Source organism: Rhizobium sp. NLR16a (assembly GCF_017948245.1).
GTDB lineage: Bacteria > Pseudomonadota > Alphaproteobacteria > Rhizobiales > Rhizobiaceae > Rhizobium.
Window position 1 is genome coordinate 2,424,321 of sequence record NZ_CP072865.1, and the last position, 229,241, is coordinate 2,653,561.

Genomic DNA, 229,241 nt, shown 5'->3' on the forward strand with positions numbered 1-229,241 from the left:
CTTTTCGGATATGACGACCGTGATCGGCTCCTTCTCGATCATCGCCTGCTGGATCGCCTCTTCATCGGCCTCAGGCGCGTCGGCGAACTGGGTGCGGCGGCGGCCGACCTCGGTCGCCTTGGCGAATTTCTTCTTCACCTCGCCGATTTCCCAGGCAACCGTCTGCCACTGCTTGTCGTCTGAGGCAAGCAGCGCCTCGATCTCGCTCTTTTCCTTGGTGAGTTCGTCAAACTCCTTGCGGATCTCGAATTCTTCCAGTTTGCGCAGGGCGCGCAGCCGCATGTTGAGGATCGCTTCGACCTGATTGTCGGTCAGATCCCATCGCGCCATCATGACCGGCTTCGGCTCGTCTTCCTCGCGAATGATCCGGATCACCTCATCGATGTTGAGGTAGGCGATCAACAGACCGCCGAGGATCTCGAGACGCTTGTCGATTGCGGCCAGGCGGAAGCGCGACCGGCGCTGCAGGACTTCGCGACGGTGGTCCAGCCACTCCTTCAGCACCTCGTTCAGCGCCATGACTTTGGGGATGCGCCCCATGGACAGAACGTTCATGTTGAGCGGAAAGCGGCTTTCGAGCTCCGTCAGCTTGAACATCGATTCCATCAGGATGGTCGGATCGACGCTGCGGGACTTCGGCGCCAGGACGATGCGAATGTCCTCGGCCGATTCATCGCGGATGTCTTCCAGCAGCGGCAGCTTGCGGGCGATCAGCAGCTCGGCGATCTTCTCGATCAGCCGCGATTTCTGCACCTGAAAGGGAATTTCGGTGATGACGATCTGATAGCCGCCGCGACCGAGATCCTCCGTCTGCCATTTCGCCCGCACGCGAAAACCGCCGCGGCCGGTGCGGTAGCTCTCGATGATGCTGTCGCGGCTGTCGATGATAATGCCGCCTGTGGGGAAATCCGGGCCGGGAATGAATTCGACGAGCTTTTCGATGGTCGCATCGGGATGCTTGATCAGATGCAGGGCGGCGTCGCAAAGCTCATGCGCATTGTGAGACGGGATCGAGGTCGCCATGCCGACGGCGATGCCGGAGGAGCCGTTGGCGAGCAGGTTCGGGAAGGCGCCGGGAAGCACGACCGGCTCGGAATTCGATTCGTCGTAGGTGTCGCGGAAATCGACCGCATCCTGATCGATGCCTTCGAGCAGCAGTTCGGAGACCGCCGTCATCTTCGATTCGGTGTAACGCATGGCGGCGGGGCTGTCGCCGTCTATATTGCCGAAATTGCCCTGGCCGTTGACCAGCGTATAACGCTGCGAGAAATCCTGGGCGAGACGGGCAAGCGCGTCGTAGATCGACTGGTCGCCATGCGGATGGTAGTTACCCATCACTTCGCCGACGATCTTGGCGCATTTTCTGAAGGCCGAAGTGGGCCTCAGCCCCATCTCGTTCATCGCGTAGACGATGCGGCGATGGACAGGCTTCAGCCCGTCGCGCACGTCAGGCAGCGCGCGGTGCATGATGGTCGACAGCGCATAGGCAAGGTAACGCTGCTCGAGCGCCGCCTTGAGGTCGACCGGCTGGATGTTGTCGTCGTCTCCGCCGGAAGGCGGCAAAATCTCTTGTCCCATGGGCCTTGACTAGCCCAGAAGTGGCCGGCGGGCAAGGAATCCGGCCTATTGCAGCTGTGGATGAAGTCTTGGGGGCGACATCAAAGGATGAGACAAACGTTCCGCCGCAATTTGGACTTCGTTTGCCGTTCCCTTCAACAGAAATTTAGAAGTCCGCAAATATAAAGCGGCCCCAATCCGTAGTAGCGTAACTGCAGATTTCCAAACCGCCACACGCCACCAGAGGAATCACCCTTATGAACATTTATCGGACAACGCGGCTGATGCTGTCGGGCGCAGCCTTTTTCTCGCTCGCCGGCTCGGCCTTGGCCCTCGACGGCAATGATCTGCTGAAGAAGCTCAATGCCGCCTATGCCGCACAGGGCGGAACGATTTCGGCTGACGGCGTCGATATCAATGGCACCACCGTGACCTTGAAGAAAGTCAGCATCAAACCGGCCGGCAACGAGAGCTTCGCCATCGGCGAAGTCACCCTGTCCGGCGTGGAGGAAGATGAGGAAGGTGGCTATTACATCGAAGAGGCCGCCTTCCCCGATATCAACACGACGAAAGACGGCGTCACCATGACCGCACAAGAGCTGACGCTCGGCGGCATTTCCATTCCGGCGACAGCCGGCGGCGACAGCCTCGACACAATGATGCTCTACGAAACCGCCCATACCGGCCCGCTGAAGGTGGTCAAGGACGGCGCGGAAGTGTTCTCGCTACTGCAAAGCGACATGAACCTGACGCTGCGCGAGGACGAATCCGGCTTCGATTTCGACGGCGCCTTCAAAAGCATGAAGGCCGATCTCACCAAGGCCGAAGATCCGCAGGGCAAGGATGCGATCGAGAAGCTCGCCCTGCAGCACGTCCAGGGCGACATCACCATGAAAGGCGCCTGGGAGCTCGGGCCCGGCACGTTCGACGTTTCGGAAATCGCCTTCGACTTCACGAACATCGGCAAGCTCAACCTCGGCTTCAAGATCTCCGGCTATACGATGGCCTTCATGAAATCACTGCAGGATGCGGTGAAGGAATCGGAATCCAATCCGAACACGGAACAGTCGCAGCAGGCGCTCGGCCTTGCCATGCTCGGCCTGATGCAGCAGCTGTCCTTCGAGGGCGCTCACGTGCGCTTCGAAGATGCCTCGATCACCAAGCGGGCGCTCGATTACGCCGGTTCGCAGCAGAACATGTCAGGCAAGCAGATGGCGGATTCGCTGAAGGCGATGACGCCGATCATGCTGGCGCAGCTCAATATCCCGGAACTGCAGAACGCCGTTTCGGCCGCCGTCAACACCTTCCTCGACGACCCCAAGAGCTTGACGGTGAAGGCCGCTCCTGAAAAGCCGGTGCCGTTCCCGACGATCGTCGGCGCCGCGATGGGCGCTCCGAACACGCTGCCGCAGGTGCTCGGCGTCAAGGTTTCGGCCAACGACTGATCGCTCAAATTGCAAGAAAGGGCCCGACAGTTCCGCTGCCGGGTCCTTTCTTGTTTCAAATCAAACGATCCGCGCAGACAAAAAGCCCGGCGTTTGCGGCCGCCGGGCTTTTCTGTTCGACGCTGAGCCGAACTCAGTCCTTCTTGACCGGCGGGATCGGCCGGATCGAAAGCTCGCGCAGCTGCGTCGGGGTTGCCGGGGTCGGCGCGCCCATCAGCAGGTCCTGGGCCTGCTGGTTCATCGGGAACAGCGAGATCTCACGCAGGTTCTTGGCGCCGACGAGCAGCATAACGATTCGGTCGATGCCGAAGGCGGCGCCGCCATGCGGAGGCGCGCCGTACTGGAAGGCGCGGTAGAGGCCGCCGAAGCGGTCCTCGACGTCCTGCTGGCTGAGACCGACCTTCTCGAAGGCGGCGACCATGGTTTCCGGCGACTGGTTGCGGATCGAACCCGAGGCGATCTCGAAGCCGTTGCAGACGGCGTCGTACTGGAAGGCCTTGATCGTCAGGGGATCCTGGTTCCTGAGCGCATCGAGGCCACCCTGCGGCATCGAGAACGGGTTGTGGGCGAAATCGACCTTCTTTTCCTCGTCGTTCCATTCGAAGAATGGGAAGTCGACGATCCAGCAGAGCTCGAAGCGGTCGCGGTCGACGAGGTTGAGTTCTTCGCCGGCCTTGGTGCGGGCCTCACCCGCAAACTTGTAGAATTTTTCCGGCTCTCCGGCGACGAAGAAGCACGCGTCGCCGTCACCAAGACCAAGTTGGGTCCGGATCGCATCGGTGCGCTCCTCGCCGATGTTCTTGGCAAGTGGTCCGGCGCCTTCGAGCTTCTCGCCTTCCTTGCGCCAGAAGATGTAGCCGAGGCCCGGCTGGCCCTGGCTCTGCGCCCAGGCGTTCATGCGGTCACAGAAAGCACGCGAGCCGCCTGTCTTGGCCGGGATCGCCCAGACCTGGACCTTCGGGTTGGAGGCGATCATGCCGGCGAAGACTTTAAAGCCCGAGCCGGCGAAATGTTCGGTCACCGCTTCCATGACGATCGGGTTGCGCAGATCGGGCTTGTCGGAGCCGTATTTGCGGATCGCCTCGTCATAGGGGATGCGCGGCCATTCCTTGGTGACCGGCTTGCCTTCGGCAAACTCTTCGAACACCTTGGTCATCAGCGGACCCATGGTGTCCCAGACGTCTTCCTGGGTGACGAAGCTCATTTCGAGGTCGAGCTGGTAGAATTCGCCAGGCAAGCGGTCGGCGCGCGGGTCTTCGTCACGGAAGCACGGCGCGATCTGGAAGTAACGGTCGAAACCTGCGACCATGAGCAGTTGCTTGTACTGCTGCGGCGCCTGCGGCAGAGCGTAGAAGGTGCCGGGATGAATACGGCTCGGCACGAGGAAGTCGCGCGCGCCTTCGGGCGAGGAGGCTGTGAGGATCGGCGTGGTATATTCGGTAAAGCCCGCGCCGCCCATTTCACGGCGCATGGCCGAAATCACCTGGGTGCGCTTGACGATGTTTTTGTGCAGGGTTTCGCGGCGAAGATCGAGGAAGCGATACTTGAGGCGAACGTCTTCCGGATAATCAGGCTCACCGAAGACCGGCAGCGGCAATTCCTTGGCGGCGGAGAGCACTTCGATCTCCTGCGCGTAGAGCTCGATCTCGCCGGTCGCCATGTTCTTGTTGACGGTCTCTTCGGTACGGGCTTTGACGAGGCCGTCGATGCGGATGACCCATTCGCCACGCACGGTTTCCGCCGTCTTGAAGGCAGGGCTATCCGGGTCGGCGACGACCTGGGTGATGCCGTAATGGTCGCGAAGGTCGATGAAGAGAACGCCGCCATGGTCGCGAACGCGATGGACCCAGCCGGCGATGCGGACGGTCGAGCCGACATCCGTCTTGCGGAGGGCGGCACATGTGTGGCTGCGGTAGCGATGCATAATCTCAAATCCTGGCATGTGGCTGAAGACGGCAGCAGGGGTTCGAAGACCCTCCCGCGCCGACAAGAAAATCGGGCGGAAAAGCGCATGGACGCTCCGATTTGTCAAGGCTTGGCGCGCCCCGCCCCTGGGTTTGACATGCGTTTATGGCGAGGCTGCGACCCACAGGCTGCGGCAGTTTGGCCGCGTTTCCCGTATTGATGAAGATGCGGCTCAACTTTAAAAGGATCGGCATTCCCATCCTGGAGCCGCCGCATGCCTCTGCTGACCCGCCGCAACCTTCTGAAGGCATCCGCCGTCGCGGGCGCATATGGCGCAGGCATGGCCATTGCGGGCAAATTCGGACTGGCCGAGGCGGCGTCGGAACCGCAGCTGCTGACGGCTGTGAAAACCGAGGCCATCCTGACCGAGGCCGGTCCGACTCAGGATGTCATGAGCTGGGGCCATGACGGCATGCCGCCGGTTCTGAGAATGACCAAGGGGCGGCCCTACGCGGCAAGGCTGAAGAACGGACTCGATGAGCCGACGACGATCCATTGGCACGGGCTTCGTATCGACAACCGCATGGATGGCGTGCCCTTCGTGACGCAGCCCTATATCTATACCGGCGACAGCTTCGACTATGCCTTCACGCCGCCCGATGCCGGCACCTTCTGGTACCATCCGCATTGCAACACGCTGACGCAGATGGGACATGGCATGACCGGCATGCTCGTCGTCGAGGATCCGGCTGATCCGGAATTCGATGCCGAGGTGTTGCTCAATCTGCGCGACTGGCGTCTCGGAGGCGACGGGCAGTTCATCGCGCCCTTCCGGCCGCGCGACGCTGCCAAGAGCGGCACCTACGGCACGGTGCGCACGGCCAACTGGCGCCAGGAGCCGCAATATGACGCCCCGGCCGGCGGGTTGGCGCGGCTGCGCATTGCCATCACCGACGTGACGCGCATCTTCTTGCTGAAGATGGCGGGCGCAGATGCGACCGTCATCGCAATCGACGGCAATCCGGTGCCGAAACGCTTCCCCCTCGACCTCCTGCAGATCGGGCCGGGCCAGCGGCTCGATCTTGTGGTGCGCATGCCGGACGATGAAGGCGCCGTCGCGACACTGGAAGACATTCGCGGCACGGCGCCGAAGACGATCGCCAGCCTGCGTGCGGTCGGGGCATCGCTGAAGCGCGACATCGGCGATCTCGGGCCTCTTGGCCATAATCCTGTTCCGAAGGCCGATCTTTCCGTTGCCGAACAGATCCCGCTGGTGTTGAGCGCCACTGCGGAAAATGCCGCCGTGGAAAGCATCTGCGGCACGCTCGGCTACAGCTTCTGGGCGATCAACAAGGTGCCGTGGCCCGGAGACACGCCCGATCCGACGGCGCCGCTGGCGGAACTGAAGCTCGGCAGAAGCTATGTCTTCAACCTCGAGAACACCACGCCGCACGCGCATCCGATCCATCTGCACGGGATGAGTTTTACGGTGATCTCCTCCTCGGCGCGGGAGGCGATGCCGCTGGTGTCCGACACCTACCTCGTCCAGCCGGACGAGAAAGTGCAATTGGCTTTTGTCGCCGACAATCCCGGCGACTGGGTGTTGCATTGCCACATCATCGAGCATCAGAAGACGGGAATGACCAGCTATATCAGAGTGAGCTGAAGCATTCCCTGTGCCTCAGTTTGGACGTGATTCTTCTTCAGCAATGCTTGAAGCGTATGCTGTTGTATTGACATATCGAAGCGAAAGGAGAAGGAAGGTTCAACCAACCTTTTCCTTGCGAATGAAATGATATGATCGAAACCACCGCCGATTTGGCGGCCGCCTGCAAAGAGCTGGCCAAGTCCGACTTCATCACCATCGACACCGAATTCCTGCGTGAGACGACGTTCTGGCCGGAGCTCTGCCTGATCCAGATGGCAAGCCCGACATTGGAAGTACTCGTCGACCCGCTGGCGAAGGGCATCGATCTCGCTCCCTTCTTCGAGCTGATGGCGGACACCAAGGTGTTGAAAGTCTTTCACGCGGCGCGTCAGGACATCGAAATCATCTTCAATCGCGGCAATCTCATTCCGCATCCGATCTTCGACACGCAGGTCGCCGCCATGGTCTGCGGTTTCGGCGACAGCGTCTCCTATGACCAGCTGGTCAGCCGCATCAAGAACGTCCATATCGACAAGTCGTCGCGCTTCACCGACTGGAGCCGCCGGCCGCTCTCCGAAAAGCAGCTGGAATATGCGCTGGCCGACGTCACCCATCTGCGCGACGTCTACCTGTCGCTGAAGGCGGAACTCGATCGCGAAGGCCGCACGTCGTGGCTGCGCGAGGAAATGGACATTCTCGAGGCGCGCGAGACCTACGACATGCATCCCGACGACGCCTGGCAGCGTCTGAAGATGCGCCTGCGCAAGCCGCAGGAGCTGGCAATCCTGAAATACGTCGCCGCCTGGCGTGAGCGCGAGGCGCGGGCCCGCAACGTGCCGCGTTCGCGAGTTTTGAAGGACGATGCGATCTATGAGATCGCCCAGCAGCAACCCAGGGATTCCGAAGCGCTCGGCCGCCTGCGCACCATTCCGAAGGGCTGGGAGCGTTCGGCCGCCGGGACGGCAGTCGTCGAAGCGGTCAATGCGGCGCTCGCCCTTCCGAAAGCCGAGATGCCGCATGTGCCACGTCAGGCACAGGCCCCGGAGGGCGCAGCTGCCGCCGTCGAACTCTTAAAGGTGCTGCTGAAGCTGATCTCGGAAAAACATGGGGTGGCGCCGAAGGTGATCGCCAACAGCGAGGATCTCGACAAGATTGCCGCCGATGGCGAGAAGGCCGATGTCGCTGCCCTGCACGGCTGGCGGCGCGATCTTTTCGGCGAGCCGGCGCTGCAGCTGATCCAGGGCCAGATCGGATTGCGATTCGCCGGCCGGAAGGTTGAAACGGTCGCACTCTGACACCAAATCGAATTCGCTCAACGCCTTTTTCCCAACCGAAAACAATGGCGGAGACACTGCGAAGCGAAGGGCGCGGCATGCGGGAAATTTCTCCGACGCAGAACTGGATCCTGATCGTCATCGTTCTCGCGGCGAGCGGCGTCGTCTATGATTCGATGTTCTATTCGGAGCAGACGCCGGTCGTCGGGGCGATCTTCGCGCTGTTCATCGGCATGCCGATCATTGCCTTCGAGCGCAAGGTGCTGTTCCGCGGACTCTACAGACGCATCCAGAAGCTACCGACCTTCGCCTTCATCATAACCGAACTGGCGATCTACGAAATTCTGATGAGCATTGGCTTTGCCTGCGCCGGGCTGCTGCTTCGCTCGGTCGGCGTGCTGAAGCCGACGTCGCTCCTCGATCTCGTCATCATGCCGTTCGACGTCTTCCTTTATGCACTTGTCGTCTGCTTGGCGCTGATCTTCATCCTGCGCGTGCGCGAACTGCTCGGCCGCGAAGTATTCACCAGCATGCTCATCAGCCGCTATCGCAATCCGGTCAAGGAAGAGCGGGTCTTCCTGTTTATCGATCTCGTCGATTCGACGGCTTTTGCCGAAAAACACGGCGACCTCAGGGCGCAGCAGCTGCTGAGCTCGCTGTTTGCGACTTTCGCCGAGCCGGTCAGACGCCACAAGGGCATGATCAACGACTATGTCGGCGATGCGGCGATCATTACCTGGCCGCTGGCCCGCGGCGTCAAGGATGCGCGCTGCGTTCGCTGCATCTTCGATATCCTCGCCGATATCGAAGCCAATGCCGCCGGCTGGCGGAAAAATTACGGCCAGGTGCCGAAGCTTCACGTTGCACTTCATGGCGGCGAGATCATCACGGCGGAAGTCGGCGTCGACCACCACAAGATCAGCTATTTTGGCGATACGGTGAATACGACCGCCCGGCTGGAGACGCTCTGCCGCAGCCTGAACCGGCAGGTGCTGATCTCCGCGGAGCTGGCCCGGCGCATGACCTTTCCCGATGACATTTCCTGCGAGGATCTCGGGATCCATGCCGTCAAGGGACGCGGCCAGGCACTCGGCGTCATGGCGCTGTCCTCGCGTGCGGTGACCGTTCTGAACACGCCCGCAGTCGTTCTGCACGGCTGAGCAAGTCCATTTATCACCCGTCACCAAAGCTTCACCCAACCGTCAATTCGCTGACACGGAAGCCCTGTTAAGCGGAAGCCATTCGCATCCGTCCATGGGGATATTATGAAGAACGTCCTTTTTGCTTCCGTATCGCTTTTCATCCTGATTGCCGGCCCCGTTTCGGCCGACCAGCAGCAGTTCCCGGCCAAGCTCACCGGCCAGGCGATCCTGCCAGCCAATACCATGGTTCCGGCTCCGGCCGACGCCCCCGAATTTCTCAAGCATTCCGGCAAGTTCACGACGCCGGACCGCAAGCGCAGCGAAGCTCTCGGCGCCGTTCCAGGCAAGGACGGCGCGCGCGTGACCGACCTCAAGCTTCCGTTCGACGGCCAGCCGATCCAAGGTTTCTCAGGCATCAAGACGATGGCTGACGGGACCTTCTGGACGCTCTCCGACAACGGCTTCGGTTCGAAAGCCAACTCTTCCGACTCCATGCTGTTCCTGCATCAGATGAAGTTCGACTGGACTGCCAACAAGGCTGAGGTCGTCAAGAACCTCTTCCTCTCCGATCCAAACAAGATCGCCCCGTTCCCGCTCGTGCTCGAAGGCACGGAAAAGCGTTACCTTACCGGCGCCGACTTCGACATCGAATCGATCCAGCCGGATGCCGACGGCTTCTGGCTGGGCGACGAGTTCGGTCCCTATCTCCTCAAGGTCGATACCGAAGGTCGCCTGACGGACGTGATCCCGACGATGCTCGACGGCAAGCCGGTGCTTTCGCCCGACAACCCGCTGATCCAGCTGCCTGGCAATCCGGCCGCCAAGATGCCGGTCTTCAACCTGAAGCGCTCCGGCGGCTTCGAAGGCCTTGCCATGTCGAAGGACGGATCCAAGCTCTACGGCCTGCTCGAAGGCGCCATCTACGAGGATGACGGCACGATGGAAACGGCTGACGGCCATACGGCCATCCGCGTCATAGAATTCGACGCTGGCTCCAAGAAGTGGACAGGCCGCAGCTGGCTTTATCCATTCGAAGACAAGGGTGTATCGATCGGGGATTTCAACATGCTCGACGACTCCACCGCTCTCGTCATCGAGCGCGACAGCGGCGCCGGCACCAGCGACAAGGCCTGCTCCGACCCGAAGCAGCCGAAGCCGGATTGCTTCGAAGCTCCGGCGGTGCTGAAGCGCGTCTACAAGATCGAATTCAACGACGCTAACCTCGGCAAGGCCGTCCGCAAGATCGGTTACATCGATCTCCTTGATATTCAGGACCCCGACAACAAGAAGCAGGCCGGCAGCAAGGATGGCGTCTATGACATGCCGTTCGTCACCATCGAAAACGTCGACCGCGTCGACGCCACCCACATCATCATCGGCAATGACAACAACCTGCCCTTCTCGGCCGGCCGCGCTGTCGACAAGGCCGACAATAACGAGTTCAGCCTGCTCGAGGTTGGCGAGTTTTTGAACGCGAAGTGAGCAGAAAACCCTGAGGACATCCGGAGGGTGGTGCGGTCAGCGCCGCCCTTTTGCGTATGGCACTACTTCGACCTCCCTCATTCCTGTGCTCGTCACAGGAATGAGGGAGGTCGAACGGTCCGCGCGGAAGGAGCCCGCGGAAAGAATGCCTCTCTACTCGAACCGAAACGCCAGCCTCTTGTTCGTCAACCGCGACAGCTGCTGCAGGCGGCCGTCCAGGCGCTCGCCGGCGAAATCGCGGTATTCCGGCGGCACGACGAATTCGAGGTCGAAGTCCGGATTCGACGATTTGCGGAAGGTCAGGTGCTTGACGATGCCGGGCATGGAGGCCGAGAAGAGATAGACGACGCGCAGCATGCCGCCGAGCAGTTTGGCGCGGTCGATGAACTGAGGGGTGGCGATCTGCGCCAGCGGACCGGTGGCGCCGTCGTCGTGCAGGCCCTCGAAACGGTAATAATTGGTGAGCGCGATGAAGGCGCGGCCGGGATGGCTGATGCCGACGAAGGAGGAGTGGGCGATGACGTTCAGTGCCTGCAGGCCACGATAATCAGGATGGGCGCGCCAGCTGATATCGGCAAGCAGGCAGGCGGCCTGACGATAGCGGCTTTCCTCTTCGGTTTCCTGGACGCCGAACAAGGGCATCATGCGGCCGGTCCATTCCGCCAGTTCGCGGGCATGCTCGGGCGAACGGGCACGCAGGATCGCTAGTTCGCCAGCGGCAGCCAACAACGGATCGGCGCGGCGCTCGGCCTCAGACAGCAGCGAATAGAGATAACCCTCGCGCACGCCCTGTGCCGAGAAGGAGATCACCGACGGCTTCATGACGCTCAAGACTTCCTTCATGGCGATGGCGCCGAAAGGCAGCAGCGAACGGCGATGCTTCGAGACGGCCTGGAGGGCCGGTTCCTTGGAATCGCGCGCGGTCACCACCTGATCGAGGAACAGCATCATCGCTTCGAGGGATACCTCATAGCCCTGCATCATATGCAGCGGATAATGGGTGATCTCCATGTGCAGCTTGGCGATATTTCGCCAGGTGCCGCCGACGGCATAGAAGGTGCGCCCCTCGCCTTTCGCCAGGAGTTTTGCCGTCTTCACCTGCTTGCGGGCAAAAGTTCGCGCCTTGGAGAGCGACCCGCCGGCATATTCCGACAGGCGCAGACCGCCGAGCGGCAGCGTAATGCCCTTGCCGACCTCCTTGCCCTTGATGTCGATCAGTTCAAGAGAACCACCGCCGAGGTCGCCGGCAATGCCGTCAGGATTGAAGAAGCCACTGATGATGCCGAGCGAGGCGAAACGAGCCTCCTCCTCACCTGAAAGCACCCGGACGTGGCGCTGCAGGATCGTCTCCGCCTGATGGATGAAGTCGGGGCCGTTGCTCGCCTCGCGGGCGGCGGCCGTCGCCAGCACATACATGGTAGCGGCCCGCGCCTGATCGGACAGGGCCTTGAAACGGTGGAGCGCTGCCAGAGCCCGGGCGACGCTCTCTTCATCCATCTTGCCGGTGATGGCTATGCCCTTGCCGAGGCCGCAGAGGACCTTTTCGTTGAAGAGGATCGTAGGCGAACGGGACAGGCCTTCGTAGACGACAAGACGAATGGAATTCGATCCGATGTCGACGACGGAGACCGGGGCGATCCCTGGAAGGCGCCCCTGGGCTTCAGATTCAACCATATGGTCCAGTTTTACTTGTTGTTGCGGCCTTCGAGCAGGCCGGCGATCAGTTTCGGCGCGCTTGATTTCAGAGCTTCACCACGGCCTGACAGGCTCGGATTGGTCATGAAATACTGCTGCGCATTGAACGGCTCCTCGCCCCTGCGCACTTCCATGCGCCGCGACGTACCGTCGGGCAATATCTCGTAGCTTTGTTGATTGTCAATCACGTTGCCGAGCATAATCTGTGACAAGACCTGCTCATGAACAGTCGGATTCGTCAGCGGAACCATGGTCTCGACGCGGCGGTCGAGATTTCTCGGCATCATGTCGGCAGAACCGATGTAGACCAGCGCCTTGTCCGACGGCAGGCCATAGCCGTTGCCGAAGCAGAAGATGCGGCTGTGTTCGAGGAAGCGGCCGACGATTGATTTGACGCGGATCTTCTCCGAGAGACCGGGCAGCTGCGGACGCAGGCAGCAGATGCCGCGCACGACGAGATCGATTTCGACGCCGGCATGGCTGGCGCGATAGAGCGCATCGATGATGTCGGGGTCGACAAGCGAGTTCATCTTCATCCAGATCGCCGCCGGCGCGCCGTTCCTGGCATGGTGAATCTCTTCCTCGATGTGACGCAGGATGCGCGAGCGCAACGTATAGGGCGAGACGGCGAGCTGCATGCCCTCTTCAGGTTCGCCATAGCCGGTGATGAAGTTGAAGATATTCGCCATGTCGTGGGCAATGACGGGATTGCAGGTGAAATAGGAGAGATCCGTATAGATCTTGGCGGTGATCGGGTGGTAGTTGCCGGTTCCCAAGTGACAATAGGTCCTGAGCTTCCCTTCCTCGCGGCGGACGATCATCGACATCTTGGCGTGGGTCTTGAGCTCGATGAAGCCGAAGACGACCTGCACGCCGGCGCGCTCGAGATCGCGCGCCCAGCGGATATTCGCCTCTTCGTCGAAGCGGGCCTTGAGCTCCACCAGCGCCGTCACCGACTTGCCGGCCTCGGCGGCGTCGACCAGAGCGCGGACGATCGGGCTGTCGTTCGAGGTGCGGTAAAGCGTCTGCTTTATCGCCAGAACGTCAGGATCGCGCGCAGCCTGGAGAAGGAACTGGACCACCACGTCGAAGGATTCATAAGGGTGATGGACGACCATGTCCTTCTCGCGGATCGCGGCGAAGCAGTCGCCGGCATGTTCGCGGACACGCTCGGGAAATCGCGCATTGTAGGGCTGAAACCTGAGATCGTCGCGCGGCGCCTTGGTGATCTCCGACAGAGTGTTCAGCGCCAGGAGCCCCGGCAGAACGGCGACGCGATTTTCGGGGATGCTGAGCGCCTGCACGACGAACTGACGCAGCGAGGCCGGCATTTCCGAATCGGTCTCGATGCGGATGACCTTGCCGCGACGGCGGCGCTTGAGTGCCGTTTCGAAGAAGCGCACGAGATCCTCGGCCTCTTCCTCTACTTCGATATCACTGTCGCGGATGACGCGGAACGTACCGGAGCCCTGCACCTCGTAACCCGGGTAGAGCCTATGGATGAAGATGTTCGCGACGTCTTCCAGCGTGATGTAGCGGATCGTGTTTCCATCGTCGGGCAGCCGGACGAAGCGGTCGAGCGCCGGCGGCAGGCGCAGCAGCGCCGTCATCGGCTCGCGGCCGTTCTTGCTGACGAGCTGCAGGCCGATCGAGAAGCCAAGATTGGGGATGAAGGGGAACGGATGGGCCGGATCGATGGACAGCGGCGTCAGCACCGGGAAGATCGCCTGTTCGAATTCGGAGGCGAGCCACTGGCGGTCTGCATCGCTCAAGGCGCCCGGGCGCACGATCAGAATGTCTTCCTTGGCGAGGTACTGCTGCAGCACAGCGAGCGAAGCCTGCTGCTCCATCTGCAGATGGTCGATCTCCTGCAGGATCGAATCGAGCTGTTCGGCCGGTGTCTTGCCGTCGGGGCTGCGGATAGCGATGTTCTGGCGCACCTGGCCCTCGAGGCCGGCGACGCGCACCATGAAGAACTCGTCGAGGTTGGCCGCCGAGATCGACAGGAAGCGGACGCGCTCGAGCAGCGGATGTTCGGTATTCAGCGTCTCTTCCAGGACACGGCGGTTGAACTGCAGCCAGGAGAATTCGCGGTTGATGAAGCGCTCGGGGCTTGCCAGCAACTCGTCCAGCGGGGGGATATTGTCGTTGGTTTCCGGAGTGAGTTCCTGATGTTCTGCGACTGCGCTGTCCATGGTCGGCTTACCCCGTTTTCAATCGCGATGGCAATTATATCAGTTTCACGACGGAACTGTGACAGTCAATCGGCCGGCTCCGAATTTCCCAATTCATTCAATACTTCAGCGGCAAGAGTGCGGGTGATTTTCGTGCCCCGCGACAGGGCCAGCCGGTCGAGCCGTTCGACGATTGTCTGGGCCGCGTTCAGCGACCGCTCCATCCGGTTGACGATATAGAGCACGAGTTTGTCATCTATATAAAGCTGCCGGTCGGCGAAGAGCTTGACGATCACCTGCGACAACAGGGCTTCATCCGGCTCGCCGATCTCGACGACGGTGGCGGCCTTGAGGCGAGAGCGCAGATCCGGCAGCAGAACCGGCCACGACATCGGCCAGAGACGGCTTGTCATCAGCAGGCTGGTGCCGTTTTCGCGCACGCTGTTGATGACATGGAAGAGCGTGTTGTCGTCGAAGCCGAGACGATCGGCATCCTCGAACAGGACAGGGCCGTTCGCCGCCCTGACCGCGGCATTGGAACCGGCCTTGGGGTGAATGATCTCCGCTCCGCTGTGTTCTCTCCAGATGCCGGCCAAGTGCGATTTTCCCGAGCCGACCGGGCCGGCAAGGATAACGACCGGCGACGCCCATGCGGGCCACGCATCGACGATCGAGACGGCGGCGGCGAGACGCTCCGAGATCAGGAGATCGTCGCGCCCGCTTGCGGCATCATGCGAAAACACCAGCGGCAGCTGCTCTTCGGCCTTGCGCTTCGGATCAGCGTTCTTCACGTCATTCATTGGGTACTGATTTCGTCTTCCGGGCGTGGCCGTCTGCTGACCCGCCAAAATAAAGATCGCTCTGAAGGTAACGCGAAAGCGCGAAGCGGACAAGGACGCCGACGGCGGCGGCAGCCGGCACGGCGACCAGAAGCCCGACGAAGCCGAAGAGCGCGCCGAAGGCAAACAGTGCAAACATCAGCCAGACCGGATGCAGGCCGACGCTGGAGCCGACGAGCTTCGGCTGCAGGATGTTGCCTTCGAAAAACTGGCCGCTGAAGAAAACCACGAGCACAAGTCCGATCCAGGGATAATCCGGCCAGAACTGCACGATTGCCACGCCAACGGCAAGAACGAGGCCGACCAGCGAGCCGACATAGGGAATGAAACTGATCATGCCGGCGAAGAGGCCGATCAGCAGGCCGAAGTTCAGCCCGACGAGGGAAAGGCCGGCGGCATAATAGATGCCGAGGATAAGGCAGAGGGAGCCCTGACCGCGGATGAAGCCGGCGATCGCCTGATCGATCTCGCTGGCGATCTGGCGGACATCGCTGACGTAATCGCGCGGGATCCACTGGTCGACCTTGGCGACCATGCGGTCCCAATCGAGCAGGATATAGAAAGCGACGACGGGAGTGACGACGAGCAGCGAGATGACGTCGACAATCGCCTTGCCGGAATTCCAGATCTGCGCGAAGAGTCCCGTCAGGAACCCCATGCCTTCGGAGAGGATGCCGGAGAAATTATCCTTGATCGTGCCGACTTGGCTCCTGATCCACGGCGGCAGCAGCGAATGCTGCGACTGGGCGATGAATTTCTGCAGCTGGCTGATATAACTCGGCAAGCGCTCGGCGAAATCGTTGAACTGGCTGATCAGCACGGGAATGAGGATCATCAGCGCCAGCGCAAAGACGATGACAAAGGCGATCAGAATGCCGACCGTCGCCATCAAGCGGCTGAGGCCCAGGCGCTCCAGCCGGTCGGCGACGGGATCGAGGAAATAGGCGATCGCCATGCCGGCGATGAACGGCAAGAGGATCGAGCTGAAGACATAGAGAAAGGCGATGAAGAAGACGAGCACGGCCAGCCAGAAGAAGATCTGGCGCTTCAGACTGTTGCCGCTGACATGCTGTGGCATTGCTTCCCCGTTTCGCTCGCCGCCGCCGAACGCCGCCTCTTGTCCGACGCGGCCATTCAGCACATAGGATGCAGGCGCAAAGATGGTCAACCCTGTCACGCCAAATCCCGGAAAGGCCGATTAAAGACACGGGAAATTGGAGGCTTTTGCCATGCGACGCTTGCATAAAGGCCCCTGTCATGCAATTGCGACCGGCAGATGACGCGGCGCGTCTGCCGCCTGGAAATAGCCATCGGAGACCAGCATGAGCCAGTCTGGAAAAAACGGCCTGACCTATAGCGATGCGGGCGTCGACATCGATGCCGGCAACCTCCTCGTCGAGAAGATCAAGCCGGCAGTGCGCTCGACGCGTCGGCCGGGCGCTGACGGCGAGATCGGCGGCTTCGGCGGGCTCTTCGATCTCAAGGCGGCGGGCTTTACCGATCCGGTTCTCGTCGCCGCCAATGACGGCGTCGGCACCAAGCTGAAGATCGCGATCGACGCCGATTACCACGACACCGTCGGCATCGACCTCGTCGCCATGTGCGTCAACGACCTCGTGGTCCAGGGCGCCGAGCCACTGTTCTTCCTCGATTATTTCGCAACCGGCAAGCTCGATCCCGACCAGGGTGCGGCGATCGTCGGCGGCATTGCCGCCGGCTGCCGCGAGGCAGGCTGCGCGCTGATCGGCGGCGAGACGGCCGAAATGCCTGGCATGTATTCCTCCGGCGACTATGATCTCGCCGGTTTTGCGGTCGGTGCGGCCGAACGCGGCAAGCTGCTGCCGTCAGGCGATATTGCCGAGGGCGACGTGATCCTCGGCCTTGCCTCCTCCGGCGTTCATTCCAACGGCTTTTCGCTTGTGCGCAAGATCGTCGAACTGTCCGGCCTCGGCTGGGACGCGCCGGCGCCGTTCGCCGAAGGCAAGAAGCTCGGCGAAGCGCTGCTCGAGCCGACCCGCATCTATGTAAAGCCGCTCCTGAAAGCGATCCGCGAGACGGGTGCATTGAAGGCGCTCGCCCACATCACCGGCGGCGGCTTCCCCGAGAATATTCCGCGCGTGCTGCCGAAGCATCTGGCGGCCGAGATCGATCTTGCCGCCGTCAAGGTACCGCCGGTCTTCTCGTGGCTCGCCAAATCTGGCGGCGTCGAGGCCAAGGAAATGCTGCGCACCTTCAACTGCGGCATCGGCATGATCGTCGTCGTCGCCGAAGAGGATGTCGCGGCGGTTTCCGCAGCGCTCGAAGCCGAAGGCGAAAAGGTTATCACGCTCGGCCGGATGATTGCGCGCGACGAACGCGCTGCCGGCACGGTCTACAAGGGCACGCTTGCCATATGAGCATGAAGCGCAAACGCGTCGTCGTCTTCATATCAGGCAGTGGCTCCAACATGATGGCGCTGGTTGCGGCGGCCAAGGCCACCGACTACCCTGCCGAGATCGTCGGCGTGATCTCGGACAAGGCGGATGCCGGTGGACTTGCCAAGGCGGCGGCCGAAGGCATCGCCACCTTCGCCTTCCCCCGCAAGGACTACGCCAGCAAGGAAGCGCACGAGGCGGCGATCTTTTCCGCGCTCGACACGCTCTCCCCCGATATCCTTTGCCTCGCAGGCTACATGCGGCTGCTGACGGCGACCTTCATCCAGCGTTATGAAGGCCGGATGCTCAACATCCACCCTTCCCTGCTGCCGCTGTTTCCAGGGCTGCACACGCATCAGCGCGCCATCGACGCCGGCATGCGCATCGCAGGCTGCACGGTGCATTTTGTCACCGAAGGCATGGATGAGGGACCGACGATCGGCCAGGCCGCCGTTCCGGTTTTTTCCGCCGACACCGCCGAAAGCCTGGCCGCACGGGTGCTGACCGTCGAGCATCAGATCTATCCGAGGGCGCTGCGGCTCTTTGCCGAGGGGCGTGTGGCGATGGAGGGCGGCAAGGCCGTTGGCTTCGAGGCTTCAACGGCGGCGCCTAAGGCCCAGCTGATTTCGCTGATCGGCGACTGCGGTTAGATATCGGTATTGCTGGTTCTCCCCCCGAACCATCGCTTGGTCAGCAGAACCATATTTCCAATGATGACGTAGGACGACAAAAACAACATCGGAAGGTGGATCGCAACCGAGCCGTAACTTCCCCTCTCGCACAGCGTCACTGTCGATGATTGACTTAGAACAATCCTGGCTCCACCCCACATGGTAGCAAATGGATAGCTAAAAAATATGAGACATATTGTAATAAAGATAAATATACCTCTGTCATGGACACAGCAGAAAATTACCGAAATAAATGAGATAATCAGAAGAGCCAAACTGGGATATTTGTATACCAAGACAATGGCCTTCAACAAAGAAGCAACCGACTTTTCGCATTCTATATACTCTCCACCTACATAGACATACGAAATTCCGTATTGGTTATCGTAGTAAATCGATATGATGAATACAGATATCGTCCCAATTCCACTCAAAACGAGCGGCAGGAGCCCCCATTCCTTGTGTAGCAACCGTGGCTCAGATGACATCTTGATTCCCCATCCTTGCCAGTCTTGTTCCGGAGAAATGTGATAGTTGGGCACCGCCGATGAGAAAGCTCGCCTCGGAGGTATCTCTTCATCGACGTTCAAACCTGCAGCTAAGCCGCCAGCGCCCGCAATGGATGCAGGGTGCCGTCGCTATACACGAACTGGCCGGCGCGGAAGGTGGCGCGGATGCGGTTGATCTCGCCCCGCTCGACGACGACCAGATCGGCGCGCTGACCGATGGCGATTTCGCCGCGATCGGAGAGTCCTGCGGAGCGGGCCGCGTTGCCGGTCGCCATGGCGACGGCGGCCGGCAGGCCGCCTTCCACCGTGTCGGCGAGCTTGAAGATGCCGGGTACGAAGGCGGCCGGGTGATAATCGGCGGCGATGACGCCGAGCAGGCCGGCCCTGGCGGCATCGAGCGCGCTGAGATTGCCCGACATCGACTGGCCGCGCAGCGCGTTCGGCGCGCCCATCAGCGTCCAGAGGCCGCGGCGGCGCGCTTCTTCGGCCGCGGGTGCGGTGACCGGAAACTCGCTGATGGTGACGCCGAGATCGTGCATTTCTGCGACCTTCTCGACGCTGTCGTCGTCATGCGAGGCGAGCGACAGCTTGTGCTTCAGCGACAGCGCGACGATCTCCCGCAGCTGGGCCTCGATGTCAGGATTGCTGCGCATGGCGATGCGCTTGGCGACGATCTCAGCGGCCATCTCCTCGGAGATGGCGCGGCGCTCGGAAATGCTGAGGATATAGCTCTGCAGGTTGTTGTACTGGCCCTGGCCCGGCGTGTGGTCCGTCAGCGAAACCATGTCGATCTGGTGGGCATTCAGCAGGCGCTCGAGCGCAGGTGCTGCGCCGACATTGGTGATTTCATAGCGGGCGTGAACGCGGTGGTCGATCAGCAGATCGTTACGCAGACGGTTGATGCCCTCGATCACCGCCGAAGTCGTCTCCAGCGAGCGGACATGGCCGTAGACGCTTTCGGTGGCGAAGGAGACCGCGGCAAAGGCGGTGGTCACACCGGCAGCGGCAAGTTTCTTGTCGAGCTCGTGGATGCCGAAATCGATCGGCATCGTCGCGTTCGGCCGCGGCGCGATCTCGCGCTCGATCATGTCGCCGTGCAGGTCGACGAAGCCCGGCATCAGCAGCCGCCCGCCGCCATCGATCGCAGCCCCGGCAACCGGCTCCGGCCGGATTTCGGCGATGGCGCCGTCCTCAACACGCACGGAACCTTCGCTCACCACCTCGTCTGGGAGAACGAGGGTGAAATTGCTGAGCCACATGGGCTTTCTCCTGACTGCATCCGATGATCGACAAACCGCAGCGGATAGAACCGCTTCGTGACAAACGTATGAATTTTCGAGCGCTGGCGGCTCAATGCCGGAGCCATCATGGGCAATCGAAAGATCACCCCTGACGGCTCGCCCCATTATCTGATCCTATCCCGGTTCAACGCGGCCCATTGCAAAAGCATGATCGTCTTGGCGTCGAAAATCTCGCCGGTCTCTATCATCCGGGCGGCTTCGTCGAGAGGAATTTCCAGAACCTCGATGTCCTCATGCTCCTCGTCCAGCCCGCCGCCTTCGGCCACGCGGTCGGCGGTGTCGATCAGGGCTGCGAAGACGTGGACGACTTCGCTGATTGCGCCCGGCGACATGTAGCATTTGAATAGGAAGCGCGCCTCACGCAGGCGATAGCCGGTCTCCTCCATCGCCTCACGGCGGATCGCCTGTTCGGGATGGTCATCGTCGAGCAGGCCGGCCGGCACTTCGATCACCCAGGCGGGGTCGCCGTTGAGATGCACGGCAAGACGGAACTGACGGACAAGGACGACGAGATCGCGTTTCGGATCATAAAGTAGAATGCAGGCGGCCGGCGTGCGGTGGTAGACCTCCCGCTTCAACCGCTGGGTCGCGCCGTTACGGTCGATATAGTCGAGCAGATAGCTGGCGAGCCGCGTCCACCCATTCGACAGCGTTTCCTCGCTGACAATCCTTACCCGTGATTTCGGCTGCATCATGCTGCGTCCTTGCGAAGCCAGACCTTGTTGTCGTGAACGGCCGCTCCGCCATAGGGCGCGACCGGGTCGGCGCCCGTCAGGACGTTGATGCCCTCGCCGTCGACATGCGCCTTGTTCGGCCAGAGGCCCTCGGCGATCAGCACGCCCGGCTTCACCTCGGTGGTGATACGGGCATGGATGCGGAGATCACCGCGGCTGTTGCCGATGCGGATGAGATCGCCATGGGCGACACCGTTGGCTTCGGCATCGACAGGATTGATCATCACCTCGGGACGGCCTTCTTTCTGACGAGACGTCTTGGTCTCCGAAAAGCTCGAATTCAGGAAGTTGCGCGCCGGCGACGTGGCGAGACGGAAGGGATGCTCTGGATCGGCAACTTCGATGATATCGACCTGATCGGGGAAGGCCGGCAGTTCGGCATGCGGCCCGAGCGCGCCGATTGCGGCCGGCGGCTTGTTCGGCGCCGGCTGGTTGATCCAGTCGGGGCGGAAATGGAACCTGCCGTCCGGATGGGCAAAGCCGTTCAGGAAATGGGCGTCCTCGAAAGCCGGCTGGCGATCGAACCATTTGTGTTCGAGGAAATGGTCGTAGTCCGGCAGGTCGCTCGATTGGAGGATGCGGTCGATCATCTCGCGGGCGGTAAGGCCGAAACCGGGGCGATCGGCGACGCCGAGGCGGCTTGCCAGCTCCTCGATCACGAAGAGATTGGTGCGCACGGTCGGTGGCGGCTCGACCAGCTTCGGTCCCAGCAGAATATGGTTCTGGCCGCCGGCTCGATAGATATCGTCATGCTCGACGAACATGGTCGCCGGGATGACGATATCGGCGACCTCGGCCGTTTCGGTGATGAACTGCTCGTGGACGGCGACGAAGAGATCGTCGCGGGCGAACCCGCGCCTGACGAGGCGCTGCTCGGGAGCAATGTTGGCGGGATTGGTGTTCTGGATCAGCATCGCCGTCACCGGGCCGCGATGGCGTAGCGCCACCGGATCGCCGGTCAGCACGCGGCCGATCTGCGACTGATCGAGCATGCGGATATCGCCGTCCTTCATCGACCGGCCGGTCAGTTCCGCATTGTTCATGCGGAAGATATCGCTGTTCGAATGGAAGGCGCCACCGCCCTCATATTGCCAGGAGCCGAGAACGGTGGCGACCGAGGCGGCCGCATGCATGGCGACCGCGCCGTTGCGCTGGCGGGTGAAACCGTAGCCGAGGCGGAAGAAGGTCTTCTTCGTCATGCCGACGAGGCGGGCAAAGGCCTCGATCTCCTCGACCGACAGGCCGGTGATGGCAGCGGCCCATTGGGGCGTCTTCGTCTTCAGATGCGCTTCCAGACCTTCGGGATCGTCGGCATATCTCGCCATGTAGTCACGATCGGCATAGCCGTCGCGGAAGGCGATGTGCATTGTGGCGCAGGCGAGCGCGGCATCAGTGCCCGGCTTGACGATCAGAGCCATATCGGCCTGCTTCATAGTCGGGTTGTCGTAGATATCGATGACGACGATTTTGGCGCCGCGCTCCTTGCGCGACCTGATGGCATGGGTCATCACGTTGACCTGGGTCGAGACGGCATTGGTGCCCCAAATGACGACGCAATCGGTGCGGCCCATCTCGCGCGGATCAGGCCCGCGGAGCACGCCGGTCGCCATGGTGAAGCCGGTCCAGGCCGGGTTGGTGCAGATCGACGAGAAAAAGCCGGAATAGCGCTTGGCGTGACGCAGGCGATCGATCGAATCGCGCTGCACCCAGCCCATGGTGCCGGCATAGAAATAGGGCCAGACCGCCTCGCTGCCGTCCCTCGCCTCGGCCTTCACGAAGGCTTCGGCGATTTCATCCAGCGCATCGTCCCAGGAAATCTGCTGCCACTGCCCTGCCCCCTTGGGGCCAGCGCGGCGCAAGGGGTGCATCAGCCGGTCGGGATGGTAGAGTCGCTCGGCATACCGGGCGACCTTGGCGCAGATGACGCCCGAGGTGTAGGAATGGTCGCCGGCGCCGCGCACGCGGCCAATGCGGCCGTCCTCCGATATCTCAACCTCCAGCGCGCAAGTGGAGGGACAGTCGTGCGGACAGGCCGTGTGGCCGATCTTGCTGCCCAGCTTCGGGGATTTGGCGTTGATGGGGGTCGTAATGTTCATGGCATTTGTATATGCCAAGGCCTGCATGGCCAAAAGCCAGAAAAACTCCCCATGATACGAATTCATACGGGCATCAGCGAAAATGAACTACCGCCATATCTACCACGCGGGCAATTTTGCCGATGTGTTGAAACATGCCGTGCTGGCGCGGCTGATCCGCTACATGCAGAAGAAGGAAGGCGCCTTCCGCGTGCTCGACACGCATGCCGGCATCGGCCTCTACGACCTCTCCTCCGAGGAAGCGCAGAAAACCGGCGAGTGGCAGGCTGGCATCGGCAAATTAATCGTGGCCGAACTCGGGCCTCAGGTCTCCGAGCTGCTGGAGCCCTACCTCTCGGCCATCCGCGAACTCAATCCCGAGGATGGCATCCGCTTCTATCCGGGCTCGCCGAAACTTGCGCGCATGCTGTTCCGGCCGCAGGACCGGCTGTCGGCGATGGAGCTGCATCCCGAGGATTACGCCCGCCTGCACCGGCTATTCGAGGGCGATCACCATGCCCGCATCACCGAACTCGACGGCTGGCTGGCGCTCGGCGCGCATCTGCCGCCGAAGGAGAAACGCGGCATTGTGCTCATCGATCCGCCCTTCGAGGAAGAGGACGAATATCAGCGCCTCGCCGCCGGGCTGGAAAAGGCCTATCGCCGCTTTCCCGGCGGCACCTATTGCCTTTGGTACCCGTTGAAGAAGGGCGCGCCGATCAAGGAATTCCACGAGACTCTGCAGGCGCTCGACATCCCGAAGATGCTTTGCGCCGAACTCAGCGTGCGCAGCGACCGCGGCATTACCGGACTGACCGGCTCCGGCCTCGTCATCGTCAATCCGCCCTTTACCTTGAAGGATGAGCTGCACCAGATGCTGCCGGCGCTGAAGGACCATCTGGCGCAGGACCGTTTCGCCTCGCACCGCGCCTTCTGGTTGCGCGGTGAGAACAAGATGGTCAAGGCCGATTGACCGGGCAACCGGCTTCGGAAATAGTCGGCACCGCAGCTCCACAGTCTCGCCAGGTGCCCCATGAAACTTCTCTGCTCGCCCGCCTCGCCCTACTCCAGCAAGGTGCGCATGGCCGCGCATTTTCTGAGCATCGAACTGGATGCCATCCGGGTCGACACCAACACCGGGCCGGCGATCCTCGTGGACAACAATCCGCTCGGCAAGATCCCGACGCTTCTGACCGATGACGGGACCTCGATCTTCGACAGCGTGGCGATCATGCATTATTTCGACCGGCTGACGGAAGGCGGGCTCTATCCTGCCAAGAAAAGCAAGCGGACGGATGCGGAAGTGCTCGAAGCGCTCTGCGACGGCATTTGCGACTGCCTGCTCACGATCGTCTACGAGCGCCGCTTCCGTGACGAGGAGAAGGTTCACCAGCCCTGGATCGACCGGCAATGGAAGAAGGTGACGGCCGGACTCGCCCATCTCGGCGCCAAGCCGCCAAAAACAGGCAAGAAGCTCAATGGCGGACATTTCGCGCTGGCCGCCACGCTCGACTATCTCGACCTACGTTTTAAAGACCAGTGGGAAGCCGAGCATGCGCCGCTGATCGACTGGCTGGCTGAGTTCGAAAAGAAATTCCCGGCTCATCGCGAGCTCAAGGCCAGCGCCTGATCCGGAGCCGAAACGGAGCGCCTGCAAACCATGAGCGGACAGCAAAAAGCCGGGCGATGAGCCCGGCTTCTGCATGTTCGGAAGGGTCAATCGGCTTAGAACTTGACGCCGATACCGAGCTTGACGCTGTTCTCGTCGTAACCGCGCGAGAAGCTGCCGGAGTCGAGGTCGTAGTCCTTGCTCTGGTAGTCGGTGTAGCGATATTCGAGGCGGGTCGTGATGTTGTTGGTCACGAAGGCTTCGACACCGGCGCCGACCGTATAGCCGTAGTTCGTCTTGCTTTCGTCCGAGGTGCCGTCGGAAACCTTGACATTGCCGAGGGCAAGACCAGCCGTACCGTAGAGCAGGAAGGGATTCATGTCGTAGCCGACTCGGCCGCGGACGGAGCCGTTCCAACCATACTTGTTCTTGACGCCGCCCGAGGAGACGTCATCGCCGCTGTAGCCAAGATCGGATTCAACGCCGTAAACGATCTGGCCTGCTTGCCAGTTGTAACCGGTGAAGACCTGGCCGCCGAAACCGTAGGTGTGGCGATCGGAACCGAAGTCACCCATGTTGTAGGTGCCGGCGCCGCCGAGATAGAAGCCTTCCCAGTTGCCGGCCGGCTTGACCGGGGCGTCCTGGGCGACCGGTGCTTCCGGAACCTGGTCGACGGCATCAGCCGCCTGAGCTGCCGAAACGCCCGCGATTGCAAAAGCAGAGGCCATGAGGCCAGCAATGAGTACACGCATACTTTTCTCCTTTCAGTCCCGCGCCGCTTTCATCTGTCTATCAGCGAAGCATTGGCGGGGAAATTGCCAGATGTCCCTTCCGGATCGAGACTGAAATTGGAACTGAAATGCGGATTTGAAAGAGCCAAATTGTGATATCATTGTGGCTGCCGGATGGCGGAAATTCGATGTTGCTTGAGAGCAACATAGGTTTCATTAACCCTACCTAATGGTTAAACTTAAAATACTTATTTTAAGAAATCACATTATTAAATAATACATAGAATATCCCAACCGCAGATGCAACCGTGGCTGCCTATTTATATAATCTCCGCCCGCCCTTATATAGGCTGCACACAGACTCGCGGGATCAGAAGGCAAGATTTTGAACCACAAAAGACTTCGCTCAGCCCTGATAACGGGGGCGGCCAAGAGAATAGGCCGGGCAATCGCCGAAGACCTTGCTGCAAATGGCTTTTCCGTTGCGATCCACGCCAACAGCTCCCTCCGCGAAGCGGAAGAGCTGGCGGCGGAATTGCGGCGAAAGGGACAAAGGGCGGCCGCATTGCAGGCCGACCTTACCGATATCGGCGAAGCGGGCGAACTGATCGCGAAGGCGTCGGAAGCGCTCGGGCCTCTCGATCTGCTCGTCAATAATGCGTCGGTCTTCCAGCATGATTCCGCACGTAGTTTCAACGCCGACACATGGGCGCTGCACTTCGACCTGCATGTGCGTGCGCCGTCGATCCTTTCGGCAGCCTTCGCGCAGCAGGTGCCAGCTCAGGCAGCGGGGATGATCGTCAACATCATTGATCAGCGGGTCTGGGCACTGAGGCCCAGCTTCTACTCCTATACGCTCTCCAAGTCCGCGCTGTGGACGGCAACGCAGACGCTCGCCCAGGCATTGGCGCCACGTATTCGCGTCAATGCGATCGGCCCCGGCCCCTCGATGCCGAGCGAGCGGCAGTCACTGGAGGACTTCCAAGCGCAGGTCTCAGCCCTTATCCTGCAGCGAGGGCCGGCACTGGAAGAATTCGGACAAACGATTCGCTTCCTTTACGACACGCCCTCGATCACCGGCCAGATGATTGCCCTCGACGGCGGCCAGCACCTTGCCTGGCAGACGCCCGATGTGGCGGAGATTAAGGAATGAACGGACGAAAGCTGCCGGATGGCGGCGTTCTCTACGACGATACGGATGAGAGCGAAGACGAAATCGAGGTGGAAGGCGAGGTTTCCGCCGCCCCTCTGGCGGCTGCGGTCGACTGGAATGCCGGCAGCCTCAACGAGACCGGGCTTGTCGGCGCCGAATTGATCGGCGAATTCGTCAAGCGGCTGCCGAACAGCCCCGGCGTCTATCGCATGTTCAACGCCGAAGGCGATGTGCTCTATGTCGGCAAGGCGCGCAGCCTGAAGAAGCGCGTCGCCAACTACGCCGTCGGCCGTGTGCATTCCAACCGCATCGCCCAGATGGTCCGCCAGACGGCGAATATGGAATTCGTGACGACGCGCACGGAAACCGAAGCGCTGCTCTTGGAAGCGAATCTGATCAAGCGCTTGCGGCCGCGCTTTAACGTGCTGCTGCGCGACGACAAATCGTTTCCCTATATTCTCATTACTGGGGATCACCGGGCGCCGGCCATCTTCAAGCATCGCGGCGCCAGGGCGCGGAAGGGCGACTATTTCGGGCCTTTCGCTTCGGCCGGCGCGGTCGGACGCACGATCAATTCGTTGCAGCGGGCCTTCCTGATCCGCACCTGCACTGACAGCGTCTTCGAAACGCGCACGCGGCCGTGCCTGCTCTACCAGATCAAGCGCTGTTCGGGGCCTTGTACGCATGAGGTCAGCGATGCCGGTTACGCCGAGTTGGTGCAGGAGGCCAAGGATTTCCTGTCCGGGAAGAGCCAGAAGGTGAAGTCGCACATGGCCGAAGCCATGAACCAGGCGGCCGAGGATCTCGATTTTGAGCGGGCGGCGATCTATCGCGACCGTCTGGCCGCTCTGTCGCATGTGCAAAGCCACCAGGGTATCAATCCGGCCGGTGTCGAAGAGGCCGACGTTTTCGCCATCCATCATGAAGGCGGCGTCTCCTGCATCCAGGTTTTCTTCTTCCGCACCGGGCAGAACTGGGGCAACCGCGCCTATTTCCCGAAGGCCGACCCGCAGCTTTCAAGCGCCGAAGTGCTGAATGCCTTTCTCGCGCAGTTCTATGACGACAAGCCGGTGCCGAAGCAGATCATGCTGTCGGAAACGGTCGAGGAACTGGAACTTCTCGCCGCGGCCCTCAGCGAAAAGGCCGGCCACAAGGTTTCCATCCTCGTGCCGCAGCGCGGCGAGAAGCGCGATCTCGTCGAGCATGTGGTCGGCAATGCGCGCGAAGCGCATGGGCGAAAGCTTGCCGAGACGGCGTCGCAGTCGCGGCTGCTCGAAGGATTCAAGGAAACCTTCGGGCTCGCCTATGCGCCGCAGCGCATCGAGATCTACGACAACTCGCATATCATGGGCACCAACGCCGTCGGCGGCATGGTGGTGGCGGGGCCGGAAGGCTTCGTGAAGAACCAATACCGCAAGTTCAACATCAAATCGACCGACATCACTCCCGGCGACGACTTCGGAATGATGAAGGAGGTGATGACGCGGCGCTTCTCGCGGCTGATCAAGGAGGAAGGTATTCCCGATCGGACGGCGCAGGCAGCAGCTGCCGACGCCGCCGACATGCCCTTCCCCGCCTGGCCGGATGTGATCCTCATCGACGGCGGCCAGGGGCAGATGACGGCGGTGCGCGCCATCCTGGCCGAGCTCGGCATCACCGACAGCGTGACGGCGATCGGCGTCGCCAAGGGTGTCGACCGCGACGCCGGGCGGGAGCGCTTCTTTGCGCCGGGACGCGAGAGTTTCACATTGCCGCCGCGCGATCCGGTGCTCTATTTCATCCAGCGCATGCGCGACGAAGCGCACCGGTTCGCGATCGGCTCGCACCGGGTGCGGCGAAAGAAGGAAATGGTCAAGAACCCACTCGACGAGATCGGCGGCATCGGCCCGTCACGCAAACGCGCGCTGCTCCAGCATTTCGGCACGGCGAAGGCGGTTTCGCGTGCCGCTTTGTCCGACCTCATGGCGGTGGAAGGTATTTCGGAAGCCGTGGCAAAGCAGGTCTATAACCATTTCCACGACGACGCCGCGAAATAAGCGGCGGCCGTCGCAAATTCCACGCAATGGCGGTGAAAAGACAGAAAGAATGTTGACGGTCGCCGGCCAAAGCCGTCATCTACATCGACCCGAAAATCGGAATCGGTTTTCGTAAAGACGCGGCGCGGCAGCGGCGCTTCAATTCAGAGAAACGATCCATGGCATCGCGTGCGTACAGCCTTCCCAACCTTTTGACTTACGGCCGCATCCTCGCCGTGCCGCTGATCGTTCTCTGCTTCTTCGTCGAGGGCAGGCTGTCGATCAGCAATACGGCGCGCTGGGTAGCGCTGTGGATCTTCATCATCGCCTCAATCACCGATTTTCTCGACGGCTATCTCGCGCGCATCTGGAACCAGACGTCGAATATCGGCCGGATGCTCGATCCGATCGCCGACAAGCTGCTGGTCGCCTCGATCCTCCTGCTTGTCGCGGCCGACCAGACCATCGCCGGCTGGTCGATCTGGGCGGCAATCATCATTCTCTGCCGTGAGATCCTGGTTTCCGGCCTGCGTGAATATCTGGCGGCGCTGAAGGTCAGCGTGCCGGTGACACGGATCGCCAAGTGGAAGACGACGCTGCAGCTCGTCGCCATCGCCTTCCTGCTCGCGGGACCTGCCGGCGACGAGATTTTCCCCTATACGACGCAGACGGGCATCGCGCTCTTGTGGATCGCAGCACTGCTGACCATCTATACCGGCTATGACTATTTCCGTGCCGGGCTGAAACATATCGTGGATGACGAGGAATGACGCGGCTTGTCTATTTCGCCTGGGTGCGTGAGCGCATCGGCAAGGGCGAAGAGGAGATCGATCTCCCCTCCTCCGTCGTCACGGTCGCCGATCTTCTGAATCATTTGAAGACGCTGGGCGAGGAATATGAAGCCGCACTTCAATATCCTGAGGTGATCCGCGTGGCGCTCGACATGGAGCATGTCGAGCATGACGAGCCGATTGGCGCGCCCCGTGAGATCGGGATTTTTCCGCCGATGACGGGGGGATGAGACGGTGACGGTGGTGCCGTGTCGCTATCCCCCTCTGCCCCGCCGGGCATCTCCCCCACAAGTAGGGAGATTGGCTGGGCGCATGGGCTTCCTCAAACAACCGGCGTTTCAGCCCGGCGAAGCGGTAAATGGTCAAGAAGAGCGTGCCACTTGTGATCTCCCCACACGGCACAGCCTTTCCGCATTCTTCATAGCGGTTTCAAAGCAGCGGAGGATTTCGCTGTGACCATCACCCCCACCATCCGCGTCCAGCGCGAAGACTTCGACCTGCAGGCCGAAGTCGATCTCCTCTCGAAAGGCAAAGCCGACATCGGCGCCGTCGTTACCTTCTCCGGCCTCTGCCGCGATGAAGGCGGGAGGCTGGCGGCGCTTGAACTCGAGCATTATCCCGGCATGGCCGAAGCCGAGATGACTCGCATCGGCGAAGTCGCCATCACCCGTTTCGGGCTGCTCGGGCTGACCGCCATCCACCGCTACGGCAAGATCGCTCCTGGCGAGAACATCGTGCTCGTCGTTGCAGCCGCCCCGCACCGGCAGGCCGCCTTCGACGGCGCCAATCTCGTCATGGATTTCCTCAAGACCGCAGCGCCCTTCTGGAAGAAGGAGCACGGCAAGGACGGCGCCAGGGGCGACTGGGTCGCGGCGAAAGACGCCGACGACGCGGCGCGCGACAAGTGGAAATGATCAGAGCATGATACCGAAAAGTGTGCGCGGTTTTCGGATAACATCATGCGCCATTTCTAAAGCACCACACGCTCCCTGCGGCTCATAACCAGAAGCAGGACGAGCAGCGAGAAGACCACCAGATCTCGCCAGACGAATGCGCCATAGGCGCCCCACAAGGTTTCGACAACGGCAAGCCCGGCAGCGCCGCCAGCCGAACGCAGCGGATCGGAATAGCCGCCGACGGCTGCGATCAGCAGCACCTTGAGCCCGAACATCAGTCCCGCGCCGAAATCCATCGAACCGTAATAGAAGGTGGCGAGAATGCCGCAGAGGGTGGCGACGAGAGCAGCTGCCGCATAGGCGACAAGGAAGACACGGCTGGCGCTGGTACCGCAGAGCTCGGCGGCCAGCGGATCATCGGTGACGGCTCGCCAGAGGCGACCCCAGGCCGTGCGCCTGAGGATCAGCGCACCGAACGCGACGATGGCTGACATCAGCGCCGTGTCGATCAGCTGGATATAGGTGAGAGTCACTTTGAACGGACCATCACTCCAGAAGACAACAACCTGGTTCAGGAACGGCGGCAGCCAGATCGCTCTTGTATCGGCGGCAAGGCGGGCGGTTTCCATCAGCACGATCATGATGCCGAGCGCGGCAACGATGACGGTGTTCGGCGATTTGCTGGCCAGCGGCAGCATGATGGAGCGGCCGATCCAGATGCCCGCGGCCAGTGAATAGACAAGCGCAGCGCACGCGCCGATCGCAATGGCAGCCGGCAGCACCAGCCAGAACCTGATATAGGCGAGTTCGGTAAAAAGCAGCAGGATCTGGCCTGAGAAGGCGAAGATCGCCCCATAAGTGATATCGGCCCGCTTGGTCACGCCGAAGGCAACCGCATAACCGAAGGCGAGCGCGGCATAGAGGGCGGCAAGCGGCACCGCATTCGCCAGTTGTTGCAGAAGATAGGCCATTCCGAAGACTCCACGTCGGTAAATTATAACTGGTAAAACCTATTTCACCAGTTATAATTTCCTCATGAGCTTTTCCTGGACCCCTCACCGTTTTGCCGGCGGTGCACTGGCGCTCGATGTCGCCAACAGCGTCGTTCTTCGCGACGACCCAAAGCGGCGGGTCGACCGCTTCGCGAGCCGCGAGCAGATGCGCAACTTCCCGCGCGCCGCCGCCGAATTCTGCGCCGAACGGGCCTTGTTCGGTGAGATCACGCCGGTGGCGCCGCAAGACGAAGTCGGCTTTATCGCGCTGCGCGAGGCGATCGACCGCTACTTCCGCAAGCGTATACTGGATGGCGGCGACGACCAATTGCTGGCCGAATTGCTGGAGGCGCTAGCGAAGATCTTGCGTCAGGCAAGCCCGGCAAGCTTGGCGGCGGCGACCGCCCATTCGGTGCTCAGGCTGATTGCCATGCCGGATCCCGAGCGCATGAAGATCTGCGGCAATTGCGGCTGGCTGTTCATCGACCGCAGCAAGAACAAGAGCCGCGCCTGGTGCGACATGGCGATCTGCGGCAACCGCGCCAAGGCGAACCGTCACTATCGCCGTAAGAAGGAGGAGACGCCATGAGAAAACATCTGATCGTAACAGCGGCGGCAACAAGCCTTCTGCTGTCCGCCTGCCAGCGGCAGGCCGAAAATCTCGTCGAAATCACCGGCCATCTTTTTGTCTTCAATTATCGCGTCGCGAGCGCCACCTATCTGCTGACGCTGAAGAAGACAGGTCCTATCCCCGACGGTTCGGTCATCATCGCCGAATTCGAGAACCCGCAAGGCGGCGACCCGCTGGTGCTGAACCAGAAAATCTACCCGATCGACGACAAGATCGCGCTGCAGAGCGAAAACCTGCACTGCGTGCGCAAGGACCGCCCCTATTCGGTGAATGTCCGGCTGGTCGACAAGGACGGCAAGGTGCTTCAGCAATTGAAGACTGAGTTCCGCTCCGACCTCGACCAAACCGTACTGCCGAGCAAGCCGCTCGTCGTCGGCGCGCTTTATGACAAGAACCCGGAAGTCTTCAAGCCTGACGGCAGCGTCGATTTCTCGAACACCGACAAGTGTCCATCATAGAAAAAGCCGGAGCGACACCCGGCTTTCAAGAGTCAATTCAAGGTATTGCGAGGCAATGCCGAAGCGCGGCCTCAGCCGACGATTTCGGTGTCGGAGAACCAGTACTTGATTTCCTGGGCAGCCGTTTCCGGGGCATCGGAGCCGTGCACGGAGTTTTCGCCGATCGACAGCGCATGGACCTTGCGGATCGTGCCTTCGTCAGCGTTGGCCGGGTTGGTCGCGCCCATGATTTCTCGGTTCTTGAGGATCGCGCCTTCGCCTTCCAGAACCTGGACGACGGTTGGACCGGAGGTCATGCCTTCGACGAGTTCGCCGAAGAAGGGGCGATCCTTGTGAACGGCGTAGAAGCCTTCAGCTTCGCGGCGGCTCATCCAGACACGCTTGGAGGCGACGACGCGCAGTCCGGCATCTTCGAGCATCTTGGTGATGGCGCCCGTCAGGTTGCGCTTGGTTGCGTCCGGCTTGATCATCGAGAAGGTGCGTTCAATCGCCATAGTCAGATCCTCTGTTTTCTCGGGAAAAGTGGGCGGTCTTTACCCGCCCCAACGCCCGAAAACAAGGGGTCGGCGGCAATTTCACGCCGCTGTCACAGTCCTGCCGCGGCTTTCGTGAAGATCGAGGCAGCGTTCGAACCAGGCGACGACGGGATCGTCGGCGGCCAGCATGGCCAGCCCTGCGGACACGCGCAGCCATTGCAGCGCGCCGAAGACGATATAATCGGCAAAGAGCGGCGATTGCCCGCCGATGAAGGGCTGGAACTTCAGCATGTGACGGAGCGGCTCCAGCTTGGCGCCGAAGGCAGCCTTCTCCGCCTCGCTATCGGCAGCAAAGACTTCCAGCGGCTTGCCGAGCCTGACCTCGCGGCTCTGACGAAAGTACGCCTTGTCCCCTTCGTCCAGGATCGCGTGGATATCGAGAAGGGCGATCCGCATGATCGCCGGGTGGATGATCATCTGCGAATAGCCCTCGACCATGCGCGACACCGCCTTGCCGCCCTCGCCATTGAACAGCGACGGCCGCTCCGGATATGCCTCTTCGAGATAGAGCGCGATGGCAAAACTGTCCGAGATCAGCCGGCCGTTATCGTCGAGCACGGGCAGGGTCGACGAGACGCCGCCGCCGATTTCGCGGATGCGGGCATAGGTTGTGGGGAGCTCCTCGAAATCGAGCCTCTTATGCGCGAGCGCCATCACCGCCTTCCAGCAATGGGGCGAAAAGAAGCGCCGTTCGTCGGCGCCGCAGAGGGAATAGAGGGCTCTGGTCATGATAATCCTTTCGAGGTCTGATCTGCCTGCATTCGACGACAGAAAGCGAGCGTGATCAAATCAGGAAATTTCATGGCGCCATCACTCGGATTACTTGGGAAACCGGCTAGACTGCTCCAGCAACGTCAGGGGAAATATATGCTTAGACATTTCAGGATGTTCGCGGCCTATAACCGCTGGGCCAATGCCCAAGTCTATGAGGCTGCGGCCGAACTCAGCGAGACGGAATTCCGCAGGGACCGCGGCGCCTTCTTCGGCTCGCTGCATCGCACGCTCAATCACCTGCTCGTCGCCGACCGGATATGGATGAGGCGTTTCACCGGCATCGGCGAAGCGCCGGCGACTCTCGATGCCGTGCTTTTCGAAGAGCTGGATGCGCTTGCCGCCGCGCGCAAGGCGGAGGACGAGCGCATCATTGCCTGGACAAGTACGCTCGATGAGGCGAGCCTTGCCGGTGACTTCACCTATGCCCCGGTGACGGAGCCGATCCGGATCACTCAGCCACTGTCGAGCGCGCTCGCGCACCTTTTCAATCACCAGACGCATCACCGCGGCCAGTGCCATATGACGCTGACGGCGTTGGGCAAACCGAGCCTCGGGCTGGACCTTATCTACTTTCTGCGCGGCGAAGGCCGCGAGTGGATGTGAGGCAGCCGTCTCCATCAAGACTCAATTAACCGCCTTTGCCGGTTCCCATCGCCAATCCGGCGCTTCCCTTCGTAAATTCAGCCTCTCTTAAAAGCTTGCGAGCATAGCAGACGTGAGAGTAATGAGACCGGGCGCGAGGGGTTCGTCATGCAGAATGCAAGTACAAAGGCACTGGTGGCGCGGGAGCCTGTACGCCCAGGGTCAATGACGGATATCCAGAAGATCGCCCAGCACATGGCGCGGCTCAACGTCGCCGCACTGCCACGCAACTACGAACTCTTTCATGAGGCGATCATCGGGCACAATCCTGGTCTTGCGCAGGATATCGCGGCGCTCGGATCGCAGCCGCAGCAGTCGATGCTCGACGAACTCGGGCTGAAATACCGCCTCGTCGGCCATTGCGGGCTGGCGGGCGAGACGTCGCGCAACGAGGCCAGCCGGACGCTGCGCGCGGTGGCGGAAAGGCTTGCCGAAGGATTGCGGCACAGAGACGCCTTTGCTCGCGCCTGTGGCACGATCCTGAAATCTGTCGGTGGTCACGAGGACCAGAGCCTTGCCGCCTTCATCGGCGAGGTCGATTACCTCTCCGCCTCGCTTGCAACGGTGATGTCGGCGGAGATGGAAATCGGCGCCAGACTGCAGGACGACATCAACAGGCTGGAAACGTTGGAGCACGGCATTTCGGCGATGCAATCGGCCACCGTCGCCGACAAGATTACCGGCCTTGCAAACCGCATCGCGCTGAACCGGCAGATCACCGAACTCTACGAACGTGAAGAGGGTGCCGCCGGCAGCGCGCTGATCATGGTCGATATCGACGATTTCACCGAGTTCAACGACAGATACGGCACTCAGGCAGGCAACAAGCTCTTGAAGAAGCTTGCCGCCCTCTTTCGGAAGTCGGTGAAGAAGAACGACTTCGTCGCCCGCACAGAGGCCGACGAATTCGCCTTGCTGTTTGCCAATGTCGGCATGCAGGATGCGATTGCTATCGCCGAGCGCCTGCGCGCCTCCGTCGAAGAAAATCTCGTCTTCGCCACCTCCGACAAGGGTGATAGCGGCAGACTGACCATCTCGGTCGGCCTGGCGCTCAGCGCCGATGCGGCAACACCGGGACAGCTCCAGGCCAACGCCCGCGTCGCGCTGCTTGCCGCGCAATCGAACCGCCGCCTGCCGGTCCAGGCTTTCGGCCGCTCAGGCGTTTGAGTGCTGTCGGCGCGGACGAGCGAGCTCGCCGGGGGACGAGCGTGTTCGCCCGGACGAGCAAGCTCGCCGGGGGATAAGCGGTCTTGCCTTGGCGGGCAGTTTCGGCCAAAACGCCGGCCATGATCACGATTACCGACATTTCCGCCCGCATCGCCGGACGTCTGCTTCTCGACAATGCCAGCGTTTCGTTGCCTTCGGGCACGAAGGCGGGGCTGGTCGGGCGCAATGGCGCCGGCAAATCCACGCTGTTTCGCGTCATCACCGGCGATCTCGGCTCGGAGACCGGGGCGGTGTCGATCCCGAAGGCGGCGCGTATCGGTCAGGTGGCCCAGGAAGCGCCGGGAACCGAGGATTCCTTGATCGAGATCGTGCTTGCGGCCGATAAGGAACGGGCGGCCCTGCTTGCCGAAGCTGAAACGGCAAGCGACCCGCATCGCATCGCTGAAATCCAGATGCGCCTCGTCGATATCGATGCGCATTCGGCCGAAGCGCGGGCTGCGAGCATCCTTGCCGGTCTCGGCTTTGACCAGGCGGCGCAAGCCCGCCCCGCCTCCTCCTTCTCCGGTGGGTGGCGCATGCGCGTAGCGCTCGCCGCCGTACTGTTTGCCGAGCCGGACCTGCTTCTGCTCGACGAGCCGACAAACTACCTCGATCTCGAAGGCACGATGTGGCTGGAGGACTATATCCGCCGTTATCCGCATACGGTCATCATCATCAGCCACGACCGCGATCTCCTGAACAATGCGGTCAACTCCATCGTTCATCTCGATCAGAAAAAACTCACCTTCTACCGCGGCAACTACGACCAGTTCGAGCGGCAGAAGGCTGAGGCCGACGAGCTGCAGACGAAGGCAAAGGCAAAAAACGAGGCGGCGCGCAAACATCTGCAGAGCTTCATCGATCGCTTCAAGGCCAAGGCTTCCAAGGCGCGGCAGGCACAGTCGCGCGTCAAGGCGCTCGAGCGCATGGGAACGGTCGCCGCCGTGATCGAGGACCATGTGCAGCCGATAACCTTCCCCGAGCCGGAGAAGCAGCCCGCCTCGCCGATCGTCGCAATCCAGGGCGGCGCCGTCGGCTACGAACCCGGCAAGCCGATCCTGAAGAACCTCAACCTGCGCATCGACAACGACGATCGCATCGCCCTGCTCGGCTCGAATGGCAACGGCAAGTCGACCTTCGCCAAGTTCATCTCAGGGCGATTGTCGCCGGAGAGTGGCGAAGTAAAGGTTGCGCCGAGCCTGAAGATCGGTTTTTTCGCCCAGCATCAGCTCGACGACCTGATCCCCGAGCAGTCGGCGGTAGAACATGTGCGCCGGCTGATGCCGGCCGAACCGGAGGCCAAGGTGCGCGCCCGCGTTGCGCAGATGGGGCTGGCGACCGAAAAGATGGCTACCGCCGCCAAAGACCTTTCCGGCGGCGAGAAGGCACGTCTGCTGATGGGGCTTGCCGCCTTCCATGCGCCGAACCTGCTCATTCTCGACGAGCCGACCAACCATCTCGACATCGACAGCCGCCGTGCCCTCATCGAGGCGCTGAACGATTATGACGGTGCAGTCATCCTGATTTCGCACGACCGCCACCTGATCGAGGCAACCGTCGACCGGCTGTGGCTGGTCAACGGCGGCACTGTCACCACCTTCGAAGGCGACATGGACGAATACCGCGACCTCATCGTTAGTTCCGGTAAGAAAAAAGAAGAGAGGCCGCAGACCAGCGACGATACGACCTCGAAGGCCGACCAGCGCAAGCTCAATGCCGAAAGGCGCGCCTCGCTGACGCCGCTGAAGAAAAAGATCAACGAAATCGAATCCTTGACGGCGAAGCTGGAGAAACAGATTCAGGCTCTTGATGCGGAGCTTGCGGATCCTGTTCTCTATGAGAAGACGCCTGCCAAAGCCGCGGAAAAGGCAAAACAGCGTGGCGAGGCAGCGGCAAAACTGACTGCTGCCGAGGAAGAGTGGCTGATGCTGTCAACCGAATATGAAGAGGCAATGGGAGGCTAGCCACAGTCTTTTGGGAAACGCGGCGGAGCGCGGCGTCACCACAATTTCTGCCGATCTCAACCGATCGTTAACCATAATTCGAAAGGTTGTCTCAACATTCATTACTGATTTGTTGAGCCCTTTCCATGCATCGATTTTTCGTTCTTTCCTGCATCGCCCTTGCGGCCGCCCTCTCCGCCTGCAGCACGACCAGACAAGCCCCCGACACCTCGATCAAAACCGCCTCGGTGATTGCGCCGGAGGGACGGACGTTTTCCGGCAAGCGCTCCGAGGATGATGAAGCGCCGCGCATGACCGGTTGGCACCATCTGGCCGGGCGGACGCTGGAGGTTTCCTCGCTTGCCGATCTCAAGCTGCAGGACAAGGAAGTGATCCTGAGCTTCGACGATGGCCCGATCCTCGGCCGGACGAACAAGGTGCTGGCGATCCTCGACCAGTTCGGCGTCAAGGGTGCCTTCATGATGGTCGGCGAGATGGCCGAGATGTATCCCGCGCTGGCGCGCAAGGTGGCGATGGACGGCAATGCGATCGGCAGTCACACCTATGACCACGCCAACCTGAGTTCGCTCGATTTCGACGCGGCGATGGCCGAGGTGATCAAGGGCGAATTGGCGGTGACCAAGGCGACGGGAACCGACGTCGCCTTCTTCCGCTTCCCCTATCTTGCCGAAAGCCACAGACTGCGTGCCGCGATCGCCATGCGCGATATGGTGGTCATGGATGTCGATATCGACAGCAAGGACTATTTCGCCACAACGCCGCTCTCCGTGACTCAGCGGACGATGGCCCTGCTGCACAAGCGCGGCCGCGGCATCATCCTGATGCACGACATCCATAAACGTACGGTAACCATGCTGCCGACTCTGCTTTCGGATCTCGAAGCCGAGGGCTACAATGTCGTGACGCTGAAATTCAAGAAGCCGGAGGCGCCAAGCAACCTCGTCGCCTCGGCCGATCTGGTGATGACCCGCTAAGGCGGCTTGCCAAGCCGGGACCGGCTGCCTAGATCTGGGCGACGTCAATGCACGCGGCAGGTCAGCTATGAACCTTCACCTCGAAACGGACGATGATTCGCGCACCCGCCAATTCATCACCGAACACAATGCGCTCTCCGACACGGTATTGAGAACGCCGCAATTTGCCGAAGATCGTGAGGCGATCAAGGCGCTGATCGAGCGGCAGGACAGGCTGATCGTGCCGATGCGCCGCGGCGGTTGGCTGTTCGATTTCCGGCAGAGCAAGGACAATCCGCTCGGGGTCTGGCTGCGCCTGGCAGCCGGCCAGCAGCCGTTGCCGGAGGCCGATTGGGAGCCAGTCTTCGATCTCGACGCCTTCTGTCTGGACGAAGGCAGGCGCTGGAGCTGGCGCGGCGCTGTCACCTGCCCGTGGGAGCCGACGCGCGTTCTGCTGATGCTTTCGGACGGCGGCTCAGACCTCATCCGCCTGCTCGAATTCGACGCCGAGGGCAAACAGATCGTGAAGGGCGGTTTCGACACGCCCGCCGCGCGGTCGCATGCCACCTGGCTGAGCCGCGATGAGATCTGTTATTTCGGCTCGATCGACCGATTTTCGGCCACCCGCTCGGGATGGCCGCGCGTCGGGCGGCGGTTGAAGCGCGGGCAGCGGCCGGAAGATGCCGCCATCATGTTCGAAGCCGCCGATGAGGATGTGTATGGCTTCAATCTCGTTATCGACCCTGCCCTATTTGGCGCTTCGGCGAATGCCGGGCTGATCGACATTTTCGTCACCAGCCACGAAATCGGCGTGGCCAGCGCTTTCCTCATTGCCGATGATGGCGGGCAACGGCGCATCGATCTGCCCAAGGAGGCAGATTTTCAGTTCAATCATAATCATTGCCTCTGGCGGGCAAAGACCGATGAGCGCGTTGCGACCGGCAGCCTCGTGCTGCAATCCTTCGATCCCGCCTCACGGGCGCTGCTCGGGCCGGAACGGATCCTGTTTCAGCCTGGCGAGGGCCAGTCTATTTCGCAGATGATGCTGATGCGCGAATGGTGCGTGTTCATCGTTTCCGACCGGCTGCGCCCGCGTCTTCTGGTGCTCGACCTGACAAAGCCCGATGCCGAACAGCGGGAAATCGTGCTGCCGGCGGAGATGCAGACGGCTTATGTCAGGCCGCTCCATGCGGATCTGCATCTTGGCGACGACACACTCCACATCGTCGGCCAGGGTTTCCTGCAGCCGCCGACCTGCTACCGCCTCGAACTCTCCGATCGCAGCAGAGAGCCGGAGCCGATCTTCATCGCGGCAGCGCCGAGCTATTTCGATGCGACCGATATGTCGTCGGAACTGCTGGAGGCTGTGTCCGAGGACGGAACCAGGGTCGTCTACCAACTGGTGCTGCCGCGACAGTGGACCAAGGGAGCGCTGCCGGTGCTGATCTACGGTTATGGTGGCTTCGATGTCTCGCTATCGCCGAATTACTCCGGTGTAATCGGCCGCTGGCTGGAGCAAGGCGGCGCCTATGTGCAGGCCTATATCCGCGGCGGCGGTGAATTTGGCCCTGACTGGTATCGCAGCGCCAAGCGGCAGGGGCGAGACCGGGCCTTTGCCGATTTCGTCGCCATCGCCCGCGATCTCGTCGCTCGCGGCTACACCGTGCCATCGCGGATTGCCTGCCAGGGCGGCAGCAATGGCGGCCTGCTGACGGGTGTGATGCTGACGCGCTACCCGCACGATTTCGGCGCGGTCTGGTGCCAGGTGCCGGTGCTCGACATGACACGCTTCCACCTGTTCAGCGCCGGCCAGGCGTGGATGGACGAATATGGCGATCCGGAGACGCCAGCGGACCGGGAGTTCATGCTCGGCTATTCGCCGCTTCACAATATCAGGCCGGCCGGCGAGGTCACTTATCCGCCGATCTATATTGAAAGCTCCAGCAATGACGATCGCGTGCATCCCTCGCACGCACGCCGTTTTGCCGCGAGGCTGGAGGAAGAAGGACATCAGCTGCTCTTCCACGAATTCGGCTTGGGCGGGCATGGCGGCGACGGCAGTTCCGAGGAGCGCGCCGCCCGCGCGGCGATGGGTTACAGCTTCCTTCGCGAGACCATCATGCAATAGGTAGAGGAGCAGAGCTTGTCGGCGCTCTTCTTTCTGCTACAAGAGGCTTAATAAATCATACTTTTCATACAGACACGAGCGAAACACCATGTCCCCTATCAATCTCGCCATCGTCGGCGTCGGCAAGATCGTCCGCGACCAGCACCTTCCTTCCATCGCCAAGAACCCGGATTTCAAGCTCGTCGCCACGGCAAGCCGTCACGGCACGGTCGAAGGCATCAACAGTTACATCACGATCGACGCGATGCTCGACGCCGAGCCTTCGATCGATGCCGTTTCGCTCTGCATGCCGCCGCAGTACCGCTATGAAGCCGCCTATAAGGCGCTCGTTGCCGGCAAGCATGTCTTCCTTGAAAAGCCGCCGGGTGCAACACTGAGCGAAGTGGCCGACCTCGAGGCGCTGGCGAACAAGCAAGGGGCGTCGCTCTTTGCCAGCTGGCATTCACGTTATGCGCCGGCCGTCGAAGCCGCCAAAGCGTTTCTTGCCTCGACGACGATCAAAAGCGTGCATGTGATCTGGAAAGAGGATGTCCGCCACTGGCATCCGAACCAGGACTGGATCTGGCAGGCCGGCGGCCTCGGCGTTTTCGATCCCGGCATCAATGCGCTGTCGATCGTCACCCATATCCTGCCGCGGCAGGTCTTCATCACCGGGGCTGTGCTCGAATTCCCGGAAAATCGTGATGCGCCGATCGCCGCCGACATTCACTTCCGCGATGCCGACGGCCTGCCGGTTCATGCCGAATTCGACTGGCGCCAGACCGGCAAGCAGAGCTGGGACATCGTCGCGGAAACGGCAGCCGGCCAAATGGTGCTCTCCGAGGGCGGCGCTAAGCTTTCCATCGACGGTAAGCTGACATTCGCCGAACCGGAACAGGAATATCCCTCGCTCTATCGCCGCTTCGCCGAAATCATCAAGGCGGGCAAATCGGATGTCGATCTCGCCCCCCTGCGCCACGTCGCCGACGCCTTCATGCTCGGCAAGCGGAAATTTGTTGACGCTTTCCACGACTGAGTGATTGGGCGGTCCTTGCCTGTCGGCTCCGACGGCAGGCACCCGCTCAGGCCTTCTTCTCCCACCGCCCTTCCGGTGTCTGCTGCCAATAGGTGAGGTTATGCCCCTCGCCTTTCAGTTTCTTCCATTGTGCGCGGGCAGCTTCCAGTTGCTCCTGGTCGTGGCCGTCGAACATGAAGACGACGCGCTCATAGGCATCGGCCGGCGGCGGCTCGGCGCCGTCGACAATGAAACGAACCGTCGCCGCATTGGCATTGTCCGACGTGACCGTCAAAAGCACCGGCTGGTTTTCGGCGAAATCAGCCGTGTCGATCCCATGCGGCAGGAAACTCTCCTCGCGAAACGTCCAAAGATGCGCATCGAGTGCATCGCGCCGCGCGGCCTCGCTCGTCTGGACGACGACGCGCCAGCCGCGCTCGATGCTTTTGTCGAGGAGCGGCGGAAGCGCGTCTTCCAGCCTGGTTTCGGTCAGATGATAAAAGAGAATGTCGGTCATCGGGATTCATGATGGGCGCGAACGAGCTCGTCGAGCAGGCGCACCCCGAAACCGGAACCCCAGGACTGGTTGATCTCATCCTGCGGCGAACCCATCGCCGTGCCGGCAATGTCGAGGTGCGCCCAGGGCGTGTCCTGCACGAAGCGTTTGAGGAAATGCGCCGCGGTGATCGAGCCGGCCTGACGGCCGCCGGTGTTCTTCATGTCGGCGAATTTGCTGTCGATCAGCTTGTCATAATCCTTGCCGAGCGGCATGCGCCAGAGTTTCTCGTTTGTGGAAAGGCCGGCCGCCGTCAGCTGGGCGGAAAGCTGGTCGTCATTGGAGAACAGGCCGGCATGCACGTTGCCAAGCGCCACGACGATTGCGCCGGTCAAGGTGGCCAGATTGATCATGAACTGCGGCTTGAAGCGATCATTGCAATACCAGAGCGCATCGCAAAGGACGAGGCGGCCTTCGGCATCGGTGTTGATCACCTCGATTGTCTGGCCGGACATTGAGGTGACGATGTCGCCCGGACGCTGGGCGTTGCCATCGGGCATATTCTCGACCAGGCCGATGATGCCGACGGCGTTGACGGCCGCCTTGCGGGAAGCGAGCACGTGCATCAGGCCGGTCACGGCTGCGGCACCGCCCATATCGCCCTTCATGTCCTCCATGCCGGCGGCCGGCTTGATCGAAATGCCGCCGGTATCGAAGACGACGCCCTTGCCGACGAAGGCGACGGGACGGTCCTTGCTCTTGCCACCCTTCCACTGCATGACCGCCAGACGCGGCGGGCGCACGGAGCCCTGAGCGACGCCGAGCAGCGCGCCCATGCCGAGACGGCGCATTTCCTTCTCGGTCAGGATTTCCACCTCGACGCCGAGCTTTTCCAGCTCCTTCGCCCTGGCGGCGAATTCGACAGGTCCAAGCGCGTTCGGCGGTTCATTGACAAGGTCACGGGCGAGATTGACGCCGCCGGCGATCGCTTCGGAATCGGAAAACGCCTTTTTGGCGCCGGCCGCATCGGTGGTGATGATCGTCACCCTGACCGATTTTGCCGGCTTCTCCTCGTCGTCGTTCTTCTTTGTCTTGTAGGCATCGAAGCTATAGGCGCGCAGCAGCATGCCAAGCGCGAAATCGGCGGCGGCGCGTGCGTTCGTCTCAAGGCCGGGCACGTCGATGAAGATGGCGGCCTTGTCAGTATTCTTGATTTTCGATGCCGCAGCACCGCCGGCCTTCAGCCAGTCATGGGCGGCGAGTTCGCCGGCCTTGCCAAGCCCGATGACGACGATGCGATCGACGGGTGCGCCTTCCGGGGCGACAATATCGAGCGCAGCCGTGGATTTCGCGGAGAATCGGGCGATCTTCGCAGCCTTGGCGATCACGCCTGCCGGATCAGCCGTTTCGGCGCCTGCGGCGCTGCCGGCCTCGGCAGTCTTCAACAGGATCGCCAGCCCGCCATTGAGCTTTGCCGACTTCGAGAATGAAATTTCGAACTTTACTGACATGTCTTCTCCGCTGGGATTCTTGAAATCCGTCCCAGGCGGATAATTTCGCGTTTGGCGGGTCTGTCAATGGCTCGCGACTATTGTTATGGTCGCCCGCGGCTGTCCAGGCCCTCATGTTTTCGTCAGTTTTGCAGATATTCGCGTTGACAGTTTTTTCGAAAAATCGATGGCGGAGACCGGTGATCCGCCTGCCGAAAACGACTTTCGGTGCATTCCTGCTTCTGTTCTGGGCGTGGTGGGCGCTGCTTGCCATCTTTCGCGCCTTCCCTGGAATAGACATTTATTTTTCCCAGCTTTTTTTCGTGGGCGCAGATTGTGACGCGACTGCCGCTGCCGGGAGTATCTGCGGCGGCTTTCCTTATCGCGACTCGGGGAATTTCGACCTGCTGCGAACCATCTTCTTCCGCCTGCCCTACGTCGTGGCGATCGTCATGGCGTGGAAATTGATCGAATGTTACCAGCAGCACGGCGCGACCTTCAACGCCGAGCGGGCGCGCAAGCTCAAAGTCGCACTCGGAACGATGCTGATCGGGCCGGTGCTGCTCGTCAATGTTATCCTGAAGGAACATTGGGGTCGGCCGCGGCCGGTGCAGACGGATATTTTCGGCGGGAGCCTGCATTTTGTCGAGGCAGGCTCGCTTGCCGGCAAATGCGTGTCGAACTGCTCCTTCGTCTCCGGCGAGGCGGCGAGCGCTGGATGGCTGTTCTGCCTTCTGCTCTTCGTGCCGAAATCGATGCGTTATGCGCTGGTTCCGCCCGTCGCCGCGATCTCGATCCTGACGCCAGCCTTGCGGCTATCCTTCGGCGCGCATTATCTTTCCGACGTGACGCTCGGATGGCTCTCCTCGCTTGTCGTCTTCGCGGCGCTGCTGGCGTTAACTGAGTCGCAACAGGACCAAAAAAATTCTGAAATTTGAATGAATTTTTGACACCTGCTTGTCGCAAAAGCGCGACAAAGAGCGTAGAGGGATTCTCCTGCAAGCCGTTTGGGCGTGCAGGTGCTTTCAAGGGCCGGCATGAAACTACTCGAGACATACATATTGCGGCGCGTCGGCCAGATGTTTCTCGTGGCGCTCCTGCCCGTGCTGGCGATCATCTGGACGACACAGGTTTTGCAGCGCATTAACCTCGTCACCGACAGCGGCCAGTCGATCGGCTCGTTCGCCAAGCTCGCGACGATGATCCTGCCGTCGATCATTCCCGTGGTGCTGCCCTTCGCCCTCGTCATCGCCATCACCCAGACGCTGACGACGATGAACAACGATTCCGAGCTAACCGTCATCGACGCAGCCGGCGCACGGCGCAGCATTCTGGTCCGGCCGATCCTGCTGCTTGCCGCCATCATCAGCGTCTTTTCCTTCTTCGTCGACAATATCGTCGAGCCACGGGCAAAGACCGTGGCGCGTCAGATGATCGCCGAAACCTACGCCGATCTCCTCTCCTCGGTCATCGAGGAAAAGACCTTCCGCAAGCTCGACGAGGGTCTCTATGTGCAGATCTCGCAGCGCCTGGCCGGGCGCATGCTGAAGGGCCTGTTCGTCGCCGACGAGCGGGACCCGGCCTACGAGCTCATCTATTACGCCAAGGAAGGCGCTGTCGACGATACCGGCACGACGCTGATCATGCACGACGGCGAGGTGCATCGCAAAACGCCCGACGGCAACGTCTCGGTCATCAATTTCGATTCCTATTCTTTCGACCTCTCCGACATGACGGAGAGCCGCGGGCAGGCGACGCTGAAAGCCAGCGACCGTGACCTGTGGTTCCTGTTCAATCCGGATCCGAACGACAAGGACTATACGATCCGCCCGCAGAGCTACCGCGCCGAACTGCATCGACGGCTGACGGACTGGATCCTGCCCGTCGTCTTTGCATTGTTCTCACTGGCGATCGCCGGCGATGCGCGCTCGCACCGGGAAGCGCGGCTGCATCCAATGGTGAGCGCGCTCGGCTATGCTTTTGCGCTACGATGGGCTGCCTTCTACGCCGCGAACCAAATCGACACCGATCCGGAATATATCGCAGTTCTCTACGCCATTCCGATCGTCAGCAGCCTCGTCTCGATCATCTTCCTCGGCCTACACAAGCGGCTGGTCATGCCTTCGTTCGTCTGGGACCGGATATCGGCTTCCTGGAGACGGATGCAAGAAAGACTGCTTACCGCGACCAGCAGGTCCGGCGGGGGCACGGCCCAATGATGTTCGGGACATTGTCGCGTTATTTCTTTCGCCGTTACCTGGCGACGACCTGCTGGTTTCTGATCGGCGTGTCGGCGATCGCCTTCCTCCTTGATTTCAGCGAGACGGCGGGACGCATGTCCGGCCTGCCTGGCTACACGATCGGCGGCGGCATCGTGATGACCGCCGTGCGCCTGCCGCTCATCCTGCAGCAGACAATCCCCTTCGTCGCCCTCTTCGTCGGCATGACGGTGCTGATCGGGCTCAATCGGAAATATGAGCTCGTGGTCACGCGTGCGGCAGGCATCTCTGTCTGGCAATTCATGTTTCCCTTCATCGCCGGCTCAATTGCGCTCGGCGTGCTGACGATGACGGCGCTCAACCCGCTTGCCGCCTGGGGACAGCGCCAGGCGCTGCTGGTCGAGTCCGACTGGCGTGGCGAAAACGCAGTTCTGCGCAAGGCGCCGCAGATCCCATGGCTGCGCCAGATCAGCGGCCGCGACGATGTCATCATTGGCGCCCAGACGGTCCAGGAGAACGGAACCAAGCTGGTCGACGCCGTATTGATCCATTTCGATTCAAGCGGCCGAGTCATTCTGAGACAGGATGCCGCCACGGCAAAGTTGGAAGATGGTTACTGGCAGCTTAACGGCGTCGTCGAGCGCAAGCCTGGCGAAATCCCGCTGCGCAAAGCTTCGGTCCAACTTCGCACCAATCTGAAACAGGATTTCGTTCAGGAGCGGCTGACAGCGCCGGAAACAATTGGTTTCTTTGACCTTTCCAATCGCATTGCAGCGGCAAAGTCATTCGGCATCTCGACCAAGGCATTGGAGACGCAATTCAACTCTCTGTTGTCTCAGCCATTGCTGCTGGTGGCCATGACTCTCATTGCTGCAACAGTGTCCCTAAAATTTAGCCGGTTCAACCAATCCCGCTCCGTGATTCTGGGTGGAATCCTGTCAGGCTTCATGCTTTATGTCATCACCGTGCTTGTTAAAGCATTCGGAAGCAGTGGAGTCGTGCCTCCCTTCGTGGCGACGTGGATACCGGTCGTCGTCGCGTTGGCCTTGGGCGCGACTATTTTGCTTCATCAGGAGGACGGCTAGTGGCGGTAGGCGACCGCAAGTACTTTAGTAAACAGTTGGTTGCCCTGCTTGTCGGTGCGGCTCTATGTTCCTATTTCGGCAGTGCCCCGGCCTCCTATGGCCAGGCCAGCACGCCTGAACAAAATATCGAGAATAAGATTCCCGAAGGGGCCAAGCTTCTGCTTTCGGCCAATGAACTCGTCTATAACCGTGACGCCGAACTCGTGTCGGCGATCGGCGGCGTGCAGATCAACTATGGCGGCTATAAAATGGTCGCACAGAAGGTCGAGTACAACCAGAAGACTGGCCGGATGATGGCGCTCGGCAATGTCGAACTCGTCAGTCCGGACGGCAACCGCATCTATGCCGACAACCTAGACGTGACCGACAATTTCGCCGACGGGTTCCTGAACTCGCTGCGCATCGAAACCGCCGACAATACGCGTATCGTCGCCGAAAGCGGCGAGCGGGTCGGCGGCACGAAGATGATTCTCAACAAGGGCGTCTATACCGCCTGCCTTCCCTGCGCCGAAGATCCGAAGCGCGCACCGTTCTGGCAGGTCAAGGCAAAGCGCGTGATCCAGAACGGCGAGACCCATACGATCCGTCTGGAGCGGGCGCGTTTCGAGCTGCTCGGCTACCCGATTGCCTTCGTGCCGTTCATCGAGGTTCCCGACAATACGGTGAAGCGTAAGTCCGGCTTCCTGTTCCCGACGATGAGCCTGTCGCAGAACCTCGGCTTCGGTCTTTCCATTCCTTATTATTATGTGATCTCGCCGAGCATGGATGCGACGGTCACGGCGACCGGCTACACGGCCCAGGGCTTCCTCGTCGAAGGCGAATTCCGTCAGCGCTTCGAGAACGGCACGCATATCCTGCGCGTCGCCGGCATCAACCAGGCAAAGCCGGGCAATTTCAGCTCGGGCACCAGCGATGCCGAAGCCGAGCAGCGCGCCATGGTGGCGTCAAAGGCGGAATTCCGCATCAATCCGCGCTGGACGTTCGGCTGGGACGTCATGGTGCAGAGCGACAATAATTTCTCGAAGACCTACAAACTGCGCGGCTTGAGCGGCACGGATCGCACGAACCAGATCTACCTGACGGGGCTCGGGAAACGGAATTATTTCGACATGCGGGCGTTTTATTTCGACGTCCAGGATGCCGACCGGACGAACACGGCCGAAAAACAGCAGGCCATCGTCTATCCCGCGCTTGATTATCACTATGTCGCGCCTCAGCCGCTTGCAGGCGGCGAACTTTCTGCGGACGTCAATTTGACGAATATTTCGCGCACACACGACGACTTCTATACTGTCGACGGATTCGACCGCTTCCGCGGCCTGAAGGGCCAGACTTCGCGCCTGACCGCCGAACTTCAATGGAAACGCACCTATGTCACGCCGACCGGTCTGGTGATCACGCCGCTTCTGGCCGCGCGCGGCGACGCTTTCGCGCTGAACATGAACGACCCGACCGGTTACGCCGGCAATTATCTTGACGACGAATCCGCCACCCGCTCGATGCTCACCGCCGGGCTGGAGATGCGGTATCCGATCCTGATGACGACTGATAACAGCACGCATATTCTGGAGCCGATCGTCCAAATCTATGCACGCCCCGACGAGCAGCTCGCCGGCCGGCTGCCGAACGAGGATGCACAAAGTTTCGTTTTCGATGCCACCTCGCTCTTCGACCGCGATAAATTCTCAGGTTACGACCGCGTCGAGGGCGGCACTCGCGCCAATGTCGGCTTCCAATATACCGGGACGTTTGACAGCGGTTACAAGCTGCACGGCATTTTTGGCCAGTCTTATCAGATTGCCGGCCAGAATTCGTTCGCGACCGATGACCTCGTCAATGTCGGCGCGGATTCGGGCCTCGAAACCGATCGCTCCGACTATGTCGGCCTCGGCGGCGTCGAAACACCCTATGGTGTTTCCGTTGCGGCCTCCTACCGGCTCGACGAGAAGGATTTCGAGTTTCGCCGTGGCGACCTGACGACAGGCTACCAGAACGACACCTTCCAGACGCAGGTGACCTACACGCATCTCAGCGCCCAGCCGGCCTATGGCTTCGCCGAGGACAACGACGAGATCCAGACCAGCAGCAGAGTCAAGTTCAAGGACTATTGGTCGATCTTCGGCGGCATCGCGTGGGATCTGAACAACGATGTGATCAGCCGCCGGACGCTCGGCCTTTCCTATGAGGACGAATGCACGATCTTCACGATCGCCTATACGGATAGCAGGGATTCCGACGACGAGTCGGCAAGCGACTGGACGATTGGCGCGCGGCTGACGTTCCGCACGCTCGGCGACATCAAGATCGGCTCCGACACTCTCTCCAACTAGCGGGCGGACGGCGTAATCATGGCCTCAAGTCATTCTTTCGCCGTAAGCCTGTGCAGGACATTGCCGCCAGTCGATATCAGAGGCATAGGAGTTTCGCGCCGCCACGGAAGCGATTTCCGCGTGTCTCGCACTGTGGTAAGGACGCCGCGATCAACCTCTCGCGGCGCAATTGGGAGGTCAACAGATGATTGACGCAAAAAAAGCCATAACCGCCTTTCTCGCCGGCGCAGCGATTGCCTTGCTGACGGGCCTTGCTGGCCCGGCGCTTGCAGCAAGCGGAGTCCAGGCCGTGGTGAACGGCACAGCCATCACCAGCGGCGATGTCGCCAAGCGTCAGGCCTTCCTGCGCCTGCAGCATACCAAGGCCGACGCCAAGACCGCCACGGAGCAATTGATCGACGAGACGCTCAAGCGCCAGGAGGTCGCCCGCGTCCATATGTCGGTTTCGCAGCAAGACGTCGATGCGTCTTTCGCGCGCTTTTCGGCCGGCAACAAACTTTCCGTGGAACAGATGTCGCAGATTCTCGATCGCGCCGGCGTCGGCGTCGACCATTTCAAAGGCTTCATCGCCGTGCAGATGAGCTGGCCGCGCGTCGTCAATGCGCGCTACGGCTCGACCTCGCGGCTGTCGAACTATGATCTCGTCTCGCGCATGATGCAGAACAACAAGCAAAAGCCGGTAACAACGGAATATATGCTGCAGCAGATCATCTTCGTCATTCCCGAGGCCAAGCGCGGCGCCGTCACCGGCAAGCGCAAGGGCGAGGCCGAGGCATCGCGCTCAAAATTTCCTGGCTGTGATCAGGCAAAGACCTTTGCCGCGACAATGCGCGATGTTTCCGTGCGTGACCTCGGCCGCATGCTCGCTCCCGAGATCCCGCCGGACTGGAAACCTCTGGTCGAGCAGGCCAAGGGCAACACCACAGGCACCCGCGTCACCGAGAAGGGCGTCGAATATCTGGCGATCTGCAGCCAGCGCCAGGTCTCCGACGACCAGGCCGCCGAAATGGTCTTCCGCCAGGAGGACCTCGACAAGTCCAAGGCCGGCAAGAATGGCCCGCCGGAAAACGAAAACAGCAAGAAATACCTGGACGAACTGCGCAAGAAGGCGCAGATCGCCTATCGCTGACCGACGATGGCGATACCCTTTTCACGACCGCTTGCGCTGAGCCAGGGCGATCCCGCCGGCATCGGACCGGATATCACCCTGATGGCTTGGCTCCGGCGGCGTGAAATCGGGCTTCCGCCTTTTTTCCTTATCGGCGATCCGGATGTCTTGGCTCTGCGGGCCCGCCAGCTCAATCTGGCGGTTTCCATTCGTGAGATCGACACGGCCGGCGAGGCCACCGGCATATTTGCCGATGCGCTGCCCGTCATGAGCGTCCCGGCCGGCATTGAGGTGGTGCCCGGCGAGCCGCATGCGGCAACGGCGAAGGGCACGATCGCGGCGATCGAGAAAGCAGTCTCGCTTGTCATCGGCGGCGAGGCACTCGCAGTCGTCACCAATCCGATCGCCAAGGCCGTGCTCTACGAGGCGGGTTTCCGGTTTCCCGGCCATACCGAATTTCTCGCCGATCTTGCCGCCAGGGCGACCGGCAGTCCGGTGACGCCGGTCATGATGTTGTCGGGACCGAAAGTCAGGGCCATTCCCGTTACCATCCACATTCCTGTCCGCGATGTGCCGCAAGCACTGACCGGCGAACTGATCATCGAAACCTGCCGGATTGCCGATGTGGATCTCAGGCAGCGTTTCGGAATCGACGCGCCGCGGCTTGCCGTCGCCGGCCTCAACCCGCATGCCGGTGAAGGCGGAGCGATCGGCTCGGAGGATGAGGACATCATCCGCCCGTCGATCGAGCAGCTGCGTGACGAGGGTATCGATGCGATCGGCCCCCTGCCCGCCGATACGATGTTCCATGACGAGGCGCGGGCGCGATATGATGTCGCCATCTGCATGTATCACGATCAGGCGCTGATCCCCGCCAAGGCCCTCGGTTTCGATGACAGCGTCAACGTCACGCTCGGACTTCCCTTCGTGCGAACCTCGCCGGATCACGGCACCGCTTTCGGCATCGCCGGCAAGGGACTGGCGCGTGAGCAGAGCTTGGTTGCGGCACTGAAGCTTGCCGCCCAGCTCGGCCGCACCGCCGAAGGCCGCCGCTGATGGCAGCACTCGATGGCCTGCCGCCGCTTCGCGACGTCATTCAGCGTCACGGCCTCGATGCGCGCAAGGCGCTCGGGCAGAACTTCCTGCTCGACCTCAACCTTACGCAGAAGGTCGCCCGCACGGCAGGCGCGCTCGAAGAGACCACCGTTTTCGAGGTCGGCCCCGGTCCCGGCGGGCTGACCCGCGCGATTCTGGCGCTCGGCGCCAAGAAGGTCATTGCCATCGAGCGGGACGCGCGCTGCCTGCCGGCGCTTGCCGAGATCGCCGATCGCTATCCCGGCCGCCTGGACGTCATCGAAGGCGATGCGCTGAAGACGGATTTCGAATCATTGGCGCCGGAAGGCCCCGTCAAGATCATCGCCAACCTACCTTATAATGTCGGGACGCAACTGCTGGTCAACTGGCTGCTGCCGAGGGCCTGGCCGCCATTCTGGCAGTCGCTGACGCTGATGTTTCAGAAGGAAGTCGGCGCGCGGATCGTCGCCGGCGAGGACGACGACCATTACGGCCGTCTCGGCGTGCTTTGTGGCTGGCGAACGGAGGCACGCATGGCCTTCGACGTACCGCCGCAAGCCTTCACGCCGCCGCCGAAGGTAACTTCGACAGTGGTGCATCTTGTTCCCAGGGCGAACCCCATCCCCTGCGCTGTCGCCAATCTGGAAAAAGTAACGCAGGCCGCCTTCGGCCAGCGCCGCAAGATGCTGCGCCAGAGCCTGAAGCCACTCGGCGGCGAAAGCCTGCTCATCAAGGCGGGAATCGATCCGGCGCGACGGGCGGAGACCCTTTCAGTCGAAGAATTCTGCCTTCTCGCAAATAGCCTTTAGCGCCACATCTGCTGTTGGATGCAGAAGGACGCGCCCTTAGGTCTAAGGCCGCCTTCCGCACTGGCGATCGGACGCCAGGCTTGATGAGGCGCACTTTGCTTGCAGATCGCCTGGGCAAGAAAGCCGCGCATCGCATCGCCGAAGGGCGGGCCGCATCATATGCTTCGCCTCCACCATCTTACTCTGGTGATAAACGGCGCGCGGATGCGAGAAGGCGAGGAAACCGCGGTCTGGGCGACTCCTCCTCAAACACAGAAGTCAGTTCTTTCAGCGACCTATACACCAACTCTCTTCGCGATATTACCGCAGAAAGTTACTCTGCAACGTTGCGCTTTGCCTGATGTCCCGACGCGCGACACTGTCTGAAAGTCTTGCCAGAGCCGCAGGGGCAAAGGTCGCTGGTACGCCGTTGCAGCCGACCGATCAGCGGCAACAGAATGGTCTTAGGCAAAAATGTGGCAATTGCTATTGTTACCTTCGCCGAAAACCCGGGAACCACGAACCCGCGGCCGGCCTTAAATCCGTGCCAGGCCTTTTCCGCGACGTATTCCGCGCTGACCTTAGGTAAAATCTTGAACAAGGCGGCGCGGCCTGCACCTGAGCTACGGAGAAACTCAGTCGCCACAGGGCCTGGGGTAACGCAAGTCACGGTGACGCCCGTTCCGCGAAGCTCTTCATTCAGCGATGTTGAAAAGGAACGCACGAAGCTCTTGCTGGCATAATAAAGCGCCATGTTTGGGCCCGGCAAATAGCCGGCGACAGACCCGAGGTTGATCACTCCGCCCCTTCCTCTCGCCGCCATCGCAGGCAGAAATCGCAGTGTCAGTTCTGTCAATGCGCGAATATTGAGATCCACGATGCCCAACTGGTCGGATCTCGGGATGATCGTCGCCGCGCCACGTACGCCGTAGCCAGCGTTATTGACGAGCACATCACAAAACAAACCGCTCTCGTCAAGAAACATTTCCAGCCGCTGGGATGCCCCAGGTGCGGCAAGGTCCAGCTCGAGTGTGACAGCGTTACCGCCGGCTGCTCGTACGTCCGCCGCTGCCGCCGCCAATCCTTCACCTGAGCGGGCAAGAAGAACAACGGTGGCGCTCTCGCCTGCTGCGATCTTCGCTATCGCGCGACCTATACCTCGCGACGCGCCAGTGACAACGACGCTTGGTTGAGGATTTTTATCCACTTTCATTGTTATTCCCGCGAGGATTCGTTGACACATCCGCGTCTTGAGCAGGTGCGCTTACCTCGTTAGCGATCTCCCCATTGAGGATCGCCTCGAAGCGTTGCAAAGCTCGTGCGACGATCGCGCCATCCATGACCCGGTGATCGTAAAGGATGCGGACTGTGACGGTTGCGTCCTCGCTGATCGGCCCATAATTGAGTAAGGTGGTCAACGGCGTCAGGGGATTTAATGATTCCGCTCCCAGCCCTGAATAGACCGAAAACTGAAAAGTGCCGAAAAAGCGCGGCCGCTGCCGACCGAGATTGAGCCCGATCCACATAATAAACCAGCGAAGCGGCGCTGGAAGCCGAGCGAATTTCAGACTGCGGCGGAATTGCTTGATCTCCGTGACTGGTCGTGTACGTGCGTCCCGGATCAGTGCATCGAGTTCGGCGATGGACTTGCGTTCGGGGCGCCGGATGGGACACAAAAGGACGATACGCTCACCCTCGTATTCGCGCTCATGGGCCACCGACGCCACACTTTCGGGATATTCGTAGAACTGAGGCCGTGGGAGCTTCACATAGGCGCGGCGGAATTCGGGAACTTCAAGGGCAAGAAGCCCATAACCTTTTATGAAGAGCGCCGTCCATGAGGGACGCTCCGGCCGAGCTCGCCGTGCTGCCACCAATGGAGCAAGGTTCATTTGCCGCTGTACGGTCACCCTCGGCACGCGAATCGAGAATCGCATCAGGTCTCCGACAAGACGCCTAGCTGCCGAAAGCTTGATCGGTTTGCCCCGCATGAAGTTCACTCAATAGAGATAGGGGATGATGCGCTTGGTCCTGTCCATGTAATCGCGATACTGCGGGCCGAAGAATTCGATCATCATCTTCTCTTCTCTATGCACTCTCAGGAAGAACAGGAATGCGAAACCGATCAGTCCCGCCATTCCGACAAACCAATTTGCCAGCAAGCATGCTTGGCCGAGCGCCATCAGCAGGAATGACGTGTACATCGGGTGGCGTATGACGCTGTATGGGCCAGTCGATATCAGCTTGTGCTCCTCGCGGATCTCCAGCGAAATCGACCAGTTTCTGCCAAGTTCCTTATGCGTTCGGCGGAAAATCCATATCCCCGCGGCGTAGACGATTGTGCCCAGCGCAAGGACCCAGCCGGCCAATGGATAGTCAAAGTGAGCTGGAAATCCCGAAAAGACATATATGCCTGGAATGACTGCGAGACCGATGATAGCGGCGACAAGACCAAAGCTGTCCCGCGCGGACCGTCTATTGTTGACTATCGCATTGCGCTTGGCGCGCCTCGCGGCCGGCCGGCGGACGAAGTACCAAGCGATGATTCCCAGTACCCAAATCGTCTTACCAAGCGTAATCAGCGAAAGGCTCACAGGGATCACCCACTACGTTGCGGGCCGCTGATCGCAGAAAACGTGTCGGGCAAACAGCCCAATCGCCCATACGCCAACGAGCAAACAGAACGCAAGCTTACCCAGCGCAGGCGACCTAGGCAAGACGCCGACGCGCTCAGCCCGTATTCATTTCTCTAAGCTGAGTAATGTATTGTTGTGGTCTGAGCCAAATGCCGGGAGTTTTGTATCCCATATGGCGAGCGATTTGCCCGGTCCAGGCGTTGCAATTATTGACGGTCGCCTCCCAGGTTTTGGACGTAGCCTGTAGCTTGCGAATGTAGGCGACAACATTGCTGTATTCCACCGGGCTGAGCAGCACACGCCAACTTGCAGATCGATATTGCTCTTCAAGATCCCCATCGGTCCACCCGGTCGAAGCCGGGACGGGCACGAAATGGCCAAGCACATAGTCGGCCGGACTGTGAGAAGCCGGGGCAAGTCCTGCCACCTCTGGATTGATCATGTTGCCGCTCTGGTCCAACTTGCCGAAAACCACATAAGTGTGGCCGTAACTCAACGCATATCTCGAGCGAAATTCGATGAAATACTGATTCCCGACAACCCTACCGGTTGTTGCGGCAGCGTTCTTACTGACGGATGTAAAGCGCGGTTGTTGAGGCTTATCTGTTCCTTGGCAAGAGACCAGCACACCTACCATCAGAATCGCCAGCCACGAGCGACCATTTCCAAAGAGCATCAATACGCTCCATTTGCTTGCCCTGCCACGCAGGCCGGAAATTACCGACCACTCTTGAACGTCGAGCATCGAAAACCGACGAGCAAGCCTGACGGATGTAAAGGAGGGAAGGACTATGTCAGCCCTCCCCTACTTAAATCGCATTTACTTATAGACAGCCGCAGCGGGCGGCGGCGCCTTACCTTTTCCCTTGCCAATGGTCCCGCAGGCACTCAGATTGGCAACAGCAAGCACTGCAAAGATCACGACTACGATTCTGCTCATCAAGAAGTCCTCTGCTAGTCTGGAGTGGCTATCAACAAAACGAATCAAAGTTTAGCGGCAAACCGGTTCCTGACTAGTGCATAAAGAACACAATCTGCAACTTCGCTACATTAGCAGCTTGAAATGCGAATAGCCAACCCTTCAGTTCAGATGGTTAACGTCGTCAAATTACCACTACCCGAGTACCCACCGGGACGCGATTGAAGAGATCAACGATGTTTGCGTTGGTCATCCGTATGCAACCATTTGAAACAGCCTGACCGATCGACCAGGGCTCGTTCGTCCCGTGCACGCGGAACAAGGTGTCTTGCCCGCCCTGATAAAGATATAGCGCCGCAGCGCCAAGCGGATTAAGCGGTCCACCGGGAACGCCGTTGGCATATTGTGCCAGTCGCGGCTTGCGCCGCATCATGTCCTCGGTCGGCCTCCAAGATGGCCACTCCGCTTTCCGCCCAATGATTGCTTCGCCCTTGAAGCTTAAACCTTCCTGACCGACAGCAATACCATAGCGTGTCGCCCGTCCGCCGGACTCTACGTAGTAGAGAAATCGTTCCCTGGTGTTAACTATGACAGTACCTGGCGCTTCCCACCCGTAGTAAGCTACCTCCTGTTTGCGATAGCGCGGATCTTGATCGGGATTACCAGCGAAGACTGACCTTATCGTCCAATCTTCCGGAGCGCCACATCCAGAAACTATAGTTGCCAGTCCACCCAAGATGATTGCCCGGCGCGTAATGTGGTCTATCCCCATTTCCACCTGCTGCCTTCTTATTCTCTCTCCGCAAGCTATCATTGCAGAATACAGTGGCCATGCCAAGTGATGGTCCTGTAACAGCATTTTGAGAATTATAGGTTATTCGCTTGCGATGTGTTGTTATCTTCTCAAGGAAGTGCGATGAGCCTCACGTCGCGGTGACAAGGACCAGCAGATGAAACTTGGCCTTCAGGGAAAGATTGCGGTTGTGACCGGCGGAGCTTCAGGAATAGGGGCCGCAATATGCCGGCAGCTTGGCAGCGAAGGTGTGGCCGTGGTGATCGCCGATATCAACCTGGCTGGGGCAAGCCGCGTTGCACAAGAGGTTCGCTTGGAAGGTGGCATCGCCTTCCCCTTCTTTGCCGACGTCACCGATCCCCTTTCGGTGGAGCAATTGATGGCCTTCGCTGAAGCGGAAGGCGGCGGGATCGATCTGGCCGTCAACAACGCGGGAATTCGCGGCCCCCACAAAGCGACGAGAGACTATCCGATAGAGGAGTGGCATCGGGTGATCAAGGTCAATCTCGATGGGGTCTTTTACTGCATGAAAAGCGAGATCGCAGCGATGATGGCGCGCGGCGGCGGAGCAATTGTCAATGTTTCATCCATTTTAGGCGCTGTTGGCTTACCGTTAACATCAGCTTACACAGCCGCCAAACACGGCGTACTCGGACTGACAAAAGCCGCAGCCCTTGAATATGCCAGGTTTGGAATCCGCCTGAACGTTGTCGGGCCGGGCTGGATCGAAACGCCGTTGCTGACAGAACAACAGGAACTTCCGATGCAGAAAAAAATCGAGTCCCTCCAACCGATGGGTCGGCGCGGCAAACCCGAGGAGGTTGCAGCCCTCGTCTGCTTCCTTCTCTCCGAGCAGGCGAGTTTCATCACAGGTAGCTACCATGCGGTCGATGGAGCCTACACCGCGCACTAAGTGCAAAGGCCGCTAGCAACAGCCTCGGCCACAACCTGATTGTTGGGCCGTAGGGGCCGCGACGGCTGTTGAATCGATCGCCCAGGCCTACTGCGATGTTTCGGGCCGTCGGTGCAACGCCGCACGCATTCCAGGGTCGATCTGCGGGAGGAAGAAGGATACTCATGTCAGGCCGAAGGCATTCCTTTCTGCTGGCTTGATGAGAAGCGCTTTACTTGCGGATCGCTTCGGCCAGAAAGCGGCGCATCGCCTCGCCGAAGGGTGGCCGCATCATATGTTCCGCCTCAACCATCTTGCTCTGGTGATAGACGGCGCGCGGATGCGAGAAGGCGAGGAAACCGAACTTGCCATGATAGGCGCCCATGCCGGAATGACCGACGCCACCGAACGGCAGGCCTTCAGCCGTAACATGGCTCATGCAATCGTTTATGGTCACGCCGCCGGAGGTCGTATTGTCAAGCACACGACGCTCCTCTTCGCCATCCTGGCTGAAGTAATAAAGGGCGAGCGGCCGCGGCCGGGCGTTGATGCGATCGATAACGTCGGCGACATCGCGATAGGGAAGAACCGGCAGAACCGGCCCGAAGATTTCCTCCTGCAGCGCGCGCATGTCGTCGCTGGGCTCGAGGATCAGGGTCGGCGGCATGCGGTAGGCCGGTTGCTGGGAGAGGTTCTCTCCTGCCGGATTGATTTCGACGACGCGGGCGCCCTTGGCCCTGGCGTCGTCGACCAGGCCCTGCACGCGGTCATAATGACGGGCATTGACGATCGAAGTGTAATCAGGATTGTCCTTCAGCGTCGGATACATCGCACCGACCGCCGCGACCGCATGTTCGACAAAGGCTTCGACGCTTTCCTCAGGCACGTAGACATGATCCGGAGCCAGGCAGATCTGGCCGGCGTTCAGCGTCTTGACGGTCATGACACGGCGCGCCGCGTCTGCGATATTGGCCGAACGGCCGACGATGACGGGCGACTTGCCGCCGAGTTCGAGCGTCAGAGGCGTGAGGTTTTCCGCCGCGGCCCGCATGACCTGATGGGCAATCGCCGTGCCGCCGGTGAAGATCAGATGGTCGAAGGCGAGCGAGGTGAAAGCGGTGCCGGTCGCCGGTCCGCCCTGCACCACCGCAATTTCCGTTTCGTCGAAGGAGCGGGCAACGAGTTCGGCCATCAGCGCGGCCGAAGCCGGCGTCACCTCCGACGGCTTGATCATGGCTCGGTTGCCGGCGGCGAGAATGCCCGCAAGCGGGGCAAGGGCGAGCTGATACGGGAAATTCCAGGGGCTCAGGATGCCGACCACCCCCTTCGGCTGATAGACTACCTCGGCAACAGCGTCCGGGAACAATGCCTCGTGCTGCTCGGGTCTCAGCCATTCTGCAAGATGAGCCTTGGCATATTTGAGCGAACCGACGCAGGTGAAGACGTCGAGAAGCAGGCTCGCCTCGACGCTGCGACTTCCGAAATCCTCCGAGAGAGCCGCCGCAATCGCATCCTTATGATCGACGAGAAGGGCGACGACACGGTCGATGCGATTAATGCGGGTCCCGATATCAGGCGGCCCCTCCTTGAGGAAGGACGCCCGTTGCCGGGCAAGCAGCGCCTTCATGGCGTCAGCACTGTTATCGGTGGCGATTGGGGTGACGGTGTTCATTGGTTCCTCCCTTAAAACGATGTCAGGCGGCCGGCTGGCGCACGACCGGTTTCAGCACAACGCCTCTTTCCGAGTCCTCCACCGCGCGGTTGATGTCGGCGAAATCGTAGAAGCTGACGAGCCTGTCGAACGGGAAGCGCCCTTGGCGATGAAGGTCGATCAACAAGGGGATCAGCACGTCGGGATTGGAATCGCCCTCGACGATGCCGCGCACCCGGCGTCCGCCGGACAGGATATGGGTGAGATCGAGCGTCAACGTTGCACCGTGAGGCGAGGCCCCGACGATGCCGCATGTGCCGCGCGGCGCCAACACCCGCACGCACTGGTCGATGACGGCGGGCACACCAGAGGCATCGATCGAATAGTCGACGCCAGCACCGGTCAGCGCCATGATCGCGGCGGCCGCGTCGCACGCCTTGCCATTGACGATGTCGGTCGCCCCGAGTTCCGCTGCAAGCGCCAGCCGCGTCTCGTTGACGTCGACGGCGATGATCCGTGACGCACCGACGACCCGCGCCGCCATCACGGCAGCCAGACCAACAGAGCCCATGCCGAAAACTGCAAGTATTTTTCCAGGCTTGACGCTGAGGGCATTCATCACCGCGCCGGCGCCGGTCTGGATACCGCAGGCGAGCGGGCCAAGCAGCGCCAGATCCGCATCTTTCGGCACTTTCACGATATTGCGTTCATGGCAGAGTGCGTGGCTTGCGAAGGACGATTGTCCGAAAATGTTGCCATGAATACGCTCTCCTTCGCGTGAGAGCCCGCTCGAACCGTCGGCGCGCGCACCGAAGAAGTTGCGCGGGAAGAACTCGTGGCAGTAGGTTTCTTCATGATCGTTGCAGCTCGGGCAATGACCGCAGGAATTGAAGGTCATAACCACGTGATCGCCCGGGACCACCTTGGCAACGCCCGGCCCGACACGTTCGACGATGCCGGCGCCCTCGTGGCCGAGCACGACCGGCTGCGGCACCGGCAGATGCTGGTCCCGCATGACGATATCGGTATGGCAAACGCCGGTCGCTATGACGCGAACCAGGATTTCCCCCTCGCGCGGCTCCTCCAGATCGAGACTTTCCAATGAAAACGGCATATGCGGCGCACGCGCCACCGCGGCATGAATCTTCATTCTATCCCCCTCCCGAGATCAATCCGCGCCCTCAGCCGCGCTTGTAGGCGCCGAGCCCCGGCTGATAGGTCTTGTCGTCGAGGAACTGCTTCAGCCCCTCATCGCGCCCTTTGGTCTTGTCGAGAAACAGCATCTGCTCCAACTTGGCGTAGATGTAATCGTCGGCGAGATCCCACGGCAGGTTGCGCACCCGCTTATAGGTGTCCTTGGCGGCCTTCAGCGTCACCGGGTTCTTTTCGAGCAGGCTCGCGCAAATCTTGCGAACCCGGTTTTCGAGCTCGGCGAGCGGCACGGCCTCGTTGACGAGACCCATTTCGGCAGCCTTGCGCCCGCCGAAGAGTTCGCCGGTCATGATGTAGTAGAGGGCGTCGCGATGGCGCATCACCTCGGCCACCGCACGGGTGACATTGCCACCCGGCAAGATGCCCCAATTAATCTCGGAAAGGCCGAAATTCGCCTCCTCGGCGGCGATGGCAAGGTCGCAGGAAACGAGCGGTGTGAAGGCGCCGCCGAAGCACCAGCCATTGACCATGGCGATCGTCGGCTTTTCGAAATACATCAGCCGACCCCACCAGCCGCCGGATTGGCGCCGCGCCTTCAATGTGGCATCGCGCGGCTTGTCGTCATTGTCGCGAAAGTATTCCTTGAGATCCATTCCGGCGGACCAGGACTCGCCGGCGCCGCGCAGGACGAGCACGCCGCAGCGCTCATCGCCCTCGAGCTCATCGAGCACCTCCAGCATCCGTGCATTCAAGGCCGGGTTCATCGCATTGCGCTTTTCCGGTCGGTTGAGAGTCACGAAAGCGATGCCGTTATCGAACTCGACCAGAACCGGCGATTGGTCTTCAGTCATGAGGTCACTCCATTGGTTTCAGCGTGATTGCCGAGGGCCGTTTCATCAGGCCTGTCGTTGACGGGTTTCGTCGGCATGAAGCTGGCGCAGAACATGTTTCTGCACCTTGCCGGAGGCGGTGCGGGGAACGGCTTCGACGAAGAGGATGTGCGCCGGGCGCTTGAAGGCGGCGAGCTTCGCCGCGCAATGGCCGGCAATCGCCTCGCCCGTCACCACGGCACCCGGCCGCAGTACGACATAGGCAACGCCGCATTCCCCCCACCTGTTGTCGGGAAAGCCGACGACCGCGACGTCGAGGATATCGGGATGGCTTGCGAGTACGGCCTCGACTTCGGCCGGATAGACATTCTCACCGCCGCTGATATACATATCCTTCAGCCGGTCGACGATGCGATAGAAGCCGTTTGCTTCGCACCGGCCGAGATCGCCGGTACGGTACCAGCCATCGGTGAAGGCGGCGGCGGTTTCCGCAGGCTTGTTCCAGTAGCCCGGCGTCACCGCCGGTCCACGCAGCCAGAGTTCGCCGATCTCGCCGCGACCAACGTCGTGGCCACCCTCGCCGACAATGCGGATGTCGACCAATGGTGCGGGAAGACCGACGCTGCCAAGATTGTCCTGCACCGCGCGCCGGTCGATCGGCACATGCAGCACCGTTCCGGCCTCGCTCATGCCGTAACCGTTGACCAGTACAACGCCGTCATCGAGATAGCTTTCGATCAGCGCCTGCGTCAGCGGCGCGCCGCCGACGAAGAGCGCCTGCAGGCCAGAGAGAGCCGCGGCGCTATAGGCGGGATCGTTGCGCAGAGCGAGGGCGATCTGCGGCACGGCGAAATAATGGGTGACGGCACGCTCACGCAAGACGGCCAGCGTGCGCGCCGGAGTGAAGCGGTCGCAGATGACGAGCGTACCACCCAGCATCAATGTGGTTCGAGCCACGGCAATGAGCCCGATCGTGTGGAAGAACGGCAGATCGCACAAAGCGACCGATGCCGGCCCGATCTCTCCGACGAAGGAAAAATTGATGGCGGCAAAGAAAGCATTGCGGCCGGTGATGACGACGCCCTTCGGCCGCCCTGTCGTGCCCGAGGTGTAGAGAAGGACACACGCCCGATCGGCATCTCCGGACACCGGATCGGCGGAGGCGCTCGCCTCGATGCGGGCCGCAAGCCCGGCTGGGCCATCTGCCGTCGAGATCACCGCCATGTCAGGATCGGTATCGGCAAGGGTCGCCGCAACAGCCGAAAACTCCTCGTCGCAGACCAGGAGCGCCGGCGCGCAATCGGCAAGGATCGGCAGCAGTTCGGCGGCGCCGAGACGCCAGTTGAGCGGCACATAAACGGCGCCGACGCGCTGGCAGGCAAAAGCCAGCACGATCGAATCGATCGAGTTGCGCGCCAGCATGGCGATCCGCGCCCCGTCCCGGCGCGCTCCGAGCATATCATCGAGGAAACCGGCGCATCGGGCGATCCGCATATCGAGCTCGGCATAGGTAAGCTCTCGGCCGGTCGCGATCTCGAACAGGGCCTGTCGATCCGGCGCGACACGGGCGCGGTAAAGGATGGGATCATCCGCCACCAGTCCGCAATCGACGGACGAAGACTTTCCGGAAAGGCAATGCGCCATTTTTCCTCCCATGCCAGCCGCTCCTCCGCGGCCGACAATTTTGTATGTAACACATACTAATATTTTTTTAGGAGGATGCAAGAGGCTGCTCGCCGCAAATCCATCCACTCCGACAAGCTCTGGGAAATCTTCGGGGCGGATATTGACTAACCTGCTGATTTTGATGGTTATGGCGCCTTGACTGGGCGAGAATGAATAATGGCCGGAAAACCACCGCAGGATGATTTTGAGAGCGAGGATGTTCCGGCGACCCCGTCACTCGACGTCGGCCGGCTTGGCAATCTCCTCGGTTTTCATCTGCGTATGGCGCACGTCGCGATCTACCGCGACTTCGCTGAAACCATGGAGGAGCTGGGGCTGACGCAAAAACAGCTCGCGGTGATGGAACTGCTTGCAGTCAATGCCGGTGCATCGCAGATCGACCTTGCCAATACGCTCGGCACCGACCGCGCGACCATGATGGCCCTCGTCAACCGGCTCGCAGGCCGCGACCTCATCGAGCGCCGCCCTTCAGCTACGGACCGGCGCCGCCAGGAACTGCATCTGACGATGGCCGGTCACGCCATGCTCGCGCGGGCGCGCAAGCTGATCGATGCGCACGAACAGCGTTTCATCGACCGGTTTTCGCAAGATGAAATGGATGCTCTGCTGGCTGCGCTGAAGCGGATATATAAGCGCGACTGAAACCCGCTTCCGCCCTTTGCCGGCTTGCCAGAGCAGAACAGGAGCCTTGGCAACTCCGGCGAAGCAATGCGCGCAGACCTAAGGCCAGTCCGCATAACCCGAGGAGAGCATACTGTTTTCCGAGCCGGCGGAAGCGCGGGCGATCTCTCTGTAGCCCGCAGGGGAAAGGCCGGTCCTGCGCTTGAAGAAATGGCTGAAATAGGTCGGGTCGCGGAAGCCGAGGCTGTCGGAGATTTCCTGGATGTTGCGGGCCGAGCGCTCCAATCTCAGCTTTGCCTCCTGCACCACGCGCTCGTGCAGAAGCTGGATCGGCGAGCGGCCGAGCGTCCTTTGACAGATCGAATGCAGCCGGTCGGCGGTGACGCCCAATTCCGCGGCATAGTCGCTGATCGGCCGGTGCTGGCGGAAACCGGCCTCGACCAGCTGGCGATAGCGCTGCAGGATCGATCCAGTTTCGCCCTGCCCACGCGGCTCACTTCTTTCGCCGTCGCTGCCGCGCCACAGCGTCATCAGGATCAGCCTGAGATAGGCCGAGACCACCATCCAGGAGGCCCGGGAGGGATCGCCGAGTTCCCGCACGAAGCCCGAAATCAATGGACCGATTTCGGCCACCAGCAAGGGATCCCGTGCCTCGACCAGCTTGCGCTGCTCGATGAGGAGGCGCAGCGAGTAGGATTCCACCTTGTCGCCGATCGCGTCGACCATGATCTGCGCCGAGGCGCCGATGAGATGGGCGGCACTCCCGGCAGCAATCGACAGATCGCAGCGTGCCTGCGGCGGTAGGAAGGCAAGCAGCGGCCCGTGCAGCGGCCGATCTTCGCCGCTCTCGAAATGAAGCTCGGCGGCGCCTTCGCCGAGAAGCAGGAAATGATGGAAATCGGCATAGAGCCCTTTTTGCAGACGGATGCGCCGATGCGACAGCGACGGCGCGTGCCAATCGCCCCTGGCATAGTGATGAATGCCTCCGTCCGTGGCCAAAGCCGCTCCTCCGCTTCTGTCAAATAGTGCCGCAATCGCCAGATAATGACAATATTAACCCAATAAATCGCATTCCATCCGCCATCGATCGGCGTAACCTTCTCGTCATCAGCCTTTGGGAGGAGGCATTTCATCAGACGCACGAACGCTTAAGCGGCCTCTAGGCCGTCGCGTCCGCTCGTCTTTTCCCGTGGCAATAATGCAGGCGTCAGCACTTGGCGCCAGCATGTGACGAATGGGTGAAACCGTGTTTTCGGCAAAGCTGATGATCAACAACGAGGCAATGGATGCGTCCGAGGGGGCCACCTTCGAACGCATCGATCCGCTGACCGGCGACGTCGCGACGATCGCTTCGGCAGGATCCGTCGCCGACATGAGGCGGGCTGCCAATGCCGCCGCTGCCGCCTTTCCCGATTGGTCGCAGACCGGCCCGGGCGAACGGCGCAGACTGCTCAACGCCGCCGCCGAACTTCTCGATGCCCGTTCGCCGGAACTGATTGCCGCCATGACCGGCGAAACCGGCGCCACGAGGCAATGGGCGGCGATCAATTGCCGGCTCGGCGCCGATATTTTCCGCGAGGCGGCGGCGATGACCACGCAAATTTCGGGTGAACTCATTCCATCGGGCATTCCCGGAAACCTTGCCATGGCGGTGCGCCAGCCGGCCGGCGTCTGCGTCGGCATCGCGCCCTGGAACGCGCCCATTATTCTCGGCACCCGCGCCGTCGCCATGCCGCTTGCCTGTGGCAACACTGTCATCCTGAAAGCCTCCGAACTCTGCCCGAAGACCCACGGCCTGATCGGCGACATCCTCCGCGACGCCGGCTTTCCCCGCGGCGTCGTCAACGTCGTCTCCAATGCGCCGAGCGATGCCGCCGCCGTCGTTGATGCCCTGATCGCCCATCCGGCTGTGCGCCGCATCAACTTCACCGGCTCCACCCGTGTCGGCAGGATCATCGCGGAAAGCGCGGCACGGCATCTGAAGCGCTGCCTGCTCGAACTCGGCGGCAAGGCACCATTCATCGTTCTTGCCGACGCCGATATCGACGAGGCAGTGGGTGCCGCCGCCTTCGGCGCCTTCATGAACCAGGGCCAGATCTGCATGTCCACAGAGCGGATCATCCTGATGGACGAGATCGCCGATAATTTCGTCGGCAAATTCCGGGCGAAGGCCGAGACCCTCGTCGCGGGCCATCCCGGGGACGGCAATACGCCGCTCGGCACGCTGATCAACGCCGAAGCGGCGCGCCGCGTGAAGTCGCTCGTTGAGGATGCCATGCAGAAGGGCGCGGCGCTCGTCTGCGGCGGCCGGCCCAACGGCACGCTGATGGATGCGACCGTCATCGATCACGTGACGCCTGCCATGCGCATCTACCGCGAGGAAAGTTTTGGGCCGGTCGCGGCGATCGTCCGGGTCGGCAGCGTCGACGAGGCGGTGACGGTTGCCAACGACAATGAATACGGGCTCTCGGCGGCGGTTTTCAGCGCCGACATCAATGCGGCGATGGCTGTTGCCATGCGGCTTGAATCCGGCATCTGCCACATCAACGAGGCCACGGTTTCCGACGAGCCGCAAATGCCGTTCGGGGGCGTCAAATCAAGCGGCTACGGCCGCTTCGGCGGCAAGGCCGCAATCGATGAATTCACCGAGCTCAGATGGATCACCATGGCATCGGGAAAACGACACTACCCGATCTGACTTCAGATCGGGATGAACACAGGGAACGGGCTGGGAGGCCCGCATCAGGAGGAGGAACGATTTCATGAACGGCATTTTCCGCAACGGCAAACTCAACGCGGCAACTCTCACCCGCCGCTCTTTCATCGCATCGGCTGCCGCAGGCGGTGCGGCGCTGGCGCTTTCCGGCCGCACGGCTTTTGCCCAAGGCGGTACGCTGAAGGTCGGCTTCATCAGCCCGCGCACCGGCCCTCTCGGCGGCTTCGGCGAGACCGACGGCTATGTGCTGGAACTGGCGCGCAAGGCGCTGGCGAACGGCCTGCAGGCGGGCGGCAAGACCTGGAAGGTGGAGATACTCGACCAGGACACCCAGTCAGATCCCTCCCGCGCCGGGCAACTGGCGAAAGACCTGATCAACAATGAGGCGATCGACCTGATGCTCGCCGTCTCGACGCCCGAAACCATCAATCCGGTGGCCGATGCCTGCGAGGCGGCAGGCATTCCCTGCCTTTCCACGGTCATGCCCTGGGAAGCCTGGTATTTCGGCCGCGGCGCCAAGCCCGGCGCGCCCTCGCCCTTCAAATGGACCTATCATTTCGGCTTCGGCGTCGAAGAGTTCCACAAGGCCTATGTCTCGCAGTGGAGCCTGATCGAGACCAACAAGAAGGTCGGCGTCATGTATCCGAACGATGCCGACGGCAATGCGATCCGCGCCCATCTGGCTCCGGCACTTGCCAAGGCGGGCTTCACCATTGTCGACCCAGGCGCCTATGAAACCGGAACCACCGATTTTTCGGCGCAGATCGCTCTCTTCCGGCAGGAGGGTGTGGAGATCTTCAACTCCTTTCCGATCCCGCCCGATTTCGCCGCCTTCTGGCGTCAGGCGGCACAGCAGGGCCTGACCCAGCAGATCAAGATCTGCCAGGTCGCGAAAACCGGCCTCTTTCCATCCGACATCGAGGCGCTCGGCGATCTCGGCCTCAACATCGGCAGCGCCGCCTACTGGCACAAGGCCTTCCCTTACAAATCGACGCTGACCGGCGTCTCCGGAACCAAACTTGCCGACGGCTATGAAACGGCCAGCGGCAAGCAGTGGACGCAGCAGCTCGGCGCCAGCCTGGCGCTGCTCGATGCCGGCTTCGATGCGCTGAAGGCGAGCACCGACGTCAAGAGCAAGGAGGCGGTCGCCAAGGCGCTCGCCACGCTGAAAACCACGACGATCGCCGGCAAGGTCGACTTCACTAGCGGTCCCGTCGCCAATGTTTCTCCCGGGCCGATCATCGGTACGCAGTGGGTGAAGGCGCCGGAGGGCTCGAAATTCGCGCTCGACTACGTCGTCACCGAAAACGCCACCGATCCCAATGTCCCGGTCGGCGCCAAGCTGACCGCCTACAACGGATAACAGCAGTGCAGAGGCAAGAAGCGCAAAGACGGCCGGGGGAAGCTTTTCTCTCGGCCAAGGGGATCCACAAGCGGTTCGGCGCGCTTGTCGTGCTGGAGAACCTGGATTTCTCCATGGGCGACGGCGAGGCGGTCGGCATCGTCGGGCCGAACGGCGCGGGCAAGACGACGTTGCTCAGCGTGCTCGCCGGCGCCTCCCCGCCGAGTGCGGGAACCGTCGTCTTCGACGGCGCCGACGTCACCAACCGGACGGCGGCGGAGCGCTGCCGTTCCGGGCTCGTGCGGACGCATCAGATTCCCAAGCCCTTTGGCGGCATGACCACCTTCGAAAATGTCTTCGTCGCCGCCTCGCACGGCAATGCGGCAAGCCGGGACGAGGCCTATGAGCGTGTGGTGGATTCGCTGTCGCTCTGCGGCATGCTCGGCGTGGCTAACCGTTCCGCCGACACGCTCGGCCTGCTCGACCGCAAACGCCTGGAGCTTGCCCGTGCGCTCGCCACGCAGCCGAGGCTGCTGTTGCTCGACGAGATCGGCGGCGGCCTGACCGATGGCGAGGCGAGCGAACTCGTCGAAACCATCCTGGAATTGCGCCGCCGTGGCATCGGCATCGTCTGGATCGAGCATATCGTCCATATCCTGCTGCAGGTGGCGGAACGGCTGATCTGCATGGATGCCGGCCGGATCATCGCCGACGGCGAACCGAAGACTGTCATGAGCGATGCGGAAGTGGTCAAGGCCTATCTTGGAGGGGCGCCCGCATGAGCCTGCTTTCCATCGACAATCTCGACGTCCGCCACGGCCTGCTGCAGGCGGTGCGCGGGGTCAGTTTCGACCTGGCCAAGGGCGAGGTGCTGGCGCTGGTCGGCGCCAATGGCGCCGGCAAGACGACGCTGCTGAGATCGATCGCCGGCGCCCACCTGCCCGCCGCCGGCCGCGTTCTTCTCGGCGATGAAGACCTGGCTGCAGTCCCCTCCCACAAGCGGATCGCCAAGGGCATCGCCCTGGTCCCGGAAGGCCGGCGCCTGTTTGCGCAGATGACCGTCGAAGAGAACCTGCTTCTCGGCAAGAGCTGCGGGCGCAAGGGCGAGTGGAACATCGACCGTGTGCTCGACGCTTTTCCGAACCTGAAACCCCGCCGGCACGCCAAGACCGGGCACCTCTCCGGCGGGGAGCAGCAGGCGACCGCCATCGGCCGGGCGCTGATGAGCAATCCCGATATTCTTCTCTTGGACGAGGTCTCGCTAGGGCTTTCGCCTCTCGTCGTTGACCGCGTCTATACCCAGCTGCAGGCGCTCCTGACTTCGGGAACAACGATCGTGCTGGTCGAGCAGGATCTTGGCCGCGCCATGAGGGTCGCCGGCCGGGTCATCTGCATGCTGGAAGGCCGCATCGTGCTCGACAGGCCGGCAGCCGCCGTCACCCGCGACGAAGTCACCAAGGCCTATTTCGGACTGCACCGGACAGCCGGCGAAAGGAGCGCATCATGATCAACACCCTGATCCAGGGCCTCCTGCTCGGCGGTTATTACGCCGTCATCGCCTGCGGCCTGTCCTTCATGTTCTCCGTCATGCGGATCATCAATCTCGCCCATGGCAGCCTGGCGGTCGCCGCCGCCTACGGGCTGTGGCTGCTCGCCGCCAAAGCCGGCATCCCGCCTTTTGCCGGCCTGCTGATCGTGCTGCCCGTCATGGCGGTGATCGGTTGGCTGCTGCAGCGCTTCATCCTCGAACGCAGCGCCCGCGGCGGCGCGCTGCTGCCGATTCTCACGACCTTCGGCCTGTCGATCGTCATCGACAATCTGCTGTTCGAACAGTTCGGCGCCGACACACGCTCGCTCGCGCCCTTCATCGGTAATCTCTCCTACGCATCCTGGCAGCTGCCCGGCCACATCTTCGTCGGCGAGCTTGCCGTGATGATGATGGTTACGGCGATCCTCATTCTCGGCGGGCTGCAGTTCTTCCTCGGCCGCTTTGCGCTCGGCCGCGCCATTCGCGCCACCGCCGAAGATCCCGATACGGCAGGGCTCGTCGGCATCGATGCGCGCAGGGTGAATGCGGTCGCCACCGCCATTACCATGGTCACGATCGGCATCGCCGGCGCCTTTCTCGGCATGCGGGCGACCTTCAGTCCCTATGCCGGCGGCCCGCAGCTGCTCTTTGCCTTCGAGGCCGCGGTCATCGGCGGAGCGGGATCGCTCTGGGGCACGCTTGCCGGCGGCATCGTCCTCGGCCTTGCCCAATCGCTCGGCGCGCAATTGCATCCCCAGGGCTTCCTGATCGGCGGCCATGCCGTGTTCCTGCTGGTGCTTTTCATCCGGCTGTCCCGCTCCCGCCCGCTGGTTCTCGACAAGATCGCAGCGCTTCTGAAACCCCGCGCCCTCCTCAACCCTCGCGCACGCCATCGGAGCCCGACATGACATTCGTCGCCAACGGAATATCGATCGAGCGCTGGACGACCTCGTCGCGGGTGGCGCTTGGCTCCATGGCCGCGGTGTTTGCGCTGCTGATCCTCGCCCCCGCCGTGCTTGGTGCCGGTGCGATCGACCGGATGACCGCCCTGTTCATCTATGTGATCCTGGCCGCCATGTGGAATGCGCTTGCCGGTTTCGGCGGGCTGGTCTCGGTCGGCCAGCAGGTGTTTTTCGGCCTCGGCGCCTATTTCACCATTCGGCTCGCCGATGCGGGGCTCGATCCCTTCGTCTCGGTCTTTGCCGCGGCGATCGTGATCGGCGCGCTGTCGATCCCGCTTTCGCTGTTCATGCTGCGGCTGAAGGGCGGCGAGTTTGCGATCGGCATGTGGGTCGTGGCCGAACTCGCGCATCTGCTCGTCAATCTCGACCGGCTGATCCAGGGGGAAACGGGAACCTCGCTGATTTCGCTCAACGTCTATGACAGCGGCACGCGGCGGGCGGCGATCTATTGGCTTGCCCTCACGTCCATGGCTGCCTTGCTCGGCGCGCTCTTCATGCTGATGCGCAGCCGCGCGGGTGCGGCGATGCAGGCGACCCGCGACAATGAGGAGGCGGCGGCCTCGGTCGGCGTGCGGGTGACCGCCACCAAGCGGCTGCTCTTCGTACTCGCCGCCTTCGGCATCGCCATCGCCGGCGGCTTGTGGCTGGCGACCGCCACGACCTTCCAGCCGAAAACCTATTTCAGCGTCCAGTGGACGGCCTACATGATCTTCATGGTGCTGGTCGGCGGGATCGGCAGGTTCGAGGGCGCGATCCTCGGCGCCATCCTGTTCTTCGTCATCGAGACTTTCTTCGGCAGCGCCGGCGTCTGGTATCTGATCGGGCTTGGCGCCACCGCGCTGATCTTCTCGCTCTATCTGCCGCGCGGCCTTTGGGGCGAAGTCGAGCGCCGCTTCGATTTCCAGCTTCTGCCCGTCGGCTACCGGCTGAAACTGCCCGGGCCGACGAAAATCAAATGGGAAGAATGAACCTACCTGCTTCCCGTTTTCTTGCGAAAGGTGAAATCCATGCTTTTTGGTAAAACAATCCTGGTGACCGGCGTCGCCTCCGGCATCGGCGCCCGGACGGCGGAACTGGCCGGCCAGATGGGCGCCGAGGTCATCGGCGTCGATGTGCGCGAACCGGCAAATGCAAGTGCCGCCTTCATCAAAGGCGATCTCTCCACGCCATCGGGCGTTGCCGAGATTGTCGCGCAGCTGCCGTCGCGTCTCGATGCGCTCGCCAATGTCGCCGGCCTTTCCGGCAATACCGGCGTCGTCTCGACGCTCGCCGTCAATTTCTACGGGCTGCGCGCCCTGTCGGAAGCCGTGGCACCCCGCCTGCGCGAAGGCGGCGCCATCGTCAACGTCGCCTCGATCGCCGGTTACGGCTGGCGCGCCAATCTCGAGCGGGCCAAATCGCTGACCTCGATCGAAGGCTTTCCAGATGTGGCGGCCGTTGCCGCCGAACATGGCCTCAAGGACGAGCAGGGTTATCCGCTCTCCAAGGAGCTGCTGCTGCTCTGGACCATGCGCGCCGCCCACCAGCCCCTGTTCAAGAACCGCGGCATCCGCGTCAATGCGGTGAGCCCCGGGCCGGTGGAAACGCCGATCCTCAAGCAGTTCCGCGCCGTGCTCGGCGACGCCAGGGTCGACAGCGACATCACCCGCGTCGGCCGCGCCGGCACATCAGCCGATATCGCGCCCGCCGTGCTCTTCCTCTGCTCGGATGGCGGACGCTGGATCAATGGCGCCAATCTTGCCGCCGACGGCGGCCTCGAAGCATCGATCAATGCCGAGGTTCTCGGCTTCTAGTTCTTTCTCAAGGAGACACACGATGAATATTTCCCTGCTCATAAACGGCGCCGACCGGGCCGCCACCAGCGGCCGGACCTATGACCGGATCGACCCCTTCACCGAAAAGCTTGCGAGCCGCGCGGCCGCCGCGAGCCTCGAGGATGTCGCTGCGGCCGTCGACGCCGCTTCCGCCGCCTTCGGCGCCTGGTCGAAGACCGGGCCCGGCCAGCGCCGCGCCATCCTGATGAAGGCCGCCGACATCATGGATTCGAAAGCGGCCGAATTTACCCGGCTGATGATCGAGGAAACCGGCGCCACCGCGCCCTGGGCCGGCTTCAACGTCATGCTCGCCGCCAACATTCTGCGCGAGGCGGGCGCCATGACGACGCAAATTTCAGGCGAAATCATCCCGTCCGACAAACCCGGATCGCTTTCCATGGGCGTTCGCCAGGCGGCCGGCGTGTGCCTCGCAATCGCGCCGTGGAATGCGCCCGTCATCCTCGCCACCCGCGCCATCGCCATGCCGATCGCCTGCGGCAACACCGTCATCCTCAAGGCATCCGAACAATGCCCGGGCACGCACCGGCTGATCGCCACGGCGCTGACCGAAGCCGGCCTGCCGGCCGGCGTCATCAATGTTCTGACCAATGCGCCGGAGGATGCGCCTGAGATCGTCAACGCACTGATCGCCCATCCGGCCGTCAGGCGCGTCAACTTCACCGGCTCGACCAAGGTCGGCAGGATCATTGCCGAGACCTGCGGCAAATATCTCAAGCCCGCCTTGCTCGAGCTCGGCGGCAAGGCGCCGCTGGTCATTCTCGACGACGCCGATATCGACGGCGCCGTCAATGCCGCGATCTTCGGCGCCTTCATGCATCAGGGCCAGATCTGCATGTCGACCGAGCGGATCATCGTCGACACGGCGATCGCCGATCAGTTCGTCGCCAAACTGGTCGCCCGCGCCAGCCAGCTGCCGGCCGGCGACCCGCGCGGCCATGTCGTTCTCGGTTCACTGATCAGCCTCGACGTCGCCAGGAAAATGGAGGAGCTGATCACCGATGCCACCGCCAAGGGCGCAAAACTCGTGGCCGGCGGCAAGCGCTCCGGCACCGTGGTCGAGGCGACGCTGCTCGATCACGTCACCCCCGACATGCGCGTCTATGCGGAGGAATCCTTCGGCCCGGTCAAGCCGATCATTCGCGTCGCCGGCGAGGAGGAAGCAATCCGCATCGCCAACGACACAGAATACGGCCTGTCATCCGCCGTCTTCAGCCGCAACATCCAGCGGGCGATGGCGGTTGCAGCCCGCATCGAATCCGGTATCTGCCACATCAACGGCCCGACGCTGCACGATGAAGCGCAAATGCCCTTCGGCGGCGTCAAGGGCAGCGGCTACGGCCGCTTCGGCGGCAAGGCAGCGATTGCCGAATTCACCGACCTACGCTGGATCACGGTGGAGGATTCTGCCCAGCACTATCCCTTCTGAGGGGGCAGGCGCGCCCAGCGAATTTTCCGAGGTAGCGAGCGCGCCATTTCAATGCCGTGGTAGGTGACCTGGCGCGATGCTGTCTCAAACCTGATGTCAGCGAATTCCAGTGTCGACCTGGCTGTCACCGGCGAGCGCCGCATCAGGACACGAACTCGCGCAATCGGCTCGCTAGAGCGACGGCGTCTCTTCCAGCAATTCGCGGACGAAATCGAACATGCCGTGGCGGCGGTCACGGCGCAGGCGTTCGGCCTTGACGATCGACTGGACGGCGTCGAAGGCGGTGTTGAGATCGTCATTGACGATGACATAATCATATTCGCGCCAGTGGGCAATCTCGGCGCGGCTGTTGGCCAGACGCGTCTGAATGACCGCCTCGGAATCCTCGGCACGGCGATGCAGTCGCGACTGGAGCTCCGTCATGGTCGGCGGCAGCACGAAGATCGAGACGACGTCGGCCGACATCTTCTCCTGTAACTGCTGGGCGCCCTGCCAATCGATATCGAAGAGCATATCGCGACCTTCGGCCATGGCCTGCTCGACCGGCTCGCGCGGCGTACCGTAGAAATTGCCATGCACTTCGGCCCATTCGAGCAGTGCGTCGCTATCGCGCAACCGCTCGAACTCGCGCACGCTTTTAAAATGGTAATGCACGCCTTCGACCTCGCTCGGGCGGCGTTGGCGCGTGGTGACGCTGACGGAGAGGCCGATATGCTTGTCGGTCTCCAGAAGCGTGCGCGCAATTGTGGACTTGCCGGCGCCGGATGGCGACGAAATTACAAGCATCAAACCGCGACGGGCGATCTGTACGGGCGAGGATTTCGCCGGTTTCATGTCCTACTCCAAATTCTGGACCTGCTCGCGGAACTGGTCGATCACGACTTTCAGTTCGATGCCGGCGGCAGTGACCGCCGAGGCATTCGACTTGGAGCAGATGGTATTCGATTCTCGGTTAAATTCCTGTGCAAGGAAGTCCAGCCGGCGCCCGGCAGGCCCGCCTTTCTCCAGGAGATCGCGCGCGGCGGCGATATGTGCCTTCAGGCGATCGATTTCTTCGCGCAGATCCGCCTTCGTCGCCAATAAAGCGGCCTCGGCGTGAAGCCGGTCACGGTCGAGGGCGGCCATGCCGTCCATCAGCAAGGCGACCTGTGCCGCAAGCCTAGCCGCGATCTCAGCCGGCGAACGTGAGGAATCCATCTCGATCGTCCGGGTCAGACCCTCGATCGTCGCGACGTGATCGAGAAGGATGCGGGAAAGCGCCGCCCCTTCCTGTGCGCGCATTGCCTTGAGATCGGAAAGCGCGGCGAGCAGGCCGGCAATAATTTCTGCGTCACGGGCGGCAAGCGCCTCCTCGCCATCCTCGCCTTCACGGAACTCCACGATGCCGCGCACGAGAAGCAGCGTATCGAGCTTCAACGGCGCAGGATCGATCACGTCAACCAGTTGTTCGCGCATGGCAAGCACGGCAGCGAGCGCCTCTTTGTTCAGCACCGCCTCGAAACGGTTCTCGTCGGCAGTGACCGATAGGGATGCCTGCAGGTTGCCGCGGCTGAAGGTTTCGCCGGCAAGGCGGCGGACCTCCGCCTCCATGCGTTCGAGGCCGGGCGGCAGGCGCAGGCGCAGGTCGAAACCCTTGCCATTCACCGAGCGCAGCTCCCATGCCCAGCGCCAGCGGCCGCTCGTTCCCTCGCGCCGCGCAAAACCGGTCATGGACTGCAAAGCCATCCGAGCCTCCCGAAAACTGTCAGTTGATCTTCTTTTTCTTCGGCGGCACGACAGTCGCGCCGTTGTCGCCCGGCTGCTCTTCCGGCTGGCCGTCGACGGCGATGTTCGGATCCGAACCCTTGTCAGCCTCGAGCTTGCGCCAGCGCTTGACGTTGGCATTGTGCTCCTCGAGCGTCGCGGCAAAGACGTGGCCGCCGGTGCCGTCGGCGACGAAATAGAGATCCTGGGTCTTCCAAGGGTTGGCAACGGCTTCCAGCGCATCCTTGCCGGGATTGGCGATCGGCGTCGGCGGCAGGCCCTTGATGACATAGGTATTGTAAGGCGTGTCCCGCTTCAGGTCCGACTGGTAGATCGGCCGGTCGGCTGGTTTTCCCTGCCCACCGAACAGCCCATAGATGATCGTCGGATCCGACTGCAGACGCATGCCCTTGCCAAGCCGGTTCAGGAAAACGGAGGCGACATGGGCACGTTCGTCTGGAATACCGGTCTCCTTTTCGACGATCGAAGCGAGGGTCACGAATTCCTCTTTTGATCGCAGCGGCAGCGAGGCGTCGCGCTTATCCCAGATCTGATCGACGAGCTTCTGCTGCGCAGCCGCCATTTGCTCGATGATTTCCGAGCGCTTGGTGCCGCGCGAGAATTTGTAGGTGTCCGGACGCAGGCTGCCTTCTGCCGGCAACGCGGCCGGCAGGTCGCCCTCCAGGACCGGATCCTGCAGCATGCGGTCGAACATCTGACGGACCGTCAGGCCTTCCGGAAAGGACACCGAATAGAGGATGGACTTGCCCGATTTCAGCAGCTCCATGATATCGCTCATGGAGGCTCTCGCCTTGATCTCATATTCGCCGGCCTTCAGGCTCTCGCCGGCGGAAAGATGAGTCGCCGTCAGATATCGGAAAATACGGGCGTCGGAGATGATCGCGTTGCGCTCGAGGTTCGTGGCGATTTCCGCCAGACCCGCACCGTTGCGGACGATGAAATTGGTGTTGGTCTGCAGCGGGCCCGGGCTCTGATAGGTCGAGGTCGCGTAGTAGAAGCCGATGACGGCGAGGACGCAGACCAGCACCGTCATCGTCATGATGAAGTTCAGGAAAAGAACGATCTGGCTGCGGGCGTTCCTGGAGCGTTTCGGCGGCTCCGGAACACGTTCCGGACGCAGGGCTTCGCTCGGCGACTTCGGGATGATCGGTCCCTTCTGCGCCTGGGTGTCGTTGCTCTGGTTCGTCGTATCGCTCACCGGCAATCCTCTATAACTCAGCCCTCATTCCGCTATTTCGCGAAGCAATGCGGCAAAAGCAGGTTCTGCCGCCGTTCAACGAAGCCGCTGCCGGTCGTTGTGCTTTCACCCGGCCTGCTATGACGGTACCCTTATTGTGCGTATCGGCGCAGCACGAGCGATGCATTTGTGCCACCGAATCCGAACGAGTTGGACAGCGCCACATTGATTTCTCGCTCACGCGCCTTGTGCGGAACAAGATCGATCGCCGTTTCGCGTTCGGGATTGTCGAGATTGAGCGTCGGCGGCGCGATATTGTCACGGATGGCAAGTGTCGCGAAGATCGCCTCGATCGCGCCGGCAGCACCGAGAAGGTGTCCCGTCGCCGACTTGGTCGAGGACATGGAGATCTTCGACGCCGCGTTGCCGACCAGGCGCTCGACCGCGCCGAGCTCGATCGTGTCGGCCATGGTCGAAGTACCGTGGGCGTTGATGTAATCGATGTCGGCCGGCGTCAGCCCGGCGCGCTTCAGCGCCATCGCCATGCAGCGGCCGGCACCCTCGCCGTCTTCGGAAGGCGCGGTAATGTGATAGGCGTCACCCGATAGGCCGTAGCCGACGATCTCGGCGTAGATCTTGGCGCCGCGGGCTGTGGCATGCTCCAGCTCTTCGAGCACGACGATGCCGGCGCCCTCGCCCATGACGAAGCCGTCGCGATCGCGGTCATAGGGGCGCGAAGCCTTCTGCGGCTCGTCATTGTGCTGGGTCGACAGCGCCTTGCAGGCGGCAAATCCCGCCAGCGAAATGCGGCTGACGGGAGATTCCGTGCCGCCGGCGACCATGACGTCGGCGTCACCAAGCGCGATCAGCCGCGCGGCATCGCCGATCGCATGCGCGCCCGTCGAGCAGGCGGTGACGACCGAATGATTGGGTCCGCGCAGCTTGTGGCGGATTGAAACCTGGCCGGAAACGAGGTTGATCAGGCGGCCGGGAATGAAGAAGGGGGAGATGCGGCGCGGGCCCTTGTCACGCAAGGTGTAACCCGCCTCGACGATGCCTTCGATGCCGCCGATGCCGGAGCCGATCAACACGCCGGTGGCAATCTGATCCTCATCGGTTTCGGGATGCCACCCGGCATCGGCGAGCGCCATATCGGCGGCGGCCATGCCGAAGATGATGAAGGGATCGACTTTGCGCTGCTCCTTCGGCTCCATCCACTGATCGGCACTGAAGGTGCCGTCGGTACCGTCACCGATCGGGATACGGCAGGCGATCTTGGCGGGAAGGTCGTCGACTTCGAATTCGGTTACCAGACGAGCGCCGTTCTGGCCGGCAAGCAGCCGCGACCACGCCACCTCAGTTCCGCATCCCAAGGGTGATACCATGCCGGTACCGGTGATGACGACACGTCTCATCGCGTGCTTTCCCCCGTCTCTTATGTTCTATGGAGAAATATGCCGAAAAGAAAAGGGCGGACTCCAGGCCCGCCCTTTCTCAAATATATAGGATCAGGCCTGGGCCTTCTCAATAAACTTCACTGCATCACCGACCGTCAGGATCGAGTCGGCAGCGTCGTCAGGAATTTCGACGCCGAATTCTTCTTCGAATGCCATGACAAGTTCGACCGTGTCGAGCGAGTCAGCGCCCAGATCGTCGATAAAGCTGGCGCTCTCGACGACCTTGTCGGCATCAACGCCAAGATGATCAATAACAATTTTCTTTACGCGTTCTGCGATATCGCTCATGTCGGTTTCCTCGACCTTATGTCCTGATCGGAATGCCGTTGCGGCATCCCTACCTTGTTTCAGCCTGCGATGTTTTCAGACATCCTCGGCAAACTCGTTCACCCGGCTTCAGAGATGTCCCAGGCTTGCGAAAAGCCCGCCGGTCCGTCTGCTTTCTCGGGACGACTGTTCACAGTCATTGGCCCGCTTAACATGGTTTAAGCCTGCCGCAAAGCCAGAAAATCAACGCTTCGTGATTGCTCAACATGCTATTGCGGGAAATATCCCCGTGCCAACAGTTTGTCGTTTCAGATCATCGCCATGCCGCCGTTTACGTGCAGCGTCTGGCCTGTCATGTAGGCGGCTTCGGAGGATGCAAGGTAGGCAACAGCCGAAGCGACCTCGCCGCCGGTGCCCATGCGCTTCATCGGGATCGCCCCCATAATCGCTTCCTTCTGCTTGTCGTTCAGCTTGCCGGTCATGGCGCTTTCGATGAAGCCGGGCGCGACGCAGTTGACCGTCACGTTACGGGTGGCAATTTCCTGCGCCAAGGACTTGGTGAAACCGATCATGCCAGCCTTGGAGGCGCAGTAATTGGCCTGGCCCGGATTGCCGGTGACGCCGACGACGGAGGTGATGTTGATGATACGGCCATAGCGGCGGCGCATCATCGGATGCGTCAACTCGCGCGTCAGGCGGAATGTCGCCGTCAGATTAATCTCGATAACCGCATCCCAGTCCTCGTCGCTCATGCGCACGAACAGGCCGTCCTTCGTGATGCCGGCATTGTTGACGAGGATATCGACACCTTCGAGCTCGGCCTCGGCCTTCTGGCCGAGCGCCTTCACCTCGTCACGGTCCGACAAGTTGGCCGGGAAGATCTTCACGCGCTCGCCGAGCTCGGCCGCCAGCGCTTCCAGCTTCTCGACACGGGTGCCGTGCAGACCGACGATGGCGCCCTGCTTATGAAGAAGGCGAGCGATTTCCTCGCCGATACCGCCCGATGCGCCGGTGACGAGAGCCTTGCGGCCGGAAAGATCGAACATGGAAAGGTTCCTTATATCTGGAGATATCAATCAGGCCATGAGGGCGGCGACGGTCGTGTCGATATCCGAGGGACCATTGACCGAGACGCCGTTGATTGTCTTGTCGATGCGGCGGGCAAGGCCGGTCAGCACTTTGCCGGAACCGAGCTCGTAAAGCGTCGTGACGCCGTTTGCGGCGAACCATTCCACCGTCTCGCGCCAGCGGACCTGGCCGGTCACCTGCTCGACCAGGAGGCTGGCGATCTCGTCGGCGCCGGTCACCGGCGCGGCGCGGACATTGGCGATCAGCGGCACGACCGGATCGGACTTGGCGACCGTTACCAGCGCCGCGCGCATGGCCTCGGCCGCAGGCGCCATCAGCTTGGAATGGAAGGGAGCGGAGACCGGCAGCAGGATGGCGCGCTTGGCGCCCTTGTCGGTCGCAAGCCCGGCGGCCTTTTCGACAGCTGCCTTCTCGCCCGAGATGACGATCTGGCCGCCGCCATTGTCGTTGGCGATCTGGCAGGCGCCGATGGCGGCCGCCTCCTCGCAGGCGGCAACGACATCGGCATGTTCGAGGCCGATGATCGCGGCCATGGCGCCGACGCCGACGGGGACGGCCGCCTGCATGGCATTGCCGCGAATACGCAGCAGCCGCGCCGTATCGGCGAGCGAAAAAGTGCCGGCGGCGCAGAGTGCCGAATATTCGCCGAGCGAGTGGCCGGCGACGTAGGCAACATTGGACTTCAGATCCAGCCCCCTGGCCTGCAGAACACGGACGACGGCGATCGATACCGCCATCAGCGCCGGCTGGGCGTTCGCCGTCAAGGTCAACGTGTCCTCAGGCCCGTTGAACATGACATCGGAAAGCTTTTCACCAAGTGCCTCGTCAACCTCTTCGAAAACGGCGCGGGCTTCGGCGAAATTCTCGGCGAGATCCTTGCCCATGCCGACGGCCTGGCTGCCCTGGCCGGGAAAAGTGAAAGCGATGGTCATGTTCATGTCCCTGACTGTGCCCCTCAAGGCTGTTTTGCCTCCAATTGACATTCTTTCCGGCAGAGTCAAGTGGCGCGCCATTCTCCGCAAAGCCTTTCGCGCCCGCGCAAAAGCCCGGATTTTGCTCTTGCGCTCCGTCAAATCCGGCCTAGATTTGCCCAGACCCTTCCAAGGCTTCCCTCTCTCTCCCAAGGTTTTTCCATGAAGTACAATTCCCTAGGCCGAACCGACATTTCCGTCTCAGAAATCTGCCTCGGCACCATGACCTGGGGCTCGCAGAACAGCGAAGCCGACGCTCATGCGCAGATGGACTACGCCGTCGAGAAGGGCGTGAATTTCTTCGATACCGCCGAACTCTACCCAACCACACCGGTTTCGCCCGAAACACAGGGCTGGACCGAAGACTATATCGGCAGCTGGTTCAGCAAATCGGGCAAGCGTCGAAATATCGTGCTTGCGACCAAGGTCGCCGGCCGCGGCCGCGATTATCTGCGCGGCGGCGAAGGCGCGGATGCAAAGAACATCCGCCAGGCGCTCGAGGCCAGCCTGAAACGGCTGAGGACGGATTACGTCGACCTCTACCAGATCCACTGGCCGAACCGCGGCCATTTCCACTTCCGTCAGAACTGGAGCTACAATCCCTTCACCCAAGATCGAGACAAGGCTGTCGCCAATATGGTCGAGATCCTGGAAACACTGGGCGCGCTGGTGAAGGAAGGCAAGATTCGCGCGATCGGCCTTTCGAACGAAACCACCTGGGGCATCCAGAAATATCTGACGCTCTCAGAACAGAAGGGTCTACCGCGCGTCGCCAGCGTACAGAACGAGTACAATCTGCTCTACCGCCATTTCGACCTCGATCTCGCCGAACTCTCGCATCACGAGGATGTCGGGCTGCTTGCCTATTCGCCGCTCGCCGGCGGTATCCTGACCGGCAAATATGTCGATGGTCTGAGACCGAAGGGTTCGCGCGCGTCGATCAACCCCGATATCGGCGGCCGGTTGCAGCCGCTGCAGGAGCCGGCGACCAAGGCCTATGTGGCGCTCGCAGCCCGGTACGGCCTCAATCCGACAGCCATGGCGCTTGCCTTCTGCCGATCAAGGCCCTTCATGACGTCGGTCATCATCGGCGCGACGTCGATGGAGCAGCTCGATACTGACCTGTGTTCCGTCAATCTCAAGCTGTCGATCGAGGTTTTGGCTGAAATCGAAAAGGTTCACCGCCAGTACCCGATGCCGATGTGAGGCAAACGGACATCCCACAATCGATGCGGCCATTCGTGGTCGGATCCGCTCCCGGCGGAGCGTACATCGCCTGGCCCTCGCACCACGCACTGCAACGACGAGGTCAAGCTCCGGAGGCGATTTCGCTTCTCCGTTCTCGGCATTTCAGCTAGATTTATATAGTGCCGGCAGCGCCGCAGGAGCGCTCACCCCGTGGAACGAAAGCTCGCAGTGATACTTGCCGGCGACGTTGCCGGTTACAGTCGCCTTGTTGCAGCCAACGAGGAAGACGCCCTTGCGACACTCAGTGTCTATGGCGCCACCATCGGTGATCTGGTGCGCGAGCATGGCGGGCGGATTTTCGGCAGCGCCGGAGATAGCATGGTCGCCGAATTCCACAGCGCAGTGCAAGGCGTCCGTGCAGCCGTCGCGATCCAGCGCGCCCTCCATCGCCGAAATGCGGACCTGCCTGTGGATCGACGCATGGAGTTCCGCCTTGGGCTCAACCTCGGCGATGTCGTCGTCTCCGGAGATAACTTGCTTGGCGACGGCGTGAACGTCGCCGCCCGCCTTCAAGAAGTGGCGCTGCCTTCAGGTATCTGTGTTTCCGGTGCTTTGCGGGAGCAGATCGAGGGCAAGCTGGACTTTCCGCTCGTGTCGATGGGCGATCGCACACTGAAAAACATTCCCCGCCCGGTGCCCGTGCATCGGGTTGACTGGAGCCGCGAGGACCCTGTTGAAGCGGGGGTGCTCGGCGGACCACTCAGACTGCCTGACAAACCCTCGATCGCCGTATTACCCTTCGTCAACATGTCCGATGACCCGGAGCAGGAGTTCTTCGCCGATGGCTTGACCGAAGACATCATCACGGCGCTCTCGCTTTATCGCTGGTTTTTCGTCATCGCTCAGAACTCGTCCTTTGTGTTTAAGGGACGCGCGGTTGATGTGAAGCAAATCGGGCGCGATCTCGGCGTGCGCTATATCGTAGAAGGCAGCGTGCGCAGGGTCGGGATGCGTATTCGCGTCACAGGCCAGCTGATCGAGGCGGAAAGCGGCGTGCACCTCTGGGCACAACGCTACGACCGTGAAATCGCCGATATCTTCGCCATTCAGGACGAACTTACCCAAAACGTCGTCGGTGCCATCGAGCCTGAAATCCTTATCGGCGAAAGCCGCCGTGCGTTGCTGCGAACCACGGACAACCTCGATGCCTACGAGAGCCACATGCGCGGCACCTGGCTGCATAACGCACAGGATACGGCCGAGCATTTCAGCGAGGCCATCATCTGGCATCGGCGAGCCATCGAACTCGATCCCAGCTTTGCGCGCGCCCACATGATGTTGGCCCGCTCGCTCTACGCCCGCTGTCTCCGCGGCTTCAGCGACGACGTCGACAGGGACAGTACTGAACTTCGCCTCGAGGCAGAACGTGCTGTCGCGCTCGACCCGCGCGATCCCTACTCTCATTATGTTATGTGCCTCGGCCATTTTGCGGCTCATAACGCTCCAGCCGCGGTCGAGGCGTCCCAGCAGGCGATCGATCTCAACCCCAATTTTGCACTCGCGCACATGGCGCTCGGATGGGCTCGCATTTTCGCCGGCCATTTCGCCGAAGCCTGCGACCCGCTGCACATGGCCCTGCGGCTTAGTCCGCATGACCCCTTTACCTATCTCTTTTTCGACCGACTAGCGTTGTCCCATTACCATCTCAGCAACTACGAGGAGGCTACTCACTATTCCGAACGCGGACTGTCGCTCCGCCGTGCTTATTTCAACCGACTCGTGCTCCTCGCGAGTCTAGGACAGCTCGATCGCCACGACGAAGCGCGGCGGCTAATACCGGAAATTCTAGCACACGCACCGACGGACCTCGAACACTACTGGAAGTTTCTGACACCCTATGTCGCCACCAACCACTACGACCATTTCGTCGACGGTTTACGCAAAGCAGGACTACCTTTGTTGAACTCGCCGCGAGAACAATGCTGACTGTCCCTTGCGTTTCGCGCAAAAATCCGTATAAGCCGCGCTGTTCGTTAACCCGGTCTTCTGGCTGGTGGCTGAACGGAGGGCCGGTTTCCGCTTGGAAATCGTTCGGAACGGAAGCGTTCCAGCCTCCCGTGTCTCCGCTCTCGACCGTCTCGGAAACGCTTTTCTTGCCTGGGCCCGCCCAATCAGGAGCAGTCGTTGAGGCTTAGCCGCCGAATATCGGGTTGAACCAAACGCAAGAAAGGCAAAGCTGTCATGGCTCTTTATGAACATGTATTCCTTGCCCGGCAGGATATTTCCGCTCAGCAGGTCGATGCCCTCGTAGAACAGTACAAGGGTGTGATCGAAGCTAACGGCGGCAAGGTCGGGCGCATCGAAAACTGGGGCCTCAAGTCCCTCACCTATCGCATCAAGAAGAACCGCAAGGCACACTACGCCCTGATGGACATCGATGCACCGGCAGCAGCGATCCAGGAAATGGAACGTCAGATGCGCATCAGCGAAGACGTTCTTCGCTACATGACCATCGCCGTCGAAAAGCACGAAGAAGGCCCGTCTGCCATGCTGCAGAAGCGCGACCGCGACGATCGCGGCCCGCGCGAAGGTGGCGATCGTGGCCCGCGTCGCGAATTCGGCGACCGTCCGCCGCGCCGCGACGGCGATTTCCAGCGTGGCCCGCGTCCGGACCGCGCTCCCCGCGAAGACCGTGCATAAGGAGATATAAGAATGTCTGAAGCTTCCTCCGCACCGGTCCGTCGTCCGTTCCATCGCCGCCGCAAGACCTGCCCGTTCTCCGGCGCAAACGCACCGCGGATCGACTACAAGGACGTACGTCTGCTGCAGCGCTACATTTCCGAGCGCGGCAAGATCGTTCCGTCCCGCATCACGGCCGTTTCCCAGAAGAAGCAGCGCGAACTCGCCCAGGCGATCAAGCGCGCGCGTTTCCTCGGCCTGCTGCCTTACGTCGTCGCCTGATCGGCCGATGTGATGACATTTAAGGGAAGGCATTCGTGCCTTCCCTTCTCCCTTTCGCGATGGGCGCGGATCGGAATTCTTAAAACCCATGTTGAGACGTTTCTGAATTCGATTCAGCAACAGCCTCTAACTGCTTGATGAAGCAGGACAGCGACCTTGAAACGACCGGATCTTAAAACGCTGCTGATCGGCGCACTCGCCGGATTGACCGCCGCCCTGCTGGTGTTGGGCGCGAGCATGCAGCCGTCGTTTTTCAGCGCGCTGCTCTACACGGCCTCGGCGCTGCCGATCCTGATCGTCGGGCTTGGCTGGGGCAATGCCGCCGCGATTTCGGCCGTCGTCATGGGAGCGGCGCTTGGTGCGGTCCTCATCTCCCCGTCTTTCGCGCTCATCATGACGCTGGTGACGCTGCTGCCGGCCGGCTGGCTGAGCCATCTCGCCAATCTCGCGCGTCCCGCCTCCGAACTCGGCGGCCCCGACCATCTGCTTGCCTGGTATCCGCTCTCCGATATCCTGCTGCATCTGTGCGGACTGGTGACGCTTGCCGTCATCGTCATCGGCGTGATGATCGGCTATGGGCCTGATATCACCGACCCGATCGTCGATCTGCTGATCACCTCGGTCAAACAGCAGCAGCCGGAATTCATGCCCGATCCGGCGGCAACCGCGCAGACCAAATCGCTTATCCTGCTGATGCTGCCGGCCGTGCAGGGCGGCATGTGGGTCAGCATGCTGTTTGCCGCCTATTATTTCGCCGTGCGCATCGTCGCCGCATCCGGCCGGGGCCTTCGGCCGCGCGAGGATATTCCTTCGTCGCTGCGCATGAACCGCAATTCGATCTTCATCTTTCTGGCCGGGCTTGCTGCCTGCTTCTTCGGCGGCGTTCCAGCGCTCGTCGGCGCGACCGTGATCGGCACCTTCGGCGCCGGTTTCATGCTCTCCGGCTTCGCCTCGCTGCATTTCCGCACACGTGGAAAGGACTGGCGCATACCGGCCCTCATCCTCTGCTACCTGGCTTCGATGCTCATGCTGCTGCCAGCTCTCCTCATCCTCGTCCTGGGTCTCAGCGATACGCGCAAGGCGATCGCGCTCACCCCGGCGAAAGATGCCGATACCTCCAAACAATCCGACACGAAAATCTGAGACACAAGAAAGGAACAAGAAAATGGAAGTCATCCTTCTCGAACGCATCTCCAAGCTCGGCCAGATGGGCGAAACCGTAAAGGTTCGCGACGGCTTTGCCCGCAACTACCTGCTGCCGCTCGGCAAGGCGCTGCGCGCCAATGCCGCCAACAAGGCTCGCTTCGAATCCGAGCGCGCGACGCTCGAAGCCCGTAACCTCGAGCGCAAGTCGGAAGCCCAGAAGGTCGCCGACGTTCTCGACGGCAAGTCCTTCATCGTCGTACGCTCCGCCGGCGAAACCGGCCAGCTTTACGGCTCGGTCGCTGCCCGCGACGTTATCGAAGTTCTCGCCGCGGAAGGCTTCAACATCGGCCGCAACCAGGTTCACCTCAACACGCCGATCAAGGCGATCGGCCTGCACAAGGTCGAGCTGCAGCTGCATGCCGAAGTCGAAATCAACATCGAGCTGAACGTTGCCCGTTCTGCCGAAGAGGCAGAGCGTCAGGCCAAGGGCGAAGAACTCACCTCGGTCGACGCGATCTACGGTGTTGACGAAGACGCACTGCGTCCGGAAGATTTCTTCGATCCGGAAGCCGACGGCCTCGACGAAGACGAAGCATAATTCTCGACGGACAGTCCGCGAGAGGGAGAGCCCGGCCACCGCGCCGGGCTTTTTCTTTTCCGTGCGTTCCGGGTTCGCGCAGCCGTCGGTCGCCTTTTTAGCGGGGGATACCCGGATGTTTTTGCTGCGTGCCCGATGCCATCGGGCTAACATATCCTTCTCCGGAACGGATGAGCTGAGTCGGCTCCGTACCGTGTCCTGCGGGTGACACTGCCAGTATTTCTGAATTGTGTCGCCCGGGACTGTGGAGAAGTCGAACAATGGGCACAGCGTTCAGGATTTAAGTGAGACGAGCCCCGCTCCTGTCGCAGCCCCTTGATTTTCTCCATCCGGAATTGCAAATCCGGAGTTGGAAAAAGACAGAACGGATGATGATGAACGACGCCGCTCGAAAGATTGCAGCCGTTGCTCCGTCGGAGCAGCATTACCGCGAAGCACCCAACAATATCGAAGCCGAGCAGGCGCTTCTCGGCGCCATCCTGATGAACAACGACGCCTATTACCGGGTGTCGGATTTTCTGAAGCCGATCCACCTCTACGAACCGCTGCACCGGAAGATCTTCGAGGTCGCCGGCGACATCATCCGCATGGGCAAGATCGCCAATCCGGTAACGATCAAGACCTTCCTGAAGGCCGACGAGAAAGTCGGCGACATGACGGTTTCGCAATATCTGGCGAGCCTTGTCAGTAATGCAGTCACCGTTATCAACGCCGAGGATTACGGCCGGGCGATCTACGACCTCGCGCTGCGGCGGGCGCTGATCACCATCGGCGAAGACGTCGTCAACATCGCCTATGACGCGCCGCTCGACATGCCGCCGCAGTCGCAGATCGAGGATACCGAGCGCCGGCTGTTCGAGCTCGCCGAAAATGGCCGCTACGACGGCGGCTTCCAGTCCTTCAACGACGCCGTGGCGCTGGCGATCGACATGGCGGCCGTCGCCAAGGAACGCGACGGCGGCCTTTCCGGAATTTCCACCGGCATCCATTCGCTCGATGCCAAGATGGGCGGCCTGCAGCGTTCGGACTTGATCATCCTCGCCGGACGCCCCGGCATGGGCAAGACTTCGCTTGCGACCAACATTGCCTATAACATCGCTGCCGCCTATGAGGGCGAGGTGCAGCCGGACGGCAGCATGAAAGCCAAGAACGGCGGCGTCGTCGGCTTCTACTCGCTCGAAATGTCGTCCGAACAGCTCGCCACCCGTATCATCTCCGAGCAGACGGAAGTCTCCTCCTCGAAGATCCGTCGCGGCGACATCAACGATGCCGATTTCGAAAAGCTCGTCGCCTGCTCGATGATGATGCAGAAGGTGCCGCTCTATATCGACCAGACCGGCGGCATCTCCATCGCCCAGCTTTCAGCGCGGGCGCGCCGCCTCAAGCGCCAGCGCGGCCTCGACGTGCTCGTGGTCGACTACGTGCAGCTGATGACCGGCTCCGGCAAGTCAAGCGACAACCGCGTCCAGGAAATCACCCAGATCACCACCGGCCTCAAGGCGCTCGGCAAGGAGCTCAACGTTCCGATCATCGCGCTGTCGCAGCTGTCGCGTCAGGTCGAAAGCCGCGACGACAAGCGCCCGCAGCTCTCCGATCTTCGTGAATCCGGCTCGATCGAGCAGGACGCCGACGTCGTGCTCTTCGTGTTCCGCGAGGAATATTACGTCAAGAACCAGGAGCCGCGCGATCCTCATGATCCCAAATACCCGGAATGGGAAGCGCTGTTCGACAAGGTGAAGGGCACGGCCGACGTCATCATCGCCAAGCAGCGTCACGGACCGACGGGCACGGTGAAGCTCGCGTTCCAGGCGGAATTCACGCGCTTCGCCGATCTCGCAGATCCTTCCTTCATACAATACGAGGAACATTGACGCGGTTTCCCGCGTCGATTTTCTTCAGAGCCCTGCGGCCCGCAATAATGCAACCGTCGCGACGCCGACCACGACGGTCGCAAGCATCGGCAGGCGGCGTGCGGCGATTGCCGTTGCCGCGCAGGCCAGCGTCTCCGCCCAGCCGGTCGCAAAGGCGGTCGGGGCGATGACGGCCATCAGCACGGCCGGCGGAATGGCCTCGATCGCCGTTGTCCGGCGCTCGTCGGTCTCGACATGCCGGATCAGGATGAGGCCGCTGACGCGGGTGAAGACGGTTGCGGCAGCCATCGTGAGGATGGCGATAAAGGTGTTGAGGTCGAGCGTCATGCCGCCTGCTCCCGCGCCCTGCCCTGCCAGAGGGCCATTGCCAGACCGGCCAGCGCACCAGCGGCGATATACCAGACGCTCGGGACGAAATGGTGGACAGCAACGGAAGCGGCACCGCTTGCAGCAAGGACTGCGCCGGTTTCAGGCCCCTTCCAGAAGCCCATGACGAGCACGACGAAAACGGCCGGAAAGGCGAAGTCGAGGCCGATGACGGCAGGATTGCCGAGAAAGGCGCCGAGCAGTGCGCCTGTCAGCGAAGAGCCGACCCAGGTGAGGTAAAAGGGCATGACGATTCCGGCATACCAGGCGGGTGTCAGCTTCGTGCTGCCGGCCCGGAATTCCGCCATGGCCCAGAGCTCGTCGGCGAGGAAGAGCATGGCGATATAACGTTTGACACCGGTGAAGCACTGCATCTTCGTGCCGATCGACGCGCTCATCAGCACATGGCGGATATTGACGAGCAGGGCGGCGAAGCCGACGCTGACCCAGCTTGCCGGATGCGTCCAGATGTCCATCGCCACGAATTGCGAACCGCCTGCGAAAACAAGCGCGCTCATCAGTGTCGTTTCCAGCGGCGAAAGGCCCTTGGTGGCGGCGACCGCGCCGAAGACGAGACCGATCGGCAAGACGGCGATAACAAGCGGAAAAATGGCACGCATTCCGGCGAGAAATTCGCTGGATGGCCGGCTGTGCTGCAACATGGCAATCTCCTGATCAAGATCGCGGAGGGTTAGCCCAGCCCACCATGGCTGTATTGAACGAAAGTGATCAGCCCAGGCGGAATTGGCCGGGGGTTACCCCCGTGCGCGCCTTGAAATGCCGGGTGAAATGCGCCTGATCGGCAAAACCGCATTCAAGCGCGATATCGGCCGGCATGTGCCCCTGCCGCAGCAGCCGGCGGGCCACCTGCACGCGCCGATCCGTCAGAAATGCGTGCGGCGTGATATGATATTCCTTGCGGAAGGCGCGGATGAGATGAGCGCGGCTCAATCCCGCCACGCCCGCCAGCTCCTCAAGGCCGACATCGCTTTCGAAATTCTCGACCAGGTATTCGCGGGCGCGGGCGACGGCGCTTCGCTCCTGCGTATCGACAGGCACGACAATCGTGCTGCCGTGACGCGCAAAGATCGCTGCCAGCACCGAGAACATGCCTTCATCGGCCTCCAGCGCCCCCGCGCCCCTTTCGAGCGTGCGATGGGCGGCATGAAAGGCATTGGCGAGCTCAGGATCGCGTGGAAGCGCGCCGGCGAAGGACGGCGTCGCGTGGAAGGCCTTGCCAGTGACATCCTCCAGAATATCGACGAACAGCTTCATGTCGGGATAGACCATACGGTAACGGTAGCCTTCACCGCCCGGGGCGCCGTCATGGATGACACCGGGATCGATCAGATAAAGATCGCCCGGCCCGGTTTCCTCCCGCCTGCCGCTGAGGGTGGCAATCTGAGTGCCACTTTCGATCGCGCCGATGCTGAAGGTATCGTGCGCATGCGGCGCATACTCATGCGTGAGAAAGGTGGCGCTCAGGCACTCCATGCCGCGGAAACGGGTATCCCGCCAGAAGCGGGCCGATTCCACATTGGCAAGCGGCATGGCCTCCGCGGCCTCTTTCTGGGATACGTTGTGCATCCGCTAAGATTAGCGCGGAAGCTGGTAGGCGTCTTGAACAAAAGTGATCGGACAAGAGGCAAAGGGTGGTATGTGGACTGCCTGCGCTTTCCCTTGACCACAATCGTCTTTAGCAGGCTGCTGAAAATCGCTTTGCGCTACCGCGTCGCATTGCTGTTGGTTTAATTTTTAGCCGGATTGCCGGCGGATTTGCGCTGATGGCAGGGAATTTCCTGGTCATTGTGGGCTTGTGGCTCCCTCAAGACACACTTTGCCCGTCGACCCAATCAATTTCGGAAGACGAATGATGTTGTAGGCGACAAGGGCGAAAGTGAAGACCGCCTCGACCTTATCCAGTCCGCGCACCTTGAGCTGTGAGAGACCGCCGGTCGTCTTGACCCAGCCGAAGACTTCCTCGATCCGCTTGCGGCAACGCAGGCTCATCGCATAGCCGGTGCTTTGTGCGACGTCTGGCGGCACCGCCGTCTTGCGCACCTTGCCCGTCTTGCTCACCGTCCCGTTGATCGCTACATGCGGCTCGATCTTGCGCGCCTTCAACTCTTCGATGAAGGCTTCCACGTCGTAGGCCTTGTCGGCGCCAAGCGTCGCCCCTTCGCCAAGCCCCTCGCTCAACATACTGGCCGCCTCCCGCTCGCCCGTGCCGGTCGCATGCGTCACCGCACCGTCGACCACAAGCCCATTGCGGTTCTCCATCAGCGCATGTCCCAGATAGGCCAGCCGGCTCTCCTGGCCCTTGCTCTTGCGGTAAAGCCGGGCATCCGGGTCGGTGGTCGAGGCGTGCGTCTCGTTCGAGCGCTTCTCCTTGCGGAAATCACGCTCGCCGTTGCGTCCGTCCGTTGGCGGCTCGTCCGAGCCGTCCTTGGACCGGAAGCTCTTGATCGAGGCAAACGCCTTCAGCATCGTGCCGTCGACCGAAAAATGCTCGGCACTTAAAAGCGCCTTGACCGCAGGCTGCAAAAGCAGCGCCGACAGGAAGCTCTGGGCGACCTCCGTCGTCAACAGCCGATCCCGGTTCTTCGAAAATGACGAGGCATCCCAGACCGCATCGTCGATGCCAAGCCCGACGAACCAGCGGAACAGCAGATCGAATTCCAGCCGCTCCATCAATTGACGCTCGGAGCGGATCGAATACAGCATCTGCAGCAGCACCGCCCGCAGCATCCGTTCCGGCGCAATCGACGGTCGACCGGTCTTGGCATAGAGCCCCGCAAACGATCCATCCAACGCAGCAAGCGAGGTGTTCACCAGATCGCGCATCGCCCGAAGCGGATGCCGAACCGGAACCCGCCCCTCAAGATCCACATACGAAAACAGCGAACCCGTCCGATCATCCCCGCCGCGCATCAAATTCCCTCGAAAGCCACCCGCTCAAGGGAATCATGTGTTCAGACCAAAAGCCAGCGAGTTTTTCAGCAGCCTGTTAGACTGGTTCGGGTGGTTACCTTCCATTTCTTCACGGCGATTCATGACAGATTTTCCCATCCCCTTCGAAGACGACGATCTTTTCGCTTCCGCAGGACTGCGGCTGACGGTCGACCTGACCGCGCTGACGGAGAACTGGCGCGACATGGCGCGCCGCTCGGGCGCAGCGCGCGCCGCCGCGGTCGTTAAGGCGGATGCCTACGGCATGGGCATCGAGGATGCCGGCGAAGCGCTCTACCTGGCGGGCGCCCGGGATTTTTTCGTCGCGACCGTCGACGAGGGCGTGACGCTTCGCCTCTATGCGCCGGAGGCGCGCATCTTCGTGCTCTCGGGCATATGGCCGGGAGCCGAACGGCGCTTCTTCGAGAACGATCTTGTGCCGGTGATTTCGTCCGACGAGCAACTCGCCTTCTGGATGGCAGTGCTTGCCGATTATGGCGATTATCCCTGCGCGCTGCATGTCGATACCGGCTTCAATCGGCTGGGGCTGCGCATCGACGACGCCATTGCCCTTGCCGACGACGTCTCGCGGCCGGCCAGCTTTGCGCCGGTGCTGGTCATGAGCCACCTCGCCTGCGGCGACGATCCCAGCCATGCCATGAACCGGCAGCAGCTCGAATCATTCCGTAGGGTTGCGGCCGCGTATGAAGGCATCGATTCAAGCCTTGCCGCCTCGGCCGGCATCTTTCTCGGCGCAGACTATCACTTCGACCTGACTCGTCCCGGCATTTCGCTCTATGGCGGCGAGGCGGTCTGCGGCATGGCCAACCCGATGCGGCCGGTTGCCACCGCGGAAGCGCGCGTCATCCAGGTTCGCACCGTCGAGGCCGGCGAGACCGTCAGCTACGGGCGAGCGCTGCAGCTTCGCCGTGCAAGCCGGCTGGCGATCGTGTCCGCAGGTTATGCCGATGGTTATATGCGCAGCCAGTCGAGCGGCGGCGTACCGCTGCGCCAGGTGGTGCCGCAGGGCGGGCAAGGCTTCATTGCCGGACACAAGGTGCCGGTCGCGGGCCGGATCACCATGGACCTGACGATCTTCGATATCACCGACCTGCCCGAGAACGCCGTGCGCGCCGGCGATTATGTCGAGCTGTTCGGAACGAACATGCCCCTCGACGACGTGGCGCGGGCGGCGGGCACGATTGGCTACGAGATCCTCACCAGCATGGGGCTGCGCCACGAACGGCGCTACGTCGCCGAGGAATAGGCCTCGCTGTCATCGACTGCTGAGGGCAAGACGCACACCGAGCGCCACGAAAAACGCGCCGAGGCTGCGATCGAGCCATCGTCGGATTTTCGCATTACGCCTGAGCGCATCGGCAAGGCGTCCTCCGAGGAGCACGAGCGGCGGTTCAATGAAGGCGGCGACGGCGATGATGAGTCCGCCATGCAGCATCAGTTGGGCCCATGCCGGCCCTGCCCCCTCGGCAACGAATTGCGGCAGGAATGCCAGGAAGAATATCGCCACTTTCGGATTGAGCAGCGACACCAGGATTCCTTGCCGATAGATCCTTGCGGCCGGGATTTCCTCACCAGTGGCATTGATCAGGCCACCGTCGCCGCTGGCACGCAGAGCTTGAATGCCCAGCCAGACGAGATAAACGGCACCGAGCCATTTGACCGCAGAGAATGCCAAGGCAGAGGCGGCAAGCACCGCGGAAAGGCCCAATGCCGCCATCAGAACATGCAGGCAGGCGCCTGACCAGACGCCGAACAATGCGGAAAAACCGGCGCTTTTCCCGCCTCTCATCGTATGGCCAAGGATGAAGGCGATGTCTGGGCCTGGCGAGAGGTTCAGCAAAACCGCCGCCGACAGAAATGCAAGCCAATGCGCGAGCGAATAGTCGAACATCTTCCACCGTTCCTGATGATCACAGGCGAAAAGCATAGGCACGGCGAAGGCTGATGGGGAAATCATTAGTTTTGATCCATCGCGATAGCCATTATCTCGAGCACGACAATGATTCGATGAAGCATTCGATGGCTTCATTTGTGGAACGCGACTGAAAGAAAGATTGATGGCGAAGGCCAAGACACAATTCATCTGCCAGAATTGCGGCGCGGTTCACAACCGCTGGGCCGGCAAATGCGACAATTGCGGCGAGTGGAACACCATCGTCGAGGAGGACCCGATGGGCGGCATCGGCTCCGGTCCCGGCAAGACGCCGAAGAAGGGCCGGCCGGTGACGCTGACGGCGCTGTCGGGCGAGATCGAGGAGGCGCCGCGCATCCATACCGCCATGTCGGAGCTCGACCGGGCGCTCGGCGGCGGTTTCGTGCGCGGCTCGGCGGTGCTGATCGGCGGCGATCCCGGCATCGGCAAATCGACGCTGCTGATGCAGGCGGCCGCCGCCCTGGCGCGGCGCGGCCACAAGATCATCTATGTCTCCGGCGAGGAGGCGGTGGCGCAGGTCCGGCTGCGGGCGCAGCGGCTTGCCGCGGCCGATACCGACGTGATGCTGGCGGCCGAAACCAATGTCGAGGATATTCTGGCGACGCTTGCCGAGGGCAAACGGCCGGATCTCGTCATCATCGATTCGATCCAGACGCTGTGGAGCGAACTTGCCGACTCCGCACCGGGAACGGTGACGCAGGTGCGCACCGGCGTGCAGTCGATGATCCGTTTCGCCAAACAGACGGGAGCCGCCATGGTGCTCGTCGGGCATGTGACCAAGGACGGGCAGATCGCCGGGCCGCGCGTCGTCGAGCACATGGTCGATGCCGTGCTCTATTTCGAAGGCGATCGCGGCCACCACTACCGCATCCTGCGCACGGTGAAGAACCGCTTCGGACCCACCGATGAGATCGGTGTCTTCGAAATGTCTGACAAAGGCTTACGCGAAGTCGCCAATCCCTCCGAGCTCTTCCTCGGCGAGCGCAACGAAAAATCCCCCGGTGCTGCGGTCTTTGCCGGCATGGAGGGCACCCGTCCGGTGCTCGTCGAGGTGCAGGCGCTGGTGGCGCCGACCTCGCTCGGCACGCCGCGGCGGGCGGTGGTTGGATGGGATTCGGCCCGGCTGTCGATGATCCTGGCGGTGCTGGAGGCTCATTGCGGCGTCAGGCTCGGCCAGCACGACGTTTATCTCAATATCGCCGGCGGCTACCGCATCTCCGAACCGGCGGCCGATCTAGCCGTCGCCTCGGCGCTGGTTTCCTCGCTTGCTGGTATTGCCCTTCCTGCCGATTGCGTCTATTTCGGCGAAGTCAGCCTGTCGGGCGCCATCCGGCCGGTTGCGCACACTGCCCAGCGCCTCAAGGAAGCCGAGAAGCTGGGCTTTTCCGCAGCGCTGCTTCCTTCCGCCTCCGCCGAGCTGCCGAAGGGATCCGGCGGACGATGGAGCGAGGTCGAAAGCCTGCCGGATCTGGTGGCGCGCATCGCCGGGTCGAAGGGAGCGCTGCGTGTGGAAGACGAGGTTTGATCCTTTCATTGCCGGGAATGGTGATGATATAGGAGGCACACGATAAGGCGCGACTCGGCCGCCGAGCGGCAGTCCTGGAGTTGAATTTACATGCCCATTACGATTTTCGACGGTATTGTCATCGGCGTCGTGCTCTTCTCCGCCGTGCTGGCGATGGTCCGCGGCTTTTCGCGGGAGATCCTTTCGATCGCGAGCTGGGGCGGTTCGGCCGCCGCCGCCTATTACCTCTATCCCTACCTGCTCCCCTATGCGAAGAAATATACCGATGACGACCGCATCGCGATCGCCGGTTCGGCAGCCGTCGTCTTCCTGATCGCGCTCATCGTCATCTCCTTCATTACCATGAAGATCGCCGATTTCATCATCGACAGCCGCATCGGCGCCCTCGACCGCACGCTCGGCTTCCTGTTCGGCGCGGCCCGCGGCCTGCTGCTGATGGTGGTCGCCGTCGCCTTCTGGAACTGGCTTGTCGATGTCGACCATCGACCGGCCTGGGTCAACGAAGCCAAGTCGAAGCCCTTCCTGGACTCTATGGTCGTAAAGCTGAAGGCGGTGCTGCCGGAGCAATTCGCCCAGATGATACAGGCGAGCTTCCGTGATAAGATGCAGTCGCCGGCACAGGGCAGCGAAGGCGCCACGCCGCCGGCGGCCGATCAAGCGCCGGCGGAAGACGCGCCTGCAGGCAGCGCGCAGCAGCCGGCGAATTGACGCAGTGTTCAAGAGCTTGACCCGCCGTCGGGCAATTGCCATTTGAGCGGGACGTAAAGTTAAGGTCCGGCCGGGCATTCCAGCTCCGCCGGGCCTCAGCCGTTTCAGAGCCGGAAAACGAGCTTTGAAAGCAAATGTCGTTCAGCATGACGTTATCGGAAAGCTGCCAGGTTTCCGGTATATGATATTGGAAATGCCGATCCATTCTTGTGAGAGCAGAGGCCCGCAGAAATGAACCAGTCCCATTCCTTCCCAATCGACGATCCGCTCGACGGAGATACGCTGCATGAAGAATGCGGTGTTTTCGGAATTCTGGGCCATCCCGATGCCGCAGCTCTCACGGCTCTCGGGCTGCATGCCCTGCAGCACCGCGGACAGGAGGCAGCCGGCATCGTCTCCTTCGACGGCAAGCGCTTCTATCAGGAGCGTCATATGGGCCTGGTCGGCGATCACTATACCAATCCGATGACGCTGGCCCGCCTGCCCGGCAGCATAGCGATCGGCCACACGCGCTATTCGACGACAGGCGAAGTGGCGATGCGCAACGTGCAGCCGCTTTTTGCCGAACTGGAGGAAGGCGGCATCGCCATTGCCCATAACGGCAATTTCACCAATGGCCTGACGCTGCGCCGCCAGATCATCGCAACTGGCGCCATCTGTCAATCGACGTCCGATACCGAGGTCGTCCTGCATCTCATCGCCCGGTCGCGCCATGCTTCGACATCCGACCGGTTCATCGACGCCATCCGCCAAATGGAAGGCGGCTATTCGATGCTTGCCATGACCCGCACCAAGCTGATTGCCGCACGCGACCCCACCGGCATCCGCCCGCTTGTCATGGGCGAACTCGACGGCAAGCCGATCTTCTGCTCGGAAACCTGCGCGCTGGACATCATCGGCGCCAAGTTCATCCGCGACGTGGAAAACGGCGAGGTCATCATCTGCGAAATCCAGGCTGACGGCTCGATCAGCGTCGATGCCCGCAAGCCCAGCAAGCCGCAACCGGAGCGTCTCTGCCTGTTCGAATATGTCTATTTCGCCCGTCCGGATTCGGTCGTCGGCGGCCGCAACGTCTATACGACGCGCAAGAACATGGGCAAGAACCTCGCCAAGGAATCGCCTGTCGATGCCGATGTCGTCGTGCCGGTGCCGGATGGCGGCACGCCCGCGGCTCTCGGCTATGCGCAGGAAAGCGGCATCCCGTTCGAATACGGCATCATCCGCAACCACTATGTCGGCCGCACCTTCATCGAGCCGACGCAGCAGATCCGCGCCTTCGGCGTCAAGCTGAAGCATTCCGCCAACCGGGCGATGATCGAAGGCAAGCGCGTGGTACTGGTCGACGATTCCATCGTGCGCGGTACTACGTCGCTGAAGATCGTACAGATGATCCGCGAGGCCGGTGCGCGCGAAGTCCATATCCGCGTCGCCAGTCCGATGATCTTTTTCCCGGATTTCTACGGAATCGATACGCCCGACGCCGACAAGCTGCTCGCCAATCAGTATGCCGACGTCGAAGCCATGGCCAAATATATCGGTGCGGATTCGCTTGCCTTCCTGTCGATCAACGGGCTTTACCGCGCCGTCGGCGGCGAGGACCGCAACCCGGCCCGCCCGCAGTTCACCGACCACTACTTCACCGGTGACTATCCGACCCGGCTGCTCGACAAGAACGGCGAATCCATGGGCAACAAGCTTTCGATGCTTGCCAGCAACGGCTGAGCCGCTGCCGCTTTGACTTTCGCTTCCGAGGGGCCTATTGCGCCCCTCACCTTCGCAAGCAAATCCGGAACCGGGCAGATGAACATCAATCTTGAGGGCAGGATCGCACTCGTCACCGGTGCGTCGCGCGGCATCGGCTACTTCACAGCCCTGGAGCTTGCCAAAGCTGGCGCCCATGTCATTGCCTGCGCGCGCACGGTCGGCGGACTGGAGGATCTCGACGATGCGATCAAAGCCGTCGGCGGCAGTGCGACCCTCGTGCCCTTCGACCTTGCCGACATGAACGCGATCGACGCGCTCGGCGGCTCGATCTTCGAGCGCTGGGGCAAGCTCGACATCCTCGTCGCCAATGCCGGCGTGCTCGGCGTCATCTCGCCGATCGGCCATATCGAAGCGAAGGTGTTCGAGAAGGTGATGACCATCAACGTGACGGCGACATGGCGGCTGATCCGCTCGGTCGATCCGCTGCTCGCCCGCTCGGATGCCGGCCGCGCCGTGATCCTCTCCTCGGGCGCGGCCCACAAGTGCAGGCCCTTCTGGGGCGCCTATTCCGCCTCCAAGGCCGCTGTCGAGGCACTGGCCCGGACATGGGCCGGCGAGAGCCAATCGACGCCGCTGCGCATCACCAGCGTCGATCCGGGCGCCACCCGCACGGCGATGCGGGCGCAGGCCGTGCCGGGCGAAGATGCGCAGACGCTGCCGCATCCTTCCGAGGTCGCCAAGGCGATCCTGCCGTTGCTCGGTCCGGGCGTGACAGAGACGGGCAAGCTGTTCATCGTGCGCGAGAACAAGCTCGTCGACTACCGCCTGCCGGAATAAACGGACGCTTCAGTTCGCGGCAACGGCCGGGAACAGATGTGCGAAATCTGTTTCGGCGGGGCATAGGACATTGAGGTCCACTGGTCCCCGGATGCCGTCCAGGGCGCCATTGTCGGCAAATTGCCAGATCGACCAGCGATTGCACCCCTCCTGCGTCGGCTCGTCGAACACGCTTCGCAGCCAGAGGTAGTGCTCGGGGAAGCGGGCCTCATTGCCCTTCAGATATTGATCGAAGAATTCCTGCGTGACGTAGAAGATCGGCTTTTCCGGAAAGATGGCTTTCAGTTCGGTGACGAAGGCATTCACCTCCGTCGCCATCTCATCGACCGTCGGGACCTTGTTGCAATTGCCGACGAATTCCAGATCGATGGCGATAGGCAGGGTGCGCGGCGCCTTCTGCACCGTCGCCAGTACATTCTGCGCCTGTTCCCTGCCCGGGCGGCAGAAGGTGAAGAAATGGTAGGCGCCTCTCACCACCCCAGCATCTCCGGCACGCTGCCAGTTCTCGGCAAATCTCGAATCCTTGTGATCGCCGCCTTCGGTCGCCTTCATGATTGCAAAACGCACGTTCGGCTGCGCGGCCACCGTCTTCCAATCAATGTCGCCCTGGTGATGGCTGACATCGATGCCTTGGATTGGATACTGCGATAAGGACGGATAGTTGAAGCGAAGCATGCCGAAATCGTATGCGAAATATGCGGCGGATGCGACCACCAGAATTGCAGCCGCACCGATCGTCCATCGAACAACGCTTGCCACTCATTCCCCCGTGTTTTCAGCAGCTTTTGAAGCGGCTATACGCGATTTGCGCCACGAAAATGGCAGACAAGCCTCAGGGGACGCACGGCATCGGAGAGGTCGTTCCAGTTGCCGCCGATCCTTCCTCGCCCCTCTTGACCAAACGTCATTCCCGCGCCATAAAACGCGGCATGAAAACGGTTATCTGCATTATCTGCGGAAAGATTATTCGCTAGCGCACGCGCTGGCCTGGCCGTTTTCGTCTCCCCAATAGTCAAGATGCGAAACGCCCGGCCTGCCGGTCGCGATATTTTTCTGATCGTGCATTTGGGAGAGTGAAATGGGCCGCACGCCGGAACTGAGGCTGTACAACACGCTGACGCGGGAAAAATCGGTCTTCGCGCCGATCGACCCCGACAATGTCCGCATGTATGTCTGCGGCCCGACGGTCTATGATTTCGCCCATATCGGCAATGCCCGGCCGGTCATCGTCTTCGACGTGCTGTTCCGGCTGCTGCGCCATGTCTATGGCAGAGATCACGTCACCTACGTCCGCAACATCACCGACGTCGACGACAAGATCAATGCGCGGGCGCTCAGAGATCATCCGGAGCTGCCGCTGAACGACGCGATCCGCGCGGTCACCGAAAAGACCGAGACACAGTTTCACGCGGATGTCGCCGAACTCGGCTGCCTCGAGCCGAATGTCGAGCCGCGCGCCACCGACAATATCGCCGAGATGATCCAGATCATCGAAAAGCTGATCGGCAACGGGCATGCCTATGTGGCGGCAGGCGAAGTGCTGTTCGACACCAGATCCATGGCCGATTACGGCCAGCTCTCGAAGCGGCCGCTCGACGAACAGCAGGCCGGCGCCCGCGTCGCCGTCGATGCGCACAAGAAGTACCCGGGCGATTTCGTGCTCTGGAAGCTCTCGAGCCACAACGAACCCGGCTGGGAGAGCCCCTGGGGCCGCGGCCGGCCCGGCTGGCATATCGAGTGCTCCGCGATGAGCCGGCGCTACCTCGGCGATGTCTTCGACATTCACGGCGGCGGGCTGGACTTGATCTTCCCGCATCATGAAAACGAGATCGCCCAGTCGCGCTGCGCCCACGGGACCGAGGTGATGGCGAATGTCTGGATGCACAACGGCTTCGTGCAGGTCGAGGGCCGCAAGATGTCGAAATCCGAGGGCAATTTCATCACCATCCACGAGCTGCTGCACACGCAAACCTTCGGCGGCCGCAAATGGCCGGGCGAAGTGCTGCGTCTTGCCATGCTGATGACGCACTACCGCGAGCCGATCGATTTCTCTATCAAACGGCTGGAAGAGGCCGAACGCCTGCTCGCCAAGTGGCCTGCGACGGAAGCCGGCGATGCCGAGCCTGACGAGGCCGTGCTCCATGCCCTTGCCGACGACCTCAATACGGTCGCGGCGGTGCAAGCGCTGCATGCGCTGGCGCAATCCGGCAACGATGCCGTCTTCGCCGCAAGTGCGGCGCTCCTCGGAGTGCTGCCGAAGAAGGTCGAAATCGATGAAGCCTTCGCAGCAGCGGTCGATGCGCTGGTCGCTATGCGTCTCGAAATGCTGAAGGCGAAAAACTTCGCCGAGGCAGACAAGGTTCGCGACGAGCTGACGGCAAAGGGCATCCAGCTGAAGGACGGTAAGGATGTGGTGACCGGCGAGCGGGTGACGACGTGGGAGGTCAAGCGGTGATCGGCGAAGTTGCCGCAAATACCCCTCCCCAACCCCTCCCGACAAGGGTGAGGGGCTGCGATGCCACGCTGCTTCGAAGCAACCTCCCGGCAATCGCAAATATGGGAGGGGTCTTCTCTTTTTTATCGGCATCCTGGCGGAGGGACCTGCCATGACCAAGACCTATACCGGCGGCTGCCAGTGCGGGGCGATCCGTTTCGGCGTCAGCGGCGAACTCAAGGATTCGTCGATTTGTCATTGCCGCATGTGCCAGAAGGCGTTCGGAGCCTATTATGCACCGCTGGTCTCGGTGCGCGGCGCAGACTTTGAGTGGACGCGGGGGGAGCGCAAAAGGTACCGCTCATCGAATTTCGTCGAGCGCGGTTTCTGCGGCGATTGCGGCACGCCGCTGACCTATGAGGCGCCGGACGGAATGGCGATTGCGGCGGGCGCGTTCGACGATCCGTCGCAGCTGCCGCCGACCATTCAATGGGGTCTGGAAGGCAAGATCGGCTTCGTCGATCATCTGCACGAACTGCCGGGAGAACGGACCGAGGCGGATCTGACGGCGGGCTCCTTCCTGCACGAACTGATTTCCTATCAGCACCCCGACCACGATACGCCGGTCTGGCCGCCGGAGGAGCGTGCCTGATGGAAACGGCGAGACAGACCGGCGGATGCCAGTGCGGCGCGGTTCGCTATCGCGCGCTGGGCGAACTGGGTTATCCCCATATCTGCCATTGCCGCATGTGCCAGAAGGCAGCCGGCAATTATTTCCTGCCGCTCGCTGCGGCCAAGCGCGAGCGTTTCCAGCTGACGCGCGGCGAACCGAAGTGGTTCCGCTCCTCCGATCTCGTCCGGCGCGGCTTTTGCGGCGATTGCGGCACGCCGCTGTTTTACGATATTCCGGAAGCGGACTTCATCAACATCGCGCTCGGCTCGCTTGATGAGCCCGATAAGGTCAAGCCCGTGATGCAATCGAACACCGGGCGCAAGGTGTCGTGGTTCCACACACTCGACGGCCTGCCGGTGGAACCAGAGCCTGAAACGCCCGACCGCGAGGAGGCGATCGCGGCAAGTAACCATCAGCACCCGGATCAGGACACTTCCCATTGGCCACTCGGAGAAACACATGACGGATAAGATCAGAACAGGCGGATGCCAGTGCGGCGCCGTGCGCTTCCGCATATCGGGCCAGTTGGGGCGGCCGTCGATCTGCCATTGCCGCATGTGCCAGAAGCAGTTCGGCGGCTTCTTCTCCGCGCTGGTCACAGCACCGGAGGAAGGGATGGAATGGACGCGCGGCGAGCCGAGCTATTTTCAATCCTCGGTCAATATCGATCGCGGCTTCTGCAGCAATTGCGGCACGCCGATGACCTACCGGCATCCAGGTGGGCTGGAGCTTGCGATCGGCACCTTCGACGACCGCAGCGATCTCGCGCCGCAGATCCAGGTCAATTACGAGGCCCGCCTGCCCTGGGTCGAGGAAATCTTCGACGCTCCTGTTTATAAGGACCCGGATTTCTACGCGCGGCAGGAGGCGATCATCTCCTTTCAGCATCCCGACCACGACACCCGGGCGTGGCCCGCGAAAGGCGTGAAAATATGACCGAGGTATTGCGCACGCTCTATCCCGAAATCGAAGCCTATGCCTCCGGCCATCTCGATGTCGGCGACGGCCATGTGATCTACTGGGAACGCTCGGGAACGCCCGGCGCCAAACCAGCCGTCTTCCTGCATGGCGGCCCGGGCGGCGGCATCTCGCCCGCCCACCGCCGGCTTTTCGATCCGGCTCGCTACGACGTCATGCTGTTCGACCAGCGCGGCTGCGGCAAGTCGACGCCGCATGCGGAACTGAATGCCAACACGACCTGGCACCTCGTCGCTGATATCGAGCGGCTGCGCGAAATGGCCGGTGTCGACCGATGGCAGGTGTTTGGCGGCTCCTGGGGCTCGACGCTGGCGCTCGCCTATGCCGAAACGCATCCCGCGCGCGTGTCCGAGCTCATCCTGCGCGGCATCTACACCCTGACGAAGGCCGAGCTCGATTGGTACTACCAGTTCGGCGTCTCGGAAATGTTCCCGGATAAGTGGGAACGCTTCATCGCTCCCATTCCCCCGGAAGAGCGGCATGAAATGATGCATGCCTATCATCGCCGTCTGACGCACGAGGACCGGAACGTGCGCCTTGAGGCCGCGCAAGCCTGGAGCATCTGGGAAGGCGAAACGATCACGCTGCTGCCGGAGCCGGCGACCAGCGGCAAATTCGAGGAGCCGGAATTCGCCTATGCCTTCGCGCGCATCGAGAACCACTTCTTCGTCAATGCCGGCTGGATGGACGAAGGGCAGCTGATCCGGGATGCCGGCCGCCTTACGGACATTCCGGGCGTGATCGTGCATGGTCGCTACGATATGCCCTGCCCTGCCAAATATGCCTGGCTGCTACACAAGGCCTGGCCGAAGTCGGAGTTCTACCTGATAGAGGGTGCGGGCCATGCCTATTCTGAGCCGGGGATTCTCGATCAGTTGATCCGGGCGACGGATAAGTTTGCCGGGAAGCCGGACTGATGATTTGGGGCAGCCCCTCACCTTAACCCTCTCCCCGCTCGCGGGGAGAGGGGACGTGCCCAGCGAGACGCTCCGGCATAAATCTTCTCCCCCGTCAGAACGGGGAGAAGGGGGCGGCAGCCGGATGAGGGGCAGCATCCGCAGTACAACAGCACCCGCTCGCCGGGAGGAAACGACATGAAAGAACGCATCTACCTGTTCGACACGACGCTTCGGGACGGGCAGCAGACGCCCGGCATCGACTTTTCCGTCGAGGACAAGATTGCGATCGCCGACATGCTGGATGAGTTCGGCCTCGATTACGTCGAAGGTGGATATCCCGGCGCCAATCCGACGGACACCGCCTTCTTCAGCGAGAAGCGCACGAGCCAGGCCACCTTCGTCGCCTTCGGCATGACGAAGCGGGCAGGCGTTTCGGTCTCCAACGATCCAGGCATCGCCGGGCTGCTGCAGGCCAAAAGCGACGCTGTCTGTTTCGTCGCCAAGAGCTGGGACTATCATGTCGCGGTGGCGCTCGGCTGCACCAACGAGGAAAACCTCGAATGCATCGCCGAAAGCGTCAAGGCGGCGGTCGGCGCCGGCAAGGAGGCGATCGTCGACTGCGAACATTTCTTCGATGGCTTCAAGGCCAATCCGGCCTATGCGATCGCTTGCGCGAAGACGGCCTATGAAAACGGTGCACGCTGGATCGTGCTCTGCGACACCAATGGCGGAGCGCAGCCGCCGGAGGTCCGCGCCATCGTCGAAGCGGTGATCGCGTCAGGTGTTCCCGGCCGCTGTCTCGGCATTCACGCTCACAATGACACCGGCCAGGCGGTCGCCAATTCGCTTGCTGCCGTGGAAGCCGGCGTCCGGCAGATCCAGGGCACCTTGAACGGTATCGGCGAGCGCTGCGGCAACGCCAATCTGGTGACGCTGATCCCGACCCTGGCGCTGAAGAGTGCCTACAACAGCCGTTTCGAAACGGCGATCGACGAGGAACGGCTGCTCAACCTCACCCGGCTCTCGCACGCCTTCGATGAGTTGCTCAACCGCTCGCCGGATCACCAGATGCCTTATGTCGGCGCCTCCGCCTTCGCCACCAAGGCCGGCATCCATGCTTCCGCTCTGCTGAAAGATCCGCGCACTTACGAACACGTGCCGCCGGAAAGCGTCGGCAATTTCCGCAAGGTCATGGTGTCGGACCAGGGCGGCAAGGCGAACTTCATCAATGCCCTCAAGCGGCGCGGCATTATCGTCGCCAAGGACGATCCGAAGCTCGATCTCCTGATCTCGATCGTCAAGGAACGTGAATCCATCGGCTATGCCTATGAGGGAGCGGATGCGAGCTTCGAGCTGCTGGCGCGCCGCACGCTCGGTACGATCCCGGAATTCTTCACCATCGAAGGCTTCCGGGTGATGATCGAGCGCCGCTTCGACAGTCTTGGCCGCGTGAAGATCGTTTCGGAGGCGGTGGTCAAGATCACCATCGACGGCCAGACGCTGATGTCGGTTGCCGATGCAGAAGGCCCGGTCAATGCGCTTGACCTCGCACTGCGCAAGGATTTCGGCAAGTATCAGCACGAAATCGACGATCTGGTGCTCGCCGATTTCAAAGTGCGCATCCTGAATGGCGGCACGGAGGCGATCACCCGCGTGCTGATCGAATCCACCGACAGCGACGGCGTGCGCTGGTGGACGGTCGGCGTCTCGGAGAACATCATCGACGCGTCGTTCCAGGCGCTGATGGACTCTGTTATCTACAAGCTGATGAAGAACCGGCAGTTGGCCGGCAGGATCGCGGCGGAATAATCCCATCCCGCCGGTTCGGCTAACCGCGGGCAAACGCCGCCAGTGTCTCGCCCCAGATCCATCGAGGGTCGGTTCAACGAAATGAATTGGCCTATTCACGGCGCTTAAGCTAGGCCGGATCAGAAGAAGAACAAAGATGGAAACACCCGATGTCGACCGATGCATCCGTTCCGTTAATCAAGAACGAAGACAGTCCGCGCGGTTTCGCCTTTGCGCTGACAGCCTATCTGCTCTGGGGCTTCCTGCCCTTCTACATGAAGGCGGTGGCGCATATTCCGCCGGCCGAAGTCATCGCCCACCGCATCGTCTGGTCGCTGCCGCTGGCCGGGATCGTGTTGGTTCTGCTCGGGCGAACAGCCGATATCCGCGCGGCACTGCGCTCGCCGCGCATGCTGGCGATGGGCGCGCTGACCGCGTCGTTGATCACCGTCAACTGGGGCACCTATGTCTGGGCGATCGGCGCCGGCCATTCGCTTGATGCAGCGCTTGGCTATTTCATCAATCCGCTGTTCAGCATTTTCCTCGGTGCGGTGCTGCTCAAGGAGAAGCTGCAGCCGCTGCAGATCGCAGCGATCGCGCTGGCGGCGCTTGCCGTCGCCATTCTCGCATTGGACAGCGGCGGCATTCCATGGGTAGCGGTGACGCTGGCGGTCAGCTGGGGTTTTTATGCCCTGCTCCGCAAGACGCTGCCGCTAGGGCCCAACCAGGGCTTCTTCCTCGAGGTTCTGATTCTCGGCGGGCCGGCGCTCGTCTACATCCTCTATCTCGAATATGGCAGCGGTCTTGGCCATTTTTACCGTACCGGCCTTGCCGACACGTCGTTGCTGCTCGGCTGCGGTGTCGTCACCGCCGTGCCGCTGATGATCTATGCCAACGGCGCCAAACTGCTGAAGCTCTCAACGATCGGCATCATGCAGTATATCGCGCCGACGATGATCTTCCTGATCGCCGTCTTCGCCTTTCACGAGCCGCTCGGCATGGCGCGCATGATCGCTTTCCCGCTGATCTGGGCGGGACTGTTCCTCTATAGCTGGTCGATGCTGAAGGGAAGCCGAGGAAGGGAGTAGCCATCGCGCTTATCGCAAATCCGACCGCCTGGCTCAAAGCCAGGATAGCAGCGCTGTGCGGACGAGGATTCCGGCCAATGCGCTGAAGACGGCGACGCCTGCGACCGAGCGGAGCGCCGGCACCGAAGCGACTAGGATGGAGAGGCCGGGAAGGTCGAGAGGGTTTAGCAGAAATGCGGATCCGTGAATGATTTTCTCAGGCGGAAGGCTCAGTTGCTTGTGGGCGTCGATTAACAGCGTGACCGCTGCGCTCGATCCTGCCAGACACTTTGTGAGGATGAACAGGACATCCTGCTGCGAGGCGCCGAGCAGCTGAAGCAATGGCTGCGCAGCAGACGTGACGGCCGAAAGCGCGCCTGTGCTCTGGGTAAGCCTTACCAGAGCAAGTGAGATCACGAGCATCGGCAGGATCGCAGAAATGACGCCAATGGCATCCGCGCCGCCGCGATTGATCGCAGCCAGCAGATCATGCCTTGCGACGTCGCGGTCATCCGCCCTGTCGCAGGAACAGATCTTTCCGGGCAAGGAACGGCGTCCAACGATCCAACAGGCGAGAGTGGACGCAACGAGCGCTCCGCAAATGCCGTTTAAGATGATCAAACCCGGATCGACCCCGAGGCTTGCGAGCGGAAAACTGGCATTCGCCGGTGCGGCCGCAAGCACCGCGGCAAAGGCGGCGGCAATAAATTTCTCCGATCTTCCTTTGTGCACCATCAACGACAGGGCGGCGACAGGGGCAGCCGAACTGACGAGGCTGAGCTGGATGATTGCCAAGGCCCCGAAACCGTCCAGACCGAAAAGTCGGAAGAGCGGGCTGGCCTTGTCGGCGATCGATCGCAGTGCACTCACGCCCTCGAGGTAGCGCATCAGCGAAAACGTCACGATCATGAGCGGCAGAAAGGTGAATATCGCGATGTCGACGGCACTTCGTCCGGCATCCAAAATGGCGGTGATCAGAATTGTCATGGGAACGACTGGATTGATGGCCGTGAACGCTGCCGGCTTGAGGGAGGACGAGGGCTCCGGATTCGCTACCGGAGCCCCGTCGTTCAGACTCTATTCCGGTTTGAATGCTTCATCGAAGAAGCGGGCGATCTCGGAATAGGCCTGCATGCGGTGGCTCTCCATGAGAGCGAGATGCGTTGCCTCCCCGATTTCTACCCATCGCCTGTAGAAGGCGCCGGTCAGTTGCTCGAAATAGGCCCGAGCCAGGTCAAGCGGAACGTCGATGTCCCATTCGCCGTGCAACAGCAGCACCGGCGCGCGAATCTCGCTCGGCCGATAGTAGGGGTTTCCAGCTCTCCAATAGGTTCGGATGTCCTGGATCGGCCCATTGGTGGCTCGCAGTCTGCCTTGCTCCCTGTCGGCCTGCGACGTCTCCTCCGAGAGGGTCAATTCGGCCCAGAGGTCGAACCAGCCCTCGGGCACAAGACGTTCACGCGCGTATTCGGGTGCGGTGCCCAGCCAGCGCGCCAGGACCGCATGGACCGGAACAAGCCTGTAGGAGCCGAGGGCGCCACCCTGATCGATGGGGATGGGAACGTCACTCAGCCATTGCGGCGCGAGCAGCGCCAGCTTGACGACCTTGTCTGGGTTGCGCGCAGCGTATGCGCCGGCAACGGTACCGCCCCACGACATTGCGAAGACACTGACGGCCCTCAGGCCGCGAAGCCGGAGAACGAAATCGACAGCCGTTGCGAAATCGGCGACGCCGGTGTCGGTGGCGACAAGCGGCGGGTTGAGGTCGGGGTTCGCCTGCATTTCCGGCGGGCGGGTTGATTTTCCATAGCCCCGGACATCAACTGCAAAGACATCGAAGCCGCGAAGAGCGAGGAAGTCGATGAAGGACATCCCGTTGAAGGGTACGTCGTAGAGACTTCCGGACGAGAAGGTCGCCCCATGCACCATCACGATTGTTTTCTCCGCGAGAAAGTCCTCGTGGTCTTTCCTTCGCTTGTTGCGGAGATAGAGCTTGATGCCTTCGGTTCCGCTATCGATGTAATGCTCCTCAAATACGATCTCGCCGCGGTCAAAAGCTGAAGATGCAAGATTGTTCTTAGACATAGGACCACCTGAATTTTTCGCCGTCGTGGGTGACATATCCGGCAGACGAACCGGGGAAATGGGTGGAGAAGTACAGGGCGCGATTATCGGCTGCGAGTTCGAGGATGCGGCGTCTCGACTGGGCAGCCTGATCCAGGAATTCGCAGAAGACCGTGTTGAGGTCGGGCCGCTCCACCTGGATCGGATGGTGTGTGACATCGCCCGCGAAGATTGCCGCTTCATTGTCCGCCTCGAGCAGAACGGACATATGGCCGATGCTGTGGCCAGGCGTCGGCAAGAAGGAAAATCGATCCAGGAAAGGACCGCCTGCGCCGTCGATGACATCGGCAAGCCCCGCCTCGATCACCGGCCGCACGCTGTCTTCATAGACGCCGGCACTCGGAATGTTGACGTCGTTGTGGCTCGCCGTCGACGCGTAATATTCCTGCTCGGCGCGCGGGAAGACGTAACGCGCATTTTTGAAAGTGGGGATCCATCTTCCGTCCTCGAGCACGGTATTCCAACCGGAATGATCAACGTGAAGATGGGTATTTATGACGAAGTCGACGTCTTCGGGCTCTACACCCGCCTGACGCAGCCTGTCGAGAAACGGAATGGTCTGATGGTGAAAGCCGGGATTGCGCGGCCTTTCCTTGTCGTTACCCGAACCAGTATCGATGAGGATGACGTGGTCGGGCGTAATGACAAGCCAGCTGTGAATGCTCACCACAAGGGCATCGCGGCCCTCTTCCATATCGACGGCGGAAAGCCGCGGCTCGAGGGCCTTGATCTCTTCAGATCCGGCAGCCGGGTAGAGAAACGAGGGCGGGATGTTGTGCAGATACTGCTCCTGCACTTTTCTCACTGTCGCGCCGGCAATACGATATTCCTTTCCAAGATCGCTCATGGAACTTCCTTTCGAGTTGAATTGGAACCGGGGACAGCGCTGTCTGATGCCTATGGACAATAGGGAAGATTCATGCAACGATCAAATCGATGAACGAAATTGTCTCCATCGATCATTTCAATTTGTGGTCTTTCGACCTCAACCTGCTCGTGGCTTTCGACGCGCTCATGAAGGAGCGGAGCGTTACGAAAGCTGCTGTTCGCCTGAAAATCCAGCAGCCTGCCATGAGCCACAATCTCGGCACGCTCCGTACATTGCTTCAGGACGAGCTGTTCGTGCGTGTCGGCCAGGTCATGCAGCCGACCCATCGGGCGCTGCGTTTCGCCGAAGCGGTGGAGCAGATACTCAGCCACACCCAGCAGGCGATCGTAACGCCTGCGACCTTTGAGCCAGGACAAGCCGAGCAGATATTCCGCATCGGCTTTTCCAGTGAGCTTGAGGTGCTGCTTGTGCCGCGTCTCGCCGCTGTGTTGAACGAGATAGCCCCCGGTATCAAAGTGCTTGCGCGAGCGGTCGACCCCGAGCTTGTCCACAAGCTTCTGGACGACAACATCATCGACCTCGGCGTCGGCTGCTATGATGACGGCAACAACAGACATCGGCGGAGCCTGCTGTTCGAGCAATCGCTAATGTGTTGCTACAATCCGAAGCTTCTCGATCTTCCCGAAATTTTGGATCGCGACAGCTATGTCGGGCTCAAGCATGCCCTGGTTTCACAGAAGGACGCCATCGAAGGATGCATCGATGATGCCTTGAAGCGGATCAACGTGCGACTCGACGTGTCGGTGGCTGCGCCGGAATTCCTGACCGTGCTTACCGCTGTCCTCGAAGCGCCCCTGATCGCGACCCTGCCGACCAGAATCGTGAAGCGGTATGCCGGCCTGTTCGGCTTGGCGATAGCCGAAGTTCCCCTCGATCTAGCGGTAAGCCCGATATCGATGGTCTGGTCGGCGGCAAGCGACAATGATCCCGCCAACCGATGGATGCGATCTCAGGTGACGGAGCTTGTTTCCGCCTATAGCTGAATAGAGATAGGCTGGTCAGTGCCAGGGGTTCCTACCCTGCCTACATTTTGGAGATCACTTCGTCCTCGCCCTCGCGATCGGCGGCGAGCTGGGCGGCCTGGGCCATGATTGCCGGAATGATGCCGGCGACGTCGTCGACGACGAGCGGCTGCACCCGATGAGCGGTGTGCAGGAAGCCTTCTTCCGTCATATGGCGCATCAGTTCCATCATCGGATCCCAGAAACCGTTGATATTGGCAAAGACCATCGGCTTTTCATGACGGCCAAGCTGCGCCCAGGTCATGATCTCGACGATCTCCTCCAGCGTGCCGATGCCGCCGGGCAAGGCGACGAAGGCATCGGAACGCTCGAACATCGTATGTTTGCGCGCGTGCATGTCAGGGGTTACAATAAGTTCGTTGAGCTGACCGAGCGAATGGCGAGTCGCTTCCATATCGATCAGAAATTCCGGGATGATACCCGTCACCTGACCGCCGCCTGAAAGCACCCCGCTCGCAACCGCGCCCATGATGCCTTTGGTACCTCCGCCGTAGATGAGGCGCAGGCCGTATTCGGCGATCTCTCTTCCGAGAGCACGCCCGGCCGCCATGTGGGAAGGATCGCGTCCCGGCCTTGAGCCGCAGTAAACGCAGATGGATCGAATCGGTACAGATTGTTCGGTCATAGGGCAAAACAACTATTCCATTTCAATGCAGTCAAGAAAATTGACTGAAAAGAAGCATGCCGAGCTTGCCAAATTGCGTTGAATGCTTGTGAAAAGCATCGGAAATCGCTAGCAATTTCGGTTACTACGGCAAATTGCCGCCTTGGGAGACATAATGATGAAGAACCGTGCCGGCTTGCTGGCCCTTGCAGTGCTCGTAATCGCAATCCTACTCATGGTATTCTTCGTCATGCCGCGCATCGGCGGCGATGCATCCAAAATCGGCGACGCCATCAACCAGGCGGGCACGGAGCTCAAGAACACGGTTAACGAAGCGGCAAAGACATCACGCTCTGCCGTGGCCGACTCGGCTGCGGTCGGCGATCAGGTTAGACGCCTTTCGGCCGATGCCGGCATGGCGCTCGGCGAGTTGAAGGCGCTGTTCGCCGACGGCAAAGGCCCAGCCACCGATGTCTTCACAGCCGCCAAAACCAAGGCCATGAATACGCTCACCGCACTTGTCGGCTTCACCGTTCCCGAGGGCATCGATCCCGCAACACAGGCCATTGCCGCCAAGGCCAAGGAAGGCGGTGCCAAGGCGCTCGCCATCGTGCAGTCGCTGCCGGAAAACATCGCCGATGCGCCTGCCGCGATTGCCAAGGCCGAAGCTGCGCTGATCGGCGCGCCGGAGCCAGCCTCTGCCGCGACCGCGGCGGCCGCAAATTCCGGCTCGAAGGTTCCCGCCTTCGACGTCCTGCGCGTCGAGCCTGATGGATCGACCGTCATCGCCGGCTCCGCCGAGCCGAACGGTAAGCTCGAAGTACTCGACGGCGAAAAGGTGGTGACGACGGCCGATGTCGGCCCGAGCGGCGATTTCGCCGCCGTCCTCGACGACCCGCTTCCGGCCGGGGACCACCAGCTCGTGCTCAAGGTGACGGGCAAGGATGGCAAGACCGCTCTTTCCGAAGAAGTCGCCACCGTTTCCGTGCCGAAGGACGGCAATGCCGCCAACCTGCTCGCCATGGTCTCCAAGCCCGGCGCGGCGAGCCGCATCATCACGGCGCCGACGGGCGGCACCGAGGTCGCCGACGCCGCCAATCCATTGGCGCCGGCTGCCGACAAGCCGGCAACCAGCGAGGCTGCGACTGCTCCCGCTGCAGCCGACGCGCCTTCCGCAACAGCAGCACCGACCGGTGAGCTGGCGCTGCAGACGCCCGGTCTGCCCGGCGCCTCCGCCGGTGGGACAGACGCGGCGCCGGCTGTTCCCGGTGCTGGCGAAACCGACAAGGCCACTGCGCCCGATGTGATGGTCAACGCCGTGGAGATCGAGGGCAACAAGATCTTCATTGCGGGCATGGCTCGGGCCCACGCCAAGGTCCTCGGTTATGCCGACGACAGCCTTGTCGGCCAGGACACGGCCGGTCCCGACGGCCATTTCGTCATCGACGGCGTCGCGGCCCTTTCGGTCGGCGATCATAAGATTCGCGTCGACGTCGTCGATCCCGCGGGCAAGGTGATCGTGCGGGCCGCGGTGAACTTCAATCGCCCGGCCGGCGATCAGGTGCGGGTTGCTGCTCAAGCCGGCCCCGCCGATGCAAATGGTGCTTCCTCGATGGTGCCGCTCGACGAAGGTGAACTCGGCAAACTCAAGGCCGAAGCCGGCAAGGCGTTCGGGCTTTTGAAGGGGCTGTTTGCCGATGGCAAGCTGCCCGGCGACGAACAGCTGGCGGCGGCGCGCTCGGCAACGGAATTCGCGCTGCGGTCTGTCGCCGACTTCCGCCCGGCAGCCGATGCGTCCGACAGCTTCAAGCAGGCCTCCGGCTCCTCCTCGCAAACCGCCGCCAAGGCGCTGAAAATGCTGCAGGATCTGCCGAAGGATGCAAAATCGGTCGGCGCCGGGCTCGACGGGTTGGGTGTGATCATCGGTGAACTGACCGACACGCCCGCACCGGCCGCGCCCACCGCAAACGATGCTGCGAGCAATCAGCCGAAGACGATCGAACAGGCGCCGCTGACGGCAAACAATGCGGCGGTCATCATCCGCCGCGGCGACACGCTGTGGCAGATTTCTCGCCGCACCTACGGCCTCGGCGTGCGTTATACAACGATCTACATCGCCAACGAGGACAAGATCGTCGACCCTGATCGCATCCGTCCCGGCCAGATTTTCGGCCTGCCGAAGGATGCGCTGCCGAACGCCGAGGAACTGCACCGCAAACGGCTCTCCAAGCAGCACCTCTAAAAGGTAGCGCCTTAAGCGCAACGCGACATGATGAGACCGGGCGGGAGAAACGCCCGGTCTCACTTTTCCCGGCCCCTGTACGTGTTGCATTCCTCGATCCGACGCCCTATCTGCCGGTGGCGGTTCGGGATTCAGGTAAGCGCGCCAGGCGCGCCCCTGCCCTACGCCTTGCCGGACATCGAAGCAAATCATCCGGACTGGAGACACGGCATGGCAAACGGCAAGACAGTTTCGGAATCACACCTGCTGCGGACGCTATTCAACCTCTGGCCCTATATGTGGCCGGCCGGGCGAACCGACCTCAAGATGCGGGTCGTCTGGGCGTCGGTCTATCTGCTGATCTCCAAGTTCGTCCTGCTGCTCGTCCCTTATTTCTTCAAGTGGTCCACCGATGCACTGAACGGCAGGATGGACCTCGCAGGCGGCGCGGTACCGCCGCTCCTTGCCGGCGCCATCGCCCTCGTCATCGCCTATAACGTCACCAGGCTGATCCAGCTCGGCCTCAACCAGCTGCGCGACGCGCTCTTTGCCAGCGTCGGGCAACATGCGGTGCGCCAGCTCGCCTACAAGACCTTCGTGCACATGCACGAGCTGTCGCTGCGTTTCCATCTGGAGCGAAAGACCGGCGGGCTGTCGCGCATCATCGAGCGCGGCACCAAGGGCATCGAGACGATCGTGCGCTTCACGATCCTCAATTCCGTTCCGACCGTCATCGAATTTTTGTTGACGGCGGTGATCTTCTGGTGGGGCTACGGCTTCTCCTATCTTGCCGTCACCGCCTTTACCGTCTGGGCCTATATCTGGTTTACGATCCGCGCATCCGACTGGCGCATCGCCATCCGCCGCTCGATGAACGACAGCGACACTGACGCCAACACCAAGGCGATCGACTCTCTGCTCAATTTCGAAACCGTCAAATATTTCGGCAACGAGGAGATGGAGGCCAAACGCTTCGACAAGTCGATGGAACGCTACGAGAAAGCGGCGACCGACGTCTGGACGTCGCTCGGCTGGCTGAACTTCGGCCAGGGTGTCATTTTCGGTATCGGCACCACCATCATGCTGGTGCTGTCGGCGCTGGCGGTGCAGCGCGGCGAGCAGACGGTTGGCGATTTCGTCTTCGTCAATTCGATGCTGCTGCAGCTTTCCGCGCCGCTCAATTTCATCGGTTTCGTCTACCGCGAAATCCGCCAGGGTCTGACCGACATCGAGCAGATGTTCGATTTGCTCGAGGTGAAGGCGGAGGTCAAGGATGCCCCCGGCGCGGCCGAGCTTCGGATCCACAAGGGCGCGATCTCCTTCAAGGATGTACACTTCGCTTACGATTCGGCGCGTCCGATCCTGAAAGGCATTTCCTTCGAGGTGCCGGCCGGCAAGACGGTCGCGGTGGTGGGGCCGTCGGGCGCCGGAAAATCGACGCTGTCGCGCCTGCTCTACCGTTTCTACGATATCCAGAGCGGCACCATCACCGTCGACGGCCAGGATATCCGCACCGTGACGCAGAAGAGCCTGCGCTCTCATATCGGCATGGTGCCGCAGGATACCGTGCTGTTCAATGACACGGTCGCCTACAATATCCGCTACGGCCGCACGTCGGCGAGCGATGGCGAGGTGTTTGCGGCGGCCGAGGTGGCACAGATCGCCCATTTCATCGAGACGCTGCCCGAAGGCTTCGATACCAAGGTTGGCGAGCGCGGGCTCAAGCTTTCCGGCGGCGAGAAACAGCGTGTGGCGATCGCCCGCACCATCCTCAAGGCGCCGCCGATCCTGATCCTCGACGAAGCGACATCGGCCCTCGATACGACGACGGAACGGGAAATCCAGACGGCCCTCGACGTGGTTTCGAAGAACCGGACGACCTTGGTCATCGCCCACCGGCTTTCGACCGTCATCGGCGCGGACGAGATCATCGTGCTCAAAAGCGGCGAGATCGCCGAACGTGGCACGCATGCCGCCCTTCTCGAAAGGAACGGCCTCTATGCCTCGATGTGGAACCGCCAGCGTGAGGCGACGCAGGCGGAGGAGCATCTGAAGCAGGTGCGCGACAGCGACGAGATGGGCGTGATCACGCGGCTTGCCCCGGCAGGCTGAAGCGGGAGGCGGTAGCGTTACCCAGCCACTAACGTAAATGTGGAATCGCTGGAACGATCTTCAGCAATCGTTTTTTTGCGGCAAGGCTTATAGGCTGCTGGTGTCTTCCCGAACCTTCAGAATACGGTCTATAAGACCCCATTCAAGCGCTTCCTCCGCCGTCATGAAGCGGTCGCGATCCATCCCGCGCTCAAAGTCGTCGTAGGAACGTCCGCAATGCTCCGCGTAGAGCCGCGTCATGCGTTGCTTGGTCTTTAAAATTTCCTCGGCATGAATCAACATGTCGGAAGCCTGTCCTTGAAAGCCGCCGGAGGGCTGATGAATGAGGATACTGGCATTGGGCAATGCGGCTCTTCCGCCGGGTTCGCCTGCCATCAGCAGGAACGATCCCATTGAACGGGCCGTCCCCATGCAAAGTGTATGTACCGGCGCACGGATGAAGCGCATGGTGTCGTACATGGCCAGGCCGCTGGTCACGCCGCCGCCCGGCGAATTGATATAGAGGTTGATGGGCTTTTTCGGGTTTTCCGCTTCCAGAAACAGCAGTTGCGCGCAGACGAGCGCCGAAACGGTATCGTTCACCTCGCCATTGAGGAAGATAATCCGCTCGCGCAGAAGCCGGGAATAGATATCAAAGGATCGCTCCCCCCGGCTGGACTGTTCTATGACCATAGGGACGAGTTGCATCGCTTCGCGCATCGGCGACCTCCAGACTTTCAGAAGCTAAGGGGAAGGCTCGCCGGGTCAGGCGGCGAGCATGAGAGGCGGGCTGTTGCCGTTCGCCGGCGCTCTTGTCCTTCCATCGAATCTTGCGTCCGTCAGTTGGTGGACGATCCGAAGGCAGGTGCCGCCAATGGCATTCGGGGTGATCGTGAATGTCACAATACTTTCAAGGAAAGGCGGGGTATCGTCACGCAGCTTGTAGCGAACTTCCTGGCCCGGGGTGACGGTGATCGCATCGGGATCAGCCAATGCTTCCTTCGGCAACCATCTTTCCCGAAGTTCAGGAACGGTGACGGCACGCCAGACCTTTTGCGGCGGATCGCCCAAGTCAAACTCCAACTCGACGCCGCTATCCTGCTCCTTGGTCTTCCCTTTGTTCATTGATCCATGTCCTTCAGCAAGACTTTGAGTGCTGCGATACGCTCCGGCCAATAGGCGCGGTATTTTGCGAGCCACTGGGCGATGAGAGCCAACCCATCGGGGTTGACTTCGTAATTCACGAAACGCCCCTGTCGTTCTTCCCTCACGAGCTTTGCACTGCGCAGAACCGCGAGGTGTTGCGACATCGCCGGTTGGCTAATCTCCATGCCCTCGCGCAAGGCACTCGCGTTCATGCTACCTGCCACCAGCTTCTCAAAGATCGCACGGCGGGTCGGGTCTGCCAAAGCTCGGAAAAAGTCATTCTCGATCATGAAAACACATAAGCACGTACTTATGCGATTCGCAAGCAATTTCGAGGCAGCTTTCTGTTGCTGCGGAAATCCTAGCCGATGTCCGCATCGGGCCGAAGCCGGTCAAAAGCTACATAGTGGGATCATAAAACCTTAGCGATTCCACATTTACGTTAGTGGATGGGTAGCGTTACCGGCTTTTGTTGTTCAGAACCACGACGGCGGAACCAGGGCCAGGGTCGCAGCATTGCTCAGGAGCTGGTTTTTCGCTAACCAGCAAAAACCGAAAAGCAAGGAGACCGGCAGCCATGAGCCTGTTCAACACGGTTCGCAACACGATCGTGCCCGTGCACAAGGAGGGTTACCCCTTCGTCGCCGCCTTCTTCGTCGCATCGCTGGTGCTGGGCTGGATCTTCAAGCCGCTCTTCTGGATCGGCATGATCTTCACGCTTTGGTGCGCCTATTTCTTCCGTGATCCCGATCGGGTGACCCCGCAGGACGACGATCTCGTGATCTCTCCCGCCGACGGCAAGGTCTCGGCGATCCAGATGGTGACCCCGCCGGCAGAGCTCGACCTCGGCTCCGAGCCGATGCTGCGCATTTCCGTCTTCATGAACGTCTTCAACTGCCATGTGAACCGGGCGCCGATGCGCGGGCGCATCGTCAGCATCAACTACCGCTCCGGCAGCTTCGTCAACGCCGAACTCGACAAGGCGAGCGAGGACAACGAGCGCAACGGGCTGGTGATCGAAACGCGGCACGGCCAGATCGGCGTCGTGCAGATTGCCGGCCTCGTGGCGCGGCGTATTCTTTGCTGGGCAAACACCAACGAGCCGCTGGACGCCGGCGAACGTTTCGGACTGATCCGTTTCGGCTCGCGGCTCGACGTGTTCCTGCCCGCCAGTGCGGCGCCACGCGTCTCGCTCGGTCAGACGGCGATTGCCGGGGAAACCGTCATCGCCGAATTCGCCTCCGCCAAGGGTCCGGTCATCAGCCGCCGCAGCTAAAGCGCGGAACCTCCGCGCCTTTGCCGGAATTGCTCAAGGAACGATTGGAACGCGACATGGAAACACCCTTTCCGCCTTTCGAGCCAAACGGCCCGGATGATTCCGCCCGCGGCCCACGCCTGCGCGAGATTCCGTTCCGCCTCGTCTTTCCGAACCTCATCACCATTCTGGCGATCTGCGCAGGCTTGACCGGCATCCGGCTCGCTTTCGAGAACCGTTACGAACTCGCCGTCGCAATGGTGCTGCTCGCCGCCTTCCTCGACGGCATCGACGGGCGCGTGGCGCGGCTGATGAAGGCGACTTCGAAGTTCGGCGCGCAGATGGATTCGCTTGCCGATATCGTCAATTTCGGCGTTGCGCCTGCTCTCGTCGTCTATGTCTTCGCGCTCGACCAGGCCCGCTCGCTCGGCTGGATCGCCGCGCTGATTTATGCGATCGCCGCCGGCCTTCGCCTTGCTCGCTTCAATGTCATGGCTGAGCGCGAAAACAAGGCGAGCTGGCAATCGGAATATTTCGTCGGAGTTCCCGCGCCGGCCGGCGCCATGCTGGTGCTGCTGCCGGTCTATCTCGGCTTCCTCGGCCTGGCGACGGACCGCACCTTCGCCTATCTCTCTTCGGTCTATACCGTTGCCATCGCCTTCCTGCTCATCAGCCGGCTGCCGGTCTGGTCGGGCAAATCTGAAGGCAACCGCTTGCGGCGCGATCTGGTGCTGCCGATGATGCTCGGTGTTGTGCTCTATGTGGCCCTGCTGATGAGCTACACCTGGGAGGTAATGGTCTTCACCGTTGCCGCCTACCTCGTCTCCCTTCCCTTCGGCGCTCGCAGATGGCGGCGGAAATATGGAACCCTGACGATCGAAGAACCCGGCGTCGGCGACGACGATATCGGCCGGCACATCTGACCTGCGCGCGCTTCCGGATTCTCCCGGGCCACGGAATTGCTTCTCTCCCTGTTGTCGCCTGTTCCCGGACATACGCCCACGCGTCTTCCCGGGGAAAACCGCTCTGCGGTTTTTTTGGAACCGCTACCTTCAGTAAGTATTAACCAACGTAGGCTTCAGTTAAGCCTCGCGAATTATGGTGGGCGTTCACAAATCCTGATAAGCGACGCCGCCGTTTTGTCGCTATTTCCGACGAAAAGCAAAATTACAAAATACCCAGGGAAGCAACACGCAAGGAGAGTATCGTGACTTCGAAGAAGAGCAGTACCGGCGAACAACAGGCGGCCAAGCCAGACCTCGCCGCCAACTATCGCCCGGTCGGCTTGAAGGCCGTTGCCGCCGCATCGCTGATGGCAAAGAACAAGCCGGACAGCGTCAAGAAATCCGCTTGAAGCGCCGAGCTTCGAACAGCAGTCATCCGCGCTTCACGTTCGGTTTCTGGCCCATCCGGCATGGCGTCATCCCAAGACTGCGGCATGGCTCTCGTGACCTGCCTTAAGCATCGCGGGTGAGCCGAACAGCGGCCGTGCCGGAAGCGGCCGGTCCCGCTTTTAGAAAAAGCTGAGCTGGCCGTGATCCGGCCCTTGTTTCGCATGCGCCTCGAGCGGTGTTTCGACGACGATCAACTCCTGCAGGTCCGGCCCCATATTGGCAACCTTGTCGACCTTGTCGGAAACCGGGATGGCCTCGAAAAAATCGGCCTGAGCAGGCTGCATCAGGTCGACCACCTCGCGCGGTTCCTGCGTCTTGCAATCGAGCCAGCGCGAGAAGTCCTCCGGTTTTATGACGACAGGCATGCGATCGTGGATCGCGGAGATGCCCGCATTGGCTGACGTCGTGAGGATCGCACCAGTATCGACCTCCGAACCGTCGGCCGAAGACCATGTCTCCATCAGTCCCGCGAAGGCGATGACCCCGCCCCGGCGCGGCCTGATCCAATAGGCCTGCGGCTTGCGGCCGCTCTCCTTTGACGGGCGCTGCCATTCGTAAAAACCTGAGGCCGGAATAAGCACGCGTCGATGACGCATCGCCGCCCGAAAGGAGGCCTTGCCGATCGCGGTCTCGGCGCGCGCGTTGATCAGCAGCGGGAAATCCTTCGGGTCCTTGACCCAGCCCGGCGTGAAGCCCCAGCGCACGAGTACGGCGCGCCGGTCGGGCAGGTTGCTGGCCCGCTCCCTGCCCTCGCCTGCGATGACGACGAGGATCGGCTGCGTCGGGGCGATGTTGTAGCGCGCCGGAAAATCGTCGAGATCGAGACCGGAGAAGAAGTTGCGCAGGTCGGCGCTGGAACTTGTCAGGGCGAAACGTCCACACATCGGCCCGTCTTTGCATCCGGCCCGAGTCCGGTCAAGGCGTACTGCATGCTTTTGCGTGACGTGTTTCAGGCTCGCGGCGCAAAGAGGATGACGCTCGCTCCGGCGAGGCAGATCAGTCCGCCGCCGATATCATAACGATCGGGCACGCGGCCTTCGATCAGCCACAGCCAGAAGAGCGAGGCGAGAACATAGATGCCGCCATAGGCTGCGAAGGTTCGACCGGCGGCATCGCTCGGCACCAACGTCAGAAGCCAGGCGAAAAACGCGAGCGAGATCATGCCCGGCGCCAGCCACCAGATGGGCTTTTCAAGCTTCAGCCACGCCCAGAAGGCGAAACAGCCGGCGATCTCGAAAACGGCGGCAAAGGCGTAAATGAGATAGGTCACGCAAAGCCCTTTCGAATATTTTGACTTCTTGTTGCACAGATATCGTTATCTCAGGAACCGCTGCGGAGATTTTTGGGGGTTGTCTCGGGCGCTATCCCACACGAAAATCGGGCAGGGCCCGCAGCCGCGACCCGCAATCATCAGCCCGTCAGATCGAACAGGCCGTCACAGCAAGAGCAGCCATGACCTCCACCGCCAAAGCCGCCTCCTCCGCCATTCTCGAACGCGACGGGCGATTCCTTCTGGTGTTGCGACGCAACCCGCCCTCTGCCGACATGTATGCCTTTCCCGGCGGGCGCGCCGAGCCGGGCGAAACGCCGGAGCAGACGGCGCTGCGGGAGTTCCGCGAGGAAACCGGCATCTCGGCGCATAATCCGCGGCTGTTTTCAACTTATGACCTCAAGACGCATGGGCCGGATGGCAGCATTAGGAGTCATTTCTTCCTGTCAGTCTTTTGCGTCGACTCCGACCGGGAAATGGTGGCGGAAGCCGCCGACGATGCGGCGGCGCTTGGCTGGTATACCGTGGAGGAGATCCGGCGGCTGCCTGTGCCGCAAAGCGTGCTCGAATGCGCGGAACGGCTGGCGGGCGGTGAATAGAAGTGGAAACTTTCAAGGGCGCCTTGTTGCCGTCACGCTCAACGTATCAACTGGAAGCATGATTCCCGTTCGACGCGTTGTCCTGTCTCTGCTCGTGCTTGCCGGCCCTGCCATGGCGCAGGGCAAGAATACGGCGCCTGCGCAGGAGGAGATTGCGCCGCCGGTCGCGACCGTGCCCTATGACGACAAGCTGGCGCGGCTCGCCGAAGTGCTGGGTTCGGTGCATTATCTGAGAACGCTTTGCAAGGCGCCGGGCGGGGATGAGTGGCGGGAAGGCATGAAGCAACTGCTCGATTCGGAGACAGGCAACGAACCGCAGCGCAAGGAAAGGCTCACCGCCGCCTTCAATCGCGGCTACCGAACCTTCGCGTCCGTCTACACGGATTGCACCCCGGCGGCCATCGTGGCAGAAGAGCGCTACCGTAACGAAGGTGCAACACTCGCCACAGAAATTACCTCGCGCTTTGGAAATTGACGTTTAATTAACCTGTTTTCGCATGCGGACGTGTCGTTTTGGGAAAAGGCTGTTAGTGTTATTAACGGTGCAGTAAGACATGAGAAGTTCTGAGGAAAAGACAATGGAAGCAAGCCTCAACGACATCGACGACATGATCGTCCACGAAAAGATGCAGGCGGCTCTGGAGTACCAGAACGAGGCTTGGGCCGACGGCATGGCCGACGGGATCGAACCGGAGATCATTGCTGATGCCGCCATCGCGCATGCCCTGCGCGAAACCATTCGATTGCACGGGGAAAACAGCGCCGAAGCTCTGCTCGATTCGCTGCGCGACCGTATGCTTGCCGGCGAATTTTCCGCCAACCGCACCCTGCAATAATTACTATCAGAGAGTTCGATGCGCATCGGTAAAGAGAAAGTTTCGCGAATTCGGCTCGCGCCGGTGCTGCTTGCGCTGAGCTTTGCCGCCGGCACCGTCCTCCTTGCGCCCTCGGCCTACGCGCTTTCCGAACTCCACAAGATCCCCGGCCAGGCCCCCAGCGACGCGCCGCCCGCACAGGGAAGTGCTGAGGGGCAGAACCAGACCCAGGGCACAACTCCCAGCGTTCCCATGGCGGAGCCGCTGGTCAACAGCCAGAACAATCAGGGCGTTGACAAGACGCCGGGTGCCCAGGACGCATCCAAGCCGGTCGAGGTGATTTACGACATCAATAAGGCGCCCGAGCCGGTTCGAAAAATGCGGCAACAGATCGTCGAGGCCGCCGCCTCCGGCGACCTCGAACGGCTGCGGCCGCTGATGGGCACTGGCAAAGACCAGACGCAGGTGACGGTGGGCGAAGCGAGCGACGACCCGATCGGCACGCTGAAAGATCTCTCCGGCGATCCCGACGGAGACGAAATTCTCGCCATCATGCTCGACATCGTCTCGACCGGTTTCGTTCATGTCGGCCAGGGCACAGCCGACGACATGTATGTCTGGCCCTATTTTGCAGAGAAGGATCTGAAGTCGCTGACCCCGCCGGAGCGAGTCGAGCTGCTGCGCATCGTCACCGCCGGCGATCTTTCCGACATGCAGGAGTTCGGCGGATATAATTTCTACCGCCTCGGCATTACGCCCGACGGCAAGTGGAAATTCTTCACGGCGGGCGACTGACGCCGCCCCGCGGCATGTCGCATGACCTTGCGATCCGCTTTACGAAGTCATACCTCTGAGCGACGACCAACGCGACAGGTTCCGCCATGCCAGCCGTATTCCTGAAAGACCGCTCACTGCTCTCCGTCGGCGGCGCGGACGCCCAGTCCTTCCTACAGAACCTGATCACCACCGATGTCATTTCCCTGGGCGCGGACGAGGCGCGGCCCGGAGCACTGCTGACACCGCAGGGCAAGATCCTGTTCGACTTCATGGTCTGGCAGGACGGCGTCGGCTATCTGATCGAGACGGATGCCGGCCAGTGCGAAGCGCTGGCGAAGCGGCTGACGATGTACAAGCTGCGGGCCGCCATTACGCTTACGACCGTCGCTGAGAATGGCATTACCGTTTGCTGGGGCGAGGATGCCGATAGCATCGGCGGTGCTCGAGACAGCCGCTTCGCCAAGGCGGGTGTCCCGCTGCGCCGCCGGGCAGGAAGGCATGGCGATGATGCGCCGTCACTCTACCACGCGCTGCGCATCCGCCATGGTATCGTCACCTCAGGATCGGACTTCGCCTTACAGGATGCCTTCCCGCATGACGTGCTGATGGATCTGAATGACGGCCTCTCCTTCAAGAAAGGCTGCTATGTCGGCCAGGAGGTTGTCTCGCGCATGCAGCACCGCGGCACCGCGCGCCGTCGCGTTGTCACCGTGTCCGCCGCAACGACCTTGCCTCAAATGGGCACGCAGATCACGGCCGCCGGCAAGCCGGTGGGGACACTCGGTTCGGTCGAGGGCGGCAGCGGGCTTGCGATCGTGCGAATCGACCGCGCCGGTGCCGCGATGGCGGAAGGCACGCCGCTGCTGGCCGGCCAAACGCCGGTTTCCCTCGCCCTGCCGCCATGGTCCGGGCTTGTCTTCCCCACCAGCGTCGACGAGGCCAGCGCGTGACGGCCAAAGCTCCGCGTGCCTGGCAACGCATGCTGTCCGGGCGCAGGCTCGATCTGCTCGACCCCTCGCCGCTCGATGTCGAACTCATCGATATCGCCCATGGGCTCGCCCGTGTGGCACGCTGGAACGGCCAGACATCAGGCGATCATGCCTTTTCGGTGGCGCAGCACAGCCTCGTCGTCGAAGATATTTTCCGCCGCTTCAACAATGCGCGGCCGGAGGACTGTCTGATGGCGCTGCTCCACGACGCGCCCGAATATGTGATCGGCGACATGATCTCGCCGTTCAAATCCGTTGTCGGCGGCGGCTACAAGGCGGTGGAAATGCGGCTGGAGGCCGCCGTGCATCTGCGCTTCGGCCTGCCGCCGCATCCGTCGGGCGATCTCAAGGACCGGATCAAGAAGGCCGACACGATCGCCGCCTATTTCGAGGCAACAGTCCTTGCCGGTTTCACGCCCGCCGAGGCGCAGAAATTCTTCGGCCAGCCGCGCGGCATCAGCAAGGAGATGCTGATGATCGAACCTTTGCCGGCGCTGGAAGCACAGCGGTTGTTCTGCGAGCGCTTTGCGGCGATCGAGGCCGAGCGGGGGATGGTATCGTGAGCTTCATCGTCGTCTCGCCGCTCTCGCGTATCGCCGAAATGGCGGTGCGCCACAAGGCGGGCGACATGATCAGCCTGATCGCCAAAGAACAGACCTTTCACCGGCCGGGTGTGATCGCCCCCGACCGCCATCTGACGCTTTCGATGAACGACATCGCGTTCAAGGGCACCGGCGGTCTCGTGGCGCCGGACGAAACGCATGTGCAAGCGATCATCGAGTTTGCCGCATCATGGCGGCAGGAGACCCCGCTGCTCATCCATTGCTGGATGGGCGTGTCGCGATCGCCGGCCGCGGCACTCATCGCAGCGTTGTCGATCGCGCCGGATCAGGACGAGGAAGGACTTGCCTGTCGGTTGCGCGCCGCCTCGCCTTTCGCGACGCCGAACGCCCGGCTGATCGAGATCGGCGACACATTGCTTGACCGCGGCGGCCGGCTGGTGGCGGCCGTAAAGGCGATCGGCCGCGGTGCCGACGCCGATGGCAACGCACCCTTCCTGCTTACGATCCGCGACGACGCCTGCAGTTGACGCTGCTGCCGTCCGCTCCATCTTGGCCTCGACCCATGCACAATTCTCAAGGCCTGATCATGGAACAACAAGCAGCCGACGTCCTCCTCGCCACCCGCACGGCACTCAGCCAGGCAAGCGCACTTGCAGTCCAATATTCCTTCTCGATCCTCGGGGCGTTGATCCTGCTCGTCATCGGCTGGACGCTGGCCGGCTTTGTCAGCCGCTGGGCCTATGAGGGCCTGTCGCGCATCCATGGCATCGACGAGACCCTGGCGCGCTTCTTCACCAACGTGGTGCGCTATGCGCTGTTGATCCTGGTGTTCATCACCGTTCTCGGCCAATTCGGCGTCCAGACCGCCTCGATCATCGCCGCCCTCGGTGCAGCCGGCCTGGCGATCGGGCTGGCGCTGCAAGGGACACTGCAGAATATCGCGGCTGGCATCATGCTCCTGATTCTCAGGCCGTTCCGCGTCGGCGAATATATCGAAACCAGCAGCGTGGCCGGCACGGTGCGCGAGATCGGATTGTTCGCCACGGAACTCAGAACCGGCGACGGGCTCTATCGGCTGGCGCCAAATTCGACGCTATGGAACACGCCGATCACCAACTTCAGTCGTGAACCTACGCGGCAAAACGACCTGAAAATCAGCATTTCTCGTGAGGATGACCTCGATCTGGCGATGGAGACGTTGATGGGCATTGCCAAAGGTAACCCAAGAGTGCTGGCGTCACCGGCACCCCACGTTTTCATCGACAGCCTTGGTGAAAGCACGATATCGCTAACGCTGCGCTACTGGGCAAAGACCGGTGACTGGTGGCAGGTCAGCCGCGACATGGTGAAGCGGGTAAAACTTGCCTTCGATGAAAAGGGCGATCCGACCGCTGTGCGGGACGGTGGAAGTTCCGCGCTAGGAAAAAGGTCCAACGGCACGGCGACGGAAAAGCCGACACGGCAGTGAAACGCTGCAGCGCAGGGGCGCTCGTCGGCCTATTCGACCACGCCGCAGGCTAGTCTTTCCCCGGCGTCACCGGAAGGCTGGCTGCGATAATCGTCGGAATTGGCGTGCACCATCAATGCGCGGCCGCGAATGCCATCTTTCTTGCCATCGAGCGTGACCATGCCGTCGAAGATCTGCGCTCTGAGCACCCCGTCCTGTCCGACATATTGATTGGGCATGTCGCCGGCATGCGGCCCTTTGGCGGCAAGGAGGCCATGTTCGGCCGAGTCCGGGTTGAAATGACCACCTGCCGATTCGTAATGGCTCGCCGCGTCGCAGCGGCCGGTTTCATGAACATGAAAGGCCACCCATTTGTTCGCCGGCAGCCCCGATATCTCCACTTCGATCAGGACGCCGCCATTGGCGGCGGCCGTCAACTGGGCGCGGCCATTTTCCTTGCCGTCCTTGCCGACGAAGTTGGCGACCGCCGTCTGCTTGTCCTGAGCGCTTGCCGGCAATGCAGCCGCCAGCAGGCTCAGGGCGGCGATGAAGCGCATGGCTTTCATGGAGATCTCCTTCCCTCCGGTTGTTCTTCTGAACGTATCAACCCGAAAGGTGTTCCTCTGCGGAGCATCCAAAGAGAAAAGCCGGCCAACGGGCCGGCTTTAGATCACGTGCGCTGTGACAGTGTCAGGCAACGGCGTCGAAATCGAACTGGCCGTAGGTCTTGCGGTAGAGATCGTCGGATTGACTGCCGGTTTCCGACGCGGTCTGCTGCAGCGGATAGGGGACGGCGATGCTGCTTGTCGTGCCGCTATCGTGGGTATCCATCATCAGCGCGATCAGGCTGCCGGAAAATTTGGGCTGAGTCTCGCTGCCCATGTCTTCCTCCAGGAGTTCCTTGATGATGCCGGGCTTCTCATCGGCGGCACGCTCGCCGCGGCTCAACACGCCGTCGCCGTTTAGATCAAGCCGCGAAAGCGTCGCGAGATACGCATATGAAGTGTCTGAAACGGATGTGGTGCGGGTCACACAAACCTCCATTCACCGCCTTTTGCCGGTGGCGTTTCTACGCAATACGGGGTGGGAAATAACTGTTGACTCGGTGGTTAAACTGATTTGCGCAGTGCGTCAATAAGCTGTTAACTTCTCGTTAACAATGGTTGACGGAAATTAACGGAGTGCACTCAGACCCGCGCTCCGCCGGCAGCCCTCCCGGTTTTTCGGCGATTTTCAGCATCGAAACAAGCGTCTGACGGCGTGCACCAGTGCTGCACTGCAACCGAATATTAATCCAGCCGTTCCAAGGTAATCATCCGGCGTCACCCATTATACGTATTCATAAGAACTGATTTCGATGTTTCTCTCAGGAAGGTTTTTCATGTCCGAAATTTTGAGGCACGTTCATCAGACGCGGGCGGCTCTTGCCGTTGCCGTTCTCCAAGACGCTTCCACATGAAGGCCGAGGCGCTTTTCTGGCGGCAATGCACCGAGGCCGTCATGGCCGATGGATCGATCGATGCGCAACGTCTGATGGAGCTGGTGATCGCAACCTATCGCGGCCATGAAAGCGACTATGATGCAATCGAGAGAAGTGCAGAAACCCTTCAAAAGGAAAACCGGACGCTGAGAGGGAACCTGTCGGCGCTCAGCCAGGCATTCGACGGACAGAAAAGACTCTTCGAGAGCGTCCTGAACAACCTGCCGCTCGGCCTCAGCGTCTTTGACGCCAGCCAGCGGCTGACGCTTTACAATCTCCGCTTCCCTCAGCTCTACGGCCTGCCGCCGGAAGATGTCGCCGCGGGCGCGACGATCGACGAACTCATCGGCAAAATGCGCGGCAACGAAAGCGCTGCATCCAAACCCGTCCGGCAGACAGCACGGCCTTCCCCCGTCAAGGCGGGAAGCAGCAGCATCCGCCGGCGCGAATGGCTGATGCATGATGGCCGCATCATTCAAAGCGTGGTGACCATCCTCTCCGACGGCAGCAGCATTGCCATTCATGCCGATATCACCGAGGATCGAAAGGCGGCCCAGCGCATCACCTATCTCGCCCATCACGATCCCCTGACCGGACTTCCCAATCGGATGCATTTCCGCGAGCTGGTTGATGCGACGCTCGGCGAGCGCAAGCCGCACGAGCAGATCGCCCTCGTCCACCTCAATCTCGACCGTTTCAAATCGATCAACAATACGATCGGGGTGTCGGTCGGCGACAAGATCCTGCAGCAGGTCGCGGAGCGGATCCGAGCCTCGGCCGGGTCGGAAAACATGCTGGCGCGCCTTGGTTCGGACGAGTTCGCCATCCTGCAGACGGGCAAGCAGCAGCCGAGAAACGTGACGGCGCTGGCCGACCAAATCCGCCGATCGCTTTCCGAGCCATTCCTGAACGGCGAGAAAAAGGTGACGCTCAGCGTCTCCATGGGTATTGCGATCGCTCCCGAGAACGGCGGGGAAACCGATATCCTGCTGAAAAATGCCGGCGTGGCGCTGTCGCATGCCAAGGCGGACGGACGCAAGCGCGAGCGCTTCTTCACCGGCGAAATGGAAGCGCAGATGCAGTTGCGCCACGCGCTGGAGGCAGATCTTCGAGCCGCCGTCGATAACGAGGAATTCGAACTGCATTACCAGCCGCTCTACGATCTTGCCGAGCGGCGAACCTGCGGTTTCGAAGCATTGATCCGCTGGAACCATCCGGTCCGAGGCCGCGTGCCGCCGATGGATTTCATTCCGCTTGCGGAGGAGGTCGGCCTCGTCGTCGATATCGGCCGCTGGGTTTTGCGGCGGGCCTGCAGGGATGCGGCCCAATGGCCGGAGAGCGTCAAGGTCGCAGTCAATGTTTCGGCGATCCAGTTCCGCAGCGGCAACCTGATGCAGGACGTCAGCGAAGCGCTTGCCGCGGCCGGGCTCTTGGCATCGCGGCTCGAACTGGAAATCACCGAGAGCGTGCTGATGGAGAACCTCAACGAGGTGCTGCCGATCCTGCATGCCCTGAAGGATCGCGGCATCCGCATCTCGATGGACGATTTCGGCACCGGCTACTCCTCGCTGAGCTATCTCTCGAGCTTTCCCTTCGACAAGATCAAGATCGACAAATCCTTCGTCAACGATATCGTCGACAACAAGGAAGCGCATGCGATCATGCGCGCGATCATCCTGCTCGGCGATGCGCTCGGCATGCGCGTGACCGTCGAAGGCGTCGAGACGGCCGCCCAACTGACGCTGCTCGAATGCGAGGAATGCGACGAGATCCAGGGCTATCACATCAGTCCGCCGCGCCCGGTCCGTGACGTGCCCCATCTTCTCTCACTGCCGCCGAAGAGCAGCGGCGCGACAGCTTTTCCGACGCTCGAGCGCTGACCTCCCTCGATTGCGACTCGCACGTTAAGCCGCTACAAACCGACTTCGAGATCCCCGGGTTTCGTAGCGGCGTCGGTTCCTGCGAAGCTCTTCGCTTTCGGCCGGCGCTCTTCGACGTTTTTCTTCCGACAAGAGGTGGCGTAATGTTCGAGGCCGAAGCCTTCTCCCCTCATGAAACGCTCGCAGCGGCGCTGGTCGCACACGCGGCCGAGGGCGACGACGGCTCACACGATCTTGCCCATATCCTGCGCGTCTTCAGGAACGCCATGCGCATCCATGCGGGAGAAGGCGGAGATGGGCGGATCCTTGCCGCCGCCGTGCTGCTGCACGACTGCGTCGCCGTCGAGAAGAATTCGCCCTTGCGGGAAAAAGCGTCGGCCTTGGCTGCGGAAAAGGCTTCGGTGATCCTTTCCGAACTCGGCTGGAGCGAAGCGGATATCGAAGCCGCGGCCCACGCCATCACCGCTCACAGTTTTTCCGCCGGGGTGGCGCCGCAGACGCTCGAGGCGAAGATCCTGCAGGATGCCGACCGGCTGGACGCGATCGGCATGGTCGGCGTCGCGCGCTGCTTTTATATCGGCGGACGAATGGGGTCAGGGCTCTACGATCCGTTCGACCCTGCGGCTACGAACCGTCCCCTCGACGACAAGCGTTATGCCATTGACCACTTCCGGACGAAGCTGTTCAGACTGGCGGAGGGATTCCAGACCGAGACCGGCCGCCGGATTGCGGCCGCGCGCGACAAGAGCCTGCGCGATTTTCTCGCGGCGTTCATGGATGAAATCTAGAGAACGAGATTCAGGGAGAAAGCATGCGCATCAGCAACCTCTTCATCTACCCGCTCAAGAGCGCTCGCGCCATCGCGCTACCCGCCGCCGACATTGGCGCCGAGGGGCTTGCCGGCGACCGGCGGGCGATGATCACCGACCCGCAGGGTCACTTCATCACCCAGCGCGAACTGCCGGACCTCGCGCGCATCGCGGTACGCCCGGAACCCGGCGCCTTTCGGCTGCTGATGCAGGGAAAGTCTGACCTAGCGGTGCCTCTGCCTCGGCATGAAGCCCGCATGGATGTGACCGTATGGAAATCGACCGTCAGCGCCGCCGTCGCCGATCCCGACAGCAACCACCGGCTTTCCGAATGGCTTGGACGCGAGGTGCGGCTGGTTTTTTTCGATGGGCAGGCACGACGGACGGCGAGCGCCGAATGGGCCGGCGAAGGCTCGCCCGTCACCTTTACCGACGGCTACCAGATCCTGGTGACGACGACGGGTTCGTTGAAGGCGCTGAATGCCGATCTCGCCGTTCATGGCGAAGGCGCGGTCGGCATGGAACGTTTCCGTCCGAACATCGTCATCGATATCGACGAGGCCTGGCCGGAGGACCGCTGGGCGGCGATCGAGATCGCCGGCATCCGTTTCGATCTCGTCAAGCCCTGTTCCCGCTGCATCATGACGACGCAGGATCAGTTGACCGGTTCGCGCGAGGTGCCGAACCCGATGCCAGCCATGGGCCGTATCCGCATGTCTGCTGACCGGCGTGTGCCCGGGCCGCTCTTCGGCTGGAACGTCACGCCGCGTGACAGTGGAAGGATCACGATCGGTGACACCGTCAAGATCATTGAAGTGCGGCCGGAAGGCTGGGCACTGAAGGTTCGCGCGCGAGGGTAGGTCCGAATTGCGGAAGGGCTGTTTGAACGGCGCTTTCGTCCGTATACGTCGCGACATCCCCTCATTCCCGTGCTCGTCACAGGAATGAGGGGGCGTGCGTCGCGCCCGCCCCCTACCCGCGCCCGAGTGCGGCGTCGATCGCGACCATGACCTCGGCTGACAGCGGTCCCTTTTCCAGCGCGCCGGCATTTTCCTCCACCTGGGCGACGGTGCGGAAGCCCGGAATGGGGAACGTGCGCGGAGACCTCGCGAGGAGCCAAGCGAGCGCCCCCTGCGTCAGCGTGCGGCCGCCTGACGTCAGGAGATCGCGGACGGCATCGAGCCTTGCGGCAAATTCCGGAGCCATGCGCCCGTCCTTGAAATAAACCATCCAGGGAAGTGCCGCGCCGCGGACATCCTTGGCGCCCACTGCCTTGTCGGCGGTGAACTTGCCGGTCAGGAGCCCCATGGCCAGCGGACCGCGATTGATGGAGATCAGGCCCTTCCCTTCGATCACCGCGATCATCTCCGGCACCGGATCGAAGACGTTCATCGTATGCTGGACCGAGACAAAGCCAGCGCGGCCGGCATGGCGGGCGGCGCGATCCGGATAATCGGTGCTCCAGCCGAATGCGTCGATCTTGCCTTCGGCGCGCAGGGCCTCCAACGTATCGAAGACGGCATCCGACTGTTCCAGCGGAAAATCGTTGATGTGAAACTGCAGCAGATCAAGGCGGTCGCGCTTGAGACGGAGCAGCGATGTCTCGACCGAGCGGCGAATGAAAGCCTCATCGGCGAAGGCGCCGATTGCCTGCTTCGTCTCGGCATCGGTCGCGAAGCCGAATTTGGTGGCGACGACGATATCGTCACGATTGCCGATCGCCCGGCCGAGCACCTCTTCCGAATGGCCAGCGCCGTAGTTCGAGGCGGTGTCGAAGAAGCGGATGCCGAGCGCGATGGCGCGATCAATCGCTTCGACCGATTCATTGTCGTCGACTTCGCCCCAGCCAAGCGGCGTGTCACCAGCGTAGAAAGGGCCGCCGATCGCCCAGCATCCCATGCCGAGGCGCGGGATTTCGCGACCGTTCCAGAGCGTGATCGTCGTCGGTGATGCGGTCTTGGTCAGCATGGGATCCTCCTTGATTGGCAGTCAAGAGATAGGTGCCGCCCATCGGCGGGTAAACCGCCAAATCCGGAGGATGTTTTGCAGCAGTAAAAAACCAGGTCAGGCGGAGACGCCATTCGGACCGGAAAGCGTCCGCGAGGCTGGATCAAGCGCCCTGAGGGCGGCCTGGACGAAACCGTCACGGGCTGCCGCAGCCTCGATGCCGCGCGGCTCGTAAACATGGCGATGCAGGAAGAACCCGGTCAGACGGAACGCGGCTGCAAGGCTGTCGAAGTCCGCCGCATGATTGCCTTCGGCGCCGAGGAAGGGCGGCAGGATCAGCATCTTGTCGGCCCACGGCGCGCCGGCGCTGCGGCTGACGGCGCGGCCGGATTTCGGCGAGACATAGGCGAGATCGGAGCGGGCGCCGGTCGCCGCGCATTCGGCAAGATCGAGGCCGAAGCCGAGATCGTTCAGCACCGCCAGCTCGAAACGCACGAAAAGTTCGCCGGCATCAGCCGGGTTATGCAGGTGATCGAGGATCACCTGCAGCGCGTCGAACAGGTGCGGATGCGGGTCTCGCTCCGGCAGCAGCCGCAGCAGAGCGCCCATCGCCTGGACGCCGTAGACGGCTGTCGCCGTTTCCATCAGACGGGCGGCGCGCAGCGTCACGGGCTCGACGCGGAATTCGCCGAGATGTTCGTCAAGCCGGGCGCGCCAGACGACCTCGACGGCGTTGCCCGGCTGCAGCACCGGCTGCATGGCGCGGGAGCGACCGGAACGCACCAGACCGAGGTGACGGCCGCGATCACGCGTCATCACCTCGGCGATGACGCTCGTCTCGCCGTGGCGTTTGACGCCCAGAATGATTGCATGGTCCTGCCACTGCATAAAAAGTCCCTGCGGCCGATTACCCTATCGTAGCGCATAAGTCGGGAAACCGGAATCGATTTCCCGAAGGATTGCCCGCAGTTTCAAAGTGATAGCATCTTGCGCGCAGGCACTCTCAAGCAGATCCCGCTTCCGTCACGGACTGCGTCATGCCGCAGCCGGCAGAAGTCTCTGCAGGAATTCGCGCATCGCCTTTTCGTCGAAAGGCTTCACCAGCAGCGGTATGTGCTGAAGGTCGCACGGGAAGTCACGGATATCGGAATAGCCGCTGACGAATCCGAAGGGAATACCGGCATCAAGAAGATGGCGGGCAAATCCGAAACTCATGCCCTCGCCGAGGTTGACGTCGAGAAGGGCGAAATCATATTTTTCTGCAGCGATGGCAGCCCTTGCCTCATCGAGACTGCCGACAATATCGATGCTGTCGACACCGGCCAGGCGCAAGATATCCTCCGCCTCCATTGCGATGATCAGACTGTCCTCGAGAACCAAAACACGGAGTGCATTCATGATTCCGTGCCCCTCGTCAGGCACTTGTCGCAGCGCCCCGGCCTTTTCGCCAACATCATTGCCCTCCGGTGCCCCGCATGGCACGCTATCGGTGAATTCCGCCACCAGTTCTGAGTAAACCATTTTTCTGCCCGGTCGATAAGAATCAAAGTCGGAGGAAAGATGACGGCCGACCTTATTTTCCCAAATGCTAAACCGCATTTAAAAAAGACATAGCCCTTCGGCTAAATGAAGGGACGCTTGCCCTCTCCAAGCCCCTCCCAGCCGGCGATCGCCATCAATTCCTCACCGTTTTGAACTTCGCAGCCGCGTTCCTGCCAGCGGATCAGACCGCGTTCCCCAAGCTTTCTCAGGGTCTTGTTGGTGTGAACGATGGAAAGACCGAGAGTGTCGGCGATGTGCTGTTGTGTGATGGGGATGAATTTGCGGCCGTCGAAGAGATCGAGCTTCCTGCCGCGCTCATACAGGAAAGCGATGAGATAGGCCGCTCTTTCCAGTGCGGTGCGGCGGCCGATGCTCAGGAGATGCTCGTCCAGTATCCGCTCTTCGCGCGCGGCGATCCAGGTGATGTCGAAGGCGAGCGACGCATGTTTGTTGTAGAGCGTCATCAGCCGGTCACGCTCGAAGACGCAAAGCGAAACGGGTGACAGCGCTTCGATGGAATGCTGCATTTCGCCGGCGATCGTTCCCTGCAGACCGATCGGGTCACCGGGCATGATGTAATTCAGAATCTGGCGGCGACCGTCCTCCAGCATCTTGTAGCGGAAGCCCCAACCGGACAGCACGGTGAAAAGATGAGCGCTGTGGGCGCCCTCAACGAGGATGGTGGAACCGGCATCGACGGCAAGTTCGCCGCGCTTAAAACGCGAAACGAATTCGAGCTCGTCTTGGCTAAATTCCCTGAAATGCGGCAGGGGCCGCAAAGGACATAGCTCGCAAGGAGTCTTGAAGGAATGGATGCGTTTCGAGGTTGCCATGCCTGCCCTGCGGTCGCGCAACGACGGCGCGTCAGGCGCGCCGTCGATGGGGAAATGCTCAAAGCTCGGATTCGTTCCGCAACGAACCGAATTTTTTCCTAAGAAACAAGGCACTGGAGGCTAGCCGATAAAATCGTTGCCATCCTTATTTAGGAAATTCGAGGCCCATTTCGCGGAACCGCTCCGGGTCATCACCCCAGTTTTCGCGAACCTTGACGAAGAGGAAGAGATGGACCGGCTGCTCTAATATTTCCGACAATTCCTTGCGAGAGGCAGTCGAGATCGCCTTGATGGTTTCGCCACCTTTGCCGAGGGCGATCTTTTTCTGGCTGTCACGCTCGACATAGATTACCTGCTCGATCCGCACCGAGCCGTCCTTGCGCTCCTCCCACTTTTCCGTTTCGACATGCGAGGAATATGGAAGCTCCTGGTGCAGGCGCAGAAACAGCTTCTCGCGGGTAATCTCGGCGGCGAGTTGGCGCATGGGAAGATCGGAGATCTGGTCTTCCGGATAGTACCACGGCCCCTCCGGCAAGGTGGTGGCCAGATAATCCATGACGTCGTCGCAGCCGGAACCGGTTTCGGCCGAGATCATGAAGGTGCGCTCGAAAGCAATCTTCTCGTTGGCGCTCGCGGCCAGCGCCAGCAGATCCTCGCGGTTGACGCGGTCGATCTTGTTCAGCACCAGGATCTTCGGCTGCTGGACTTCCTTGAGGCCTTCAAGGATGGCTTCGGCATCACCGCGCAGGCCGCGCTCGCTGTCGATCAGCAGCATGATCAAGTCTGCATCCTTGGCGCCGCCCCAGGCGGATGTCACCATGGCGCGGTCGAGCCGGCGGCGCGGCTTGAAGATGCCGGGCGTATCCATGAAGACGATCTGGGCATTGTCGTGGATGGCAATGCCGCGCACGATAGCCCGCGTCGTCTGTACCTTATGGCTGACGATCGAGACCTTGGCGCCGACAAGACGATTGACCAACGTCGATTTGCCGGCATTGGTCGGCCCGATCAGCGCGACGAAGCCCGAATGCGTCGGACCATGGATTTGTGCAGCAGCGTCGGCCGCGATATCTTTTTCTTGAGTCATTGTCCCGTCAGTTTCCGGCAGGCGATTGCTGCCAAATGCCTTCACGCTCGAGCATCTTGGTCGCCGCAACCTGTTCGGCGGCACGCTTCGACCGCTCTACGCCGGTTTCCGGCTTTATGCCAGCAACTTCCACCGTCACCTTGAAGCGCGGATCATGGTCCGGTCCGCTACGTTCATCAACCCGATAGATCGGTGTGACGCCGAATTTCGCGTGTGACCATTCCTGCAGCTCGGTTTTGGCGTCGCGCTTGGCGCCGTCGGCCCTGACCGCCCTGCCTTGCCAATAGCGCAGGATGAACCGGCGGGCGACTTCGAGACCGCCATCGAGATAGATCGCGGCGATCAGGCTCTCGACGACATCGGCGCGCACATTCATCATGCGCTTGCCGGTCAATTTCTTCACATCGGCGCCGGTGCGGATATAGAGATGCAGATTGAGTTCGTCCGCGACCGCGGCACAGGTTTCAGCACTGACGAGCTGGTTGAGGCGAACCGAGAGCTCGCCTTCCCCCGCCGTGCCGAAGGTGCGGAACAGCAGCTCGGCGATGCAGAGCCCGAGCACCCTGTCGCCGAGAAACTCCAAACGTTCGTAATTGCCGCCCTTTTCAGTCCGGGCGCTGGCATGGGTCAGCGCGCGGTCCAGGCGTGCCTTTTCGGCGAAGTCATGGCCGATCAGGCTTTCGAGCTTTGCGCGGTCTGCCGCAGAAAGCGTCTGCGCCTTGCTCATTCAACGACCTTGAAAAGGCGGTCCCATCGCATGTTGGTCGGCCACTTCCAGATTTCGCGGAAAGACGTGTCGTTGCCAAGCGAGAAGAAGATGACGCTGGCGCGACCGACAAGATTTTCAGCCGGCACGAAGCCGACGTCGAAGCGGCTGTCGAGCGAGTTGTCGCGGTTGTCGCCCATCATGAAATAATGGCCTTCCGGCACGATGAATTCGCGGGTGTTATCGCCGCGCGACACCGGCGACTGGTCGAGCGTGTCGTAAGTCTTGCCGTTATCAAGCGTCTCGCGGAATACCGGCACGTCCTCGCCCGGATCGAGCTTGTAGTCCGAGGTGAAACTGCCATCCGCCACCTTCGGAACTGGCTTGCCATTGACGTAGAGAACGCCGTCAGTGACCTGAATATGGTCGCCGGGCAGACCGATGCAGCGCTTGATGTAATCGACATCGGGATTCGGCGGGAAGCGGAAGACGACGATATCGCCGCGCTTCGGATCGGAGCCCAAGATGCGGCCGCTAAACAGATCAGGCGAGAAGGGCAGCGAATACTTCGAATAGCCGTAAGCGAACTTATTGACGAAGATATAATCGCCGACGAGCAGCGTCGGCATCATTGAACCGGACGGAATAGTGAAGGGCTGGAACAGCACGGTTCGAATCACCATCGCCAAAATCAGCGCCTGAATGATGACCTTGATATTTTCCCAGAGGGCGTTCGGCTTGGTATCGACTTTTTCGGACACTCAGTCTTATTCCTTCAAGACGCCGTAAAGGCGCAATTCTTTCTGCCGTTCTCTCTAGCGGCTTCGGCCGGTTGCGGCAATGGCGACAACATTAAAAGCGACGAGAGGTCGCGATCAAACGCTCCCGGGGTCACGATCAAACGCTCCCGGGGTCACGATCAGAGGCTCTCGGGCAACGCCTCAATGATAACGAAGGCCTGCGCCAAGGGATAATCATCGGTTATTGTCAAATGAATGGCGGGCCGATGGCCCGCGGGCAGCATCGATTCCAGGAGCACGGCAGCGGTACCGGTCAACTGCATGGTCGGCTTGCCGCTCGGCAGGTTGACGACGCCCATGTCCTTCCAAAAGACGCCCTGGGCGATGCCGGTGCCGAGCGCCTTGGAACAGGCCTCCTTGGCGGCGAAACGCTTGGCATAGGATGCGGCGCGGTTTGCCCGGCGGTCGGAGCGGGCGCGCTCGATCTCGGTGAAGCAGCGGTGGGTGAAGCGCTCGCCGAAGCGCTCGATCGATTTCTCGACACGACGAATGTCGATCAGATCGCTGCCAATGCCGATGATCATGCCGGAACCTTCCGTCGCCCAAGAATTCTGTACCGGTTCATACGCTCGGTATGTCGCCGGCCGGACCCGCCAGGCGCAGGCGCGCCCGCTCCATCAGCCGCGTTCGGCGGCGGGCCTGAAACCCCTTGACGGTGTAGAACGTCAGCGCATAGAGCGCAACGGCGGTTACGATCCCCGGCGGAATAGCGCCGATCAGCATCGGTTCCAGCACTGGCCTCCACAATTCGGTGAAGTTCAGCTTGTGAAAGAGCGCGGCGAGATCCACCGCCTGACCGGCCAGATGATCCTCACGGCTGAGCAGCAGATGGCCGATCTCCCAGGTGACCCCCCAGATGAAGGGATAGGTCAGCGGATTGCCGAAGGCGGCGCAGCCGAGAGCCGCGGCCACCATATTGCCGGAGAGGAGATAGGTGATGACGAAAGCCATGACGAAATGCACGCCAATGAACGGCGTCCACGAGACAAAGACGCCCGCGGCCACGCCGGCCGCAACCGCATGCGGCGAAGCGCTCAGGCGCAGGATGCGCATTGTCAGGTAACGGATCGGGCGAAGGAAACCTTTTCGGGGCCATAGAAGCTCCCGCATCTTTTCCTTGAAACCCGCAGGCTTGCGACGGCGAAACAACATGTTCGCTATTTAGTGCAGTGCACCGGACCATGACAAGAGCGGCAAATGGCACCGCCCGAAACAGCCCCCTTTTCTTTCTTGCAAAGGAGCATCTTCATGCCGAGGGGCGCTCGTCGTACGTAACGTCCCTCACTCGACCAAGTATAAAGGCGGTATCAGCGATTGCGGAACAGACCGCGGTCGACCTGACGCTGACGAAACTCGAGATCGATACGATCCAGCGAGCCGTTCAGATAGGCCATTTCACGTTCCTGTGTGGTCGGAGCGCGAAAGGCGCGAGCGATTTTCCTGATAGGATCAAACATTACCTTGCCTCATCTTCTGTTTACGTTTTCGATGATCAGAAGATAGTCCTGCCAAAGGCTAATTACCACCGCTGCAACATGGACACAGCTATGCGCTCAACGCATTCCTTGCCCTATTGCTGCGCCATGACGATTATAAACCGATCATAAAATGTGCATTTTCGTCGATCAGGTCCCTGGCAGGCTTAACAAAAGCCTACTCATAGAGCCGCCGGACCGTGGCGATGCAATCCAGGTCCTTCATCTGGGCGAGCAACTGGTTGAGCTGGCGCAGATCCCACACCTCGACTTCCAGCATCATCTCGGTGAAGTCGGCTGCCACGCGCACCGTATTCAGCATGCGAATATTGACGTCGAGCCCGGCCACGGTCTGGGCGACCTTGGCAAGCGTGCCGGGCTCATTCAAAGCATTCACCATGATACGCGCCATGAAACGCGACTTGTTGGCCTCGTCAAGATCCCAGCGCACATCGATCCAGCGATCGGGCTGATCGTCGAAACGCTGCAGGCTCGGCGACTGGATCGGATAGATGGTGATGCCCTTGCTCTGATCCATGATGCCGACGATGCGGTCGCCGGGCACGGCGCCGGTCGAGGCGAACTTGACGTCGACATTGCCGGACAGACCGCGGATCGGGCCGACGTCGACATCGGCATCGAGTTCCGAATGGCCGCCTTCGGCGCCGGCCTTGGCTTTGCCGGGAATCTTGAAGATCATGCCTGCGGCGCTGCGGACATTGAACCAGCCGTCGTCGCCGGAAGGCTTGACGGTGACGCGCTCGTCCTGATGGTCGGGATAGACGGCGCGCAGCACGTCGAGTGAGGACATCTCGCCGCGGCCGACGGCGGCGATCGCATCCTCGACATCCTTCTGACCCAGACGGTGCAGTGCCGGTTTCATCGCCTCGCGCGAGAAAATCTTGCCGGCCCGGTTGAAGGTGCGCTCGAGAATGCGGTGACCGAGGCCCGCATATTGTTTGCGGATCGCCATGCGGGTGGCGCGGCGGATGGCGGCCCGCGCCTTGCCGGTGACGACGATCTCCTCCCAGGCGGCGGGCGGGACCTGCACGCCGGAGCGGATGATCTCCACCTCGTCGCCATTCGCAAGCCGCGTCACCAGCGGCATGATGCGGCCGTTTATCTTGGCGCCCACCGTGGTATCGCCGATATTGGTGTGCACCGCATAGGCGAAATCGATCGGGGTGGCGCCACGCGGCAGGGCAATCAGCTTGCCCTTCGGCGTGAAGCAGAAGACCTGATCCTGGAAGAGTTCGAGCTTGGTGTGCTCGAGGAATTCCTCCGGGCTGTCACCTTCGGCGAGCGCCTCGATCGTATGGCGCAGCCAGGAATAGGCATTGGATTCGCGCGAAAGAATGTCGCCATCGGCATTGGTGGCGCCGTCCTTGTAGAGCGTGTGGGCGGCAATGCCGAATTCCGCGATTTCATGCATGCGCTTGGTGCGGATCTGCAGCTCGATGCGCTGGCTGGACGGACCGACGATGGTGGTGTGGAGCGAACGGTAATCGTTCTGCTTCGGTGTCGAGATATAATCCTTGAACCGGCCGGGCACGACGCGCCAGCGCGTATGGACGATGCCGAGCGCCCGGTAACAGGACGGGATGTCCTCGACGATCAGACGGAAGCCGTAGACATCGGAAAGCTGCTCGAACGACAGCGACTTCGATTGCATCTTGCGAAAGACCGAATAGGGCTTCTTCTGCCGGCCCTTGACATAAGCGCTCGTCAGGCCGCTTGCGACCAGGAGGTCGCGCAATTCGGCCTCGATCTTCTTGACGATGCCTTCGTTGCGCTTGGAGAGCTCTTCCAGCCTTTTCGTGACGGTCTCGTAGGCCTCCGGATTCATGTGCCGGAAGGAAAGCTCCTCCAGTTCCTCGCGCATGTCCTGCATGCCCATGCGGCCGGCGAGCGGCGCATAGATTTCCATCGTCTCCTCAGAAATGCGGGCACGCTTGTCGGCCGACATGTGATCGAGGGTGCGCATATTGTGCAGGCGATCGGCAAGCTTGACGAGCAGCACCCGCACGTCATCCGATATGGCGAGCAGCAGCTTGCGCAGGTTTTCCGCCTGCTTGGCCTTCTTGGTGACGAGATCGAGCTTCTTGATCTTCGTCAGCCCCTCGACCAGTCGGCCGATATCCTCGCCGAAAAGCTCGTCGATTTCGGCGCGCGTCGCCGTCGTATCCTCGATCGTGTCATGCAGAAGGGCAACCGCGATCGTCGATTCATCGAGATGCATGTCGGTCAGGATCGCGGCGACCTCAAGCGGATGCGATATGTAGGGATCGCCGCTCGCGCGCTTTTGCTGGCCATGTTTCTGCATGGCGTAAACATAGGCCTTGTTCAGCAGTGCTTCATTGGCATCGGGCTTGTATTGCTGAACCCGCTCCACGAGTTCGTACTGCCGCATCATTCCAAAGCCACTCCGACAAAAACAAAAGCGCGCCAATCAACGATTGGCGCACACATGGGCAATAATATGCCTAAGCAATAAAGGCGCAAGATTGACGATTGGTAATCGTCGCTCTTTTCCGGATCAGATCCGGTCGAGACGCTTAATAATCGTCGCTCTTTTCCGGCGGCACGAGGCCCTCGATACCGGCAAGCAGCTCTTCTTCCGACATCTGGTCGAAAGTGATCGTCTCCGGCAGGTCATCCTGCTCCTCGCTGTCGGCGGCAGCAGCGCCGCCGGCGGCGATCATGCTGGCCGGATCGGGCTCGGGCTCGTCGACTTCGACATGCTTCTGCAGCGAATGGATCAGATCTTCCTTGAGGTCATCGGGCGAAAGCGTCTCGTCGGCGATTTCGCGCAGCGCCACGACAGGATTCTTGTCGTTGTCGCGATCGATGGTGATCGAGGCACCCTGGGAAATCAGCCGGGCGCGGTGGCTGGCGAGCAGAACCAGCTCGAAGCGGTTCTCTACCTTGTCAATGCAATCTTCAACTGTGACACGGGCCATTGCCTGTCCTTTACGGTCGTCATTTCGGGATTAGCACGCCCGATACAATTAAAACCGGGCAAATACAAGTTTTTCGTTCCGGCTCCCCTCGTCTTTATCCGGTGCCGAGCTAAATTTCCATGGAGAATGTGACAATTCCACCAAAGGTTGCTTGGAATATGCGGAACCGTGCCCTAAATCTCTCTTATATGAACAGATGGTAAAGTAAGCATCAGATCAAAAATCACAATAAGCCATTGTATTTATTGAAATTTGATGCCCTGCGAATTTCGATTTCTCTCATTGGAATTGGTAAACGATGTTTGACCCACGCGAAAAAATTGCACTCTTCATTGACGGCGCCAACCTCTACGCTGCATCCAAGAGCCTAGGTTTCGACATAGATTACCGCAAGCTCTTGAAGGCATTCCAGAAACGCGGCTACCTCCTGCGCGCCTACTATTATACGGCTTTGATCGAGGACCAGGAATATTCATCGATCCGTCCTCTGATCGACTGGCTCGACTACAACGGCTACAAAGTCGTCACCAAGCCTGCCAAGGAATTCACCGACTCCATGGGCCGGCGGAAGATCAAGGGCAACATGGACATCGAACTTGCGATCGACGCCATGGAACAGTCCGAAACCGTCGACCATCTCGTCATCTTCTCCGGCGATGGCGATTTCACGAACCTCGTCGAGGCGCTGCAGCGCAGAGGCCGCAAGGTCTCGGTGATCTCGACCATGGCGACGCAGCCGCCGATGATCGCCGACGACCTGCGGCGGCAGGCCGATCATTTCATCGATCTTTTGTCGCTGAAGGCTGAGATCGGTCGCGATCCCGCGGAGCGGGCGCCGCGCCCGGCCGAAGTCGCCCCGGCCAGCGATTTCGAGGACTGATCGAAAACGCCGCGAGCCGATCGGCTGCGGCGTGATGGTCAGCCGTTTTCCTTCAATAAGCGGCTCTTCTGCCGGTTCCAATCGCGCTCCTTCTCGGATTCGCGCTTATCGTGCAATTTCTTGCCCTTGGCGAGTGCCAGCTCCATCTTCGCCCGACCCCGATCGTTGAAATAAATCTTGAGCGGGACCAGCGTCATGCCTTCGCGGTTGACGGCGGAACGCAGACGATGGATTTCACGGCCCGACAGAAGCAGCTTGCGGCGCCGGCGCGGTTCGTGATTGAAGCGGTTCGCCTGCAGATATTCCGGCAGGTAGGAGTTGATCAGCCAGATCTCGCCATCCTCGTCCGACGCATAGGATTCTGCGATATTGGCTTTGCCTTCGCGCAGCGACTTCACCTCCGTGCCCTTCAGCACGAGACCTGCCTCATAAGTATCGATGATCTCGTAGTTGAAGCGGGCCTTGCGGTTTTCGGCCACGACCTTGTTCACCACGCGCTGGCTGCCTTTTGGGGCCATGACGATATTTCCTTCGAGGTTGCGCGAAAAGTCGCGCCCTCATTGCTTGCCCTTTATGTAAGGGAACGATCCGGCCTTGTGAAGACGACCGGTCCCCTCAGTTCAGCAAGCCTGCATGACGCATGGCGGCGTCGATCGCTGCTTCGGTTGCCGGCTCCAGCGTTGAAAGCAGCGGCGAGCGGACATTGCGGCTCATCCGGCCGAGCTTGGAGAGGCCGTATTTGGCGCCGCAGAGACCGGGCTCAAGGAAGATCGCCTTGTGCAGCGGCATCAGCCGGTCCTGATATTCCAGCGCGCGGGCGTATTCGCCGGCCAGCGTCGCGGCCTGAAAATCCGCGCAGAGGCGCGGGGCGACATTGGCCGTCACCGAGATGCAGCCGACGCCGCCATGAGCGTTGAAACCCAGCGCCGTCGCGTCCTCGCCGGACAATTGCCGGAAGTCCTTGCCGCAGGTGATGCGCTGCTCGGAGACACGCTCGATCTTGCCCGTTGCGTCCTTGACGCCGACGATATTGCTGTGCGCCTTGGCGAGAGCACCCATCGTCTCCGGCGTCATGTCGATCACCGAACGGCCGGGGATATTGTAGATATAGATCGGCAGGGCGACGGCCTCGGCAATCGCGGAAAAATGGGCAATCAGACCCTTCTGTGTCGGCTTGTTGTAATAGGGCGTGACGACGAGCACGGCGTCGGCGCCGACCTTTTCGGCATGCTGGGCGAGTTCGACGGCCTCACGCGTATTGTTCGAACCGGCGCCGGCCATGACCGGAACGCGTTTTGCCGCCACTTCGATGCAGAGTTCCACGACCCGCTTGTGCTCGGCATGCGACAGCGTCGGCGATTCGCCAGTCGTGCCGACCGGAACGAGACCGCTGCTGCCTTCCTTGATCTGCCAGTCGACATGGGCGGCGAAGCTCGCTTCGTCGATCAGTCCGGCATCGGTGAAGGGGGTGACGAGGGCGGGAATGGACCCGTTGAACATGCAAAGCTCCTCACGACCAAATCCTTGCTTCGGCCGCATTCCATGAATATTTTGCGCACCATAGAGCGCCGAAATCATCGCGACAAGCGCGGAGAGTTCGGTTTAGGGCAAATTCCGATAGCAGATGTGAATGAATTTTACCTGGTACGGTAAGGTTTCGTTAAGATGCCTCCAGCCAAATGGGCAGGGCGTGTTTTCGTTGCGAGATCCCGGATGAAGAAAGCTGTGCTGATTCTGACCGCCTTCGGCTTTGCTGCCGCCGCGTGGGGCAGCCTCGCGTCGCCGCTTCCCGGCGAAAGCATTCCGACGCCTGAGGTCAAGCCGATCGGCTTCGTTCCCGAGACATCGATTCCGGAAGCGCTGACAACCGGCGCCATCCCCCGCAATCCAGCCGTCGCGCCGGTCGCCAATGACTTGAAAACCGGCCTCGATGCGCTTTCCGCCAGGAATCCGCAACTGGCCCTCTCGATCCGCGACAGCCTGCGCGAGGGCACGCTCGACCGCCATATCCTCACCTGGGCGATCGCCGTCTCCGGCTTGAAGGGCGTTCCCTCCTATGAAATTGCCCGTGCCGCGCAGGAGCTCAAGGGATGGCCAGGCCTTTCAAGGCTGCGCGCCTATTCCGAACGAGCGCTCTACGACGAAAACCCCGCCCCGTCAGCGGTGCTCGCCGCCTTCGGCGATACCGCGCCGGAAACGATGCAGGGCGCCGTCATTCTCGGGCGGGCGCTGACTGCGTCAGGCAAGCAGGCGCAGGCGGCAAAATATATCCGCAAGGTCTGGCGCACCGAGGCTCTCGACAAGGCGAGTGAAGACAAGATCCTCCTCGAGTTTTCCGCCCTGCTGACGCCAGCCGATCACAAGGCGCGGATGGACTATCTGATGTATCGTGGCAGGGTGGCGCAGGCCAAGCGCTTCGGCGACATGGGCGAGGCGCAGTCCCTCTACAAGGCCTGGGCCGCCGTCGACGCCAAAGCCGCCAATGCCGGCGCGCTGCTCAATAGCGTCGAGCCGAAATGGCGTGGCGATGCCGGCCTGCTATTCGCGCGCATCGAATATCTGCGCAAGCAGGACAAATATACCGAAGCGGCGGCGCTTCTGGAGAAGATGCCGCGTGAACCGGGCGAACTCGTCAATTCCGGAGAATGGTGGAACGAGCAGCGGATCGTCAGCCGCGGCCTCGTCGATCAGGGACAATTCAAGCCTGCCTACCGCATCGTCGCAAGCTCCGCGGCAACCAGCCCGACTGATATCGTCGAGGCCGAGTTCCATGCCGGATGGTATGCGCTGCGCGGGCTGCAGGACCCGACAACGGCAGAAAAGCATTTCCGCAAGATTCTGGTGACTTCGAACGGTCCCATCTCGGTGTCGCGCGCCTGGTATTGGCTCGGGCGGGCCGCCGAGGCCGGCGGTCCCGGCAACTCCGGCGAATTCTATGGCAAGGCCGCGAATTTTCCCGGCACCTTCTATGGGCAGCTCGCGGCCGAAAGGCTTGGACGCAAGACGCTCAACGTCAGCTATCCCATCCCGAGCGCAGCAGACCGCCAGAGTTTCCAGGCGCGCGAGGCCGTGCAGGCAATCGCCCGGCTTGAGGCAGCCGGACATGGATGGCGGGCCGACATCCTCTATCTCGCGCTCGCCGATCAGCTGCAAAGTCCCGGTGAACTGGCGATCCTTGCGGCGCAGGCCGAGCAATCAGGCAATCATCATCTGTCGCTGCAGGTCGGCAAGATCGCCTATGGCCGCGGCATCGATGTCGCCGCGCTCGCCTTTCCCGTCGGCGTGATCCCGCCGAATGCCAATATCTCCGGCTCCGGCAAGGCCCTCGCCTATGCGATTGCCCGGCAGGAGAGCGCCTTCAATCCGGCCGCCGTTTCGGCGGCGAATGCACGCGGCCTGCTGCAGCTTCTGCCCGGCACGGCCCAGGCGGTGGCCAAGCGCCACAACATCACCTTTTCGAAGGACAAGCTGACTGCCGATGCCGGTTATAATGCGACGCTCGGCGCGCATTATCTCGGCGAGCAGATCGAAGCCTTCGGCGGCTCCTACATCCTCACCTTCATCGCCTATAATGCCGGACCGAAGCGGGTGCCGGAATGGATCGGACGCTACGGCGATCCACGCGGCAGGCCGATCGACGAGATCGTCGACTGGATCGAGCGCATCCCCTTTCCCGAGACGCGTAACTACGTGCAGCGGGTGATGGAGAATTATGAAGTCTACAAGGCCCGCCTTGGCCAATCGACGGATATCGAGCGCGACCTGATCGGCGGACGCAGCGCCTCCTGAACCGTTTGGCGCGGCTTGAAAAGCAGGCTGGTCTTTTGTTTTCCGCATGTCTTTATCGCAAAACCGCTGCACACTTTTGCGAGACATGCTCTACACCTTCTGGATCAGACAGGTCTCGAGGATGCGATGCCGAACGTGGATGCAGGCGGTTTCCAGGAACGATTTTACTCTTCCTCCGATGGACTGAGGCTTTATGCCCGCGACTACCGACCCGAGGAGGCGGCAGCCGCCGAACGGCTGCCGGTGATCTGCCTGCCCGGCCTGAGCCGAAATGCCCGGGACTTTCATCCGCTTGCGCTGCTTCTCAGCCGCGACAGAACCGGCCCGCGCAGGGTGATCGCGCTCGATTCGCGCGGCCGCGGAAATTCTGCATGGGATGAGAACAAGGCCAATTACAATCTCGCCGTCGAGACCGGCGACATCATTGCCGCCTGCGCGGCATTCGGCATCGAACGGGCGGTTTTCATCGGCACGTCGCGTGGCGGCCTGATCCTGCATTTGATCGCGGCGACACGCCCGGATCTTCTCGAAGCCGTCATCCTCAACGACATCGGGCCTGTGATCGAAGCTGAAGGGCTGGCGCTGATCCGAGATTACCTCAACGGCGGCAGGAGACCGGCGGACTGGACCGAGGCGGCCGAACTATTGAGGGAAAATCATGGTGCCTCGTTTACCGCGCTTGGAGAGCAAGACTGGCGCGAGATGGCGCTTGCCCTTTATCGCGACGTTGGCGGAAGGCCAGTCGCCGACTTCGATCCTGCGATCGCAGAGGCATTGAGAGCCATCGATTTCAGCCAGCCGCTGCCCGATCTCCGGGCACAGTTCGAAAGCCTGAGCCGCCTTCCGCTGATGTTGATCCGTGGCGAAAATTCACCGCTGCTTTCGCAGGAAACCGCGAGCGAAATGGCCCTACTGCATCCCGGATTGATCCTTCATAGCGCCGAAGGGCAAGGACATGCGCCCCTCCTTCATCTTGGCAATATCCCTGCAGCAATTCGCGCTTTTCTCGCAACCTGCCGGTAGGTCGATTAATCGGAACGGAAATTCGGCTCCCGTTGATACCCGAGCGTTTCGGGCGGCTGCCTGAAATCCTGGCGCACGCCGTCCCCCGGCGTGTGTAGGAGGCGGCTTTCTCAGTTCGGTTCCCGGATGGCATCATCCAGGCCGCGCAGCAGCGGGTAGAGGAAATAGGAGATCACCGTCCTGTTGCCGACCTTGATCTCTGTGGAGACGGTCATGCCCGGCAGCAGTGTGACCGGCACGTCCGAGGCGTTCAGTCTCGTGTCGGCAAGCAGGATGCGAGCCTTGAAGAAGGGCGCGGCCGGCTGGCTCGAGGTGGCGGTCTGTTCCTGCTGCTGGCCGGTCATAAACGTGTCCTGGCTGATGGTGCGAACTTCGCCCGACGCGGTGCCGTATTTCTGAAAGGGATAGGCGTCCAGCTTGATGCGAGCCTCCTTACCCACGGCGATGCGGCCGATGTCGCGGGTGTTGATCGAGACTTCCGCTTCGAGCGGCACGTTGATCGGCACCAGCGTGACGATCGGTTCGGCTTCGCGCACGACCGAGCCGATAGAGCGCTGGGCGAGATCGAGCACGACGGCGTCGGCAGGTGCTGTCAGCGACACCATGTTGCGGCGCAGCTCCATCTTCTTCAGTTCCTCGTCGGCCATGTCACGCTGGCCGCGCAGCTCCACCAGCTGTTCCATCGCGGCGCGGCGGAAATCCTCGATGAAGGCCTGGCGGTCGGCTTTCAGCTTGGCAAAGGCATGCGCCGCCTCGTCGGCTTTGCCGCGCACGGCGGTCAGATCGGACTCGACGTCGAGGCGGGCGTCGCGCGAGCCGAGCATGGTGATCAGCGAGCCGCTCTGCTTGTCGTAGAGCCGCGTGCGGGCGCCTTCGATCTGCGAGAGCGTGTCGCGCCTGTCGATGAGCACGGCCTCCTGGTTCTTGGCCGCGGCAAGCGCTGCCGACTGGCCGGCGATCTGCTGCTCGAAATTCTGCAGCTGCGCCGTATAGAAGGCCCGCCGCTGGCCGAAGAGCTGCACCTGCAGCATCTCGTCGGGCGTCGTTCCCGCGATCATCGTGTAGTCGTCTCCGGCAAGTTCCGCCTCGATGCGCTTCACCTGGGCGTCGAGTGCCGAGAACTTCGCCTGCTGCTGGTCGACATCGGCCTGGCTGAAGGTGGCGTCGAGAGTTGCGAGCGTCTGGCCGGCATGCACCACCTCGCCGGCCTTCACATCGATCGTGCGGATGATCGAGGTTTCGAGCGGCTGGACGACGATGGTCGGCTGGGTGGTGACGAGCTTGCCGGGCGCAATCACCACCTCATCGATATCAGAGACGGAGGCCCAGATGATGATCGCAGCAATCAGCGCCGTCACACAATAGAGCGTCATGCGCGCAACGCGCGGCGGAGCACGTTCCTCGAGCTCGACGGCGTCGGACTGGAATTCGGCAATTGCTGGCGGCAGCGGCGGGCGAGCGACGAGCTGCCCGCCCCTGCCTGGCGGCCCCTTGTCTGAAGGGCCATGGTCTGAGGCACCCTTGTCTGATGGAATTGGCAGGTTCTCGCTGGATTTTCTGACACGCGCGTTCATGCGACCTGCCTCATTTGCTGTGCCCACAGGTGGCGATAGGTCATGCAGCGCGACACCAGCTGATCGTGCCGGCCGATATCGGCGACCTTGCCGCGATCGATGACGAGAATGGCATCGGCATCCACAAGCGTCGAAAGCCGGTGCGAGACGATGACGACGGTGCGCCCGGCAGCGATACGCCTCAGATTCTCGCGGATGATCGCCTCGCTGTCGGGGTCGAGCGCGCTCGTCGCCTCATCGAAGATCAGGAGCTTCGGATCGGTGATCAGCGCGCGCGCAATGGCGAGCCGCTGCTTCTGGCCGCCGGAGAGGTTGGCGGCATTTTCCTCCAGCATTGTGTCGAAGCCGCGCGGCAGCCGCTCGATGAACTCTTCCGCGCCGGCGATGCGTGCGACCTCCATGATTTCCTCGATACTGGCATCCGGCTTGGCGGCGGCGATATTGTCGCGCACCGTGCCGCGAAACAGGAAATTATCCTGCAGCACGACGCCGATGCTGGTTCTGAGATGCACGAGGTCGATTTCGCGGCTGTCATAGCCATCCATGCGCACCAGCCCTTCCTGGCTCTGGTAGAGGCCCTGAATCAGCCGGGTGATGGTCGTCTTGCCCGACCCGCTCTTGCCGACGACGCCGAAGACCGAGCCCGCCGGAATGGCGAAGGACACATTGTCGAGCGCAGGCGCCGCATCGGGAGCATAGCGGAAGGTGACCCTGTCGAATTCGATGCGGCCATGCAGATGCGGTCGCGCGCCTCGGCCGCGGCCGGCCTGCTCCGGCCGCTGGTTCATGATCTCGCCGAGCATGCGCACCGAAAGCGCTACTTCCTGATATTCGTGGACCATGGTGACGATCTGCACCAGCGGCCCCGAGACGCGGCCGGCGAGCATGTTGAAGGCAACAAGCGCGCCGATCGTCATCGCGCCGCTGAAGACATCGAGCGCGCCGAGGCCGATAATCGCCACGCTCATCAGCTTTTCCAGAAGCCCGGTCATCGACTGGGCGATGGTGGAGATTTTTTCGACCCGGAAACGCACTGAGATCGACTGCGCCGAATAATCGTCCCACACCTTGCGCTGGCGCGGCTCCAGTGCCAGCGACTTGACGGTGCGCATGCCGTGCACGGTTTCCACCAAGAGGGCCTGCCGGTCGCCTTCGGCCTGGTAAAGCGCCTGCAGGCGGCGCTGGAACGGCCCGACGAGCATCATCACCACCAGCCCGACGAGGGCTGCGAAGCCGAGCACCACGAGCGTCAGCTTGACGCTGTAGAGAAGCAGGATCGGCACGAAGACGAAGAGCGATACGCCGTCGAGAAGCGTCAGGAACAACCGGCCGGTCAGGAATTCGCGGATGCGTCCCGTCTGCTGCATATGCTTGACGAGAACGCCCGCCGAGGCCTGCTCGAAGAGCGCGATCGGCAGGTTGAGCAGATGGCCGAAGGTGCGCGTCGCCACCCGGATGTCGATCCTGTTGGTGGCATAGAGCAGCAGATAACGGCGCAGGAAACTGAAGGTCGCATCGAAAACGAGCGCGACCGCGATACCGACGGTCAGGACCGTCAGCGTCGCATAGCTCTGATGCACGAGCACCTTGTCGATAACGAGCTGGAAGAACATTGGTGTCGTCAGCCCCAGCCCGTAGAGCACGAAGGCTGCAAGCGCCACATCGCGGAAGAAGCTGCGCTGCCGGATGATTTCGGGGACGAACCAGCGGAAGCCGAAGGGCCGGTCCTCATCCGACATGCGATAGTTGCGCTTCAGCAGCACCACCGATCCGAGCCAGGCCTTGGCGAATTGCTCCTCGCTCAGCAGCATGACTTCGGGACGGGTGGCGAGCGGGTCGAGAACGCGGATCCGCTCATCCTCGCCCTCCCCGAGAGCGCCGGCGATGACCACCCAGTTGCCGTTCGAAAGTTCGGCAAGCACCGGGAAAGCCTCGCCGAGCTGGAACATGCCTCGCCAGTCGAGCGTCAGATGCCTGGCCCTCAGGCCGGCATCCTTGGCCATCCGGAGCATTTGCCGCACGGCCACCGGATCGTTGCCGACGGCATAATCGTGTTGCAGTCGCTCAGGCGAAAGATCGACGCCGTGATGACGCGCGACGAGCGCAAGACAATGCAGATTGGTATGCAGAAAACCACTCATGGCCCACCCGAAACACTACGAGACCGAGGCTTTGCCTGTTGTCAGTTGAAATTCGGCGACGCGTTTGAAGCACCCTGCGCCGGCTGGATATCGGTGGCGGCGGCAGCCGACATCTCCCCGATGCGACGAACCGCACCCGCCTCGACCAGACCGCCAAGCGCCTTCTGCATGAGGTCGACCGCATTGGCGAAGGCATCGACAGGCATGATGATGCGCTGGCGGAAAACCGGCTTCGGATTGTTGTTGGCGTCACGATCGGTGGCCGAGAGCGACATCAGGTCGATGCGCACGATCGTTCCCGTGACGGTGATTTCGCCGATACCGTCTGCATAAAGTTCGCTGCTCATTGTTCTCTCCTCTGGTTGATAATCAAAACCTGTTCACCTTTGAGTCGACGCATCGGATTATCCGAAAACCGCTTCACATTTTTCGGTTCGATGCGTGCGTGTCGTGCCGCCATGGCGGAAACGGATCGCGAAGACCGACGGCGGTCTGGGGATCGAAACCCCTCTCCTCCCCAGTCAGGCATTCGTCGAGAGCAATGCGGATGGCGCTCTCATCGAAGCCGGAGCCGATGAAGACCAGTTCCTGGCGGCGGTCGCCCCAGACATCGTCCCAATGCCGGTCGAGCAACTGGCGGAATTGCGGATGGCGCGGCCAGTGCGCGCGCGGCACCGAGGCCCACCAGAAACCCCTGGTACCGATGCGGCATTGGGTGCCGGCGATCGACAGCAGGCCGATCTCGTCCGGTCGGGTCGCCAGCCAGAAATGACCTTTTGCCCTGATGATGCCGGGCAATGGCTGCTCCAGCATGCGGCCCAGCCGTGCCGGATCGAAAGGCCGGCGGCTGCGATAGACGAAGCTTGTTATGCCGTATTCCTCGGTCTCCGGCACATGATCGCCCCAGCCGTAAAGCTCCTTGTGCCAGAGCGGATGGCGCGCGGCCCTGACCTCGCTGAAGAGCCCGGTATCCATGATTGCGCCAAGCGGCACCTGGCCAAAGACCGCCTCGATGACACGGGCATCCGGATTGAGCGCCGCGACGACCCGGCGAACTTCCGCGAGCATTGCGGGCGGCACGTCGCCTGCCTTGTTGATGATGACGACGTCGGCAAATTCGATCTGTTCGACGAGGAGTTCGACGAGCTTGCGCTCGTCGTCTCCATCACGGCTCTGGCCGCGATCGCTCAGAAACTCCGCACTGGCATAATCGGCGAGAAGATTGACCGCGTCGATGACGGAAACCATCGTGTCGAGCCGTGCGACATCGCAGAGTGCTGCTCCACTCTCGTCACGGAAGGAGAAGGTCGCTGCTATCGGCAGGGGCTCAGCGATACCCGTACCCTCGATCAGCAGATAGTCGAAACGGCCGGCGGCGGCGAGGCGGCGGACCTCGCTCAGGAGATCGTCGCGCAATGTGCAACAGATGCAGCCGTTGGTGAGCTCGACCAGGGTTTCGTCCGTCCTAGAGAGGTTGGCGCCGCCGTCACGGACGAGATCGGCATCGATATTCACCTCGCTCATGTCGTTGACGATCACGGCGATCCGGCGTCCCTCGCGATTGTTCAGGACATGATTGAGGACAGTCGTCTTGCCGGCGCCGAGAAACCCCGCCAGGACCATCACCGGAAGTCGATTGTCTGCACCCGTCATCGATACCCCCGCTCGCCTTTACGCCGCGAGCTGCGGTTTGAACGCCACGTCCACATAGTAGTTTGTGCTGTTGTAACTGCTGGTCGGGAACAACCCGCTCGATCCATAAGCGTAGAGACCGTTGTCACCGCTGAGCGCCCTGAGGTCGCCGCTCGTCTTCTCGGTGCTGAAGTAATTGCCCGTCGCCGAGTAATTGCCGTTCGTGCTGTAGGAAACGACATAGGTCGTATCCGCTTCGACCGCGATCTGCTGGGTGAGCGTGGCAGTCTGCCAGCCGCTTGCCGTTTCGTTGCTGAAGGTGATGCTGGCAAGCAGCGTGCCCGAGGCGGTCCAGAGATAACCGTTATGCGGGCCTATATTGTCGGCGCCCTTGTAGAAGCGGAGGCCCGTGACCCAGCCTGCCGTGTCTGCCTGAAATTTCATGCCGAGATTGACCGGCTGATTGTCGTTCACGGAGACGACTGCGGGCGTTTCATTGGCACTGAAGACGTTCTGCTCGCTTGCCTGGGAGTTGACGGCAAGCGAAACCTGGGCGGATGCCGTGCCGCCCTGACCGTCGGCGATGGAATAGCTGAAGCTTGCCGGCCCGGTATATCCTGCCGTCGGCGTGAAGGTGACGGTCTGCGTCTGGCTGTCGTAGGACACCGAACCGTTGACAGCGCCGCTGACGCCGGTGATGACAAGCGGGTCGCCATCGGCGTCGCTGTCATTTGCGAGCAGGTTGGCAGCGGCGATCGACAGAGCCGTATTGGTATAGGTCGTATAGCCGTTGTCATTGGCGGCGACCGGCACCGTATTGCCCGCCGACTGGTTGAAGACGACGTCGACCCAGTAATTCGTCGACTGGTAGCTTGACGTCGGGAAGGTCGAGCCCGATCCGACCGCGTAGACGCCATTGCTGCCTGCAAGCGCCGTCAGCGAGCCGTTGGTATGCGCCGCGTTGAAATAGTTCGAGGTCGCCACATAGGTGCCGGTCGTGTGGTAGGAGGCGACATAGGTCGCACCCGCCGTGATCTGCAGCGGAGTGGCGAAGTTCGCGGTCTGCCAGCCGGAAAGCGACTCGTTGGTGAAGGTGACCGTGGCGACGAGCATGCCATCGGCCCTCCAGATGGAGCCGGTGTGCACACTGGTATCGCCGGCAGCCTTGTAATAGCGGATGCCCGAGATCGTGCCGTTTGAGGAAGCGACGAACTTCATTCCGAGTTCCATCGCCGTATTGTCGTTGAAGCTGCCGCCGCTGGGTCCCTCACTCGCCGTAAACAGTGTCTCGCCGGCCGAACCAGTCTGAACGGTCAGGCTGACATTGCCCTGATCCGTGCCGCCGCGCCCGTCCGACAGCGCATAGGTGAAGCTCGCCGGGCCTGAATAATCGTTGGCCGCCGTGAAAGTGATGGCGCCGGTCTGCTTGTTGAGAGCGACCGTGCCGTTGACGGCATTGCCGACGGCGGTGATGGTCATCGCATCGCCATTGGGATCGGTATCGTTTGCCAGGAGCGCGGCAATGGAGATGACAAGCGTTCCGTTGTGGCCGATGATCAGCCCGCTGTCGTCGGTCGCGACCGGCTGGCTGTTGGGGCCGGCATCGAAGACCACGTCCACCCAGTAATTGGTACCGCCGGGGTTCTGGCCGGGGAATGTGCCGGCAGTGGTCCCGTAGGCGTAGACGCCGCCTCCATCGACGGCCTTCAGCGCGCCGCTGGCATAGGGCTCGCTGAAATAATTGGCAGTCATCGAGTAGTAGCCGTTGCTGTGATAGGAGGCCACATAGGTCGTGCCGGCCGCAATCTGGATCGGGCTGGAGAACATCACCGTCTGCCAGCCAGAGAGCGATTCACCTGTCGATACGCCGGTCGCCAGCAGTGTCCCGGTGCTGCTCCAGAGGCTGACGACATGTTCGCCGATATTGTAGAAGTCCTTGTAGAAGCGGATCCCCTCCACCGAGCCTGCCGTCGTCGCCTGGAAGCGCAGGCCGAGCTCGACGGAATCGCGATCGACCGCCGTCTCGGTCGCGGGCTTTTCGGCCAGTGTCCAGAGGCCCTGCGTGCCCGGCAGCGTAACGGTGACCTGCTTGCCGGCCGATGGCGCCTCCAGATTGACGCTGTCGTCGACGGCGCGTGACAAGATCGTATAGGTGCCGCTCGCCTGGACGACCCAGTTATAGGTCCAGCTCTCGCGGCCCGTGGCCTTGAACCAGTGCTGGCCGCCGTCGGTGGAAACCTCGACGCCGGCAATGATGCCGCCGCCGAAATCCTGCGCCGTTCCAGTGATCGTCACGTGCTGCCCTTCGAGGAAGCTTGCGCCAACGATGGGCGAGGTAATCGACGAGGTGGGCTTCAGCGTATCGGTCGATTGGGTCGCGAGGATCAGGCTCGCATCGAGCGTCGTCGGCTGGATGCCCATGTCCGCGAACATGTTGACCATCGCCTGCTGCACGTTGCGATCGGTTGGCGTTGCCGGCCCCTGATGCTGATCATTCAGCCCCCAGGACCAGAAGACGGTGCCGGCGCCGAAGACGAGCGCGCCACTTGCCGCCCGATACATGGTCAGGCTGTGGGTCGCCACCGCATCGCCGATCGTGGAACCGTAATCGCGGAGGTAGGTGTTCACCGCGACCGAGGAGAGCGACAGGTCGATCAGTCCAGCCGGACGGAATCCATTCTCGACATCGGAATCCCATTCGTAGCCGAGCAGGTTCTGCACCAGATTGTAGGTTTCACCCTCCTGAAGCTCTGCCACATCGGTATTGCGCCAGAAGCGAAGGTTCGAATAGTCGTAGGGGATGGAGATCGTATCCTGGCGGTAGCTGTCCACCTGGAACATCGTGCCCGTCAGCGAATTCTCCGGCTCCTGCCCCGGATCGGCATAACGCGGATCGCGCCAGGTGCCGGTGCCGACATTGCTCGGGTCCGTGCTCGTGCCGTAGGTCTCCTTGTAGCAGACCATGGTGCGGTAGGCCTGGCCGCTGCCGTCGATGCTGCTTTCCCACCGGACTTTCCAATAAACCTCGTTGCCGCTCCAGAAGGCGAGGTTCACGCCGGCATCGCGCGCGGCCTCCACATTGGTGCGCTGCTCGGCCGACCAGTATTCGTCGTGGCCGACGGACAGAAAGGCATCATGGTTCAGCAGGAGGCTGCCACTGCGCGTAGCATCGACGCCGGAAATATAGGAAACGTCATAGCCGTTCTGCTCCAGCCACTGGATAGCGGAATGCTCGACGCCGAAGACGAAATCGTGCGAGCCGCCGACCGGGCTCGTATTGGTGATGATCGGCCTGTTATAGCTGACTGCAGAGGCGCGGCCGATGGCGGTCAGACCGCAGCTGCAGTTCGGCGGCAGGTAGCCGATCATATCGGCCGGATCGACGGGGACCTCGCCATAATAGAGGCTGGCGCCGCCCCAGGCATTATAGGCCTGCCAGGTCGTGTCCGAGGTCTGGAAGACGATGTTGCTGTGCGAGGAGTCGTCGCGCACGACGAAGGGAATGATGTTGGCATCCTCGGTGCCATCCTCGCGCACCAGCTTGGCAAAATAGACGCCCGAGACGGCGTCGGTGGGGATCTGCCAACTGGCGGACACTGACCAGTTGCCGCAGTCGATGAGACCGAGCGACATATCGACGATCGGATGCGGCTGGATCTGCGCCGTCGTCAACTGCTGCTCGATCGAGTCGACCTTGCGCGCACCAGCCCCGCCGTAATAACCCATTCGGTAGATATCGATGCGGTAATGCGTGGAATCGGTGGCGATCTTGAAATCGACGGTCTGGCCGATATTCGTGCTGATTTCAGTGGCGAAGCCCTGGATGGTGCCGTTGCCGTCGCCCTCCAGACCCCACTCGCTGATCGGGTTGCCCTGCTTCAGGTTTTCGAGTGCGATCCTGTTGAGCGTGACCGCAGCCGGAGCGACCGCCGGTGCGGCCAGCGCTGAAACCGCGCTCGTGTCGGCCGGAGCGTCCTGGCTCGGCTCCACCGAGAGGGATGCTATCGAGGCCTGAAGGCGCAACGAAGTAGTGTCGAGACTGCTGGAATAAGTGACCGGCACAGCCGTCGTGGCGCTTCCGGTGTCGGCATCGCTGGTAATGCCCGTCAGCTCAGGCGCGGCAGGCAGCGTCGCAGCCTCTTCGTACGGATCCGGGGCAAGCACGGTGTCTTGCGATATCGAGGAAGGCGTCTGGAAGACCGTCGCAGCCGACGCCGTCTTCGTGGAGCTGTCTTGTGCCCCGCCATCTGCCTCAGGCGCCGGTATGGCCATCGACGAGGCAGGGGACGATTGCATATCGCCGGATGACATCAGCGAAGCTGTGACTGTGCCGGTGAAAGAGGATTGGACGGTTGCGCTGCCTTGATTGGCAAAGCCGGAAGAACCCTGGGTGCTCGAAGACACTACGGTTGGAGTTCCAAGCAGCGCGGCCCGGCCGGTGATAGCATGAGTGACGCATGGCGTGCCGCCGGCAGCAGTCAGATATTTGCGATTCCGCACATGAAATCTCAGCAAGAGCGGCGTCCCCGTTTCCCGTCGACCAGCATTGGATGACTTCATCCTGCCAGCTTTCGAAACGGAACGTACGACAGCAATCTGGGGTATGTGGGTGGTACCTCCATACGCCCATATGATGATCCTCGCCGCGCACCCGACCGACAGGGCTGCGACGCTGCGGAGAGCGCTCGGCTGAGCGCTGACGCACGTTGAAAAGGAACTCTGGTATTGTTTCGCCGACCCGGCTGAACTGCGCCGCGCCGTGCTACCAGGCCGGAAACGGATCTTCGAGGACCGACCAGTCCCGCGGATCCGAGCTGGCCAAGCAGTCGTCCAACGCGCTGCGGACGCCTGTCTCGTCCATGTCAACACCAATGAACACCAGTTCCTGCCGACGATCGCCCCAGGCACTGTCCCATCGGCGCTCGATCTGCTGACGAAACTGGTGGTGGCTCGGCCAGTCCTGCCGGGGGACAGCCGCCCACCAAAGCCCCATGGGTTCGCAGCGCCGCTGCGCGCCGGCCGCCGACATCAGACCCACGTGACGCGGTCGCGTGGCCAGCCAGAAATGACCTTTGGCGCGGATGACCCCCGGCCAGGGCTCGTCCAAGAATGCTCGAAACCGCATGGGGTCGAAGGGACGCCTCGTGCGATAGACAAAGCTCGACACGCCATATTCCTCCGTCTCCGGAACATGATCACCCGGGCTGTACAGCTCCTTGTGCCATAACGGGTGAGCGGCGGCTTTTGCTTCGTCGAAGAGGCCCGTATTGAGAATGGTTGCAAGAGAAACATTGCCGAAGTCCGTCTCCACCTGGTGCGCATCCGGGTTGAGCGCAGCCACCGTCTTGCGGATTTCCGCTCTTAGCTCCTCGGTCGCGTCCGCGATCTTGTTGATCACGACAACGTCGGCAAACTCGATCTGATCCACCAACAGGTCGATGAGTGTCCGCCGGTCCTCGCCGTCCCGCTGCATGCCGCGGTCGCGAAGCAGATCGGCACTGCTGTAATCAGCCAGGAGGCTGGCGGCATCCACGACGGTCACCATCGTGTCAAGTCTGGCAAAATCGGAGAGCGAAACACCGTTCTCGTCGCGGAAGGAAAAAGTGGCAGCGATGGGGCGCGGCTCGGCAATGCCCGTCCCTTCAATCAGCAGATAGTCGTATCGCCTCTCTTCGGCCAGTCGCCGCACTTCCGTCAGGAGGTCATCGCGCAGGGTACAGCATATGCAGCCATTGCTGAGCTCGATCAACGTCTCCGTCGTGTGCGAGAGGTTGCAGCCGCTGTCGCGAATGAGATTGGCGTCTATATTCACTTCGCTCATGTCGTTGACGATGACGGCAACACGCAGGCCCTGACGGTTGTTCAGGACGTGACTGAGGAGCGTCGTCTTGCCGGCGCCGAGAAAGCCGGCAAGCACTGTCACCGGGAGCCGCTCGCCCTTGTTCATCGCGGTCCCTTGAATGGGAGCGGAGGCAGCTCCCCTCTCTGCGACCCGCATTTGCGTCGTATAAGCCTCATTCCCGATCCTAACTTTATCCTTTGCATCACGCGACGAGTTGCGGCCGGAAGACGACGTCGGCGTAGTAATTGGTTGAGTTGTAGCTGTTGGTCGGGAAAAGACCTGTGGTGGCGGATCCGCCATAGGCATAGACGCCATTGCCGCTGGCCGGCGCCGTCAACGGACCGTTGGTGACGGCGGTCGTGAAGAAATTGTTGGTCGCCACGTAAGCGCCTGTCGTGTGATAGGAGGCGACATAGGTGGTATTGGCGGCGATGGTGACGGGGTTTGTGAAGTTCACCGTCTGCCAGCCGCTCGCGGTGGTGGTGGTGAAGGTGGCGGTGGCAAGCTTGGTTCCCGTCGTGGTCCAAAGGTCGACGACATTCTGACCGTTGTCATTGGCGCTGCGATAGAACCTGATGCCCGTGACATCCCCGGCAACGTTCGACGTGAACTTGACGCCAAGTTCGAGCTGCTGACCATCGTTGAGGGTCCGGGCCGGCGTACTGGAGGCGGAGAACAGGCTGTAGGTCGTCGGCGCCGTCGACACGGCGATGTTGAAGGTCTCGTTGGCCGCAAGGCCGCCGAGATCAGTCGCCGTCACCTTGATGCCATAGGTGGCCGACGTCGTCGGCGTGCCGGAGAAAGTGCGCGTCGAGGCGTTGAAGGTCAGCCAGGAGGGCAGCGCCGTGCCGTCGGCGGCGGTTGCCGAATAGGTCAGCGTCTCGTTGCTGTCGACATCGGTGAAGGTGGTCGTCGGCAGCGTGAAGGAAAAGGCAGAGCCGACGGTGGCATTCTGGGTCGTCGTCTGGACGGCCAGCACCGGCGCATCGTTGGCGCCATGGATGGTGACGGTCAGGTTTGCCGTAGCGGTGGCCCCGGCGGCATCACGCATCGTGTAGCTGAAGACATCACTCAGCGTGTTGGTGGACAGGCGCAGCGCCTGGACGGCGGTATTGGTCTCGTTGATCGTATAGGTATAGGTGCCCGATGCATTGAGCACGAGACTGCCATAGGTGCCGTTCAGCGATGAGCCGAGCGTGCCTGACGTCGCCCCGAAGCGGACCGCCGTCACGGTCTTGGTATCGCCGGCATCCGGATCGGTGTCGTTGGTCAGCACGTTGCCGCTGGCGGCCACGCCGCCCGAGCCGTTGGCCACCCCGCCCTTCTCGGTCGCATCGCCCGTATCGGCAACCGCCGTCGGCGTCGTATTCCCGGGCACTGACACGGCGATGTTGAAGGTCTCGTTGGCCGCAAGGCCGCCGAGATCAGTCGCCGTCACCTTGATGCCATAGGTGGCCGACGTCGTCGGCGTGCCGGAGAAGGTGCGCGTCGAGGCGTTGAAGGTCAGCCAGGAGGGCAGCGCCGTGCCGTCGGCGGCGGTTGCCGAATAGGTCAGCGTCTCGTTGCTGTCGACATCGGTGAAGGTGGTCGTCGGCAGCGTGAAGGAAAAGGCAGAGCCGACGGTGGCATTCTGGGTCGTCGTCTGGACGGCCAGCACCGGCGCATCGTTGGCGCCATGGATGGTGACGGTCAGGTTTGCCGTAGCGGTGGCCCCGGCGGCATCACGCATCGTGTAGCTGAAGACATCACTCAGCGTGTTGGTGGACAGGCGCAGCGCCTGGACGGCGGTATTGGTCTCGTTGATCGTATAGGTATAGGTGCCCGATGCATTGAGCACGAGACTGCCATAGGTGCCGTTCAGCGATGAGCCGAGCGTGCCTGACGTCGCCCCGAAGCGGACCGCCGTCACGGTCTTGGTATCGCCGGCATCCGGATCGGTGTCGTTGGTCAGCACGTTGCCGCTGGCGGCCACGCCGCCCGAGCCGTTGGCCACCCCGCCCTTCTCGGTCGCATCCCCCGTATCGGCAACCGCCGTCGGCGTCGTATTCGAACTCGACGTGGTAAACATCACATCGACCCAATAGTTCGTCGACTGGAAGGTGGCCGTGGGAAATAGGCTGTTGCTGCCATAGGCATAGACGCCATTGCCGCTGGCCGGCGCCGTGAGCGGACCGCTGGTTACATTTGAGGTGAAGTAGCCGGTGGTCGACGAATAGTGACCGGTATTCGTATGGTAAGATGCAGTGTAGGTTTGTCCAGCCGTCAGCGATACCGGACTGGTGAAATAGGCGGTCTGCCAGCCGCTGGCAGTCTCGTTCGCGAAGGTGAGGGTCGCAATCCGCGTGCCGGTACTCGACCATAGTGAACCGGTATGCGTGCCGGTATCCTGGCTGCCCTTATAAAAACGAATGCCGGTGACCGTACCTGCGACGGAGGTCTGGAATTTGAAGCCAAGTTCAACCGCCGAGGTATCGTTGGTGTTGACGACCGCTGGCGTCGCCGAACCGAAGAGAGAGGTGTAACTCGGCCCGCTGACGGTGACCGTTCGTCCCGCCGAGGGCGTTTCCAGGTTGACGTTATCATCGACTGCGCGAGACCGGATAGTATAGGTGCCCGTGGCTTGCGGCTGCCAGGTATAAGTCCAGTTCTCATCGCCCGTCGCCGGATGCCAGCTCGCCCCGTTGTCGGTCGAAACCTCGACCGCGGCGATGACCCCACCTCCGGTATCGGCAGCGGTGCCGGTAATCGTCACAGTGGATCCAACGGTCGCCGTGGCGGGCACCGTGATGACCGATGTCGGCGCAGTGTGGTCCAACGAAGCGGTTGCGGCGGTGAGTCCGGACTGCAGCGTTCCAGGCTGAATGCCCATGTCGGCAAGCAAATTGACCATTGCCTGCTGCACACGCGGGTCCGTCGGGGTCGCCGTGAGGTCGTGATTGTCGCTGAGCCCCCATGTCCAGTAGACCGTGCCGGCGCCGAATACCAGCGCACCGCTGGGGGCGCGATAGAGGGTCAGATTGTGGGTCGCCGTCGCATTGCCTGTCGTGTTTCCGTAATCGAGCAAGTAGGTGCTGACCGGAAGCGTCGTCGACGACAGCTTCACCAGGCCAGCCGGATCAAAACCGTTATCGGGCGCTTCGTCCCACTCGTAACCGAGATAGTTTTTGGTGAGCGTCGCCGTCTGACCGGGCTGGAGGTTGGCAACGCTCGTATTGCGCCAGAAGCGCAGGTTGGCATCATCATAGCCAACGGTGATGGCGCCAAGATTATTGCCGACATCATCGACCTTGAATAACTGGCCGGTCAGCGAATTCTCCGGATTGCCGCCGCCAATGGCCGGTGGGCTGAAGCGTGGATCGCGGAAGGTGCCTGTCCATTGGTCGGAAGGATCGATATCGCCGCCGGCCCATGTCTCCTTGTAGGTGATGAGGGTGCGATAAGGCGTGCCGTCGGCGCTATAGGCGTTGCCCCAGCGGGTACGCCAATAGACCTCGTTGCCGCTCCAGAACATCAGGTTTACGCCCGCGTCGCGCGCAGCCTCGACATTGGTTCTCTGCTGTCCCGACCAGTATTCGTCATGCCCGGCATCGACATAGGTCTTGTGATTGAGCAAGAGGCTGCCATAGCGGTCGGCGTCGACACCCGACAAGTAGGAGACGTCATAGCCGTTCTGTTCCAGCCAGTAGATACCCGCATATTCGGCGCCGAACAGATAGTCCTGGGGACCGGCGTAAGTGCCGACATTGCCGCGGGTGGCAATCGGCCTGTTGTAGCTGACCGCATAGGCGCGGCCGGCGCCCTGCCCCGTCGCAGGCCCGTTGCCGCCATACAAGTTCGCGCCACCCCAGCCATTGTAAGCTTGCCAGGTCTCATCCGCGGTCTGGAAGACGACGTCACTGTGGCTGTCGTCGTCGCGCACGATGAACGGAATGTGGTTAGATCCGGAGGTACCGTCCTGACGCACGAGCTTGGCGATATAGACGCCCGAGACGGCATCATCAGGTACCGTCCACGACGCCGAGACGGCCCAGTTGCCGGCGTCCACTGTGCCGGTCGTGGCATTGCGCAATGGACTGGGCTGAGTCTGCAATCCGGTATGCTGCATGGTCGCGACCTTGCGCGCTCCCATGCCGCCGTAATAGCCGAGCCGATAGATATCGATCCGGTAATTGGTGGAGTTGGTATTGATCTTAAAGCTGATCGTCTTTCCGTTATCGACGCTGATGTCTGTCGCAAACCCCTCGATGTTGGAGCTACCGGCACCGTTGATGCCCCACTCGCTCTCCGGATTGCCCTGCTTCTGGTTTTCCAGCACGATCGCATTGCTGGCAGCCGCCGCCGTGACCGCCAGACTTTGCGTTGTCGATGACCCCTGCATAGAAGGCTTAGGTGGCTTCGTCACAGAGCCGGACAGGATACCTATATCCTTGGATTTTGTTCCCGTTCCCGTCTCTCCCCCGCCTGGCAGGGTTCCATTGGTGAGCGCCACGTCCGACCATGTTGCGGTTCCGCGCCAGCCCGAGAGCGGGGACAGGTCCCGATCGAAAAGCGGATCGCTGATCGAGGCGCCGATGGCCTGCTTGATCGTCGCGACATAGTCAGGTCCTTCGGTCAGCCTGGTCCCCGGCAATTGACCGTCCTGTTGAAGCAGGGCGCCGCCATGGGCCCAATCGAGGATGCGCGTCGGTGAGGTAAAGTAGCCGCACCCGCACACGCCAAAGGGCATGCCGAAGGCCAGCGAATTCGCGCCGGCGTCGTGCGCGGTCGCCTGCCCTGACGGGCTCGATTCGAGAATAACGACCTTGCCCGAATGAGCACGTCCGGCCGCCACCTTAGGAACACCTTCCCCCGAAGCTGTCGATGCCGGGCTTTGCGGCAGATAGGCAGCCAGAGGATCGTCGCCCATGGAGCTCATTCCGGGATAGGAGCTCATTCCGGTATAGGTGCGCTGAAGGGACGATGTCGTCCCGAACGCAACTCCGTCCGCGTGCCACGGGAAACTCGCAAGATTCGGCATAGAACCCGACAGCGCGGCCCCGTCACCGCTTAGAATTCTCATTTCGCTAGGCGTGGCGATCGTGTCGGTTAAGGGCCGCTCGTCGACGTTTTTGTCCGAGTCGCCGTTCACGTGCGCTTTCTGCCCATGATGTTCGTTGAGGGCCGCATCCTTATAGGGATCGTCGACAAGGGTGCCCTGCTTGTGTCCATCGGCGGTTTGCACCAATGCCGCAAGTTGAGCACTATCCCTATGCTTTTCAGCAGGCTTGCGCGGTCTCTCTTTTCCGCCGACGGTGAACCACCGGGGCACCAGCGAGTCCAGGAGGAGTGAGCGCGAAGTCCACCGGCGGGCGTTGCGATACATGGCAGGCACCTCTCGCGAAATTTATAAGATCAAATCTATGAGCGATCGTTTGACACCAGCCTGGAAGTATAGCCGAAAAACAGGCGAGTATATCCTACACCTTTTGCTCTACATGCGGTATCCTTTGGGCAACGGCCGTATCGTATAAACCAATAAAAGTTGAGACCGGCGGGCCGCGGAGCTTCGCTGCGCTCGGTGCAAGGCCCAAGCCGCGGCGGTGGCTTCTTCCACCATCGCCCCATGGCGGCACTGACGCTGGAAACGCCCAAGCAGGAACAACGGAGGTAGTCTGCCGAGCTATGGCAAGAGCCGTCGGGATCGCGGCGTGTTCAATCCGGAACGAGGATGCGATCGCGGTCGTTCGCGGCTAGAACGCCTATTCCTGCGTGCTTGAGCTATTGATTTTCCAAGATGATACCTCTCTGAGATATACGCTCCTGCTCGATTTAGACTGAGGCACCCGCCCCCACCTCATCAAAATTGATGAGGCAAAGCAAACGACCTCCACCTTCCTCAAGCCTTCGCCAGACTGCACACTAACAATGCGGCGTCGGACCTACCGGCCGGCGGTCGAACAGCGTGAAGGCATTGGATCAGCATCCGTGCAAGGATGTTTCGCAGGCGAGATATGTGTATGAATTTATCGCACCGCATCCCCAAGCTGCTCGTTCGCACGGCGTATGTCATCAGTGCGTTCGCCTTTCTTGTCGGAGCCGTGTCTCCGGCTCTCGCTGATGGCGCATCCTTGGCACCCCAAACGAAGATCCGTCTGACGATCGTCCAATGGATGCAGTCCAAAGGCCAATACGAACGATGGGATGCACTTGGTGGCGAATACACGGTCTCGGATGAGGGCACGGTTTTCCTGCCCTTTCTCGGATCCCTTTCCGTCGACAATCTTAAAAAGAGTGACCTCACAAACGAAATCGCCAAGCGTCTGCAGGAGAAAATCGGACTGGTTCAGCCACCCGCGGTCACGATCGAAATTCTCGAATATCCGCCAATCTATGTTGTGGGAGACGTAACCACGCCGGGAGAGTATAAATACCGCCCTGGGCTTACCGTTCTGCAATCCCTAGCGATGAGCGGCGGCCCGTTTCGCTCTAAAACTCCGCTGCAAACGGAGTCGATCAAGCTCGTCGGAGAATTGCGGGAAATAGATCATTCTATCCTGCGCAGCACGGCGAAACTGTCGCGACTCCAGGCGGAGATGGCCGGTGCGAAGGAAATTACCTTCGATCAGGCGGCAGGGGCCGATCAGCAATTTTCCGCTGGGATATACAGCGAGGAGAGGGTCATTTTTCAAGCTCGTGCAAATGCGCTGGAGCGGCAGTCAAAGGCGCTCACGGAATTGCGCGAACTTTTGACCACCGAAATTTCAACTTTGGAAGAGAAACTGGTGGGCGCCGACGATAATATCAAATCAGTCGAGGACCAGCTGACCAGCGTCAAGTCCCTGGTGCAGAAAGGCCTCACGATCTCGTCGAGGCAGTTGGACCTGGAACGGTTGCTGACGACCTACCGTTCCGACAAGCTCGACCTCGTTACCGCCATCATGCGGGGTCGTCAGGCAGTCAGCGAGACAACGCGGAATCTCGAGGGCCTGTCCGACACGCGTCGGAGCGAAGTCGCGGTCGAAGCGCAGGCGGAACGGGCAAATCTCGATCAGCTCAAGATGAAGCGTGAGATGACGCAGAAGCTGCTTATCGATCAACTTGCTGCCGACGACGGCTTGAAAAACCGCAGCGTGGAGCTCCCGATCACTTTTACCGTCAGCCGGCGGAATGAAGGACGAATCGATCAATTCCAAGCCTCAGAAACGACGACACTGGCGCCGGGTGACGTCGTGAGAGTTGTTCGGCCGCAAATTCCGGACGAGCCGTCCGGGCCCACCTCCGATCAATCTGGGGAGATGGAGCCAGAGACGCTCGCAAATCGGACAAGCCAGTGACCTGCGACGAAAGCATGACCAAGGTGAAAGCGGCGGTGAGACCTACGGAGGTGAGATCCCGCCGCCTCGAATATCATGAGCGATATGACGGTCGCAAAAAGACCGCGCGCGCGGTGCATCCCCGAAGCTGCGTTGGGCGCCAGGCCCAGGGTAAAGCGTCGGAGATGCAGCCCGACAGGATAAACGCTGGGGATATCTGATGACGTTGCGCATGATCCCGCCCAGCGGCCAGTCTTATACCCAAATACTGAAATCGACGATGCTGATGGGCGGTTCCTCGCTGGTGAATGTCGCTCTTAGCATCGTTCGCAACAAAGCCCTGGCTGTTCTGCTCGGGCCGGAAGGGGTGGGGCTTATCGGCCTTTACGGGGCAATCCTCGATATCGCGCAAGCGATAGCTGGTATGGGAGTGAGCAGCAGCGGTGTGCGCCGGGTCGCCGAGGCGGCGGGCGCCGACGACGGAGAGAGGATCGCGCGGTCGGCGACAGCGCTCAGACGCATCTCGCTGGTGCTCGGGCTGCTCGGCGGGCTTTTGCTTGCGGCGTTGGCTCTTCCGGTCTCGAAATTCACTTTCGGCGACTACCAGCACGTCGGCGGCATTGTACTGCTCTCCCTTGCCGTATTCTTTCGCATAGTGTCTACCGGACAGGCCGCTTTGATCCAAGGCTTGCGGGGCATTGCCAATCTGGCCCGCATCAACGTGCTTTCCGGACTCTTCGGCACGATGGTCAGCATCCCGTTGATCTATCTGTTCGGCGAAAAGGCGATTGTACCCTCTCTCGTGGCGATCGCGGCCGTCTCGCTCCTTCCCACCTGGTGGTACAGCAAACACATATCCACGCAGCCACCGCCCATGTCGGTGCGTCAGTTCGGCCGGGAAGCGAAAGCCCTGTTCAGTCTCGGCATGGCGTTCATGGCAAGCGGACTTCTGACGTTCGGCGCCGCCTATGCCATCCGCATCATCGTGCTGAATGAAGGGGGAGTTGTGGCGGCGGGATTATACCAGGCAGCCTGGGCGTTAGGCGGTCTCTACGCCGGTTTCATCCTGCAGGCGATGGGAACAGACTTCTATCCGCGCCTGACCGCAATCGCCGACAACAAGGCCGAGTGCAACCGGCTGGTCAATGAGCAGGCGGAAATCAGCATGCTGCTGGCCGGCCCCGGTCTGATCGCCACTTTGACCCTGGCGCCGCTCGTGATGAGCATGTTCTATTCCGCGGAATTTCATGGGGCTGTGGAGCTCCTGCGCTGGATCTGCCTTGGAATGATGCTCAGGATCGTCGCCTGGCCGATGGGTTTCATCGTGCTCGCGAGGGGCGCGCAGACGATCTTCTTCTGGACGGAGGTCGCAGCAACGCTGGTACATGTGGGGCTGGCTTGGCTCTTCGTAGCGAAGCTCGACACGACTGGAGCCGGCATGGCGTTTTTCGGTCTCTACGTCTGGCATAGTATTCTGATTTACCTGATCGTGCGTCGCCTCACCGGCTTCCGCTGGTCGCGCGCCAATCGCAGGCACGCGCTGCTCTTCCTGCCTGCGTCGGGGATGGTCGTCTCGGCCTTTTTGCTCTTGCCGTCATGGTCGGCCATGGTGATCGGCTGCATCGCCATCGTCGCGACCGGGCTTTACTCGCTGCGCATGTTGGTCGAACTGCTTCCGCCGGAGTCGGTGCCCGCAATCGTCCGAGGATGGATCACGAAATCCGCATGAAAAAAAGCGCGCATCAGAGGATGCACGCTCCTGATGTTGTACGACATGCTGCCGTGTGCCGGCGTCAGTTCAGGCAGGTACGGCGTCCGGCTCGGGCTGACGGACGACGCGCTCGGTGCTGGCGTCGGCAAGGGCCTGGCGCAATGCCTCAACGACCCTGACGATATCAACTGGCGTCATCTGCGCATAAAGCGGCAGGATGACGGTCTGCTGCTGCGCCGATATGCTTCGCGTCAGGCTGGTGGCGGCGCGATGAGAGCTTAGGCCGGAATAGGCTCCCTCCAGGTGAATGTTCATCACGCCGCGCCGCGTTGATATCCCCTGATCGAGCAGCGCTTGCATGACTGCGCGCTGGTCGATTTCGTCAGACAATCTCACGCAGAAGCTTTGCCAGTTGCTGCGAGCCCAGCCAGGCTCGGTCGGAATCGACAGGCCTGGGATCGTGGACAGCCCCTCGCAATACTGCAATGCAAGCCGCCTTCGCTCCGCAACCAGCTCCGGCAGCCGCCGCAGTTGCACCCGTCCGACCGCGGCCTGGAGGTCGGTCATACGGTAGTTGTAGCCCAGCTCATCATAATCCTCGAAGATCACCTGTTTGGAGCCGTGGCGGACAGCGTCGGTGACGCTCATGCCATGCTGGCGCCACAGCCGGAATTTTCTGTCATATTCCGGATTCACAGTCGTCAGCATGCCGCCATCACCCGTGGTGACGACCTTGCGGGGATGGAATGAGAAGCAGGCAATATCGCCATGCGGTTTGCCGATCTTTTCCCAACGCCCTTCCCACAGAATTTCGCTTCCCGTCGCACAGGCCGCATCCTCGATAACCGGTACCGAATGGCGTTTGCCGATCGCCACGATCGAACGGAGATCGCAGGGCATGCCGAGCTGATGCACGCACAGGATTGCCTTGGTGCGGGGCGTGATTGCCGCTTCGATCAAGCTCGGGTCCATATTGTAACCATCCGGCTCGATATCGACGAAGACGGGCACCGCATTACAGTATCGAACAGCATTCGCGGTTGCGATGAACGAGTGGCTGACGGTGATGACCTCATCGCCAGCGCTGACGCCCACCGCCATCAAGGCGAGATGAAGCGCGGTCGTGCAGTTGGAAACGGCACAAGCGTGCTCGGTGCCGACGAAGGCTGCGAATTCTTTCTCAAATGCCGCGACTTCCGGCCCCTGCGTCACCCATCCCGACAGGATGACACGGCGCGTGGCCTCAGCCTCTTCCTCTCCGAGGACGGGTTTGGCAACGGGGATTGTCGATAACAACGGGCTCATGCAGCCTGACCTCCTGCCGAAGCAGTCTTCGACTGCCACCACATGACAAGGTCACGAAGCCCCTGCTCCATCGAAATTTCCGCCTTGAAGCCCAGAAGTCTTTCGGCCTTGCTGATATCGGCAAGACGACGCGTGACGCCGTTGACGGCGCGCGCCTCTTTGTGTTGCGGCTCGAGTGAGGATCCCATGATGTCGCTCAGCATCCGCGCGAGTTCCAGCAGGCTTATTTCCCTGCCGCTCGCGACGTTGAACACCTCGTCCGTAACGTCGCTCTTTGCCGCCAGCATGTTTGCCCGCGCAATATCGCGTGCATCCACGAAGTCCATCGTCTGGCTGCCGTCCCCATAGACGAGCGGCGGCATTCCGGCCGCCAGGCGTTCCATCCAGCGGATCAGAACTTCCGTATAGGCACCGTAAACGTCCATTCGCGGTCCATAAACGTTGAAATAACGCAGCGCCACATAGCGCAGGCCGTACATTTCCGCGAAACTGCGCAATAGACCCTCGTTGAAGGTCTTGGCCGCGCCGTAGATCGTCCGGTTATTGTAGGGGTGATGCTGTTCGGTCGTCGGGAAGCTTTCAGCAAGCCCCAGCACGGAGGCAGAGGAGGCCGCGACGACCTTCGACACGCCTGCCTTGACCGCAGCTTCAAGGACATTGAACGTGCCCTCGGCCAGAACATCGAAGGCGAGCCGCGGTTCTTCCGCGCATTGCGTGATGCGGATCGCAGCCTGGTGGAAGACGATGTCGACGCCTTCGAAGGTTTTCGCCAGCAGTGCCCTGTCGCGGATATCGCCCTCGATGATGTTGACGGAGCCGCTTGATATTGCCGTGCTGAGATTGTCCCGGCGCCCACGCACGAAATTGTCGAGGACGATGATCTCGCGAGGTTTTTCCAATGCAACAAGATCGGCAATATGCGAACCGATCAGACCGGCACCACCGGTGATGAGCACTCGTTTGTTTCTCATGATCTTCCCTCACGCGACATGTTCGTCATCGGATCATTCTCCGAACGCCAACGGATGAATTTTGCCGGTACACCGGCGGCAACCGAGAACGGCTCGACGTCGGAAACGACGACTGCCCCCGCTCCAACGATCGCCCCCTTCCCGATGGTCACTCCGGGAAGAATGGTCGCATTTGTTCCGATGTCGGCCTCTGCACAGATGCGCACCGGCCTGATTTCAAGATCCGTGCGGATGATCGGCACATCCACCGGCAGTGCCGTGTGGGTCGAGCCAAGCACCTTGGCGCCCGGCCCCCACCCGACAGAATCCTCGATCACCAGGTCGCGCGCGTCGAAATAGGCCATTGGCCCGATCCAGACATTGTCGCCAATGACGCAGGTGCCGTCGTAGCGTCCCTGGATGTAGGCCTGAGCGCCGATGAACACGCCGCTGCCGATTTCGAATGTTTCCGGATGTTTGAAACCGGCGCCGCTGGCAACCTGCAGGCCTTCGCCGCAGTTCCGTGTGATAGCCTGCCAGATGGCTTTCCGCATCAGCGCGTCGACGAACCCGTCGCCCGTCGCGAAACGGCCGTAGAGTTCGATCAGACCGCCACGTCCATATGATTGCCTGAGCTCTTCGGCGAGCCCCGCCTGATAGGCTGGATCTGCCGGCTTCTGGCTACGGCCGTGAACGGCCTGCACGACGCGAGCCTCGCGTGGATTAACTGACATAGGCATACTCCAGCGCAGCCGCGACCTGATCGACGTGCTGCACGGGCATTTCAGGGTAGATCGGCAAGGAGAGGACCTCGCGTGCGGCGGCTTCCGAGACCGGGAAGTCGCCGACCTGGTAACCGAGGTCGGCATGGGCCTTCTGCAAATGAACGGGGATCGGATAGTGCAAACCAGACGGAATGCCCTCTGCTGCGAGCACACGTTGCAGGCCATCGCGATCGTGGCTTCTGATGGCGTAGACATGGTAGACATGCCGCCGCTCCGGCACTTCGACAGGCGTTCGCAAATGCGGCGATCCTGCAAGCAGGGAGGAGTAGCGGCGACCATGCGAACGACGGGCTTCGGTCCAGGCTTCGAGATGCCGGAGCTTGACGCGCAGAATGGCTCCCTGGATGGCGTCCATGCGATAGTTGAAGCCCTTCAGCAGATGGTGATAGCGCTGCTCCTGACCCCAATCCCGCAGCATGCGCATTGTCTTGGCCTGCTCATCGCTGTTCGTGACGGCGATCCCGCCCTCGCCGCAGGCGCCGAGGTTTTTGCCCGGATAGAAGCTGAAGCAGCCAGATGCGCCGATGCTGCCGGCGCGCGCGCCCTTATACCGGGCGCCATGTGCCTGGCAGGCGTCCTCGATGACCGGGATCTGGTGGTGATCAGCGACTTCCATGATGCCATCCATATCGGCCATCTGGCCGTAGAGATGGACGGGAATGATCGCCTTGGTCCGGGAGGTGATCTTCGCCTCGAGCTGAGCCGGATCCATGGTGAGCGTCATCGGCTCGACATCGACGAATACGGGTGTTGCGCCCGTGTAGCAGATCGCCGACACGGTCGCGACGAAGGTGAACGGCACGGTGATGACTTCATCGCCGGGACCGACGCCCGCCGCAAGCAGAGACAGGTGCAGGGCGCTCGTTCCGGTGTTGAGGGCAATTGCATGTTTGACGTTGCAATAGTCGGCGAATTCCTGCTCAAGCCGGATGACTTCCTCGCCCAGGATGTATTGCCCCGAGGCCAGCACGCCGAGCACTGCGGCATCGATTTCGCTCTTGATCGATTGATATTGTGCTTTGAGGTCCAGAAAGGGGATCATGCAATGCGCCTCGCCTCTTCGAGCTCGATGATACGACCGCGCTGGGCGAGCGACCGGCTCGCCGCTTCAAGGATGCGAACGACGCGCAGCCCGGCCTGGCCGTCTGCAATGGGGCGCGAATTCTGCTCGATGCACTCGACGAATTGATCCAGTTCGCGTTTCAATGCCTCGGTCATATCGAGCTTGGGCGCCCACATATCGCCGCTGCGGTAGCCGACCAGCATCTGATGCACCTTCTCGCCGTACGCATCGGAATTGGGGCACATGGTGATGCCCTTGTCATAGACCTTGATTTTTTCACTGGGCTCCAGATCGTCATAGACGATCATCTTGTTGCTGCAGCCGATCAGCGTGCGGCGGACCTTCACCGGGGCCAGCCAATTGACGTGAACGTGGGCGATAAGCTTGCTTTCGAAGAAGAGCGTCAGATAGGCGATGTTCTCCGGCTCGCCGAGCACATGGCTCATGCCCGTCGCTGAAACAGCCACCGGCCTTTCCTGCACGACATGGTCCAGGATAGAGAGATCATGCACGGCGAGGTCCCAGATGACGCTGACATCATGCTGGAAGAGCCCAAGATTGACCCGAACCGAGTCGTAATAATACATGTCGCCGAGGCCGCTTTCGACCAGTTCACGCATCTTTCGGACGGCGCCGGTATGGACGAAGGTATGATCCACGGCCAGCACGAGGCGGCGGCGCGCGGCTTCCTCGACCATCCGTGCGGCTTCGTCCGTCGTCGATGCCATAGGCTTTTCGACGAAGACATGCTTTCCGGCCATCATTGCCTGCATTGCAAGCTTGAAATGCGTCGAGACCGGCGTCGCAATGGCGATTGCATCCACTCTCGGATCGGCCAGAACTTCCTCGAATTTATCGGTGATCGTTATTGCGGGATACCGGCTCTTAACAGCCGCCAACCGTTCGACATTGAGATCACAGACTGAAACGAGGTGGGCGCCGGCCGCTTCCGAGATGTTACGAACCAGATTCGGACCCCAATACCCATATCCGACGACAGCGATACCGATCATTCGATTTCTCCCAACGCAAACATGTCGACCGGTCCGTCATTGACGCGGCCGATCACCCGAGCCGGAACGCCCGCGACGATGGCGCCCTCAGGCACGTCCTTTGTTACAACCGCTCCGGCGCCAACCTGCGCGGCCTCTCCGATGGTCACACCTGGCAGAATGGTGGCGTTGCTGCCGATCGACGCGTGGCGCTTGACCAGCGTCGGGATGAGGACCCAGTCGGCCTCCGTCTGCAGGCTGCCATCCGGATTAATGGCGCGCGGGTAGGTGTCGTTCGTAAACATGACCCCGTGGCCGATGAAGACGCCGTCTTCCAGTGTCACGCCCTCACAGAGGAAGGAATGGCTGGAGATCTTGCAGTCTTTTCCGACCACGACGTTCTTCTGAATCTCGACGAAGGTGCCGATGCGCGTCCTTGCGCCGATCGTGCAGCCATACAGATTCACGAGATCTCGATGGTAGATGACGCTGCCGTCACCCAGCTTGACATTTGATGCAATCATCCCTGCAAACCCCTACTACTCCCAACAGGGCCCGATTTTTCAGTTGAACAAACAATCGGGCGATTGCGTCCAAGGTTTCAAACCAACAGGACAACTATTTCTCTGCACTCCAAAGAGAATTGTTTTCTTCGCCCGAGTAAAGAAACAAAACGTTTAAGCTTATTCACCTAAAGGCGTACCTACTTATGACGACTTACACCCTGGTTCACGTCCTCCACCAGCATTGGTGGCAAGCTCACACCTTCCGCACCCATTGCCGGGCCTACGCCGGAGACAGTGATTGTTTCCATACATTTAGTGGCTCGTCGCAAAACTGACATGTAACAACAGAGACTATCTTGCAGGAATCCCAGTAAGACCTAAGTCTACACTCAGGCTTATCTTCCCGTTTTCATCCCGTTATAGAAGTTGTGCTGTACTTAGCCTATATTAGCTACTGTAACGTTCCGCGAATTGTGGTATTCGATTCCTACTTTAGAGTTTCCTAAGCCCCCGTATTGAGAGGGGTCGGTACTCGGGTCGTAGTGAAGCGTAACGTGTTAGAGGGAGGGTGAAGCTGTGAATTCAGCACTTATACCGAATTTGGACCTCAGGCAGGAGAACGTAGCTCTTCCCCTTAAGTTAGAAAATAACGAGCACGCACCTGCAAAGTCGGCAAGGCAAACTCATTCGCTTGTTATTCTCGACAATCGTGAGCTCGATCGCCAATGCCTGGCGCAATGCATGGCTGCGCAAAAGGCGGATTTGCAGATCCTGGCCTTTGGATCCATTGAGGAGTGGAAGCAGAAGCGCGACGAATACGCTCCGCTTTCGGCGATCCTTTTGAACGTCGGCGGCAAAAAGGTCGATGAACCGGCCGTTTCGGAGCAAATCCGGAAGCTTTCGTCGGAATTCGCTGCCACACCCCTTATCGTATTGGCTGATAGCGACGATTTCGGCCAAATCGTCAGGGCTCTTGAGTATGGTGCCAAAGGGTTCATACCCGCCTCAGTCAGCGTCAGCGTCTGCATGGAGCTAATCGCGCTGTCGGTGGCAGGAGGAATATTTGTGCCTGCAAGCGCCCTGTTCGCCATGCGTCACCTGCTCGACTCGAGCAACTCGACCGCCCACCCGCTCGCCGGCATATTCACGGATCGTCAGGCAGAAGTGGTGGAGGCGCTCCGACGCGGAAAGGCGAACAAGATCATCGCCTATGAGCTCAATCTCCGAGAAAGCACGGTGAAGGTGCATGTTCGCAATATCATGAAAAAGGTAAAAGCGACGAACAGAACGGAAGTCGTGTTCAAGCTCAACGATCTTTTTCAGAATAATCTTTCGGGCGGGTTAGCAGCACACTGACGGATGCCAATGCGGTCAGCCGATCAGATCCCGCTCCGCATCGCGAGCACATTCTCTCTTAAAACATCTCGGTGGATGCACGGAAATACGCCGAGTCGATGATCTAAAGCGTGCCGCGATCTTTCGGATTCGCGTGTCACGCTTCAGGTCTTTGTTTTCCGCAATTGCATTTTCCCCACAGCTAATTGCCGGTGCCCACAGGATGCTTGGAAAGCGCCGTTCGAATCCTGCGCAACCGGGCTTTCTGCGAATGAGGGATAAGACCCCGCGCAAGATGCCAGAGATATCGGAACTCCGGCAGAGGCGGCACATTCGGCCTCAAGCCATTCAGGCGCAGTTTGATCATCAGGCCGTCGATGCCCGAATAGAGTCGCAGGCGCCAGCCAGCACCAGGTTTGAACTGTGGAGGTGCCACTTTCTCGCCACCGCTTGCGCTAAGCGGAGCATGACGAAGAATATTTGCAAGATCTGGCTGCCGGCACCGTTCAAGAATCTCGGCGAACCATCCAAACCACTCGGTGTCGGTTCGGTCGAAAAGCTGATGAATGCTTTTTCGATCCCGGCCATGCCTTCCCAAGGCGACCCCATCGGCTGAGCGAGCGAGCTGCGCGATGACGAGGCGCGCGCGCCTGAATTCGTCATGGGACAGAGATGGATAGAAATCTTGCAGCTTCCGCGCCCGTTCAAACTGGCCTCTGCAAATCAAAGCAAGAAGGAAGTAGGCCCATTCGACCGGATCCGGATCGAGCGCCCCATATTCGATGATGGTCACCTTGACCAGATCCACCAGAAGATCACAGGCGCGGTCGGCGTCGCCCTCCTGTAATGCGCAGATGGCAAGGCGGAATTTCGCTTCGGGCAAGTAGGATACGTAGTCGAGACAGCTGAGGTAGCGGTGCTTGGCCTCCTCCACCCTGCCCTGCTGGAGAAGCAGGTCTCCCTGCTTCAGCAAGGTGCGATCGCATGCTTCCCCGACGATATGGACGCTCTCTTGCTTTGAGATACGCCTGACCTTTGTAAGATCGCCGAAGGGGCCGGACTGGATGATCCTTTCGCCGAACTGCAGGCTCTTGTTCAGCGTGAACCACTGATATACTTGCGGCCTGTGGCTCAACGTATGACGCGAATGGATCAGGCTGAAACCGGCTGTCGTGATACGTCTTAGTTCGTCAGGATGGGCAAAAAGATAGTCCAGTCGCTCGACTACATTGCTGCCGTCAACAAAGACACAGTTCTGCATGTCGACAAAGCCGGCCGCCTCCACGGCTGCCGTGCGTTCTGTCACGAGACAGGCCTTTGCCCCGGGGATCTCAAAATGCTTGCGCACGACCTCGCCGCCCATAGTGCCGCATGTGGGGACGACGAAGCTCGCGTTCAGCGCGCGCGCATAGGCTTCTCCAGATAGGAGCTGGGCGGCCAGCTTGCTCTCATAGGCGTGTTGCGGCGAGACCAGGCAGGGGTAACGGTCGCGGATCGTCGGAAAGACCATCTGTCGCCAGGGATAAAGACCATAGGCCTGACCCGTGAGCGTGACCGGGATGACCTTTTGCTGCCCATAGTCGCGGTAGACTTCGGGATCGATGAAATTTGGCCAGACGAACAGATTCTCCCTCATTGCCGGCATATATTCCGGCGCCATGGTTGCGATCGCGAAATAGGTCTCGATGCCCCAGTGCTCCATATCGGAAAGAAAGCCGGCGCGTCGGTCGCACCACGCATCGGCGTTATGAAGACCGAGCTTCGGAACGGCGAGATGGGTATTGGTGTTTGTGATTTTTATCCGACGTGAGCCATGCGACCGGTAACCGCTTTCAAACAACGTCAGATCCGGTTCGTACCTGTCGCATATCTCTGCATAATCGCAGTCGCGATTAACGACGAAGACATCGAAATGTGTTGCAAGACATTTGACCTGCTGCTGCATGTGCAGCAGCAGGTAACTGGCCGCGTTCGCGTTGGGCTGATGGTCCCATTGAAAAAAAACGAGCCGCGGCTTTCGATGATCGACTTTGCTGTTCATGTCCCTATCGAATGGCTTCAGGAGCATTGAGTTCGACGCCCGGTGACGCCAGATGCGGATATGCCTCTTGCCAGGAGTGGGCGCTGAGTTTGTTCGTTACTCCGCCAGAAAGCTTCCACTCGAAATAAGCGATCGTCCTCTCAAGCCCCTCGCGAAGGTTCACCTTCGGTTGCCAGCCCAGTTGTTGCGTCGCGCGGCTGATGTCGGGCTTGCGTTGTGTCGGATCGTCAATCGGCAGAGCCTTGTAGACGATGCCGGACTTCGATCCGGTCATTTCGATCACCATTTCTGCCAATTCACGGACCTGGAATTCTCCGGGATTGCCGAGATTGATCGGGCCCGTAACCCCAGCGGGGGCGGCCATCAAACGGATGAAGCCGTCGATCAGGTCGTCCACGTAGCAGAACGACCGAGTTTGCCTGCCGTCGCCGAAGATGGTGATCGGCTCGTTGCGAAGCGCCTGAACGATGAAATTGGAGACGACGCGGCCGTCATTCGTCTGCATTCGGGGACCGTAGGTATTGAAGATCCGCGCCACCCGGATTTCCACGCCATATTGACGATGATAGTCGAAAAACAGCGTCTCGGCACACCGCTTGCCTTCATCATAGCATGCCCGCGGGCCGATGGGACTGACGCTGCCGCGATACTCCTCGGGCTGCGGGTGAACCGCCGGGTCGCCGTAGACCTCACTCGTCGATGCCTGGAAGATCTTCGCTTTGGTGCGTTTGGCCAGGCCGAGCATATTGATCGCCCCGTGCACATTGGTCTTTACGGTCTGCACGGGATCGTGCTGGTAGTGGACCGGAGATGCCGGGCAGGCAAGATTGTAGATCTCGTCGACCTCCACATAAAGCGGGAAGGTGATGTCGTGGCGGAGTATCTCAAAACGAGGATCGTCGAGAAGGTGCAGTACGTTATCGCGCGAACCGGTGTAGAAATTGTCCACACAGAGGACGTCGTTGCCCTCTCGCAAAAGCCTTTCGCACAGGAATGATCCCAGAAATCCGGTGCCGCCGGTAACCATGATTCGCTTGTATCCGTGCATTGATGTGCTCCGTTGTTGATGTTTGCCCGCAAGGGTGAAAACCATCTCAGCAAGCTCCCTTGCCTTTCAGAACCGCAGGAATTGTGCTGAGAAGAATGTGCCAGTCGAACCACAGGGACCGATTGTCGATGTAGAACTCGTCGAGTTGCTGCTGCAGTTCGATATCCGCGTTGCTTCGTTCGGATATCTGCCAAAGCCCCGTTAGCCCAGGTGTTACCGAACGCCGCTTGACACGAAACTCGCTATCCATTGCCGAGAGGTGATACTCCGGGAAGGGGCGCGGTCCCACGAAGGACATCTCTCCTGCAATGATGTTCACCAACTGCGGGAGTTCGTCGAAACTCGACGCGCGAAGGACATGCCCGATCACCGGCAGGATGCGCGGGTCCTGCCGAAGCTTGAAGTGGTTCGACCACTCGGCTTGTATGGCCGGATTGTCCCGGAACAAGGTTTCGAGGCGCTGTTCCGCATCTCTGTACATCGTTCTCAGTTTCAGGACGCGCACCGGCTTGCCAGACAAACCTTCCCTGGTGTGTCTGAAGAAGACGGGCCCCGGATCGATGGCATAGATCGCGGCGGCGGCAACCAGAATGCAGGGCATAAGCACCAGCGTCGCAGGGACGGCGATCACGAGATCGAGGACTCGACGAACCAGGTTCGTGCCTGCCGATCTCCCACCGACGGCCAAGCGAACACCGATCTCTCCGCTGACGTCTGCCGGTCGCAATCCGGTTATCTTGAGGTTCGGCGTGTCGGAGAGGAGGATGACTTCGGCGAACTGCCGACGCATCGTTGCCAACTCGGCGATAAATGAACCCGTATCGTCAGCGATCAGGGCAATCGACGGCCCATTGTCGAGAAATACTTCCGAAGTATCGGGAGAAGAGACTTCCGGCCGAATGCCATAGTGCCAATGCTCGGAGAAATACGCCACAAGCGCAGGGATACGATTGCGGGCACCAATGATCACTGCCGGCTCACCCCAGATACCAAGCCTCCAGGACAGTCCTCGTGCGGCCCCCCGCATAACAGGTTGAACAACCAATCCGAGGCCAAGGAAGCCGATGATCGGAAGCAGCAGTCCTAACCCTTCCGGCAGAAGGATCGCACCAAGCGCTGCGATGACGGCCACCTTGAAGGACGCTGTCGTTCGGCGGCGCAGATGTTCGTGGTCGTGAAGCCGATATCCGGGATAGAGCGCGTTCGATGCATAAAGAACGATTGCTGCCAGTGCTGCGAGGGCGAAAGCGCGCTCCGGCACCATATTCTCCGAACCGTGCGGAAGAAACGGCAGCAGAACAAGATAGGCTATCAGATAGCTTGCGATGTCGCCGGCGACCAGAAATGACGAAGCAGCAAGCCGAGGCAACCTGCGCCTCAATGGAACAGGGATATTCAGCCCTGCCCGCTTGTTGAATTCGGCGGCCGGCGTGGGGCTTGCCACTGATGGGACGGAGTTTGCCGCCTTCCGCAGGTCGGACGTGATTGCTGACGACGCAAATAGGGACATGATCGCTTCACACCTTTGCGGCTGCTGTTTTTGGCGCGCTCGATCCAAAAACCTCGTCTTCGATCGGAAACTTCCGAAGCCCCAGCCTCTGGAATGCTGTCAGTGAGATGAAGGTCGGCACGACGAGCGCGTAGCGCCGCCACAGCCGTCGCGGTTCGCATAAAAGACGAAAGGCCCATTCAAAGCCGCTTCTTTGAATTATCCTCGGAGCCTGCCGCTTGAGGCCGGCGTGGAAATCGAATGCAGCTCCGACACCGATGAGCATCGAAGCTTCGAGACGGTCGCGCATGCGCGCCATCCAGAGTTCCTGCTTGGGACTGCTGAGGCCGACCCAAATAATATCCGCACCCGACCGGTTGAGCCGGTCTGCGATATCAGCCTCCTCTTGCAACGACAGCTTATGAAAAGGCGGTGCATAGGTGCCGGCGATCTGCGCCTGCGGGAATCTTGCGAGAAGGCGCGCCTGCAACTGCTCCAGCGTCTCGGCTGTTGCGCCATAGAGGAAATGGCGCAGACCTTTGGATATTCCGGCCTCGAAAACAGACAACATCAGGTCAGGTCCGTAGACCCTGTCGCTTTCCGAATGGCCAGCACGCTTCAACGCCCATACCAGTGGCATGCCGTCGGGGGTTACGAGGAACGCCCGGTTATGTATCGACCGCAGCTCTGGATCATCTTGACATCGCACGACACCGTGGGCGTCGCGAACGCACACATATTCCCTCCTGCCGTCTTCGATGCCCTTTTGAATAAAACCGGTCGCGCTTTTAAGATTAACCGCCGAAATGCGAACACCAAGGACATTAGTCCATCCCAAAGAGTCCTTTTGCTTAAGAACTGAAGCTTGGATTCTGTCTGCTGTTTGCTTTCTCATGACCTGCGCTTTCGCGATCTAAACTGTCATCAGAATATGCCGGCAGCGCGATTGTCTCCATACTTTCAATTCCAACTATTGGACGTAGAAGACACTTCATATTCCTACGCCTTCGGCCCAGATAAGTTACAATGTTCGAAGTAAGGCGACGTACCCCCAATGCCTGCCACGTTGCTCTTTTTGATGAGTGCGATCCCGAAAGAGCTGTTTGACCTTCACAAAGCCGCGGAAGATAGTCACCCTCGCGTCCAGGCTGGGGTGGTTTGCGCGAATAAAGCGGGGGGAAATGGCCAACCCAATAGGCGAGATGGCTGGCGAGCCTTCAGAGCTGCCCGAGAAAACCAATCAGCTGCAGAAAAACTTGAGTTCTATTGGGAATATCGCCATCAGAGGACACTGAACCCTGATCAGGTGGAACGCTTATGGCTGACTATCAAGCAATGCCGAAGTCGCGAGGTGGGTACTCGGGGCGGGCTCGGCGGCGGCGGGCCGAGCATGGTTTGGATGATAAGACACACCCACAAGGAGCGCGCACACGACGTGGTCGAGCAGTTTCAAGCTGCCATGGCTGAACGCGCTATGGTCCGTCGCGCCGCCGGTTTCGTTACTCGGGGTGCGACGCCACGCTCCCGATGTCGATCCCGGCCTTCTGAAGATCGCCTAGACTGCCAAACTCTCCTGAAAGCATGATCTCCGGGTGTATCCTGAAGCTCTTGTCGTTCAGATTGCCGCTGTAGCGGTTGCGCGCAAACTGCACCGATCCGAGCTTGTGGTCCGGCACGTAAATGTATGCTGCAAGCCCATTGCCGCTCTCGACCGAGACGATATTGTCCTCGATGCGATTGGGGCCTGCCCAAGGGGGATGCCACCCCCAGCCCGTACCGTCATCGACGCGAAAGGCAGCGCCAGACCCGCCTGTGATGACGTTTCCTGTCACCAGGTTGCTCCAGCCGCCGTTTATGCCGATCGCCGATATGTTATCCGAAAGCGTATTTCCTTCGATGCGCACTCCACTGGCCTTGCCGTCGGTATAGATCGCCCAACTTATAGGAGAAGGCCATTCACTGGTATTTTCGTATCCGGGAGGCCAGAATGTCCCATCGACCCTGTTCATAAGCTGACCTGTTCCGGTGACGAGATTATAGCGAATGCTGCTGTTCAAAGGATCGGCCTGCTCACCCATCATCTTGATGGCGCCGCCATCTGCCGTTTGCTGATTGGCGTTGCGGACCACGTTGTGTTCGATGACCGCATCATGAACTGCGTCCTGAGGTCCCCATAGCGAGCCACCGGCAATACCGAACTGAGCCGCGTTTTCGATGAGATTGTGAGCGATCCTGACATTGTCGGCAGCCTGGAACCATATCCCGGCCGTTTCGAAATAGACCCTGCCGATGTCCTGGATGTGGTTCGACAGGATTGTCGCACCGTCCGATTTGAGGAAAGTGCCGTAGGTCGTGCCAACATAAATCCCGTTGCCGGCCACATCCGCAATCTCGTTGCCGGCAATCAAGACATCCTTGCTCTCGGAAACATGGATGCCGACGCCGACATTGTCGATGGAGTTGCCGAGCAGCCGGACGCCGTCCGCCCGCTCGATCCGTATGGCGCCAAAGCTCCTGGTGTCGGTACCGAACTTGCCGCTACCGCGCGGGTCCCCTTCCCGGAACTGAAGCCCTGATACAACCATCCGGTCGGCTCCATCCAGCCTGAAGAATGTCGGCAGGATACCGGCGACAGCCGTAGATCTGATTGGCAATCCATCGGTTGGGAGGTAGACGAGTTGCTCCCCAGCGCGGTCATACCACCACTCGCCGGGAGCATCGAGCAGGGCCGCCGCCCCGGCAAGGAAATAGCGGCTGCCTTCCGCGGTGAAGAAATAGGCAGTGCCTCTGGTGTTGACGGCCCGGTTGGCGGTATCGATTGAAACCACAGGGAGGGTGTCACTGCCCCATTGGCTGCCGGGGCGAAAACCACCGACAATGTGGGTGACAAGCCCCGCTGTATTTTTGGAGATCGGAAGATCGCCGGCATGGAAACAAAAACGCGTGTTGCCATGCCATATGTCGTCGTCCTCAGCGCACTTGGCCGCAAAAAGCCATCCTTTGCGCGGGTCTCCATCGAGCGGAGCATTGGGAAAGCGGGCCTGCGTCTGGAGCGCCCCGTTGACGAAAAGGTCGCCCAACTCCCTGCCTGGAGGCAGCTTCAGCGACGCGGTCCATCGGCCATCGGCCTGTGCCGTCCAATTGCGTATAAGCGGGCCACCGTGCAGAACCGGCGCTTCGTTGCACCTTGCCGCGATGACCAGGCCCGCGTCGCGGGCGTCGAAGACTATCGGTTCAGCGAGATAATAGTCCCCCTTGCCTATTGCGATCGTGTTTTCGCGGCCCTTCTCACGCGCAGCGTCCCGAGCTCGCTCGATGCTGGCAAAAGGACCATCGGTACGCTGAGGATTGGCTTTGGGAAGACGCCCACTCCAACTGTCTTTGCCATCGGGAGAAACATAGAATACCGCCCGGGGCGCGGATGTGCCCGTCAGTACTTTGCTCAGAGAAGTCCCCTTCAGCCTGTCCGAAAAGGTCGCCGGCGACGCTTCCGCGCAAGTCGCTTCCCTGAGCGCTGCCTGCAGCCTGTCGGGCGCATCTGCGTCCGGACTCACTGCGGCCAGGTTGCTCGGCTGCGGAAAGAGCGAAGCAAGCAGAAAGCTCAAGATCGGTGCGAAGCGCAGCCTGATCAAATCTGCAGCTCCGCCGTTGTGCTGCCTGCCGAGGCCCGCAGTTGCTGGCCGGGAGCCGTCGAAACAACGGGCTCATATAGAGAGAACATGATGATGCCCGACATAAACAGAACGAAAATCGCATCATTCTGGATCAGGAAGATCGTTTCGGTCAGATTCATCACCAAAATCACGACTGTAAAGACATTCAACCAGAGCCAGCCATAATGCGGATCGCGGCATTGGAGGACCGCCCCTTGGCGCAAGGCCTGCAAAAGCATCAGAGCGAACAAGATCATTCCGCTTATTCCGAAGTTCAGCAGCGTGTCGCGGAATCCGTTATGGGCGTGGGGAGCCATCCATTGGATCCTCGACCAGATAATCCAGGCCTCGGGGTTCGCCTCTGTCCAAAAGGCCTGGTAGCCGAAGCCGAGCAGCAGGTGATCGGCGATCTGACCATCGACCAGCTCCCATAAGGGCACTCGGCCCGTCAAAGTGGCATCCTTGCCAAGCGCCTCCAGGAATGGAACCAGGAATTCGTGAAGCAAAAGGAGGAGCCCAACGAACATTTGAACAAAAAACAGGACGAAGACGATGCGGCTGATGCCACCGATCCGCCGCAACAGGGAATAGAACCCGATCAAGCAATAGGCCGATGCCGTCGCAATGATCGCGGTCATCGATCCGGAGGCCACGAGACAGGCCCCGCCCGCGATCAAGAAAAGCAAGGCGGTTCGCCGTAAACCCCGGTTACCGTCAATTAAAACGGCCGTCGACACCAGTATCATCATGGCGGCGTACCAACCGAGACTGTTCTTGTGGATGAATATGCCACGCACGGACCCGTCCATTGGCATGCGAGCGAGACTCGGCGACGCCACGAAGACCAGAAGGCTGAGGACGATGCATGTTCCGAAGGTGGCAAATGCCAGGAGAAGCAACTGCCGTGGTGTGAAGCGTATTGCCAGCACGTAAGCCAGAAGCACTGTAAAGAGCAGGCCGATGGCGCGCCTGAATGTCGTTGATGGGCCCACCGACCAGAAGACGGACACAAACGGCATGGCGACCATCAAGGGGACAAACCAATTTCGCTTGAGCGCCGTTAGAAACAGCGGAAAATTCCTTACCAGCATCAAGAATGTAAAGCCGTATACGGGCAGGCAAAGCAGACGCAATATAGACCTGGCATGATCGCCAAGGGCTCCGTCGGCGTCCGCCAGCATGAGCGGGAAAAGGGCGCCTGTTTGAAGAAAAAGGCAAAAGCCTGCGCCCCAGCACTCTATCGCTCGCCAACTGACGGTCGGCCCATTCGAGGCTTTAAGCGTATAGGCTCTCATTATCGGTCCCGATTTGACTGGACAGATGAGAGGCTGTTGGTCGCGGCAATTTGGAAAGACATGGGTCCCCTTTCACAGCTGCGCTGCTTACCAACGAACATCCCGCCACCTCCCTAGTCAACCGACGCAAACGAAGGCGGAGCTAAGCCTAACGCGCGTACCCACCGTCCAAGGACGTTGTTTGGGTTAAGCTCACGGTCTACGCCTCCCCCAAAAGTTGGTGCCTGGGCAAACGGCATTGCCCATAAGAGCAGATGTCACCCGTGACCAATCGCCGGTAGCTTGACGATGAAAACGTACCGCGAAGCACGCCGCGCTAAGCCGCAGTCGGTGGTGAAGTGAGGCAATAATTTCTGGCGCAGCCGGCAGTTGGCAGGTGACGCTCGGAAGGGTTGGGATTTTTATGGTTCTGCGTCATGGTCCTGGTTTCGTATGCATTATAACGGAAGCGTCACGCGTTGTGGTGGTGACCCTACGAGCTCAGGGCGCAAGCCTGATCGCGCGGAATGATGCCTGTCCGCCTCCCATCCCTTTCCACGAAATCGCGTTGCCAAACGAACGAGCGTCCGCAACTCCGGCGTACCGATGTGTCGCGCAGCAACGCGCTTGAGAGGGGGTGTCATGGAGCGGCCGACGATCAGCGTCCTCATCAACAACTACAACTACGGTTGCTTCCTTCCTCGGGCGATCGACAGCGCCCTGCGCCAAAAGGCGTCTAATGCCGAAATCATCGTCGTCGATGACGGCTCGAGCGATCAGTCGCGCTCGGTTCTGGAAGGATATGAAAACCGGGTGAAGGTGCTCTTCCAGGAGAACCGGGGACAGGCCGCCGCCATCAATGCCGCTGTGAAGGCAAGCAGTGGCGAAATCCTCTGTTTTCTCGATGCCGATGACTGGTGGGCGCCGGGCAAGCTGTCGGCAACAGCCGCTGCTTTCCAGTCGAATCCTCATGCATCGCTTGTTTATCACCGACTGCAGCCGACGCAGATCGATGGCTCAATAGCCTTCAAGCCAATTCCTCGGACCTTGTGTTCGGGAGATTTGTCGTCACGGCTTGCGAGATCGGCCGGCTGGTGGCCCTTCCCACTGACATCAGCCATCGCTGTAAGACGTAGCGCGTGGGATGCGGCAGGAGATATTCCCGAACAGTTCCACATTTCCGCCGACGCCTGGCTCGCGGGCCTCTACCCATTTCTGGGGAACGTTGTCGCCTTGTCGGATTCACTCGGATTCTACCGAATTCACAACAATAACTGGTATCGGTCAGTCGATGACGCCGCCATGCTGCGAAAGCGCATGGCCCATTGGCGGACTGTCGTCGAAGTGACGAACCAGTTTCTTTCCGCCCACGATTTAGCGGGAAGGTTGCGTCTGACCGATCACTTTCCGTACCGGGTTGCCTCCGTCAGGCTGGAGGGCGCAGATACACGCACCCGGTTCAGACTTGCTGTTGAAGGGCTTTTTTTCGCCGGAGAACCAAACTTGCTGAGGCGTATGCGTGAGGCATTGCGGACAGCCCGCGACCTTCCTCGACGCGGTCAGGCTGTTGGCTTGTCGGAGTCGGCACGATGAAGGCGCTGATGCTGGTTTCCGAACTCGAAGACTACACCATCTCCTTCGCCAACGGTGTTGCGCAACACCTGCAGGTCGTGCTCGCAGTTCCGCATCGGCGCTATGCCAACCTTGCCTCCGCCTTCGATCCGGCTGTCGATCTGCACCTTTTGGACTGGCCACGGCACCGCTCACTCTCCAACCCCTGGTTCCTGCACCAACTCACGCGTCTCATCCGGACCGAGCGGCCGAACATCATTCACCTTCTGAGCAATTCCACACTCTGGTTGAACTTTGCTGCGCCATTCTGGCGCCCGATCCCTCTGGTGACGACCGTCCACGATGTTGACGTGCATCCCGGCGATTCCGACACCCGCACGCTGCCCGCCTGGGCTCCGCAACTGATGGTGCGGCAATCAGGTCATGTGGTCGTTCATGGTGAGGGGCTGAAACGAATGGTTCTCGAGCGATATTCAAAATCGCCTGATCGCGTCCATGTCCTGTCGCATCCGGCCATTCATCGCTACGCGGAGCTCGCTCGACAGCACAAGCTGACGCGGCGCCACGCAGATGGAACCTTGCGCGTCCTGCTTTTCGGGCGGATATTTGCTTACAAGGGATTGGAGCATCTGGTCCGCGCCGAGGCGATGCTGAAGGACCAGCTCCCCAATCTGCGCATCACGGTCGCCGGCCGCGGCGATGATCCCTGGATCTTCCAGCCCCTAATGGGCGAAGCCGGCCGCTATGATATTCGCAACCGCTTTATCGAGGATATGGAGGTCGCCCAGCTTTTTCTGGATGCCGATATCGTTGTTCTTCCCTACACGGAAGCCTCGCAAAGCGGTGTCCTCAACCTTGCCGCGGCATTTGGCAAACCGGTCATCGTGACCGACGTCGGCGAATTACGCGACACCGTTCTACCAAACGGACTGGGAATGGTGGTTCGGCCAGGGGACGTCGAACAGCTCGCCAGTGCCATCCGGACACTGGCGGAAAACAACGAATTGAGAAGCAGCTTAGGGACCAGCGCGCTCGCCTGGGCCACAGGTCCGAATTCGCCTGAGCAGGTCGGCGCAAAGGCTGCGGCCGTTTATCGTGAGGTGGTCGGAGCATGCGGATGACGGCGCTCACGGAGGGGAATCGGATAGCAGTGCGGAATGCAGCAACGGTCCGCCACTATGTCCCGGGTGGTTGCGAGAACGGCGGCGGAATCGGCAGGCTGGTCGGGTATATATCGAGCACCGCCAGGGAGGCGGGCGAAACGCACCTTGTCACAGATACCAGAGGGCGTCGCTGGTCCCTGGTTACGTCGCCGATGCGCCTGCTCGGCGCCATCTTGATGATGGCCAAGGATCGGATAATTGCTCCGGCACGCATTCACCATATTCATGTCGCGGGTCGCGGCAGCACCGCAAGAAAACTGATCCTCACCGAGGCTGCCCGCCTCCTCGGGTGCTCTCACATATTGCACCTGCACGATTACGACTATGCGAGTGACTTTGCCGCGCGCTCGCCACGTCAACAGATGCTCATACGCCGGATGTTTCAACATGCCGACCAGGTGGTAGCACTGGGTCAGCGCGACCGCATGACGCTGACGACGCTTCTCGGCGTGGACGAGCGCCGCGTGGCCGTCATCCGCAATTGTGTTCCCGACCCCGGGGCGCGCAGTGTTCACGTCGGCAAGATGCCGTTGATCGTCTTTCTCGGCCGATTGAGCGAACGCAAAGGCGTTGGGGAGCTTCTGCTTGCCTTAAGTCATCCGATTATGAAGGAGCTCCAGTGGCGGGCCGTGCTGGCCGGCGACGGACCCGTGGAAGACTACCGACGCCAGGCCGCAGCCCTGGGCCTTTCAAATCTGGTGAAAATGCCGGGCTGGCTCGGCGCCGACGAGGCGCAAGCCTTGTGTGCACGGGCAGATATCCTGGTTCTGCCTTCGCATGCCGAGGGCTTGGCAATGGCTGTGGTCGAAGGGCTCGCCCACGGGCTTGCGGTCGTTACCACGCGCGTCGGTGCGCATGGCGAAGTCATCTCCGACGGTGAAACGGGCGTCTTCGTGCCTGTCGGAGACAAGGATGCCCTGGCTGCGGCGCTGGCGAAACTCGTCAGCGATCCGGAAATCCGCAACCGCCTCTCGGCCAAGGCCCGGGCTCATTATCTCAGCCAGTTCAGTATGAGGGCCTACATGCGATCGCTGGAAAAACTCTACGACGCCGTCTCCGCGCAACCTCAAACGTCGGTTGGTGAACGATGACCATTTCAACTATCCCGCCAGACCGCAACACCTCGCTCTCGTCGATGCGCTATGACCCCCGGTTTCAGGTGGAAACCAGTTCGGACGACTTCGATCTGACATCGGGCTTGCGTCTTATCCGGCGAAGGATGGTGATGATCGTGGCTATCATCACGCTGATGATGGCGATTGCCGCTATCATGGTTTCCGGGTTGAAGCCGAGTTTTCATGCCGAGTCCCGGCTGATTATCCACACGCCTCTGGCGACGAAGCTCGGCCCTGAAGATTCCGGCCGCAACGATCCGCTGGACGCCACATCGGAGACCGAACGACTTCTTTCCAGAAGCATTGCAGAGCGGGTCATCCGCGACCTGAGGCTCGATGAGTGGCCGGAATTCAATCCGGCGCTGCAAGAGACCTCGCTTATCGACAGGATGCGAGCAATGTTGCGCGGTCTGGTCGACAGAGAAAAACCATCCTCGCCGGTACGAGACAGCATCGAGCCAATCATCCCGAATTACTACAAGGCATTGCGCGTATGGCGCGATGGCCAGGGTGACGTTATTCAGATCGGCTTCGATGCGAGCGACCCCCAACTGGCAGCCTCGGTCCCGAACCGGCTCATCAGCATCTATCTCGAAGAGCGGAAGGACAGTCTGCGTGGGCGCCTGGACGCGGCAGAAGAATGGGTTCTGCAGCGCATCGCCGAACAGAAAGACCGTGCTGCGGCGGCACGCGACGCCGCCGACGCGTATCAGAAAACTATGGACGTCGTCTCAAATGACGACGATCAGGTCGAACAGATCAAGTCGATAATGGAGCTGGGCGAGCGACAAACAAAAATCGAACAAGGCCGCGCTGAAGCGAGAGCAACGATATCTGCAATGGAAGCGGCTGACGACCTCTCGCTCGCCCTGCAGAATATGGTTATTCCCGACAGCATTGGTGCAATGCAACGGGAGCTTCGTGCGCAGGAGCAAGATCTCGAGCGCCTTCTCGAGACCTATGGCAACACGGCCGAAGCCGTGGTCGATATGCGCGCGAAGATCCTTAAATCCCGCACCGATCTCAGCCTTGCGGCCGATCGATATCTTCAATCAGTCCGCGCCAGGCTTGCGGCGCTCGATCATGAAGATGACGCGGTCCGGTCGGCCTTGGCGGTTGCTCATGAGAAACGCGCTCGCTCGGCCCTGGCGCAGACGGAACTGGCGCGACTCCAGCGAATGGCTGACAAGGAGCAAACCGCTCTTGATAAGCTCGACGAGCAGCGCCGCGGCTTGGCTGCGCAAGCCATGCTGCCGGGAGCGGAACTGGAAGTTTTGTCACCGGCAGCAGTGCCGCTGGCACCGCAGGGACGCGGACGGCTTTTCTATCTGGTCGGCGCCCTCCTGGCCTCGATATCGATCGCGGTGACGGCCGCTTTTGTGGTCGAGATGCTGGATAACTCGGTCCGCAGCTTCGATCAGATGGCCGGAATGCCTCGCATAGTGCCAGCCGGATTCATCCCACGCCTGAAACGGAGAGACCGGGGGGGGCCATCCATGCTCTTCGGGGACATTCAAGACGGGATGTTTGACGAAGCAATTCGCTCCGTCATAACTTCGCTCAAACAGTCCAACGGTGGAAAGCTGCCTCACAGTATCGTCGTGACGTCAGCTCACAGTGGAGAGGGCAAGTCGCTCGTCGCCAGATCACTGGCAATCGATCTCGCCGCCAACGGCATTCCGGTGCTGCTCGTTGATGGCGACCTCAGACACGGAAATCTCGACTCGTTTTTCAGGTCCGAGCTACAGCAGGGGTTGAATGAATTCCTGTGTGGACAGGCTGGAATCCGGGACATTATCGATCACCATCCGAGCGGCATCGACTTCATTCCGGCCGGCAATGCCACTCTCCATCGGCGCGCCCGCGTGACTGATGCGGCTGACATCGTCTCGATCGCCGCCTCACTGGGCCAAGTCGTCATCTTCGACAGCGCTCCTGTGCTCGCCTCGGCTGATACAATGCATCTGACGGCCTTGGCAGAACGAACGCTCGTGGTCGTTAAATGGGGTAAGACGAGCCGTCGAGCCGTCGAATTCTGCTTGCATCAGCTGAAGACCGCACGCAACGCGGAGCTTTGCGTCGCCATAAACAACGTCAATCCGAAACAACACGCCAGGTACAACTTCAGCGATTCAGAACTGTTTGTGAAGTCCTTGCGGAAATACAACGAATTCACATGAACAACGGCAGCATCACGCCTGGTTCAGCGAAGCAAATTACGGAGGGCTGTCGTGAAGAATAAAAACAAGGTTGCGCTTATTACGGGTATAACAGGTCAGGACGGTGCGTATCTGGCCGAGCTTCTCTTGGGGAAGGGCTATATTGTTCACGGCCTCAAGCGACGCTCTTCGTCCTTCAACACCAGCCGCATCGAGCATCTATACGAGGATCCGCACGTCGAGAATCCTCGGTTCATCTTGCATTTCGGGGACATGACCGATTCAACGAATCTCATCCGTGTGATTCAGGAAACGCAGCCGGACGAGATCTATAACCTCGCGGCACAGAGCCACGTTCAAGTCTCCTTCGAGACGCCAGAATATACGGCCAACGCGGATGGAACCGGCACACTTCGACTACTTGAAGCAATTCGCCTCCTGGGACTGACCAGGAAGACGCGCTTCTATCAAGCGTCCACCTCAGAGCTCTACGGCAAAGTTCAGGAAGTCCCGCAAAGCGAAACGACGCCTTTCTACCCTCGATCGCCCTACGCCGCGGCCAAGCTCTACGCCTATTGGATCGTGGTCAATTATCGCGAGGCCTATGGCATGCACGCCTCGAACGGCATCTTGTTCAATCATGAAAGTCCGATCCGCGGCGAGACCTTCGTGACGCGTAAAATCACCCGGGCGGCGGCTGCGATCCATCTTGGACTGCAGGAAAGGCTCTATCTCGGCAATCTGGATGCCAAGCGCGACTGGGGGCATGCGCGCGAATATGTCCGCGGGATGTGGCTGATGCTGCAGCAGGACGAACCGGAGGACTATGTCCTTGCGACCGGTGAAACGCACTCGGTCCGTGCCTTTGTCGACAAGGCCTTTGCCAAGGTGGGCATGCCGATTGATTGGCGTGGGACCGGAGTTGAGGAAAAGGGGTATGACAAGTCATCGGGTCGGTGTGTGGTGGAGATTGATCCGGCTTATTTCCGCCCGACTGAAGTTGACCTTCTTATCGGTGATCCAACGAAGGCGCATACGAAGCTTGGCTGGAAACATGAGACCAGTCTTGATCAGCTGGTTACGGAGATGGTCCGCGAGGACCTGAAAGTCATGGCACGAAATGTTCCGGCGGTAAGTGTAACCAAAGGTTTTGCCTATGCCTGAGGTGATCTACAGCCTTGCCGGAAAAAGGGTCTATGTCGCGGGGCACCGCGGCATGGTTGGCTCTGCGATCGTGCGCCGTCTTGTTTCCGAGGACTGCGAGATTCTAACCGCCACCCGCGCCGAGGTCGACCTCAGACTGCAGGAGCAGGTAGAGGCCTGGATGAGCAAGAATCGTCCCGACGCTGTCTTCCTGGCTGCTGCGCGGGTCGGCGGTATTCTCGCGAACGCTCACTATCCAGCCGATTTCCTTTACGACAACCTGATTCTTGAAGCGAACGTCATCCACGCAGCCCATAGAGCTCAGGTCGAGAAACTGATGTTTCTCGGCTCATCTTGCATCTATCCGAAGTTCGCCGATCAGCCGATCGTCGAGGATTCACTTCTGACGGGATCGCTTGAACCAACGAACGAGTGGTATGCGATCGCCAAAATTGCCGGATTAAAGCTCTGCCTTGCCTATCGCAAACAACACGGCAGGGATTTCATCTCGGCCATGCCTACCAATCTTTATGGTCCAAACGACAATTTCGACCTCGGATCAAGCCATGTCATGCCGGCACTCATACGCAAGGCGCATGACGCCAAGGTCAACCAGCAGCAAGAGATGTGCATCTGGGGCACTGGCGCACCGCGCCGCGAATTTCTTCATGTTGACGATTGCGCCGACGCCTGCCTCCATCTCATGAAGACCTATTCCGCCGAAAGTCATGTGAACGTAGGTTCTGGCGAAGACATTACCATCCTCGAACTGACACGCCTCGTCTCGGAGGTCGTTGGCTTCGAAGGCAAGATCACGCACGACCTCGCCAAACCAGATGGCACGCCACGTAAACTCCTGAGCGTCGACAAGCTTCGCACTCTCGGCTGGTCTCCGAAGATCGGTCTGAAGGAGGGCATCGCCGACGCCTACCGCTCCTTCCTTGATGGGCATTATCTCGAACGCAGCAACACGAGTTTATCCGGCGACGTGATCGCTCAAAGCGACGTCAGTTGTGAGAGAGCTAAGGCTTCGGCGCTGCACTAACAGGTTTTTGTCTCCGACAGCGCCCATGCTCTCACGGTACGGTGATGCAACCCGTCGCCCCTGATGAATACAGCACGCTCCTGTTTTCCATTTGATGCACTCCGTTATCGCGCAACGACTGCTGACGTCTGCGCGGCAGCTTTGAGCCCCTCGGCACCGGAGCCCCTTTGCGCAAACGCAAAAAGCCCGGCTCGAGAGCCGGGCTTTCCTGATCGACCAAAGTCAGACCAGATTAGAACGAACGCTGCAGGCGGAAGTAGCCCGAGGTAGAGTCGTCAGCGTCTTCCGGATCGAGGTACTGAACCGAAGCCTTGGCGTAGAAGTTGTCGACGATCTGGTAATCAACCGTCAGACCAACCTTCCAGGCATCACCACCGCTGAAGTCGTCGCCGGAGACATAGTAGTCGCCGTAGTACTGGACGCCGGGGGTGATCTTGAGCTTGTCGGTTGCCTTGATAGCGTATTCGGCAGCGACAGCCCATTCAGCTGCGGAGTAGTAGGAGTTCGGGCCGGAAGAATATACGGCAGCGAGGCCGAGCGTGCCGGGGCCGATGTCAACCGTACCCATTGCGCGGATAGCGCCGTCTTGGTTGTCGAAGTCCCAACCGCCGGTGAGCTGGTAGCTGAAGGCACCTGCCTTGCCGCCGAGACCGAAGGCAACGCCGACGTTGTTCGGGCCTTCGCCAGACTTGTAGAAGCCATCTTCCAGTTCGTCGACGCTGAGACCAGCGTAGAAGTCGCCGCTTTCGTACTGATAGCGGATGGAGTTGTGCAGCGTTACGATCGAGCCGATGTCGTCGGTTTCACCCGAAAGACCATCGTCCCACCAGCTGTAGAAGAGACCGGCGCGGAAGCCCGCGACGTCGAGGTAAGCGGAGTCGAGAATAGCTTCCTGGTCGGAGGCATTGTCAGCATTGAACTGCATGACGATGACGCCGGTCAGCGGACCATACTCGGTGTCGCTCTTGGCCGTGAACTGAACCTGACCGCGGGTCTTGGCATCCCAATCCGAATCGTTGCTGGCCGAGCCATTGAGCGGCTGATCACCAACGTCGACCTGGAAACGGATGTAGCCTTCGATCTTGAGGCAAGTTTCGGTGCCGGGGATGTAGAAGTAGCCGGTGCCGTAAGCGTCGCAGACGCGAACATATTCAACCGGTTCCGGCTCGGCAGCAACAATAGCGTCAGCAGCCTGAGCACCGGAAACTACTGCGAGAGCAGCAGCGGAGCCGAGAAGAAGGCTCTTGATGTTCATAAATGACCTCCAATTCAAAGTTTCGATCGGGTTTGGGATCTTTCGCTGAGCAGCGTTCCCTGCCCCATCCCCGTGTTTCAAGAAGTGGACGATCCGTCGCCCTTGCTTCCGAGGGTGAAAATACAAGACGGCGACCGTCACGCAATCACCAACTTACTCGAATGGGTGGTTTGCGGGAGCCTTCCCGACATTCTGTTGCCGAAAGGACACAAGTCGGGCAACCGGCCCCGATTTCCTTTATGCTTTGTTAAGAAAAGCCTGGTTTTGCGGCTGCTTAGCGGAAATCGACAAAGAACTGGACAAGCGCCTTCCGACGCATTCGCGACACCTTTTTGACAAGATCCGGCAGTTGCGGGAGAGATGGCAGCTCCCGAAAGCGTAACCGCACGTTCACGGATCCGCTATCGGCGCTGCCTGAGGCAGAAGAGCAAAACGTGATTCCCGCCGACGATTCTCTCTCGTCGAGACGAAACGATTCTCCCTCGCGCGACTTGGGGGCGATAGCCGACTAAGCGGCCGCGATTCGCCAACAGAAGATAAGACTTGGATGCGCTGCGGAAATCGAAATGGCGGAGAAGATGGGATTCGAACCCACGATACGCTTTTGACGTATACTCCCTTAGCAGGGGAGCGCCTTCGACCACTCGGCCACCTCTCCGGTGCCGCCTAACTAGGGTGAGCGGTCTGTGAATGCAAGGGTTTTTTGAGTTTTCACCAGAAGAAATGCAGCGGCGGCCTTTCGGCTTTTTACGGCCAGACGAGAACAATCGCTCGTCTGCGCCCGCCTCCAAAAGCTCGGCCGATCGATTCTTCAGGCGCGCACGCCTTGCGGCGCGCGCGCTCGCGGACTCAGCTCAATAGGCTCTTCAGATCGGCTGAGGGGTCGGCGAGGATCGCTCGATTGGGGTTAGTGCCAGATTCCAGCAGTTTTTTGCCGGTCACATAGGCCTTCGCGTCATTGATCGCGTCGACAGCGATCAGCCGGCCTTCCCTGAAGTACCAGATCGAGTGAGCCCCTTCGCGGGCGCCCGGACGCAAAAGCGTGTCGTCATAGCCGAGATTGAAGCCGGCGATCTGCAGCTTGACGTCGTACTGGTCGGACCAGAACCACGGTTTCGGCTCATAGGGCTCGTCGCCACCAGCGATGACGGCTGCCGCAGCTTCAGCCTGGTCGACAGCGTTCTGCACCGATTCGAGCCTGATGCGCCCACCCTGCCATGGAAGTGCGGCGCAATCGCCGGCCGCAAAAATCGCCGGATCGGAGGTGCGGGCGAATTCATCGACAAGGATGCCATTGGCGACTTCGAGACCGGCTTCCTTGGCAAGCTGATCGTTCGGCACGACGCCGATGCCAACGACGACGAAATCGACATCGATGACCGAGTCGTCGGAAAGGGCGGCGCCGGAGACGCGGCCATTCTTGCCGATCAAATGCTTCAGGCCGGTCTTCTCGCGGATCACCACGTCGTGGCTCTCGTGAATGGCGCGCATGAGGTCGGCCGTTTCCTTCGCCGCGACACGCTGCAGGATTCGATCGGCCATTTCGATGACCGTGACCTCGAGGCCACGATGGCGCGCGACGGCCGCAGCCTCGAGGCCGATGTAACCGCCGCCGATGATGAGGACGCGACGACCGGGGCGCATTTCATCGGCCAGCAGATCGGCGTCGCGCTTGTCGCGGGCGACATAGACGCCTTCGAGATCACCGCCGATTGCTGCCGGCAGCCGGCGCGGCGTCGAGCCGGTGGCGAGCACCAGCGTACCATAGTCGAGAACGGAGCCGTCCTGCAGCAGAACTTGCTTGCTGTCCCGCTCGATCTGTTCGGCCCAGGTCGAAAGGCGAAGATCGACGTCGTTGTCGGCATACCAGTGTTCCGGGCGGAACAGCAGGCGATCGAAGCTCATTTCGCCGAGCAGATATTTCTTCGAAAGCGGCGGGCGCTGATAGGGGGCTACATCTTCGGCGCCGATGAGCGTGATCGGGCGCGTATCCTTCAAAGCACGCAGTTTGGCCGCCAAGGCGAAACCCGCCTGTCCCGCGCCGATGATCACCACTCTATCCGTCACGATCTCACTCCTGAAACTAGGCTCGACACTTACGCCAAGGCCTATCCCCTGCCCTATGCGCCGTCAACGGAAAGCGGCTTCTTACATTCAGCCGATTTCGATCCAGCGACGCTCGTGGAAGGACTGTGCCATGGCATGCACCGACTTTTCTATCCTGAGACCGTCTTTAAATGTCACGATCGACGACGGCTCGCCTGATATTGCCCGGATCAGCTCGCGGCACTCGATGATCTTCAGATCGTTGAAGCCGAGGCCATGGCCAGGAGCCGGGATGAAGCGATCATAGGGCCGATGGGCAGGCGCCGCCAGTATCTTGCGAAAGCCCTGCTCCGAACCCGGCCCTTCTGCCTGATAGAGTTCGAACTCGTTCATGCGCTCCTGGTCGTAGAGGATCGAGCCTTTCGAGCCGTAAATCTGCAGGGCGATGCGCCCCTTGCGACCCCAGGCGGCGCGATTCGCCATCAACACAGCGGAGATGCCGCCGCCGAAGCGCATCAGCACGTTGGCGGCATCGTGATTTTCGACGGCGCGGCGGCCACCCTCGCTGAGCGGACGGTCGGCATAGGGCTTCACCATATCCGTTATGACGGCCTCGACATGGCCGAAAAGATACCAGAGCAACGACAGCGGGTGCACGGCGAAATCGTCAAGTGCACCATAGCCGGCGGAAAGCTCGCTTTTCCAATAGAAGAAGACGTCGGGATCAGCCATGAAATCCTCGTCCATTTCGACGCGGACATGGTTGACCGTACCGATGGCGCCGTCGCCGACAAGCTTCCTGATGTGCCGCATGACGGGATTCTGAATGTAATTATAGCCGAGAGCGGCAATCTTGCCGGACCGCTCCGCCGTCGCCAGCATGCGCTCGGCATCGGCATAGGCGGGCGCCATCGGCTTCTCACACCAGACATGTTTGCCGGCTTCCAGGGCAGCGACCGCCATTTGGGCATGGAACTGATTGGGCGTGGTGACGGAAACGACGTCGACCTCGGGATCGGCGATCAGCGCCCGCCAGTCTGCCGTTGCCTTTTCGAAGCCGAACTCACCGGCACGGGCCTCGGCAAGCCCGGCATTGGCTTCAGCCAGGTGCACGAGCCGCGGACGCTCGACATCGCCGAACACGGTCTTCACCGCATTCCAGGCCAGTGCATGGCACTTGCCCATATAACCGGTGCCGATCAAACCGATGCCAAGTGGCTTCATTTTCCATCTCCTCCAGAAGTGTGCGCGGATTTTTGGAATATCTGGATCATTTTGGCAAGAGACCGTTGGCAGGCATATGGCCTTCATTCTATCGGTGCGATTGTACAAAACCCTTCAATTACAGGCGATTAAAAACAATTAGGCGCGCCGTTCGAAATCGTCTATGCTCGGCAATATGGAATATTTGTTTCATCCGGTGAGCCGCAAGCATGGATAATGATCCCCAAAGGCACGCGCGCGTGCCGCGCGATTTCGAAAGCCTGCGCAGCACCATCATCGAGCGCAAGGCGAACATGCCGAAGCGGCTGGCGCAGGTCGCCGCCTTCGCGCTCGGCAATCCCGATGAAATCGCCTTTGGCACGACGGCGAGCATCGCGGCCGCCTCCGACGTCCAGCCCTCGACGCTGGTACGCCTCGCGCATCATCTCGGTTATGGAGGCTTTTCCGATCTGCAGAGCATCTTCCGCGAACGGCTGCGCGACCGGACGCTGAGCTATGAAGAGCGGCTCGTCACGCTGGAGCAAACGAGCGGCGACGACGAAGACGCCAATCTGCTCTCCGGCTTCATTGCGGCGGCCAGCCAATCGGTCAACCGGCTGGCGGCGACGGTGCAGAGCGATACGTTCACGAAGGCAGTCAATCTCCTTGCCGGCGCCGACACGATCTATCTGATCGCCAAACGGCGCTCCTACCCGCTGACGGCGCACATGACCTACGCTTTTTCCAAGCTCAATATCCGCCATCAGATCGTCGCCTCGCCGAACGGAGTCGACCCTGAGATGGTGCAGTTCGCAACACCCAGGGATGCGGCGATCGCGGCGAGCTTTTCGCCTTACGCGGCCGACAGCCTCAGCCAGAGCCAGGAACTTGCCGACCGTGGCGTCCCCGTCATCGCCATTACCGATTCGGCCTTCTCGCCCCTCGCTGCCTGCGCCACGCACTGGTTCGAAGTGGCGGAGGCCGATTTTGCCGGCTTCCGCTCGCTGTCGGCCTCGATGGCGCTGACCATGGCGCTGCCGGTCGCCATCGCCGAACGGCGTCGAAAACGTCAGCATTCAAAAGCTGTAAAAGCCAAAATGGAATAAACATTCCGAATTGACAAAATATCGGAACCGATGTTTCATTATTAAAAATTCGCAGGCACTGGAAGCCGCGCAAAATCTAGCGGGAGGACATCATGATACAATCGAATCCGGGATTACAGCCGGAGCCGGCGCTTGATGTAATCACCATCGGCCGCTCCTCGGTCGATCTTTACGGCCAGCAGATCGGTTCGCGACTGGAGGATATCGCCTCTTTCGCCAAATCCGTCGGGGGCTGCCCGTCCAATATCGCCATCGGCACGGCGCGGCTCGGCCTCAAGTCCGGGCTCATCACCCGCGTCGGCGACGAGCAGATGGGACGCTTCATCCGTGAGCAGGCGGCGCGGGAAGGTGTGGCGACGGACGGCATCGTCACCGACAAGGAACGGCTGACAGCGCTGGTGCTGCTTGCGGTCGAGGCCGAAGGCGTGTCGCCGATGATCTTCTATCGCTCCGACTGCGCCGACATGGCGCTCGAGGAAGGCGATATCGACGAGAACTTCATCAAGTCGTCGCGCGCCGTTCTCGTTTCCGGCACGCATTTTTCGCGGCCCAACACCGAGGCCGCGCAGCGCAAGGCGATCCGCATCGCCAAGGAGAACGGCCGCAAGGTGATCTTCGACATCGACTACCGGCCGAATCTCTGGGGCCTTGCCGGCCATGCGGAAGGCTTCGAGCGCTACGTGAAGTCCGACCGCGTCTCTTCGAAGATGAAGGAGACGCTGCCGGATTGCGATCTCATCGTCGGCACCGAAGAAGAAATCCTCATCGCGTCGGGCGCGGACGACGTACTCGGCGCGCTGAAGGAGATCCGACGGCTGACGCCGGCGACCATCGTGCTCAAGCGCGGCGCGATGGGCTGCATCGTTTATGACGGGCCGATCGCCGACGACCTCGAAGCCGGCATCGTCGGCCAGGGCTTCCCGATCGAGGTGTACAACGTGCTCGGCGCCGGCGACGCCTTCATGTCCGGCTTCCTGCGCGGCTTCCTGCGCGATGAGCCGCTGAAGACCTGCGCCACCTGGGCCAATGCCTGCGGCGCCTTCGCCGTCTCCCGACTGCTCTGCTCGCCCGAATATCCGACCTGGGCGGAACTCGACTTCTTCCTGAAGACCGGCAGCAAACATCGGGCGCTGCGCAAGGACGAGGCGATCAACCATATCCATTGGGCATCGACCCGGCGCGGCGAAATCCCGCTTCTGATGGCGCTGGCGATCGACCACCGCTCGCAGCTTGTCAGCGTCGCCGATGAACTCGGCGTCGGCCATGACAAGATCGTCGCCTTCAAGCGGCTCGCCGTCGAAGCCGCCGCTCGCGTTTCGAACGGCCGCGAGGGCTACGGCATGCTGATCGATGAACGTTTCGGCCGCGACGCATTCTTCGATGCGGCGACGAAGAATTTCTCCTGGATCGGCCGGCCTGTCGAACTGCCGGGCTCGAAGCCGCTGCGCTTCGAATTCAGCCAGGATATCGGCTCGCAGCTTGTCGAATGGCCGCTCGACCATTGCATCAAGTGCCTGTGCTTCTACCACCCCGACGATCCGGCCGAATTGAAGACGGAGCAGCAGGAGAAGCTGCGCACGCTTTTCGAGGCCGCGCGCAAAGTCGGTCGCGAGCTGCTGGTGGAAATCATCGCCGGCAAGAACGGCCCGCTCACGGACGATACGATCGCCACCGCGCTGGAGGAACTCTACGCGCTCGGCATCAAGCCGGACTGGTGGAAGCTGGAGCCGCAGGCTTCCGGCGAAGCCTGGAAGAAGATCGATGCGGTGATCGCCAAAAATGATCCATGGTGCCGTGGTATCGTGCTTCTCGGGCTCGAAGCGCCCGCAGAGGAACTGATCTCCTGTTTCGAGGCGACGCTGGCGGCTCCCTCGGTGAAGGGCTTCGCCGTCGGCCGGACGATCTTTGCCGATCCGGCGCGCGCCTGGCTCTCCGGCGAAATAAACGACGAGGCGGCAATCGCCGACATGGCCGGCCGTTTCCGGCAATTGACAGAGGCCTGGCTTCAGACGCGCGGGCTTCACTGAGAATTAGACCCCTCCCCAACCCCTCCCCACGAGGGGGAGGGACTTAACTTGAGGAAACGCTTCACGCCACAAACGAGCTCTCTTGCGGACGCAACGTTGAGGTGAAATGCGGCGAGCCCCCACGAGTTAGCCCCTCCCTTGTGGGAAGGGGTTGGGGAGGGGAAACCAGACAAAAAGTTAAAAGTTCGGGAGGCCCCGATGGGCAAGACGATACGGTTGACGATGGCGCAGGCCATCGCGCATTTCCTGAAAGTACAGATGACTGTTGTCGACGGCAAAAAGGTGCCGATCTTCGGCGGCGTCTGGGCGATCTTCGGCCACGGCAACGTCGCCGGCATCGGCGAGGCTCTCTATCAGGTGCGCGGGGAATTGACGACCTACCGCGCTCATAACGAACAGGGCATGGCGCATGCCGCGATCGCCTATGCCAAGGCAAATTTCCGCACGCGCTTCATGGCCTGCACGACCTCGATCGGCCCCGGCGCGCTGAACATGGTGACGGCCGCGGGTGTCGCCCATGTCAACCGCATTCCCGTTCTCTTCCTGCCTGGCGACGTCTTCGCCAACCGCGCGCCGGATCCGGTGCTGCAGCAGATCGAGGATTTCGGCGACGGCACCGTGTCGGCCAATGATGCCTTCCGCCCGGTTTCGCGTTACTTCGACCGGATCACCCGGCCGGAGCAGATCATCACGGCGCTAAAGCGGGCCATGCAGGTGCTGACCGATCCGCTCGATTGCGGCCCGGTGACGCTGTCGCTCTGCCAGGACGTTCAGGCCGAGGCCTTCGATTATCCGGAAAGCCTGTTCGAAGAAAAAGTCTGGACGACCCGCCGGCCGCAGCCGGATGCCGACGAACTGGCAAATGCCATCGCCCTTATCAAGGCATCAGAGAAGCCGGTGATTGTTGCCGGCGGCGGCGTGCTCTATTCGCAGGCAACGAAGGAACTCGCGGCCTTTGCCGAAAGCCACGCCATTCCCGTCGTCGTCACTCAGGCCGGCAAGTCGTCGATCAACGAGACCCATCCGCTGGCGCTCGGCTCGGTCGGCGTCACCGGCACATCGGCGGCGAACGCGATCGCCGAAGAGACGGATCTCGTCATCGCCGTCGGCACGCGCTGCCAGGATTTCACGACCGGCTCCTGGGCGCTCTTCAAGAACGACAGCCTGAAGATGGTCGGCCTCAACGTCGCCGCCTATGACGCGGTGAAGCACGACAGCCACCCTGTGGTGGCCGATGCCCGCGAAGGGCTGAAGGCGCTTTCGGCAGGGCTTTCCGGCTGGAAGGCGCCGGCAGCGCTTAGCGAGAAGGCAGTTGCGGAAAAGAAACTCTGGATGGAGGCTGCCACCAAGGCGATGGCGGCGACCAACACCGCCCTGCCCTCCGATGCGCAGGTGATCGGCGCGGTGGCGCGCACTCTCGGCGGCGAGAACACGACAGTGCTTTGCGCCGCAGGCGGTCTGCCCGGCGAGTTGCACAAGCTCTGGCCGGCGACGGCGCCCGGCAGTTATCATATGGAATACGGCTTCTCCTGCATGGGCTACGAGATCGCCGGCGGGCTCGGCGCCAAGATGGCGCGCCCCGAACGGGATGTCGTCGTCATGGTCGGCGACGGTTCCTACATGATGATGAACTCCGAGATCGCGACCTCGGTCATGCTCGGCCTCAAGATCAATATCGTCATGCTCGACAATCGCGGTTATGGTTGCATCAACCGGTTGCAAATGGGGACCGGTGGCGCCAACTTCAACAATCTGCTGAAGGACTCCTATCACGAGGTGATGCCGGAGATCGATTTCCGCGCGCATGCCGAAAGCATGGGCGCCATCGCCGTCAAGGTCAGCTCCATCGCCGAACTCGAGCAGGCGATCGTCGATTCGAGGAAGAATGATCGTACGTCCGTCTTCGTCATCGACACTGATCCCTTGATCACCACTGAGGCCGGCGGCCATTGGTGGGATGTCGTGGTGCCGGAAGTCAGCCCGCGCGAAGAAGTCAACAAGGCGCGCAGGGGTTATGTCGAAGCCCGCGGCTCCCAGCGCATCGGCTGAACAGGTTTAGCCCCATTTTTCCGGAGGAGCGGACCCGCTCCTCCGCAATGTCTTCAAGGAGAATATTGATGAAGGCCAAACTCGGCATGTCGCCCATCGCATGGTGGAACGACGACCTTCCTGAGCTTAGCGACGATGTGTCGCTTGAAGAATGCCTGCGGCAATCGCGCAGTGCCGGTTTCACCGGCATGGAGCAAGGCCGCCGTTTCCCCAGCAACCCGGAGGAGATGCTGCCCATCCTGCGCGCCGCCGACGTGACGCTCTGCGGCGGCTGGTTCTCCGGCACGCTTGTCAATGAGGAGCTTGCCGCCAACAAGGACCGCATCGCGCCGATGATCGAGCTTTTCAAGGCGGTCAATGCGCCCTGCATCGTCTATGGCGAAGTCGGCCGCTCCATACAGGGCGACCGCTCCAAGCCGCTCGCCACCAAGCCGCGCCTCACCGACGACGAGATGAAGGCCTATGCGCGCCGCGTCACCGAATTCGGCGAATGGTGCGCCGAGCAAGGCATGCCGCTCTCTTATCACCACCACATGGCGGCCGTCGTCGAAACCGAGCCGGAGCTTGACGCCTTCATGCGCAATTCGGGCGAAGGTATTCCGCTGCTGCTCGACGCCGGGCATCTGGCCTTTGCCGGCGGCGATGTGCTGCGCGCCATCGACAATCACCACGCCCGCATCAACCACGTCCACGTCAAGGACATTCGCCAATCCGTAGTGGACGGACTCGATCGCAGCCGGCAATCCTTCCTCGACGCCGTAGCGCTCGGCGCCTTCACAGTGCCAGGCGATGGATCACTCGATTTCGGCGCCATCGTCCAGCGCTTCGCCGACCACGGCTATGAAGGCTGGTTCGTCGTCGAGGCCGAACAGGATCCGCGCAAGGCGCCGCCGCAGAAGATGGCCGAGATCGGCCATGCCGAACTAATGCGCGTGATGACGGCGGCTGGTTATACGGTGGAAACGGAAGGTTTCCCGAAGCGGTAACGGAAAGAAGGCCCCTCCCCACCGGTGATGGGTTGAACGAACTGCCGGAGCAAGGAGCCCCCTCATCCGCCCTTCGGGCACCTTTGCCGGGGTTGAGCCACGGGGCTCAACCCGTCCTTCGCCCCCCAGCGGAGAGGGGGAAACGAGGCAGCGCGGCATACACCTTCTCCCCTCGGGGAGAAGGTGCCGGGAGCCGGATGAGGGGGCTGCGCCTATCAACATACGAGGAGAAACACCAATGCCAAACCTCAAGGTGAAACCATCAGGCACGCATGGCTGCGTCACGCATGTCACCCCGGAAAGCGCCGGCTGGACCTATGTCGGGTTCGATCTGCACCGGATCAAACCGGGCGAGACTGTTTCGGGAGAGACCGGCGAGCGCGAGGTGTGCCTGGTCTGGGTCAGCGGCAAAGGCAAGGCTTCGGCCGGCGCGAAGGATTTCGGGACACTCGGCGATCGGATGAACCCCTTCGACGGGGCTCCGCACGCGCTTTATATCCCGATGGGTTCGAATTGGTCGGTCACGGCGGAAACTGATCTGGAACTCGCCGTCTGCTCGGCGCCCGGCGGCGGCGATTATCAGGCGAAGGCGATCCCGCCCGGTACGCATCCGCAGGTGACGCGCGGCAAGGGCACGAATGTGCGCTACGTCAACAACATCATGCCTGAGGACGATAATTCGGCGCATTCCCTGCTCGTCGTCGAGGTGATCACGCCAGGTGGCCACACCTCCTCCTATCCGCCGCACAAGCACGATCAGGACGACCTGCCGAACGAGAGCTTCCTGGAAGAGACTTACTACCATCGCCTCAATCCACCGCAGGGTTTCGGTTTCCAGCGCGTCTACACCGACGACCGCTCGCTCGACGAGGCCATGGCGATCGAGGACGGCGACGTGACACTGGTGCCGAAGGGTTATCACCCCTGCGCGGCAACGCATGGCTATGATCTCTATTATCTCAATGTCATGGCTGGGCCGAAGCGGATCTGGAAATTCCACAATGCCGCCGAGCACGAATGGCTGCTGAAGGTATAAAGGCCGCGTTCGATCGCTAAATAATCTGACAGCGCCAAACCGTCGATGATGGTTCACTGCCTCCATCCAATGAGGATGGAGGATCATCATGCATAGCTCGAATTTCACGATACCGGCCCGCAATATCCGCTCTTCGCGGCTCATCCGGCCCGGCCTTCTCTCTGCAGTCGGCACGGCGGTCCGCTGGCTGGGGCGCAAGATCGGCGAACGGCGCAACTACAATGCGCTGATGGAACTTTCCGACGCTCAGTTGAAGGATGTCGGCCTCTCCCGGGGGCAGACAGAAAGCGACGTGCACGTTTACAGCCGCTACTGAAACATCAAACTCACTGTGTTACTGTGCCCCTGTGCAGCCTTGTCGGGCTACCTGCCTGAACCGGATGATACGATGTTGCAGTTTTCAACAGCACTGCTCCTGAAAACGAAGACCGTCACCATTCGTGACGTCGTCTGCAATGGCGAGTGCCGCCACAAGAGCGACGAGGAATGTGCTCACAAGACAAGCCTCGTCTATCCCTATCGCGGCGTCTTCATGCGCCATGTCGGCCGCACGGATACGGTGGCTGAAGCCAATCAGGTGTTGTTCTTCAATGCCGCTCAGGGCTATCGGATCAGTCATCCGATCGCGGGCGGCGATGCCTGTATCGACCTGTCGATCGACGAATCCATGCTGGAAGAGTTGGCGCCGAAGGAGCAGGCGCAGCCCGGCCCGGCCTTTTCCTTCCGCCGCCAGCGCCGGCGGATCGACCCGCGCGCGCAGGCGCTGGTCGCCCTGCTGCGTCACGGTCTTAGGCGCAACGTCGCCGAAACACTCGAGGCGGAAACGCTGGCCCTGACGCTGGTTCGCCGCTCGCTCGGCGAGCGCACGTCGCACGCCGCCGGCGCCAGCCTCGGCCGGCAGAAACTCGTCGACCGGGCAAAGCTGGTGCTTTCCTCCGATCTCGCGCGACGCTGGACGCTTGCGGAAATCGCCTCGGAAGTCGGCGTTTCCCCTGTTTACCTCACCCAGGTCTTCCAGCAGGTCGAGGCCACGCCGCTCTATCGCTATCAGCTGAGGCTGCGGCTTGCCCGGGCGCTCGATCTGCTCGGCCAGTATGACGATCTGACCTCACTCGGCCTCGATCTCGGTTTTTCCAGCCACAGTCATTTCAGCGCCTCTTTCAAACAGGCCTTCGGTCAGACTCCGGCCGAATTTCAGCGCTCGGCGCAACTGCGGCGCCGACCGTAGAGCTTTTCCGAGTTGATCATCGCTAAAGTTTTCGACAGCGATGACGCGGTCTTCGATGCTCTTATGGCGCTGTCCCGATCCAGGGACGATCAATGGAGGATTACCCGATGAAGAAGACCACATGTGCTGCCTGCGACTGCGAACTCGGCGCCGAGATCATCACCGTCAAGCTCGGCGGCAGGACCGTCGAAGTCTGCTGCCAGGAATGCGCCGAGGCACTGAACGAGGCGGAAGCGTCGACGTCGGCCGCTCAGAGCGGCAACGAATAGGGGCAATCGCCGGAGGCCGCGCCGGGAAGGCGCGGCCTCCGCCTCTCAGGCGGGCAGAAGCCCGTATCGCCAGCCGCGGCGTCTGGCATTCTCAGACAGCACCAGCAAGGCAAGCACCACCATGCCTGCCTCGGCAAAGACAGGCACCATCCAGATTCCCTGCTCGCCGAAGACGAAGGGCAGCAGGAAGGTGAGAGGCAGGGTGAGAAGATAGGGTCGCGACAGACCGAAGATCGCCGCGCGCGGCGCATCCCCGATCGACTGAAAATAGGACGACAGGATCAGCATCTGCCCGAAGAGAAAATAGGCGCCGATCGTCCAGGGCAGAATTCGCCTGACCTCGGCGATAATGGCGGGATCGCCAACGAAAACGGCGCCGATGCGACCGGCCAGCAATTCCACCGTGATCTCCACCAGGCTGCAATAGACGAGTGCCGAGAGCATGGCGATCTGCAGGCTTCGGCCGACGCGCGACCCAAGGCCGGCGCCGTGATTGTTGCCGGCGATCGTCTGCAGTGTGATGCTGAGGCCAAGCAGCGGCAGATAGGTGAAGGTCAGGATGCGGGTGATAATGCCGTAGGCGGCAAGGGTGGCGGTATACTCACGCGTGCTCCAGAGCGAGACGTTGACCAGAATCGCGACCGAGGCAAGCGATATGCCGATGAAACCGAGGCTCATCGGCGCGCCCAAGGCGACGATGCCGCGCCACTCGACAAGGGCGAATGCGGGAGAAGGCCTGAGTGTCGCCGGCCGGCGCCAGCGATAGACGAGCACGGCCACGAGACAGATGAACTGCGAGGCGATGGAGCCTGCGGCCGAACCGACCACGCCCCAATGCATCACTGCCATGAACAGCCAGTTGGCGAGGATGTTAAGCAGTGAGGCCGAAAGTGTGACCACCGTCATGAACCCGATCCTGCCTTCACAGCGCAGCCCGTCGAGATGCAGCGACAGGAAGAAACTCACCGGCGTCGAGGCGATCATCGCGCCCATGAAGAGCATGGCGCCGTCGGCCACGGCGGTGTTGCCGGCGGCGCCGGCATCGATGATCCGCCCGCCGAGGGTCCAGTAGACCATGATGAGAATCACGATGACGGCGAGCGCCAGCGTATGGGCGCCGGAAAATACCCGACGCGCGCCCTGGCGATCGCCGGCACCGAGCCGACGGGCGAGGATGCTTCCCATGCCGTTCGAGACGAGCGATTGCAGGGCGACCAGCAGCATAAGCCCCGGGAAGATCAGGCTGACGGCTGAGAGGGCGTCGGGGCCGACATAGGCCCCCAGGAAATAGGCGTCGACGACAGCAAACAGGCCGTTGACAGTGGTGATCGCGACGATCGGCGCCGCAGTTCTGATGAATACGCCCGGCAGCCAGCCGGTGAGGAAGGCATTGTCATTGGAAGGATCGGCCATGGAGAAATCCCTGCGATATCGGGCGACATCCGCTGCGGCTTGAACAAGCGCATGCATGCGGACAGCCTGGAAAGGATGAGGAGCGATCAGAGATCGAGCACCAAATGAGGCACGCCGTTCGAGGTCTTCCTGGGGGAGACGCCGTCGGCATCGATCTGTGCACTCACGCGTCGACGAAAGGCTGAAAAGCTCTCGAAGGTGACCACGTCAACCGCTACATCGAAATGGATGCTGATTCGGTGGAGGCCGCCCGGCAGAGCCGAAAGCGAGAGAATTTCGCCCGTGAACGGCTGATTGAGATAGCGGCCGCGAATATGGGCGCCGACGAAGAGCGGCGTCTTCGTAGCCGCATTGGGTTTTGCCGCCAGAGCCGCAAGCGTATTCCAGTCACGCGCGCCGTGCTGGCGGGCGATCATTTCCAAGGCCGCACCGTGGGTCAGCGCGGTGCCGCGATCGTTCATCGCCTGGCGCAAGCGCTTAGCCTGGGCCTTCAGTTCTTCAATGCCGGGATAGGTCGTCATGGAGTGAGCCTTCGCAAGGCATGCTCTTCGACTGCAAATGGGAGCTCGCATTGCCGTCAGTCAGCATGCACAAGGGGCCGTGACCATGATCACGAGGGCTTCACCATGGATTTTCATCCGCGAGCGGCCGGTGCCTCGAACCGGGGCCTTGTATGCGCGATCGCCGTCGGCATGTCAAGAATGGCGCGACTGCCCGCAGAATTGCGCGAATTTGGAGCAGACCTGGCCGGAATCGATGCGATTTCCAGCGATTCTCAGCAACAGCCTTCAATCTTAACGACGATCTTCAGCAATCGTCAGCACTCTTGCATTATTCTCTGCTTATGATGAGCGGAGGCTAAAAGGGCCTTTCAGATGCACCTCGACACAGAACACCCCAAGCCGGAACGTGCCTACAGGGAGTTTCACCTCGACAGGCCCGGCAATATCATCTTCGTCGGCCATCACCTCAGCACCGGAACCCAGGTGCGCTGCCTGATTCGCACGATCACGCTTGCCGGCGCGGTGCTCGAAGTCAGTCCGAGCCTCGAGATGCCGAGCCATTTCTTTCTCGAAATACTCGGCATCCATGACGAGATCGGCGCCACCGTGGTCAAACGCGAAGAAGAACTGGTGACGATCAGCTTCAACATGCTGCTCAATCCGGAATTCCTGCACCACGTGCTGCGATTGAGCTTCGAAAACTGAGGCCGCCTCCAATCGCCGCCCGATCGGGGCGCGGCCTCCTCGTCTCGCCCCTTCTTGCTGAGAGATGCGCGATGATCGGTATGATCCAGAGAAGTCCGCGCCATTCCGGGCCATCGAGCGGATCGGCCATGGGATCGCGGCGCATCCGGTAATTGCGGGACGCGACTTCGTTGAAGAGAACTACCCAGTTGAGAAGCATTGCCTATCCTCCATCTATTGCTGGAGTAGTTGAGCTAAGCCTTCGCGCCTTCGCTATGTAGAGGCATGGAGGAAAGGGGGTTTTCATCCATGAAAGAGGCGAGCTGGGACGATCTGCAGCTTTTCTTCCATGTCGCGACCGGCGGCGGGCTTTCGGCGGCGGCGGCGCGGACGGGGCTCAGTGCGCCGACGATCGGCCGGCGCATGCTGGGGCTCGAACGGCTGACCGGCCGGTCGCTGTTCAACCGCGGCCCCACAGGCTACCTGCTTGCCAAGGACGGCCAGGAGTTGCTCGATCGCGTCCGGCTGATGCAGGATGCGGCGCGGGCGATCTCCGACTGGCGCGGTGAAGTGCTGACGCTGCCGATTGTGTCGACGGTCGTCGACAGCTGGACGTCGCGCTTCATCGCCGACCACCTGGCCAGCGTCTGGACGCCGAAAGACTGCTTTCGCATGTGCTATAAGACTCGTGACGCGAGCGTCGATTTCACCTATCGCGAGGCGCATATCGCCATTCGCCACAGCCGGCCGGATGGCGGCAACGTCGCGATCCGCCGTTCAGTCAAGGTAGCGCATGCGGTTTATCAGGCAGCCGATTATGACGAGAGCAATTGTAACTGGATCTCGCTCGGAACAGATATCGCCATAACACCGGCGGACAAGTGGACTTTCGAACAGCCGGATTATTGGATCACCAGCTGGACGAACACGCCGCATATGCTCTTTTACCTGATCCGAGGGGGCGCCGGCCGCGGCGTGTTGCCCTGTTTCATCGGCGACGAGGAGCGCAAGCTCGTCCGAGCTGGGCCTGTCATCGATGCATTGACCTACGAGGTGTGGATCGTCGCGCATGACGACGAGCGGCAAAGGCCGGAAGTCAGGACGGTCATCGATCGCCTGGCCACACTGTTTGCCGATCATGAGGATCTCTTTGCCGGAGAGAGACCGTTGGTCTGAAGCGAACAAGAACGCGGGCCAGCGGGCCCGCGTTTGCTCACCGGTTGGTTTCATCACGCGGCGAGATGCCGCTCGATATCGTCGATCGGCAGATTGGTATAGTCTTTCGCCAATTCCGCCAATATAGCCGCCTGCGTCCCGGCGCTCAGCGCCGGCCGCAGGGTGCCGAGCGCCTTCGGCGGCGCGATGAGGACGATACGGCGCGCATCCTTTGCCTGCGTCAGCTCGTCCATTCGCTCAGCCACATGTTTCAGAAATTGCGCTTCGGCCTGCTCCTGCCAGCTGGTCTCTTCGACAGCGCTGCGGCTCCATCCATCAGCGGCATGGCTGCGGCCAGGCTTGTCGCTGCCGAGCTCACGATCGGGCTCGTTCGGCTGCGTCAGCGTTTCCAACACCGTCAGGCTCATCAGCTGGGCATCGCCGGCATTCTGCATGATCAGCGCCTTGGCTCCATTGCAGACTACGACCCATGATTTCCCGGGGATTCTGATGTCGGTCATCTTCAACTCCTCGCTGTCGTCATCGAAGCGCCTTGCTTCATCGATCGAAAGCGCGTCGCGATCTTTCAGATTCGCTCCTTGCGCTTTCGGTTTTTGTTTTTACGCATGTCGTTATCGCAAACCGCTGACACTTTTGCGCGACATGCTTTAGGCAGAACGCCCGACCATTGAAAGAGTTCGAGAAAACTGCGCCGAAATCGGTCGGGGAACAATCCGTAATGCATTTTGGCGGGAGAGCCTGCGTTCCGATTCTGAACATTCGGCGCACCGCATGGAAACAAAATTTGAACTCGTTAAAATTGTCTTTTTATATTTGACGAATGTGCAAAACATTCATGTGACCGTGGCTGAAGCAAGATCAGCTTGCTCCAGAGCAAGAACCCCCAATTGTGCCCTGCCTGACGGAGAATGTAAGATGACTATGCTCCGCGCCACACACCTTGCAACGGTCAAATCCGCCATTTACGACCTGCGCTGGGAAGAGTTCAACGTCAAGCGCCCGGCCCGTATCGTCGCCGTCCGGCCGTGCCTCACCGGAGTCTCGATGCGAAGCGCCGAGATCATCGACATATCGCAGGGCGGTGCGACGTTCATCGTCTCGACCACCGCCGGTCTGCCGAAACATTATTATCTCAACATTCTCGGACTAGCCTATCGGATCGGCTGTGCCGAGGTCTACCGCAATAAGGAACGCATCGGCGTGAGGTTCATCAACCTCCTGGACCCCGAGGTTCTGCGCCGCGTCGTGCGCGCCGATTTCCTTGTCGGCAATATGGAAGCGATCGACGCCCGGCGTGCGCCGATGTTTCGGGAGACAAGGCCGGCGGCCAGTCTCGCATAAGTCGTCGATCGAAGGCGAAATTTGGCGGCGATTCAAAGCGCTACGCCGTCCCTGCCGCGTTTGAACAGGCGCGCCGGGCTGCTGTGGTTGCGGAATAATCTTGCTTGCCTTGGCCGTGCCCGGGCCTATTGTTGCGCCTGATCTCAACATGTCCGGGAAACCGCTTTCGCATGTCCGCCTTCTCGCGCTTCACGCCCCTCATCAGCGCCCTGCCCTCCACAGTTCCCTTCGTCGGCCCTGAGGCCATCGAACGCCAGCGCGGACGTGCCGTTCTGGCGCGCATCGGCGCCAATGAGAACGGCTTCGGCCCGGCCCCTTCCGTGCTTGCCGCGATGCGCGAAGAGGCACGCGACATCTGGAAATACAACGACCCGGAAAATTTCGCGCTGCGAGAAGCGCTTGGCGCGCATCTCGGTGTGACGTCCGCCAATATCGCCATCGCCGGCGGCATTGACGAATTGCTCGGCCAGATCGTCCGGCTGGTGATAGAGCCGGGGGCGCCCGTTGTTACCTCGCTCGGCGCCTATCCGACATTCAATTTCCATGTCGCCGGTTTTGGCGGCCGCCTGGTGACCGTCCCCTACGCAAACGACCGCGAGGATCTCGACGGGCTGCTCGATGCCGTCAGGCGCGAGAAAGCGCCCCTCGTCTATTTCGCCAATCCCGACAATCCGATGGGAAGCTGGTGGGACGCCGACAGCATCGTCGCTTTCGCCCGGGCGCTGCCCGAGACCACGATGATGGTGCTGGACGAAGCCTACAGCGAAACGGGGCCGGCAAATTCGCTGCCGTCGATCGCTTCGCTCATCAATCTGCCGAACATCGTCCGCACCCGCACCTTTTCCAAGGCCTATGGGCTTGCCGGCTCACGCACCGGCTACGTGATCTCGACCTCAGGCACGGCACAGGCCTTCGACAAGATCCGCAATCATTTCGGCATGAATCGGCTGGCGACCGCCGCAGCGTTGGCCGCGCTCAAGGACCAGGCCTATCTGGCCGAAGTGATCGGGAAGATCCATGCTGCGCGGGAGCGGATCGGCCGCATTGCCCGGGCGAACGGTCTTGAGCCGCTGGCGTCGGCGACGAACTTCGTGGCGATCGATACCGGCCACGACGGCGCCTATGCGCGGGCGATCGTCGATGGCCTTATCGAGCATGGCGTCTTCATCCGCATGCCGGGTGTCGCGCCGCTCAATCGCTGCATCCGCGTCAGCGTCGGGCCTGAGGCTGATATGGCGCTGTTCGAGGAAGCGCTGCCGCAGGTCTTGAAGACACTCGCCTGAGCTGTCATTCCTGTCCGCTCGCCGACATCGGTCGGTCTTCGCCATTTGTCTGGGTGTTGCGTTCAGCTGAGTTCCTGGGCGAGGCCGATCAGAATCCCCTCAGGTCCGCGGATGTAGCAGAGCCGATATGCATCCTCATACTGAACGACCTCTCCTACGAGCTGCGCGCCGCGCCTGCGGAGCCTTTCAAGCGTCTCGTCGATGTCATCCACTGCGAACATGACGCGGAGGTAGCCGAGGGCGTTGACCGGTGCGTTCCGGTGATCTGCGATGACAGGCGGGGCCAGGAAGCGGGAGAGCTCGAGCCGGCTGTGGCCATCCGGCGTGCGCATCATGGCAATCTCGACGCGCTGATCGCCCAGTCCGGTGATACGTCCGGCCCATTCGCCTTCGACCGTGGCCCTCCCTTCGAATTCGAGGCCGAGTTCGCCAAAGAAATCAATCGCCTCTCCGAGGTCTTCGACGGCGATTCCCACGTTGTCCATTCGCTTGAGCGCCATGTTTTGATCTCCAAGGTGTCGTTGCAATCGACCAGGTCTTGCCTCGTCTAACGAAGGACGTCCGAGGCACGCCAATACCGACAGCTTGGAAAACATCTGTTAAAGCGCCGTGCGTCCTTTTGGACAGGCGGCGCTCCAACACGTCGAGCTGACGTATCGTTCCGTCTGAAACGGCTTCAGATTTTCGGTCGATGCGTCAGTGCACCGTCATCCATTCGCGGGCAGCGCGCAGTGCTTCCACGAGCTGCATCTTGTTCATGGCGGCGGCCACGTCGGCGCGAAGCTCGGCGGCGCGGTCGTTGCCCTTGATCGCGGCGATGTTCAACCACTTGTGGGCGGCAATGAGATCGACGGCGCAGCCGCGGCCGGTCGCATACATCAGACCCATTTCGCAGAAGACATCGGCGCTGTTGTTGTCGCCACCCATGGTGGCCGTTTCAGCATTGTGCATTTCAAAGCGTGCCATCGGTTTTATCCCTGTTAGCCTGTTTACGACTTACCCTGTTTTACCTTCGGGCCCTGCCGTCTATCGCGGCTTTGCGGCCCTTCCGGTCCGGCGGGCTTGCCCCGCTCGTCTGATGACTCGACTATGCCAAATGGCTTTCAAAAAACGCCTAAAATGCATGATTAATTTGAGACAAACAAACTGCAAACGCTTGGTAAAATTGGGTTTTTGTTAAACATCGGATTCCCTGTGATCTAGGCCTTTTCGCTCAAATTTTACAAAAGATTCAGATTTGGAAATAAACAGATCGTTCATCATGAAATCAGCAGGCGACGGGTTTAAAAGTTCTATGGTCGGCCTTCGGCTGCATTCAGCGAGCGGCGAACGGACAGCCGGCTCTATTTACCTTTACGTTCGCGTCAGTTATTTTCGCGACCGGTCAGAAGACATCAGGGAGGAAAAGATGATCCGCAGTCTCGTTCTTGCCGGCGCTATCGCCGTGATCGCGGGGACAGCCTATGCCGAGGAACCTATCGTCGGCAATTGGAAGACGGCCTCCGGCGAAACGGCGGTGATTGCCGCCTGCGGCGGGAGCTTTTGCGTGACGCTGAAAACCGGCAAATATACCGGCCGCAAGATCGGCACACTTGCCGGGACCGGCGGCAGCTATGCCGGCGAGATCACCGACCCAGCCGCCGACAAGACCTATAGCGGCTCAGGAAAGATTTCCGGCAATTCACTGAAGATGCAGGGCTGCGTGATGAAGATTCTCTGCAAGACGCAGACCTGGACACGGCTCTGACGCGATAAGGCCGACGCAACAATCATCCAAAAACGTAATCATGCCGGCCGAAATGCCGGTATGCCTCGACGTCTTCCAGGCTTGCCGATCCTCATTGCAATCGCCAGACCCCGCCCCGCAAGCTGAACGGCGGATGAACCGGCATCTCAGCACTCGTTCAGCCGAGGTGTGGCAAAACTCATGTCACGGTTAAGTTGCGTATTGGGGGTCCGGGATGAACTTCTATATTCTGGCAAGACGTTTCACAATCATCACTCTGTTCGCGGCGATCTTCGCCGTCACATTTTCGGCGGTCGTCGTGCACAATGGCGGCGGCGGCACGCAGTCGCATTTCGGCGCGAGCTATACCTGCCTGGAGAGAAGCGGAACTTTCTGCGCACCGACGGTGCGGTGACTGACATCAGACTCTTAAGAGAAAAAATCGGATTCCGCCGGCGCGGCGTCGTTTGCTTGTCAAAGACAACTCTCTATAATGCGTCATGAACAAACGAATCTCCCCCCTGTCGCCCCTCGACATTTCCTCTCCGCCCCCTTTCCAGCCCGAGAGTTTCGATGATCCCGCCAAGGCCGTCGAGACGCTGACAGCGCTTTACGAACGCAATACGGCGTTCCTGATCAAAAACTTCGCCGAGCTTGCCCAAGGCGCTCCGATCGCCTCGCGCTACCGCGCCTTCTATCCGCAGGTCAGCATCGAGACGACGAGCTTCGGCCATGTCGACTCGCGCCTCTCCTACGGCCACGTGACGGCGCCAGGCATCTACACGACGACGATCACCCGGCCGAAGCTCTTCAAGCATTATCTGAAGCAGCAACTGTCACTGTTGATTAGGAGCCACAATGTTCCGATCGTCGTCTCGGAATCGTCGACGCCGATCCCGCTGCACTTCGCCTTCGGCGAGGGCGCGCATGTGGAAGCATCGGCCTCAGCCTTTGTCGATGTTCCAATGCGCGATATCTTCGACACGCCCGACCTCAACACCACCGACGACGAGATCGCCAACGGCGAATATATCCCGCCGCCGGGCGAGCCCTCGCCGCTTGCGCCATTCACCGCGCAGCGCATCGACTATTCGCTGGCCCGGCTGTCGCATTATACGGCGACGCATGCCGAGCATTTCCAGAATTTCGTGCTGTTTACCAACTACCAGTTCTATATCGACGAATTCTGCAGCTGGGCGCGCAAGCTGATGGCGGAGGGCGGCGACGGTTACACCGCCTTCGTCGAGCCCGGCAACATCGTCACCCTGCCCGGCTCGAGCGCGCCGGAAACGAATGCGACACTTGCCCGCCTGCCGCAGATGCCGGCCTACCATTTGAGGAAGAAGGGTCATGCCGGGATCACCATGATCAATATCGGCGTCGGCCCCTCCAACGCCAAGACGATCACCGACCACGTCGCCGTGCTGCGTCCGCATGCCTGGCTGATGCTCGGCCATTGCGCCGGCCTGCGCAACAGCCAGCGGCTAGGCGATTACGTTCTCGCCCATGCCTATATGCGCGAGGACCATGTTCTCGACGACGACCTGCCGGTCTGGGTGCCGATTCCCGCGCTCGCCGAAGTGCAGGTGGCACTGGAAGCGGCCGTGGCCGAAATCACCGGTTACGAGGGTTTCGAGTTGAAGCGCATCATGCGCACCGGCACCGTCGGCACGATCGACAACCGCAACTGGGAACTGCGCGATCAGCGCGGGCCGGTGAAGCGGCTTTCCCAGGCGCGCGCGATCGCGCTCGACATGGAATCGGCAACGATCGCCGCCAACGGCTTCCGCTTCCGCGTGCCCTACGGCACGCTGCTCTGCGTCTCCGACAAGCCGCTACACGGCGAATTGAAGCTGCCTGGTATGGCGACGGCCTTTTACCGCACGCAGGTGAACCAGCATTTGCAGATCGGTATCCGTGCCGTCCAGAAGCTTGCGGCCATGCCGCCGGAAGCGCTGCATTCGCGCAAACTGCGCAGCTTCTTCGAGACGGCCTTCCAATAGGCCTTTTCTTCACCGGCCGGTCGCAACAGGCGCCGAACTCTGCGCAAGCATTTGCGGTCTGCCGGCGGCAATGTTCAGCCCTGCAATCAACAGGGTGAAGGCGACGAAGACAAAAGCGACGCGCAGAAGGGCCTTCAGCCCACCGCTTTCATCGAATGCCAGCCCGCGCTTCTCATGGCGGCGCGCCCATATCTGGCTTGCCAGCGCGATTTCAAGAATACTCATTGCCATTCTCCTCGACAGGTTTCAACGAAGCCTTGTCGAGCGCTATCTTGCGATTTCGACAGGTGACCGGCACAAAAGATTTGTCCTGACGCTGTCGAAATGCCCGCACCCCATTCGTCCAGAGGTATTGAAACCCTGCAAGGAGGCTGCCCCGCGATGAAATATCTCTGCCAAGTCTGGTTCGATGGCGCGATACTCGACGCCATGACCAAAGAGGAGAAGGCCGAACTCGACGCAAATTCACTGCACTACGACAGGGACCTCGTCGAAAGCGGGCACATGATCGTCGCCCAGGCGCTGCAGCCGCCAACCTCGGCGGTGACGGTTCGGGTGCGCAGCGGCGAGACGTCGGTGACGGATGGCCCATTCGCCGAGACTAAGGAAGCGCTCGGCGGCTTCATTCTGATTGAGGCGAAGGACCTTAACGACGCGATCCGCGTTGCCGCCGGCATTCCACTCGCCAAACTGGGCGCGATCGAGGTGCGGCCAATCCACGAATTCGCAGCTCAATGAGGACAAACCGATGAAATTTCTATGCCAGATCTGGTTCGACACCGAAAAAAGCAAGCTGGTCCCTCAGACCGAATGGGATGCGCTCACACAGGAGTGCATCATCAGCGACAATCGCTGGCGCGAGAGCGGCCATCTGCAGGTGGCGCTCGCCTTGCATGAACCGTCAACAGCGATCACGGTCCGCCTGCGCAATGGCGAAGTCTCAGCGACCGATGGCCCATTTGCCGAAATCAAGGAGCATCTCGGCGGTTTTGTGCTGATCGAGGCAGAAAATATCGAGGAGGCGAAGACGATCGCGTCGAGCTTTCCGATCCTCAAATATTCCTCAATCGAAGTGCGCCCGACTTACGCCATCCAGGATGGGAAATAGCCATGCGTTATATCTGCATGATTTATAACAGCGCCGACACGGATGGCAGGCTGACGCCTGATGAAACCGGTGAACTCATCAAAGCGCATTTCGCTTTCGATGAGGAGCTTCGCCGCGATGGCATCCTGATCCATTCCGATGCCTTGGAGATGCCTGACCAGGCGACGGTGCTGCGCGTTCGAAACAATACGCTCTCCGCCACCGATGGGCCCTATGTCGAGACGAAGGAACACCTCGCCGGCTTCTACGTCATCGAGGCGCCAGATCTCGTAAAGGCGAAAGAGATTGCCGGACGGATCCCTTCGGCGCGTTTCGGCGCGGTCGAGCTCAGGCCCGTGCGGACCCTCACCGCGCCGCAGTGAGGAGGAGCGCCTCTGGAGAGCGTGATCGAAGAGATTTATCGAACCCAGTCGCGCCGGGTGCTGGCGACGCTGATCCGCCTGCTCGGGGATTTCGATCGGGCGGAGGAAGCGCTTCAGGATGCCTTTGCCGCGGCCGCCCGGACATGGCCGACGGATGGCATCCCCGCTAACCCGTTCGCTTGGCTCGTCTCGACCGGACGTTTCAAGGCGATCGACACCATTCGGCGGCGAGCGCGATTCGATGCCTCGCAGCAGCACATCGAGGACAGCCTCTACAGCGTCGACGAAACGGAGATCGGCGATATGGAAGCGATCGAGGACGACATGCTGCGGCTGATCTTCACCTGCTGTCATCCCGCTATCCCCTCCGATGCCCAGACGGCGATGGCGCTTCGGGAAATCTGCGGATTGAGCACCGAAGAGATCGCCCATGCGTTTCTCGTTTCGGCGCCGACGGTCGCCCAGCGGATCGTGCGCGCCAAGAACAGGATACGGGCCGCGAATATCCCCTACGAAGTGCCGGGCCGCGACGCACTGCCTCAGCGGCTCGATCAGGTGCTGCACGTCATCTATCTCGTCTTTAACGAGGGCTATTCCGCCTCATCAGGCGGGGATGTGGTCCGCGCCGACCTGACCGCCGAGGCGATACGGCTGGCGCGGTTGCTTCTGGCGCTGCTGCCGCATCCTGACGCCCGTGGGCTGCTGGCGCTGATGCTGCTGCAGGATTCCCGCCGCCTGGCACGCAGCAACCAGCAGGGATCGCTGGTGCTGCTCGCCGACCAGGACCGTTCGCTCTGGGACCGTGTGAAAATCGCGGAAGGCCTGGCGCTGCTCGCCGAGGCGATGCGGGCGGCAGAGATCGGCGCCTATACGGTGCAGGCGGCGATCGCTGCCGAGCATGCCAGGGCGCCGACGGCCGATGAGACCGACTGGCGGCGGATCGCCTTCTATTACGATCTGCTGCTGGCGGCGCAGCCATCGCCGATCGCGGAACTCAACCGCGCCGTGGCGATCGCTATGGCGGACGGGCCGGCAAAGGGACTGGATCTGATCGATGCCATTCTGGGCCGCCAGGAGCTCACGGCCTATCACCTCGCCCATTCGGCGCGCGCCGATTTCCTGCGCAGGCTCGGCCGCACCGAAGAGGCGATCGCCGCCTATCAGACGGCGCTGTCGCTTTGTCGGCAGGAGCCGGAGCAGGCATTTCTGCGGAAACGGATTTCAGAGCTTGCCGCGGCGCCCGAGCGGCAGTGAGATCGCGGTGCCCGTCAGCGCCGAAACGATGATCAAGAGATGCGCGTTGACGCTTGCCTGCGCCAGCGCGGCCAGAGCCATCCGCTCACCCGATGCTCCGAGCGCAATGGCACCGGCGGTGATGCCGGCCGGATAGGTGCCGACGCCGCCCGGCGCGTGCACCGGCAGGACAGAGGAGAGTTCACCCCCGAGCGCGCCGCCGAAGCTTGCCGCCATCGGCAGCACGCCCATCAGGCCGAGCGCCCATGCGAGCACGATCACCTTCACCAGCCAGTTGACGATGGTCATCGCCCAGGCGCGCGCAAAGGCGGCGGCATCGAGCGGCAGACCGTTTTCGATTTCGACGACGAATTTCTGCGCCTTTTCCGGCAACAGCCTCGCGGCGACCCGCAGAAGCGGCTTGCGTGCAGCGAAGGCCGCGACCGGCAGCAGCAGGAAGCCTGACCAAAGCGACCACGCGACAAGCGCATCGGCCGCAGCGAGCGCAAAGCCGATACCGGCCGCCGCCAGGAGCGCGTGCAGATCGAGCAGCCGCATGACCAGGAGCGCCGAGGTTCCGCGGGCCAGCGGGATGCCGAACTCGGTGCGCATCAACAACGGAAAGCTGGTCTCGCCGGTGCGGAAGGGCAGCATGATATTCAGGAGATTGTGGATCTGCGTGACGCGGAAGAGGATTGCGAACCGGCCCGCCGTTTCCTTGGGAAAATAATCGTAGATGCGCCAGGTGCGCAGGAAATAGGTGCTCGTCAACGCCACGAGCGCACCGATCACCGGGCCTGCCCCGACATCGGCCCATTGGCTGATGATGACGGGCCAACCCCAGAACCATTGCACGAAGAGCGCATAGGCTGCGACAATTGCGACCGTCAGCGCCGTCATGCGATTGCGCATAAACCAGGATTGCCGGCTTTCAACGATCGAACTCTTCATGTAGTAGGCATTCCTCGCTTGGCGTCGGCATGAGCCTCGGCTCCATTGCCAGGCGTTTTAGGAGAAATGAAGGTTGGGCACAACGGCGGAGTTGAAGCCACGGGCGGCGAGATCGCTTCAAGGCCGACAACCGCGGCGGCAGACCGACAAATCACGGCGCCTTGCCGGCTTGACTTGGAGATCGATGTTGGAGCGCATTACCAGAAACATCAGGAGCGCGAGCATTTTTCTGGCAGTCTATTTCCTGCTGAACATCGTGCTCCGCATCGCATTGCCCCATACGCTCGATCTCGACGAGGCGGAACAATCGTTCTACTCGCAATATCTCTTGGCCGGCTACGGCTCGCAGCCGCCCTTCTACAACTGGATCCAATACGCCATCGTTTCGGTGACCGGGGTCACGATGTGGGCGCTCTCGGTTCCGAAGAACATCATCCTCTTCGGCTGTTATCTTTTCTATGGGCTGGCCGCCCGCGAGGTGCTGAAGAGCCGTCTGCTCCCGCCTATCGCCATGCTGAGCCTGATTACCCTGCCACAGGTTGGCCTGATGGCGCAGCGCGAACTGACCCACACCGTTGCCCTGCTGTTTGCGACCTCGCTCTTCCTCTTCGGCTTTTTCCGCACACTTCGTCAGCCGACGATCGGGAGCTATCTCGTCGTCGGCATCGCCACCGGCATCGGCCTCATCTCCAAATACAATTTCGCCATCCTGCCGTTTGCCGCCTTCGTCGCAGTCCTGGTGGACCGAAAGTGGCGCAGCCGGCTGTTGGACTGGCGTCTGCTGCCGGCATTCGCAATCGCCATGCTGATCATTCTGCCGCATGCGCTCTGGCTGCCCGATAACCTCGTCAGCGCTTCGGCCCCGACCATGGAGCGGATGACCGCCGAGCACGAGGCCGCCGCTGGCCTTCCCCGTATCGGACAGGGGCTGTTGTCCCTCGCAATCGCCGTCCTCGGCTTCGTCGCATTGCCGATCGTTCTCTTCGCAGCAGCCTTCCGACTGGATTTCTTCCGTGCGTTTTCCGCGTCCAGTCCGATGATCCGGGTCATCGAGCGGATGATGATCGTCAGCCTGATCGCCTTCGCCGGCGTTGTCGTCTTCGCCGGCGCGAGCGATATCCACGAGCGCTGGCTCGACCCGTGCCTGCTCGTCCTGCTGATTTATCTGCTCCTGAAGCTCGAAACCGCGAGCTTCGATCTTTCCGCCGGCCTGGCACGCTTCCGGCCAGTGGTGCCGGTCTTCATGGTCGTCATCCTGGCGATCCTTCTGCTCAGGATCGTCGCCATGCAATATACCGGCGTTTATACGAGAACGAACGTGCCCTTCTCCGGCTACGTGGCCGAACTGACCGCGACCCGCAAGCCGGTTCTCATCGTGGCGGGAACCAAGTTCGTGGCCGGCAACATGAAGCTGGAATTCCCCGACGTTCCCGTCGTGATCCCATTCTTTCCAGGGCCCGGAGTTCCCGAATATGCGGCTGCGAAGGGTCCTGTGCTCGTTGTCTGGCGCGGAGAAACCGCAAATGACCCCACCATTTCTCCCGACTTTGCCGATGATCTCGTGAAATCGGGTATTCATCTGCAGGAGGTGAAGACGCTGACCCTTCCCTATCTTTTCGGTGACGGCAAACATACGTTCTCGATTGGTTATTCCTGGGTGGAAGGCGGCGCGAAGTAGGGTTGCGGCAAGTCGGCCGATTGCGGGGAAAGCGGCATTGCCCGCTGGCAACGGCCGGACACTTCATGTAGTAGGCTTCCGCAAGCGCGGTGGCGGCAGTAAGATTGCAAGGCCGCCCGGCCTTTTGGAGATGCAAAGTTGCAGACAACGCTAGAGCCCATTCGCGGCACGAATGATCCGGTACAATCGCTCGAGCTGTCGCTGGTCGTGCCCGTTTTCAACGAAGAGGAAAGCGTCGGCCCGCTGGTCGAGCACATCGTTGCGGCGATGGCCGAGTATCCTCATCACTGGGAACTGATCCTCGTCGACGACGGCAGCACGGATGCGACGCTCGTCAACGCCCGCAAATTCGTCGGACGCGAGGGCCTGGCGCTCAGGATCGTCGAGCTGCAGCGTAATTTCGGCCAGACCGCCGCCATGCAGGCCGGCATCGATACCGCCCGCGGCCGGCTGATCGCGACGATGGACGGCGATCTGCAGAACGACCCGAAGGATATCCCTTCGATGGTCTCCGAGCTGGAGCGGCGCCAACTCGACCTCCTGGTCGGCTGGCGCAAGAACCGCAAGGACGGCCTGTTCCTGCGCAAGATCCCGTCCTGGTGCGCCAACTACCTGATCGGCCGCATCACCGGCGTCAAGCTGCATGATTACGGCTGCAGCCTGAAGATCTACCGTGCCTCGATCATCAAGCAGGTGAAGCTGATGGGCGAAATGCACCGCTTCATCCCGGCGTGGGTCGCCGGCGTTGTTCCGAGCTCGCGGATCGGCGAGATGGCCGTCACCCACCATGCTCGCGAGCACGGCGTTTCAAAGTACGGCATTTCGCGCACCTTCCGCGTCATCCTCGACCTGCTGTCTGTCATGTTCTTCATGCGCTACAAGGCGCGGCCCGGCCACTTCTTCGGCTCGCTCGGTCTCGGTCTTGGCGCGGTTGCCATGTTGATCCTGCTCTATCTCGGCTTCGACAAGTTCATCCTGGGCAACGATATCGGCACCAGACCCATGCTGATGGTCGGGGTCGTTCTCCTCCTTTCGTCGGTGCAGATGATCACCACCGGCATTCTGGCGGAAATGATCGCACGCACCTATTATCGTGACGATGCCTCCCCGAACTACATCGTCCGGCAGATCTTCGACGATCAAAGCCAAGCGTAAGCCGGCAGCATGATGCTGGACCGCGCGACGAGGACGATCAGAACCGCGGCGCTGCTGCTTGCAGCCTATTTCGTGCTGAACATCGCGCTCAGGCTGGCACTTCCGCACGCGCTGGAACTCGATGAGGCCGAGCAGTCCTTCTTCTCGCAATATCTGCTGGCGGGCTACGGCCCGCAGCCGCCCTTCTACAACTGGATGCAATATGCCGTCGTTTCGCTAACCGGCTTGTCGATGGGCGCCCTTATTATCCCGAAGAACATCCTGCTCTTCCTGTGCTACCTCTTTTACGGCCTTGCCGGGCGCGAGGCACTGAAGGACCAGAAGCTTGCCGCTGTCGCGATGATGGCGCTGATCACCCTGCCCCAGGTTTCCTACATGGCGCAGCAGGATCTGACCCACACGACGGCGCTGCTCTTTGCCAGCTCGCTCTTCCTCTACGGCTTCTTCCGCACGCTCGAGCGGCCCGGCATCGGTAGCTACCTCCTGCTCGGGCTTGCCACCGGCATCGGGTTGATCTCGAAATATAATTTTGCGCTGATGCCCGTCGTGGCGCTGATCGCCATCCTGCCCGATGCCGAATGGCGGCGCCGGGCGCTGGACTGGCGTCTGCTGGCGGCAATCGCCGTCGCGCTCGTCATCGTGTTGCCGCACGCAATCTGGCTGCGGAGCAACCTCGAATTCGCCTCTTCCGATACTCTGGTCAAGATGGCCGCCGGCAATGAACCGGTCGGCGCCTTGCGAATCGGCAAGGGTATTCTTGCCTTTGTCGTCGCCATCATCGCCTTTGCAGCACTGCCCGTCGCAATTTTCGCCGCCGCCTTCCGCCGGGACTTCTTCCGGGCGCTCTCAGCCGGAAACCGCTGGACCGGGATGCTGGAGCGAATGATGCTCGCGAGCCTCGCCGGCATTCTTCTGATCGTGCTGTTCACCGGCTCCACCACGGTGCGTGAACGCTGGCTCGACCCATTCCTGCTGGTGCTGCCGATCTATTTCCTGGCAAAGATGCAGGCGGGCGGGCTCGACCTTTCCGCCGGACTGCGCCGCTTCCGGCCTGTCGTGCCGGTGCTGATGGCCTGCGTCCTGGTCGCGCTCGGCTTCCGCGTCGTCGGCGCCGGGCTGATCGGCACCTATAGCAGGCCAAATGTGCCGATGGCCGATCTCGCGCGCGATATGACACGGCAGGCCGAACCTGTGCTGGTGATCGCCTCGGATACCTATGTCGGCGGCAACATGCGCCTGCAGTTTCCCGACGTGCCCGTGGTGATCCCGGATTTCCCTGCACCCGGTATTCCGGCCTATGCGACGGCAGGCGGGCCGGTGCTCATCGTCTGGCGCGGCAAAAAGACGGCAACGGCCGCGGATGCGGTCATGCCGGAGCGGTTTTCATTGGCGCTGGCGGCGGCAGGTATCGCGCCGCAGGAAGTCGACGCCTTGTCGCTTCCCTATCATTTCGGCCGCCAGGGCGACAATTTCGCTCTCGGTTATGCCTGGGTTCGGCCGGGGGCGAGATAGTTGACCGAGACCAGCCTCCGCGACATCAGATGGATTTTCGTCCTGCTGGCCGCCTATTTCGTCCTTCAGATCGGCGTGCGGCTTGCAACCTCGCATTCGCTCGATCTCGACGAGGCCGAACAGGCCTTCCGCTCGCAATGGCTCGCCGCCGGTTACGGCCCGCAGCCGCCGTTTTACAACTGGCTGCAATATACCGTCTTCCAGTTTACAGGCGTTTCGCTGGCTGCCCTGTCCCTCGTCAAGAACCTCCTGTTATTCAGCTCTTATCTGCTGTACGGCCTGACGGCGCGGCTCGTCCTGCGCGACAAGGCGCTGGTGGCGATCGCAACACTCGGTCTGCTGACCATCCCGCAGATGGTTTTTGAGATGCAGCGGGACCTGACGCACACGGTCGCGGTCTTCTTTTCAGCCAGCATCTTCTTCTACGGTTTCATCCGCAGTCTGAAGCAGCCAAGCCTTGCCTCCTATCTGGTCGCCGGTATCGGCATCGGTTTCGGCCTGCTTGCCAAGTATAATTTCGCCATCCTGCCGGCGGCAGCACTAATTGCCGCCCTGGCGGATCAGCGCCTGCGGCCGCGGATTTTCGATTGGCGGCTGGTGTTGACGGCTGTCGTGGCCCTCGTCATTACCCTGCCGCACCTCTTCTGGCTGAAGGACAATCTCGATTTCGCTACAGCACGCACGCTGGAGAAGATGACCGCGAGCGGCCATGCGAGCTATCCCATGCAGGTCGTCATGGGCATCAGCTCGCTCGCTCTCGCCGTCATCAGCTTTGCCGGATTGACGGTGGCGGTCTTCGCCATGGTGTTCGGCAAGCGCCTTCGCCAGGCGTTTACTGCCGGCTCGGAATGGACGCGACTCGTCGAGCGGATGATGCTCGTCTTCCTGACCGGCATTCTGTTTCTGGTCGTCTTCGGCGGTGCGGCCGGCATCAAGGATCGCTGGCTGGTACCGATGCTTTTCATCCTGCCGCTCTATCTCTGCCTGAAGGTCGAGGCCGCGGGCGTTGAGACCGGCAAGGCTTTCCGGCGCTTCATGCTCGTAGTCGCCGTCATCATGATCGGCGTGCCGGCGATCCTTTACGGCAGCGTCGCGACGGCACGCTTCACCGGTCATTACGAACGATTGAACAGGCCCTATGCCGCGATGCTGGAAAACCTGCGTCAACAGGCGGAACCGGCGGCAATCCTTGCCGGCGATAGCCTTCTTGCCGGCAATGTCAGGCAGGATATTGCCGGGGTACCGGTCCTCTCCGTCGATTATCCCGGCTTCCATCCGGATCTGACCGGCCGCCGACCGCTTCTCCTTGTCTGGCTGATACCGAAGGGAGGCAGCGAAGCGCTGCCTCCTGATATGGCGCAATGGCTCCAGACCAATCTCGGCGCCTCCGCGCCTGAGACATCGGCGATCGACGTGCCCTATTTCTACGGCCGCGGCAGTGACAGCTATCGTTTCGGCTATGCCTGGATCAATCAGCCGGCCTGAGCGAAGTCACGACTTCAGCTCCTTCCAGGCCGCGTCCAACGCCAGCCTGGTAATCCTTGCCATCTCGTCTACCTCCGCGTGGGTGATGACAAGGGGCGGCGAGGCCAGCATGCGGTCGCCGGTGGCGCGCAGCACGAGGCCGTTCGCCAGTGCATGGTTACGCACCAACGCGCCGATCTGATCGGGCTTGTCGAAGCGAGTGCGCGTGCTCTTGTCGGCAGTGAGCTGCAGGCCGCCCATGAGGCCAATGCTGGCTGCCTCGCCGACAAGATCGTGTTCGGCGAGCGCCGCCCAGGCCTTGCCGAAATAGGGACCGATATCGTCGCGCACCCGCTCGACCAGTCTTTCCTCCTCGATGATGCGCAGATTTTCGAGTGCGGCGGCGGCGCAGACCGGATGGCCGGAATAGGTGAAGCCGTGATTGAAGTCGCCGACCTCATTGATCAGCACGTCGGCGATGCGGTCGCTGACGAGCACGCCGCCGATCGGCAGATAGCCGGAGGAAAGCCCCTTGGCGATCGGTGCGAGATCCGGCTCGACGTCGAAATGCTGGTGGCCGAACCAGGCGCCCAATCGACCGAAACCGCAGATCACCTCGTCGGTCACCAACAGGATATTGCGCGCCTTGCAGATGCGGTCGATCTCCGGCCAATAGGTCTCAGGTGGGATGATGACGCCGGCAGCCCCTTGCACCGGCTCGGCGACGAAGGCGGCGACATTCTCCTCGCCGAGCTCGTCGATCTTCGCTTCCAGCTCGCGTGCGACTTTGAGGCCGAATTCGGCGGGCGAGAGATCGCCGCCCTCGCCGTACCAATAGGGCTGACCGATATGGACAATACCCGGGATCGGCAGGTCGCCCTGCTCGTGCATGTATTTCATGCCGCCGAGGCTGGCACCGGCAACTGTCGAACCGTGATAGCCGTTCTTCCTCGCGATCACGATCTTCTTCGACGGCTTGCCGACGGCGCTCCAATAGACCCGGGCCATGCGAAACCAGGTGTCGTTCGCTTCCGAACCGGAGCTGGTGAAGAAGATATGGTTGAACCGTTCGCCGGCATGGGACGTAACCTTCTCAGCCAGCAGCGTCGCCGACGTCGAGCTCGTGCCGAAGAAGGTGTTGTAATAGGGCAACTCGTTCATCTGCCTTGCGACGGCCTCGGTGATCTCCCGGCGGCCATAGCCGATATTGACGCACCAGAGGCCGGCGAAGCCATCTAGATATTTCCTGCCGCGATCGTCGAAGATGTGGCAGCCCTCGCCGCGCTGGATGATGCGCGCGCCTTCGGCATTCAGCTTTTTCATGTCGGCGAAGGGATGCAGGTGGTGCGCGGCGTCGATCGCCGCAAGGTTCGGGGGTGGGTAAGTATCGAGCATGGCTGGTGAAAGACCCTCGCGGATTGAAAGGCTGTTGTCGATGAGATAGGAGCTTGGCCTTGTCCCGGAGGATTTTCAAGGCCATGGCGAGCGACAGGATGGACGGCAAGGCCTGGGGTGGCGACCCGCGTTTCGAAATCCTGATCGTCGGTATGAATGGCGATCTGCGCGGCAAACAGCTGCCGCCGGGCGCAGAAGACAAGGTCTGGGCCGGAGAGATCCGCCTGCCGACCTCGACGCAATCGCTCGACATCTGGGGCGACGACAATGACGATATCACCGGCCTGTCGCTGACGATCGGCGATCCCGATGGCAAGGTACTCCCCGACCGGCGCAGCCTGGCGCCGATGCCCTGGGCACCCGAGGGCTCGATGCAAGTGCTCGCCAGCATGCATGAATTCGACGGCAGCCCCAGCTTCATGGACCCGCGTGCCATCCTCGCTTCTGTATTGGAGCGCTATGCGGCGCGGGGATTGACGCCTGTGGTGGCGACCGAGCTGGAATTCTACGTGATGTCGGGAGACTGGCGTGAGACCGGTCGCCCCTCCCCGCCCGAAGGCCTCACCTATCGCGGTGAGCCGAACGGTTTCCAGCTTTACGACATGAGCGCCGTCGACGCACTCGACGACTATCTCGGGACGCTGAGGGCCTATGCGAAGGCGCAGGGGCTGCCGGCGGAAGCGACGACGGCGGAGTTCGGTCCCGGCCAGTTCGAGATCAACCTGCTGCACCGCCCCGATGCGCTGGCGGCCGCCGACGACTGCCTCTACCTTAAGCGCATCGCCGAACAGGCGGCGCGCCGGCACGGGCTGAAATCGACCTGCATGGCCAAGCCCTATTCCGACCATGCCGGCTCCGGCCTGCATGTGCATGCAAGCGTCATCGACCGGCAAGGCCGCAACATCCTCGATGCCAAGGGCGGCGAGCCGAAGCGGCTCAAATCGGTTGCTGCCGCGCTGCTCAACAGCATGCGCGAAGCGCAGCTGATCTTCGCCCCCTTCGCCAATTCCTACCGCCGCTTCCAGCCGGGCTCGTTCGCACCCGTCGATCTCACCTGGGGCAGCGGCCATCGCGGCACGGCGATCCGCATACCCGACAAGGACGGGCCGGCCGCCCGTATCGAGCATCGTGTCGCCGGCGCCGATGCCAATCCCTATCTGCTGCTCGCGGCAATCCTCGGCGGCATGCTCACCGGTCTCGAACACGAACTCGACCCCGGCGAGGAGACGACGCCCTCGCATACGCCTGCGAATACCACACGGCTGACGCATGATTTCCTCAGCGCCGTCGAGGCTTTCCGCACCTCGCCGCTCATCACCGATATTTTCGGCGCGCGTTATCAGGCGCTCTATGGCGACACAAAGCGCAAGGAAGCGCTTGCGCATCTGCGCACCGTCTCGGATTTCGACTATCGCACCTATTTGCCGCGGCTCTGAAATTTTCAGCGGCCGGTTTACGCGGCGGGCTCGCGGCGTTCATCGGCATTCACCTGCGCGGCGAGACCCTGTTTGACAAGAACCTTCAACTCGCCCGGATGCAGCCGGATCGAGACGTCGCGTTCGAGCGGCAGCAGCTCGCCGTCCATGACGCAATTGGCCTTGGAGCGCAACTTCGGGAAATGGAGCTGCACCTCGGCCGGGTGCATCACCATGACATCGGCGTTCTCGCGGACCTTGCCGCGCAGCATGTCGACGGCAAGGCGGGCGACACCGAGGGGTTTTAGCGGATTTGCAGTATAAAAGCCGAGTTCGCCGCTTCTCAGATTGTCGGCGTAGAGCAGCGGATTCTCGCCGAAGGGATTGTTGGAGACCGAAATCGCCGACACCCTGCGGCGTTCGCGCATGCCGGCCGCCTGGAACTCGACCTCGAATTCCGGCGGATTGAAGATGACGCCCAAGGCCGCTTTCGTGCTCGCCCGTATTTTGCCCAATCGGGAGCGATAGCTGTAGGCGTTGCGGTAGCGAACCATCCGAGCATGCAGACCGGCGGAAAACTGGTGAATGAAGGGCCGGCCGTTGGCGCTGGCAATATCGACATTATCGATCTCGCCGGAGGCAAGCACATCGAGCGCCTGCCAGATATCGAGCGGCACGCGCAGCGAGCGGGCAAAGAGGTTCATCGTGCCGGCGGGTACGACGCCGAGCGCGACGCCGTTTTTCCAGGCGATCGATGCCGCCGCCGAAATCGTTCCATCGCCGCCGCCGGCCACGATCCCGTCGATATCGTCGCGCTTGGCCGCCCGCTCCATGGCGGGAATGATCTCCTTTCCGGAGAAGACGATGGCGTCGAAATCGTGCCCGGCGTCGCGGAATGCTTCTTCCGCCCTCTTTTCGTAGGCCAGCATGTCGGTGGTCCGGAAGGTGCCACCGTCGCGATTGAAAAAGCCTACAAACTTCATAAGGGCTCCCGTCCCTGGCGCGGAAACAATACTGCCTTTGCTCCTGAGATGGTTGCGGTATCGGCGATTTCAAGCGCGGCCGCTTTTCCTAAGAAGCAGCTGAAATGCAAATATTGCAACTGACATATGCACATAGCAGGACGCTGCACTGCAGAAAACGCACTCGACGCCAGCCGATGCGTTCGGGATAGATGAGGAATATCGGAGATACGTATCTCCGCCTCCCGCCATTCGAATGATCGGCCCGCAGCCGCGCTTGCGCCAGCGGCCATCGCCAAGCCAAAACCGCATCGAGGAACTCTCGTGAGTGAGATTACCGTCAATGATTCCATCGACAGCCAGGATGAAGCGCTGCCGTCGGCAACGACCGTGGCGCTGGTGCAACTGGCGCTCGCCTGCGGCGGCTTCGGCATCGGCACCGGCGAATTCGCGATCATGGGGCTCTTGCCCAATGTCGCCGCCACCTTCTCGGTGACGACGCCGCAGGCCGGCTACGTCATCAGCGCCTATGCGCTCGGTGTCGTCGTAGGCGCGCCCGTCATCGCCGTGCTCGCGGCGAAAATGGCACGCCGCACGCTGCTGCTGACACTGATGCTGATTTTTGCCGCCGGCAATATATCAAGCGCCATGGCGCCGACCTTCGAGACTTTCACCCTGCTGCGCTTCGTCAGCGGCCTGCCGCATGGCGCCTATTTCGGCGTGGCGGCGCTTGTCGCCGCCTCGATGGTGCCGGTGCATCGGCGCGCCCGAGCGGTCGGCCGCGTCATGCTCGGCCTGACGGTTGCGACACTTCTCGGCACGCCCTTGACGACATTTTTCGGACAGTCGCTCGACTGGCAGGTGGCGTTTTTCTCCGTCGGCGTGCTCGGCCTGCTGACGGTGACGCTGATCTGGTTCTACGTGCCCAAGGACCGGGTTTCCGAAGAAGCGAGTTTCGCACGCGAACTCGGCGCCTTCCGCCGACCGCAGGTCTGGCTGACGCTCGGGATTGCTGCCGTCGGCTATGGCGGTATGTTCGCCATGTTCAGCTATATCGCCTCGACGACGACCGAAGTGGCGATGTTGCCGGAAACGGCCGTTCCGATCATGCTGGTGCTCTTCGGCGTCGGCATGAATGCCGGCAATTTCATCGGCTCGTGGCTCGCCGACAAGTCGCTGCTCGGAACGATCGGCGGCTCGCTCGTCTATAATATCGTCGTGCTGACCACCTTCTCGCTGACCGCCGCCAACCCCTATATGCTCGGCCTTTCGGTCTTCCTCGTCGGCTGCGGTTTTGCCGCCGGCCCGGCGCTGCAGACGCGGCTGATGGATGTCGCCGCCGATGCGCAGACGCTGGCCGCAGCTTCCAACCATTCCGCCTTCAACATCGCCAATGCGATCGGCGCCTGGCTCGGCGGCCTCGTCATCGCCTCGGGTTACGGCTTTGCGGCCACCGGCTATGTCGGCGCGGCACTCTCCTTCCTCGGCCTCTTCGTCTTCGCAGCCTCAGCCCGCCTGGAGAGCCGCACCCGCAGCACGCAGGCGGCGTGACCGATCTTCGCTGCAACGCGTGCAGGTGCGACATTCTGGCGTTAAGCATTTAGCCGGCTTGACTTTTTCCGCGTTCGGCACCACGTAGCATGCACGTGGACGGCACCTGTCAGCCACGGATTTCAACGGAGTCATCTTAGCGATGCCAAGCGACAGTAGCAGTCGATTGCCTTTGCCGTACGCGGCCGCCCTCGTGCGCTGACCGACTCCTGTCGGCTCGCCCGATCGGACGCTACGGCGGATCGACGGAAAGGCGAGCCTCATGAATATCAATCGCTTCCCTCTTCGGGCAGGCCATGCCGCCCGTGCCTTCATCAACAATAGCCGCGGCGCCACGATCGCCGAACGCGTCGACGCGTTGAACGCGCTTAGCATCCAGGACGCCGGACGGGTGCTGTCCGGCATGCCGCTCGACTATGCCGTCAACATCCTCGACCGGCCGGAGCTTCGCAACGCCGCACAGATCCTGGCGCTGATCAGCGCCGAGGACGCCGCACGGCTGCTGCATGGCATGTCCAACGACCGCGTCGCCGACGTGCTGCTCGAACTCGACGGCGAGACCCGCGCCCGGCTGTTCTCCAGCCTC

Annotated in this window: 210 protein-coding genes and 1 tRNA gene (2 of these 211 cut by a window edge); 114 read left to right on the plus strand and 97 right to left on the minus strand. The window is 61.1% G+C overall.

What is annotated here, in order from left to right:
- Positions 1-1,578, minus strand: the 5' portion of a protein-coding gene (gene parC, locus J7U39_RS11905) for a DNA topoisomerase IV subunit A (protein WP_210628375.1). 678 nt of this gene lie to the left of the window's left edge; only the first 1,578 of its 2,256 coding nucleotides appear in the window; the start codon lies at positions 1,576-1,578; the stop codon falls past the left edge of the window.
- A gap of 236 nt (positions 1,579-1,814) precedes the next feature.
- Between parC and J7U39_RS11910 the strand changes: the two genes are divergently transcribed.
- A complete protein-coding gene (locus J7U39_RS11910; protein ID WP_210628376.1) occupies positions 1,815-3,002 on the plus strand; it encodes a hypothetical protein in 1,188 nt (395 codons plus the stop codon).
- A gap of 133 nt (positions 3,003-3,135) precedes the next feature.
- On the opposite strand, the gene aspS is transcribed toward J7U39_RS11910, so the two are convergent.
- Positions 3,136-4,926 (minus strand): aspartate--tRNA ligase, encoded by a 1,791-nt coding sequence (aspS, locus tag J7U39_RS11915; protein WP_210628377.1) that lies wholly within the window; start codon positions 4,924-4,926, stop codon positions 3,136-3,138.
- 255 nt (positions 4,927-5,181) lie between these two features.
- Here aspS and J7U39_RS11920 point away from each other — a divergent pair, with 255 nt between their 5' ends.
- The 4 genes from J7U39_RS11920 (at position 5,182) to J7U39_RS11935 (ending at position 10,453) form a co-directional block, all read left to right on the plus strand.
- Positions 5,182-6,573 (plus strand): multicopper oxidase family protein, encoded by a 1,392-nt coding sequence (locus tag J7U39_RS11920; protein WP_210628378.1) that lies wholly within the window; start codon positions 5,182-5,184, stop codon positions 6,571-6,573.
- Positions 6,574-6,704: 131 nt separating this feature from the next.
- Positions 6,705-7,850, plus strand: coding sequence for a ribonuclease D (gene rnd, locus J7U39_RS11925; RefSeq protein WP_210628379.1), 1,146 nt, complete (start codon positions 6,705-6,707; stop codon positions 7,848-7,850).
- Between the two features lie 77 nt (positions 7,851-7,927).
- Positions 7,928-8,989: an adenylate/guanylate cyclase domain-containing protein gene (locus J7U39_RS11930; RefSeq protein ID WP_210628380.1), complete on the plus strand. Its 1,062-nt coding sequence runs from the start codon at positions 7,928-7,930 to the stop codon at positions 8,987-8,989.
- A gap of 105 nt (positions 8,990-9,094) precedes the next feature.
- On the plus strand, positions 9,095-10,453 hold the full coding sequence (locus tag J7U39_RS11935; RefSeq protein ID WP_210628381.1) for an esterase-like activity of phytase family protein: 1,359 nt from the start codon (positions 9,095-9,097) through the stop codon (positions 10,451-10,453).
- A gap of 153 nt (positions 10,454-10,606) precedes the next feature.
- Here the strand turns inward: J7U39_RS11935 and ppx are convergent, their stop codons facing one another.
- The 4 genes from ppx to J7U39_RS11955 all read right to left on the minus strand — a co-directional run bounded on the left by ppx (position 10,607) and on the right by J7U39_RS11955 (position 16,239).
- On the minus strand, positions 10,607-12,127 hold the full coding sequence (gene ppx, locus J7U39_RS11940; RefSeq protein ID WP_210628382.1) for an exopolyphosphatase: 1,521 nt from the start codon (positions 12,125-12,127) through the stop codon (positions 10,607-10,609).
- An 11-nt stretch (positions 12,128-12,138) separates the two neighbouring features.
- Positions 12,139-14,343, minus strand: coding sequence for an RNA degradosome polyphosphate kinase (locus tag J7U39_RS11945; protein ID WP_210628383.1), 2,205 nt, complete (start codon positions 14,341-14,343; stop codon positions 12,139-12,141).
- Between the two features lie 65 nt (positions 14,344-14,408).
- The gene (hdaA, locus tag J7U39_RS11950) at positions 14,409-15,122 is read right to left on the minus strand and encodes a DnaA regulatory inactivator HdaA (RefSeq protein ID WP_210628384.1); all 714 of its coding nucleotides are present in this window, start codon (positions 15,120-15,122) and stop codon (positions 14,409-14,411) included.
- Positions 15,115-16,239: an AI-2E family transporter gene (locus tag J7U39_RS11955; protein ID WP_210631656.1), complete on the minus strand. Its 1,125-nt coding sequence runs from the start codon at positions 16,237-16,239 to the stop codon at positions 15,115-15,117. The genes hdaA and J7U39_RS11955 overlap by 8 nt, the downstream gene beginning before the upstream one ends.
- 244 nt (positions 16,240-16,483) lie before the next feature.
- Here J7U39_RS11955 and purM point away from each other — a divergent pair, with 244 nt between their 5' ends.
- Both purM and purN read left to right on the plus strand, forming a co-directional pair.
- Positions 16,484-17,557, plus strand: a complete 1,074-nt coding sequence (gene purM / locus J7U39_RS11960; RefSeq protein WP_210628385.1) for a phosphoribosylformylglycinamidine cyclo-ligase — start codon at positions 16,484-16,486, stop codon at positions 17,555-17,557.
- Positions 17,554-18,225 carry a phosphoribosylglycinamide formyltransferase gene (gene purN, locus J7U39_RS11965; protein WP_210628386.1) on the plus strand — a complete coding sequence of 224 codons (672 nt, stop codon included), beginning with the start codon at positions 17,554-17,556 and terminating at the stop codon, positions 18,223-18,225. The genes purM and purN overlap by 4 nt, the downstream gene beginning before the upstream one ends.
- A gap of 619 nt (positions 18,226-18,844) precedes the next feature.
- On the opposite strand, the gene J7U39_RS11970 is transcribed toward purN, so the two are convergent.
- The 3 genes from J7U39_RS11970 to J7U39_RS11980 all read right to left on the minus strand — a co-directional run bounded on the left by J7U39_RS11970 (position 18,845) and on the right by J7U39_RS11980 (position 22,952).
- Positions 18,845-20,014 carry an alpha-D-ribose 1-methylphosphonate 5-triphosphate diphosphatase gene (locus J7U39_RS11970; RefSeq protein ID WP_210628387.1) on the minus strand — a complete coding sequence of 390 codons (1,170 nt, stop codon included), beginning with the start codon at positions 20,012-20,014 and terminating at the stop codon, positions 18,845-18,847.
- Positions 20,015-20,160: 146 nt separating this feature from the next.
- Positions 20,161-20,751, minus strand: coding sequence for an NUDIX domain-containing protein (locus J7U39_RS11975; protein ID WP_210628388.1), 591 nt, complete (start codon positions 20,749-20,751; stop codon positions 20,161-20,163).
- Positions 20,748-22,952: a molybdopterin oxidoreductase family protein gene (locus tag J7U39_RS11980; RefSeq protein WP_210628389.1), complete on the minus strand. Its 2,205-nt coding sequence runs from the start codon at positions 22,950-22,952 to the stop codon at positions 20,748-20,750. The genes J7U39_RS11975 and J7U39_RS11980 overlap by 4 nt, the downstream gene beginning before the upstream one ends.
- A gap of 16 nt (positions 22,953-22,968) precedes the next feature.
- On the opposite strand from J7U39_RS11980, the gene J7U39_RS11985 reads away from it, so the two are divergent.
- Positions 22,969-23,838, plus strand: a complete 870-nt coding sequence (locus tag J7U39_RS11985; protein WP_210628390.1) for a 23S rRNA (adenine(2030)-N(6))-methyltransferase RlmJ — start codon at positions 22,969-22,971, stop codon at positions 23,836-23,838.
- 60 nt (positions 23,839-23,898) lie between these two features.
- Positions 23,899-24,495 carry a glutathione S-transferase gene (locus J7U39_RS11990; protein ID WP_210628391.1) on the plus strand — a complete coding sequence of 199 codons (597 nt, stop codon included), beginning with the start codon at positions 23,899-23,901 and terminating at the stop codon, positions 24,493-24,495.
- Between the two features lie 95 nt (positions 24,496-24,590).
- On the opposite strand, the gene J7U39_RS11995 is transcribed toward J7U39_RS11990, so the two are convergent.
- Complete coding sequence (locus tag J7U39_RS11995) at positions 24,591-25,226, minus strand: outer membrane protein (protein ID WP_011424814.1); 636 nt, start codon at positions 25,224-25,226, stop codon at positions 24,591-24,593.
- A gap of 364 nt (positions 25,227-25,590) precedes the next feature.
- On the opposite strand from J7U39_RS11995, the gene J7U39_RS12000 reads away from it, so the two are divergent.
- From J7U39_RS12000 to J7U39_RS12020, 5 genes are all read left to right on the plus strand, one after another.
- Positions 25,591-26,358, plus strand: coding sequence for an SDR family oxidoreductase (locus tag J7U39_RS12000; RefSeq protein WP_210628392.1), 768 nt, complete (start codon positions 25,591-25,593; stop codon positions 26,356-26,358).
- Positions 26,355-28,394, plus strand: a complete 2,040-nt coding sequence (uvrC, locus tag J7U39_RS12005) for an excinuclease ABC subunit UvrC (protein ID WP_210628393.1) — start codon at positions 26,355-26,357, stop codon at positions 28,392-28,394. Before J7U39_RS12000 ends, uvrC begins: the two co-directional genes overlap by 4 nt.
- Before the next feature lie 158 nt (positions 28,395-28,552).
- The gene (pgsA, locus tag J7U39_RS12010) at positions 28,553-29,143 is read left to right on the plus strand and encodes a CDP-diacylglycerol--glycerol-3-phosphate 3-phosphatidyltransferase (RefSeq protein WP_011424811.1); all 591 of its coding nucleotides are present in this window, start codon (positions 28,553-28,555) and stop codon (positions 29,141-29,143) included.
- Complete coding sequence (gene moaD, locus J7U39_RS12015) at positions 29,140-29,394, plus strand: molybdopterin converting factor subunit 1 (RefSeq protein WP_064801643.1); 255 nt, start codon at positions 29,140-29,142, stop codon at positions 29,392-29,394. The genes pgsA and moaD overlap by 4 nt, the downstream gene beginning before the upstream one ends.
- A gap of 222 nt (positions 29,395-29,616) precedes the next feature.
- Entirely contained in the window at positions 29,617-30,078 is a 462-nt protein-coding gene (locus J7U39_RS12020) for a molybdenum cofactor biosynthesis protein MoaE (RefSeq protein WP_210628394.1), read from the plus strand.
- Positions 30,079-30,134: 56 nt separating this feature from the next.
- On the opposite strand, the gene J7U39_RS12025 is transcribed toward J7U39_RS12020, so the two are convergent.
- Positions 30,135-31,031, minus strand: a complete 897-nt coding sequence (locus J7U39_RS12025) for a branched-chain amino acid ABC transporter permease (RefSeq protein WP_097598458.1) — start codon at positions 31,029-31,031, stop codon at positions 30,135-30,137.
- A gap of 64 nt (positions 31,032-31,095) precedes the next feature.
- On the opposite strand from J7U39_RS12025, the gene J7U39_RS12030 reads away from it, so the two are divergent.
- The gene (locus tag J7U39_RS12030; protein WP_210628395.1) at positions 31,096-31,641 is read left to right on the plus strand and encodes a CGNR zinc finger domain-containing protein; all 546 of its coding nucleotides are present in this window, start codon (positions 31,096-31,098) and stop codon (positions 31,639-31,641) included.
- Positions 31,638-32,141 (plus strand): hypothetical protein, encoded by a 504-nt coding sequence (locus J7U39_RS12035; RefSeq protein ID WP_210628396.1) that lies wholly within the window; start codon positions 31,638-31,640, stop codon positions 32,139-32,141. The genes J7U39_RS12030 and J7U39_RS12035 overlap by 4 nt, the downstream gene beginning before the upstream one ends.
- 71 nt (positions 32,142-32,212) lie before the next feature.
- Here the strand turns inward: J7U39_RS12035 and ndk are convergent, their stop codons facing one another.
- Positions 32,213-32,635 carry a nucleoside-diphosphate kinase gene (ndk, locus tag J7U39_RS12040; protein ID WP_004680549.1) on the minus strand — a complete coding sequence of 141 codons (423 nt, stop codon included), beginning with the start codon at positions 32,633-32,635 and terminating at the stop codon, positions 32,213-32,215.
- 81 nt (positions 32,636-32,716) lie between these two features.
- The gene (locus J7U39_RS12045) at positions 32,717-33,406 is read right to left on the minus strand and encodes a glutathione S-transferase family protein (protein WP_210628397.1); all 690 of its coding nucleotides are present in this window, start codon (positions 33,404-33,406) and stop codon (positions 32,717-32,719) included.
- A 138-nt stretch (positions 33,407-33,544) separates the two neighbouring features.
- On the opposite strand from J7U39_RS12045, the gene J7U39_RS12050 reads away from it, so the two are divergent.
- The 6 genes from J7U39_RS12050 to J7U39_RS12075 all read left to right on the plus strand — a co-directional run bounded on the left by J7U39_RS12050 (position 33,545) and on the right by J7U39_RS12075 (position 41,359).
- Positions 33,545-34,054 (plus strand): DinB family protein, encoded by a 510-nt coding sequence (locus tag J7U39_RS12050; RefSeq protein WP_210628398.1) that lies wholly within the window; start codon positions 33,545-33,547, stop codon positions 34,052-34,054.
- Between the two features lie 147 nt (positions 34,055-34,201).
- Entirely contained in the window at positions 34,202-35,260 is a 1,059-nt protein-coding gene (locus tag J7U39_RS12055) for a GGDEF domain-containing protein (protein ID WP_210628399.1), read from the plus strand.
- Positions 35,261-35,379: 119 nt separating this feature from the next.
- Positions 35,380-37,263 carry an ABC-F family ATP-binding cassette domain-containing protein gene (locus J7U39_RS12060; RefSeq protein ID WP_210628400.1) on the plus strand — a complete coding sequence of 628 codons (1,884 nt, stop codon included), beginning with the start codon at positions 35,380-35,382 and terminating at the stop codon, positions 37,261-37,263.
- A gap of 125 nt (positions 37,264-37,388) precedes the next feature.
- Entirely contained in the window at positions 37,389-38,237 is an 849-nt protein-coding gene (locus J7U39_RS12065) for a polysaccharide deacetylase family protein (RefSeq protein ID WP_210628401.1), read from the plus strand.
- Positions 38,238-38,304: 67 nt separating this feature from the next.
- A complete protein-coding gene (locus J7U39_RS12070) occupies positions 38,305-40,344 on the plus strand; it encodes a prolyl oligopeptidase family serine peptidase (RefSeq protein ID WP_210628402.1) in 2,040 nt (679 codons plus the stop codon).
- Positions 40,345-40,432: 88 nt separating this feature from the next.
- Entirely contained in the window at positions 40,433-41,359 is a 927-nt protein-coding gene (locus J7U39_RS12075; RefSeq protein WP_210628403.1) for a Gfo/Idh/MocA family oxidoreductase, read from the plus strand.
- Positions 41,360-41,405: 46 nt separating this feature from the next.
- On the opposite strand, the gene J7U39_RS12080 is transcribed toward J7U39_RS12075, so the two are convergent.
- Positions 41,406-41,855, minus strand: coding sequence for a DNA polymerase III subunit chi (locus tag J7U39_RS12080; protein WP_210628404.1), 450 nt, complete (start codon positions 41,853-41,855; stop codon positions 41,406-41,408).
- A complete protein-coding gene (locus tag J7U39_RS12085) occupies positions 41,852-43,345 on the minus strand; it encodes a leucyl aminopeptidase (RefSeq protein ID WP_210628405.1) in 1,494 nt (497 codons plus the stop codon). Before J7U39_RS12085 ends, J7U39_RS12080 begins: the two co-directional genes overlap by 4 nt.
- 143 nt (positions 43,346-43,488) lie before the next feature.
- Between J7U39_RS12085 and lpxF the strand changes: the two genes are divergently transcribed.
- From lpxF to rsmA, 7 genes are all read left to right on the plus strand, one after another.
- Entirely contained in the window at positions 43,489-44,262 is a 774-nt protein-coding gene (lpxF, locus tag J7U39_RS12090; RefSeq protein ID WP_210628406.1) for a phosphatase PAP2 family protein, read from the plus strand.
- Between the two features lie 99 nt (positions 44,263-44,361).
- Entirely contained in the window at positions 44,362-45,543 is a 1,182-nt protein-coding gene (lptF, locus tag J7U39_RS12095) for an LPS export ABC transporter permease LptF (RefSeq protein ID WP_210628407.1), read from the plus strand.
- Entirely contained in the window at positions 45,540-46,628 is a 1,089-nt protein-coding gene (gene lptG / locus J7U39_RS12100; protein ID WP_210628408.1) for an LPS export ABC transporter permease LptG, read from the plus strand. The genes lptF and lptG overlap by 4 nt, the downstream gene beginning before the upstream one ends.
- On the plus strand, positions 46,628-48,958 hold the full coding sequence (locus tag J7U39_RS12105) for an LPS-assembly protein LptD (RefSeq protein WP_210628409.1): 2,331 nt from the start codon (positions 46,628-46,630) through the stop codon (positions 48,956-48,958). The genes lptG and J7U39_RS12105 overlap by 1 nt, the downstream gene beginning before the upstream one ends.
- 184 nt (positions 48,959-49,142) lie before the next feature.
- Positions 49,143-50,087, plus strand: a complete 945-nt coding sequence (locus J7U39_RS12110) for a peptidylprolyl isomerase (RefSeq protein WP_210628410.1) — start codon at positions 49,143-49,145, stop codon at positions 50,085-50,087.
- A gap of 6 nt (positions 50,088-50,093) precedes the next feature.
- Positions 50,094-51,122 (plus strand): 4-hydroxythreonine-4-phosphate dehydrogenase PdxA, encoded by a 1,029-nt coding sequence (gene pdxA, locus J7U39_RS12115; RefSeq protein ID WP_210628411.1) that lies wholly within the window; start codon positions 50,094-50,096, stop codon positions 51,120-51,122.
- Complete coding sequence (gene rsmA / locus J7U39_RS12120) at positions 51,122-51,949, plus strand: 16S rRNA (adenine(1518)-N(6)/adenine(1519)-N(6))-dimethyltransferase RsmA (RefSeq protein WP_210628412.1); 828 nt, start codon at positions 51,122-51,124, stop codon at positions 51,947-51,949. Before pdxA ends, rsmA begins: the two co-directional genes overlap by 1 nt.
- A gap of 313 nt (positions 51,950-52,262) precedes the next feature.
- On the opposite strand, the gene J7U39_RS12125 is transcribed toward rsmA, so the two are convergent.
- The 6 genes from J7U39_RS12125 to J7U39_RS12150 all read right to left on the minus strand — a co-directional run bounded on the left by J7U39_RS12125 (position 52,263) and on the right by J7U39_RS12150 (position 56,255).
- Complete coding sequence (locus J7U39_RS12125; RefSeq protein WP_210628413.1) at positions 52,263-53,141, minus strand: SDR family oxidoreductase; 879 nt, start codon at positions 53,139-53,141, stop codon at positions 52,263-52,265.
- The gene (locus tag J7U39_RS12130; protein WP_210628414.1) at positions 53,128-53,919 is read right to left on the minus strand and encodes a hypothetical protein; all 792 of its coding nucleotides are present in this window, start codon (positions 53,917-53,919) and stop codon (positions 53,128-53,130) included. Before J7U39_RS12130 ends, J7U39_RS12125 begins: the two co-directional genes overlap by 14 nt.
- Before the next feature lie 9 nt (positions 53,920-53,928).
- Positions 53,929-54,522 carry a protein-S-isoprenylcysteine O-methyltransferase gene (locus tag J7U39_RS12135; protein WP_210628415.1) on the minus strand — a complete coding sequence of 198 codons (594 nt, stop codon included), beginning with the start codon at positions 54,520-54,522 and terminating at the stop codon, positions 53,929-53,931.
- A 136-nt stretch (positions 54,523-54,658) separates the two neighbouring features.
- Positions 54,659-55,240, minus strand: coding sequence for a hypothetical protein (locus tag J7U39_RS12140; RefSeq protein ID WP_210631657.1), 582 nt, complete (start codon positions 55,238-55,240; stop codon positions 54,659-54,661).
- A gap of 144 nt (positions 55,241-55,384) precedes the next feature.
- The gene (locus tag J7U39_RS12145; protein ID WP_210628416.1) at positions 55,385-55,504 is read right to left on the minus strand and encodes an ABC transporter; all 120 of its coding nucleotides are present in this window, start codon (positions 55,502-55,504) and stop codon (positions 55,385-55,387) included.
- Between the two features lie 163 nt (positions 55,505-55,667).
- Positions 55,668-56,255 carry a L,D-transpeptidase gene (locus J7U39_RS12150; RefSeq protein WP_210628417.1) on the minus strand — a complete coding sequence of 196 codons (588 nt, stop codon included), beginning with the start codon at positions 56,253-56,255 and terminating at the stop codon, positions 55,668-55,670.
- 178 nt (positions 56,256-56,433) lie between these two features.
- Between J7U39_RS12150 and J7U39_RS12155 the strand changes: the two genes are divergently transcribed.
- Positions 56,434-57,189 carry an SDR family NAD(P)-dependent oxidoreductase gene (locus tag J7U39_RS12155; RefSeq protein WP_210628418.1) on the plus strand — a complete coding sequence of 252 codons (756 nt, stop codon included), beginning with the start codon at positions 56,434-56,436 and terminating at the stop codon, positions 57,187-57,189.
- A 211-nt stretch (positions 57,190-57,400) separates the two neighbouring features.
- On the opposite strand, the gene J7U39_RS12160 is transcribed toward J7U39_RS12155, so the two are convergent.
- From J7U39_RS12160 to J7U39_RS12175, 4 genes are read right to left on the minus strand one after another with little or no spacing between them, the layout of a single operon-like run.
- Positions 57,401-58,840, minus strand: coding sequence for a coniferyl aldehyde dehydrogenase (locus J7U39_RS12160; protein ID WP_210628419.1), 1,440 nt, complete (start codon positions 58,838-58,840; stop codon positions 57,401-57,403).
- Positions 58,841-58,862: 22 nt separating this feature from the next.
- Positions 58,863-59,969: an NAD(P)-dependent alcohol dehydrogenase gene (locus tag J7U39_RS12165; protein ID WP_210628420.1), complete on the minus strand. Its 1,107-nt coding sequence runs from the start codon at positions 59,967-59,969 to the stop codon at positions 58,863-58,865.
- Between the two features lie 31 nt (positions 59,970-60,000).
- Positions 60,001-60,822, minus strand: a complete 822-nt coding sequence (locus tag J7U39_RS12170; protein WP_210628421.1) for a p-hydroxycinnamoyl CoA hydratase/lyase — start codon at positions 60,820-60,822, stop codon at positions 60,001-60,003.
- Between the two features lie 45 nt (positions 60,823-60,867).
- Entirely contained in the window at positions 60,868-62,445 is a 1,578-nt protein-coding gene (locus J7U39_RS12175; RefSeq protein ID WP_210631658.1) for an AMP-binding protein, read from the minus strand.
- Between the two features lie 198 nt (positions 62,446-62,643).
- On the opposite strand from J7U39_RS12175, the gene J7U39_RS12180 reads away from it, so the two are divergent.
- A complete protein-coding gene (locus tag J7U39_RS12180) occupies positions 62,644-63,129 on the plus strand; it encodes a MarR family transcriptional regulator (RefSeq protein WP_210628422.1) in 486 nt (161 codons plus the stop codon).
- Positions 63,130-63,207: 78 nt separating this feature from the next.
- Here the strand turns inward: J7U39_RS12180 and J7U39_RS12185 are convergent, their stop codons facing one another.
- Positions 63,208-64,107, minus strand: coding sequence for an AraC family transcriptional regulator (locus tag J7U39_RS12185; RefSeq protein WP_210628423.1), 900 nt, complete (start codon positions 64,105-64,107; stop codon positions 63,208-63,210).
- Between the two features lie 235 nt (positions 64,108-64,342).
- On the opposite strand from J7U39_RS12185, the gene J7U39_RS12190 reads away from it, so the two are divergent.
- The 8 genes from J7U39_RS12190 to J7U39_RS12225 all read left to right on the plus strand — a co-directional run bounded on the left by J7U39_RS12190 (position 64,343) and on the right by J7U39_RS12225 (position 72,917).
- Positions 64,343-65,806 (plus strand): aldehyde dehydrogenase, encoded by a 1,464-nt coding sequence (locus tag J7U39_RS12190; protein ID WP_210628424.1) that lies wholly within the window; start codon positions 64,343-64,345, stop codon positions 65,804-65,806.
- A gap of 64 nt (positions 65,807-65,870) precedes the next feature.
- Positions 65,871-67,187 (plus strand): ABC transporter substrate-binding protein, encoded by a 1,317-nt coding sequence (locus J7U39_RS12195; protein WP_210628425.1) that lies wholly within the window; start codon positions 65,871-65,873, stop codon positions 67,185-67,187.
- A gap of 5 nt (positions 67,188-67,192) precedes the next feature.
- Complete coding sequence (locus tag J7U39_RS12200; RefSeq protein ID WP_210628426.1) at positions 67,193-67,948, plus strand: ABC transporter ATP-binding protein; 756 nt, start codon at positions 67,193-67,195, stop codon at positions 67,946-67,948.
- On the plus strand, positions 67,945-68,673 hold the full coding sequence (locus J7U39_RS12205; protein ID WP_210628427.1) for an ABC transporter ATP-binding protein: 729 nt from the start codon (positions 67,945-67,947) through the stop codon (positions 68,671-68,673). Before J7U39_RS12200 ends, J7U39_RS12205 begins: the two co-directional genes overlap by 4 nt.
- A complete protein-coding gene (locus tag J7U39_RS12210; protein ID WP_210628428.1) occupies positions 68,670-69,602 on the plus strand; it encodes a branched-chain amino acid ABC transporter permease in 933 nt (310 codons plus the stop codon). Before J7U39_RS12205 ends, J7U39_RS12210 begins: the two co-directional genes overlap by 4 nt.
- The gene (locus J7U39_RS12215; RefSeq protein WP_210628429.1) at positions 69,599-70,624 is read left to right on the plus strand and encodes a branched-chain amino acid ABC transporter permease; all 1,026 of its coding nucleotides are present in this window, start codon (positions 69,599-69,601) and stop codon (positions 70,622-70,624) included. Before J7U39_RS12210 ends, J7U39_RS12215 begins: the two co-directional genes overlap by 4 nt.
- A 39-nt stretch (positions 70,625-70,663) precedes the next feature.
- On the plus strand, positions 70,664-71,449 hold the full coding sequence (locus tag J7U39_RS12220; protein WP_210628430.1) for a coniferyl-alcohol dehydrogenase: 786 nt from the start codon (positions 70,664-70,666) through the stop codon (positions 71,447-71,449).
- 22 nt (positions 71,450-71,471) lie between these two features.
- Positions 71,472-72,917 carry an aldehyde dehydrogenase gene (locus tag J7U39_RS12225; protein ID WP_210628431.1) on the plus strand — a complete coding sequence of 482 codons (1,446 nt, stop codon included), beginning with the start codon at positions 71,472-71,474 and terminating at the stop codon, positions 72,915-72,917.
- 171 nt (positions 72,918-73,088) lie between these two features.
- Here the strand turns inward: J7U39_RS12225 and gmk are convergent, their stop codons facing one another.
- The 7 genes from gmk to fabD all read right to left on the minus strand — a co-directional run bounded on the left by gmk (position 73,089) and on the right by fabD (position 79,603).
- Complete coding sequence (gene gmk, locus J7U39_RS12230; RefSeq protein ID WP_210628432.1) at positions 73,089-73,751, minus strand: guanylate kinase; 663 nt, start codon at positions 73,749-73,751, stop codon at positions 73,089-73,091.
- Between the two features lie 3 nt (positions 73,752-73,754).
- Positions 73,755-74,642 carry a YicC/YloC family endoribonuclease gene (locus tag J7U39_RS12235; protein WP_210628433.1) on the minus strand — a complete coding sequence of 296 codons (888 nt, stop codon included), beginning with the start codon at positions 74,640-74,642 and terminating at the stop codon, positions 73,755-73,757.
- Between the two features lie 19 nt (positions 74,643-74,661).
- Positions 74,662-75,879, minus strand: coding sequence for an endolytic transglycosylase MltG (mltG, locus tag J7U39_RS12240; protein ID WP_210628434.1), 1,218 nt, complete (start codon positions 75,877-75,879; stop codon positions 74,662-74,664).
- 131 nt (positions 75,880-76,010) lie between these two features.
- A complete protein-coding gene (gene fabF, locus J7U39_RS12245; protein ID WP_210628435.1) occupies positions 76,011-77,273 on the minus strand; it encodes a beta-ketoacyl-ACP synthase II in 1,263 nt (420 codons plus the stop codon).
- A 93-nt stretch (positions 77,274-77,366) separates the two neighbouring features.
- Positions 77,367-77,603 carry an acyl carrier protein gene (locus tag J7U39_RS12250; protein ID WP_003547058.1) on the minus strand — a complete coding sequence of 79 codons (237 nt, stop codon included), beginning with the start codon at positions 77,601-77,603 and terminating at the stop codon, positions 77,367-77,369.
- A 287-nt stretch (positions 77,604-77,890) separates the two neighbouring features.
- Positions 77,891-78,628 (minus strand): 3-oxoacyl-[acyl-carrier-protein] reductase, encoded by a 738-nt coding sequence (fabG, locus tag J7U39_RS12255; protein WP_210628436.1) that lies wholly within the window; start codon positions 78,626-78,628, stop codon positions 77,891-77,893.
- Between the two features lie 30 nt (positions 78,629-78,658).
- Complete coding sequence (fabD, locus tag J7U39_RS12260; RefSeq protein ID WP_210628437.1) at positions 78,659-79,603, minus strand: ACP S-malonyltransferase; 945 nt, start codon at positions 79,601-79,603, stop codon at positions 78,659-78,661.
- Positions 79,604-79,804: 201 nt separating this feature from the next.
- Here fabD and J7U39_RS12265 point away from each other — a divergent pair, with 201 nt between their 5' ends.
- From J7U39_RS12265 to J7U39_RS12295, 7 genes are all read left to right on the plus strand, one after another.
- Positions 79,805-80,848 carry an aldo/keto reductase gene (locus J7U39_RS12265; protein WP_210628438.1) on the plus strand — a complete coding sequence of 348 codons (1,044 nt, stop codon included), beginning with the start codon at positions 79,805-79,807 and terminating at the stop codon, positions 80,846-80,848.
- A 192-nt stretch (positions 80,849-81,040) separates the two neighbouring features.
- Positions 81,041-82,816, plus strand: a complete 1,776-nt coding sequence (locus J7U39_RS12270; RefSeq protein ID WP_210628439.1) for an adenylate/guanylate cyclase domain-containing protein — start codon at positions 81,041-81,043, stop codon at positions 82,814-82,816.
- Positions 82,817-83,071: 255 nt separating this feature from the next.
- On the plus strand, positions 83,072-83,530 hold the full coding sequence (gene rpsF, locus J7U39_RS12275) for a 30S ribosomal protein S6 (protein ID WP_004680499.1): 459 nt from the start codon (positions 83,072-83,074) through the stop codon (positions 83,528-83,530).
- Positions 83,531-83,542: 12 nt separating this feature from the next.
- On the plus strand, positions 83,543-83,791 hold the full coding sequence (gene rpsR, locus J7U39_RS12280; protein WP_004680498.1) for a 30S ribosomal protein S18: 249 nt from the start codon (positions 83,543-83,545) through the stop codon (positions 83,789-83,791).
- Between the two features lie 156 nt (positions 83,792-83,947).
- Positions 83,948-84,934 (plus strand): DUF2232 domain-containing protein, encoded by a 987-nt coding sequence (locus J7U39_RS12285; RefSeq protein ID WP_210628440.1) that lies wholly within the window; start codon positions 83,948-83,950, stop codon positions 84,932-84,934.
- A gap of 22 nt (positions 84,935-84,956) precedes the next feature.
- Complete coding sequence (rplI, locus tag J7U39_RS12290; RefSeq protein ID WP_210628441.1) at positions 84,957-85,535, plus strand: 50S ribosomal protein L9; 579 nt, start codon at positions 84,957-84,959, stop codon at positions 85,533-85,535.
- A 374-nt stretch (positions 85,536-85,909) separates the two neighbouring features.
- On the plus strand, positions 85,910-87,406 hold the full coding sequence (locus J7U39_RS12295; protein WP_011424771.1) for a replicative DNA helicase: 1,497 nt from the start codon (positions 85,910-85,912) through the stop codon (positions 87,404-87,406).
- A 24-nt stretch (positions 87,407-87,430) separates the two neighbouring features.
- On the opposite strand, the gene J7U39_RS12300 is transcribed toward J7U39_RS12295, so the two are convergent.
- The 4 genes from J7U39_RS12300 to J7U39_RS12315 all read right to left on the minus strand — a co-directional run bounded on the left by J7U39_RS12300 (position 87,431) and on the right by J7U39_RS12315 (position 90,703).
- Positions 87,431-87,733, minus strand: a complete 303-nt coding sequence (locus tag J7U39_RS12300; RefSeq protein WP_210628442.1) for an AzlD domain-containing protein — start codon at positions 87,731-87,733, stop codon at positions 87,431-87,433.
- On the minus strand, positions 87,730-88,434 hold the full coding sequence (locus J7U39_RS12305; RefSeq protein WP_210628443.1) for an AzlC family ABC transporter permease: 705 nt from the start codon (positions 88,432-88,434) through the stop codon (positions 87,730-87,732). The genes J7U39_RS12300 and J7U39_RS12305 overlap by 4 nt, the downstream gene beginning before the upstream one ends.
- A 67-nt stretch (positions 88,435-88,501) precedes the next feature.
- Positions 88,502-89,323: an AraC family transcriptional regulator gene (locus J7U39_RS12310; protein WP_210628444.1), complete on the minus strand. Its 822-nt coding sequence runs from the start codon at positions 89,321-89,323 to the stop codon at positions 88,502-88,504.
- Positions 89,324-89,575: 252 nt separating this feature from the next.
- Positions 89,576-90,703 carry an IS5 family transposase gene (locus J7U39_RS12315; protein ID WP_210628445.1) on the minus strand — a complete coding sequence of 376 codons (1,128 nt, stop codon included), beginning with the start codon at positions 90,701-90,703 and terminating at the stop codon, positions 89,576-89,578.
- Positions 90,704-90,824: 121 nt separating this feature from the next.
- Between J7U39_RS12315 and alr the strand changes: the two genes are divergently transcribed.
- Positions 90,825-91,988 (plus strand): alanine racemase, encoded by a 1,164-nt coding sequence (gene alr, locus J7U39_RS12320; RefSeq protein ID WP_210628446.1) that lies wholly within the window; start codon positions 90,825-90,827, stop codon positions 91,986-91,988.
- A gap of 9 nt (positions 91,989-91,997) precedes the next feature.
- Here the strand turns inward: alr and J7U39_RS12325 are convergent, their stop codons facing one another.
- On the minus strand, positions 91,998-92,633 hold the full coding sequence (locus J7U39_RS12325; RefSeq protein WP_210631659.1) for a LysE family translocator: 636 nt from the start codon (positions 92,631-92,633) through the stop codon (positions 91,998-92,000).
- Positions 92,634-92,799: 166 nt separating this feature from the next.
- On the opposite strand from J7U39_RS12325, the gene radA reads away from it, so the two are divergent.
- From radA to J7U39_RS12345, 4 genes are all read left to right on the plus strand, one after another.
- A complete protein-coding gene (gene radA / locus J7U39_RS12330; RefSeq protein ID WP_210628447.1) occupies positions 92,800-94,200 on the plus strand; it encodes a DNA repair protein RadA in 1,401 nt (466 codons plus the stop codon).
- A 90-nt stretch (positions 94,201-94,290) separates the two neighbouring features.
- A complete protein-coding gene (locus tag J7U39_RS12335) occupies positions 94,291-94,908 on the plus strand; it encodes a CvpA family protein (RefSeq protein ID WP_184453256.1) in 618 nt (205 codons plus the stop codon).
- A 231-nt stretch (positions 94,909-95,139) separates the two neighbouring features.
- The gene (purF, locus tag J7U39_RS12340) at positions 95,140-96,630 is read left to right on the plus strand and encodes an amidophosphoribosyltransferase (RefSeq protein WP_210628448.1); all 1,491 of its coding nucleotides are present in this window, start codon (positions 95,140-95,142) and stop codon (positions 96,628-96,630) included.
- Positions 96,631-96,708: 78 nt separating this feature from the next.
- Complete coding sequence (locus J7U39_RS12345) at positions 96,709-97,449, plus strand: SDR family NAD(P)-dependent oxidoreductase (protein WP_210628449.1); 741 nt, start codon at positions 96,709-96,711, stop codon at positions 97,447-97,449.
- 9 nt (positions 97,450-97,458) lie between these two features.
- Here J7U39_RS12345 and J7U39_RS12350 read toward each other — a convergent pair whose 3' ends face one another.
- Complete coding sequence (locus J7U39_RS12350; RefSeq protein ID WP_210628450.1) at positions 97,459-98,208, minus strand: GH25 family lysozyme; 750 nt, start codon at positions 98,206-98,208, stop codon at positions 97,459-97,461.
- Positions 98,209-98,527: 319 nt separating this feature from the next.
- On the opposite strand from J7U39_RS12350, the gene cysS reads away from it, so the two are divergent.
- The 7 genes from cysS to rarD all read left to right on the plus strand — a co-directional run bounded on the left by cysS (position 98,528) and on the right by rarD (position 105,309).
- The gene (gene cysS / locus J7U39_RS12355; RefSeq protein ID WP_210628451.1) at positions 98,528-99,904 is read left to right on the plus strand and encodes a cysteine--tRNA ligase; all 1,377 of its coding nucleotides are present in this window, start codon (positions 98,528-98,530) and stop codon (positions 99,902-99,904) included.
- Between the two features lie 151 nt (positions 99,905-100,055).
- Positions 100,056-100,535, plus strand: coding sequence for a GFA family protein (locus J7U39_RS12360; RefSeq protein ID WP_210628452.1), 480 nt, complete (start codon positions 100,056-100,058; stop codon positions 100,533-100,535).
- On the plus strand, positions 100,535-101,026 hold the full coding sequence (locus J7U39_RS12365; protein ID WP_210628453.1) for a GFA family protein: 492 nt from the start codon (positions 100,535-100,537) through the stop codon (positions 101,024-101,026). Before J7U39_RS12360 ends, J7U39_RS12365 begins: the two co-directional genes overlap by 1 nt.
- Positions 101,016-101,492: a GFA family protein gene (locus J7U39_RS12370; RefSeq protein WP_210628454.1), complete on the plus strand. Its 477-nt coding sequence runs from the start codon at positions 101,016-101,018 to the stop codon at positions 101,490-101,492. The genes J7U39_RS12365 and J7U39_RS12370 overlap by 11 nt, the downstream gene beginning before the upstream one ends.
- Positions 101,489-102,451 carry a prolyl aminopeptidase gene (gene pip / locus J7U39_RS12375; RefSeq protein ID WP_210628455.1) on the plus strand — a complete coding sequence of 321 codons (963 nt, stop codon included), beginning with the start codon at positions 101,489-101,491 and terminating at the stop codon, positions 102,449-102,451. The genes J7U39_RS12370 and pip overlap by 4 nt, the downstream gene beginning before the upstream one ends.
- A gap of 177 nt (positions 102,452-102,628) precedes the next feature.
- Complete coding sequence (cimA, locus tag J7U39_RS12380) at positions 102,629-104,242, plus strand: citramalate synthase (protein ID WP_210628456.1); 1,614 nt, start codon at positions 102,629-102,631, stop codon at positions 104,240-104,242.
- Positions 104,243-104,391: 149 nt separating this feature from the next.
- Complete coding sequence (rarD, locus tag J7U39_RS12385; protein WP_210628457.1) at positions 104,392-105,309, plus strand: EamA family transporter RarD; 918 nt, start codon at positions 104,392-104,394, stop codon at positions 105,307-105,309.
- A 33-nt stretch (positions 105,310-105,342) separates the two neighbouring features.
- Here rarD and J7U39_RS12390 read toward each other — a convergent pair whose 3' ends face one another.
- The 3 genes from J7U39_RS12390 to J7U39_RS12400 form a co-directional block, all read right to left on the minus strand.
- Entirely contained in the window at positions 105,343-106,275 is a 933-nt protein-coding gene (locus tag J7U39_RS12390; RefSeq protein WP_210628458.1) for a hypothetical protein, read from the minus strand.
- Between the two features lie 90 nt (positions 106,276-106,365).
- Entirely contained in the window at positions 106,366-107,373 is a 1,008-nt protein-coding gene (locus tag J7U39_RS12395) for an alpha/beta fold hydrolase (protein ID WP_210628459.1), read from the minus strand.
- A complete protein-coding gene (locus J7U39_RS12400) occupies positions 107,366-108,259 on the minus strand; it encodes an MBL fold metallo-hydrolase (protein WP_210628460.1) in 894 nt (297 codons plus the stop codon). The genes J7U39_RS12395 and J7U39_RS12400 overlap by 8 nt, the downstream gene beginning before the upstream one ends.
- An 89-nt stretch (positions 108,260-108,348) precedes the next feature.
- Here J7U39_RS12400 and J7U39_RS12405 point away from each other — a divergent pair, with 89 nt between their 5' ends.
- Positions 108,349-109,284, plus strand: coding sequence for a LysR family transcriptional regulator (locus tag J7U39_RS12405; protein ID WP_210628461.1), 936 nt, complete (start codon positions 108,349-108,351; stop codon positions 109,282-109,284).
- Between the two features lie 40 nt (positions 109,285-109,324).
- Here J7U39_RS12405 and J7U39_RS12410 read toward each other — a convergent pair whose 3' ends face one another.
- Positions 109,325-109,948, minus strand: a complete 624-nt coding sequence (locus J7U39_RS12410; RefSeq protein ID WP_210628462.1) for a TIGR00730 family Rossman fold protein — start codon at positions 109,946-109,948, stop codon at positions 109,325-109,327.
- 154 nt (positions 109,949-110,102) lie between these two features.
- On the opposite strand from J7U39_RS12410, the gene J7U39_RS12415 reads away from it, so the two are divergent.
- Together J7U39_RS12415 and J7U39_RS12420 are read left to right on the plus strand one after the other, a co-directional pair.
- On the plus strand, positions 110,103-112,169 hold the full coding sequence (locus J7U39_RS12415) for a LysM peptidoglycan-binding domain-containing protein (RefSeq protein WP_210628463.1): 2,067 nt from the start codon (positions 110,103-110,105) through the stop codon (positions 112,167-112,169).
- 210 nt (positions 112,170-112,379) lie between these two features.
- The gene (locus J7U39_RS12420; RefSeq protein ID WP_210628464.1) at positions 112,380-114,260 is read left to right on the plus strand and encodes an ABC transporter ATP-binding protein/permease; all 1,881 of its coding nucleotides are present in this window, start codon (positions 112,380-112,382) and stop codon (positions 114,258-114,260) included.
- A gap of 87 nt (positions 114,261-114,347) precedes the next feature.
- On the opposite strand, the gene J7U39_RS12425 is transcribed toward J7U39_RS12420, so the two are convergent.
- From J7U39_RS12425 to J7U39_RS12435, 3 genes are read right to left on the minus strand one after another with little or no spacing between them, the layout of a single operon-like run.
- Entirely contained in the window at positions 114,348-114,959 is a 612-nt protein-coding gene (locus J7U39_RS12425) for an ATP-dependent Clp protease proteolytic subunit (RefSeq protein ID WP_210628465.1), read from the minus strand.
- A gap of 45 nt (positions 114,960-115,004) precedes the next feature.
- Positions 115,005-115,364 (minus strand): SRPBCC domain-containing protein, encoded by a 360-nt coding sequence (locus J7U39_RS12430; protein ID WP_210628466.1) that lies wholly within the window; start codon positions 115,362-115,364, stop codon positions 115,005-115,007.
- The gene (locus J7U39_RS12435) at positions 115,361-115,675 is read right to left on the minus strand and encodes a metalloregulator ArsR/SmtB family transcription factor (RefSeq protein ID WP_210628467.1); all 315 of its coding nucleotides are present in this window, start codon (positions 115,673-115,675) and stop codon (positions 115,361-115,363) included. The genes J7U39_RS12430 and J7U39_RS12435 overlap by 4 nt, the downstream gene beginning before the upstream one ends.
- Positions 115,676-115,857: 182 nt before the next feature.
- On the opposite strand from J7U39_RS12435, the gene J7U39_RS12440 reads away from it, so the two are divergent.
- The 3 genes from J7U39_RS12440 (at position 115,858) to J7U39_RS12450 (ending at position 117,994) form a co-directional block, all read left to right on the plus strand.
- Positions 115,858-116,661: a phosphatidylserine decarboxylase gene (locus J7U39_RS12440; protein WP_259665395.1), complete on the plus strand. Its 804-nt coding sequence runs from the start codon at positions 115,858-115,860 to the stop codon at positions 116,659-116,661.
- Positions 116,662-116,717: 56 nt separating this feature from the next.
- On the plus strand, positions 116,718-117,563 hold the full coding sequence (pssA, locus tag J7U39_RS12445) for a CDP-diacylglycerol--serine O-phosphatidyltransferase (protein ID WP_064801555.1): 846 nt from the start codon (positions 116,718-116,720) through the stop codon (positions 117,561-117,563).
- A 284-nt stretch (positions 117,564-117,847) separates the two neighbouring features.
- The gene (locus J7U39_RS12450; protein ID WP_164517774.1) at positions 117,848-117,994 is read left to right on the plus strand and encodes a hypothetical protein; all 147 of its coding nucleotides are present in this window, start codon (positions 117,848-117,850) and stop codon (positions 117,992-117,994) included.
- Between the two features lie 159 nt (positions 117,995-118,153).
- On the opposite strand, the gene J7U39_RS12455 is transcribed toward J7U39_RS12450, so the two are convergent.
- Positions 118,154-118,918, minus strand: a complete 765-nt coding sequence (locus J7U39_RS12455; protein WP_210628469.1) for an SOS response-associated peptidase — start codon at positions 118,916-118,918, stop codon at positions 118,154-118,156.
- A 65-nt stretch (positions 118,919-118,983) separates the two neighbouring features.
- Positions 118,984-119,304, minus strand: a complete 321-nt coding sequence (locus tag J7U39_RS12460; protein WP_210628470.1) for a YnfA family protein — start codon at positions 119,302-119,304, stop codon at positions 118,984-118,986.
- 182 nt (positions 119,305-119,486) lie between these two features.
- Here J7U39_RS12460 and J7U39_RS12465 point away from each other — a divergent pair, with 182 nt between their 5' ends.
- From J7U39_RS12465 to J7U39_RS12500, 8 genes are all read left to right on the plus strand, one after another.
- Positions 119,487-119,903 (plus strand): NUDIX domain-containing protein, encoded by a 417-nt coding sequence (locus J7U39_RS12465; RefSeq protein ID WP_210628471.1) that lies wholly within the window; start codon positions 119,487-119,489, stop codon positions 119,901-119,903.
- Positions 119,904-119,961: 58 nt separating this feature from the next.
- On the plus strand, positions 119,962-120,378 hold the full coding sequence (locus tag J7U39_RS12470) for a TIGR02301 family protein (RefSeq protein WP_210628472.1): 417 nt from the start codon (positions 119,962-119,964) through the stop codon (positions 120,376-120,378).
- A gap of 103 nt (positions 120,379-120,481) precedes the next feature.
- Positions 120,482-120,739, plus strand: a complete 258-nt coding sequence (locus J7U39_RS12475) for a hypothetical protein (protein WP_020920882.1) — start codon at positions 120,482-120,484, stop codon at positions 120,737-120,739.
- 18 nt (positions 120,740-120,757) lie between these two features.
- On the plus strand, positions 120,758-121,513 hold the full coding sequence (locus J7U39_RS12480) for a hypothetical protein (RefSeq protein ID WP_210628473.1): 756 nt from the start codon (positions 120,758-120,760) through the stop codon (positions 121,511-121,513).
- A gap of 86 nt (positions 121,514-121,599) precedes the next feature.
- On the plus strand, positions 121,600-122,445 hold the full coding sequence (locus tag J7U39_RS12485; RefSeq protein WP_210628474.1) for a folate-binding protein YgfZ: 846 nt from the start codon (positions 121,600-121,602) through the stop codon (positions 122,443-122,445).
- A gap of 29 nt (positions 122,446-122,474) precedes the next feature.
- Complete coding sequence (locus J7U39_RS12490; protein ID WP_210631660.1) at positions 122,475-123,047, plus strand: HD family hydrolase; 573 nt, start codon at positions 122,475-122,477, stop codon at positions 123,045-123,047.
- On the plus strand, positions 123,044-123,574 hold the full coding sequence (locus J7U39_RS12495) for a tyrosine phosphatase family protein (RefSeq protein WP_210628475.1): 531 nt from the start codon (positions 123,044-123,046) through the stop codon (positions 123,572-123,574). Before J7U39_RS12490 ends, J7U39_RS12495 begins: the two co-directional genes overlap by 4 nt.
- Before the next feature lie 59 nt (positions 123,575-123,633).
- Positions 123,634-124,515: a mechanosensitive ion channel domain-containing protein gene (locus J7U39_RS12500; RefSeq protein WP_210628476.1), complete on the plus strand. Its 882-nt coding sequence runs from the start codon at positions 123,634-123,636 to the stop codon at positions 124,513-124,515.
- Between the two features lie 29 nt (positions 124,516-124,544).
- Here the strand turns inward: J7U39_RS12500 and J7U39_RS12505 are convergent, their stop codons facing one another.
- Both J7U39_RS12505 and J7U39_RS12510 read right to left on the minus strand, forming a co-directional pair.
- On the minus strand, positions 124,545-125,060 hold the full coding sequence (locus tag J7U39_RS12505; RefSeq protein WP_210628477.1) for a superoxide dismutase family protein: 516 nt from the start codon (positions 125,058-125,060) through the stop codon (positions 124,545-124,547).
- Positions 125,061-125,184: 124 nt separating this feature from the next.
- Positions 125,185-125,538 carry a hypothetical protein gene (locus J7U39_RS12510; protein WP_210628478.1) on the minus strand — a complete coding sequence of 118 codons (354 nt, stop codon included), beginning with the start codon at positions 125,536-125,538 and terminating at the stop codon, positions 125,185-125,187.
- Between the two features lie 411 nt (positions 125,539-125,949).
- Between J7U39_RS12510 and J7U39_RS12515 the strand changes: the two genes are divergently transcribed.
- The 3 genes from J7U39_RS12515 (at position 125,950) to J7U39_RS12525 (ending at position 129,523) form a co-directional block, all read left to right on the plus strand.
- Complete coding sequence (locus J7U39_RS12515; RefSeq protein WP_210628479.1) at positions 125,950-127,854, plus strand: EAL domain-containing protein; 1,905 nt, start codon at positions 125,950-125,952, stop codon at positions 127,852-127,854.
- A gap of 143 nt (positions 127,855-127,997) precedes the next feature.
- Positions 127,998-128,642, plus strand: a complete 645-nt coding sequence (locus J7U39_RS12520; RefSeq protein ID WP_210628480.1) for an HD domain-containing protein — start codon at positions 127,998-128,000, stop codon at positions 128,640-128,642.
- Positions 128,643-128,665: 23 nt separating this feature from the next.
- Positions 128,666-129,523 (plus strand): MOSC domain-containing protein, encoded by an 858-nt coding sequence (locus J7U39_RS12525; protein WP_210628481.1) that lies wholly within the window; start codon positions 128,666-128,668, stop codon positions 129,521-129,523.
- Positions 129,524-129,635: 112 nt separating this feature from the next.
- Here the strand turns inward: J7U39_RS12525 and J7U39_RS12530 are convergent, their stop codons facing one another.
- The 12 genes from J7U39_RS12530 to rpoZ all read right to left on the minus strand — a co-directional run bounded on the left by J7U39_RS12530 (position 129,636) and on the right by rpoZ (position 140,013).
- Positions 129,636-130,631: an aldo/keto reductase gene (locus J7U39_RS12530; RefSeq protein WP_210628482.1), complete on the minus strand. Its 996-nt coding sequence runs from the start codon at positions 130,629-130,631 to the stop codon at positions 129,636-129,638.
- Between the two features lie 96 nt (positions 130,632-130,727).
- On the minus strand, positions 130,728-131,498 hold the full coding sequence (gene recO / locus J7U39_RS12535; RefSeq protein ID WP_210628483.1) for a DNA repair protein RecO: 771 nt from the start codon (positions 131,496-131,498) through the stop codon (positions 130,728-130,730).
- A 147-nt stretch (positions 131,499-131,645) separates the two neighbouring features.
- Positions 131,646-132,131 carry a hypothetical protein gene (locus tag J7U39_RS12540; RefSeq protein ID WP_210628484.1) on the minus strand — a complete coding sequence of 162 codons (486 nt, stop codon included), beginning with the start codon at positions 132,129-132,131 and terminating at the stop codon, positions 131,646-131,648.
- Positions 132,132-132,232: 101 nt separating this feature from the next.
- Complete coding sequence (locus J7U39_RS12545) at positions 132,233-132,985, minus strand: Crp/Fnr family transcriptional regulator (protein ID WP_210628485.1); 753 nt, start codon at positions 132,983-132,985, stop codon at positions 132,233-132,235.
- A gap of 145 nt (positions 132,986-133,130) precedes the next feature.
- The gene (era, locus tag J7U39_RS12550) at positions 133,131-134,072 is read right to left on the minus strand and encodes a GTPase Era (protein ID WP_210628486.1); all 942 of its coding nucleotides are present in this window, start codon (positions 134,070-134,072) and stop codon (positions 133,131-133,133) included.
- 7 nt (positions 134,073-134,079) lie between these two features.
- A complete protein-coding gene (gene rnc / locus J7U39_RS12555) occupies positions 134,080-134,799 on the minus strand; it encodes a ribonuclease III (protein WP_064706760.1) in 720 nt (239 codons plus the stop codon).
- On the minus strand, positions 134,796-135,539 hold the full coding sequence (gene lepB, locus J7U39_RS12560; protein WP_210628487.1) for a signal peptidase I: 744 nt from the start codon (positions 135,537-135,539) through the stop codon (positions 134,796-134,798). Before lepB ends, rnc begins: the two co-directional genes overlap by 4 nt.
- Positions 135,540-135,697: 158 nt before the next feature.
- Positions 135,698-136,102, minus strand: coding sequence for a holo-ACP synthase (gene acpS, locus J7U39_RS12565; RefSeq protein WP_210628488.1), 405 nt, complete (start codon positions 136,100-136,102; stop codon positions 135,698-135,700).
- A gap of 37 nt (positions 136,103-136,139) precedes the next feature.
- Positions 136,140-136,730 carry a DUF2062 domain-containing protein gene (locus J7U39_RS12570; protein WP_210628489.1) on the minus strand — a complete coding sequence of 197 codons (591 nt, stop codon included), beginning with the start codon at positions 136,728-136,730 and terminating at the stop codon, positions 136,140-136,142.
- Positions 136,731-136,885: 155 nt separating this feature from the next.
- Positions 136,886-137,035, minus strand: a complete 150-nt coding sequence (locus J7U39_RS12575; RefSeq protein WP_064706756.1) for a DUF3563 family protein — start codon at positions 137,033-137,035, stop codon at positions 136,886-136,888.
- Positions 137,036-137,231: 196 nt separating this feature from the next.
- Positions 137,232-139,466 (minus strand): bifunctional (p)ppGpp synthetase/guanosine-3',5'-bis(diphosphate) 3'-pyrophosphohydrolase, encoded by a 2,235-nt coding sequence (locus tag J7U39_RS12580; RefSeq protein WP_064801517.1) that lies wholly within the window; start codon positions 139,464-139,466, stop codon positions 137,232-137,234.
- A 142-nt stretch (positions 139,467-139,608) separates the two neighbouring features.
- On the minus strand, positions 139,609-140,013 hold the full coding sequence (gene rpoZ, locus J7U39_RS12585) for a DNA-directed RNA polymerase subunit omega (RefSeq protein ID WP_011424719.1): 405 nt from the start codon (positions 140,011-140,013) through the stop codon (positions 139,609-139,611).
- Between the two features lie 298 nt (positions 140,014-140,311).
- Between rpoZ and J7U39_RS12590 the strand changes: the two genes are divergently transcribed.
- Complete coding sequence (locus tag J7U39_RS12590) at positions 140,312-140,893, plus strand: NYN domain-containing protein (protein ID WP_003578261.1); 582 nt, start codon at positions 140,312-140,314, stop codon at positions 140,891-140,893.
- Positions 140,894-140,931: 38 nt separating this feature from the next.
- On the opposite strand, the gene smpB is transcribed toward J7U39_RS12590, so the two are convergent.
- Positions 140,932-141,411 carry an SsrA-binding protein SmpB gene (smpB, locus tag J7U39_RS12595; RefSeq protein WP_210628490.1) on the minus strand — a complete coding sequence of 160 codons (480 nt, stop codon included), beginning with the start codon at positions 141,409-141,411 and terminating at the stop codon, positions 140,932-140,934.
- A gap of 97 nt (positions 141,412-141,508) precedes the next feature.
- Positions 141,509-142,393 carry a 4-hydroxy-tetrahydrodipicolinate synthase gene (gene dapA / locus J7U39_RS12600; RefSeq protein WP_085859039.1) on the minus strand — a complete coding sequence of 295 codons (885 nt, stop codon included), beginning with the start codon at positions 142,391-142,393 and terminating at the stop codon, positions 141,509-141,511.
- A 213-nt stretch (positions 142,394-142,606) separates the two neighbouring features.
- Between dapA and J7U39_RS12605 the strand changes: the two genes are divergently transcribed.
- Positions 142,607-144,682 carry a lytic transglycosylase domain-containing protein gene (locus J7U39_RS12605; protein ID WP_210628491.1) on the plus strand — a complete coding sequence of 692 codons (2,076 nt, stop codon included), beginning with the start codon at positions 142,607-142,609 and terminating at the stop codon, positions 144,680-144,682.
- A 126-nt stretch (positions 144,683-144,808) separates the two neighbouring features.
- Complete coding sequence (locus J7U39_RS12610) at positions 144,809-145,705, plus strand: alpha/beta hydrolase (protein ID WP_210628492.1); 897 nt, start codon at positions 144,809-144,811, stop codon at positions 145,703-145,705.
- Between the two features lie 110 nt (positions 145,706-145,815).
- Here the strand turns inward: J7U39_RS12610 and J7U39_RS12615 are convergent, their stop codons facing one another.
- The 7 genes from J7U39_RS12615 to J7U39_RS12645 form a co-directional block, all read right to left on the minus strand.
- On the minus strand, positions 145,816-147,279 hold the full coding sequence (locus J7U39_RS12615; protein ID WP_210628493.1) for an HlyD family type I secretion periplasmic adaptor subunit: 1,464 nt from the start codon (positions 147,277-147,279) through the stop codon (positions 145,816-145,818).
- A complete protein-coding gene (locus J7U39_RS12620) occupies positions 147,276-149,420 on the minus strand; it encodes a peptidase domain-containing ABC transporter (RefSeq protein WP_210628494.1) in 2,145 nt (714 codons plus the stop codon). The genes J7U39_RS12615 and J7U39_RS12620 overlap by 4 nt, the downstream gene beginning before the upstream one ends.
- A 41-nt stretch (positions 149,421-149,461) precedes the next feature.
- Complete coding sequence (locus J7U39_RS12625; protein WP_210628495.1) at positions 149,462-149,767, minus strand: hypothetical protein; 306 nt, start codon at positions 149,765-149,767, stop codon at positions 149,462-149,464.
- Positions 149,768-149,840: 73 nt separating this feature from the next.
- A complete protein-coding gene (locus tag J7U39_RS12630) occupies positions 149,841-151,073 on the minus strand; it encodes a GTP-binding protein (protein ID WP_210628496.1) in 1,233 nt (410 codons plus the stop codon).
- An 18-nt stretch (positions 151,074-151,091) separates the two neighbouring features.
- Entirely contained in the window at positions 151,092-155,612 is a 4,521-nt protein-coding gene (locus tag J7U39_RS12635; protein WP_210628497.1) for a DUF4082 domain-containing protein, read from the minus strand.
- 202 nt (positions 155,613-155,814) lie between these two features.
- Entirely contained in the window at positions 155,815-156,999 is a 1,185-nt protein-coding gene (locus tag J7U39_RS12640) for a GTP-binding protein (RefSeq protein ID WP_210628498.1), read from the minus strand.
- Positions 157,000-157,096: 97 nt separating this feature from the next.
- On the minus strand, positions 157,097-162,256 hold the full coding sequence (locus J7U39_RS12645; RefSeq protein WP_210628499.1) for a DUF4082 domain-containing protein: 5,160 nt from the start codon (positions 162,254-162,256) through the stop codon (positions 157,097-157,099).
- Between the two features lie 628 nt (positions 162,257-162,884).
- Between J7U39_RS12645 and J7U39_RS12650 the strand changes: the two genes are divergently transcribed.
- Both J7U39_RS12650 and J7U39_RS12655 read left to right on the plus strand, forming a co-directional pair.
- On the plus strand, positions 162,885-164,207 hold the full coding sequence (locus J7U39_RS12650) for a polysaccharide biosynthesis/export family protein (RefSeq protein WP_210628500.1): 1,323 nt from the start codon (positions 162,885-162,887) through the stop codon (positions 164,205-164,207).
- A 199-nt stretch (positions 164,208-164,406) separates the two neighbouring features.
- Positions 164,407-165,915 (plus strand): O-antigen translocase, encoded by a 1,509-nt coding sequence (locus tag J7U39_RS12655; RefSeq protein ID WP_210628501.1) that lies wholly within the window; start codon positions 164,407-164,409, stop codon positions 165,913-165,915.
- A 69-nt stretch (positions 165,916-165,984) separates the two neighbouring features.
- Here the strand turns inward: J7U39_RS12655 and J7U39_RS12660 are convergent, their stop codons facing one another.
- From J7U39_RS12660 to J7U39_RS12685, 6 genes are read right to left on the minus strand one after another with little or no spacing between them, the layout of a single operon-like run.
- Positions 165,985-167,202, minus strand: a complete 1,218-nt coding sequence (locus J7U39_RS12660) for a DegT/DnrJ/EryC1/StrS family aminotransferase (RefSeq protein ID WP_210628502.1) — start codon at positions 167,200-167,202, stop codon at positions 165,985-165,987.
- Positions 167,199-168,173 carry an NAD-dependent epimerase/dehydratase family protein gene (locus tag J7U39_RS12665; protein ID WP_210628503.1) on the minus strand — a complete coding sequence of 325 codons (975 nt, stop codon included), beginning with the start codon at positions 168,171-168,173 and terminating at the stop codon, positions 167,199-167,201. The genes J7U39_RS12660 and J7U39_RS12665 overlap by 4 nt, the downstream gene beginning before the upstream one ends.
- On the minus strand, positions 168,170-168,886 hold the full coding sequence (locus J7U39_RS12670; protein ID WP_210628504.1) for an acyltransferase: 717 nt from the start codon (positions 168,884-168,886) through the stop codon (positions 168,170-168,172). Before J7U39_RS12670 ends, J7U39_RS12665 begins: the two co-directional genes overlap by 4 nt.
- Positions 168,876-169,979: a DegT/DnrJ/EryC1/StrS family aminotransferase gene (locus tag J7U39_RS12675; protein ID WP_210628505.1), complete on the minus strand. Its 1,104-nt coding sequence runs from the start codon at positions 169,977-169,979 to the stop codon at positions 168,876-168,878. The genes J7U39_RS12670 and J7U39_RS12675 overlap by 11 nt, the downstream gene beginning before the upstream one ends.
- A complete protein-coding gene (locus tag J7U39_RS12680; protein ID WP_210628506.1) occupies positions 169,976-171,013 on the minus strand; it encodes a Gfo/Idh/MocA family oxidoreductase in 1,038 nt (345 codons plus the stop codon). Before J7U39_RS12680 ends, J7U39_RS12675 begins: the two co-directional genes overlap by 4 nt.
- Positions 171,010-171,516: an acyltransferase gene (locus tag J7U39_RS12685; RefSeq protein WP_210628507.1), complete on the minus strand. Its 507-nt coding sequence runs from the start codon at positions 171,514-171,516 to the stop codon at positions 171,010-171,012. The genes J7U39_RS12680 and J7U39_RS12685 overlap by 4 nt, the downstream gene beginning before the upstream one ends.
- 558 nt (positions 171,517-172,074) lie before the next feature.
- Here J7U39_RS12685 and J7U39_RS12690 point away from each other — a divergent pair.
- On the plus strand, positions 172,075-172,854 hold the full coding sequence (locus tag J7U39_RS12690) for a response regulator transcription factor (RefSeq protein ID WP_210628508.1): 780 nt from the start codon (positions 172,075-172,077) through the stop codon (positions 172,852-172,854).
- A gap of 181 nt (positions 172,855-173,035) precedes the next feature.
- Here J7U39_RS12690 and J7U39_RS12695 read toward each other — a convergent pair whose 3' ends face one another.
- The 6 genes from J7U39_RS12695 to J7U39_RS12720 all read right to left on the minus strand — a co-directional run bounded on the left by J7U39_RS12695 (position 173,036) and on the right by J7U39_RS12720 (position 182,359).
- Complete coding sequence (locus J7U39_RS12695; RefSeq protein WP_210628509.1) at positions 173,036-174,874, minus strand: glycosyltransferase; 1,839 nt, start codon at positions 174,872-174,874, stop codon at positions 173,036-173,038.
- Between the two features lie 4 nt (positions 174,875-174,878).
- Positions 174,879-175,922, minus strand: coding sequence for a UDP-glucuronic acid decarboxylase family protein (locus J7U39_RS12700; RefSeq protein WP_210631661.1), 1,044 nt, complete (start codon positions 175,920-175,922; stop codon positions 174,879-174,881).
- 46 nt (positions 175,923-175,968) lie between these two features.
- Positions 175,969-177,432 carry a sugar transferase gene (locus J7U39_RS12705; RefSeq protein ID WP_210631662.1) on the minus strand — a complete coding sequence of 488 codons (1,464 nt, stop codon included), beginning with the start codon at positions 177,430-177,432 and terminating at the stop codon, positions 175,969-175,971.
- A 7-nt stretch (positions 177,433-177,439) separates the two neighbouring features.
- The gene (locus J7U39_RS12710; RefSeq protein ID WP_210628510.1) at positions 177,440-178,306 is read right to left on the minus strand and encodes a WecB/TagA/CpsF family glycosyltransferase; all 867 of its coding nucleotides are present in this window, start codon (positions 178,304-178,306) and stop codon (positions 177,440-177,442) included.
- Positions 178,307-178,910: 604 nt separating this feature from the next.
- On the minus strand, positions 178,911-181,040 hold the full coding sequence (locus J7U39_RS12715) for a right-handed parallel beta-helix repeat-containing protein (RefSeq protein ID WP_210631663.1): 2,130 nt from the start codon (positions 181,038-181,040) through the stop codon (positions 178,911-178,913).
- Positions 181,040-182,359 carry an O-antigen ligase family protein gene (locus J7U39_RS12720; RefSeq protein ID WP_210628511.1) on the minus strand — a complete coding sequence of 440 codons (1,320 nt, stop codon included), beginning with the start codon at positions 182,357-182,359 and terminating at the stop codon, positions 181,040-181,042. Before J7U39_RS12720 ends, J7U39_RS12715 begins: the two co-directional genes overlap by 1 nt.
- A 621-nt stretch (positions 182,360-182,980) precedes the next feature.
- On the opposite strand from J7U39_RS12720, the gene J7U39_RS12725 reads away from it, so the two are divergent.
- From J7U39_RS12725 to J7U39_RS12750, 6 genes are read left to right on the plus strand one after another with little or no spacing between them, the layout of a single operon-like run.
- On the plus strand, positions 182,981-183,931 hold the full coding sequence (locus J7U39_RS12725) for a glycosyltransferase (RefSeq protein WP_210628512.1): 951 nt from the start codon (positions 182,981-182,983) through the stop codon (positions 183,929-183,931).
- Positions 183,928-185,031, plus strand: coding sequence for a glycosyltransferase family 4 protein (locus tag J7U39_RS12730; protein ID WP_210628513.1), 1,104 nt, complete (start codon positions 183,928-183,930; stop codon positions 185,029-185,031). Before J7U39_RS12725 ends, J7U39_RS12730 begins: the two co-directional genes overlap by 4 nt.
- On the plus strand, positions 185,022-186,164 hold the full coding sequence (locus J7U39_RS12735) for a glycosyltransferase family 4 protein (protein ID WP_210628514.1): 1,143 nt from the start codon (positions 185,022-185,024) through the stop codon (positions 186,162-186,164). The genes J7U39_RS12730 and J7U39_RS12735 overlap by 10 nt, the downstream gene beginning before the upstream one ends.
- Positions 186,161-188,368, plus strand: coding sequence for a polysaccharide biosynthesis tyrosine autokinase (locus tag J7U39_RS12740; protein WP_210628515.1), 2,208 nt, complete (start codon positions 186,161-186,163; stop codon positions 188,366-188,368). The genes J7U39_RS12735 and J7U39_RS12740 overlap by 4 nt, the downstream gene beginning before the upstream one ends.
- 51 nt (positions 188,369-188,419) lie before the next feature.
- Positions 188,420-189,511 carry a GDP-mannose 4,6-dehydratase gene (gene gmd, locus J7U39_RS12745; protein ID WP_210628516.1) on the plus strand — a complete coding sequence of 364 codons (1,092 nt, stop codon included), beginning with the start codon at positions 188,420-188,422 and terminating at the stop codon, positions 189,509-189,511.
- The gene (locus J7U39_RS12750) at positions 189,504-190,535 is read left to right on the plus strand and encodes a GDP-L-fucose synthase (protein ID WP_210628517.1); all 1,032 of its coding nucleotides are present in this window, start codon (positions 189,504-189,506) and stop codon (positions 190,533-190,535) included. The genes gmd and J7U39_RS12750 overlap by 8 nt, the downstream gene beginning before the upstream one ends.
- Before the next feature lie 232 nt (positions 190,536-190,767).
- On the opposite strand, the gene J7U39_RS12755 is transcribed toward J7U39_RS12750, so the two are convergent.
- The 4 genes from J7U39_RS12755 to J7U39_RS12770 form a co-directional block, all read right to left on the minus strand.
- Positions 190,768-191,790, minus strand: coding sequence for a porin (locus tag J7U39_RS12755; protein WP_210628518.1), 1,023 nt, complete (start codon positions 191,788-191,790; stop codon positions 190,768-190,770).
- Between the two features lie 567 nt (positions 191,791-192,357).
- Positions 192,358-192,448 (minus strand) — tRNA-Ser (locus tag J7U39_RS12760).
- 191 nt (positions 192,449-192,639) lie between these two features.
- The gene (locus J7U39_RS12765) at positions 192,640-193,857 is read right to left on the minus strand and encodes an FAD-dependent oxidoreductase (RefSeq protein WP_210628519.1); all 1,218 of its coding nucleotides are present in this window, start codon (positions 193,855-193,857) and stop codon (positions 192,640-192,642) included.
- Between the two features lie 87 nt (positions 193,858-193,944).
- Positions 193,945-195,060, minus strand: coding sequence for a Gfo/Idh/MocA family oxidoreductase (locus tag J7U39_RS12770; protein ID WP_210628520.1), 1,116 nt, complete (start codon positions 195,058-195,060; stop codon positions 193,945-193,947).
- A gap of 209 nt (positions 195,061-195,269) precedes the next feature.
- On the opposite strand from J7U39_RS12770, the gene J7U39_RS12775 reads away from it, so the two are divergent.
- The 8 genes from J7U39_RS12775 (at position 195,270) to J7U39_RS12810 (ending at position 203,740) form a co-directional block, all read left to right on the plus strand.
- Entirely contained in the window at positions 195,270-196,145 is an 876-nt protein-coding gene (locus J7U39_RS12775; protein ID WP_210628521.1) for a MurR/RpiR family transcriptional regulator, read from the plus strand.
- Positions 196,146-196,237: 92 nt separating this feature from the next.
- Positions 196,238-198,172, plus strand: coding sequence for a 5-dehydro-2-deoxygluconokinase (iolC, locus tag J7U39_RS12780; protein ID WP_210628522.1), 1,935 nt, complete (start codon positions 196,238-196,240; stop codon positions 198,170-198,172).
- A gap of 198 nt (positions 198,173-198,370) precedes the next feature.
- Positions 198,371-200,221 carry a 3D-(3,5/4)-trihydroxycyclohexane-1,2-dione acylhydrolase (decyclizing) gene (iolD, locus tag J7U39_RS12785; RefSeq protein WP_210628523.1) on the plus strand — a complete coding sequence of 617 codons (1,851 nt, stop codon included), beginning with the start codon at positions 198,371-198,373 and terminating at the stop codon, positions 200,219-200,221.
- Between the two features lie 68 nt (positions 200,222-200,289).
- Positions 200,290-201,207 (plus strand): myo-inosose-2 dehydratase, encoded by a 918-nt coding sequence (gene iolE / locus J7U39_RS12790; RefSeq protein WP_210628524.1) that lies wholly within the window; start codon positions 200,290-200,292, stop codon positions 201,205-201,207.
- Positions 201,208-201,445: 238 nt separating this feature from the next.
- Complete coding sequence (gene iolB / locus J7U39_RS12795; protein ID WP_210628525.1) at positions 201,446-202,243, plus strand: 5-deoxy-glucuronate isomerase; 798 nt, start codon at positions 201,446-201,448, stop codon at positions 202,241-202,243.
- Between the two features lie 88 nt (positions 202,244-202,331).
- Entirely contained in the window at positions 202,332-202,559 is a 228-nt protein-coding gene (locus J7U39_RS12800; RefSeq protein ID WP_210628526.1) for a DUF1127 domain-containing protein, read from the plus strand.
- A gap of 72 nt (positions 202,560-202,631) precedes the next feature.
- A complete protein-coding gene (locus tag J7U39_RS12805) occupies positions 202,632-203,471 on the plus strand; it encodes a helix-turn-helix domain-containing protein (RefSeq protein WP_210628527.1) in 840 nt (279 codons plus the stop codon).
- 107 nt (positions 203,472-203,578) lie between these two features.
- A complete protein-coding gene (locus J7U39_RS12810) occupies positions 203,579-203,740 on the plus strand; it encodes a hypothetical protein (protein ID WP_210628528.1) in 162 nt (53 codons plus the stop codon).
- Positions 203,741-203,785: 45 nt separating this feature from the next.
- On the opposite strand, the gene J7U39_RS12815 is transcribed toward J7U39_RS12810, so the two are convergent.
- A complete protein-coding gene (locus J7U39_RS12815; protein ID WP_210628529.1) occupies positions 203,786-205,153 on the minus strand; it encodes an MATE family efflux transporter in 1,368 nt (455 codons plus the stop codon).
- 86 nt (positions 205,154-205,239) lie between these two features.
- The gene (locus J7U39_RS12820) at positions 205,240-205,674 is read right to left on the minus strand and encodes a glyoxalase superfamily protein (protein WP_210628530.1); all 435 of its coding nucleotides are present in this window, start codon (positions 205,672-205,674) and stop codon (positions 205,240-205,242) included.
- A gap of 105 nt (positions 205,675-205,779) precedes the next feature.
- On the opposite strand from J7U39_RS12820, the gene J7U39_RS12825 reads away from it, so the two are divergent.
- A complete protein-coding gene (locus tag J7U39_RS12825; protein ID WP_210628531.1) occupies positions 205,780-206,001 on the plus strand; it encodes a hypothetical protein in 222 nt (73 codons plus the stop codon).
- Between the two features lie 27 nt (positions 206,002-206,028).
- The gene (locus J7U39_RS12830; protein ID WP_210628532.1) at positions 206,029-206,361 is read left to right on the plus strand and encodes a hypothetical protein; all 333 of its coding nucleotides are present in this window, start codon (positions 206,029-206,031) and stop codon (positions 206,359-206,361) included.
- Here the strand turns inward: J7U39_RS12830 and J7U39_RS31785 are convergent.
- Positions 206,312-206,560 (minus strand): hypothetical protein, encoded by a 249-nt coding sequence (locus J7U39_RS31785; protein ID WP_247241666.1) that lies wholly within the window; start codon positions 206,558-206,560, stop codon positions 206,312-206,314. The two genes, J7U39_RS12830 and J7U39_RS31785, sit on opposite strands and share 50 nt — an antisense overlap.
- 89 nt (positions 206,561-206,649) lie before the next feature.
- Here J7U39_RS31785 and J7U39_RS12835 point away from each other — a divergent pair, with 89 nt between their 5' ends.
- Positions 206,650-207,516, plus strand: a complete 867-nt coding sequence (locus tag J7U39_RS12835; RefSeq protein ID WP_210628533.1) for a LysR family transcriptional regulator — start codon at positions 206,650-206,652, stop codon at positions 207,514-207,516.
- A 53-nt stretch (positions 207,517-207,569) separates the two neighbouring features.
- On the opposite strand, the gene J7U39_RS12840 is transcribed toward J7U39_RS12835, so the two are convergent.
- Positions 207,570-208,016 carry a host attachment family protein gene (locus J7U39_RS12840; protein ID WP_210628534.1) on the minus strand — a complete coding sequence of 149 codons (447 nt, stop codon included), beginning with the start codon at positions 208,014-208,016 and terminating at the stop codon, positions 207,570-207,572.
- 415 nt (positions 208,017-208,431) lie between these two features.
- On the opposite strand from J7U39_RS12840, the gene J7U39_RS12845 reads away from it, so the two are divergent.
- Both J7U39_RS12845 and J7U39_RS12850 read left to right on the plus strand, forming a co-directional pair.
- Positions 208,432-208,857, plus strand: a complete 426-nt coding sequence (locus J7U39_RS12845; protein ID WP_184453433.1) for a PilZ domain-containing protein — start codon at positions 208,432-208,434, stop codon at positions 208,855-208,857.
- A gap of 170 nt (positions 208,858-209,027) precedes the next feature.
- On the plus strand, positions 209,028-210,140 hold the full coding sequence (locus J7U39_RS12850; RefSeq protein WP_210628535.1) for a pyridoxal phosphate-dependent aminotransferase: 1,113 nt from the start codon (positions 209,028-209,030) through the stop codon (positions 210,138-210,140).
- 62 nt (positions 210,141-210,202) lie between these two features.
- Here the strand turns inward: J7U39_RS12850 and J7U39_RS12855 are convergent, their stop codons facing one another.
- Together J7U39_RS12855 and J7U39_RS12860 are read right to left on the minus strand one after the other, a co-directional pair.
- On the minus strand, positions 210,203-210,640 hold the full coding sequence (locus J7U39_RS12855; protein WP_210628536.1) for a VOC family protein: 438 nt from the start codon (positions 210,638-210,640) through the stop codon (positions 210,203-210,205).
- 196 nt (positions 210,641-210,836) lie between these two features.
- Complete coding sequence (locus tag J7U39_RS12860; protein WP_210628537.1) at positions 210,837-211,106, minus strand: sel1 repeat family protein; 270 nt, start codon at positions 211,104-211,106, stop codon at positions 210,837-210,839.
- Between the two features lie 442 nt (positions 211,107-211,548).
- On the opposite strand from J7U39_RS12860, the gene J7U39_RS12865 reads away from it, so the two are divergent.
- The 3 genes from J7U39_RS12865 (at position 211,549) to J7U39_RS12875 (ending at position 213,869) form a co-directional block, all read left to right on the plus strand.
- On the plus strand, positions 211,549-211,887 hold the full coding sequence (locus tag J7U39_RS12865) for a DUF2147 domain-containing protein (protein WP_210628538.1): 339 nt from the start codon (positions 211,549-211,551) through the stop codon (positions 211,885-211,887).
- A 214-nt stretch (positions 211,888-212,101) separates the two neighbouring features.
- Entirely contained in the window at positions 212,102-212,281 is a 180-nt protein-coding gene (locus J7U39_RS12870; protein WP_064809967.1) for a hypothetical protein, read from the plus strand.
- A gap of 85 nt (positions 212,282-212,366) precedes the next feature.
- On the plus strand, positions 212,367-213,869 hold the full coding sequence (locus J7U39_RS12875) for an AMP nucleosidase (protein WP_210628539.1): 1,503 nt from the start codon (positions 212,367-212,369) through the stop codon (positions 213,867-213,869).
- A gap of 9 nt (positions 213,870-213,878) precedes the next feature.
- Here J7U39_RS12875 and J7U39_RS12880 read toward each other — a convergent pair whose 3' ends face one another.
- Positions 213,879-214,094: a hypothetical protein gene (locus tag J7U39_RS12880; protein ID WP_210628540.1), complete on the minus strand. Its 216-nt coding sequence runs from the start codon at positions 214,092-214,094 to the stop codon at positions 213,879-213,881.
- 156 nt (positions 214,095-214,250) lie between these two features.
- On the opposite strand from J7U39_RS12880, the gene J7U39_RS12885 reads away from it, so the two are divergent.
- From J7U39_RS12885 to J7U39_RS12900, 4 genes are read left to right on the plus strand one after another with little or no spacing between them, the layout of a single operon-like run.
- Positions 214,251-214,607: a YciI family protein gene (locus J7U39_RS12885; protein WP_210628541.1), complete on the plus strand. Its 357-nt coding sequence runs from the start codon at positions 214,251-214,253 to the stop codon at positions 214,605-214,607.
- Between the two features lie 10 nt (positions 214,608-214,617).
- Entirely contained in the window at positions 214,618-214,977 is a 360-nt protein-coding gene (locus tag J7U39_RS12890) for a YciI family protein (RefSeq protein ID WP_210628542.1), read from the plus strand.
- Between the two features lie 2 nt (positions 214,978-214,979).
- Positions 214,980-215,339 carry a YciI family protein gene (locus J7U39_RS12895; RefSeq protein WP_210628543.1) on the plus strand — a complete coding sequence of 120 codons (360 nt, stop codon included), beginning with the start codon at positions 214,980-214,982 and terminating at the stop codon, positions 215,337-215,339.
- Between the two features lie 12 nt (positions 215,340-215,351).
- Positions 215,352-216,593, plus strand: a complete 1,242-nt coding sequence (locus J7U39_RS12900; RefSeq protein WP_210631664.1) for an RNA polymerase sigma factor — start codon at positions 215,352-215,354, stop codon at positions 216,591-216,593.
- Here J7U39_RS12900 and J7U39_RS12905 read toward each other — a convergent pair.
- The gene (locus tag J7U39_RS12905; RefSeq protein WP_210628544.1) at positions 216,561-217,523 is read right to left on the minus strand and encodes a lysylphosphatidylglycerol synthase domain-containing protein; all 963 of its coding nucleotides are present in this window, start codon (positions 217,521-217,523) and stop codon (positions 216,561-216,563) included. The two genes, J7U39_RS12900 and J7U39_RS12905, sit on opposite strands and share 33 nt — an antisense overlap.
- A 184-nt stretch (positions 217,524-217,707) precedes the next feature.
- Between J7U39_RS12905 and J7U39_RS12910 the strand changes: the two genes are divergently transcribed.
- The 4 genes from J7U39_RS12910 to J7U39_RS12925 all read left to right on the plus strand — a co-directional run bounded on the left by J7U39_RS12910 (position 217,708) and on the right by J7U39_RS12925 (position 223,353).
- Positions 217,708-219,201, plus strand: coding sequence for a glycosyltransferase family 39 protein (locus tag J7U39_RS12910; RefSeq protein ID WP_210628545.1), 1,494 nt, complete (start codon positions 217,708-217,710; stop codon positions 219,199-219,201).
- 138 nt (positions 219,202-219,339) lie between these two features.
- On the plus strand, positions 219,340-220,356 hold the full coding sequence (locus tag J7U39_RS12915) for a glycosyltransferase family 2 protein (protein WP_210628546.1): 1,017 nt from the start codon (positions 219,340-219,342) through the stop codon (positions 220,354-220,356).
- A gap of 12 nt (positions 220,357-220,368) precedes the next feature.
- Positions 220,369-221,868: a glycosyltransferase family 39 protein gene (locus J7U39_RS12920; RefSeq protein ID WP_210631665.1), complete on the plus strand. Its 1,500-nt coding sequence runs from the start codon at positions 220,369-220,371 to the stop codon at positions 221,866-221,868.
- Positions 221,869-223,353, plus strand: a complete 1,485-nt coding sequence (locus J7U39_RS12925) for a glycosyltransferase family 39 protein (RefSeq protein ID WP_210628547.1) — start codon at positions 221,869-221,871, stop codon at positions 223,351-223,353.
- 6 nt (positions 223,354-223,359) lie between these two features.
- On the opposite strand, the gene J7U39_RS12930 is transcribed toward J7U39_RS12925, so the two are convergent.
- Positions 223,360-224,727: an aspartate aminotransferase family protein gene (locus J7U39_RS12930; protein ID WP_210628548.1), complete on the minus strand. Its 1,368-nt coding sequence runs from the start codon at positions 224,725-224,727 to the stop codon at positions 223,360-223,362.
- 83 nt (positions 224,728-224,810) lie between these two features.
- Here J7U39_RS12930 and J7U39_RS12935 point away from each other — a divergent pair, with 83 nt between their 5' ends.
- Positions 224,811-226,163 (plus strand): glutamine synthetase family protein, encoded by a 1,353-nt coding sequence (locus tag J7U39_RS12935; RefSeq protein WP_210631666.1) that lies wholly within the window; start codon positions 224,811-224,813, stop codon positions 226,161-226,163.
- A gap of 17 nt (positions 226,164-226,180) precedes the next feature.
- Here the strand turns inward: J7U39_RS12935 and J7U39_RS12940 are convergent, their stop codons facing one another.
- Positions 226,181-227,125, minus strand: a complete 945-nt coding sequence (locus tag J7U39_RS12940) for a diacylglycerol kinase family protein (RefSeq protein WP_210628549.1) — start codon at positions 227,123-227,125, stop codon at positions 226,181-226,183.
- A 303-nt stretch (positions 227,126-227,428) separates the two neighbouring features.
- Between J7U39_RS12940 and J7U39_RS12945 the strand changes: the two genes are divergently transcribed.
- Entirely contained in the window at positions 227,429-228,655 is a 1,227-nt protein-coding gene (locus tag J7U39_RS12945; RefSeq protein ID WP_210628550.1) for an MFS transporter, read from the plus strand.
- Positions 228,656-228,917: 262 nt separating this feature from the next.
- Positions 228,918-229,241, plus strand: the start of a protein-coding gene (gene mgtE, locus J7U39_RS12950; protein ID WP_210628551.1) for a magnesium transporter. Its footprint extends 1,050 nt past the window's final position; the window shows 324 of its 1,374 coding nt (coding positions 1-324); the start codon lies at positions 228,918-228,920; its stop codon lies off the right edge, out of view.

What these genes read in the sequence shown, in the direction of transcription:
- rplI (WP_210628441.1), top strand. Translation starts at nt 84,957, where the DNA reads ATGGAAGTCATCCTTCTCGAACGCATCTCCAAGCTCGGCCAGATGGGC.
- J7U39_RS12840 (WP_210628534.1), bottom strand. Translation starts at nt 208,016, where the DNA reads ATGACCGACATCAGAATCCCCGGGAAATCATGGGTCGTAGTCTGCAAT.
- J7U39_RS12225 (WP_210628431.1), top strand. Translation starts at nt 71,472, where the DNA reads ATGAATATTTCCCTGCTCATAAACGGCGCCGACCGGGCCGCCACCAGC.
- J7U39_RS12775 (WP_210628521.1), top strand. Translation starts at nt 195,270, where the DNA reads ATGGATAATGATCCCCAAAGGCACGCGCGCGTGCCGCGCGATTTCGAA.
- J7U39_RS11980 (WP_210628389.1), bottom strand. Translation starts at nt 22,952, where the DNA reads ATGAATTCGTATCATGGGGAGTTTTTCTGGCTTTTGGCCATGCAGGCC.
- J7U39_RS12130 (WP_210628414.1), bottom strand. Translation starts at nt 53,919, where the DNA reads ATGCGGGGCAAACCGATCAAGCTTTCGGCAGCTAGGCGTCTTGTCGGA.
- recO (WP_210628483.1), bottom strand. Translation starts at nt 131,498, where the DNA reads ATGCAGTGGCAGGACCATGCAATCATTCTGGGCGTCAAACGCCACGGC.
- ppx (WP_210628382.1), bottom strand. Translation starts at nt 12,127, where the DNA reads ATGGTTGAATCTGAAGCCCAGGGGCGCCTTCCAGGGATCGCCCCGGTC.
- J7U39_RS12530 (WP_210628482.1), bottom strand. Translation starts at nt 130,631, where the DNA reads ATGCTGACCAAGACCGCATCACCGACGACGATCACGCTCTGGAACGGT.
- uvrC (WP_210628393.1), top strand. Translation starts at nt 26,355, where the DNA reads ATGAACGGACGAAAGCTGCCGGATGGCGGCGTTCTCTACGACGATACG.
- moaD (WP_064801643.1), top strand. Translation starts at nt 29,140, where the DNA reads ATGACGCGGCTTGTCTATTTCGCCTGGGTGCGTGAGCGCATCGGCAAG.
- J7U39_RS11920 (WP_210628378.1), top strand. Translation starts at nt 5,182, where the DNA reads ATGCCTCTGCTGACCCGCCGCAACCTTCTGAAGGCATCCGCCGTCGCG.
- era (WP_210628486.1), bottom strand. Translation starts at nt 134,072, where the DNA reads ATGACTCAAGAAAAAGATATCGCGGCCGACGCTGCTGCACAAATCCAT.
- J7U39_RS12730 (WP_210628513.1), top strand. Translation starts at nt 183,928, where the DNA reads ATGAAGGCGCTGATGCTGGTTTCCGAACTCGAAGACTACACCATCTCC.
- iolE (WP_210628524.1), top strand. Translation starts at nt 200,290, where the DNA reads ATGAAGGCCAAACTCGGCATGTCGCCCATCGCATGGTGGAACGACGAC.
- J7U39_RS12085 (WP_210628405.1), bottom strand. Translation starts at nt 43,345, where the DNA reads ATGTCAGTAAAGTTCGAAATTTCATTCTCGAAGTCGGCAAAGCTCAAT.
- radA (WP_210628447.1), top strand. Translation starts at nt 92,800, where the DNA reads ATGGCGAAGGCCAAGACACAATTCATCTGCCAGAATTGCGGCGCGGTT.
- J7U39_RS11930 (WP_210628380.1), top strand. Translation starts at nt 7,928, where the DNA reads ATGCGGGAAATTTCTCCGACGCAGAACTGGATCCTGATCGTCATCGTT.
- pssA (WP_064801555.1), top strand. Translation starts at nt 116,718, where the DNA reads ATGGAAACACCCTTTCCGCCTTTCGAGCCAAACGGCCCGGATGATTCC.
- J7U39_RS12045 (WP_210628397.1), bottom strand. Translation starts at nt 33,406, where the DNA reads ATGACCAGAGCCCTCTATTCCCTCTGCGGCGCCGACGAACGGCGCTTC.
- J7U39_RS12880 (WP_210628540.1), bottom strand. Translation starts at nt 214,094, where the DNA reads ATGAGTATTCTTGAAATCGCGCTGGCAAGCCAGATATGGGCGCGCCGC.
- J7U39_RS12215 (WP_210628429.1), top strand. Translation starts at nt 69,599, where the DNA reads ATGACATTCGTCGCCAACGGAATATCGATCGAGCGCTGGACGACCTCG.
- rpsR (WP_004680498.1), top strand. Translation starts at nt 83,543, where the DNA reads ATGTCTGAAGCTTCCTCCGCACCGGTCCGTCGTCCGTTCCATCGCCGC.
- J7U39_RS11995 (WP_011424814.1), bottom strand. Translation starts at nt 25,226, where the DNA reads ATGCGTGTACTCATTGCTGGCCTCATGGCCTCTGCTTTTGCAATCGCG.
- J7U39_RS12025 (WP_097598458.1), bottom strand. Translation starts at nt 31,031, where the DNA reads ATGGCCTATCTTCTGCAACAACTGGCGAATGCGGTGCCGCTTGCCGCC.
- J7U39_RS12870 (WP_064809967.1), top strand. Translation starts at nt 212,102, where the DNA reads ATGAACTTCTATATTCTGGCAAGACGTTTCACAATCATCACTCTGTTC.
- J7U39_RS11990 (WP_210628391.1), top strand. Translation starts at nt 23,899, where the DNA reads ATGAAACTTCTCTGCTCGCCCGCCTCGCCCTACTCCAGCAAGGTGCGC.
- J7U39_RS12470 (WP_210628472.1), top strand. Translation starts at nt 119,962, where the DNA reads ATGATTCCCGTTCGACGCGTTGTCCTGTCTCTGCTCGTGCTTGCCGGC.
- J7U39_RS12855 (WP_210628536.1), bottom strand. Translation starts at nt 210,640, where the DNA reads ATGGCGCTCAAGCGAATGGACAACGTGGGAATCGCCGTCGAAGACCTC.
- J7U39_RS11970 (WP_210628387.1), bottom strand. Translation starts at nt 20,014, where the DNA reads ATGTGGCTCAGCAATTTCACCCTCGTTCTCCCAGACGAGGTGGTGAGC.
- purF (WP_210628448.1), top strand. Translation starts at nt 95,140, where the DNA reads ATGAACCAGTCCCATTCCTTCCCAATCGACGATCCGCTCGACGGAGAT.
- J7U39_RS12665 (WP_210628503.1), bottom strand. Translation starts at nt 168,173, where the DNA reads ATGAGAAACAAACGAGTGCTCATCACCGGTGGTGCCGGTCTGATCGGT.
- fabF (WP_210628435.1), bottom strand. Translation starts at nt 77,273, where the DNA reads ATGAGACGTGTCGTCATCACCGGTACCGGCATGGTATCACCCTTGGGA.
- J7U39_RS12725 (WP_210628512.1), top strand. Translation starts at nt 182,981, where the DNA reads ATGGAGCGGCCGACGATCAGCGTCCTCATCAACAACTACAACTACGGT.
- J7U39_RS12525 (WP_210628481.1), top strand. Translation starts at nt 128,666, where the DNA reads ATGCGCATCAGCAACCTCTTCATCTACCCGCTCAAGAGCGCTCGCGCC.
- J7U39_RS12075 (WP_210628403.1), top strand. Translation starts at nt 40,433, where the DNA reads ATGTCCCCTATCAATCTCGCCATCGTCGGCGTCGGCAAGATCGTCCGC.
- J7U39_RS12650 (WP_210628500.1), top strand. Translation starts at nt 162,885, where the DNA reads ATGTGTATGAATTTATCGCACCGCATCCCCAAGCTGCTCGTTCGCACG.
- J7U39_RS11975 (WP_210628388.1), bottom strand. Translation starts at nt 20,751, where the DNA reads ATGATGCAGCCGAAATCACGGGTAAGGATTGTCAGCGAGGAAACGCTG.
- J7U39_RS12755 (WP_210628518.1), bottom strand. Translation starts at nt 191,790, where the DNA reads ATGAACATCAAGAGCCTTCTTCTCGGCTCCGCTGCTGCTCTCGCAGTA.
- J7U39_RS12395 (WP_210628459.1), bottom strand. Translation starts at nt 107,373, where the DNA reads ATGTCTAAGAACAATCTTGCATCTTCAGCTTTTGACCGCGGCGAGATC.
- purM (WP_210628385.1), top strand. Translation starts at nt 16,484, where the DNA reads ATGAGCCAGTCTGGAAAAAACGGCCTGACCTATAGCGATGCGGGCGTC.
- pdxA (WP_210628411.1), top strand. Translation starts at nt 50,094, where the DNA reads ATGGCGATACCCTTTTCACGACCGCTTGCGCTGAGCCAGGGCGATCCC.
- iolC (WP_210628522.1), top strand. Translation starts at nt 196,238, where the DNA reads ATGATACAATCGAATCCGGGATTACAGCCGGAGCCGGCGCTTGATGTA.
- J7U39_RS12205 (WP_210628427.1), top strand. Translation starts at nt 67,945, where the DNA reads ATGAGCCTGCTTTCCATCGACAATCTCGACGTCCGCCACGGCCTGCTG.
- J7U39_RS12420 (WP_210628464.1), top strand. Translation starts at nt 112,380, where the DNA reads ATGGCAAACGGCAAGACAGTTTCGGAATCACACCTGCTGCGGACGCTA.
- J7U39_RS12910 (WP_210628545.1), top strand. Translation starts at nt 217,708, where the DNA reads ATGTTGGAGCGCATTACCAGAAACATCAGGAGCGCGAGCATTTTTCTG.
- J7U39_RS12620 (WP_210628494.1), bottom strand. Translation starts at nt 149,420, where the DNA reads ATGAGTGGTTTTCTGCATACCAATCTGCATTGTCTTGCGCTCGTCGCG.
- purN (WP_210628386.1), top strand. Translation starts at nt 17,554, where the DNA reads ATGAGCATGAAGCGCAAACGCGTCGTCGTCTTCATATCAGGCAGTGGC.
- cysS (WP_210628451.1), top strand. Translation starts at nt 98,528, where the DNA reads ATGGGCCGCACGCCGGAACTGAGGCTGTACAACACGCTGACGCGGGAA.
- J7U39_RS12500 (WP_210628476.1), top strand. Translation starts at nt 123,634, where the DNA reads ATGGAACAACAAGCAGCCGACGTCCTCCTCGCCACCCGCACGGCACTC.
- J7U39_RS12160 (WP_210628419.1), bottom strand. Translation starts at nt 58,840, where the DNA reads ATGAACACCGTCACCCCAATCGCCACCGATAACAGTGCTGACGCCATG.
- J7U39_RS12310 (WP_210628444.1), bottom strand. Translation starts at nt 89,323, where the DNA reads ATGCCGCTTGCCAATGTGGAATCGGCCCGCTTCTGGCGGGATACCCGT.
- J7U39_RS12250 (WP_003547058.1), bottom strand. Translation starts at nt 77,603, where the DNA reads ATGAGCGATATCGCAGAACGCGTAAAGAAAATTGTTATTGATCATCTT.
- fabG (WP_210628436.1), bottom strand. Translation starts at nt 78,628, where the DNA reads ATGTTCGATCTTTCCGGCCGCAAGGCTCTCGTCACCGGCGCATCGGGC.
- J7U39_RS12145 (WP_210628416.1), bottom strand. Translation starts at nt 55,504, where the DNA reads ATGAGCAGAATCGTAGTCGTGATCTTTGCAGTGCTTGCTGTTGCCAAT.
- rpoZ (WP_011424719.1), bottom strand. Translation starts at nt 140,013, where the DNA reads ATGGCCCGTGTCACAGTTGAAGATTGCATTGACAAGGTAGAGAACCGC.
- J7U39_RS12655 (WP_210628501.1), top strand. Translation starts at nt 164,407, where the DNA reads ATGACGTTGCGCATGATCCCGCCCAGCGGCCAGTCTTATACCCAAATA.
- J7U39_RS12265 (WP_210628438.1), top strand. Translation starts at nt 79,805, where the DNA reads ATGAAGTACAATTCCCTAGGCCGAACCGACATTTCCGTCTCAGAAATC.
- J7U39_RS12885 (WP_210628541.1), top strand. Translation starts at nt 214,251, where the DNA reads ATGAAATATCTCTGCCAAGTCTGGTTCGATGGCGCGATACTCGACGCC.
- J7U39_RS12300 (WP_210628442.1), bottom strand. Translation starts at nt 87,733, where the DNA reads ATGACGCTCGACCTCAACACCTTTATCGCCATCCTCACGATGGCTGCC.
- dapA (WP_085859039.1), bottom strand. Translation starts at nt 142,393, where the DNA reads ATGTTCAACGGGTCCATTCCCGCCCTCGTCACCCCCTTCACCGATGCC.
- J7U39_RS12305 (WP_210628443.1), bottom strand. Translation starts at nt 88,434, where the DNA reads ATGTTGCAGCACAGCCGGCCATCCAGCGAATTTCTCGCCGGAATGCGT.
- J7U39_RS12315 (WP_210628445.1), bottom strand. Translation starts at nt 90,703, where the DNA reads ATGCGCGGCGGGGATGATCGGACGGGTTCGCTGTTTTCGTATGTGGAT.
- J7U39_RS12175 (WP_210631658.1), bottom strand. Translation starts at nt 62,445, where the DNA reads ATGGCGCATTGCCTTTCCGGAAAGTCTTCGTCCGTCGATTGCGGACTG.
- J7U39_RS12720 (WP_210628511.1), bottom strand. Translation starts at nt 182,359, where the DNA reads ATGAGAGCCTATACGCTTAAAGCCTCGAATGGGCCGACCGTCAGTTGG.
- rnc (WP_064706760.1), bottom strand. Translation starts at nt 134,799, where the DNA reads ATGAGCAAGGCGCAGACGCTTTCTGCGGCAGACCGCGCAAAGCTCGAA.
- J7U39_RS12485 (WP_210628474.1), top strand. Translation starts at nt 121,600, where the DNA reads ATGCCAGCCGTATTCCTGAAAGACCGCTCACTGCTCTCCGTCGGCGGC.
- J7U39_RS12590 (WP_003578261.1), top strand. Translation starts at nt 140,312, where the DNA reads ATGTTTGACCCACGCGAAAAAATTGCACTCTTCATTGACGGCGCCAAC.
- J7U39_RS12570 (WP_210628489.1), bottom strand. Translation starts at nt 136,730, where the DNA reads ATGTTGTTTCGCCGTCGCAAGCCTGCGGGTTTCAAGGAAAAGATGCGG.
- rpsF (WP_004680499.1), top strand. Translation starts at nt 83,072, where the DNA reads ATGGCTCTTTATGAACATGTATTCCTTGCCCGGCAGGATATTTCCGCT.
- J7U39_RS12435 (WP_210628467.1), bottom strand. Translation starts at nt 115,675, where the DNA reads ATGATCGAGAATGACTTTTTCCGAGCTTTGGCAGACCCGACCCGCCGT.
- J7U39_RS12890 (WP_210628542.1), top strand. Translation starts at nt 214,618, where the DNA reads ATGAAATTTCTATGCCAGATCTGGTTCGACACCGAAAAAAGCAAGCTG.
- J7U39_RS12405 (WP_210628461.1), top strand. Translation starts at nt 108,349, where the DNA reads ATGAACGAAATTGTCTCCATCGATCATTTCAATTTGTGGTCTTTCGAC.
- J7U39_RS12220 (WP_210628430.1), top strand. Translation starts at nt 70,664, where the DNA reads ATGCTTTTTGGTAAAACAATCCTGGTGACCGGCGTCGCCTCCGGCATC.
- J7U39_RS12640 (WP_210628498.1), bottom strand. Translation starts at nt 156,999, where the DNA reads ATGAACAAGGGCGAGCGGCTCCCGGTGACAGTGCTTGCCGGCTTTCTC.
- J7U39_RS12150 (WP_210628417.1), bottom strand. Translation starts at nt 56,255, where the DNA reads ATGGGGATAGACCACATTACGCGCCGGGCAATCATCTTGGGTGGACTG.
- J7U39_RS12865 (WP_210628538.1), top strand. Translation starts at nt 211,549, where the DNA reads ATGATCCGCAGTCTCGTTCTTGCCGGCGCTATCGCCGTGATCGCGGGG.
- J7U39_RS12050 (WP_210628398.1), top strand. Translation starts at nt 33,545, where the DNA reads ATGCTTAGACATTTCAGGATGTTCGCGGCCTATAACCGCTGGGCCAAT.
- J7U39_RS12165 (WP_210628420.1), bottom strand. Translation starts at nt 59,969, where the DNA reads ATGAAGATTCATGCCGCGGTGGCGCGTGCGCCGCATATGCCGTTTTCA.
- J7U39_RS12830 (WP_210628532.1), top strand. Translation starts at nt 206,029, where the DNA reads ATGCACCTCGACACAGAACACCCCAAGCCGGAACGTGCCTACAGGGAG.
- J7U39_RS12060 (WP_210628400.1), top strand. Translation starts at nt 35,380, where the DNA reads ATGATCACGATTACCGACATTTCCGCCCGCATCGCCGGACGTCTGCTT.
- J7U39_RS12825 (WP_210628531.1), top strand. Translation starts at nt 205,780, where the DNA reads ATGGATTTTCATCCGCGAGCGGCCGGTGCCTCGAACCGGGGCCTTGTA.
- J7U39_RS12465 (WP_210628471.1), top strand. Translation starts at nt 119,487, where the DNA reads ATGACCTCCACCGCCAAAGCCGCCTCCTCCGCCATTCTCGAACGCGAC.
- pgsA (WP_011424811.1), top strand. Translation starts at nt 28,553, where the DNA reads ATGGCATCGCGTGCGTACAGCCTTCCCAACCTTTTGACTTACGGCCGC.
- J7U39_RS12770 (WP_210628520.1), bottom strand. Translation starts at nt 195,060, where the DNA reads ATGAAGCCACTTGGCATCGGTTTGATCGGCACCGGTTATATGGGCAAG.
- J7U39_RS12235 (WP_210628433.1), bottom strand. Translation starts at nt 74,642, where the DNA reads ATGGCTTTGCAGTCCATGACCGGTTTTGCGCGGCGCGAGGGAACGAGC.
- J7U39_RS12630 (WP_210628496.1), bottom strand. Translation starts at nt 151,073, where the DNA reads ATGACGGGTGCAGACAATCGACTTCCGGTGATGGTCCTGGCGGGGTTT.
- J7U39_RS12475 (WP_020920882.1), top strand. Translation starts at nt 120,482, where the DNA reads ATGGAAGCAAGCCTCAACGACATCGACGACATGATCGTCCACGAAAAG.
- J7U39_RS12860 (WP_210628537.1), bottom strand. Translation starts at nt 211,106, where the DNA reads ATGGCACGCTTTGAAATGCACAATGCTGAAACGGCCACCATGGGTGGC.
- J7U39_RS11910 (WP_210628376.1), top strand. Translation starts at nt 1,815, where the DNA reads ATGAACATTTATCGGACAACGCGGCTGATGCTGTCGGGCGCAGCCTTT.
- rnd (WP_210628379.1), top strand. Translation starts at nt 6,705, where the DNA reads ATGATCGAAACCACCGCCGATTTGGCGGCCGCCTGCAAAGAGCTGGCC.
- gmk (WP_210628432.1), bottom strand. Translation starts at nt 73,751, where the DNA reads ATGAAACCGGCGAAATCCTCGCCCGTACAGATCGCCCGTCGCGGTTTG.
- J7U39_RS12625 (WP_210628495.1), bottom strand. Translation starts at nt 149,767, where the DNA reads ATGAGCAGCGAACTTTATGCAGACGGTATCGGCGAAATCACCGTCACG.
- J7U39_RS12520 (WP_210628480.1), top strand. Translation starts at nt 127,998, where the DNA reads ATGTTCGAGGCCGAAGCCTTCTCCCCTCATGAAACGCTCGCAGCGGCG.
- J7U39_RS12540 (WP_210628484.1), bottom strand. Translation starts at nt 132,131, where the DNA reads ATGGTTTACTCAGAACTGGTGGCGGAATTCACCGATAGCGTGCCATGC.
- J7U39_RS11935 (WP_210628381.1), top strand. Translation starts at nt 9,095, where the DNA reads ATGAAGAACGTCCTTTTTGCTTCCGTATCGCTTTTCATCCTGATTGCC.
- iolD (WP_210628523.1), top strand. Translation starts at nt 198,371, where the DNA reads ATGGGCAAGACGATACGGTTGACGATGGCGCAGGCCATCGCGCATTTC.
- J7U39_RS12605 (WP_210628491.1), top strand. Translation starts at nt 142,607, where the DNA reads ATGAAGAAAGCTGTGCTGATTCTGACCGCCTTCGGCTTTGCTGCCGCC.
- J7U39_RS12835 (WP_210628533.1), top strand. Translation starts at nt 206,650, where the DNA reads ATGAAAGAGGCGAGCTGGGACGATCTGCAGCTTTTCTTCCATGTCGCG.
- J7U39_RS12490 (WP_210631660.1), top strand. Translation starts at nt 122,475, where the DNA reads ATGCTGTCCGGGCGCAGGCTCGATCTGCTCGACCCCTCGCCGCTCGAT.
- J7U39_RS12035 (WP_210628396.1), top strand. Translation starts at nt 31,638, where the DNA reads ATGAGAAAACATCTGATCGTAACAGCGGCGGCAACAAGCCTTCTGCTG.
- J7U39_RS12660 (WP_210628502.1), bottom strand. Translation starts at nt 167,202, where the DNA reads ATGAGCCCGTTGTTATCGACAATCCCCGTTGCCAAACCCGTCCTCGGA.
- J7U39_RS12735 (WP_210628514.1), top strand. Translation starts at nt 185,022, where the DNA reads ATGCGGATGACGGCGCTCACGGAGGGGAATCGGATAGCAGTGCGGAAT.
- J7U39_RS12645 (WP_210628499.1), bottom strand. Translation starts at nt 162,256, where the DNA reads ATGTATCGCAACGCCCGCCGGTGGACTTCGCGCTCACTCCTCCTGGAC.
- J7U39_RS12430 (WP_210628466.1), bottom strand. Translation starts at nt 115,364, where the DNA reads ATGAACAAAGGGAAGACCAAGGAGCAGGATAGCGGCGTCGAGTTGGAG.
- J7U39_RS12390 (WP_210628458.1), bottom strand. Translation starts at nt 106,275, where the DNA reads ATGACAATTCTGATCACCGCCATTTTGGATGCCGGACGAAGTGCCGTC.
- J7U39_RS12140 (WP_210631657.1), bottom strand. Translation starts at nt 55,240, where the DNA reads ATGCTCTTTGGAAATGGTCGCTCGTGGCTGGCGATTCTGATGGTAGGT.
- J7U39_RS12615 (WP_210628493.1), bottom strand. Translation starts at nt 147,279, where the DNA reads ATGAACGCGCGTGTCAGAAAATCCAGCGAGAACCTGCCAATTCCATCA.
- pip (WP_210628455.1), top strand. Translation starts at nt 101,489, where the DNA reads ATGACCGAGGTATTGCGCACGCTCTATCCCGAAATCGAAGCCTATGCC.
- J7U39_RS12800 (WP_210628526.1), top strand. Translation starts at nt 202,332, where the DNA reads ATGCATAGCTCGAATTTCACGATACCGGCCCGCAATATCCGCTCTTCG.
- J7U39_RS12815 (WP_210628529.1), bottom strand. Translation starts at nt 205,153, where the DNA reads ATGGCCGATCCTTCCAATGACAATGCCTTCCTCACCGGCTGGCTGCCG.
- smpB (WP_210628490.1), bottom strand. Translation starts at nt 141,411, where the DNA reads ATGGCCCCAAAAGGCAGCCAGCGCGTGGTGAACAAGGTCGTGGCCGAA.
- J7U39_RS12370 (WP_210628454.1), top strand. Translation starts at nt 101,016, where the DNA reads ATGACGGATAAGATCAGAACAGGCGGATGCCAGTGCGGCGCCGTGCGC.
- J7U39_RS12610 (WP_210628492.1), top strand. Translation starts at nt 144,809, where the DNA reads ATGCCGAACGTGGATGCAGGCGGTTTCCAGGAACGATTTTACTCTTCC.
- lptG (WP_210628408.1), top strand. Translation starts at nt 45,540, where the DNA reads ATGATGTTCGGGACATTGTCGCGTTATTTCTTTCGCCGTTACCTGGCG.
- J7U39_RS12425 (WP_210628465.1), bottom strand. Translation starts at nt 114,959, where the DNA reads ATGCGCGAAGCGATGCAACTCGTCCCTATGGTCATAGAACAGTCCAGC.
- fabD (WP_210628437.1), bottom strand. Translation starts at nt 79,603, where the DNA reads ATGACCATCGCTTTCACTTTTCCCGGCCAGGGCAGCCAGGCCGTCGGC.
- J7U39_RS12180 (WP_210628422.1), top strand. Translation starts at nt 62,644, where the DNA reads ATGGCCGGAAAACCACCGCAGGATGATTTTGAGAGCGAGGATGTTCCG.
- J7U39_RS12170 (WP_210628421.1), bottom strand. Translation starts at nt 60,822, where the DNA reads ATGACTGAAGACCAATCGCCGGTTCTGGTCGAGTTCGATAACGGCATC.
- iolB (WP_210628525.1), top strand. Translation starts at nt 201,446, where the DNA reads ATGCCAAACCTCAAGGTGAAACCATCAGGCACGCATGGCTGCGTCACG.
- J7U39_RS12195 (WP_210628425.1), top strand. Translation starts at nt 65,871, where the DNA reads ATGAACGGCATTTTCCGCAACGGCAAACTCAACGCGGCAACTCTCACC.
- J7U39_RS12930 (WP_210628548.1), bottom strand. Translation starts at nt 224,727, where the DNA reads ATGCTCGATACTTACCCACCCCCGAACCTTGCGGCGATCGACGCCGCG.
- J7U39_RS12515 (WP_210628479.1), top strand. Translation starts at nt 125,950, where the DNA reads ATGAAGGCCGAGGCGCTTTTCTGGCGGCAATGCACCGAGGCCGTCATG.
- J7U39_RS12080 (WP_210628404.1), bottom strand. Translation starts at nt 41,855, where the DNA reads ATGACCGACATTCTCTTTTATCATCTGACCGAAACCAGGCTGGAAGAC.
- J7U39_RS12480 (WP_210628473.1), top strand. Translation starts at nt 120,758, where the DNA reads ATGCGCATCGGTAAAGAGAAAGTTTCGCGAATTCGGCTCGCGCCGGTG.
- J7U39_RS12680 (WP_210628506.1), bottom strand. Translation starts at nt 171,013, where the DNA reads ATGATCGGTATCGCTGTCGTCGGATATGGGTATTGGGGTCCGAATCTG.
- J7U39_RS12700 (WP_210631661.1), bottom strand. Translation starts at nt 175,922, where the DNA reads ATGCACGGATACAAGCGAATCATGGTTACCGGCGGCACCGGATTTCTG.
- ndk (WP_004680549.1), bottom strand. Translation starts at nt 32,635, where the DNA reads ATGGCGATTGAACGCACCTTCTCGATGATCAAGCCGGACGCAACCAAG.
- J7U39_RS12295 (WP_011424771.1), top strand. Translation starts at nt 85,910, where the DNA reads ATGAACGACGCCGCTCGAAAGATTGCAGCCGTTGCTCCGTCGGAGCAG.
- J7U39_RS12505 (WP_210628477.1), bottom strand. Translation starts at nt 125,060, where the DNA reads ATGAAAGCCATGCGCTTCATCGCCGCCCTGAGCCTGCTGGCGGCTGCA.
- hdaA (WP_210628384.1), bottom strand. Translation starts at nt 15,122, where the DNA reads ATGAATGACGTGAAGAACGCTGATCCGAAGCGCAAGGCCGAAGAGCAG.
- J7U39_RS12415 (WP_210628463.1), top strand. Translation starts at nt 110,103, where the DNA reads ATGATGAAGAACCGTGCCGGCTTGCTGGCCCTTGCAGTGCTCGTAATC.
- rarD (WP_210628457.1), top strand. Translation starts at nt 104,392, where the DNA reads ATGTCGACCGATGCATCCGTTCCGTTAATCAAGAACGAAGACAGTCCG.
- J7U39_RS12055 (WP_210628399.1), top strand. Translation starts at nt 34,202, where the DNA reads ATGCAGAATGCAAGTACAAAGGCACTGGTGGCGCGGGAGCCTGTACGC.
- J7U39_RS12065 (WP_210628401.1), top strand. Translation starts at nt 37,389, where the DNA reads ATGCATCGATTTTTCGTTCTTTCCTGCATCGCCCTTGCGGCCGCCCTC.
- acpS (WP_210628488.1), bottom strand. Translation starts at nt 136,102, where the DNA reads ATGATCATCGGCATTGGCAGCGATCTGATCGACATTCGTCGTGTCGAG.
- J7U39_RS12705 (WP_210631662.1), bottom strand. Translation starts at nt 177,432, where the DNA reads ATGTCCCTATTTGCGTCGTCAGCAATCACGTCCGACCTGCGGAAGGCG.
- J7U39_RS12895 (WP_210628543.1), top strand. Translation starts at nt 214,980, where the DNA reads ATGCGTTATATCTGCATGATTTATAACAGCGCCGACACGGATGGCAGG.
- J7U39_RS12710 (WP_210628510.1), bottom strand. Translation starts at nt 178,306, where the DNA reads ATGAGAAAGCAAACAGCAGACAGAATCCAAGCTTCAGTTCTTAAGCAA.
- J7U39_RS12675 (WP_210628505.1), bottom strand. Translation starts at nt 169,979, where the DNA reads ATGATCCCCTTTCTGGACCTCAAAGCACAATATCAATCGATCAAGAGC.
- J7U39_RS12820 (WP_210628530.1), bottom strand. Translation starts at nt 205,674, where the DNA reads ATGACGACCTATCCCGGCATTGAAGAACTGAAGGCCCAGGCTAAGCGC.
- aspS (WP_210628377.1), bottom strand. Translation starts at nt 4,926, where the DNA reads ATGCATCGCTACCGCAGCCACACATGTGCCGCCCTCCGCAAGACGGAT.
- J7U39_RS12455 (WP_210628469.1), bottom strand. Translation starts at nt 118,918, where the DNA reads ATGTGTGGACGTTTCGCCCTGACAAGTTCCAGCGCCGACCTGCGCAAC.
- J7U39_RS12805 (WP_210628527.1), top strand. Translation starts at nt 202,632, where the DNA reads ATGTTGCAGTTTTCAACAGCACTGCTCCTGAAAACGAAGACCGTCACC.
- J7U39_RS31785 (WP_247241666.1), bottom strand. Translation starts at nt 206,560, where the DNA reads ATGCTTCTCAACTGGGTAGTTCTCTTCAACGAAGTCGCGTCCCGCAAT.
- J7U39_RS12635 (WP_210628497.1), bottom strand. Translation starts at nt 155,612, where the DNA reads ATGAAGTCATCCAATGCTGGTCGACGGGAAACGGGGACGCCGCTCTTG.
- J7U39_RS12070 (WP_210628402.1), top strand. Translation starts at nt 38,305, where the DNA reads ATGAACCTTCACCTCGAAACGGACGATGATTCGCGCACCCGCCAATTC.
- J7U39_RS12125 (WP_210628413.1), bottom strand. Translation starts at nt 53,141, where the DNA reads ATGAAAGTGGATAAAAATCCTCAACCAAGCGTCGTTGTCACTGGCGCG.
- J7U39_RS11985 (WP_210628390.1), top strand. Translation starts at nt 22,969, where the DNA reads ATGAACTACCGCCATATCTACCACGCGGGCAATTTTGCCGATGTGTTG.
- alr (WP_210628446.1), top strand. Translation starts at nt 90,825, where the DNA reads ATGACAGATTTTCCCATCCCCTTCGAAGACGACGATCTTTTCGCTTCC.
- J7U39_RS12810 (WP_210628528.1), top strand. Translation starts at nt 203,579, where the DNA reads ATGAAGAAGACCACATGTGCTGCCTGCGACTGCGAACTCGGCGCCGAG.
- rsmA (WP_210628412.1), top strand. Translation starts at nt 51,122, where the DNA reads ATGGCAGCACTCGATGGCCTGCCGCCGCTTCGCGACGTCATTCAGCGT.
- cimA (WP_210628456.1), top strand. Translation starts at nt 102,629, where the DNA reads ATGAAAGAACGCATCTACCTGTTCGACACGACGCTTCGGGACGGGCAG.
- J7U39_RS12400 (WP_210628460.1), bottom strand. Translation starts at nt 108,259, where the DNA reads ATGAGCGATCTTGGAAAGGAATATCGTATTGCCGGCGCGACAGTGAGA.
- J7U39_RS12030 (WP_210628395.1), top strand. Translation starts at nt 31,096, where the DNA reads ATGAGCTTTTCCTGGACCCCTCACCGTTTTGCCGGCGGTGCACTGGCG.
- J7U39_RS12190 (WP_210628424.1), top strand. Translation starts at nt 64,343, where the DNA reads ATGGGTGAAACCGTGTTTTCGGCAAAGCTGATGATCAACAACGAGGCA.
- J7U39_RS11955 (WP_210631656.1), bottom strand. Translation starts at nt 16,239, where the DNA reads ATGCCACAGCATGTCAGCGGCAACAGTCTGAAGCGCCAGATCTTCTTC.
- J7U39_RS12110 (WP_210628410.1), top strand. Translation starts at nt 49,143, where the DNA reads ATGATTGACGCAAAAAAAGCCATAACCGCCTTTCTCGCCGGCGCAGCG.
- J7U39_RS12545 (WP_210628485.1), bottom strand. Translation starts at nt 132,985, where the DNA reads ATGGCAACCTCGAAACGCATCCATTCCTTCAAGACTCCTTGCGAGCTA.
- J7U39_RS12365 (WP_210628453.1), top strand. Translation starts at nt 100,535, where the DNA reads ATGGAAACGGCGAGACAGACCGGCGGATGCCAGTGCGGCGCGGTTCGC.
- J7U39_RS12335 (WP_184453256.1), top strand. Translation starts at nt 94,291, where the DNA reads ATGCCCATTACGATTTTCGACGGTATTGTCATCGGCGTCGTGCTCTTC.
- J7U39_RS12750 (WP_210628517.1), top strand. Translation starts at nt 189,504, where the DNA reads ATGCCTGAGGTGATCTACAGCCTTGCCGGAAAAAGGGTCTATGTCGCG.
- J7U39_RS12510 (WP_210628478.1), bottom strand. Translation starts at nt 125,538, where the DNA reads ATGGAGGTTTGTGTGACCCGCACCACATCCGTTTCAGACACTTCATAT.
- J7U39_RS12905 (WP_210628544.1), bottom strand. Translation starts at nt 217,523, where the DNA reads ATGAAGAGTTCGATCGTTGAAAGCCGGCAATCCTGGTTTATGCGCAAT.
- J7U39_RS12845 (WP_184453433.1), top strand. Translation starts at nt 208,432, where the DNA reads ATGACTATGCTCCGCGCCACACACCTTGCAACGGTCAAATCCGCCATT.
- J7U39_RS12695 (WP_210628509.1), bottom strand. Translation starts at nt 174,874, where the DNA reads ATGAACAGCAAAGTCGATCATCGAAAGCCGCGGCTCGTTTTTTTTCAA.
- J7U39_RS12875 (WP_210628539.1), top strand. Translation starts at nt 212,367, where the DNA reads ATGAACAAACGAATCTCCCCCCTGTCGCCCCTCGACATTTCCTCTCCG.
- J7U39_RS12345 (WP_210628449.1), top strand. Translation starts at nt 96,709, where the DNA reads ATGAACATCAATCTTGAGGGCAGGATCGCACTCGTCACCGGTGCGTCG.
- J7U39_RS12740 (WP_210628515.1), top strand. Translation starts at nt 186,161, where the DNA reads ATGACCATTTCAACTATCCCGCCAGACCGCAACACCTCGCTCTCGTCG.
- lptF (WP_210628407.1), top strand. Translation starts at nt 44,362, where the DNA reads ATGAAACTACTCGAGACATACATATTGCGGCGCGTCGGCCAGATGTTT.
- J7U39_RS12210 (WP_210628428.1), top strand. Translation starts at nt 68,670, where the DNA reads ATGATCAACACCCTGATCCAGGGCCTCCTGCTCGGCGGTTATTACGCC.
- J7U39_RS12410 (WP_210628462.1), bottom strand. Translation starts at nt 109,948, where the DNA reads ATGACCGAACAATCTGTACCGATTCGATCCATCTGCGTTTACTGCGGC.
- J7U39_RS12935 (WP_210631666.1), top strand. Translation starts at nt 224,811, where the DNA reads ATGGCGAGCGACAGGATGGACGGCAAGGCCTGGGGTGGCGACCCGCGT.
- J7U39_RS12155 (WP_210628418.1), top strand. Translation starts at nt 56,434, where the DNA reads ATGAAACTTGGCCTTCAGGGAAAGATTGCGGTTGTGACCGGCGGAGCT.
- J7U39_RS12670 (WP_210628504.1), bottom strand. Translation starts at nt 168,886, where the DNA reads ATGTCAGTTAATCCACGCGAGGCTCGCGTCGTGCAGGCCGTTCACGGC.
- J7U39_RS12940 (WP_210628549.1), bottom strand. Translation starts at nt 227,125, where the DNA reads ATGAAGTTTGTAGGCTTTTTCAATCGCGACGGTGGCACCTTCCGGACC.
- J7U39_RS12325 (WP_210631659.1), bottom strand. Translation starts at nt 92,633, where the DNA reads ATGTTCGACTATTCGCTCGCGCATTGGCTTGCATTTCTGTCGGCGGCG.
- J7U39_RS12850 (WP_210628535.1), top strand. Translation starts at nt 209,028, where the DNA reads ATGTCCGCCTTCTCGCGCTTCACGCCCCTCATCAGCGCCCTGCCCTCC.
- J7U39_RS12575 (WP_064706756.1), bottom strand. Translation starts at nt 137,035, where the DNA reads ATGTTTGATCCTATCAGGAAAATCGCTCGCGCCTTTCGCGCTCCGACC.
- J7U39_RS12580 (WP_064801517.1), bottom strand. Translation starts at nt 139,466, where the DNA reads ATGATGCGGCAGTACGAACTCGTGGAGCGGGTTCAGCAATACAAGCCC.
- J7U39_RS12920 (WP_210631665.1), top strand. Translation starts at nt 220,369, where the DNA reads ATGCTGGACCGCGCGACGAGGACGATCAGAACCGCGGCGCTGCTGCTT.
- J7U39_RS12685 (WP_210628507.1), bottom strand. Translation starts at nt 171,516, where the DNA reads ATGATTGCATCAAATGTCAAGCTGGGTGACGGCAGCGTCATCTACCAT.
- J7U39_RS11945 (WP_210628383.1), bottom strand. Translation starts at nt 14,343, where the DNA reads ATGGACAGCGCAGTCGCAGAACATCAGGAACTCACTCCGGAAACCAAC.
- J7U39_RS12360 (WP_210628452.1), top strand. Translation starts at nt 100,056, where the DNA reads ATGACCAAGACCTATACCGGCGGCTGCCAGTGCGGGGCGATCCGTTTC.